This window comes from Arthrobacter sp. zg-Y20, from assembly GCF_030142075.1.
Lineage (GTDB): Bacteria > Actinomycetota > Actinomycetes > Actinomycetales > Micrococcaceae > Arthrobacter_B.
The window spans coordinates 2,450,203-2,680,021 of record NZ_CP126241.1 but is presented as its reverse complement, the minus strand read 5'-3'; the positions used below and the strand labels follow the sequence as shown (position 1 = coordinate 2,680,021).

Genomic DNA, 229,819 nt, shown 5'->3' with positions numbered 1-229,819 from the left:
TGCGGCCGCGCAAGCCCGCCGTGTCGCACCGGGCGCGGACACAGTTCTGGATTGCCTCCATCACGGGGTTCCTCAGCTTCGCCGCCTTCGGGTTCTGCCTTTCGCTGGCCCCCACCTATTTCTCCTCGATTGCCGGCACCACCTGGCGCCCGGCCATCGGCCTGCTGGCTGCGCTGGCCCTGGGCGCGTCGGCCGTCAGCCAGCTCACCGGCATCCGCGGAAGGTTTACCGCACCGGTGGGCCTCACCATGATGGGGCTGGGCATTGCGCTGATTCCGGTGGCCGGGGCCACCGGCAGCCTGGTCCTCCTGACCGTTGCCTGCCTGGCCGCCGGATTCGGCCAGGGCATGGCCTTCCGCGTGGTCTTCAATGAAGTCGCCGCCGCCGTGGAAGCTGCCGAACATGCCCGCATCATCAGCACCGTCTACGTCATCACCTACCTGGGCAGCGCTTTGCCGGTGCTCGGCCTCGGAGCGGCCGGCGGCATCTGGGGACTGGAGCCGTCCGTGGCCTGGTTCTCCGGCATCATCACCGCCGCCTGCCTCACGCTGGCCGTCCTGAGCCTGCGGCGGGCACGGCGCACGCACGCCCGCTGACACCTGCGCCGGTTCGCCGGATCCCGGCGGGAAAGTAGGCTGGACGAATGCATGTTCTCCCCAGCACCAACCCCGCCGACGGCATTGCCATCGGCCTCGACATCGGCGGCACCAAAACACACGGCATCCGGCTGCAGGACGGCACCGTCACGGCCGAGGCCCGGACGGGAAGCGCCAACGTGCAGAACGTTTCCGTGGACGCGGCCCGGGCGGCCCTCGCGGAAATCTTCGCGCAGCTCGGCACCGACGGCGTGGAAACGGTAGTGGCCGGTTCCGGCGGAGTGGACACTCCCGGAGACGAGGCCGCGCTGCGGGCGCTGATCGCCGAACACGTGCCCGACGCCGTCGTCCGGGTTATCCACGACACCCGCCTGATCCTCGCTGCGGGGGAAGCCGCCGAAGGCATTGCCGTCATCGCCGGCACCGGCTCCGTAGCCTGGGGGATAAACGCATCGGGCCGTCAGGCCCGTTCCGGCGGCTGGGGTTACCTCCTGGGGGATGAAGGAAGCGGCTACTGGGTGGGGCGCGAAGCTGTCCGCCACGTGCTGCGGCACAGCGACCTCGAACGGACACCGGATGCGCTGACCAACGCGCTGCTGCCGGCCTGCGGAGTGGCCGAGCCGGCCGAACTCATCGGAAAGTTCCACGGCTCCACTGACCGCCGCTACTGGGCGGGCAAAGCGGGGCTGGTCTTCGAGGCGGCGCGGGCGGGAGATCCGGCTGCAGCCGACATTGTGCACGCTGCCGCCGAATACCTCGCCGGAACCATTCTCGACGTCGCCCGCCTCCTGAAGACCGCCGGGCCTGTGGTGATCGGCGGCGGGCTCGGGACGCACCAGCCGCTGCTGCAGGACCTGCTGCGGGACCGGTTGTCCGCAGCCGGGTTGACCGATATCCGCTTCCTTTCCGGGGACCCTGTGTTCGGTGTGGCGTATCTGCTGGCGAACCAGGCCCGCAGTACCGGCGCGGAGAGCTGAAATGGCCGCCGCCGAATTCGACGTCCGGGTGGGCGCGTACGCCGTGATCATCCGCGGCGGCCAGCTGCTGCTGGCGCATTGGAACGAGCACGGCAACTCGCGCTGGACACTGCCCGGCGGCGGGCTGGAACTGGGGGAGGACGCCCCCACAGCCGCAGTGCGGGAGGTCCGCGAGGAAACCGGCTATGACGCCCGGCTCGAGGGCCTCCTGGGAGTGGACAGCATCTTCATCCCCACGGAGAAACGCCTGCACCGCGAAAGCGGCAGGCTGCTGCACGCACTGCGGATCATTTACCGGGCCAGCCCCGAAGGCGGAGAACTGCGCAATGAAACGGGCGGAAGCACTGACCAAGCCGCATGGTTTCCGCTGGAGGGCATCAGTACGCTGGAGCGAACCGGGCTGGTGGATGCCGGATTGCGCCTGCTCTCCGCCGCACCGCCCCTCACTCCGCCCATCACGCCGGATGCCCGCCCTGCTGGACGCACCCCGCACCTGTGAAATACCGTGATGCTTCACGGCACGCCGCGAGCTGCCAACCCACCGGCATCCCTGGGCCTGGTATTCCTGGGCCCGGCGTCCCTGAACCCGGCATTCCTGAATCCGGCATTCCCATGCCATGGCACCCCACGGAAGGCACGCACCATGACCCCGCCGCCAGACCCCGCTGTTCCCGGCCGGCATGCATCGGGCAGCCCTGCCGGAACCCCCATGATCCGCTTCCGCGCGGTGACCAAGACCTACGGGGACGCCGCGCCCGCCGTCAACAACCTGGACCTGGACATCGAGCGGGGCTCGATCACCGTTTTTGTCGGCCCCTCGGGCTGCGGCAAAACCACGTCGCTGCGCATGATCAACCGGATGGTGGAACCCACTTCGGGCACCGTTGAGGTGGACGGCCGGGACGTATCGGATGTGCCGGCCGCGCAGCTGCGCCGCTCCATGGGCTACGTGATGCAGTCCTCGGGGCTGCTGCCGCACCGCACCGTGCTGGACAACGTGGCCACCGTGCCGCGGTTGAACGGGACCTCACGCACAGCGGCCCGCCGCCGGGCCGCGGAACTGCTCGACGTCGTCGGACTGGCCCGTACCCTGGGGGACCGGTATCCGGGGCAGCTGTCCGGCGGCCAGCAGCAGCGCGTGGGCGTGGCCCGTGCCCTTGCCGCGGATCCGCCCGTGCTGCTGATGGACGAGCCCTTCAGCGCGGTGGATCCGGTGGTGCGCGCCGAACTGCAGGAGGAACTGCTGCGCCTGCAGCAGGACCTGTCCAAGACCATCGTGTTCGTCACGCACGACATTGACGAGGCCACCATCCTGGGGGACAAGGTGGCCGTTTTCGGCATCGGCGGCAGGCTGGCCCAGTACGCCGCTCCCGAGGAGATCCTCCGGGCGCCGGTGGACGATTTCGTGGCCGGTTTTGTGGGCCGCGACCGCGGCTTCCGGCACCTGTCCTTCCAGAACGGGGACGCGGTGCCCGTGCACCCGGTGCAGCTGGTCGACGTAGCTCAGCTGCAGGACCCCGCCTTCCAGGTCCAGGACGGCTGGGCACTGTGCGTAGATGCCGGCGGCGCACCGTTGGGCTGGGTGCCGGCAGCCGGGCGCACCGCCGTCACCGGTGCCGGGGATCTGGTGCCCGGGGGTTCGCTCTATCCCGAAGGTGAAAGCCTGCGCCGCGCGCTGGACGCTGCCCTGTCCTCGCCTTCGGGCCTGGGCGTGGCAGTTGACGGTGCCGGCCGGGCCGTTGGCGTGGTGAAGGCGGCCGAAGTCCTGGCCCTGATCGAAGCGGCCAGGCTCGCGCGGAGCGGCAGCTGACATGGAGTGGTTCCAGGCCCATCTCGACGACGTGCTGCGGCTCAGTGCCCTGCACCTGTACCAGGCCGTGCTGCCCCTGCTGATCGGGGTGCTGATCGCCCTGCCGGTGGCCCAGCTGGTCCGGGGGCGGCCGAAAATCCGCGGCTTTGTCCTCTCGGCAGGTTCCCTGCTCTACACGATTCCCTCGCTTGCACTGTTCGTCACGCTGCCGGCCATCCTGGGGACCCGGATCCTCGACATGGCCAACATCATCATCGCCCTGACCATTTATGCCGTGGCACTGATGCTGCGGGTAGGTATTGATGCTTTCGATTCGGTGGATGACGGCGTCCGGCAGGCCGCCGTGGCCATGGGGTACCGGCCGCTGCGCCGATTCCTGACCGTTGACCTGCCGCTGTCCGTTCCGGTGCTGATCGCCGGGCTGCGGGTGGTCTCGGTGAGCAACATTTCCATCGTCAGCGTGGGCGCGCTGATCGGCGTCGAAAACCTCGGTTTCTTCTTCAGCGACGGGCTGCGCCGCTACTTCGTGACGGAGATCGTGGTGGGCATCCTCGCCACCTTGGTCCTGGCCCTCGTGATGGACATGGTGTTTGTCCTGCTGCAGCGTTCGCTGACCCCGTGGCTGCGTGCCGGCAAGGGAAAGGGTTCCCGCTCTTCCGGCGGCCCGCACGGCCGCAGCGGACCGGGGCAGGCACCGCGCCCGGCACCCCTGGCGGCGGCTCCTGAAGCCGCTTTGAAGGGAGCATGACCGTGGCTGTTCCGCACACCGATTACACCAGCACCAATGCGCTGGGACAGGGCTGGGAGTGGCTGACCGACCCGGCCAACTGGAGCGGGGCAGCCGGCATCCCGGTACGGGTCCTGGAGCACCTTCAGTACACCGGCCTGGCGCTGCTGATCGCCGCCGTCATTGCCGTGCCTGTTGGCCTGGTCATCGGGCACACCGGCAGGGGACAGGTAGGGGTGGTGGCCGTTTCCGGGCTGCTGCGTGCCCTGCCCACCCTGGGCATGCTCACCCTGTTCGTGCTGCTGGCCGGGCTGGGGCTGATGCCGCCCATCTGGGCCCTGGTGCTGCTGGCTGTCCCGCCGCTGCTGGCCGGGGCCTACGCCGGCGTCGCCTCCGTGGACCGCAGCGTCGTCGACGCCGCCCGCAGCCTGGGCATGACCGAAGCGCAGGTCCTGTTCCGGGTGGAGGTTCCCAACGGCATGCGGGTGATCCTCGGCGGACTGCGCGGCGCGGCCCTGCAGGTGGTCGCCACCGCCGCCGTCGTCGCCACCATCAACCTGGGCGGGCTGGGCCGCTACCTGATCGACGGACTGGCCCTGGCTGATTACGGAAGGGTGTTCGGCGGTGCTGTGGTCATCGCCCTGCTGGCGCTCGCCGTTGATGCCGTGATTGCCTTGGGATCACGCTTTCTGATCCCCACTGGACTCGGCCGCCGCCAGGCGGCCGGCACATCGACCGGCAGCGGAGGACCCGCTGCCGGCGCACAAGGAGGAAAACCATGAAGCAGCACGCGACCCGGGCATCCCGGCGTAAGGCCCTGACTGTCCTGGCCGGCGGACTGGCCCTGGCCCTGGCCGGCTGCAGCGGGGGAGGGGACCCGTTGCAGGAGGAAAGCACGGCAGCCGCCTCCGGCAGCGCTTCCGCCGAAACGCTGATAGTCGGTTCCGCCGACTTCCCCGAGAGCAGCACCATCGCCGAAATTTACGCCGGTGCCCTGAACGCCGCAGGCATCCCTGCCGAAACCAAGTTGAACATCGGCTCGCGCGAGGTCTACATTCCGGCCCTGAAAGACGGCTCGATTGACCTCATCCCCGAGTACACCGGGGCACTGCTGGTGAACGTGGACCCGGAAACGGATCTGGTGGATCCCGGCGAGATCGTGGACGCGCTGGGGGAGAAGCTGCCGGAGAACCTGGTGGTCCTTGAGCCCTCCGACGCCGAAGACAAGGACGCCATGGTGGTCACTGCCGCCACCGCGGAAAAATACCAGCTGGAGAGCATCGAGGACCTGGCCAAGGTCTGCGGGGAACTCACCCTCGGGGCCCCCGCTGAGTTCGCCGAGCGCACGCAGGGCCTGCCCGGCCTGAAGGACAAGTACGGCTGCGAGTTCAAGGAGTTCACCGCCATCGGTGACGCCGGCGGGCCGCTGACCGTCGATGCACTGCTCAAGGGCGACATCCAGGTGGCGGACATCTTCACCACCACCCCGGCCATCGAGGAAAACAGCCTGGTGGTGCTGGAGGACCCGAAGCAGAACTGGCCGGCCCAGCAGGTCATTCCGCTCGTTGCCGATGACCAGGTCAATGACCAGGCCCGCGAGGTGTTGGACAAGGTGTCGGCCCAGCTGACCACTGAGGACCTGATCGCCCTGAACCAGGCTGTCAGCGGCGACCAGAAGCTGGATCCGAGCGAAGCCGCGAAGGACTGGCTGGAGGAAAAGGGCCTGGCCTGATCCGTCCGCCCCTGTTTGTTCCACCCCGGCGCCCCGGCAGCGAAACATACGCTGCCGGGGCGCCGGCTTATGGCATCCTAAGGAAATGGCCGAATTCAAGCAGTCGCACAAACTCCACAACGTCCTCTATGACATCCGGGGACCCTTGCTGCAGCACGCGCAGCAGATGGAGGCCGCAGGCCACCGGATCCTGAAACTGAACATCGGAAACCCCGCGCCCTTCGGCTTCGAAGCCCCCGAGGCGATCCTGGTGGACATGATGCGCCACCTGCCCACAGCCCAGGGCTACAGCGATTCCCGCGGCATCTTTTCCGCCCGTACGGCCGTAGTGCAGTACTACCAGGGCCGCGGCATCAACAACATCGACGTCGACGACGTATACCTCGGCAACGGGGTCAGCGAATTGATTACCTTGTCGCTGCAGGCGCTGCTGAACAACGGTGACGAGATCCTGGTGCCCGCTCCGGACTACCCGCTGTGGACGGCGTCCGTCTCCCTGGCCGGCGGCACCGCGGTGCATTACATGTGCGACGAGGCCGGGAACTGGTGGCCCGACGTCGACGACATCGCCGCCAAGATCACGGACCGGACCAAAGGCATTGTCCTGATCAACCCGAACAACCCCACCGGCGCGGTGTACCCGGAGCACGTGGTGAAGTCGATCGTGGAACTGGCCCGCAAGCACGGCCTGATCATCTTCTCGGACGAAATTTACGAAAAGATCGTGTACGACGACGCCGTGCACGTGAACTCCGCCGCCCTCACCGGCGACGATGTCCTCTGCCTGACCTTCAGCGGGCTCTCCAAGGCCTACCGGATAGCCGGGTACCGCAGCGGCTGGATGGCAATTTCCGGCCCGAAGCGCGACGCTGCGGACTACATCGAAGGCATTAATCTCCTGGCCAACATGCGCCTGTGCGCAAATGTGCCGGCCCAGCATGCCATCCAGACCGCCCTGGGCGGCTACCAGAGCATCAACGACCTGATCCTGCCCGGCGGGCGGCTGCGCGCCCAGCGGGACAAGGCCTACCAAATGCTCAATGACATCCCCGGGGTCAGCTGCGAACCGGCGCAGGGCGCGCTGTACCTCTTCCCGCGCCTGGATCCGGACGTTTATCCCATCAAGGATGACGAGCAGTTTGCCCTGGACCTGCTCAAGCAGCAGAAAATCCTGATCTCCGTGGGGACGGCCTTCAACTGGGTCCGTCCGGACCACTTCCGGATGGTGTTCCTGCCCAGCGTGGAAGACATCGAGGACGCCATGACCCGGCTGGCCGAGTTCCTGGGCAGCTACAAGCCCTAAGGCCTACTCGCCGGCAGCATGCTCCCGGGCGGCGTCGAGGCGCTTGCGGGCACCCTCGAGCCAGGACTCGCAGCGGGTGGCCAGCAGCTCGCCGCGCTCCCAGAGGGCCAGCGACTCCTCCAGGCTGGCGCCGCCGGTTTCCAGCCGGCCAACCACGGCCACCAGTTCGTCGCGGGCCTGCTCATAGCTCATGGCTTCGATGTCGGCCGGTACTGCGGGTGTTTCACTCATGTCTTGTCCTCTGCTGTTTCTCGGTGCTGGTTTGAAAGCTGGCTGGGCTGGCGCGCGGACGGCTTGCCCGGTCAGGCGCCCTCGGTGGCGGCCAGTTCGCCCACGGCCACCCGGATCCGCAGGCGTGCCGCCGGCGGGACCGCGGCGGCGTCGCGGACCACGCTGCCGTCTGCCTGGAGCTGGACGACGGCGTAGCCGCGGTCCAACGTGTTCTGCGGCGACAGGGCCCGCACCTGCGCGCGCAGGTGCCCGATCCGGTCGGCATCCCGGCGCACCTCGGCGGTAACGGATGCCAGTGCCCGGGAACGCAGCCGGGACATCTCTTCCTCCCGGCGCTCCACCATGGACTGCGGTGCGGCCAGGACGGGGCGGGAGCGGATGTGGTTCAGCCGGTCGGTTTCCCGGCTCACCAGCATGGTCAGTATCCGTCTCAGCTGCGCCCGGGACTGCCGCACACGGGCCAGTTCCTCGCCGACGTCGGGCACTATGCGTTTGGCGGCGTCGGTGGGCGTGGACGCGCGCAGGTCGGCGACCTCGTCCAGCAGGGGCCGGTCCGCTTCGTGGCCGATGGCGCTCACCACCGGGGTCTGCGCCGCGGAGACAGCCCGGACCAGGTCCTCATGGCTGAACGGCAGCAGGTCCTCCAGGGAACCGCCGCCGCGGGCAATCACAATCACGTCCACTTCCGCCATGGCGTCCAGCTCGGCCAGCGCCCGGGTCACTTCGGCCACGGCGTTCACGCCCTGGACCGCGACCTCGCGCACCTCGAAGGCGACGGCGGGCCAGCGCAGCGCGGCGTTGCGCATGACGTCCTTCATGGCATCGGAGTTCCGGCCGGTGATCAGCCCGATCCTGCCCGGCAGCAGCGGCAGCGGCAGCTTGCGGTCCTCGCTGAACAGGCCTTCGGCCGCCAGGGCATGCCGCAGCCGTTCAATCCGCGCCAGCAGGTCGCCCAGCCCCACGGGGCGGATGTCGCGGGTCTGCATGGACAGCCGGCCGGTCTTGACCCAGAAGTCGGGCTTCACCTGCGCCACCACCCGGGCCCCGCGCTCGAGCGGCAGTTCCAGCCTGTTCATCACCGTGCTCCACACCGTCAGCGAGAGCGAGACCTCGGCGTCGACGTCGCGCAGGGTGATGTAGGAGGCGTTGGCGCGGCGGTTGAGTTCGATGACCTGGCCCTCCACCCAGGTGGCGGGCGCGCGGTCAATGTAGCTTTTGAGGTTCTTGGAGAGCAGCGCCAGCGGCCAAGGGTTCTCGGGGGTGGTCTGCGCGGCCGTTGCGGGCAGGGTTGTCTTCTCCGGGGTATTCTCGGGACTCAAAGGTCCGCTGTCGTCTTGCATCTGGATGCTCCCGCGGTGGATTGGAACTGGCTCTCGGGCCGGGATGGAAAACCGGCACAGGCTTAATGTCTATCAGGTGCATCCCCCGGTCCGGTTCCGGCCGCGTTTTCGCAGGCGGCCGGCGGCAACGGACAAGGAAGCAATTTATGCGCACATTCGCCTCAGCGGTATTCGGACTGCTGGCGGTCCTGCTCACCGCAGCTGCCTTCACGGGAGCATGGCTGAACACCAACGTGGCGTCGGAGGACGGCTTTGCCGCCCTGGGGGAGCCGCTGGCCGAAGACGCGCAGCTCCAGCAGGAACTCGCTGCGGCGATTTCCGCGCGGGCCGCGGAATCCGTGGACCTTCCCGGCCCGCTGGCGGGAATGGTGGAGCCCTTGGTCACCTCCGCCGTCGAAGGCGTCCAGGCGCTGCCGGAATATCCGCAGGCCTGGAACGAGACCCTGCGCCGCTCGCATGCGCTGACCTTCGCCGAGGACGGCGGGTCGGCCGCGGCAGGCACGCTGACCCTCGACGTCGCACCCCTGGTGTCATTGGTCACCGGAAGCGTGGGCGGGGAACTGAATGTGGACGTTCCGGCGCCCGAGCAGGTGCCGGTGGAGGTCAGTGCCGCGGGGCGGGCGCAGCTGTTGGCCAATGTCCAGCGTGCCGGGGAGGCCTGGCCGGTCCTTGCCCTGGCTGCAGGCGTGGCGGGGATCCTGGCCCTGCTGATTGCCCGGCGCCGCTCCACCACCTTTGCGCTGATCGGCCTGGGCGTGGCGCTCGCCGGGGCGGTGCTGTGGCTGGCTGCCGGGATGTTCCCGGACCGGGTTGCCGCTCAGCAGTTCGGCAGCGCCGTGGCATCTTCCTTTGCCGAGGCCTTCGCCGGCCAGGTGACAGACAGCATGCGCACCTGGACCATCGGGCTGATGCTCGCAGGGGTTGCCGCGCTGGTGGTGGGACTGCTGGCACGGGTGGTCCGCGGCTCGCGGCGGTAGGTCACGCTGTGAGCGTACGCACGGTGTGAAGGCCCGGGAAGGACAGCTATACCCGATAGCATGGGTGCATGACCAGCACTGTAATCTCCGTGCCTATGCCCACCGTGCCCCGGCGGCGCCGCACCCCCGATGAAGTGGCTGCAGCCGCTCCCGTCTACGGGCCCCGGCGCGTGATGCTGGCGGCACCGCGCGGCTACTGCGCCGGAGTGGACCGCGCGGTCATCGCCGTCGAGAAGGCGCTGGAAGCCTACGGGCCGCCCGTTTACGTCCGCAAACAGATTGTGCACAACCTCCACGTGGTCCAGACCCTGGAGGAAAAGGGTGCCATTTTCGTGGACGAGACCGACGAGGTGCCCGAAGGCGCCCGCCTGATTTTCTCCGCCCACGGTGTGTCGCCCGCCGTTGTCCAGTCCGCCAAGGACCGGAACCTGCAGACCATTGACGCCACCTGCCCGCTGGTCACCAAGGTGCACCGCGAAGCCGTGCGCTTTGCCCGCGACGATTTCGACATCCTGCTGATCGGACATGCCGGCCACGAAGAGGTCGAAGGCACGTACGGCGAAGCGCCGGAACACATGCAGATTGTCAACGGTCCCGAAGACGTGGACAAGGTCACCGTGCGGGACCCCGATAAGGTCATCTGGCTGTCGCAGACCACGCTGAGCGTGGACGAAGCCATGCACACCGTGAACCTGCTGCGCGAGCGTTTCCCGTCCCTGCAGGACCCGCCCAGCGACGACATTTGCTACGCCACCTCCAACCGCCAGGCGGCCATCAAGAAGATCGCCCCCGAGGCGGACTTGGTGCTGGTGGTCGGCTCGGCCAACTCCTCCAACTCCGTACGGCTGGTCGAGGTGGCGCTGGAATACGGAGCCAAGGCCTCCTACCGAGTGGACTTCGCCAACGAGGTGGACGAAAGCTGGTTCGAGGGCGTGGCCACCGTAGGTGTGACCTCAGGTGCTTCCGTTCCCGAGAACCTGGTGCAGGATGTGCTCCACCTGCTGGCGCAGTACGGCTACGGCGACGTCGAAGAAGTAGTGACGGCCGAAGAGGACATCATGTTCTCCCTGCCCAAGGAAATCCGCGCCACGCTGAAGGCCATGGGCGACTCCTCCCGCGGACTGGGCGGACGACGCCGCGGGGACGACGTCCAGGGGTAGGTTCGGTTCCGCGGGGCTGGGCTGGGGACGGGGGTTGTGAGAGCCCTTAGTGAGGCGGTGACTCCCACTGGGCCTGCCTGAGCTGGTTCCTGCGGGTCCTGACCCGTAAGGTAAGCAACCGGGCCGCCGTCCCCGTCCCAGGACTGCGGCATTCAACGCCGCAGATTTACGCGGATCATACGGTCCAGCGGACGCTCCACGACGCGCCGGAAAGCCCGTACCCGTTCATCCAAGTACTTTGTCCACAGGCTCGAAAACACCCGTTGTTACGGCCTTGGGCCGCAGTTACTATCGAACACATGTTCGAATCGTTGGAAGCGGCGGCTTCCTTTTATACTGACGTACCCGGTCCTGACGTCGCGTCTTTTTCCCGACTTGCGGCACCCATGGCCTTTGTCCCCGCTCTTGTTGAGGCAGGGGCGAAGCGGAAGACGCCGGCAACCTCGCCCGCGTGGTCGCCAGCGACTGGACAGCGGTTCGCGGTCCTTTCAGCTCGCATAGCCGAAGATGCTCCAAGCTCGGACGCGGCCTCTGCGGCCGAGGTTTCGTCTGCTGTCGAGGTGGCGTCTTGGTCCCGGGCGCTCGCCTCCGAGGAATCCCTGGCCGCGATTGCTGCTGATTCCGATGCGGAACTTGTTGACCGGCTCCGTGCTTTGGAGGAGCTGAAGGCTGCTGCGTGTGCGGCGCAGGCCCGTGCCGCGGCGGCGTTGGACGTGTCCGTGCGTGCGGCTCATGCCCGGGCCGGACTGCCCGCGGAGAAACAGGGTGTGGGCGTTGGAGCGCAGGTGGCGTTGGCGCGGCGGGAGTCTCCGGCCCGCGGCGGCCGGATCCTGGGCTTCGCGAAGGCCTTGACCCAGGAGATGCCGTGCACGCTCAAAGCGTTCTCGGAAGGCCACATTAGTGAGTGGCGGGCGACCCTGCTGGTCCGCGAGACCGCCTGCCTATCCGTGGAGGACCGGCAACTGGTAGATCAGGAAATCGCCGGGGATCCTGCCGGGCTGGACGGATTGGGGGATCAGCGCCTGATAGCGAGGATCCGGAAGATCACGTACCGGCTTGATCAGGCCGCGTTGGTGCGGCGGGCGGCGAAGGCGGAGGCGGACCGGTTTGTGTCCTGCCGTCCGGCTCCGGACACCATGACCTACCTGACGGGTCTGCTGCCGGTGGCCCAGGGGGTTGCGGTGTATGCGGCACTGAGCCGTGCTGCGGATTCGTTGCGGGCCCGGGGCGATGCCCGTGGCCGGGGCCAGATCATGGCCGACACGATGGTTGAACGCATCACCGGCCAGGCAAAGGCTGAGCAGGTGCCGGTGGAAGTGCAGCTGGTAATGACGGACCGAACCCTGCTGGCCGGAGACCGGGAGCCTGCGCACTTGGCCGGGTACGGGGTGGTTCCAGCACCGTGGGCGAGGGATTTGGTGCGTAAGGGAGTCGGGAACCTGGGGAAGCCGCCCTCACATAACGCTTCGGGCGATTCTTCGAACAACTCGTCTGACCCTGCCGGTATCTGGGTCCGCCGCGTCTACACTGCCCCAAGTTCTGGGGAGCTGCTGGCCATGGATTCCAAGGCCCGGTTCGTGCCGGCGTCCCTGGCCCGTCTGGTCACGGTCCGGGACCAGACCTGCCGGACCCCGTGGTGTGATGCGCCGATCCGGCACCAGGACCACATCCGGCCGCGCCGTGACGACGGTCCTACGGAGGTGGCCAATATCCAGGGGCTGTGTGAGGCGTGCAACCACGCGAAGGAGGCTCCCGGTTGGAAGGCGACCGTTGTCCATCCGGACCGGCGCCGGGGGCACAGGAAAGATCCGCCGCCATCGCCGTCAAGCACCCCGGTGGCTTCTGCCAGCCACACGGTCGACACCACCACTCCCACTGGCCACCGCTACCGATCGACCGCGCCACCGCTGCCGGGCACTCCGGGCCGTGAGAGTTCCGGCCCCACTCCCGGTATCATTTACTAACGTGGCTCTTACTATTGGCATCGTCGGCCTGCCCAACGTCGGCAAATCAACCCTGTTCAATGCGCTGACCCGCAACAACGTGCTGGCGGCGAACTATCCGTTCGCCACCATCGAACCGAACGTCGGCGTCGTGTCCTTGCCGGACCCTCGCCTGGCCAAGCTGGCCGAAATCCACGGTTCCGCACGCATCCTCCCGGCCACCGTGTCCTTCGTGGACATCGCCGGGATCGTGAAGGGCGCCTCCGAAGGTGAAGGACTGGGCAACCAGTTCCTCGCCAACATCCGTGAGGCCGAAGCCATTGCCCAGGTTATCCGCGTGTTCGATGACCCCGACGTCATCCACGTGGACGGCAAGGTGGACCCGCGTTCGGACATGGAAACCATCAACACCGAACTGATCCTCGCTGACCTGCAGACGCTGGAAAAGGCGATCCCTCGGGTGGAGAAGGAAGTGAAGATCAAGAAGCGCGATGCCGCGCAGCTGGCTGCCATGCAGGCTGCCCAGGCTGTGCTGGAGCGCGGCGACACGATCTTCTCCTCCGTGGCCAGCGACAAGCTGGACATGGAGCACCTGCGCGAGCTGAGCCTGCTCACGGCCAAGCCGTTCATCTACGTCTTCAACGTGGATGACGCCGTCCTGGGCAACCCGGACCGCCAGGCCGAGCTGCGTGAACTGGTGGCACCGGCGGACGCCATCTTCCTCGACGCCAAGCTTGAAGCAGATCTGGTGGAGCTGGACGAAGAAGAAGCCCGCGAGATGCTCGAAATGAGCGGCCAGGAGGAATCCGGCCTGGACAAGCTTGCACGCGTCGGTTTCCACACTCTCGGCCTGCAGACCTACCTGACGGCAGGCCCTAAGGAAACCCGTGCCTGGACCATCCGCAAGGGTGACACCGCGCCTCAAGCTGCCGGCGTCATCCACTCCGACTTCCAGCGCGGCTTCATCAAGGCCGAAATCGTGTCCTTCGAAGACCTCGTTGACGCCGGCTCGATGGCTGAGGCCAAGTCCCGCGGCAAGGTCCGCATCGAAGGCAAGGAATACGTTATGGCCGACGGCGACGTGGTGGAATTTAGATTTAATGTATAGATTCTTCGCCTAATTCAATAGAAATGCCGCCCTCCGGAAAACGTATGAGGGCGGCATTTCTTGTTTACGGATCGAGGGTTGTATCGTCACCAGCCTTCGTGGATCTCGTGCGGTACCGCCCACGAGCCTTTGAAGAGGAATAGCCAACACGGGTCACGACTTAGTTCGCCTCCGGAGGCCCCGATCCCAGCGGACATTTCCGATCGGGGCCTCTAGCTTTGAGCGAACCATTTACTGAAGGCAGGTCGAATGCGATGCTAGGCACCAACGACTGTTCTCCGTCCGGCCGACAAATCAAGGAGTCTCTATGCGGGGAATAGGGCTTAGACGGCGGGCTGTTTGGCCAAAAGAAATGACCATCCGGATTGATGACCACGCGCAGAACCTGAAGATGCTTCTCTATATCCGAAAGGCATGGATGATCGCCCAGGACATCGAAATTCCGGAACTCAGCCCTGTGCCTGCGACGGGTGCATCGAAAATCCCGGCGTCAGCAAGCCGTGAGGTATGGGATGAACGCTGGAAGCAGCAATGGGACCGCAGCTGGGACTGGTTCAACATAAGCACAGTTCAAAACGAACCGATCTCACAGGAAGAGATGCAAAAACTCTCGAGCCCTGGACAGGAACTCCACCCGATTGTGCCACCATTCTGGCCCGTCGAATACGGCGAGGATGGGGTAGATCTGGTGGCCTTCAATACGTGGGATAAACAGACAACGCCGAACTTTCCTTCCCGGTCCGAACAAGATAGCCTTCCGGCGCTGGTTAAGGCATGGCAAGACGGGCTCACGACGATCATCGTACTGCCCTATTTGGGGTACTTTGCGCAGCGTCTCAACGCCAGTCATCTTGTCATCTCAGCTGAAACCAGGAACGACCCGAAACTCTACACTGAGGCACTCCAAACCAGTCGCTGATACCAAGAAGCGCCCAGGTGGCAAAGGACGGCGGCGCCGCTGGCAGGGTCCGGTGCCGCGCGGCGGCGGCAGGACCTCCGGCGCGGGAGCGGGTTCCGTCAGCGGCCCATGCTGCCGCCGCCGGAGACATTCCTCAGATCAACCGGGACGTAGCGCTCGGCTTCCCCTACCTCGAAGGTAATCTGACTGCGAATGTAAGAGGTTGATCGGCTACGGAACGTGGTGGAATTCCGTTTCAACGTCTAGATTCTTCACCTGAATCAATAGAAATGCCGCCCTCCGTGAAAACGTTAGAGGGCGGCATTTCTATATCGGGGGCAAGCCTGGCACCCGAAAAACCTAGTTTAAACAAGGACGCGGTGCTGCGGGCATCTACCCTGCGAACTCAAAGGCGACGGTGATCTCGGGGTCGATGCTTGTGATGATTCCGGAGTAGAAGGACTTGGCCTGGTCTTTCAATTCTGCTTCATTTTCGCTGATGTACTTCTGCTTGTTCTCGTCACTGAGAATGTTGTTGATCATGCGAGTTTGAACGGCTGGCGGTGCCAGCCAGCTAAGCGCGTTGTTGCTCTCGAGGGCGTCCTCGAACACGGGATCGTCAAAGCCGATGCCGATGAATTCAGGGATAGTCACGCGAAACGACCCTGGGCCGGTGGGTTCGATCTTCACCTGTGACCCATCGATGCCTAGTTTCGCGTCGAACTTGCACTGGAGTGGCAGCTTCCAGAGGGCATTCGGCTAGGCAACGTAGTGGAGTTCCAGTTCAACGTCTAGCCCTTCGACGTCGAGCGAGCGAATCGAGACGAAACGGACGGAACTTTGTTCCAGGTCGGCACGGAGCGGATACGCCGAGTGATTCGTGCCCGGATGCATACCATCGGCGTATGAGCAGAATCGTGTGGTGGGAAATCGAAACGTCCGATCCTGAGGAGTTCATGCGGTTCCACTCGGAACTGTCGGGATGGTCGTTCGAGCCTGCCTTCGCTGGGACGGAGCTCGGCGCAGACTACTGGGTGATCCACGCTGACGGATCTGAGATCGGAGGCCTCCAGCGAGCCTCAACGCCTGCGACTTCTCCGGCTGCGGGTCCGCGCCTGTACGTAGCGGTCGACGACCTCGAGTCTGCGCTTGATCGAGTCGTTACCTATGGGGGATCCGTGAAGCGTTCGCGTGTGGAGCTGGGTGGCGACGATCGCTGGTTCGGTATCTACTGCGATCCAACAGGTGTTTCCTTCGGCATGTGGACAGCAAATCCCCTGAGAGTGTGAGGCGCGAAAGACGCTGTTCCAGCTCATCGAGCGCATCAATGACGATCGTGAAGCTGTTGAGATTGTTTCCCCAAAGGGTAGTGCTGTCCTGATGCCAGCCGACGAGTATGCCGCTTGGCAGGAAACCGCGTATCTCTTCCGCTCGCCCGCCAACGCCCGCCGCCTGCTCGACTCCTACGAACGGGCGCGCACAGGTCAGACCGAGGAGCACCCGCTCAACCAAGAGGACTGAACTTTGATCGTGCTCGTTACAATTTCCCACCTGGTGTGACGAGAGCCTAACTACGCGAGAGACCGGCAGGCCGGGGGACAGGCGCCGGCACTGGTGGACGGGCGCGCCCCTAGCCGCTCACCCCGAACGCCTTCCCTACTGCGGAATCGTCTTCGAGAATTTTGAGCATGCAGGCCGCCAGGTCCTTTCGAGGCACAGACCCCCGCAGCTTTTCCGGGTTCCCCACCTCGAGCGCCCGCCAGGTACCGGCGGGTTCCCTGTTGGTGAGGCCGGTTGGCCGCAGGATGGTCCAGTCCAACCCTGAGCCCGTCACCAGGGACTCCTGCTCATTGTGGTCAGCCAGCGGAGCAGCAAGCGCCACCCGGGTGATCAGTCCCATTGGACCGGGCAGCTGGGATGACGAATTCCCCGCCCCCAACGAGGACTGGACCACGAGTCGCCGCACGCCGGCGTCCTGCATGGCCTTGATGACAGTTCCGGTCACTGCGGCACGCTGATGCTTCACGCCCCTTGCGCCGCCCACAGTTACGACGACGGCGTCGGCTCCGGTCACGGCGCCGGCAACTACGGCAGGGTCTGTTGCGTCACCGGCGACTGCACGGACGCCCGCAGGCGCGCCGCCGCTTCGCGAGAGGACAGTAACCTCGTGGCCGGCCTCCTGCGCCAAGGAAGCCAAATGGGCGCCGGTGCCACGGGATCCGCCCACAATGGTGATTTTCATAGGTCCTCAGTTCGGGTTTCAGCGGGCGGGGGTACTTCCCATCATCGGGCAAACATCGCGCGAGTCTCGCACTGAACAGCCCAATGTGACATGCCAACGCATGTATTACGCCGCCTGTATGCCAAATCGTTACCGGGAGGTTTTGCCGCACCTAAACCCAAGTGGGGAGCGCCTTTCGCGGCCCTCGGGCGGCACTTGGCGGCCCCGCCCCCGCAAAGCACCCGGTCTTTGTTACCGTCCGGAAACAAGTTGGGCTTATGCTTTTGGCTTTGTGAGTCGGTTCACCATTTGGCGGAGCCGCAACACCGGCGTCATTCACGCCGGAACCGAACAGAACTAGGAGGCGGAATGCGCGTCACACGCACTTCCAAAATGCTGAGCGTAGCGGCCGTTGCCGCACTTGCGCTGAGCGCCTGCGGTGGAGGATCCGACGAATCGGCCGAAGGCTCAGGTGAGACCGAGGGCAACAGCACCGCGATCATCACGGCCAACGGCACCGAACCGCAGAACCCGCTGATGCCCGTGAACACCAACGAAGTTGGCGGCGGACGCATCATGGACCTGCTCTTCGAAGGCCTCGTCAGCTACGACGCCGACGGCAACACTGTTAATGAACTCGCTGAGTCCATCGACACCGAAGATTCCCAGACGTACACCATCAAGGTGAAGGCTGACCAGAAGTTCACCAACGGCGAGGCCATCACGGCCAAGTCCTTCGTGGACGCCTGGAACTTTGGCGCAGCCGCCAAGAACGCCCAGCTGAACTCGTACTTCTTCGAGAGCATCGAAGGCTACGACGAGGTCAGCGCAGAAGGCGCAATGGCCGACACCATGAGCGGCCTGACCGTTGTTGATGACAACACGTTCACCGTGAAGCTCAGCCAGCCCGAGTCCGACTTCCCGCAGCGCCTTGGCTACACGGCCTTCTTCCCGCTGCCGGCTGAAGCCGTCACGGATCCGGCCAAGTTCGGCGAGACCCCGGTCGGCAACGGCCCGTACATGCTCGCCGGCGACGACGCTTGGCAGCACGAGGTCCAGATCGAACTGGTCACGAACCCGGACTACACCGGAAGCCGCGTTCCGCAGAACGGCGGAGTGACCTTCAAGTTCTACTCCTCGTTCGACGCAGCTTACGCTGACCTGCAGTCCAACAACTTGGACATCCTGGACACCATGCCCAATGCTGCCCTGAAGACGTTCAAGACTGACCTGGGTGAAGGACGCTACTCCGAGAAGGCGTACGCCGGCAACCAGACCATCACCATCCCCGGTTACCTGCCGGCGTTCTCCGGCGAAGCCGGCGAACTGCGCCGCCAGGCCATCTCCATGGCCATCAACCGCGACCAGATCACCGATGTTGTCTTCTCCGGTTCGCGTGAGCCCGCCAAGGAATTCACCGCTCCGGTGATCGAGGGCTACAGCGACAGCGTCCCCGGCAACGAGGTGCTCGAATTCAATGTGGAGAAGGCCAAGGAACTGTGGCAGAAGGCAGACAAGATCTCGCCGTGGCCCGCAGATGAAACCTTCACCATTGGCTACAACGCCGACGCAAACCACAAGGAATGGGTCGACGCCGTCGCCAACGGCCTGAAGAACAACCTCGGCATCAAGGCTGAAGGCAAGCCCTACGCAACGTTCAAGGAACTGCGCGCAGACGCTACCGCCAAGACCCTGACCGGTGCCATCCGCACTGGCTGGCAGGCTGACTACCCGTCGCTGAACAACTTCCTCGGCCCGCTGTACGGCACCGGTGCAGGTTCCAACGACGGCGACTACTCGAGCGAAGAGTTCGACAAGCTGCTGGGCGAAGGCCTTGCCGCTTCCACTCCGGAAGACGGCGCAAAGATCTTCAACCAGGCGCAGGAAGTCCTGCTCAAGGATCTCCCCGTCATCCCGCTGTGGTACCAGGTGGCACAGTCCGGCTGGAGCGAGAACGTGGACAACGTTGAGACCGGCTGGAACGGCGTTCCGGTTTACTACAACGTCACCGCCAAGTAGCAGAATCTAGACCGACCCAACCGGGGCCCGGCCAAAAGGCCGGGCCCCGGCTTGTATTCGGGTTCTTACCCCCAAGAACAGGCATACAAAAAATGCGAGACCACAATCCCCACAAGCTGGCCGGAGGCCACCCCTGATGGCCGGCTACGTCATTCGACGGTTCCTTCAAATGATCCCCGTTTTCTTCGGGGCCACTTTCCTTGTTTACTTCCTGGTGTTTTCCCTTCCGGGCGACCCGATTGCTGCACTCTTCGGAGACAAGCCGGTCAACGAAGCCGTGGCCGCGCAGCTGCGCAGCCAGTACAACCTGGACCAGCCCTTCATCGTCCAGTACCTCCTGTATCTGAAGAACCTGGTCACCTTCGATCTGGGCGTTGACTTCTCCGGCCGCCAGGTGACCGACGTCCTGGCCCAGGCCTTCCCGGTCACGATCCGCCTCGCGATCCTGGCCCTGATCTTCGAAGCTGTCTTCGGCATTGCCTTCGGCCTGATTGCCGGCCTGAAGAAGGGCAAGATCTTCGACAGCACGGTCCTGGTTGTTTCCCTGATCGTGATCGCCATTCCGGTCTTCGTGCTGGGCTTCCTGCTGCAGTTCCTGGTGGGTGTGAAACTCCAGTGGACGTCCCCAACGGTGGGCGGCGATGCCGGGTTTGCGGACCTGATACTGCCGGCGCTTGTGCTCGGCCTGGCGTCCTTCGCCTATGTGCTGCGCCTGACCCGCACCTCGGTGATTGAAAACATGAACGCCGACTACGTTCGCACCGCCACGGCCAAGGGCCTTTCCCGCCCGCGCGTTGTCACGGTGCACATCCTGCGCAACTCGCTGATCCCCGTGGTGACCTTCCTCGGAGCAGACCTGGGTGCGCTGATGGGCGGCGCGATTGTCACCGAAGGCATCTTCAACGTCCCCGGAGTGGGACAGCGACTTTACCAGTCCGTCGTCAGGGGAGAGGGTCCCACGATCGTCTCGATCGTCAGCGTTCTCGTTTTCGTCTACGTGATCGCCAACCTCCTTGTAGACCTCCTGTACGCCTGGCTTGATCCGAGGATCCGTTATGAATAAAGACACCACAAGCATCGAGCACTATGTTGCTCCGCTGGAGGAAACCCCTCTGGCCGCAACCGACAGCGTCAAGGATGACGTGCAGCCGCTGAGCCTTTGGGGGGAGGCCTGGCGGAACCTGCGCCGGCAGCCGCTCTTCATCATCTCGGCGCTGCTGATCCTGCTGATCCTCACCGTGGCAGCCTTCCCGGGCCTGTTCACCAGCGCGTCCCCGGACGAAGGCTGCCTGTTGGATAATTCCGACGGCGGACCCGCCGCCGGGCATCCGCTCGGCTACACCTTCCAGGGCTGCGACGTGTACGCCCGCGTTATCTACGGCGCCCGCGCCTCCGTGCTGGTCGGCCTGCTGACCACCATCGCCGTCGTTATCATCGGCGGAATCCTGGGTGCGCTGGCCGGGTACTACGGCGGCTGGCTGGACGCTGTCCTGGCACGCCTCGGCGACATCTTCTTCGCTCTCCCGCTGATCCTCGGCGCCATCATCATCATGCAGCTGCCCGCGTTCCGCGAGAACCGGACCACCCTGACGGTGGTCTTCACGCTGTTGATCTTCGGCTGGCCCCAGGTTGCCCGCATCACGCGCGGCGCCGTGATCTCGGTCCGCAATGCCGACTTCGTAGTGGCCTCCCGCTCATTGGGCGTCTCGAAGTTCTCGGCGCTGATGAAGCACGTCATCCCGAACTCGATGGCACCGGTAATCGTTATCGCCACCATCTCGCTGGGCACCTTCATTGTTGCCGAGGCCACCCTGTCCTTCCTGGGCATTGGCCTGCCGCCCAGCATCATGTCCTGGGGCAATGACATTTCGGCTGCCCAGACCTCGCTGCGGTCCAATCCGTCAACGCTGCTCTGGCCTGCTGCCGCCCTGTCCATTACCGTGCTGAGCTTCATCATGCTCGGTGACGCGGTCCGTGATGCTCTTGATCCGAAGGCGCGCAAACGATGACCACCAATACTGAAGAAACGGCTGTTCAGCCGCTGCTTGAAATCCGCGACCTTGCCATCACGTTTGCCACGGCAAACGGCGACGTCGAGGCCGTCCGCGATGCTCACCTGACCATCATGCCCGGCGAAACCGTGGCCATTGTGGGGGAGTCCGGTTCGGGCAAGTCGACGACGGCCCTCGCGGCCATCGGCCTGCTTCCAGGCAACGGACGTGTCAGCTCCGGACAGATCCTGTTTGACGGCGAGGATATTTCCAACGCCAGTGCCAAGCGGATCCAGGAACTGCGCGGCAACTCCATCGGCATGGTTCCCCAGGACCCCATGTCCAACCTGAACCCGGTATGGAAGATCGGTTTCCAGGTCAAGGAAACACTGCGGGCCAACGGCCTGCCGCACGCTCCGGCGGATATCGCCAAGGTGCTGGAGCAGGCCGGACTGCCCGACGCCGCGCGCCGGGCCAAGCAGTACCCGCACGAGTTCTCCGGCGGCATGCGCCAGCGCGCGCTGATCGCCATCGGCCTTTCCTGCCGGCCGCGCCTGCTCATTGCCGATGAGCCGACGTCGGCCCTGGACGTTACCGTGCAGCGGCAGATCCTGGACCACCTGGGCACCCTGACCGATGAACTGGGAACAGCAGTACTGCTGATTACGCACGACCTCGGCCTGGCCGCAGAGCGTGCACAGAAGGTAGTGGTGATGTACAAGGGCCGCGTGGTGGAAGCCGGGCCGGCCCTCGAAATCCTCACCAACCCGCGCCACCCCTACACGCGCAAGCTGGTGGAGTCGGCCCCGTCGCTGGCCTCCAAGCGGATTGACTCCGCCAAGAGCCTGGGCCTGCAAAGCGCGGACCTGCTGACCTCCGAAGACGAGGACAAGCTGAAGGCCGCGGACAACGTTATCGAGGTCAAGGACCTGACCAAGGTCTTCAAGCTGCGCAGCGGCATTGGCCGGTCCACGGATTTCACCGCCGTGGACAACGTGTCCTTCAACATCAAGCGCGGCACCACCACGGCCGTGGTGGGCGAGTCCGGTTCGGGCAAGTCAACGGTGGCCCGCATGGTGCTGAACCTGGAGACGCCTACCAGCGGTTCCATCCTGTTCAACGGGGTGGACATGACCACGCTGAACAGCAAGCGCCTGTTCGAGTTCCGCCGCCGGGTGCAGCCGATCTTCCAGGACCCGTACGGTTCCCTGGACCCGATGTACAACATCTTCCGCACCATCGAAGAACCGCTGCGGGTACACAAGATCGGCGACGCCAAGAGCCGCGAGGCCAAGGTCCGCGAACTGCTTGACCAGGTGGCCCTGCCGTCCTCGGTGATGCGCCGCTTCCCGAACGAGCTCTCCGGCGGACAGCGCCAGCGCGTTGCGATTGCCCGCGCGCTGGCACTGGATCCCGAAGTGGTTATCTGCGACGAAGCCGTCTCGGCACTGGACGTGCTGGTGCAGGCCCAGATCCTGAACCTGCTCGCTGACCTGCAGTCGGAATTGGGGCTGAGCTACCTGTTCATCACCCATGACCTGGCCGTAGTGCGCCAGATTGCCGACTACGTCTGCGTGATGGAAAAGGGCAAGCTCGTGGAAACCGGTTCCACGGACGCCGTCTTCGACGCGCCCCAGCAGGCCTACACCCAGGCCCTGCTGGCAGCCATCCCGGGCTCACGCCTGGAACTGCCGCCGGCAGTCGCCTAACAGCGCACCGCAGAACTGCACGGAAGGCGGGGAGCCCCAACGGGTTCCCCGCCTTCTGCGTCTGTGCGACCCAGCTGTGAGACCCCGCTGTGAGACCCCCGCCCTGCCCCGGATTTGCGCCCTCGGTGAAGCCGCATTAGGGCAGACATGGTATTGCGACTAGAATGTTAGCGTGCCCGCTGACGGCGGGGCCTTCGGTGGATTCTGACTGGTGATTGAGCAAGAGATTGAATCAGCATTCGTACAGAACAGCCGGATACGCCGGAGCCCCTCCGGTGGAAAAGAAACACCCCGAACTGATCTCCTATGAATTGAGTCCTCACGCATGTCAGAAACCAACACGGCTGTAAACAGCGCAGTGCGAAGCGACCTCCGCAACGTTGCTATTGTGGCCCACGTTGACCACGGTAAGACGACCCTCGTCGACGCCATGCTGAAGCAGACGAACTCGTTTGCTGCCCACGGAGACGTGGAAGACCGCGTGATGGACTCCGGTGACCTGGAGCGCGAAAAGGGCATCACCATCCTGGCCAAGAACACCACGGTGTTCTACAACGGCCCGGCTGCCAACGGCGAAACCATCACCATCAACGTCATCGACACCCCCGGCCACGCCGACTTCGGCGGCGAGGTCGAGCGCGGCCTGTCCATGGTCGACGGCGTTGTGCTGCTGGTGGACGCCTCTGAAGGCCCGCTGCCCCAGACCCGCTTCGTGCTGCGCAAGGCACTTGCCGCGAAGCTGCCGGTAGTCCTGCTGGTCAACAAGACCGACCGTCCCGATGCCCGGATCGACGAAGTCGTCAGCGAGTCCATGGACCTGCTGCTCGGCCTGGCCTCCGACCTCGCGGACGAAGTTCCGGACCTGGACCTTGACCTGATCCTGAACGTTCCCGTTGTCTACGCCGCAGCCCGCGTCGGTGCTGCTTCCCTGGAGCAGCCGGCCGACGGCGAAGCTCCCGCGAACGACAACCTGGAGCCGCTGTTCCAGACCATCCTGGAGCACATCCCCGCTCCCACGTACGATCCCGAAGGCGTCCTCCAGGCGCACGTTACCAACCTGGACGCCTCGCCGTTCCTGGGCCGCCTGGCCCTGCTGCGTATCTTCAACGGCACCCTGCGCAAGGGCCAGATGGTTGCATGGGCCCGCCACGACGGAACCATGAAGACCGTCAAGATCACCGAACTGCTGGCCACCAAGGCTTTGGACCGTGTTCCCACCGAATCCGCCGGCCCCGGTGAAATTGTCGCCGTCGCCGGCATCGAGGACATCACCATTGGTGAAACCCTCACCGACGTGGACAACCCCAAGCCGCTGCCGCTGATCACCGTGGATGACCCCGCCATCTCCATGACCATCGGTATCAACACCTCGCCGCTCGCCGGCCGGGTCAAGGGTGCCAAGGTCACGGCCCGCCAGGTCAAGGACCGCCTCGACAAGGAACTGATCGGCAACGTGTCGCTGAAGGTCCTTCCGACCGAGCGTCCGGACGCCTGGGAAGTACAGGGCCGCGGCGAGCTCGCCCTGGCCATCCTGGTGGAGCAGATGCGCCGCGAAGGCTTCGAACTGACTGTCGGCAAGCCGCAGGTCGTCACCAAGCTCATTGACGGCAAGGTCAATGAGCCGATGGAACACATGACCATCGACGTACCCGAGGAATACCTCGGAGCCGTCACGCAGCTGATGGCAGTCCGCAAGGGCCGCATGGTCAACATGGCGAACCACGGCACCGGCTGGGTCCGCATGGAATTCATCGTCCCCGCCCGCGGCCTGATCGGCTTCCGCACCAAGTTCCTGACGGAAACCCACGGCGCAGGCATCTCCTCGTCCATCGCCGAGGGCTACGAGCCGTGGGCCGGTCCGATCGAATACCGCACCAACGGTTCGCTGATCTCCGACCGCTCCGGCGTCGTTACCCCGTTCGCCATGATCAAGCTGCAGGAACGCGGTTCCTTCTTCGTGGAGCCCACTTCCGAGGTTTACGAAGGCATGATCGTCGGCGAGAACTCCCGCGCCGATGACATGGACGTGAACATCACGAAGGAAAAGCAGCTCACCAACATGCGTGCTGCGTCCTCGGACACCTTCGAGAACCTGACACCGCCGCGGAAGCTCACCCTGGAAGAGTCGCTCGAATTCGCCCGTGAGGACGAATGCGTCGAGGTCACTCCGGAATCGATCCGCATCCGCAAGCTGGTCCTGAACGCCAACGACCGTGCGAAGGCCAACCGCGCACGCGCCAAGGCCTAGTCATCACCGCAACGGCCGACACCGGCAAGAGGCCCCCGCGTTGGCGGGGGCCTCTGGTCGCCGTGCTGGGCGGAATCACGGCGGCTGTCCTCGGCACCTCGCTGCATAACCAAGTGGTGTATGCCGGCGACACCGGGCTTCCGGTCGGCGCAGTGCTGGCGGTGGTGTTCAGCTGCGCTGTGGCGCTGCTGGCCGGCCTTTGGCAGCGCAGCGCAGCGGTCAGTGCCGCCGCCGGCGTCATCACGTATCTGCTGCTGGGGCTGTTCTCCCTGGACCTGCTCAACGAGGCCCCGCTGATCGTGACCGGCGCTGCTGCCGAGGAGCAGCCGCCCGTTGTTACAGCGGGACTGGTGTGGCTGTTCGGCCAGGCGGTAGCCACGGTTGGCGCTGTCCTGGCCTGCACCCGGGTGCTCGCCCGGGACCGGGCCGCCGCCAAGGCTGCCTAGCGCAGCCGGAAAAGCGTGTAAGAGCGGCAAAGGCCGCCGGAACAACTGTTCCGGCGGCCTTTGCTGTTTTTTCTCAGGACCTGCGGGGAGCGCGGCGCGGGGGAGGCGGCGGCACGGTTTTGGCGGCCGTGACCAGCGGGTAGGCAATAACGACGTCGCCGCGCCGGGTCGCTACTGTGCATTCGGTATCGCCCACGGCCCCCAGTGTGCCCAGGGCGTCGGTGAAACCGCCGTCGATCCGGTAGCGCACCACCACGCGGACCCCCGGCTGCAGGCTGCGCAGCAGGGCTGCCGGTTCGGAAAAGTTCATTGAACCATCCTATGCGGCGGGTCCCAGACCGGACCCGGGCCGTGCGCCGGGCCGTCCCGGCTGGGAGATAATGGCTTCGGCTACTAACGTGGAACCAACACCCAGCGGAACCGCCGGCATCCGGCAGGCGGGACGCAGATCAGGAAGGCAAGGGACGTGACGTACGTAATTGCGCAGCCGTGCGTAGATGTGAAAGACAAGGCATGTATCGAAGAATGCCCCGTGGACTGCATCTACGAAGGTGAACGCTCCCTCTACATCCACCCGGACGAATGCGTGGACTGTGGCGCCTGTGAACCTGTATGCCCGGTAGAGGCCATTTACTACGAGGATGACACCCCGGAGGAATGGGCCGACTACTACAAGGCCAACGTCGAGTTCTTTGATGACCTGGGATCCCCGGGCGGTGCGGCCAAGGTGGGCAACACCCATAAGGACCACCCCATCATCGCTGCCCTGCCTCCGCAGAACCAGGCATGAGCCCGGCAGGATCAAGGGCCTTCGGGCTCGACCTGCCGGAATACCCCTGGGACGCCATGGCCCCGTACCAGCGACGGGCCGCAGAGCACCCTGAGGGTGCCGTGAACCTCTCCATCGGCACGCCCGTTGACCCGACCCCCGCCGTCGTCCGCGAAGCCCTCAGCGCCGCCGCTGACGCGCCGGGTTACCCCACCACCCACGGCACCGCAGACCTGCGGAACGCAGTGGTCGAGTGGTTCGCCCGGCGGCGCGGGGTGCCGGGCCTGGACCCGGCGGACGTGCTGCCCACCATCGGCTCCAAGGAACTGGTGGCCTGGCTGCCGTTGCTGCTGGGGCTGGGGGAGGGGGACGTTGTGGTCCGCCCCGTGGTTGCCTATCCCACCTACGACATGGGGGCGGTCTTTGCCGGGGCGACGGCGGTGGCCGCCGACAACCTTGACGAACTGGACGGGGAAACCCGTTCCCGCGTGCGGCTGATCTGGGTGAACTCCCCGGGCAACCCCACCGGCATTGTGCGGACTGCGTCCTCGCTGCGCACCCTGGTGGAGCAGGCCCGGGAAATCGGCGCCGTGGTGGCCTCCGATGAGTGTTATGCCGAACTGGGCTGGGGCCCCTGGGACCCCGCACGCGGCGGTGAACCGGTGCCCAGCATCCTTGACCCCCGCGTCAGCGGCGGCAGCAGCAATTCCCTGCTCGCCGTGTACTCGCTGAGCAAGCAGTCCAACGTGGCCGGCTACCGGGCGGCGTTCACCGCCGGCGATCCGGCGATCATCGCCAATATGGTCAACAGCCGCAAGCATGCCGGAATGATTGTCCCTGCCCCGGTGCAGGCTGCCATGGCGGCAGCACTGCGCGACGACGAGCATGTGGCCCAGCAGAAGGACCGTTACCGGGCCCGCCGCGAACAGCTGGTCCCGGCGCTGGAGGGCTTCGGGTTGAAGATCGAGCATTCCGAGGCCGGCCTGTACCTGTGGGCAACCGCCGGTGAAGACACGTGGACAACGGTCTCCCGTTTCGCGGACCTGGGAATTGTTGTTGGTCCCGGTGTTTTCTACGGTGATGCCGGTGCAGGATATGTCCGCATTGCGTTGACCGGTTCGGATGCCGATATCCGTGCCGCGGCGGACCGGCTCTTGGCCGCGGCGGAATTGGACCGCGGGCGGCCCCGGCAGGAATAGTATTAGGCACTGCACCGGAATACCGTCCGTGCCTATGTTGCGCTTGTACAACGGTGCCCGTACCGATTAGTGGTAAGGGCACTGATACCGGTAGCGTTTTAGCGAAATAGTTTAGCGGAATGCACTATGTCCCGTCGGAAGCGGCTACATAGCGGCGGTTTCGAAAACTCCTAAAGGAGACTTAATGACTGAGCAACCCAGTGCCAAGCTTCAGTACGGGGCAAACCCGGAAGACGAGCTTGTGCTGCCCCGCGTTGCCGCAGCGGAGGGAAACGACGGACTCGACGTTTCCAAGCTGCTGAAGCAGACCGGCACCGTTACGTTCGACCCCGGGTTCATGAACACCGCGGCCACCACATCCGCCATCACGTACATCGACGGCGACCAGGGGATCCTGCGCTACCGCGGCTACCCGATTGAGCAGCTGGCCAAGCACTCGAGCTTCCTCGAGACGTCTTACCTGCTGATCTACGGGGAACTGCCGACGCCCGCCGAGCTGGAGAACTTCGACCAGCGGATCCGCCGCCACACCCTGCTGCACGAAGACCTCAAGGGCTTCTTCGGCGGCTTCCCCCGCGACGCCCACCCGATGCCGGTGCTGTCCTCGGCCGTGAGCGCGCTGTCCACGTTCTACCAGGACTCGCTGGACCCGTTCGACGAAGAACAGGTGGAACTGTCCACCGTCCGGCTGATGGCCAAGCTGCCGGTCATTGCTGCGTACGCGCACAAGAAGTCCATCGGCCAGCCGATGCTCTACCCGGACAACTCCATGAACCTGGTGGAGAACTTCATGCGGCTCTCCTTCGGCCTGCCGGCCGAGCCGTATGAAATCGATCCGGACCTGGTGAAGGCCCTGGACCTGCTGCTGATCCTGCACGCGGACCACGAGCAGAACTGCTCCACCTCCACTGTGCGCCTGGTCGGCAGCTCCAACGCGAACATGTTCGCGTCCGTCTCCGCCGGCATCAGTGCACTCTTCGGCCCGCTGCACGGCGGCGCGAATGAAGCAGTGCTGAACATGCTCCGCGACATCCAGGCCACGGGCATGCAGCCGGAAACCTTCATGGAGAAGGTCAAGAACAAGGAAGACGGCGTGAAGCTCATGGGCTTCGGGCACCGCGTCTACAAGAACTACGATCCGCGGGCGAAGATCGTCAAGGCCACCGCCCACGAAATCCTGTCCAAGCTCGGCGGCAACGACGAGCTGCTGGATATCGCCATGCGCCTGGAAGAGAAGGCCCTGGCCGATGATTACTTCATCGAGCGCAAGCTGTACCCGAACGTCGACTTCTACACCGGCCTCATTTACAAGGCCATGGGCTTCCCGGAGAAGATGTTCACCGTCCTCTTCGCCATCGGCCGCCTGCCGGGCTGGATTGCCCAGTGGCGCGAAATGATGCAGGATCCCCAGACGAAGATCGGCCGCCCGCGCCAGCTGTACACGGGCGCCCCCGAGCGGAACTACCCGCAGCGCTGATTGTTCCGGCCGTAAAACGCCAAAAGAGAAGGTCCCCGGATGTTTCCGGGGACCTTCTCTTTTGGTGTTTCGGCGGATTCGGTCCGTCCAGCTGAACCGCTAGGACGCGGCGTAACCCTCGGGGTTGTTCTTCTGCCAGCGCCAGTGGTCCTCGCACATGGTGGCCAGGCTGCGCTCGGCACGCCAGCCCAGGTCCGCGTGCGCTGCGGAGGGATCGGCGTAGCTGACGGCGGCGTCGCCTGGACGGCGGGCCGCGAACTCATAGGGGACATCCCGGCCCGCGGCAGCGGAGAACGCGGTGAGGACCTCGAGGACGGAGGACCCGTTGCCGGTGCCCAGGTTCCAGCGGTGCACTCCGCCGTTGCCGGCCAGGAAGTTCAGGGCGGCGAGGTGGCCCGCTGCCAGGTCCACCACATGGATGTAGTCGCGGACACCCGTGCCGTCCGGGGTGGGGTAGTCATTGCCGAAGACCATGACCTTCTCCCGGCGGCCCACGGCCACCTGCGCCACGAACGGCAGCAGGTTGTTGGGGATGCCGGTGGGATCTTCACCGATCCGGCCCGATTCGTGCGCACCGGCAGGGTTGAAGTAACGCAGCAGCGCAATGTTCCACCGGCCGTCGGCGGCGCCCAGATCACTGAGGATGTCTTCGATCTGTTCCTTGGTGCGGCCGTAGGGATTGACGGCGTCCATGGGGGAGTCCTCGGTCAGCGGGACCTCCTCAGAGGCACCGTACACGGTGGCGGAGGAGCTGAAGACCAGGGTGCGGACGTTGTGCCGGTCCATGGCCCGCAGCAGGTTGATGGTGCCCACCACGTTGTTGTGGTAGTAGTACAGGGGCTTGGCTACGGATTCGCCCACGGCCTTGAGCCCGGCGAAGTGGATAACCGCGTCAATGGCGGCGCCGTTGAAGACCGTTTCCAGCGCTGCTTCGTCCAGCAGATCCGCCTTCACGAACTCGGCCTTGCGGCCGCTCAGCTCCTGGACCCTGCGAAGCGACTCCTCGCTGGAGTTCATCAGGTTGTCCAGGACCACCACGTCATGGCCTGCTTCAAGCAGGGCAAGCGTGGTGTGGGATCCGATATAGCCGGTGCCACCGGTGACTAGAATACGCATGCCCTTAGCCTAATCGGTCGGTCGCCGGGTTCCCCATCCGGCGGTCCGGCGTGCCCTATTCCTCGGGGACGCTGTAGGCGGTGACGGCAACCTGGCCGGCGTCCGCAGAAGACTGCTCCCACACGGAACTGCCCAGCTGCCAGGTGCGTCCGTCGTAGGCCACCGACTCGATGCCGAGCAGTTGGGCATTTGCCACGAACCACTGCGCAACGGACCAGCCGTAGGTTCCCTCGACGTCGGCCAGGTACAGCGGGCCGAGCACCGAGCCGTTCAGCGGACCGTAGATTTCCTCGACGGCGGACGCGCTGGCGCCGGCATCGGCGGAAACCGACGGCGGGCGCAGGGTGCAGGACAACGCGGCAGGGGTCTGCCCGGTAAGGGCGGAGGCGAACGCCCGGGCAGGTCCTTCGTGTTTGGCGTATGCCTCGGGGAAAGCACTGCGCTGGACGGCCTGGGCGGCGTCGGTAATCGTCAGGTCCAGGTATCCCGGCACCTTCTCCAACCCGTTGTAGAAGGCATTGGCGGCATACACGGGGTCCATGACCTGCTCTTCACTGCCCCAGCCCTGGCTGGGACGCTGCTGGAACAGGCCGCGGGAGTCCGGGCCGGCGTCGTCCCCGTAATCCAAGTTGCGCAGCCCGGATTCCTGCATGGCGGTGGCCAGTGCAATGGACACGGCTCGCGGCGGCAGGCCGCGGGTCACCGCCACACCGGAAATGATCGAGGCATTGCGTGCCTGTTCCAGGGTCAGCGAGTATTCCGCTCCGCCCACCGACGCGATGCAGCGTTCGGTAATGACGGGGGTATGTTTTTTGCCGTTCAGGGCCGCCACCGCGAAGAGCGAGACGAACGCGGCCAGGCACAGCCCCAGCAGCAGGACCAGGAGCCGGAAGCTGCGGGTCTCATGCTGCTGGAGCCGTTGCATGCCGGTGCCGCTTAGTTCGCGTGCAGCGCGGAATTCAGCTCCACGGTGCGTCCGTTGCGGGGCAGGGCCTGGACGGCACCGGTCACCGAGTCACGGCGGAACAGCAGGTTGGGCACGCCGGACAGCTCGGCGGCCTTCACCTGCCGGGGCTCCCCGCCGCCGAGCACCGTGACGCGGGTACCGGCCGTGACGTACAGGCCTGCCTCCACCACGCTGTCGTCGCCGATGCTGATGCCCACACCGGAGTTCGCGCCCAGCAGCACGCGCTCACCGAGGGTGATTTTTTCCTTGCCGCCGCCGGACAGCGTGCCCATGATCGAGGCACCGCCGCCGACGTCGGTGCCGTCGCCGACCACCACGCCGGCCGAAATCCGGCCTTCCACCATGGAGGTGCCCAGCGTTCCGGCGTTGAAGTTCACGAAGCCTTCGTGCATAACGGTGGTGCCTTCAGCCAGGTGCGCGCCGAGGCGTACCCGCCCGGCGTCGGCTATGCGCACACCCGCTGGGAGCACGTAGTCGGTCATGCGGGGGAACTTGTCCACGCCGAAGACCGTCACCGGCCCGCGGCTGCGCAGCCGCAGCCGCACGGCGTCAAAGTCCGCGACGGCGCAGGGTCCGTAATTGGTCCAGACCACGTTGGGCAGCGAGCCGAAGATCCCGTCCAGGTTGATGGTGTTGGGGCGGACCAGGCGGCTGGAGAGCAGGTGCAGGCGCAGGTAGGCGTCGGCGGTGCCGGCTGGTGCGGCATCGAGGTCAATCCTGGTGTCCAGCACTTCGCCGTGCGTGCCGCGGATCCCGTCGGCCATCGCCTCGGCGGCGGCCTCCAGTTCACTGTGCAGGGCGGAGTCCGCGGCGGACTCTCCGAGAACCGGGCGGGGGAACCATACATCGAGCACCGCGCCGTCGGCGGCAACCGTGGCGAGGCCGAGGCCGGAGGCAGTGCGGGAGTCCGTGCTTGCTTCAGTGGGGGCTGGGGCAGGGCTTGAAGTCATGGGCCCCAGTCTACCGAGCGGTACTGTGGGAAGGTGACCGAAACTGACACAACTTCCCTGGACCTGACCGACGACGTAGCCCGGCTGACGGCAGTCCTGATGGATTTCGAGAGCGTCTCGGGCAATGAAAAGGCCCTCGCCGACGCCGTCGAAACGGCATTGCGCGCCTACCCGCACCTGGAGGTGTCACGGGACGGGGATTCCGTGGTGGCCCGGACCAATCTTGGCCGGACAGAGCGGGTCATCCTCGCCGGCCACCTGGATACCGTGCCCCTGCCGACGGTGCCCGGATCACGGGGAACCGTGCCGTCCTCCCGGGACGGCGACGTCCTGTACGGCCGCGGTGCCACGGACATGAAGGGCGGGGTTGCGGTGCAGTTGGCGCTGGCCGCTGCACTCACCGAACCCACCCGGGACGTCACCTACGTTTTCTACGACCATGAAGAAGTCGAGGCCTCCCTCAGCGGGCTGGGCCGGCTGGCCGTCAGCCATGCGGACTGGCTGAAGGCCGATTTCGCCATCCTATTGGAGCCCACCAACGGCACTGTGGAAGGCGGCTGCAACGGCACCATGCGGTTCCATGCCACCACCGCCGGGCGGGCTGCGCATTCGGCGCGGGCCTGGATGGGAGAGAACGCCATCCACGGCGCGGCCGAAATCCTGGTGCGGCTGCGGGACCACTCGCCGGCCACCGTGTCCGTGGAAGGCCTGGACTACCGCGAATCCCTGAACGCCGTACGGATTTGGGGCGGTACGGCGGGCAACGTTATTCCCGATGCCGCCACGGTGGAGATCAACTACCGCTTCGCCCCGGACAAAACCGTGGATGAGGCCGAAGCCTACGTGCGGGACCTGCTGGCCGGTTTCGACCTGGTCCGCACCGACGCCGCCGCCGGCGCCCGCCCGGGACTGACCCTGCCCGCCGCCGCCAGCTTTGTGGCCGCCGTCGGGGCCGAGCCCAAGCCCAAGTATGGCTGGACCGACGTCGCCCGGTTCAGTGAACTGGGCATCCCGGCGGTGAACTTCGGGCCCGGCGATGCTCTGCTGGCCCACACGGACAACGAGCATGTGCATGCCGGTGCGATCCGGGACTGCCTGGCCGCGCTGCGGTCCTGGTTGGGCTAAGCGGCAGCGCCGCCCTGACACCGGAGGAACACAGAAGGGTCGGGGAACACGCAAGGGTCGGGGAACACAAAAGGGGAGGACAGGCGATGCCTGTCCTCCCCTTTTTCTTGTGCGTGCTGGGCTACCGGGCTGGGCTACCGGGCTGGGCTACCGGGCACCGGCCGGGGCTTCGACGCCCTCAGGTTCAATGGTGTCTTCAATCTTGAGGAGCTTGCCGGCACGTGCCCCCAAACGCCGGGAGAGGCGCTGGGCGGCGAACGTCAGCAGGAAGTTCAGGAGGATGAAGATGGCCGCGGTGACCAGCAGGGCCGGCAGGATGTTGCCCTCGCCGGAAGCGAGGCGGCGGGCATTTTCGAGCAGTTCGGTGTAGCCGATGAAGGTACCCAGTGCGGAATCCTTGAGGATCACCACGAACTGGCTCAACAGAGCCGGCAGCATCGCAACCAGCGCCTGCGGAATCTCGATGCTCCGCAGCGACTGGCCCGGCGTGAGGCCGATGGCCAGGCCGGCTTCGCGCTGGCCCTTGGGCAGGCCGAAGACACCGGAGCGGACCAGTTCGGCAATCACCGAACCGTTGTACAGGGTCAGCGCAATGACTACTGCCCAGAAGGGAACCTGAGCCGGGTCCACGGACGTGGACTTGGAGAGGAACTGGTAGAAGAACACCATCATCAGCAGCACTGGCACGGCCCGGAAGAATTCCACCACAATGCTGCAGGCCCAGTTCAGCGGCTTGAAGGGGGAGAGCCTGCCGATGCCGAAGAGCAGGCCGAAAACAATGGATGCCACGACGGCAACGGCTGCGGCCTTCAGCGTGGAGAGCAGGCCGGGCAGCAGGTAGAACTGCCAAGTGCTCCACTCAAGGAACGGCGTCCACTTGGCTGCTTCGAACTGGCCCTTGTCCGCCAGCGCCGAAACCACCAGCCACAGCAGTCCGAGGACCAGCAGTACACCAAGGATGTTTGCGAACATGATGGTCCGCCGGGCGCGGGGCCCCGGGGCATCAAACAGGACGTTCTGTGTGCTCATCGTGCCACCGCCAGTTTCTTCGAGGCCCAGGTGGTGAGCAGGCCAATGGGGATAACGATGATGACGTACCCGATGGCGAAGGTCAGGAAGATCTGCGTCATGAGGTTGGGGTAGAACTCGATCATGGTTTTCATGGTGCTGGAGGTCTCCACGGCTACGCCCGCCGTGGCGGCCACGGTGGTGTTCTTGACCAGGGCGATCAGCACGTTGCCCATGGGGGCAATGGCTCCCCGGAAGGCCTGCGGCATGATGATGATCCGTGCCGCAGGCAGGAAGCCCAAACCGATGGCCCGGGCGGCTTCAGCCTGCCCCATGGGGACGGTGTTCACGCCGCTGCGGATGGCTTCGCAGAAGAAAGCCGCGTGATAGATGGTCAGCGAGAGTACCGCCAGCCGGAAGAAGTTGGTGGTGAAGTCCGTGGACAAGCTGATATTCAGCTGCGACCAGAGCGCAAGCGAACCGAAAACCATGATGATGGTCAGCGGTGTGTTCCGGAAGATATTCACGTAGGCGGCACCGAACCATCGCAGGCTGGGGATCGGCGAGATCCGCATCAGTGCCAGAACGGTGCCGAGTATCAGCGACCAGAGAGCCGCCCAGAACGTGAGCTGGATGTTGACCCAGAAAGCGCCGACGACGTCGTACTGCTCGAAGAGGGCAGTAAAACCCTCCATGTTTCACCTCTTTATGGTGGACGAAGCCCGGGCCGGGAAAGCGGGTGGCTTTCCCGGCCGCGGGGTGGAACGGAAGGTGCCGCAGCACCTTGTGGAACTGGTTAGGCGCAGGCGTCCATCTTCGGCGGGTTCAGCTCTGCGTTGAAGGTGTAGTCGGCACCCTCGGTGTTCTTCTTGATGGCTTCTTCCCAGGCACCGTCGTCGATCATCTTGGTGATCGCGGCGTTGATGTCCTCACACTTGACGATCCCGCCTTCCTTCGGCAGGCCCACACCGTACTTCTCCTCGGAGAACGTGTTGCCGACAACCTTGAAGTTGCCCTTGTTGGCGTCCGTGGAGGCCAGGCCGGCGAGGATGATGTCGTCAGTGGTCACGGCGTCGATCTGGCCGCCCTGCATGGCAGTCACGCACTCGGCGTAGCTCGGCTGCTCCAGCAGGTTCACGCCCGCGGCGTAGTTGTCCTTGATCTTCTGCGCGGAGGTGGAACCGGTGACCGAGCACAGGTTCTTGCCTTCCAGGTCCTCGGGGCCGGAGATGTCACTGTCGGAGGGGACCAGGAGGTCCTGGCCGGCCACGAAGTACGGACCGGCGAAGGCCACCTTTTCCTTGCGGGTGTCCGTGATGGAGTAGGTCGCGAAGATCATGTCCAGCTGGTCGTTCTCGAGCATGTTCTCGCGCTGGGCGGAGGGGCTGGAAATGAACTCGATCTGGTCTTCGGGGTAGCCCAGTTCGTTGGCAACGTACTTGGCGACGTCCACGTCGAACCCGGTGTACTCGCTGCCGTCCTTGAAGCCCAGGCCCGGCTGGTCGAACTTGATGCCGATGCGGATTTTCTCGCCGGCGGATTCGGAGCTGCCGGACCCGGACTCGGAACCGGAATCGCTGCCGCAGGCGGACAGGGTAAGGGCTGCAACGGCAGCAATGGCTGCCGCCGCGTAACGGGTCTTGCGCATGATTTCTCCTTGCATTGCGGTGTCCCGGTGAACGGGGCACCTAGCCTCATAAGGATTTCCCCCAACTGGTGAAACCCCGGTACTGCGGTACTGCCGGTGGTGCGGTGAACTCGCTAGTGCGAGAGGATCTTGCCGAGGAAGTCCTTGGCCCGGTCGCTCTTGGGATTGGTGAAGAACTCCTCCGGGGTGGCTTCTTCGATGATCTGGCCGTCGGCCATGAAGATCACGCGGTCCGCTGCCTTGCGGGCGAAGCCCATCTCATGGGTGACCACCACCATGGTCATGCCGTCCTTGGCCAGTTCCACCATGGTGTCGAGGACCTCGTTGATCATTTCCGGGTCCAGGGCCGAGGTGGGCTCGTCGAAGAGCATCACCTTGGGTTTCATGGCCAGCGCGCGGGCAATGGCCACGCGCTGCTGCTGGCCGCCGGAAAGCTGCGCCGGCAGTTTGTTGGCCTGGTTGGCTACGCCTACGCGTTCGAGCAGGGACATGGCCAGTTTCTTGGCTTCAGCCGGCTTGGATTTGCGGACCTTCACCGGTCCCAGTGCCACGTTGTCCACGATCGACTTGTGGGCGAACAGGTTGAAGGACTGGAAGACCATTCCGACGTCGGCGCGGAGCTTCGCCAGTGCGCGGCCTTCGGCCGGCAGGACGGCGCCGTCAACGGTGATTTCGCCGTCGTCGATGGTCTCCAGGCGGTTGATGGCGCGGCACAGCGTCGACTTGCCGGATCCCGAGGGGCCGATCACGACGACGACCTCGCCGCGGGCAATGTCGAGATTGATGTTCTGCAGGACGTGGAGGTCCCCGAAATGCTTGTTTACGTTCTTCAGCGAAACAAGCGGTGCAGCGGATTCAGGCGCGGACATGCCTGCGGATGTGTCACTGGTCATAAGGAAAATCTAACCAGACATTGTTGCCAGTATGTGTCACGTGCCACGTCGACGGGAAATTGTGACGTAAGAGCAATCAAACCCGGACCTTGAGATCCGATGCGGCCAAGCTCGTTGCCAGCAGCGGGATGGCGGTTAGCCTAGAGGCATGCCTATCAGCGAAGACCCCCGTTCCACGTCCCCGGACCGCCCGCGCAAGCGGGGGATGGTGGAACTGCGCCGGGGTGCGGCCCTGACGCCGCAGTCGGACCGTTTCCTGCTGGACTCCGCCGACGCGACGCATTTCACCCACACCGACCCCTGGCGGGTGCTGCGGATCCAGAGCGAGTTCGTGGAGGGATTCGGCACCCTGTCCGAGCTTGGGCCTGCCGTCAGCGTTTTCGGTTCCGCCCGGAGCGTGCCCGGCTCGCGGTACTACAAGCTCGGTGAAGAAGTGGGCAGGCTGCTCGCTGAAGCCGGGCTGGCCGTGATTACCGGCGGCGGACCCGGATCGATGGAAGCGGCCAACAAGGGTGCCGTGGGAGCAGACGGGCTGTCCGTAGGCCTGGGCATCGAACTGCCCTTTGAAACCGGCCTGAACGAGTGGGTGGACCTGGGCGTCAACTTCCGGTACTTCTTTGTGCGCAAGACCATGTTCGTGAAGTACGCGCAGGGCTTTATTGTGCTGCCGGGCGGGTTTGGCACGTTGGATGAACTGTTTGAGGCAATGACCCTGGTCCAGACACAAAAAGTCACGTCCTTCCCGATTGTGCTGGTCGGCTCCGACTTCTGGAATCCGCTGCTGGACTGGGTCCGGGACAGCCTGCTCGCGGAGGGCATGGTGTCCGAGACTGACCTCAGGCTCCTGCACGTGGTGGACGATCCCTCCGAAGCGGTCCGGCTGATGATCAACGACAGCGCCGGGCACGTCGCGCCCTAGGGGCATCGGGGGCATCTGGCACCATGGTCGTGTGACACTCCTCCTGGTTTTCCTAGCCATTGCCGTCCTGGGCCTGGCGGCCGTACTCGGTGCGGGCAGATTGCGGGCCGGCAGTCCTGCCGAAGCCGCAGCGGACGCTGTACAGGGCCTGCCGGAGCCGGATCCCCGCCTGCCGCCGGTCCTGCTGCCCGAACACCCCGACGCCGGTGACGTGGGCGGGCTCCGGTTCTCCGTTGCCCTGCGCGGCTACCGGATGGACCAGGTGGACGCGGTCCTGGACCGGCTGGCGGAAGCCCTGGCGGCACGCGATGCGAAGATCAGCGCGTTGGAAGCAGGCGCGCGGGAAACAGGCACCGCCCCGGACGGGGACAGGGAATGAGCGCGGTGCCGGGCCCGGACGGACTGGCGCGCTGCGGCTGGGCGCTGGCCACCGAGGACTACATGCACTACCACGACACCGAATGGGGCCGCCCGGTGGTGGGCGAGGCGGCGCTCTTTGAACGGCTGAGCCTGGAGGCCTTCCAGTCCGGACTGAGCTGGATCACCATCCTGCGCAAGCGCGAAGCTTTCCGGGCCGCCTTCGCCGGGTTTGATCCCGTGCGCGTGGCGGCGTTCGACGACGGCGACCGGGCCCGCCTGATGGCCGACACCGGCATTGTGCGCAACGCGGCCAAGATCGACGCGGTGATCGGCAACGCCCGGGCACTGCTGGCACTGCCGGAGGGGGAGAGCCTCTCCGGCCTCCTGGCCGGATACCGTGCCCCGGACGGGCGGCCCGCACCGCAGACGGCCGCCGATATCCCGGCCATCACCCCTGAATCCACGGCACTGGCCAAGGACCTGAAAAAACGCGGGTTCCGGTTTGTCGGACCAACAACCGCCTATGCAATGCTCCAGGCCACCGGATACGTCAATGACCATCTGGCCGGATGCTGGGTGCGCAATGGCTGAGGAATCCGGAGACCACAGCGCTGTTGATGGGCGCACGGAGGGCCCCGGCGGCAGTGCACCCTCGCCGGCCGGGCAGCTGGCCGGCCTGGCGGGTCGGGCGGCCGGCACCCTGGCCCGGTGGCCCTGGTACGCGCAGGTCCTGGCCCTGTGGGCCGCGGCCCGCCTGTTCTCGGCCGCTGTGCTGGTTGCCGCGGCCCGCTTCCAGCCGGCCGGGCCCTGGGGCGAGGCGTCGCCGTCGTACGGGGAGTTCATCAACATCTGGGACGCCCAGTGGTATTCAAGGATCTACGAAGACGGATACCCCGCTGCTGTGCCCCGGGACCCTACCGGAAAAGCGCAGGAAAACGAGTGGGCGTTCTACGCGTTGTTCCCCGTGCTGGTCCGTGGCCTCGACGCCCTCACCGGGCTGGGGTGGAACGTGCTGGCACCGGTTGCCGCCACCTTGGCGGGCTTCGCCGCCGCGCTGGTGGTCTACCGGCTGTTCCGGCTGCGGGCACAACACGGGACCGCAATGTGGGGCCTGGCGTTTGTGGCCGTGTTTCCCGTGTCGCCCATCCTGCAGGTTCCCTATGCCGAATCCCTGAATTTGCTGCTGCTGGCCGCAGCCCTGTACCTGCTGGTTTCCCGCCGTTACCTCACCGCCATTCCGGTGGTGGTCCTGATGTGCCTGTCGCGGCCGGTGGGGGTGCCCTTTGCGCTCGCCGTCGGGCTGGTGTTCGTGGTGCGCTTGGCGCGCCGCCGGCACACGGAACCGGCACCCGGGCAGGCCTGGCGGCTGGTTGCCCTGACAGCCGTGTCCGGAGTATCGGCACTGGCCTGGCCGGCGATCGCCTGGGCCTTTACCGGGGACCTGCGGGCGTACACGGACACCGAGAGTGCCTGGCGGTACGGAGACCTGATCCCGTTTAAGCCGTGGCTGACCATGTCGCAGCACCTGTTTGGTTCAGTCTTCGGACCGGTGCTGCTGGCGGTTCTGGTGCTGGCCGCCGCGGTTTACCTTTCGTCAGCGTCCGTGCGCCGCCTGGGACTGGAACTTCAGCTTTGGTGCGCCAGCTACGTGCTTTATCTGCTGGTATTCCTGAATCCGCAAACCAGCACGTTCCGACTGCTGCTGCCCCTGTTCCCGCTGGCCCTTTCCACCGCTTGGCTCAGCCGCTCCAGGGCCTACCGCGGAGCGGTCGCTGCAGCCTTCGCCGTCCTGCAGATTGTGTGGGTTGTTTGGCTATGGAGGTGGACGGAATTACCCGGCGGAGGGGACTATCCACCCTGAGTTGTGGCGCGCAACACACGAAATTTCGTTTGCCCGGTACTTGTACGGAATAATGACAGCAATTGCCGAAGGGATATTTTACTTTCGTCGGCAGCGGATTACAGGTGATCCGGGATAACCGGCGCACTGTGAAAGGGGAAATCTGAAATGGCTGCGATGAAACCACGCACGGGCGACGGGCCCATGGAGGTTACAAAGGAGGGGCGCAGCCTCATCTTGCGGGTGCCGATCGACGGCGGCGGGCGCCTGGTGGTCGAGCTCAACGCAGAAGAGGCGGGCAAGCTGAAGGACTGCCTCTTGGGTGTGACGGGCTAGCCTTAACCCATGCAGTTGCCTCCCAAGCCTTCGTCCAAGACCGGCTCCGTTCCGGCTTCGCCCTTTGTGTCCGCACCGCTGCCGGGAGTCACTGCCCTGGCCGGACTGGACGCACGCACAGGCAGGGCCGGTAACGGCAGCGGACTGCAGCCGGCTGCGGAGGAGCGCGTGGACGTGCTCGCCGTGGCCATCGCCCCGGCTCCCGTGGAGGCAGGACAGGACGATGCGGAAGAGGCGGCGTATCCGGTCCCGGAGCCGCGGCGCGGCGCGGTGGAAGCAGCTGTCCGCTACGGCGCCGACATTGCCGCCCGGGCGCGCAGCGCCAAAGTGACCGGCCGGGCCGGGGAGATCCTCGTGATCGAACCGCCCCGGGATTCAGCAGCCCTGCCCGGCAAACTGCTTTTTGTGGGCACGGGTGATGAATCCCCGGCAGCGCTGAGGCGTGCCGGGGCTGCCCTCGCCCGTGCCACCATGGGCTGCGCAAGGATCCGCAGCTCCGTGGTGGACGGGCTCGGTCCGGACGCACAGGCAGCTTTCCTTGAGGGGTTCCTGCTCGGGGGCTACCGGCCGCCGCGGGCCGGAGTTACCCAGGCGCCGGCCCCGATCGCCGAGCACCTGGAACTGACCGGACTCGAAGCCGGTGCCGCTGCCCGGGCTCTGGCCACCGCCCGGGCCGTGTGGCACGCCCGCGACCTGACGAACACCCCCGCCGATACTGCCACGCCGGAATGGATGGCAGCACAGGCCAGGGCCGCCGCGGTCCGCAGCGGCCTGCAGGTCCGGGTCCGCACCGAGGATGAACTGCGGGCCGAGGGCTTCGGCGGCCTGCTCGCCGTGGGCTCCGGATCCGAGCACCCGCCGCGGCTGGTGGAGCTTGCCTACGTCCCCAAAGGGGAGAAGGCCGCACCGCACGTGGTCCTGGTGGGCAAGGGCATCACCTTCGACTCCGGCGGCATATCGCTCAAGCCGCGGGACGCGATGATGACCATGAAAACGGACATGGCCGGTGCTGCCGCCGTGCTGGCCGTGGCAGAAGCAGCAGCCGAACTTGAACTGCCCGTCCGGGTCACCGCCGTGCTGGCCCTTGCGGAAAATGCCATTGGCGGCGCCGCCTACCGTCCGGCCGATGTGGTCCGGACCTATGACGGCACCACCGTGGAAGTGGGCAACACCGACGCCGAGGGCCGGATGGTGCTCGCAGATGCCCTTGCCTACGCAGCGGCCGAGCTGGCCCCCGACGTGCTGGTCGACGTCGCCACGCTCACCGGTGCGGCTGCCCTGGGGCTGGGCCTGAACCACGCCGCACTGTTCGGCAACGCCCCGGCCCTGGTGGCGGCGCTGGAAGCGGCGGGTAAGACTTCCGGCGACGCCGTGTGGCAGCTGCCGATGGTCCGGGAGTACGCCGGCATCCTGGATTCCGACGTCGCCGATCTGTCCCACATTGCGCCTGTGAAGGCCAAGTTCGGTGCAGGCGCCATTGTGGCCGCACTGTTCCTGGAGAAATTCACCGCCGGAGTCCCGTGGGCGCACGTTGACATTGCGGGTCCCTCCCGTGCCCCGAAGGACAGCCGGGAGCAGACCAAGGGTGCCACCGGGTTTGGCGTCCGCCTGCTGCTGGCGTACCTGGCCGGATACCGTTCCGGCGGCGCCGCCTAGGCGGTTTTGACGGCCAGCAGCAGGCCGTCGCCGGTGGGCAGCAGCGCCGAGGCAAGCTCCTCGTTTTCCCGGATGGCCTTGCCGACCTTGCGCATGGTGTTGGTGGTTGCTTCGCGGACCGCCGGATCGGCAACCTTGCCGTGGTCCAGGGCGTCATTGACCACCAGCAGCCCGCCGCGCTTGAGCAGGCGCACAGCCTGGGTCACATAGAGCGGGAAGGACGGCTTGTCGGCGTCGATAAACACCATGTCATACGCAGCGTCCGTGAGCCGGGGGAGGACCTCCGCGGCCCGCCCCGAGATGGTCCGGGTCCGGTTGCCCGGGATCCCCGCTTCGGCGTAGGCTTCCCGCGCTGCGCGGAGGTGGTCCACGTCCGAATCAATGGTGGTGAGCACAGCGTTTGAGCCCAGGCCGCGCAGCAGGCACACCCCGGACACCCCGGCGCCTGTACCTACTTCCACTACGGTGGCCGCCTTGCTTGCGGCGGCCAATACGGTCAGCGCGGCTCCCACGCCGCTGGACACCGCGCTGACGCCGAGCTCATAGGACCGTTCACGCGCGCGGAGCAGGACCTCATCCTCGGTAGGCAGGGCCTCCGTGTAGGACCAACTGGTCTGCTTGTCGGCGCGCATGTTTTCACTTTCGGTACTGGTGCGGAGGGGGTGCTGCTTCCACAAGCTTAAGGCCAAGCGCAGCCGAACCCCGTACACGCTGCCGGAGCGTCTTGTGCGGGAAGTTCATGCGTGCTAACAGCCAACTCCCAGATTGGTGCGTAAACATTGTTAATCGGTGCTCCGCGTGGTATTTGGGGCTAGGCACCATAGACGCAAGCACCATAGACGCAAGCACAATGCACGCAGTCACGATGCACGCAGTAACGAGCAGGTCCAAGCATGCTGGAAGGAAGGAGGAAGACTATGGCAACGACGCCGGATGCGGCAGCCGCAGACATGGCTGCGGACTGGGTGCGCCCCTCATGGGAGGAAGTGGTGGAGGCACACTCCGCCAAGGTATACCGGCTGGCCTACCGGCTGACCGGCAACAAGCATGATGCCGAGGATCTGACGCAGGAAGTCTTCGTCCGCGTTTTCCGTTCCCTGGCAAACTTCCAGCCGGGCACGCTGGACGGCTGGCTGCACCGCATCACCACCAACCTTTTCCTGGACCAGGCCCGGCGCCGCAGCCGTATCCGCTTTGACGGGATGACCGAGGAAACCCAGAGCCGGCTGCCCAGCAACGGTCCCGGCCCAGAGCGCAGCTTCGAATTCAACAACCTGGATGTGGACATTGCCCGCGCCCTGGAGGAACTGCCGCCGGACTTCCGGGCGGCCGTAGTGCTGTGCGACCTCGAAGGGCTCTCCTATGACGAGGTGGCGCAGGTGCTGGACGTCAAGCTCGGCACGGTGCGTTCCCGGATCCACCGCGGACGGGCCATGCTCAAGGAGAAGCTTTCACACCGGGACCCGCGGCAGCGTCCGCTGTCCCGGCCACGGCTGAAACTGCCTCGCGTTGCGGGAGCTAACTGACCCGTGCGACACCCCACCAGGTATCTGCGGGACTACGTTGATGCCGAAATGACGCCGGAGCGGCAGCATGCCGTGGAAGCCCATCTCGCCCGCTGTGCGTCCTGCCGCGCGGCAGTAGCCGAAGAGCGCCGGCTGCGCAGCCGGCTGCGGGCCCTGCGTGTTCCCGCCGCGGGGCCGGACCTTGCTGCCCGGATAGCCGGTACTGCGGCAGCCACCGCCGAACGCGCGGACCAGGAGGCCGGTGGGGAACCCGGGAACGGATCCAATACCGCGGGCGGCGCCGTCACCGGAAGCCAGCGGCAAGGGGCGCCGCTGGACCGCCGCAGCCATGCTGTTGCTGCGGGTGTGGCCGTTGCTGCAGCAGCGGCAATGCTTTTGGGCGGGGCCTACGCGGCTGGCACTGTGCTGGAAGTTCCGCCGGAGACGGGCACGCGCACGGCCATGGCGGCCGGTTGGGAGGAAGTGACCGGTTCCGGATCCGCTGCCCTCAGCCCGGACCAGCTGCAGTCGCTGCGGGGCCACGGATGGTCCTGCCCTGAACTGGCGGACCTGGGGCTGGAACTTGAATCGGCGCGTTCGCTGCAGGTGCAGGGCCACCCCGCCGTCGAAATGGTCTTCGCGGGCGCCGGTGAGCGGATTCGGCTGGTGGAGCAGCACCCGCTGCCGGAGGAGGACCGGCAGCCGGTGGTCAACGCCTTTACCGGCCATTCCGTGGCCGCCGACGGTTTCACGGCGCTTGGATCGGACAAAGGCCCCGCGGTGTTCAGCTCCGACGAGCACCCCGGGCAGACCGTCGTCGCCGCCGGGAGCGTTACCTATACTTTCGAATCCACCATGCCGGTGAAGTCACTGCCCCGGGCAGTGGAAGAACTGTCCCTGCTGGAGTCCTCCCGGCTGGCCCGGCCCGGTGCAGGCGCGGAACCGATGGAACGCATTGCCCGCGGGCTTGCCGTGTTCGCCCGTGCGGGCTGGAGCATCTAGGATGCCCGAAAGTGGCTTGCTGATCCCGGGAAAAGGTAGTCTTCAAGAGTGGTAGGAATCAACGGTTACGAGTTCATTATCCTGGCGGTACTCGCCGTAGTGATACTGGGCCCCGAACGCCTGCCCGAATATGCCTCCCAGCTGGCCAGGCTGGTCCGGGAAGTCCGGCGGATGGCCAGCGGTGCCCGCGAGCAGCTGCGCGAAGAGGTTGGCCCGGAAATAGACGAGGTGGACTGGCGGAAGCTGGATCCCCGGCAATACGACCCGCGGCGCATCATCAAGGAAGCGCTGCTGGATGACTTCGAAGACGCCGCGCAGGCCGCGAAGGGCCGGCCTCCGGCTGCCCGGGCGGGTTCTGCGCCTGCCCCCGCACCGCAGCCGCCGACACCGGCTTCTGCGTCCGGTGCCGCACCCGTTCCGGCGGCTGCCCGCCCGCCGGCCGTCAAACCCCTCGAACGCCTGGCGCCGGGAGAACCGGCGCCCTTCGACATCGAGGCCACCTGAGTCCTGCGGCGATCGCCCCTACGCGGGGCTGACCCCGAGGTTCCGTCCGGCCAGTCCGCGCGGCCGGTGCGCCAGGTTCCGCGCAATCCGGCGCAGTTCCGCCGCAGCGGTGCCGGCAGCAGTTCCGCCTGCCGCAGCGTCATCACCGGCCAGGCTTTCCAGCCCGTCCAGGGCCACCGGGCGTCCGCCGTCGCCGCCTTCCCGCAGGGCGACGTCGAGCGGGATGCTTCCCAGCAGCGGTACCGGGTAGCCGAGGGTGCCTGTGAGCCGTCCGGAGACGGCGGCGCCCCCACCGGAGCCGAAGACCTCAAGGCGTTCCCCGCCCGGCAGGGCCAGCCAGGACATATTTTCAATCACTCCGGCAACCTTCTGCCCGGTCTGCTTCGCCACGCTGCCGGCACGCTCGGCTACGTCGGCGGCGGCACTCTGCGGTGTGGTCACCAGCAGGATCTCAGAGTCCGGGAGCAGCTGGCCAACGGAGATTGCAATGTCGCCGGTGCCCGGCGGAAGATCGAGGAAAAGCACGTCCAGGTCACCGAAGTACACGTCGGTAAGGAACTGCTCCAGCGCCCGGTGCAGCATGGGCCCGCGCCAGGCCACGGGCTGGTTGCCTTCGACGAACATACCGATGGAAATGGTCTTGATGCCGTAGGCCACCGGGGGGAGGATCATTTCATCCACGCGGGTGGGCGGACGGGTAATGCCCAGCAGGCCGGGCACGGAGAAGCCGTGCACGTCGGCGTCGACAATCCCCACCCGCAGCCCGGTGGCCGCCATGGCTGCGGCGAGGTTCACGGTGACGCTGGACTTCCCGACACCGCCCTTGCCGCTGGCCACGGCGTAGACGCGGGTCAGCGAACCGGGACGGTTGAACGGAATGGTCCGCACCGGATCCCCTCCGCGCAGCCGGTCCTTCAGCGCATTGCGCTGCTCAGGGGTCATCACGTCCAGGCCGACGGCCACGCTGCTGACACCGGGCACGGCCGCCAGCGCATTTTCGACGTCGGTGGTGATCGTGCCGCGCAGCGGGCAGCCGGCGATGGTCAACAGCACTTCGACGCGGACCGCGCCCGACGGGTCCACTGTGACGCCCTTGAGCATGCCTAGTTCGGTGATGGGCCGGCGCAGTTCCGGGTCCTGGACGGTATCCAGGGCACGGAGCACCTGCGCTTCCAGGTTGGAAGCCGGTTCGGATACGGGCACGGGCTAGTGTTCCCTTCCGCCGGGATTCAGTTTGGGCATGGCATCGGCCGTCTCCGGGGACCGGCGCCGGCGGCGGTTGGTTCCGCCGTCGTCGTCATTGGCCTCCAGCAGTTCTTCCAGCAGCCCGCGGATCTCGGAGCGGACGTAGTCACGGGTGGCCACCTCGCGCAGTGCAATGCGAAGCTCCGCGATTTCCCGGGTGAGGTACTCGGTGTCCATCAGGTTGCGCTCGGCGCGTTCCCGGTCCTGGCGCACCGAAACACGGTCGCGGTCATCCTGCCGGTTCTGCGCCAGCAGCAGCAGCGGTGCGGCGTAGGAGGCCTGCAGGGACAGCATCAGGGTCAGCACGGTAAAGCCCAGCGCGGCGCTGTCGAAGCGGGCAGCTTCCGGACCCCAGGTGTTCCAGGCCAGCCACACCAGGCAAAAGACCGTCATGTAGACCAGGAACTGCGGGGTACCCATAAACCGGGCGAAGTTCTCCGTGGCATGGCCGAACGCGTCGGGGTTCGGGGACAGCCGCGGCAGCCACCGGGTGCGTGCAGTGCGGGGAGTGTCGAGGCCGCGGGTTGTCGACTTGATCTTTTCAGCCATTTGTCCTTCCCTGCTGCGTTATCGGGCCGGTCTCATCGGAAACACGCCAGTCGTCCGGCAGCAGGTGGTCGAGCACGTCGTCCACCGTCACCGCCCCGACCAGGCGCCCGGTGTCATTGATGACCGGCAGAGAGTTCAAGTTGTAAGTGGCCAGCATGCGCGAAACCTCGCTGATGCTCGCGTAGTCCCGGACCGGTTCCAGGTCCGTGTCCAGGATGTTGCCCAGGGCCTCCGGCGGCGCCGACCGCAGCAGTGCCTGGATATGCACAACGCCCAGATACTTGCCGGTGGGCGTTTCCAGCGGCGGCCGGCAAACGTAGATGGAGGAGGCGAGGGCAGGGGTGAGTTCCTCCCTGCGCACGTGCGCCAGTGCTTCCGCCACCGTTGCCTCCGGCGGCAGGATGACCGGGACCGGAGTCATCAGCGAGCCTGCTGTGTCCTCTTCATAGTTCAGCAGCCGGCGCACGTCGCGGGCGTCCTCGGGCTCCATCAGCTGCAGGAGCTCTTCCTTCTGCTCCTCGGGCAGCTCGTTGAGCAGGTCCGCGGCGTCGTCGGGGTCCATCTCCTCGAGCACATCCGCCGCGCGCTCCACGTCCAGGGATTGCAGGATCTGGACCTGGTCGTCGTCGGGCAGTTCCTGCAGGACGTCCGCCAGGCGTTCGTCCTGGAGCTCGCTCGCGACCTCGATGCGGCGCTTGCCGCTCATTTCATGCAGGGCGTCGGCGAAGTCGGCAGCCTTGAGGTCATCGTTCTGCGCGACGAAGGAGGTGGCAGCCTGCGGACCGGAGGTATCCCAGTGGATGATGTCCTTCCAGTCCACAATCATCTGCTCGCCGCGGCGGCGCAGGGGCCGCAGGCGCGATTCCTGTCCGCCGCGGCGGACAAAGAGGTTGGAAACGTGCCAGTCGCCGGCCCGGTTCTGCTCAATGGCGATGTCCTCGATGGTGGCTTCTCCGCTGCCGTCGCGCAGTTCCACGCGGCGGTCGAAGAGCTCGCCGACCACCAGCATCTCCGCGCCGCGCTGCTCGAAGCGGCGGAGGTTGACCAGGCCGGTGCAGATGATCTGTCCGGGGTCCATGGAGGTAATGCGGGTCAGGGGCACGAACACACGCTTTTTGCCCGGCACTTCCACCACAATGCCCACGGCCTGCGGCGGGCGGCCGGGACCCCGGTCGAGCACGACCGCATCGCGCAGCCGGCCGAGCCTGTCTCCGAGGGGGTCGAAAACGTCAAGGCCAAGCAGGCGCGCGATAAAGACGCGGGTAGGATTTGTGCTCACCATATAAGGCTACTTTGTAGCCGGAGCTAACGGCGTATTAAGAGGTACGACGACGGCGCCCCGTTCACTGCAAGCGATACCTCCCCCGTCCCGCGCCGGAATGCGCGAGAATGGAGCAATGTCGAACCTATTTGGTGCCACACCTCCGCGTGAAGCGGCCCGCAGCTTGCCCAAGGGCGAAACGGTGGGACGCTACACGGCCTACCTGGACGCGCAAAAGGCGGTTGACTACCTGGCGGACAGCAAGTTCCCGGTGCAGCTGGTTTCAATTGTGGGAAACGAGCTCAAATCCGTGGAGCGCGTCACCGGCCGCCTGAGCTATCCGCGCGTGGCCCTGTCCAGCGCCGCCACCGGCGCTTGGTTCGGCCTGTTTGTTGGCCTGGCCCTGATGCTCTTCGGCGGCAGCGCCGCCGCCATCTCCCTGATTCCCTCCATGGCCCTGGGCGCCGTCTTCTGGCTTCTCTTTGGGGTGTTGGCCTATGCCCTGCAGCGCGGAAGGCGTGACTTCACGTCCACCAGCCAGGTCATTGCCACCAGCTACGACGTGATTGTGGCGCCGGAGGCGGCCAACGACGCCCGGCGCCTGCTGCACCAGCTGCCCATGGTGGGCCAGGCCGGCCACCCGCAGGCACCCCGCAACCAGCAGCAGCCCGGCGTGCCGCCGTTCGGGCCGCCGGCAAGCGGTACCGGACAGGCACCGGAACGCCCCTCCGGCTGGACCAACCCGTACGGGCGCCCTGCCTCAGACTCCGCCCCGGCGGATCCGAACAGGCCGGGCCAGGCGCCGGCGGGTGAACAGGAACCGGTCAGTGGAAGCACCCGGCGCGGCCAGTTCCCCGACCTTCCGGACGGCCGTCCGCAGTACGGCGTTCGCCGCCCGAACGGGCCGGTTTCAAACGGCCAAAGGTCAAACGGGCAGGAGAACCCCGGAACGGCTCCGGATCCGGCCGGCAGCCACGCCCTGCAGCCGGGCAACGGCGACAGCGGCCAGCCGCGCCAGTAACCTCACCGCCAACAGATAAGGCCCGCATCCTTTCGGATGCGGGCCTTATCTGTTGGCGAAACTATTCCGGGATGAACTACTCGGCGGCGTAGATGCCGGCCATCCAGTCCTCGACGTCGTCGGGGTTGCGCGGCAGGGCGTCACTGAGGTTCACGGGACCGTCAGCGGTGATGAGGATGTCGTCTTCGATCCGCACGCCGATGCCGCGGTACTCCTCCGGAACCGAAAGGTCGGTGTCCTTGAAGTAGAGGCCCGGTTCAATGGTGAAGACCATGCCCTCGGTGATGGTGCCGTCCAGGTAGAGCTCGGCGCGGGCCTGCGCGCAGTCGTGAACGTCCATGCCCAGGTGGTGGCTAACGCCGTGCGGCATCCACCGGCGGTGCTGCTGGCCTTCGGGGGACAGTGCTTCCTCCAGCGGCACGGGCAGCAGCCGCCAGGCATCCAGGCGCTCGGCAAGCACCTTCACGGAGGCAGCGTGCACGTCGCGGAACTTGGCGCCGGGCTTGGCGGCGGCGAAACCGGCGTCGGCGGCGTCCAGAACGGCCTGGTAGACCTTGCGCTGGACCTCGCTGTACGTGCCGTTGACCGGCAGGGTGCGGGTGACATCGGCGGTGTACAAGCTATCGGCTTCCACGCCGCCGTCGAGCAGCAGCATGTCACCGGCGTTTACGGCGCCGTTGTTGCGGATCCAGTGCAGGACCGTGGCGTTGTTGCCGGCCGCGGCAATGGTGTCATACCCGAGGTCGTTACCCTCTTCGCGTGCGCGGGCAAAGAAGGCGCCTTCAACCACGCGTTCCCCGCGCGGATGCGAGATGGCCCGGGGCAGTGCCTTGACCACTTCGGTGAAGCCGTTGACTGTGGCCGCCACGGCGGCCTTCATCTGCTCGATTTCCCACTCGTCCTTGACCAGGCGCAGTTCGGAGAGGGCCTCGGTGAGCTCGCCGTCCAGTGCGTCCAGGGCGCTGAGGTCGGCGTTCTCCGGGTCCAGGGCGGTGTTGTAGCGGACGGTGTCCACCAGCGCGTCCACCATTTCGTCCACGCCGCGCAGCAGGCGGACGGAGATGCCGCCGAACTGCGGGTCGCCCACGTTGCGGGTGATAGCGGTTTCAGCCTCGTCCAGGTGCCGGGTAGGCAGGTCCAGCATGGTGCTGACCGCTTCAAGACCAAGGCGGTCCCCGATCCAGAAGGAACCGTAGCGGGCGTTCGAGTAGAACTCGTCACTGTCAGTGCCGGCCAGCGGACGGAAGTACAGGACGGCAGTGTGGTTGCCGCCGTCGTCGCCCGTGCCGGTTTCCACCGGTTCCATCACCAGGACGGCGTCGGGCTCGCGGTCCAGCCCCAGGCCGGTCATGTGCGCGAAGCCGGAGTGCGCGCGGAAACGGTAGTCCGTGTCATTGGAGCGGACCTTCAGCGGGCCGGCCGGAATCACCAGGCGTTCGCCCGGGAAACGTTCGGACAGCGCACGGCGGCGGCGGGCTGCGAACCCGGCGACGGCGTCGCGCTCGGGAAGGGCGCCGGATTCGGGGGCCCAGCCGGAGGACATGAACTTCTTGAAGGCCTCCGAGGAGGGCCGCTGGGAACGGTTGTTGACCCGGTCCTCCAGCGGCTGGCCTTCGGAGGGCTCGGGCAGGGTGTTCTCTGTCATTGTCTTCTCGGGGAAGGCGTTAGCGTCTGTAGTCACCCTTCCATGGTCTCACCGCCCCGCGGGGCGGCAAAACACCCCGCACGTACGTGCCCCGTCCGCCGGACGGAAGCCAGGCGCGCAGGGCGTAGATTGTAAGCGTGAGAATCGACCTGCACACCCACTCCAGCGTGTCCGACGGCACCGAACCTCCGGCCGATGTGCTGGCCGCGGCCGCGCGGGAGGGACTGGACGCCATTGCGCTGACCGACCATGACACGACGGCGGGCTGGGAGCCGGCGGCGGCGGCGGCCCGGAAGCTGGGGATCACCATGGTGCCGGGCATGGAGGTGTCCTGCCGCAGCAGCGAGGGAATCAGCGTCCATGTGCTGTCCTACCTGCATGATCCGGCCCACCCAGGCCTGCTGGAGGAAATTGCCCGCTCACGGGCGGCCCGGGTGTCCCGGGCCGAATTGATGGTGAAGCGCCTGGCGGAGGATTTCCCCATCGACTGGGATGCGGTGCAGGAGCAGGTGGCGCCGGGAGCGACCATCGGGCGTCCGCACATTGCCGACGCACTGGTGGCAGCCGGCGTGGTGCCCAACCGCTCGGCGGCGTTCAGCGGCATCCTGACTGCCCGGTCCCCGTACTTCGTGGCGCACTACGCCCCGGATCCAGCGCGCGCCGTGGAACTGGTGCGGCAGGCCGGCGGTGTGCCGGTGTTCGCGCATCCCGTGGCTTCCTCCCGCGGCCGGGTGGTGGGGGAGGGAACGTTTCACGAGATGATCGACGCCGGCCTGCTGGGGGTGGAGGTCAACCACCGGGACAATCCGGAGGCCGGCCGGGACTGGCTGCGCCGGCTGGCGAAGGACCACAACCTGCTCGTCACCGGATCCAGCGATTACCACGGCACGGGCAAACCGAACCGGCTGGCGGAGAACACCACCGACCCCGCGGTCCTGGCACAGATCGCCGGACTCGGAACCGGCAGCGCCCTGGTCGGGGATCTGCCCGGCTGACGGCCCGGGCGGCGGAAGCGCTAGTTCCCTGCGGCCGGCAGCGGTTCGCCCGTTTCGGCGGAAACCACCGTGGCCGCGGTGCCCAGGCGCCGGGCCATGACCTCGATGGCCTGCGGGTTGGCATCCACGCAGACGAACCTGCGGCCCAGCTTGGCCGCCACCGCGCCCAGGGTGCCCGACCCTGCAAAGAAGTCCAGCACCCAGTCGCCTTCGCGGCTGCTGGCCGCTACTGCGCGGCGCAGCAGGCCCTCCGGTTTCTGTGTGGGATAGCCGGTTTTTTCCCGGCCGGTGGGGGACACAATGGTGTGCCACCAGACGTCGGTGGGCAGTTTGCCCAGTGCCACCTTTTCCGGTGTCACCAGCCCCGGGGCCATGTACGGTTCCCGGTCCACTTCGGCATTGTCGAAATGGTACTTATCCGGGTTCTTGACGTAGACCAGGATGTTGTCGTGCTTCGCCGGCCAGCGGTTCTTCGCCCGTCCGCCGTAGTCGTAGGCCCAGATGATTTCGTTGAGGAAGCAGTCCCGGCCAAACAAGGCGTCCAGCATGACCTTCGCGTAGTGCACTTCGCGGTAGTCCAGGTGCACGTAGAGCGTGCCGTCGTCGGCCAGCAGCCGCCACGCCTGGGCCAGCCGGGGTTCCAGGAACGCCCAATAGTCCTCGAAAGCGTCGTCGTAGCTGGAAAGCAGCCCTTTGACCGTGCTGTAGCTGCGGCCCTTGAACCCGACCCGGTCCCCGCTGCCGTCAATGCTGCGGACCATGGTGGTCTGCTGCCGGCGCTGGGCCCGCCCCGTGTTGAAGGGCGGGTCCACGTAAATCATCGTGAAGGAGCCGTCCGGCAGGGTCGGCAGGAATTCCGCGTTATCCGCGTGAACCACCAGCGACCCGCCGTCCGGGGTCCACAAAGGGATGCTCATAGCCGTGCTGCGGCTCGGCTATTCAGCGGCCGGGCTGGAGTTGCCGACTACCTCGCCGTTGCGGCGGCGCGTCCGGCTGCGGCGCGGACGGTCCGCGGCGGTGCCTTCGGCAGCCGGTGCTGCGGTGCGTGCTTCGGCCGTGCGCGTCTCGGCGGCGCGGTCGGTGGTGCGGGACTCGGTGCTGCGTGACTCGCCGGAGCGTGACTCGCCGCGCCGAGATCCTTCGCGCTGGGATCCTTCGCGCTGGCCGCCGCTGCGTGCACGGTCAGAGCTGCGCCCTGAACCGGAACCGCTGCGTCCGGAACCGTTGCGGTCGGATCCGCTGCGGCCACCCTCGCGGGAGTTGCCCCGCCCGCCGGACTTGCCGGTTTCGCCCAGGTCCTCGATCTTCTCGGCATCGATGCCGGCGTGGGTGCGCTTGTTGCGCGGCAGGCGTCCCTTGGTGCCTTCGGGAATGTCCAGGTCCGTGTACAGGTGAGGCGAGGAAGAGTAGGTTTCCACCGGCTCCGCCTGGTCCATGCCCAGGGCCTTGTTAATCAGGCCCCAGCGCGGGACATCGTCCCAGTCCACGAACGTGACGGCCGTGCCCTTGTTGCCGGCGCGGCCGGTGCGGCCCACGCGGTGCAGATAGGTCTTCTCGTCTTCGGGGCACTGGTAGTTGATCACGTGGGTCACGTCGTCGACGTCGATGCCGCGGGCGGCGACGTCGGTGGCCACCAGCACGTCCACCTTTTCGTTGCGGAAGGCGCGCATGGCCTGCTCGCGGGCACCCTGGCCCAGGTCGCCGTGCATGGCGGCCACGGCGAAGCCGCGGTCCACGAGCTCTTCGGAAAGCTTGGCGGCGGTGCGCTTGGTCTTGGTGAAGATGATGGTCCGGCCGCGGCCGCGGGCCTGCAGGATGCGGGACACCACTTCGCTCTTGTCCAGGTTGTGGGCCCGGTAGACCACCTGGCGGATGTCCTTCTTCGTCAGGCCTTCGTCATCCGGATCAGCGGCGCGGATGTGGGTGGGCTTGGTCATGTAGCGGCGGGCCATGGAGACGACGGCGCCGGGCATGGTGGCGGAGAAGAGCAGGGTCTGGCGCACTGCGGGGGTGGCGGCCATCAGGGTCTCCACGTCCGGCAGGAAGCCGAGGTCCAGCATTTCGTCGGCCTCGTCCAGGACAACAATGCGCACGTTCTTCAAGGAGAGCTGCTTCTTGTTGTAGAGGTCGATCAGGCGGCCGGGAGTGCCGACCACGATTTCGACGCCGGCTGCCAGGGCCTCGATCTGCGGTTCGTAGGCGCGGCCGCCGTAGATGGTGACCACGCGGGCGCCGCGGCGGCGGGCCGCAGTGGTCAGGTCTCCGGCCACCTGGACCGCGAGTTCGCGGGTGGGAACCACAATCAGGGCCTGCGGAGCGCCGGGAACGGCGAGGTCTGCGTAGCCCTCGTCTCCGGGGGCCACCACGCGCTGCAGCGCCGGGATGCCGAAGCCGAGGGTCTTGCCGGTACCGGTTTTGGCCTGGCCGATGATGTCGTGGCCGCCGAGGGCAACCGGCAGCGTCATGGACTGGATGGGGAAGGGGTGGGTGATGCCGGCATCCGCGAGGGACTCCACAATGTCCGCGCGGACGCCGAAGTCGGCGAAGGTCAGTTCGGGAATTTCCGCCGCCTCGGCCTTGGTGGCCAGAGTGTCGGCAACCTTCAGTTCTTCGGTGCTGTCATCAGCTGTGAGGTGACGATCGTCAGCCTGGGAAAGTTCAGTGTTCAATTAAATACCGTTCAGTTTAGGCAGCGCGGGGCACCAGGCTCGACGAGTGGCTGATAGATACAGCCCATCCCGGAGCGGATGGCACGCACGCGGTGCGTCCAGCGGAAGCCGATCGCGGGCTAACAACTGCGGGCCGCCTAGTGCTCCGTTGGCTACGGCGGCGGCCGAAAATTCAAGATCGCGTAGGGTTTGCGGGTCTGGTCAAGATTCAAAAACGACCGGGCATCCAATAACTACACTCCCAGTCTACCCACACCCCCTGGTCGTCAGCGCATGCCGCGCCGGTGCAGGTGCCGCCGCTGCGCCCGGGATACCTGCAGGAAGGTACGCTGGCGGGTATGACTAACGGGCACCATTCGGACCTGCCGGAGGTTGCCTCCGGCCCGGCAGCCGCCGGCGAGACCTATCAGCGCTTCCTGACCGATCTGTTCGGGGCCATCGCCTACGGGCAGCTTTCGGCCTTTGAGCGCATGTCCTCCGACGCCCGGTTCTCGCCCACCCTGCATGACAGGGCAACGCTGGGACGCCTGGCCGTCCACGAGTACGCACACTTCGAACTGATCTGCGAGCGGCTGAGCGCCATGGGAGTGGACCCGGAAGCAGCCATGCGGCCTTTCCAGCCCTCCGTGGATGCCTTCCACGACCGGACCAGGCCCGCCGACTGGTACGAGTCGCTGATGAAGTTCTACGTTACCGACGCCATCTCCGACGATTTCTACGCCGCCGTCGCCTCGCGCCTGGACGCCGAGACCAACAGCCTGATCCAAGGCCTGAAGGCCACCGAGCAGCCCGGCGAAATCCTCCTGTCCCGGCTGCGGGAAGCGCTGGCGGATGACCCCCGGCTGGCCTCGAGGCTGGCGTTGTGGGGGCGGCGCCTGGTGGGCGAAGCACTCACCCAGGCACAGCGCGTGGCGATCGAGCGGGCCTTCCTGGCCGGGCTGGTCGACGGCGGGGGACAGGAAGGCCTCGACGCCGAGATCAAGCGCCTTACCGCCCAGCTGACCCGCAACCACTCAAAGCGCATGAGCCTGCTCGGCCTGACCGCCTGAGGCGCAACCCAAAAAACCCGGAGAACCAAGCACAGCGGGAGGCGGCGCATCGCGCCGCCTCCCGCTGAAGTTTTGCTGAAGCGTTCTACCGTGCGTCAGAGCCGCAGGATGCGTTCGGTCTCCGATGCATCCGCAGCCCCGCGGCTGCGGCCGATGGGAACGGCGGCAACCATGGGAGCCAGGACGGCTACGGCCGCCGGAACGGCCCAACCCAACCAGTCAGCTTCGAAAGACGCCGCGCCGGCAGCCTGCAGCCCCAGCCACGTCAGCAGGGACGCAACTACGGAGATGCCGGGGAGCAGGAGGGCACCGTACCGGTCGCGGTGCCGGTCGGCAGCCCATACAGCGAAGCCCGCGGCCAGGGCCACCAGCGTAACGAGGATCAGGCTCAGCATGGGGACGCGGGTTAGAGGGCGCCGAAACCGACGCGGCGTACTTCCTCGGCACCGATTTCCACGTAGCCGATGGAGGCGCCGGGAACGACGATGAGCCGGCCCTTGACGTCCTTGAGCCGCAGCAGTGCGCCGCTGGCCAGGGACTGCTCCACGGCGTCGGCAACCTCATCGGCGCTCTGGCCGGACTCGAAGACAATTTCGCGGGCTACGTTCTGAATGCCGATTTTTACTTCCACCGTGGTGCCTCCTGTTAACGATTAAGAACTAATTCGAAATCTACTCTAGATCTCTTTGGGGAACCGGCTGATTCCGCGCCAAGCTAAACGGTAAACCAGCTCGGACGCGGCATCGATGTCCAAGTCGCCGTCGGTTTCCAGCCAGTACCTGGCGCTCACCTGCGCCATGCCGGCCAGGGCACGCCCGAGCAAGGTGGCCTCCACCTGCGAAAGCTTGGTGTCTTCGGCAATCACCCCGGCAATGCTGCTGGCGAAGCGCGCATTGAATTCCTCGATCCGGGCGCTGACCTCTGCGTCCGAGGTCAGGTCGGACTCGAAAACCATCCGGTGCCCCTGGCTGTCCTGGGCCACGAAGCGGAAATAGGCACGCATGGTTTCCCGGACGCGCAGCTTGTTGTCCGTCGTGGATTTCAAGGCGGTGTCCAGGAACTCGGTCAGGGTGTTCAAATGGTTGTCCAGCAGAGCCATGTACAGCTCGCGCTTGCCGGGAAAGTGCTGGTACAGCACGGGTTTGCTCACATGCGCCGCTTCGGCGATCTCGTCCATGGCGGCACCATGGAAGCCGTTGCTGACGAACACCTCCTGGGCTGCGTTCAGCAGCTGCCGGCGGCGTTCCTCCCTGGGGAGTCGGACCGGTTTGCCGGCTGCTTGGTTACTCACTGGTGGACCTCTCAACAGTTCCGGAGCACTGAAGCTGCACGGACAATGACCATTAGTTTACCCACGGGTCTTGGCGGCGACAGGGCCAACGGCCATACCCGTGGCTTAGATTGGACTTCATGACCATAGCAAGCACGCCCCACTCCGCGGGCCGGCTGCCGGCCCTGGCGGCGCCGGGCGGGGAACTGACCCGGGAAGAAACCGAACGCTACTCCCGGCACCTGATCATCCCCGGGTTCGGGGCAACCGCGCAGCGGCGGCTGAAGAACGCGAAGGTGCTCGTGGTCGGGGCCGGCGGGCTGGGCTCGCCGGTGCTGCTGTACCTGGCCGCCGCGGGCGTGGGGACCCTGGGCATCGTGGACGACGACGTCGTGGACGTTTCCAATCTGCAGCGCCAGGTGATCCACGGGGTATCCGACGTCGGAACGCCCAAGGCAGAATCCGCCGCGGCAGCCATTGCCGAGCTGAACCCGCTGGTGCGCGTCATCCTGCACCGGGAGCACCTGGATAATTCCAACGCGCTGGACATTTTCGCCGGCTATGACCTGGTGGTGGACGGTACGGACAACTTCGCCACCCGCTACCTGGTCAATGACGCCGCCGAGATCCTGGGCAAGCCCTATGTATGGGGCTCCATCCTGCGCTTCGACGGGCAGGTCAGCGTGTTCTGGGGCGCGCACGGTCCCACCTACCGGGACCTCTTCCCGCAGGCTCCGCCGCCCGGTTCGGTACCCTCCTGCGCGGAAGGGGGAGTGCTGGGAGTGCTCTGCGCGCAGATCGGGTCGGTCATGGCCAACGAGGCCATCAAACTGATCACCGGCACCGGCCGCACCCTGCTGGGCCGGGTCCTGGTTTTCGACGCCCTGGACATGAGCTGGCGGGAGCTGAAGGTGCGCCGGGACCCGGCGGCAACGCCGGTCACTGAGCTGGGCGATTACCAGGCGTTCTGCGGGATCGCGCCGCCGGAGCCGGCGGACCCTGCCGCCGAGGTGGATGTGGCGGAGCTGCATGAGCTGCTGGCGGAGCGGAACGCCGGGCTCCGGGACTTCGAGCTGCTGGACGTGCGCGAACCGGGGGAGTACGAGATTGTACGCATCGACGGCGCCCGGCTGGCGCCGCGGGCCTCGGTGCTGGCGGGGGAGATCCGGCCTGAGCACGGGCGGCCGCTGTACATCCACTGCAAGTCCGGCGGACGGTCCGCGGAGGTGGCCGCCTACCTGCGCAGCGAGGGCTACCCGGAGGTCTACAACGTCAGCGGCGGGATCCTGGAATGGGTGCGCAGGGTGGAGCCGGAAAAACCGGTCTACTGAGGCGCAGCCGGCATCTGCCGGAATGGTGCTAGGCGGACTTGGGCTCCACGGTGTCGTCGCCGCCGGCGGCCTCAGGCTCTGCAGCCTTGGGGTCGGCCTTGCCGGTCCCGGCGTCGGCGCGGCCCACAGTGATGCCGTACAGGGCTTCGAGGCCCCGGATGTAGTCCTCCTGCTGGCCGCTGGCAGCCAGCTCCCGTGCCCGGACCGTGGGGACATGGAGCAGCTGCTTGACCATGCGGCGCATGGCGAACTCCACTTCCTCGGCAGCACCGGTGCAGCCGTGCTGGGCGCGGACCTTTTCAAGCTCCGAATCCAGTACGTCCAGGGTATGCCGGCGCAGGGCCACAATGGCCGAGTCCATTTCACGGCTGAGCTGCTGCTTGGAGAAGTTCTGCGCGGCGTCGGCCACAATGGCGGAGGCCTGCTTGAGGGACTCGACCTGCTCCGCGGGAGCAGCCAGGCGGACGGACTCCAAGGTGATGAGTTCGACGCCGTCGATCTCGCGGACCTCGGGATCGAAGTCATGCGTGAGGGCCAGGTCGATGATGATCAGCGGCTTGCCTGCCGCTTCCCGGACCTTGCGTACGTCCTCGGCGCTGACCTGGCTGTCGCTGCCGCTGCAGCCGATGACTACGTCGGCGCCCGCCAGCGCTGCGGGCAGCGACTTGCGGGTCAGCGGCCGGCCGCCGCGGGATGCTGCGAAGGACTCGGCCCGGTTGGAGGAGGAGTAGACGCTGATGTCGGTGCAGCCGCGCTCTTTGAGCAGGGCCATGGTGGCTCCGGCGTAGGCTCCGGTGCCGAAGACCACCACAGACTTCCGTGACCAGTCGGTGTCCTCGGAGAGGTCCGTGGCCAGGCCCAGGGCAACGGAAACAATGGAAAGCCCCCGTTTGCCGAGGGCGGTTAGTGCGCCAACGTCCTTGGCGGTGCGGGAAGCGGTCTGGAACAGCCTGCTCAGGCCGCCGGAAACGGTGCCTTTTTCCTGCGCCTCGATGAGGGCCCGGCGCACCTGTCCGGCGATTTCGCGTTCCCCGACCACGGCAGAGTCCAGTCCGGCGCCTACGGCGAAAAGGTGCTGGGCCACGGATTCGCCGGTGTTGGTGGCGAAGGAGCGGGACACCTTGTCCTCGCTCATGCCGGACTGCCGGCTGATTTCCGCAACGACGGCGGAGCGGGCTGCTTCAACGTCGGCTTCCGAGGGTGCCTCGCAATACACCTCCAACCTGTTGCAGGTAGCGAGGACAACGGAGCCGGTAACGGCGGTTCCGGAATCGACCAGCGAAGACGGGACCTCGGATGCGCCGGCGCTAAGGCGGGCGACAGTTTCCAGGTCTACGTCGGTGTGCGTAGCAATGAGGGAAAGTAGAACCACAGTAGGTCAATAGTAGCCACCCCCGGCAGGATCCCTTAACCGGCCCGGTCCGAAACCGGGCTTTAAGGGTGTGAGAAGGGACACCGGCGGTCCTTCGGAGGTGCCGGTTATCGATTGGCCCGGATTTTGGAGAGAATCAAGGTATGACTCTTAGCGCCACTCATCCCCTGCAGGATGGCCGCACGGCCGATTCCCCCCTGATCACTGCCTACCGCGGCGGCAAGCCGAGCCGCCGCCCGGTATGGTTCATGCGTCAGGCCGGACGGTCCCTGCCTGAATACCTGCAGGCCCGGCAGGGGATCGGCATGCTGGAATCCTGCCTGCGGCCGGAGCTGGCAGCGGAGATCACCCTGCAGCCGGTTCGCCGCCACGACGTGGATGCCGGCATTTTCTTCTCCGACATTGTGATTCCGCTGAAGCTGGCCGGCGTGGACGTGGACATTGTCCCCGGCGTCGGACCCGTCCTCGGGTCGCCCGTGCGCACTGCGGCCGACGTCGCCGCCCTGCCGAAGCTGACCGAAGAGGCGCTGGAACCCATCCGCGAAGCGGTTCGGCTGACCGTCGCGGAACTGGGCAGCAAGCCGCTGATCGGATTCGCCGGTGCCCCGTTCACCCTTGCCGCCTACATGGTGGAAGGCAAGCCCTCACGGGACCACTTGGGCCCGCGCACCATGATGCACGCCGACCCTGATGCATGGCAGGCGCTGACCAACTGGGCGGCTGACGCCTCGGGCATGTTCCTGCGCGCGCAGCTTGAAGCCGGTGCCAGTGCCGGGCAGCTCTTCGACTCCTGGGCCGGTTCCCTGGGCCTGGCTGACTACGTCAAACATGTGGCGCCCGCCTCGGCGCGCGCCCTGGACCATGTGCGCGGCCTCGGCGCACCCCTGGTGCACTTCGGTACCGGCACCTCGGAACTGCTGGTAGCCATGCGCGACGTCGGCGTGGACGTGGTAGGCGTGGACTACCGGCTGCCGCTGGACGAAGCCAACCGCCGGCTCGGGGGCACGACGCCGCTGCAGGGCAACATTGATCCGGCACTGCTCAGCGCCCCCTGGCCCATCCTCGAAGCGCACGTGCGCGACGTCCTCGCCGCCGGTGCCTCCGCCCCGGGGCACGTGGTCAACCTGGGCCACGGCGTGCCGCCGGAAACCGATGCCGCCGTACTGACGCGGGTGGTTGAACTGATTCATTCGGTGGAGCCGTAACCATGCCCAACCGTTTCCTTGCCAAACCGGACAAGTCCGGCAAAGCCGCTGCCCGGCCCGGCACCGCCGGTCGCTCGGCCGTTGTCGTAGGCGGCGGCATCTCGGGCCTGATCGCGGCGCGTGACCTGGCCGGTGCCGGGATCAGCGTCACGGTCCTCGAAGCAGCGGACCGGTTTGGCGGCTGCGTCGGCGGGCACGAAGTAGCCGGCATCCGCCTGGACAGCGGCGCCGAATCCTTCGCCACCCGGTCCACCGCCGTCCCGGAGTTGATCAATGAACTGGGCCTGGCGGACGCCGTGGTCCTGCCCAATCCCGGCGGTTCCTGGCTGCAGCTGCCCGCGGAGGACCTCCCCTCGGGAGCGCAGCGGATGCCTGCCAGCGGCATCCTGGGCATCCCCGCCGATCCGCGGGACCCGGACATTGTCCACGCCCTGGGACGCGTGGGTGCGGCCCGTGCCGCCCTGGACAAGGTTTTGCCGGTTGGCTCCCTGAACCGGCGGGAGTCAATGAGCCTGGGCGAACTGGTCCGCACCCGCATGGGGGAGGCAGTACTCCGCCGGCTGGTTGCCCCCGTGGTGGGCGGCGTTTATTCCTCCGATCCGGATGCGCTGGACGTTGATTCGGTGGCGCCGGGACTGCGTGCCGCCGTGGCCCGCCACGGTTCCCTTGCCGCAGCAGCCGGTGCCCTGCGCGCCGCCGCTCCCGCCGGTTCGGCCGTGGCCGGGCTCCGAGGCGGCATGGGCACGCTCACCGACGCCCTGGTCCGGGACCTGGAAAAAACAGGTGTGCGCCTGCTCACCGGAACCCGCGCCGAGGCGCTGGTCCGCGGTGACGCCGGCTGGCGGGTGCGCGTCACTGACGGATCAGGGACGCAGGAGCTCGACGCCGACGCCGTGGTTGTGGCTTCCGACGGCCCCGCCGCAGTGGACTTGATGTCCCAGGCACTGCCGGAAGTGTCGGCCTACCGCCCCTCCCCGGGTCCCGGCGTCGCGCTGGTGACCCTTGTGGTGGACCTGCCGGAACTGGATGCCATGCCGCGCGGCACCGGCGTCCTGGTGGCGCGCGAAGTCCAGGGCGTGGACGCCAAGGCGTTGACCCACGCCACCGCCAAGTGGCAGTGGCTGGCCGAATCCACCGGTCCGGGCACGCACGTGATGCGCCTGTCCTACGGCCGGGCACTGTCCGCGGACGATGCCGCAGCCGGCCCCTCGCAGGTGGATCGTGCCGACGAAGACCTGTTCCGCCAAGCCGTGGCGGACGCCTCGGCCCTGCTGCAGGTGACCATCGGAACCGACGACGTGGTGGGCTGGGACGTGGTCCGCTGGGTCGGCGCCCTGCCCTCGGCAGCCGTGGGACACAAGGACCGGGTGGCAGGGGTCCGGGCCGCCGTAGCCGAGGTCCCCGGATTGGAGGCCGTCGGCGCCTGGCTGGCCGGCACCGGACTGGCCGCCGTTACGGCCGACACCCGCAGCCGGATGGCAGGCCTGTCGCAGGCACTGCTGCGGGTGTGATGTTCAGCACTTTCTACGCTCTGTAGAAGTGCATTGTTTCGACTTACCCATTTGCAAAGGGCAGACTGTTAATCATGAGTGAGACGATGGAAACGAGCGCCGCCGGAGCCGCCGGCAACGAAGAACAGTTCTTTACCCTATGGACCGTTTTCAAGCGGTCCTCCACCCCGAAAGCACCCGTTTCCGACGGCGCCGTTGAAGCCTTCGAAACCCTTGCCGAGAGCCTGGGTGCCAACAACGTCACGCTGCGCGGCCTCTACGACGTTTCCGCCATGCGCGTGGATGCCGATGTGATGGTCTGGCTGCACGGCAGTGCACCGGAAGCACTGCAGGCGGCGCTGCGCCAGGTCCGGCGCAGCGAGTTGTTCGCCGGCACCGAGATCGCCTGGTCCGCCATGGGCGTGCACCGCGACGCCGAGTTCTCCAAGAACCACTGGCCGTCTTTTGCCCGCGGCATCGATCCGGAGACCTGGATCTGCGTGTACCCGTTTGTACGCTCCTACGAGTGGTACCAGCTGCCCGCCGAGGAACGCGGCAAGATGCTGCGCGACCACGGCATGCTGGGCCGCGACTTCCCCCAGGTCCTGGCCAACACCGTCGCTTCCTTTGCACTGGGCGACTGGGAATGGATCCTGGGCCTCGAAGCTCCCAACCTGGTTGACCTGGTCGACATGATGCGCCACCTGCGCTCCACCGAGGCGCGCAACCACGTCCGTGAAGAAGTCCCGTTCTATACCGGCCGGCGTATTCCGGCCGCCGAAGTTGCCGAGGTACTCAAATGACATCCGCCGTTTCCAACGAGCCCGCCGAGTTCAACCCGCTGGAGGGCGTGGACGAAAACGGCCGCATGGCCCCGAAGCACTATGACGCCATCCTGCTCGCCTCCTTCGGCGGCCCGGAAGGCCAGGAAGACGTCATTCCCTTCCTGCGCAACGTCACCCGCGGCCGCGGCATCCCCGACGAACGGCTCGAGGAAGTGGCCACCCACTACCGGGCCAACGGCGGCATCAGCCCCATCAACGAACAGAACCGCGCCCTGAAGGCTGCGCTGGAGGGCGAACTTGCCCGCCGCGGCGTCGAGCTTCCGGTCCTGTGGGGCAACCGCAACTGGGATCCCTACATTGAAGACGTACTCAAGGACGCCTACGCCGCCGGCTACCGCCGCTTGCTGATGGTCACCACCAGCGTGTACTCCTCCTACTCCAGCTGCCGCCAGTACCGCGAGGACCTGGGCATGAACCTGCTCAAGACCGGGCTGGACAAGAAGCTGCAGGTGGACAAGGTCCGCCAGTACTTCGACCACCCCGGTTTCGTGGAGCCGTTTGTGGAAGGCGTGCGTGAATCCGTGGCCAAGGTCCGTGCGGAGCTTGACTCCCGGGGCATCACGGACGGGAAAATCGAAATCCTTTTCTCCACCCACTCCATCCCGACGGCGGACGCCGAGGCTTCCGGCCCGCGCGACCGCGAATTCGAAGAGGGCAGCGCCTACGTCGCCCAGCACCTGGCCAACGCCCGGGCCATCATCGACCGGATTCCGGAAGCCGCCGGCATGGACTGGCAGCTGGTTTACCAGTCCCGCTCCGGTGCCCCGCACATTCCCTGGCTGGAACCGGACATCAACGACGCCATTGCCGACCTTCCGGCCAAGGGCGTCAACGGAGTTGTCATTGTTCCGCTCGGTTTCGTCAGCGACCACATGGAAGTGCTCTGGGACCTGGACACCGAGGCCATGGACACCTGCCGCGAACTCGGCCTGGCCGCTGACCGCACACCGACCCCCGGCATCCACGACACCTTTGTGTCGGGCCTCGTGGACCTCGTGGAGGAACGTACCGTGGAGAACAACATCTCCGAGCGGCCCGCCATGACCAAGCTCGGTCCCTGGTACGACGTCTGCCGCCCCGGCTGCTGCGCCAACCTGCGCGGCGAGAAGCCGACGATTGCCGGCGCCGACTCCACCGTGGGCATCCAGTAGTGGCACATTCGCCCGTCCTGATCGGTACCCGCGGCAGCGCGCTGGCGGTCACGCAGACCACCACCGTGGCCGAATCCCTGGCAGCGCTGGGCGGTTTCGGAGTCGAACTGGTGCGGGTCCGCACCGAAGGCGACGTCAACCGTGCGGCACTGTCCCAGATCGGCGGCACCGGCGTGTTCGTTGCCGCGTTGCGCGAGTCGCTGCTGCGCGGGGACTGCGACGTTGCCGTGCACTCGCTGAAGGACCTGCCGACCGCCGCGGCCCCCGGACTGGCCCTGGCTGCCATCCCCGAACGCGTGGACGTCCGCGATGTCCTGTGCGCCCGTGACGGCCTGACGCTGGTGGAACTGCCGGCCGGGTCGAAGGTTGGCACAGGCTCCCCGCGCCGCGCCGCCCAGCTGCGCGCAGCCCGCCCCGACCTGGAGATTGTGGATATCCGCGGAAACGTTGATACCCGTCTGGGACGGGTAGCCGGCCTGGTGGAAGGCGCCCCCGGCGACCTTGACGCCGTCGTCCTGGCCGCGGCCGGCCTGGCCCGCTTGGGCCGGTTGAACATGGTCTCCGAATTCATCGATCCCGCCGTCATGCTGCCCGCTCCCGGGCAGGGCGCACTCGCCGTGGAATGCCGGGACGAGGACGCCGACGGCGGGGCGCTGGCGAAGGCCCTCGAAGCCTACGACCACCGCGACAGCCGCCTTACCGTGGCCGCCGAACGAGCCATGCTCGGCCGCCTGGAAGCGGGCTGCACGGCCCCCGTGGGAGCGCTGGCCCGCGTGGCCGGCGAAAGCATCACGCTGGAGGCCGTGGTCTGCAGCGACGACGGCACCCGGCTGCTGCGCCGGACGGCCGTCGCCGGAGAGCTGACCGAAGATGCTGCCCGTGCGCTGGGCGTGCAGGTGGCCGAGGAGCTGCTGGCGGCGGGAGCTGCCTCGCTCACCGACCTGCCTGCCAGCTGATGCAACGCATCCGGACCTGCTGACATGGCAGCCAAACACCACGGCCCGGACCTCGCCGGACTGAATGTTGTCCTTCCCCGCACCCCGGACCGGGCTTCGGCCATGGTCCGGGAGCTGCAGGACTGCGGGGCAAAGGTGGCCCTGATGCCGCTGATCGACTTCCAGTTCCCGGTGGACACCGCCGCGCTGGACCGGGCGCTGAACTCGTTGCGGGCCGGGCGGTTCGCGTGGGTGGTGTTCACGTCCGTCACCACCGTCCGGGCCGTCACCCGGCGCTGCGCCGCGCTGGGCATCAGCCCGGCCGCCGTCGTTCCCGCGGACACCCGGATTGCGGCGGTGGGCGCCGGCACCCGGCAGGCACTGGAGGAGATTGGCTTCGACATCGACTTCATGCCGGAAGCGGACCAGTCCGCCCGCGGCCTGGCGGCGTCCTGGCCGGACCCGTCCGGCTCCGATCCGGAGGGCGGAGACCTGCGGGTGCTGCTGCCCCAGGCGGACATCGCGGACCCGTCCCTGAACGAGGCGCTGACCTCGCTCGGCTGGGACGTGCGAGCGGTGACCGCTTACTGCACCGTGGACTACCCGGCCCCCGGCGTCCGCTTCACCCCCGCCGCCGAGGGATCGGACCTGCTGGACCCCGACGCGTTCGCCGCGTCCGCACCGGCAGGGAAGCGCGCCGTCGTCCTGACCTCCCCGAGCATCGCCCGCCGCTTTGTACGCCGCTGTTCCCCTCTCCCGTCCGGAACACTGCTGGTGGCCATCGGCGAGAGCACTGCCGCGCGGATGCGTGAGCTGGGGGCCGGCCCGCACGCTGTGGCGAAGCAGCCGACCCCGGCGGGAATAGCGCAGGCACTCTCCGTTGCTATGTCTACGGGTCCTACCACCTAGTTCCCTCTCTTTACCGGAAGGCAGATTACCTCTATGAGCTTCCCCCAGCACCGTCCCCGCCGGCTCCGCACCACCCCCGCCATGCGGCGCCTCACTGCCGAATACCGGCTGGATCCGGCCGAGCTGATCCTTCCCGCCTTCGTCCGCGAGGGCATCACTGAACCCAACCCGCTGACCTCCATGCCCGGCGTCGTCCAGCACACCATGGATTCCCTGAAGAAGGCCGCCGCCGAAGCCGTGGAGCTGGGCGTGGGCGGCATCATGCTCTTCGGCATCCCGGCCGAGCGTGACGCCGTCGGCAGCGCCGGCACCGATCCCAACGGCATCCTCAACCGCGGCATCGCAGCCGTGCGCGAGGAAGTCGGCGACGAGCTCGTGATCATGAGCGATGTATGCCTGGACGAATTCACCGACCACGGACACTGCGGCGTGCTGGATGAAAACGGTGTGGTGGACAATGACACCACCCTGGAAATCTACGGGCGGATGGCCGTGGAGCAGGCCCGCGCCGGTGCCCACGTGCTCGGCCCGTCCGGCATGATGGACGGCCAGATTGCCGTCATCCGCCAGGCACTGGACGAGGCAGGGCACCAGGATGTGTCCCTGTTCGCCTACGCTGCGAAGTACGCCTCGGCGTTCTACGGCCCGTTCCGTGAGGCCGTGGACTCCCAGCTGCAGGGCGACCGCCGCACCTACCAGATGGACGCCTCGAACCGCCGTGAAGCTCTCCTCGAGGTGGAGCTGGACCTTGAAGAAGGTGCCGACATGGTGATGGTGAAGCCGGCCATGAGCTACTTGGACGTGCTGGCCGACGTCGCCGCCATGTCGCCGGTCCCGGTGGGCGCTTACCAGATTTCGGGTGAGTACGCGATGATTGAAGCTGCCGCCGCCAACGGCTGGATTGACCGCCGCCGGGCCATCGAAGAGTCCGTGCTGGGCATCAAGCGGGCCGGCGCGAACATGATTCTCACCTACTGGGCCACCGAGCTGGCGGCCTGGCTGAAGGAAAGCAAGTAATGTCCTCACCTGTAGCACCCTCGTCCAACGAAGCACTCTTTGACCGTGCCCGGGCCCTGATGCCCGGCGGCGTGAACTCCCCGGTCCGGGCGTTCGGCTCCGTGGGCGGTACGCCGAAGTTCATGGTTTCGGCCAAGGGCCCGTACATCACGGACTCCGAAGGCCGCGAGTACGTGGACCTGGTCTGCTCGTGGGGTCCGGCCCTCGTGGGCCACTCCCACCCGGATGTGCTGGCCGCCGTGCACGCCGCGGTGGACCGGGGCCTGTCCTTCGGTGCCTCCACTCCGGCCGAAGCCGAGCTGGCCCAGCTGGTCATGGACCGGGTGCCGGCCGTCAAGCGCCTGCGGATGGTTTCCACGGGTACCGAGGCCACCATGACCGCCATCCGGCTGGCCCGCGGCTACACCGGCCGGAACCTGGTTATCAAGTTCGCCGGCTGCTACCACGGCCACCTGGACGGGCTGCTGGCCTCCGCCGGATCCGGCCTGGCCACGCTGGCACTGCCCGGCTCTGCCGGCGTCACCGAAGCCACGGCCGCCGAAACGCTGGTGCTGCCGTACAACGACGTTGCCGCCGTCGAAAAGGCATTCGCCGAGCACGGCACGGACATTGCCGCGGTCATCACCGAAGCCGCTCCCGCCAACATGGGCGTGGTCACCCCGGACGAGGGCTTCAACGCCGCCCTGTCCCGGATCACCGCCGCAAACGGCGCCCTGCTGATCCTGGATGAGGTCCTTACCGGCTTCCGCACGGGGCCGGCGGGCTACTGGGGCCTGACCGGCGGCGCCGCCGGCACAACGGAGCGCTGGACACCGGACCTGTTCACCTTCGGCAAGGTCATCGGCGGCGGCATGCCTGTGGCCGCCCTGGGCGGCCGTGCCGACGTCATGGATTACCTGGCGCCGCTGGGCCCGGTCTACCAGGCCGGCACCCTCTCGGGTAACCCGATCGCCATGGCAGCCGGCGTGGCCACGCTGAAGGCCGCCACCGCAGAGGTCTACGCCACCGTGGACGCCCGCTCCGCCGAGCTCTCCGCCGCAGTGTCCGCCGAGCTGGAAAAGGCCGGCGTAGACCACAGCATCCAGCGGGCCGGCAGCCTGTTCAGCGTCGCCTTCGGCACCTCCGCCACCGGCGTGCACAACTACGAGCAGGCCCAGGCGCAGGAAGCCTTCCGTTACCGGCCGTTCTTCCACTCGATGCTCGACGCCGGCGTGTACCTGCCGCCGTCCGTGTTCGAGGCCTGGTTCCTCTCGGGCGCCCACGACGACGCCGCGATGAACCGGATCTACGAGGCGCTGCCGGCCGCTGCGAAGGCTGCAGCGCAGGCAAAGCCGGAATAACAGGGCGAAGCCGGAACAGCAGTAAACAAAATATGCCCCGCACCGCCAAAGCGGTGCGGGGCATATTTCGCGTTGCTGCTAGAACGCGGGCGTCACGTCGCCGTTGGGCCAGGTCTCTTCGATGAAGGCCTTCACCTCGGGGGAGTGCAGCAGTTCTTCCAGCTTGTCGATCCGGGCATCCCTGGCGCCGGCCTTCCAGACCAGGAAGTTGGCGTAGGGGTTGTCCTCCACGGATTCAACCACCAGCGCGTCATCGGTGCTCAGGCCGGCTTCCAGGATGTAGTTGCCGTTGATGATCGCGAGGTCCACGGTGGGATCGCCCAGGTCATTGACCAGCAGTTCGGGCTGGTTCTCCTGGAAATCCAGCTTCTTCGGGTTCTGCTCATCGGTCAGGGTCAGCACCGAGGAATCATCGGCGATGTCCTCGACCAGCCCGGCCTCTTCAAGCATCTTCAAGGCACGGGCCTGGTTGGACGGATCGTTGGTGACCATCACACGGGCACCGTCTTCAATGGAGGCGACGTCCTTGTGCTTTTCGGAGAACGCAGCGTACGGCTCCACATGGACGCCGGCACCGTGCTCGAACTCGTAGCCCTGGCTTTCCATCTGGGACTCGAGGTAGGGAAGGTGCTGGTAGTAGTTGACGTCGCTGTCGCCGTCGTTCAAGGAGATGTTCGGCGTGATGTAGTCGTCAAACTCCTGGATTTCCAGCTCCAGCCCGGCTTCTTCGGCCAGGTTGTCACGGACAAATTCCAGGATCCGCGCGTGCGGTGCCGGGCTGGCACCCACGGTGAGGGTTACCGGGTTGGCGGGGTCCAGGCTCTCCACGGCGCTGGGGGTGGAATCGGATCCACCGCAAGCCGTCAACGCCAGAGCCGTGGCCACACCGGTGGCAACGAGGGTAAGTGCTTTACGCATCGAATGCGTTCCTTTCGGGTAACCCGAGGCGGAACTCCGCTGTTCGGGTGCTGTGCAGCTAGCGGCTACTGGCTGCAGAATCGGAAACGGTCCTTCGGCAGGCCGTCAGACCGTTTCCGAAAACTAGGGGCTAGACCTTGGTCTGTTCGCGGTCGCCGCCGGCGCGCGTGGCGGCGGGCCCGAGGCCCGTTACCGCGGCAGCCGGGCGGCGCCGTCGTGCGGAGCCTGAAGCGGACCGGTGGTCCACCCGGCGGGAGAACCAGTCACCGCCGAGCTGGATGACCTGCACCAGGGCCACGATGATGACGATGGTGACCACCATGACCTGGGTGTCGAAGCGCTGCACGCCGTAGTTGTAGGCCAGCCGGCCCAGTCCGCCGCCGCCGATGATGCCGGCCATCGCGGAGTAGCCCACCAGGGTCACCAGCGTGGTGGTCAGGGCAGCCACGAGGCCCGGGAGGGCTTCACGCAGCAGCACTTTGGAGATGACCTGCATTTTGGTCGATCCCATCACCAGGGCTGCATCGATCTTGCCGCCGGACACATCGCGCAAGGCGTTTTCCACCAGCCGCGCGAAGAACGGGATGGTGGCGATGCTCAGCGACACCGAGGCGGCCACCGGGCCGATGGAGGTGCCGGTGACGAGCCGGGCCAGCGGAATCAGGGTGACCATCAGGATGGCGAACGGAACCGACCGGGTGATGTTCACGATGACGTCACTGACAATGCGGTTGATGACGCGCAGGGGCGCCAGCCCGCCCGGCGCACTGGTGTGCAGGAAAACGCCGAGCGGCAGGCCGATCAGGAGCGTAAAGAAGCCGGAGATGCCGACCATCTGCAGGGTTTCGACCACTGCTTCGGGAAGGGCTTTGGTGATCCCGGGATTGTCGAACAGTTCGGTCAGGAAGTTCATGCGGCCACCTCCACGGCGACGCCCTGCAGTGCAAGGTATTCATGGACGGCGGTCATATCGGTGTGGGTATCCAGCTGGATGCGCAGGCGGCCGAAACGGGTGCCGGCCAGGAGTTCCACGCTGCCGGCCAGGACATTGACGTCGGTGTCGAACCGGCGGGTGAGGGCCGAAAGGACGGGGTCCGAAGTGGTCTGCCCGGTGAAGAGCAGTTCCAGCACGGGACCGCCCGGGCTTGGGGGAGTGGCCGGCAGCGGAATAAGCTGCTTGGCCAGGCGGCCGCGCAGGTCGGAGGCGACCTCGCGCAGCGGGCCGTGCTCCACGACTCGTCCGGCTTCCAGCAGTGACACCGAGTCGCAGATCCGCTTCACCACGTTCATCTCGTGCGTAATGATCAGCACGGTCAGGTCCAGGCGGCGGGTGAGGTCGGAAATCAGGTCCAGGATGTCATCGGTGGTGGCCGGGTCCAGGGCGGACGTCGGCTCGTCGCAGAGCAGGACATCCGGGTCCGCGGCCAGGGCACGGGCAATGCCAACGCGCTGTTTCTGGCCGCCGGAGAGCTGCGCGGGATAGGCGCCGGCAAAACCCTCCAGCCCAACGAGCTTCAGCAACTCCTGGACGCGCACCTCAATGGCGGCTTTTTTGGTTCCGACCAGTTCCAGCGGATGCGCAATATTCGCTGCCGCGGTCCGGGAATCCATCAGGTTTGCGTGCTGGAACACCATGCCGATCCGGCGGCGGGCGGCGCGGATCTCGGAGTCCTTCACGGCGGTGAGCTCGCGGCCGTCAATGGTGACCGAGCCCGACGTCGGCCGGTCAAGCAGCGTCAGGCACCGCACCAGGGTGGACTTGCCGGCGCCGGAATGGCCGATGATGCCGTGGATGGAGCCCTTCGGCACGCGCAGGCTTACTCCGTCCAGGGCCGTGACGGTGCGCTCACCCTGCCGGTAAACCTTGCGGAGGTCGGAAACTGTAATCATTGGTCCTCGTCATGTGCGTAAACGGCCGGACCGGGGGCATGGTGGAGGAAGGCACATAATCGTGCCGTGCCTAAACGCCGGCCGTGCGGAGGGTGTCTGCCAATCACGTGGCGCGAGACGGTAGGTGCGCGCAGAAGCGCGGTCCGCCTGGGGCGCCATCAGCGCCAAACACAACATCCAGTATGGCATGTAGGCAACCGGCGCCCCGCCACGGCGGGCGCCTGTGAAGAACCGTGACGGCGCCCGCTAGGCCGGGTCAAGGACCGACAGGGGTGCGGATGCGGGGGCCGGACGGAACGGCCAGCTGCCGTCGATCACAGCTTCCGGTTCCCGCCGCCGCAGGAATTCCTGGAAGCTGGCGGCCTGGCCGGCCGCCCAGCCGACCTGCGCCTGGTGGAGCGTGACGGCGTCGCACTGCAGCTCCGGGTACTTCTGCGCCATCACCGCGGCGACGGACAAGGTGGCGGCAACGTCGGCAGCGGACGTGTGCGCGTTCTCGAAACCCACGCCGTAGTGCTCGGCCATGGCCGTGAGCGTGCGCTTGCCGCGGCGGAACCGGTCCACCTGCTTGTCCAGGATGTACGGGTCAATGACCGGTACCGGATTCGGAACGGCCAGCCCGAACCGCTCACACTCGCGGGCCAGCACGGTGAAGTCGTAGCAGGCGTTAAACGCCAGCACCGGAATGCCGGCGGCGAACATGCCGGCCAGCACATCGGCAACCTCGGCCGTGACGGCCGCAGGGTCTCCGCCTTCTGCGCGGGCCCGTTCATTGCTGATGCCGTGGATGGCGGCGGCTTCCTCGGGGATGGGGATTTCCGGGCAGGCCAGCCACTCGTGGTGCTGCAGGGTTTCGCCCCTGCCGTTGACCAGGATGATGGATGCGGTAACAATCCGTGCGGTCTGCGGGTCCCGTCCGGTGGTCTCCAGGTCGAATGCCGCCCGGGGAAGTTCATGCCAGCTGTTCATGCAACAAACCTACCGGCGGGCAGTGACATTCCCGGAATTCGCGGGGCGTGCGGGTGCCTCGGTACGCTACGGATATGCGCAGGGACTATGCCGATGCCGTGCTGGGTGTGGCGGATCTCATTCCGCCCGGAAAGGTGCTCTCCTACGGTGACATTGCCGAACTGCTCGGCGCAGGAGGGCCGCGCCAGGTGGGCGCCGTACTGTCGGCCCGCGGCTCGGAAGTGTGCTGGTGGCGGGTGCTGCGCGCATCCGGGCAGCCGCCGCGGTGCCACGAGGCCCGGGCATGGGAACACTATCGGCGCGAGGGCACGCCCGTGCGCGGAACTGCCGACGACGACGGCGCCGGTTACCGCGTGTTGATCGGTGCCGCCCGCTGGCAGCCCAACGATGCGGAATGGGCGGCAGTGCAGGCCCTGCACATGTCGCTGCACCCCTCGCCGCACGCCGGCGGCGCGTCGGGACCGGACGGGACCGCAATATCAGGAATGTCAGCGGGACATGATGAAGTGGAACCATGAGCGTTGAACTCCAACTAGTCGGACCGGCGGCAGCGGCAGCAGAGGCGCCGCAGCTCAGCGCCGACCAGCAGGCCGTGGTGGACCTGCAGACCGGCAGCGGGCCCGTACTGGTCCTCGGCGCCCCCGGCACCGGAAAGTCCACCGTGCTCGTGGAAGCCGCCGTCGCCCGGATTGAACGGGACGGGCTGGATCCCTCCCGCATGCTGCTGCTGGCACCCTCCCGGCTGGCCGCAGCCTCCCTGCGGGACGCGCTCTCGGCCCGGCTGCAGGGCACGCTGAGTACCGCGCCGGCCCGGACCTGGGCGTCCTATGCCTTCGACCTTATCCGGCGGGCCAAGACCGAGGGCCGGCTGCCCTGGATCACCCGTGCACCCAAGCTGCTCTCCGGTGCCGAACAGGATGTAATCATCAAGGAACTGCTGGCCGGCCACGGCGAGCAGGGCGTCCCGCAGCTGCCCTGGCCCGAGGGCCTGGACCTGGCCCTGGGCACGCGGGGCTTCCGGCAGGAGATCCGGCAGCTGTTCGACCGGGTCATCGAGTACGGGATCTCCGCCGGGGAGCTGCGGGAGCTGGGGGAGCGGCACAGCCGGCCGGACTGGGTGGCCTCTGCTGCGCTCTACGCCGAGTACCGGGACGTCCTGGACCTGCGGATGCCCGAGTCCTTCGACCCGGCCGGCATCATCACCTCCGCCCTGAACATCCTGCGCTCCGACCCGGAGTTCCTGGCCGCGGAACAAGAACGCCAGCAGCTGGTCCTGGTGGATGACCTGCAGGAAGCCAACCCGGCCATCCACAGCCTCTATGCCGTGCTGGCCGGCACAGGGGATTCCATCGCCGCAGCCTGCCCGGACACCGTGGTCCAGGGCTTCCGCGGGGCCCGGCCGGATCTGGTCGGCCGGCTGGGCGAACGGTTCGGCGGCCGGCTGCAGACCCGGGTGCTGACCACCTCGCACCGGCTGACCGGTCCGCTTGCCGGGGCTTGGACGCGCACTGCATCGCGCATCTCCGTTGTGGGCGGGCTGCCGTCCTACCGCAGCGCCGTTGCCGATGCCCGGCACCCGGGGACTGCTGCCACCGCTGACGCTGCCGGCCCTGCCCACCCGGGTGACGAGGTTACTGATGACACCGTTACGGGCGCAGTTGAAACGGGCGGGACAGCCCCGGAAGTTCCGGCCGCCGAGGCACACGTGGTGGACTCGCCCATGCACGAGCAGCGCTACGTGGCCCAGCGGATCCTTGAAGCGCAACTGCTGCACGGGCGCTCGCTGGAGGACATCGCCGTTATTGTCCGGACCGGCGGCCAGCTGGCCGCCCTGCAGCGGTACCTCACCGGGCAGGGCATTGAGGTCAAGGTGCCGGTGGCTGAAAAAGCCGTGCGGGACGAAGCCGCGGTCCGGCCCCTGCTGGACGCGTACGCCGTCGTCCTCGACCCGGACCTGCTCACCCCCGAACTCGCTGTGTCCCTGCTGACCTCGCGCATCGGCGGTGCCAGCACACTGGAACTCCGCCGCCTGCGGCAGGCGCTCCGCCGGGAAGAACTTGGTGCCGGCGGCGGACGCACCAGCGACGCCCTGCTGGTGGAATCGCTGCTGGAGCCGGAATCCGCGTCGGGCCGCGCGCTGGCAGGGCTCACCTGGGATGCGCGGCTGGCCGCCCAGCGCATTGCCGGCATGATCACGGCCGGACGCAGCGCCGCCGTCGAACCCGGCGCCACTGCCGAAACCGTGCTGTGGGCCCTGTGGTCCGCCTCCGGGTGGTCCAAGAAGTGGGCCGAGGCCGCCCTGGCCGGCGGGCCCACGGCCTCCCGGGCAGACCGGGACCTGGACGCCATCATGGCCCTGTTCCAGACCGCCGAACGCTATGTGGACCAGCTGCCCGGTTCCACCCCTGCGCAGTTCCTGGACTACCTCACCAGTTCGGAACTGCCCATGGACACCCTGGCCGCACGCGCCCAGCGGCGCGAGGCCGTGGAGCTGCTGACACCGGCCAGTGCGGCGGGCCGGGAGTGGCCCGTAGTGATTGTTGCCGGCATCCAGCAGGATGTGTGGCCCAACCTGCGGCTGCGCGGTGAACTGCTGGGCAGCGGCGAACTGGTCGCGGCAGTGGAGCACGGGGATAATTTCCGTGCCCACCGCAGCCCGCTGACCCTGATGCAGTCCATCCGCTTCGACGAGCTGCGCAGCTTCTCCACCGCCGTTTCGCGTGCGCGTGAACTCCTGATCTGCACCGCCGTCTCCTCCGAGGATGAGCAGCCCTCGCAGTTCCTGGACCTGGTGGCGCCGCTGGAACCCGGGGCCGAGAAACGCGAACGCACCGAGGTGCTGCGCCCCAGCACGCTGCGTTCCCTGGTCTCGGAGCTGCGCCGGTTTGTCCAGCAGCCGGACATCGACCCCGACGGCGCTGCCGAAGCAGCGCATCACCTGGGAACCATGCTCAACCACGAGGTGCCCGTCCCCGCGGCGGATCCGCGCCAGTGGTGGGGGCTGGCGCCCTTGTCCACCGAAGCGCCCATCCTTCCTCCGGAAGCTTCCATCCCCGTTTCGCCCTCCAAGGTGGACGCCGTACTGAAGTCGCCCCTCAGCTGGTTCGTTTCCGCGGCCGGCGGCGAGCAGGCGACGGATTTCGCCCGCTCGCTGGGAACCCTGGTGCATGCCATCGCCCAGGACATGCCGGACGCTACGGGGAACGAGTATGTGGCGGAATTGGAGAAGCGCTGGCCGTCGCTGGGCATGAAGGACAACTGGGAAGGCCGGATGGACCTCCAGCGGGCCGAATCCATGGTCCGCAAACTGGCCGAATACGTCATCACCATGCGCCGCAGCGGCCGCTCGCTGGCTGCCGTCGAGCAGGACTTCCAGGTGGAGCTGCCGGTGGAGATCGACGGCGCGGTGCGTACTGCCCTGCTCCGCGGCCAGATAGACCGCCTGGAAGTCGACGCTGAAGGACGGCTGTTCATTGTCGACCTGAAGACGGGGAAATCGGCGCCCAAGAAGGACGACCTGCAGGGCCACCCGCAGCTGGCGGCCTACCAGGAAGCCGTGCGCGAGGGGGCGCTGCCCGATGCCCCGCGGGTACCGGGAGGAGCGGCCCTCGTGCAGCTGGGAACCTCCAACAAGGGAGTATCCGTGCAAGAGCAGCCGGCACTGGACCCGAACGACACCACGGCGCGGGACATGGTGGCCGAGGCAGCGCGGCTGATGTCGGCCGCGTTCTTCGAAACTGTCCATGATCCCGGCCGGAGCGGCTTTGGCGGCAACGGCTGCCGGCTGCCCGAAATCTGTCCACTGTGCGCTGAAGGAAAGCAGGTCACCGAGTGAGTGCCTCCGTAACCGACGAGGTATCGGGAACCAATGAGCGCCCGGACGGCGCCCTGCCGGAGGGAGGGGCTCCCCGCTACTCCGCCCGGGATTTGGCGGAGCTGCTGCATACCGAACCCCACGCGCCGGTGCAGTACCCCACCGAAGACCAGATCGGCATTATCGAGGGCCCGCTGGAACCGCTGCTGGTGATTGCCGGTGCCGGGTCGGGCAAAACCAAAACCATGGCGGACCGGGTCGTCTGGCTCGTTGCCAACGGACTGGTCCGGCCCGAGCAGATCCTCGGGGTGACCTTCACCCGCAAGGCCGCCGGTGAGCTGGCCACCCGGATCCGCGGGCGCCTGAACATGCTGTACCGCCAGCTCGACGGCGCGGGCGGGACAGGCGAGCCGGACGAGAGCGGCGAGGAGCGGATGGAACCCACTGTTTCCACCTATCACTCCTACGCCAACGGAATCGTGAATGACTACGGCCTGCGGATAGGCGTGGAACGTGATTCCGTGATGCTTGGCGGCGCGCAGTCCTGGCAGCTGGCCAACGAAGTGGTGGAGGCGTACTCGGGGGACTACGAACACTTCACCGCAGCCAAATCGACCCTGGTCTCGGCCGTGCTGCAGATGGCCGGGGAATGCTCCGAACACCTGCGCACCCCGGCCGAGGTGCGGGCGGAACTGCAGGCACATGTGGACGCTGTTTCCGTGCTGCCGTACCAGTTCGGCAAGCCCAAGGAACCCACCCAGGCGGCCCGGAAGCTGCTCAACCGGCTGCGTACCCGCATTTCCGTCACCGAACTGGTGGAGGCCTACCGGCAGGCCAAGGCCGAGCGCCGGCAGCTGGACTTCGGCGACCTGGTGGAACTGGCCGCCCGCATTGCGTCCACCATCCCGGAAGCCGTGGAGATGGAACGCGCCAAATACAAAGTGGTGCTGCTGGACGAATTCCAGGACACGTCGCATGCGCAGATGGTCCTGTTTTCCAAGCTGTTCGGCGACGGGCGTTCGGTCACGGCGGTGGGAGACCCGCACCAGTCCATTTACGGATTCCGCGGTGCGTCCGCCGGGCAGCTGGGCACCTTCCGGGAGAAGTTCCCGCTGACCACTGCGGAGGGGAGGGCGCTGGCGCCGCTGGCGAACCTGTCCGTGGCCTGGCGCAACGCCACCTCCGTGCTGGAAGCCGCCAACACCGTGTCCTCCCCGCTGAACGGCGTGGCCCCGTGGCTCAAGCATCAGCGGCTGCCGTATGTTCCCGAGCTGCAGGCCCGGCCCAGCGCGCCCCTCGGCGAGGTGTACCTCGGACGCTACCTCAGCGACGTTTCCGTGGAACCGGGCCGGCACGGCCAGGAACGGATCCTGGGCGAAGCCGAAGCCGTAGCCGAACTGGTGGCCAAGCACCGGCAGCAAAAGGCGGAGTACGACGACCGCCGCAACGTCCTGTGGCCCACCGTCGCGGTCCTCTGCCGGGGCCGGAAGCAGTTCGAACCCATCCGCAAGGAACTGGAACTGCGTGGCATTCCGGTCCAGATTGTGGGCCTGGGCGGGCTGCTGTCCACACCGGAAGTGGTGGATCTTTTGGCCGTCCTGCGGGTACTGGGGGACCCGGGACGCTCGGACTCCATGCTGCGCATCCTTGCTGGAGCCCGCTGGCGCCTGGGCCCGGCGGACCTGATGGCCCTGGCCGACTGGTCCCGGCACCTGGTGCGGGTCCGCGAACGCGCAGTCCGGGTGGCGGACGCAGCAGACATCCACGGACCTGACGAAGGGCCGGATCTGGTGGTCGAGGCGGACCTGGTGGAAGCCGGCAGCCTGGTTGAAGCGGTGGATTCCCTGCCGCGCCCGGGCTGGGTGTCCAATGCCGGCCGGTCCCTCTCCGAGGAAGGACTGCGCCGGCTGACGCTGCTGCGCAACGAGCTGCGGGACCTGCGCGGCTTTGTGGGGGAGGACCTCACCACCCTGATCGGGGAAGTGGAGCGCCGGATCCTGCTGGACATCGAGGTGGCAGCCAAGCCCGGCGTCACCCTGCACGAATCCCGCCGCAACCTGGACGCCTTCATCGACGCCGCAGCAACCTTCAGCTCGTCCTCGGAACGGGTGGATTTGGCCGCGTTCCTGGCCTGGCTGGAAGCAGCGAACACCGAAGAAAACGGCCTGCCCGTGACCCCGCTCGAACCCAGCCGGGAAGCGGTGCAGCTGCTGACCGTGCATGCCTCCAAGGGGCTGGAATGGGACATTGTGGCCGTTCCGGGCCTGAACGAAGCATCCTTCCCCAGCGACAAGGATTCACGCTGGAGCAGCGGCGACTCCTCGGTGCCGTGGACCCTTCGCGGCGACAGCCTGGACCTGCCGCAGTGGGACTGGGAACAGGTTGACCAGAAGTCCTGGCTGGAGAGCGAGAAGCTCTTCAGCGAAGACGCCAAGGGCCACGCCGAGCGGGAGGAGCGCCGGCTGGCCTACGTCGCCTTTACCCGAGCCAAGTCGGTGCTGATCTGCACCTCCTCCGCCTGGGGCGGCGGACGCTCCAAGCCGCTGGGCCCCTCGCGCTACCTCCAGGACCTGTACGAACTGGAACAGGCGGGGGCGCCGGGCTATCACCTGGCACGCTGGGTCACACCAGAGGAAGAGGGCACGGAGAATCCCGCCCTTGCCGAGGCTGAACGCGCAGTATGGCCGGTGGATCCGCTGGGCTCCCGCCGGCAGCGGATGGAAGCGGCAGCGCAGGCCGTTATAGGCGCCGCGCAACAGCAACAGCAACAGGGCGCAGGGAACGATCCGGCTGGACAGGCGCCCGGACGCTGGAGCCGGGAGACGCAGCTGCTGCTTGCCCGGCACCGCCCGCCAAATGAGGTGGTGCAGGTGGAACTGCCCGCCCACATCTCGGCGTCCATGCTGGTGGACCTGAAGGACGACCCGGCTGAGGTGACCCGGCAGCTGCGCCGCCCGGTTCCCCGCCAGCCCGGCATGGCCGCGCGCAAGGGAACGGCATTCCATGCCTGGGTGGAAGAGTTCTTCGGCACCAGCGGCATGCTGGACATCGATGAGTATCCCGGGGCCGCGGATGCGTACGTGGACGAGGCCTACCAGCTCGAGGACATGATCGCCACGTTCGAGTCCTCGGAGTGGGCGCAGCGGACCCCGGCCTACATTGAGGTGCCGGTGGAGACCAAGGTGGACGCCGTCGTCGTGCGCGGCCGCATCGACGCCGTCTTCCAGGATGCCGACGGCACATGGGACCTGATCGACTGGAAGACCGGCGCTCCGCCGTCGTCGGCCAAGCTCGATGTTCGGGCGGTACAGCTTGCCGTGTACCGGCTGGCCTGGTCCCGGCTGAAGGGCGTGCCCCTGGAAAAGGTCCGTGCCGCGTTCTACTACGTGGCGGCGGACAAGGTCATCCGGCCGTACAACCTGGCGGACGAGGCCGAACTGGAGCAGATCATCGGCGCGGCAGCCGAACGTCCGTCAGCCGGGTTCTGATCAGAAAGTGCCCCGCCGGAAATCGGCGGGGCACTTCGGGCTGCGGGCTGAAGGCGGGCTACTGCTTCCGAACCGGAATCAGAGGCAGTGCGGTGGTAGCGGTGTCGCTCCCGGTTCCTGCACCGTCGGCGCCGGTCGGAGCAGTATCGACGGCGGCTTCTGCATCGGGTGCCGTCTCTGCACCGTCCTCCGTCTGTGCATCGGGTTCTGCTGCCTCGGGTTTCGCTTCCGCTTCCGCTGCTGCGGCCTCGGAGTTTTCGCTTCCCGTGTCGGCGTCGGCATCCGTGTCCCCGGCCGGGACTGCGGCGCCGCGTGCCGGCAGCACAATGACTTCTGCCAGGCCCGGACCCTGCGCACTGCCGGAGGCTCGGGTCTCGTCGTCGTCCGCAGCAACGCTGTCCCCGGCAACCTCGTCGGCAGCAAGGCGGTCACCGTCGGTATAGGCAGCCTCAATTCCGGCCTCGGTGCCCTCGTCGGGTCCGTCTTCGGTGCCATCGGCCTGCTCCCCGGCGGGCTCGATGGGAGCCACAGTAACCTTGGCGGAGTCAGGCTTGGCAGCCGCGCGAGCATCGGCGGGAGCATCAGCCGGAGCATCAGCATCGACGGGCACGTTGACGGTCCGGGGGACGGCGTCCGCTGCCGCACGGTACTGGCCCGCCCGCTGGTCCGCCGCTTCCTGCTCCAGCACATCCTCCTCGAGGGTGGCGAGCATTTCCACGGCCTCATCCACCATGGTGGAGTTTTCCGCCGCGACACCGCGGACCAGCCATTGGGCCAGCGCGAATTCGGCAGAGAGCGCGGCGCGGCGGATCAGGTGCGGATCCTCCGGATCGGTGCTTGCCTCCAGGTACGCGCCGTGGACCGTTTCGGTGAACCGCGGATCGTTGGCGGCAATCAGCCAGGCAAAGTCGTCAGCCGGGTCGCCCACGCGGAGGTCGGTCCAGCCCGTGACGGCGCTGACCCGCTCGCCGGTCAGCAGGATGTTGTCTTCATGCAGGTCCCCGTGGACCACCGTGGGCTTGAACCGCCACAGCGAGACGTCTTCCAGGGCATGTTCCCAGCGCCGCAGCAGGACTGAGGGGATCAGTCCGGTGGTGGCAGCCTGGTCGAGTTCGTTCAGGCGGCGCTGCCGGAATTCGTTCGCGGTGTAGCTGGGCAGGTCGGCGCGGGTGACCAGTTCCCGTGGCAAAGCGTGGACGGCGGCCATGGCGCGGCCGATCTCCGCCGCCACGGCACGCCCGGAGGTCATCAGGGTATCGATGCTCCGGGTAGCCCCGGGCAGGTGGGAGTAGACGAAGGTGCATAGTTCACCCTGGCGGACGGTTCCGGCCACGTAGGGCAGCACAAACGGCAGCTCGGCCCGGACCGCAGGGACGAAGGTGCGCAGGACCAGCAGCTCGGTCTCCAGCCGCATGCTCGCTTCAAGGTGCTTGGGTGAGCGGACCCGCCACCTGCGTCCGGCGTCGTCCACGAGCAGCGCGGCGTCAAAATCCGCGGCGTCGTCGGGGGAACCGGCAACGCCGGTTGGGGTCAGCCCTGGGACGGCAGCGCTGGCCATTGCAGCCAATTCCATGGGGGTCCGTTTCACATCTTCAACCGTATGGGCAGATGTGTCCTGAATAACCGCAGTGCGGCGGCGAGTCGTCCAAACCGTGAGGAAAACCTCAAGCAGCCCCCGGGGCCGGGGGCCAACTACAGTTTGGGGGGAGGGAGTCAGTACGGTAGGTGGTATGAGTATTCCGGCACCGGCAGCATTTGTTTCCCCCCTTGGACTGTTACCGCTGGCCCGGACGGCGGTGGACCGCGGATCCGAGCGCCGGATCGCTCCCGACCTTTTCGAGACCATCCGGGCGGATGCCGCCACCCGCGTTATGTACTTTGCGAAGGGCCGTGCCCTGGTCCGGGACTCCGCCCTGGTGCTGCTGGACCCGCCGGCAGACGGCTTCGGCGACGCACCCGTCTACCTGGGCCGCACCTTGGAAGACGCGCAGGTGCCGCTGGGATCGGACATCGTGCTGGTCACGCTGCCGGAACCCGATCCGGCGTTCGCCGTCGACGGCGCAGCCTGGGCCAGCCTGCGCGAATCCGCCACCGAACTCGGGGCCCTGGACGCGGGACTGTTCGTTGAAGCTGCCGCAGTTGCCAACTGGCATGCAGTGCACACCCACTGCCCGCGCTGCGGTGCGCCCACCGTGCCCGAGCAGGGCGGCTGGGTCCGGCGCTGCCCCGAAGACGGAAGCTCGCACTTTCCGCGCACCGATCCGGCCATCATCGTGGCGGTCACCGATGAGCAGGACCGTATCCTGCTGGGCTCCGCCGCGGCGTGGCCCGGTAACCGGTACTCCACCCTGGCCGGATTCGTGGAGCCGGGGGAGTCGCTGGAAGCAGCCGTGATCCGGGAAGTGGAGGAGGAGTCCGGGGTGGTTGTCCACTCCCCGCAGTACCTGGGTTCCCAGCCGTGGCCTTTCCCCTGTTCACTGATGCTGGGCTTCACGGCCCGCACCGCCAACCCGGCTGCCCGGGCGGACGGTGTGGAAATGTCCGATGTCCGCTGGTTCAGCCGGTCCGAACTCGCAGCCGCAGTGTCCAGCGGAGAAATCACCATTGCAGGCCCCATTTCCATTGCCCGGAACCTGATCGAGCGCTGGTACGGCGGGACCATAACCGAACCGGAGGCCGGCGCCCGCCCATGAGCAGCGAATCACCCGAAGCACTCATCCTGTCCGGGCTCGACGACGAGCAGCGGGCAGTCGCCACCACCCTGACGGGCCCGCTGTGTGTCTTGGCCGGCGCCGGCACGGGTAAGACCCGTGCCATCACCCACCGCATGGCGTACGGCGTGGCCACCGGTGTGTACAAACCCCAGCAGGTGCTGGCCGTGACCTTTACTGCCCGCGCCGCGGCGGAAATGCGGACCCGGCTGCGGGACCTGGGCGCCAACGGTGTCCAGGCCCGCACCTTCCACGCCGCGGCCCTGAAGCAGCTGCAGTACTTCTGGCCGCACACCGTTGGCGGTGCCATGCCCGGGCTGCTGGACCACAAGGCACAGATCATCGCGGAGGCAGCCCGCCGCCTCCGGCTATCCACGGACCGCGCGGCCATCCGCGACGTCGCTGCCGAAATCGAATGGGCCAAGGTGTCCATGCTCACCCCGGACAGCTACGTCCGTGCGGCAGCGGACCGGGAGCCGCCGGCGGGCTTCGACCTGACCGCTATCTCACGCATCTTCCAGTCCTATGAAGACGTCAAGGTGGACCGCAACATCATCGACTTCGAGGATGTCCTGCTCATCATGGTGGGAATCCTGCAGGAGGATGAGCGGGTAGCAGCCATGGTGCGGGACCAGTACCGCCACTTCGTGGTGGACGAATACCAGGACGTTTCCCCGCTGCAGCAGCGCCTCCTGGACCTGTGGCTCGGTGCCCGGGACGAGCTGTGCGTGGTGGGCGATTCAAGCCAGACCATTTACTCCTTCACCGGCGCCACACCCCGGCACCTGCTGGACTTCACCAAGCGGTTCCCGGACGCCGACGTCGTCAAGCTCGTCCGTGACTACCGCTCCACCCCGCAGGTGGTGGGCCTCGCCAACCGGATCCTCGCGGCCCGGACGGCCGAGGGGGAGCGCAACCGCACGGCGCCGCCGTGGCCAACGCCCCTGGAACTGGTGGCGCAGCGGCCGGCGGGACCGGAACCGACGTTCACCGAATGCGCCGACGACGAAGCCGAAGCGGCGCACGTAGCGTCGTCCATCAAGGCTCTCCTGGAGGAGGGCGTCCAGGCCAGTGAGATCGCCGTACTGTTCCGGACCAACGGGCAGTCGCAGGCCTACGAGCAGGCACTGGCTTCGGCCGGCATCGGCTACCAGCTGCGCGGCGGCGAGCGGTTCTTTGCCCGCCGCGAGGTCCGCGATGCCGTGCTTCAGCTGCGCGCGGCGTCACGCTCCGTCGGCAATGAACCGGTGCCGCAGCTGGTGAAGGACATCCTTGCGTCGCTGGGCTACACCCCCGAGGCGCCGGCCGGCGGCGGGGCCACGCGCGAGCGGTGGGAATCACTCGCCGCCCTGGTGGCATTGTCCGAAGAACTGCAGGTGACCCGGACCCGGGACCCCGAGGCCATTTTCACGCTCCAGGACTTCGTGGCCGAACTTGAGGAACGAGCAGCTGCGCAGCACGCGCCTCGGGTCCAGGGCGTCACCTTGGCTTCCCTGCACTCGGCCAAGGGCCTGGAATGGGACGCGGTGTTCCTGGTCGGACTGAGCGAGGGCCTGATGCCCATTTCCTTCGCTGATACGCCCGAAGCCGTGGACGAGGAACGGCGTCTGCTGTACGTCGGCATCACCCGTGCCCGTGTCCACCTTGCCCTGTCCTGGTCTACCGCCCGTACACCGGGCGGACGGGCCAACCGGAAGCCGTCCCGGTTCCTGGACGGGCTGCGTCCGCGCACCGAACGCGACGCAGGCCGGACGGCCGGCCCGGCCCGGCAGGCCCGGCGCAAGGTCACCGGCCCGGCGAAGTGCCGCAGCTGCGGTGCCCTGCTGAACACCGGTGCCGAACGCAAGGTGGGCCGCTGTGCGGATTGCCCGGTGACCTATGAGGAAGCAACATTCGAGGCGCTGCGCGAATGGCGGCGGGAGGCAGCCTCGGAAGCAGGCATCCCGGCGTTCGTCGTTTTCACCGACGCGACACTGGTTGCCATCGCCGAGGACAGGCCGCCGTCGTTGAACCGGCTGGCCACGCTGCCCGGCGTCGGCCCGTCCAAACTCGAAAAGTACGGCGAAGAGGTGCTGAAGGTACTCGAGGCCAGCGCCGGATCATAGGCGCCGCTGGACGAAAACCCTTCCTGGCCGTCAGGCCACCCGGTTCAGGCGGTGCTGTAGCCGGCACCCGCAGGCCGGGTGGTAATCCAGCTGCTGCAGCCGGGAGTAGCCGTCCGAGGCCCGCACCTGCAGGACAGCGGAATACAGCGCCGGACGGTTAATCCCGTCAAGGAACACCAGGGCCGCCGTGGCCGCGGTCCCTGCCGCCAGCACGGATCCGGCGGTCTCCTCGCCGTCCGGACCCGAGCAGTCCAAGACGGTGCCGGCAGCCGGGCCCCCGGCGCGGCGGGCCAGGGCATCCGCGGCCGCGAACCAGCCGGGGTCGGTGTCCGCGCGGTGCAGGTCCAGGCATTCCAGGCATGCAGTGGCCCCCGGAACCACCAGCGGACCCACATCCCACCCGTCCTCCTGCGCGGAGACCACCAAGCGGGGAATGCCGTCGGCAGCCGCCGTCGGCTCGGCCGGACGGCCGCCTGCCGCACCGAAGCCTGCCGCCTGGACCGTCACCGCCAGATCCACCGGCACAGGCTCGGAGCGGACCCGGATACCGGAGTGCACCAGCACCTGCAGGGTGGGGTCGATCCGGAACACGTGGCGCTTGACCGCTGCCGCGCGGTTCATGCCGATATCCGTCATCGCATAGGACGCACCCACATCCGTCGGGGCCACGGCAGCCGGGTCGGCCAACAGCAGGGTTCCGACGCCGGCGGAAGCCAGTGTGCGGGCGAGGAGGGCACCGGTCCGCCCCAGGCCCTCGACCAGCACGGTGGCCGCCGCACGGCGGCGGACCGATTCCTCCCCGTTGGCGGCGTAAGCCGCTGCCAGCCGCTGGGCATCCGGCTGCAGGCGTTCCGAACGCAGGGAAGGGACGGGAGAGGCCGTGGTTTCCTGCGGAATGAGCAGCGGCTCCAAAACCTCCAGCAGCGACGCAGCCCGCTCCGCGGAAAGTGACACACCCGCCGCAGCATCCTGCTCCGTGCCGTCCGGGACTCCGCTGCGCAGGGCCGCCAGGAACGCGACGTCGGCGTCTTGGAGGTTGCGCAGCAGCAGCGATCCGGCGCCGATGCCCAGCTGCCTGGCACCGGGCGATACTTCCAATACGTGCACTCCCGGATTGATCCGCATGGCTGTGCTCCCTTGTGTCCCGGTGTGGCCTGGTGTGTCCAGTCCATGGCCCGCCGCGGGCGGGGTGCTGACCATGCTGGCACGGGACGGCTTGCCGCCGGCGGTTATCCACAAGGTGCAGGACCGTCACCGGCGCCGTCTAGGCTGGAAATATGCCTCATCCTTCTGCCGGTGCGTCCGTCCCTGCTACCACCAGCTCGGGAATCCCCATCCAGGTGCGGCGTTCCGCGCGGCGCAAGCGGACCGTGAACGCCGTCTTCCGGGACGGGGTGGCGCTGGTGTCCATCCCGGCCCACTTCAGCCGCGAGCAGGAAGCCGAATGGGTTCAGCGCATGGTTGCCCGGCTGGAACAGCGCGTGGCCCGGGAATCGACTCCCCAGACCAGCGACAGCCGGCTGATGGCGCGGGCGGGGGAACTGTCCCGCACCTACCTGGCCGGGAAGGCCCGGCCCGAGTCCGTCCGCTGGGTCAGCAACCAGAACTCCCGCTGGGGTTCTGCGACCCCGGCGCGGGGCAGCATCCGGCTGTCGGACAAGCTGCAGGGAATGCCGGAGTGGGTGGTGGACTATGTGCTGCTGCACGAACTCGCACACCTGATTGTGCCCTCGCACGGAGCCGCGTTCTGGCGGCTGCTGGAGACGTACCCGCAAACGGAAACCGCCAAGGCGTTCCTGTCCGGAGCAGCCTTTGCCAGCGCCCGCGGGCTGAAGGGGGAAATGGAAGAGGACTAGCGCCAGCGGGCTGTGCCCGCCGGAACCAGTCCTCTTGCCGGTCCAGCCGGGATCCGTTGGAACCCGGTTTTAGTGGGACCGGGGTTTTAGTTGGAGCCCGGCTTCGGGTTGCCGTCCTCCTCGGTGCCTTCTTCCGGATCGCCGTCAGCAGGGCCCGCGTCGGCGGCGTTCCCGTCGGCGCCGGTGTCTTCGGCAGCGTTCTCTTCGGGGTTTTCGGGAGCAGTATCTTCGGCGGGCTCATCGAAGCCGCCTTCCAGCAGGCGCTTCAACGCCGCATCGACGTCGGAGTCTGCCGCTTCGAGCAGTTCCCGCCGCTTGCTGAAGCCCTTGGGATCGTCCAGGTCCTCCGAGGTGGGAAGCAGGTCCGGATGCTGCCAAACGGCGTCGCGCCCTTCAATGCCGCGTTCCTCGGTGAGGTGCGCCCACAGGGCGGCTGCGTCGCGCAGCCGCCGCGGACGCAGCTCCAGGCCCACCAGCGAAGCGAAGGTGTGCTCGGCCGGGCCGCCGCTGGCCCGGCGCCGGCGGATCATTTCCCGCAGTGCTCCTGCGGACGGCAGGTTGGCGGTGGCTGCGGCGGTGACTTCGTCCACCCACCCTTCCACCAGGGCCAGCGCCGTCTCCAGCCGTTCCAGGGCGGCGTCCTGGGCGGGCGTGCGCTGCGGCTGGAAGACCCCGCCGGAAAGGGCGGACTGGATGGATTCGGGATTCGCGGGATCAATGTCGCGGGCGGCTTCTTCGATCTTGGAAATGTCGATGTGGATGCCGCGGGCGTAGCTTTCAATGGCACCGAAGAGGTGCGAGGCAAGCCACGGAGCATGGGCAAACAGCCGGGCGTGGGCTGCTTCCCGGACGGCGAGGTAAAGCCGGATTTCCGTGTCGGGGACGTCCAGGCCCTCGCCGAAAGCGGCAACGTTGGCCGGCAGCAGTGCCATGGTCCCGGCGGCAAGCGGCAGGCCGATGTCGGTGGAGCTGACCACTTCCTTGGACAGGGCACCCACGGCCTGGCCGAGTTGGATGCCGAACATCGCCCCGCCCATGTTCGCGAGCATGGAGGACGCCCCGCCCATCATGGACTTCATTTCCTCGGGCATCTGGGTGGTGATCGCGTTGGATAGCGCTTCGGAAATGCTGACGGCCACCGGTTCCGTCAGGCGGCGCCATGAGTCCATGGTGGCCTCGACCCATTCGGCGCGGGACCAGGCCCGGCCGAGGGCGGCAGTTGATGCGAAGTCCGTGGCCGGGTCCAGCCAGAGCTCGGCCAGGTGCAGGGCTTCGTCGACCTCGCGGGCCGCGGCGGGGCCGGTGGAGGGATCACTGCCGGTCGCGGCCACCCGGCGTGCATTGTCCTTGGCCAGCTGCCAGTTCACCGGACCGTCGGAGGGGGTGCTGAACATGGCCTGCACCTGCTGGAAAATCATCGCCATGGCATTCGGATCAGAGGGAAGTCCCGCTGCCTTGGCCAGCTCGGAGGGGTCCATGCCGCCGGCACCGCCGCCGCCGAACAGGCGCGCAAGCATTTCGGACAGCGGATCCTGGGGGTTGTCCCCGCGGTCGGAAGGATTGGAACTCATGGGATACCACCGGTCCTGTGGAAGGAGATAAGAGGATAACGCTTACGATGCCCGGCAGCAGCCGACCATATTGCCTTTACGTTACCGGCAGTGCCCGAGGCCTGTCCCGCACGGCCGTATTTCGTTCGCTGTAGGCAAAGCCCGGCTGCACGCCCGGCTTGCGGTGCGGGCGTAGGCTTGCAGGGTGGTGCCCGGCAACACAAGGCGGGTACGCAGACACGTACGGCACACACACATGTCCGGCTATATGCACGGCACAAACGCAGGAAAAGGTTGGACAGTTGCGCCCCACACATGAAGACGGCAGCGGCGCGGGGTACGGGGGAGGCGGAACGGGTAACTCCCGCCCGCAGGGACCGGGCGCCCCGGCACCGCAGCCTGACGGCAGCTACTCCGTCTACCCCTACCAGGGTCTGGGCGACGGAAAGCCGGTGCCGGCCAAGCGCTCGCCCCGGTCCCGCGGCATCCTCGTTTCGGGCGTTCTCGCGTTTGTCCTCGGCGGGGCGGGGCTGCTCCTGCCGGCCCAGTACGTGGTGGAGTCCCCGGGACCCACGTTCAACACGCTCGGAACCGCCGGCGGCAAGGACATCATCCAAATCGAAGGGGAGCGCAGCTACCCGACTGACGGTGAGCTGGACCTGACCACGGTTTACGTGGCCGGCGGTCCCAGCACCAACATCAGCATTTTCCACGCCCTGGGGGGCTGGGTGAACACCAACGACGTCGTGTACCCCGCCGATTTCCTCTACGCGCCGGGAACTACCGGCGAGCAGGTGGATGAAGAGAACGCCGCTGCCATGACCTCGTCCCAGGAGTCCGCCGTGGCAGCAGCACTGACGCTGTTGGAGATCCCGTATACCCAGGAGCTCTCCGTGGGGTCCGTCGTCGAGGGTGCCCCCGCCGAGGGCGTGCTGCAGGCCGGCGACACTGTGCTGGCAGTGGGGGACACGCCTGTCGACGGCATCGACACCCTCCGGTCCGCGCTGAACGACGCCGGCGGGTCACCGGTGGATGTCACGGTCCGGCGCGGCGGCTCCGAGGTCATGGAGACGCTGACGCCCCGAAAGTCGGACTCCGGCGTCTACCAGCTCGGAATCGAGTTGGCGACGACCTTCGATTTTCCGTTCGAGGTGCGGATCGGTGAGGGAATGGACCGGGTGGGCGGCCCGTCCGCCGGCATGATGTTCGCCTTGGGGATCGTGGACCGGCTCACCCCGGAGCAGCTCACCGGCGGCAGGCACTTTGCCGGTACGGGAACCATCGATGCTGCGGGCAACGTCGGGCCCATCGGCGGAATCCGCCAGAAGCTCATCGGCGCCTCGGACGCGGGTGCGGAATTCTTCCTGGCCCCGGAGGCGAACTGCGCCGAGGTGGTGGACCACATCCCCGAAGGACTGGCAGTGGTCAAGGTGTCCACGCTGGACGAGGCGAGGGACGCCGTCGAAAAACTCGCGGCCGGTACTAACCCGGCCGATCTGCCGCAGTGCAGCTTGTAGCGTAAACGGGTAGCTGACCGGCCCGGCCTCGTTACGATCGGGACAAGCTTGGAATCGGAGTCCGCAGGAAGTGGCAGCCGGGGAACAATCCAAGGCAGAATGAGTAGGGACGGCTTCAGGGCCTTCCGGCGGGGAAAAGGGGTTGAAAATGCTCCCGGAACCACTCCCACCGGTGCAACCCGGCGAGGCCGCGAGCCGACGCACCGAACGATGAGGTAACTGTGACTTCCGGACCAAACGGCCCATTCTCCCGACCCGGCGCAGCAACTGCCACCGGCAGGCGACGGCGGCGCAGCCCGCTGATCGCCACGCTGATTGTTGTGGCCGTGCTCGTCATTGGCTTCGTGTACTTCTCCCAGGTGTATGCCAATGTCCTGTGGTTCAACCAGTTGGGTTACCTGGAAGTCTTCGTCAAGGAGAACCTGACCCGGATCTGCATGTTCCTCGCCGCTTTCCTCGTAATGGCCGCCGGGGTGTTCACCAGTATCCGGGTGGCCTATGTATCGCGGCCCATCTATGCCCCGGACAGCGCCCTGCAGGACAACCTGAACCGGTACCAGGCCCAGCTTGAACCGGTCCGCAAGCTCCTGATGATCGGCATCCCCATTGTGGTGGGCGGGTTCGCCGGCACGGCGGCCATGTCCATGTGGCAGCAGGCACTGCTCTTCTTCAACCGCAAGGACTTCGGGGAAACCGACCCGCAGTTCAACATGGACTACAGCTTCTACCTGAACACCCTGCCCTTCATCGGGTTCCTCGTCGGTTTCCTGATCAGCGTGGTGGTGATTGCCGGCATCGCCGGGCTGTTGACCCATTACCTGTACGGGGGCATCCGGCTGGAGGAAAAGGGTGTCTTCGTGAGCCGCCCGGCGCGCCTGCACCTGGCGATCATTGCCGCAGCGTTCCTGATCCTGCAGGCCGTGAACTTCTGGCTGGACCGCTACGACACCCTGCTGAGCACCTCCGGAACCTGGACCGGCGCGCTCTACACCGACGTCGAAGCCGTTATCCCCACCAAGGCCATCCTGGCCGTCGCCTCGGTCATCGTTGCCGTGCTGTTCATCCTCTCCGCCGTGATCGGCCGGTGGCGGCTGCCGATCATCGGCACCGCCATGCTGATCATCACCGCCATCGTGGCCGGCGGCATCTACCCCTGGATTGTCCAGCGCTACCAGGTCCAGCCCTCGGAGCTGAACCTGGAACGCGAGTACATCCAGCGCAACATCGACCTCACCCGCGAAGCGTACGGACTGACCGACACCGAGGTCATTCCCTATGACGCCACGGTCAATGCCAATGCCGGTGCCCTGGCCCAGGATGCCGGCACCACCTCCAACATCCGGCTGCTCGATCCGAACGTTGTATCCGACGCGTTCAGCCAGCTGCAGCAGTTCCGCCAGTACTACCAGTTCCCGCAGACCCTGAATGTGGACCGCTACGAGATCGACGGCGAAGTCCAGGACACGGTCATCGCGGTCCGTGAGCTCAACGTGGGCGGTGTGCCCACCGGCTGGGTCAATGAACACATCCTTTACACGCACGGTTACGGCGTGGTGGCCGCCAGGGGCTCCACCGTCGAGGCCGACGGCAAGCCCAGCTTCATGGAATCGGGCATACCGTCCACCGGTGTGCTGACGGAAGACGGATCCTACGAACCGCGGATCTACTTCGGTGAGAACTCTCCGCAGTACTCCGTGGTGGGTGCCCCCGAGGGCAGCGACCCGGTGGAGATCGACCGGCCGCAGACCGGCAACTCGGAAGAGGAATCGCAGACCACGTTCAGCGGAGAGGGCGGCCCGAGCGTCGGAAACCTTTTCAACCAGCTGGTCTACGCGATCAAGTTCCAGTCCACCGAGCTGCTGCTGTCCGACGCCATCAACGACGAATCACAGATCCTTTACGACCGCGACCCCCGCGAGCGGGTGGAAAAGGTCGCTCCGTACCTGACCGTGGACGGCAATGCCTACCCGGCGGTCATCGACGGCCGCGTGAAGTGGATCGTGGACGGCTACACCACCAGCAAGTACTTCCCGTACTCCACGCAGCAGGAACTGCAGGATGCCACCACCGACTCGCTGACCCCCGGTGCAGCTGCGCTGCCGCAGGAGCAGGTGAACTACATCCGCAACGCCGTCAAGGCCACCGTGGACGCCTACGACGGCTCGGTCACCCTGTACGCATGGGATGACCAGGACCCCCTGCTGCAGTCCTGGCAGAGCGTTTTCCCGTCCACGCTGAAGCCCTACAGCGAGATGTCGGCTGATCTGCTGGCCCACGTCCGCTACCCGGAGGACCAGTTCAAGGTCCAGCGTGAACTGCTGGGCAAATACCACGTGACCGACCCGGACTCGTTCTACAAGAACGACGACGCGTGGAGCGTGCCCTCCGATCCCACCGGCGGCAATTCCAGTGTCAAGCAGCCGCCGTACTACCTGTCCCTGCAGATGCCGGGCCAGGATGAGGCCACGTTCTCGCTGACGACCCCGTTCATTCCGTTCGTGACCGAAAGCGGGGAGGCCCGGAACGTGCTCTACGGTTTCCTCTCCGCGGATGCGGACGCGGGAACAGGCGAAGCCGGCGTGAAGAGCGAGAACTACGGAAAGCTCCGCCTGCTGTCGCTGCCTACGGACACAGCCGTGCCCGGACCGGGCCAGGCGCAGAACACCTTCAACTCCGATCCCACCGTGTCCAATGCACTGAACCTGCTCCGCCAGGGTGCTTCGGAAGTCATCAACGGCAACCTGCTCACCCTGCCGGTCGGTGACGGCATCCTGTACGTCCAGCCGGTCTATGTGCAGTCCTCCGGTGCATCGTCCTATCCGACACTGCAGCGGGTGCTGGTCAACTTCGGTGAGAAGGTCGGGTTCGCTCCCACCCTGGACGAAGCGCTGAACCAGATCTTCGGGGGAGACTCCGGTGCGGACACCGGCGACTCCGGCAACGTGGGCGCCACCCCGGAAACACCCGGTACCGACGTGACGGCACAGTCGGAGCTCTCAACCGCCCTGTCTGATGCAGGCAAGGCCATCCAGGACGGCCAGTCCGCCCTGGGCCGCGGAGATTTCGCGGCCTACGGCGAGGCGCAGGCAAGGCTGAAGGACGCAATTACCCGGGCCACCGCGGCGCAGGAGCAGATGGAGAGCGGCGGCGAAGCCGGCGGAGCACCCGCTGCTCCCACCGACGGTGCCAGCGCACCGGCTGCAGACAGCGGCAGCGGCGACTAGGCGGGCAGCCATATCCGGCCGGTTTGCACCCGGACCCCGCGGCGGGTAGAGTTAGATATCACGCCGCGGGGTGGAGCAGTTCGGTAGCTCGCTGGGCTCATAACCCAGAGGTCGCAAGTTCAAATCTTGCCCCCGCAACCAAAAGGAAAGTCCCTCGAGGATCCGCAAGGAACCTCGGGGGACTTTCCTTATATCCGCTCCCGCCGCGTTCTAGACTTCCACCTATGGGACAGCGACCCGTGGAGCGTGATCCGGACCGCGGTGAGACCATGCTGCAGAAACTGGACCGCAACTGGACCGATTTGCTGCAGGAACTCCGGGTGCTCCAGACGGGTATCCAGATCCTCACCGGATTCCTGCTGACGCTGCCGTTCCAGCAGCGCTTCGCCGGCCTCAACCGGATCCAGATCGGCCTCTACCTTGCGCTGGTTGTGCTTTCCGTGCTCGTGACGGCGCTGCTGATGTCAACGGTGGTTATGCACCGGACCTTTTTCCAGCAGCGGATCAAGCGCGCCCTGGTCAACAATTCGGACATGCTGCTGCGCTGGACGCTGGTGCTGGTGGGACTGATCCTGGTCGGGACCATCGGTTTGATCTTCGACATCGTGCTGTCGGGAGCCGCCGGTGCCGTGGCGGCGCTGGCAGTTGGGATGGTGGTGGCCCTGCTGTGGCTGGTGCTGCCTCAGGTGCTGCGGCGCCGGGCCCTGCGTGCCCGGACGGCAAAGGACGGACGCCGCCGGTAGGCGTCCGCCCTTTCTGCCCGCCTCCGCGGCGGCAGGTGCGCGTGGGGCTATTCCTCGATTGCGGACTGCTTGGTGCCCGCGGAGGACTTCAGGGCGGCCAGGCGAGCCTCGACCTCCGTCTGCTCGCCGAGGTCTTCCAGGCTTTCAAACTGGGCGTCCAGACTGGAGGCGGTCAGTTCGTTGGCACCGCGGACCCGGGCTTCTTCGCGGCGGATCTTCTCTTCGAAGCGTCCCACCTCGGAGGTGGAGTCCATAACGTCGATGCTCTTCATGGCGTCGTGCATCTGCGTCTGCGCGGCGGCGTTCCGGGCGCGGGCGATGAGCTCGTCCCGCTTGCTGGTGAGCTGGTCCAGCTTGCCCTTCATCTGGTTCAGTCCGGTCTTGAGCCGCTCGACGATCTCTTCCTGGGAAGCGATGGTCGGTTGGGCGCCCTTGGCCTCGTTCTCGGAAGCGATCTGGCGCTGGAGGGCCACCTTGGCAAGGTTGTCGAACTTTTCGGCGTCCACGGTGTTTCCCGCAGCGCGGAATTCGTCCGCCTTGCGGGAGGCGGCCAGGGCCTTGTTGCCCCAGTTCTGCGCGTTCTGGATGTCTTCGTTGTAATCGTCCTGAAGCATCCGCAGGTTGCCGATGGTCTGGGCAACGGCGCTTTCAGCTTCGGCGATGTTGTTGCTGTAGTCCCGCACCATCTGGTCGAGCATTTTCTGCGGGTCCTCGGCCTGGTCGAGGATCGCGTTGATGTTGGCCTTGGCCAACTGGGTGATACGTCCGAAAATTGACTGCTTAACCACGGTGTCTGCCTTTCAATATGCTGTGTTCGGAATTGCCCGCGTTCGCCATGAAACCGTTACGGGTACATCTTGGTGTACTTTCGGGGCTTTGGCCCCTGCAGTGCTAGAAGTTTCCTCCGGAGGAACCGAAGCCTCCGCCGCCGCCAAAACCGCCGCCGCCGAATCCTCCGCCGCCGAAGCCGCCGAATCCGCCGCCGCCCCAGCCGCCCCCGTGGGAGCCGCCGCGCAGGATGGAGTCGATCAGGATGCCGCCGAGGACCGCGCCGCCCAGGCCGCTGCCCCCGCGTCCGCCGTAGCCGCCGCCTAAACCGCCCCCGCCGAACCCGCCGTCAAACCCGTCAACGTCCTGCTGGGCCATATCTGCGGCCTGGGCTGCCAGCGCATTGGCCTGCTGGGCATAGGCGAGGGCGCTGACTGGATCTGACGCCTGCAGGGCTACCGCCTGCTGCAGGTTTCGTTCGGCCTCGGCGAGCCGGGTCCGCGCTTCGCTGCCCACGCCGCCGCGGCGGGCACGGATGTAGTCCGACGTTCCGGAAATCTGGGCCTGCGCGGCCATGAGGGCGTGCTGCAGGGAATCCCGTGCACGGCGCTCCTGCTCCTGGCGGTCCCGGATGCCCTCGAGTGCGGCGTCCAGCTGGCTGTTGGCTGCTTCGAGCCGGCGGAGCAGATCCACGGGATCAACCGGGCCGGCTGCCATGGCCTGGCGGGCTGCATCCACTGCGGCGCGCACGCCTGCGACAGGTCCGGCAAGCCCCGGGTTTCCGCCGCCGGCGGCAAAAGCTTCCGCCTGGGCGAGGTCCTGGTTGGCGTCGGCAATCGCTCGCTGCAGTTCCTGGTGCGCGGCGTCCAGTTCCTGTCCGCGCTTGTCGATGGCGTCGAGCAGCACATTGGCCTGGTGAACGGCTTCTTCGGCGGCCCGCACGGAAACCACCGCGGAGGAGGTGTCGCCCTCGCCGAGCTTTTCGTTGGCCGTGGCTGCAGCACTGGAGACGAAGGCGAGCCGCTCGTTCGCCTGGTCGATGTTGTCGCTGACCTGGTTCACCGCGGAGGCCGCGTAGCGGGCACGCAGCGAGTCCAAAGCTGCCGCAGAGGTGCTGAGGCGGGAAGCGGTCTGGTCTGCCGCGGCCTGTGCTGCGGCCAGCGCTGCGGGCGCGTTCTTCTCCAGTTCACGCAGCTCGTCGAACTCCGCTTTGTGCGCCTGGAGTGAATCGTTGACGGCCTCGCACCGGCGGATGATGTCCTTGAGCCAGGTCCGCTGCTGCTGCTCGGTGTCGGGGATGTGGTCATCCAGCTGCTGCTGCAGCTTGAAGGATTCACCCATGTGGTTCCGTGCGGCCGCCAGGTCTTCGGAGAAGGTGGTGACGGCGTCTTCGCCGTACGCGGCCATCGCAAAGGCCAGTTCCTGCTCACTGGACTTAATCGCGTCGTCGGCCGCGACCAGCAGGCTGCCGGCCCGCTTGCGCAGGTCAGGCACGCTCATGGTGTCCAGCGGATCCACGGGAGCCGCCGGTCCCTGCTGCTGAGCGGGAACGGACGCCGGGGATTTCCGCCGGCGGCTGCGCAGCAGCAGTGCGGTCCCCACGCCGCCGGCCACTACGACGCCGCCCACTACCAGGGGGGCCACGCTGGTGCCGCCGGATTCGGAGGACGAAGCAACTTCTCCGTCGCCGCCGCGGGCTATGTCTGCCAGGGAATCGGTGGCGTTGAGGGCGGCAGTGGCCCACTGGGAGGAGGAAATGTCCCGGGAGCCGAGCAGGGGATCGGTGGCTGCGGCCAGGATCGCGTTGCGCCGGGCTTCGGTCAGGACACTCTGGTCTCCGGTGGAGACCTCGATCTTGCGGTCCTCTGTGGCGATGCTCAGGAGCGCTTCCTTGCTGCCCATCCCCTTGGCGTCCACTACCTGCTGCGCCCAGGCCGTGGGATCAGAGGGGCTGGTGAAGGAGTCCACATACACCACGTACAGCGTGTAGCCGGTGCTGCGCTGCACATCGTTGATGGCCTGTTCAACCTTGGACGCCTCGCCGCCCAGCACATTGGCCGGGTCCACAACAACCTCTCCCGGCGGGATGCGGACGGGGGATTCGGACTGCACCATTGCGGCAGGCGCAACCACGGAGGATACCGACGACGACGCCGGGTCAAGGGCAGAGGACGCTGCCGACGCCGCCGCGGGGGACAGGATCGCAACCGCACTCAGGCCGAACACGGCCCCCAACCTGTTCCGTGACCGCATAAAACATCCTTTGGTTATTGCCCGCTGGTTGCGGGTCGCGCAGGCCGACCGCAGACTGTGTTGTGACTGCTGTTGCGGCTGCCTGTTGCCGATTCGACGTTGGTACCGATTCTAGGGGCAGCCCTAACCCCCGTCCACCGCGCTCCGCCCGGCTGCCGTGGCTGCGCACCCCCTCTGACCTGCCGGTTCGTCGGTGCTGCAGTGGAGTTGTGCCGGTGCGGGATGCCGCGGCATATCGGATCCGGCATTCGGGATCTTCACAGCAGATGTCCAGCAATCGTGCGCGCAGGTCCCAGAATCCGCTGTCATAGTGGATACGTAAACGTTGTGGCTACACCATGGGTACACCGAATTTGGAAAGGAAACCCACATGACTGAGCAACACGGGGGAACCGACGGCCCTGAGCGCCACCTGCCTCCCCGGCCGCCGGCGCCGCCGTCGTCATACTCAGGATCTGCGCAGCCAGGATCTGCACAACCGGGGACCGGGCAGCCGTCCGCCGAACCGGGTACCGGACCGACGTACGGGGCAACGTACGGCTCTTCCCCGTACGGACCGCCTGCCGACGGGTCAGAAGGCACGGCATTCCAGGCGCCGGCCGGAACCGGGCAGGAACACCCGGGACGGGCAAAGAAGTTCGGCGCCGGAGCGCTGGTGACCGGCATGGTACTGGCGGGCCTCCTGGGCGGCGGCGTCGCCGTAGGTGCCAACAGCCTTATGGATGGCGACTCGAACGGCGCCGGGCAGACCGGCCAGTCCGAAACCGTTGTCGTCAACAACAAGGACAGCGTCAACGCCGTGACCGCCGCAGCGGTCAAGGCCTCACCCAGCGTGGTGACCATCGAGGTTGCCGCATCAGGCAGCACGGGTACGGGCTCCGGGATCATCCTGGACAATGAGGGACACATCCTGACCAACACCCACGTGGTGACCCTCGGCGGTACCGCCGCCGACCCGACGGTGGAAGTGCAGACCTCGGACGGCCGGGTCCTGCAGGCGACCGTCGTCGGAACCGACCCGGTGTCGGACCTGGCAGTCATCAAGGTCGACGCCACGGACCTGACGCCGGCAGCACTGGGGGACTCGGAGAAACTGAACGTCGGGGACACCGTGATCGCCATCGGTGCGCCGCTCGGCCTGGCCGGAACCGTCACCGACGGCATCGTCTCCACGCTCAACCGCACCATCAGCGTCCAGTCCTCCGCGGCTCCGGAGTCGGACTCGGACTCTTCTCAGGTGCCCGAAGACGACGGCAACGGTTTCCGTTTCGCTCCGCCGGATGGTTCCTCGCAGGACCAGAGCTCCGGTGAAAGCTCGATCTTCCTGAACGTGCTCCAGACGGATGCGGCTATTAACCACGGCAACTCGGGAGGCGCACTGGTGAACACCAGCGGCGAGGTGATCGGCGTCAACGTCGCCATCGCCTCGGCGGCCTCGGGCAGCGCAGGGGAGGAGAGCGGCAGCATCGGTGTCGGCTTCGCGATTCCGATCACCTACGCCCAGCGCATCGCGGATGAAATCATCGACAACGGATCGGCCTCCCACGGCTATCTCGGTGTGTCCGTGAAGCCGGCCACGGCGTCGAACTCCTCCTCTACCTTCACGGTAGGCGCAGATGTGGCCGACGTTGTCTCCGGGTCCCCGGGCGCCAAGGCAGGCCTGAAGAAGGGCGACGTGGTCACCTCGGTGAACGGTATGCCGGTCACGGATGCACAGTCACTGACTGCAGCCATCCGCATGCAGCCCGCGGGCGGCAAGGTCACCATTGACTACACCCGCGACGGAAAGGCCGCCAGCACCGACGTCACGCTCGGCGACTCCGCCGAGCAGTAACCCGTCACGAGTAATTCCAGGGACGGCTAACCGTTCCAGCGGGCGAAGGGCCGCTTCCGGAAATCCCCGGAGGCGGTCCTTCCTCCGTACCGGGGGCATCCGGGGAGCATGGTGTGATTAGCTTTAATCGCGCCGTCCCACCGGAAGGCGCGCGTCGGCGGGAGCATTCCCGGCCGCCGGGAACCGATTTCCTACCGGAAAGGCGCGGAATGCAGGAAGCAGCCAACCGTCCGCTGAACATTGTTGTTTTGGTAAAGCATGTCCCCGACGCACAGTTTGACCGGCACCTCACCGGCCCGGGACACACCCTGGACCGCTCCGAGAGCATCCTTTCCGAGCTGGACGAATACGCGCTGGAAGCGGCCCTGCAGCTGGCCGAGGCACGAGGCGGCGAAGCGGCAGGAAACCGCGTCACTGCCCTCTCGATGGGACCGGCCGCAGCCGTCAACGCCGTCAAGAAATCCCTGCAGATCGGTGCCTACTCCGGCGTCCACCTCTCCGACGAAGCCCTGGCCGGCTCCGACGCCGCCGGGACGTCGCTCGCGCTCGCCGCGGCCGTACGCGCCATCGCCGACGCAGACGGGCCGGTGGACCTGGTCATCAGCGGGATGGCATCCACCGACGGTGAGACTTCCCTGGTGCCGGCGCAGCTGGCCGAACGGCTTCAGCTGGCGCAGGTAACCTTCGCGTCCGAGCTGGAGGTAGCCGACAGCGCTGACGGCCCGCTCGTCAAGGCCCGCCGCGACGGCGACTCCTTTACTGAGACGGTCGAGGCGCCGCTGCCGGCGCTGGTCTCGGTGACGGACCAGGCCAACGATCCGCGCTACCCCAACTTCAAGGGCATCATGGCCGCGAAGAAAAAGACCGTACGGGTGCTCAGCCTCGCAGACTTGGGCATTGAGGCCGGCCAGGTGGGCCGCGACGGGGCCTGGACCACCGTCGCCGCGTCGGCACCCCGGCCGCCCCGTTCACAGGGAACCATCATTACCGACGACGGATCGGCCGGCGTGCAGCTGGTGGACTACCTTGCCGCGCAGAAACTGATCTAGACCCCCCGACCCTTGCACCGGCGCTTCCCGCGCGCCGCCGCCCACGTCCCGAAGGAGCGCATCCCATGGCGTCCGTCCTCGTTTTCCTAGATGTCCCTGCCCTGCCCCTGCCGCGGGCCGCCCGCGAATTGCTGACCCTTGCGGGCAGCGTGGGTGAACCGGTGGTTGCCTCCGCCCGACCGCTGGAGACGGAACTGGCGGAAGCGCTGGCTGCGCACGGCGCACGGAAGGTTTACGAGCCTGCCGGAGACCTGGATACCGTCCTGGTTGCCGCCAAGGCGGCCTTCCTTGCCGAAGCGGCCACCGCGGAGCAGCCGGCCGCGATCCTGCTGGGCAATTCCTTCGAAGACCGCGAAATTGCCGCTCGCACCGGGATCAAACTGGGCTCCGGCGTGATTACCGACGCCGTTGCCGTTGCCCCCGATCTCGCCGTCACCAAGTCGGTGCTGGCCGGGTCCTGGACCTCCACGTGCCGGGTGCAGGCCGGAACGCCGATCATCACGGTGAAGGCCAACAGCGTTGAGCCCGCCGACGCCGTCGAAGCCGGTGCACCGGCCCGGATCGAGCTGCCGGTTCCCGAGGCCGGCCCCGCGGCACGGGTGACCGGGCGTACCGGCAAACGTGTCAGCGGGCGGCCCGAACTGGCCGAAGCGCGGGTGATTGTGGCAGGCGGCCGCGGCATGGACGGGAACTTCGGTCCCGTCGAAGAGCTTGCGGATTTGCTGGGCGGGGCCGTGGGAGCGTCCCGCGCTGCCACGGATGCCGGCTGGATAGAGCACTCCGCGCAGGTGGGCCAGACCGGCAAGACCGTGTCTCCGCAGCTGTACATTTCCGCCGGCATTTCCGGGGCGATCCAGCAAAAGGCGGGCATGCAGACAGCGCAGGTAATTGTGGCGGTAAACAAGGACGCCGATGCACCGGTCTTCGAAATTGCCGACTTCGGCGTGGTGGGCGACGTGTTCTCGGTCCTGCCGCAGGCGGCCGCGGAAATCCGGAAGCGCAGGGCCTAGCGTGGACCAGTTCCCGACGCCCGGCCGGGTCCTGGCCTTCGCCGCCCACCCGGATGACATTGATTTCGGTGCCGCCGGCACGCTGGCCCGCTGGGCGTCCGACGGCGCCCGGATCACGTACTGCATCATGACCTCCGGGGACGCCGGGGGATTCGACCCCGCGGACCGCACCGGGGTCAGTGAGCTGCGCAGCGAGGAACAGCGCGCCGCAGCCCGCGCAGTGGGGGCCCAGGACGTGGTGTTCCTGGGGGAGCGGGACGGCTACCTGGAGGTGAACCATTCGGTGATCGCCCGGGCAGTGGAGCAGATCCGCCGGGTACGGCCGGACGTAGTGCTGGCAATGCACCCGGAACGGAACTGGGACCGCCTGCAGGCCAGCCATCCGGACCACCTCGCCTGCGGCGAAATAGTGACCCGGGCGGTGTATCCCGCGGCGGAGAACCCCTTCGCCTATCCCGAACTGGCCGAGCGGGGACTTCAGGCGTACAAGGTGCCGTGGCTGTGGTTCTACGGTGCGCCGCGTGAGCGGGAGAACCGGGCCGTGGATGTCAGCGCCACCGTGGACACCAAGCTCGCCGCCATCCGGGTGCATGCCAGCCAGCACCCGGACATTGAGGGCATGGACACCTCGGTGCGCCGGTTCCTGCAGGACAACGCACGCCGCCACGGTATGTCCGAGGGCTCCAGTGCCGAGGTCTTCCACGTGGTGGGCGTCAATACGCCCGAGACGATCGCCGGGTTCTAAACCGGCTGCCGGGCTGGCCAGCCCCCTCCGGGCCGGCCAGCCCCTCTTAGGGGCGGACGCCGGTGGCGATCAGGGTGTCGGCGTTCAGCTCGAAGTCCTCACCGAGTTCGGCCAGGAAGTTTGTACGCACCCGTTCCACCGCGTCCGGCGCGGAAGGCAGGAGTTCGCGGAAGGTGCTGCCCATGACCAGGGACCACGCCAGCGAACCGCTGAGCTGGACCCGTCCCTGCGTGGGGGTTACCGCCACGTCGGTGAGGCCGAGGGACTCGAGCCAGGCCGAAAGTTTCTCCGGCGTGTTGATCCGCCGGAGGTTGTCCGTCTTCGGCTGCGGGGCATCGGCCAGTTCCGGACGTTCCTGCAGGCAGGCCTTCCACAGCAGTTCGCTGAAGGGGGACCCGGCGCCTTCCTGCCACACGCTGAGGGCAAACCGTCCGCCGGAGCGCAGCTGCGAAACCAGGTGGGCCGCAGCGGCGTCCATCTGGGGCAGGAGGAAAAGCCCGTAGGCGCAGAGGACGGCGTCGTAGGGATCCCCGGACTGCCATCCAGCGGCATCGGCCTTGAAAAGCCGCACGCCGTTCAGGGACAGGGTGTCCGCCTTCGCCTGGTTCAGGGCCAGCAGCTCTCCGCTGAGGTCGACACCGTCAACGGTCGCATCGGGTCCGGCGAACTGGGCGGCAGGGATGGTGGTGGCACCGCTGCCGCAGCACGCATCCAGGACGCGGTCGCCCAGGCTGATGTCCGCAGCCGCCGCAAGCGCATTGCCCATGGGATTCCACAGCGATGGTGCGAGGCGCTCAAAGTCCGCGGCGCCGTCGTCGTAGGCAGTGCCGATGTGGCGTGCAGGCATGGGATATGTCCTTAGCTAGAGCTGGGCACCGGCGAAGCCATGCTGGCGCCAGGCTTCGTAAACGGCAATGGATGCGGAATTTGCCAGGTTCAGGGACCGCAGCGTCGGCAGCATGGGCAACCGTACCCGTGCGGTGACATGCGGGTCCTTCTTTACCTCATCTGATAGTCCCACCGACTCGCGGCCGAACATCAGCACGTCACCGGCACGATACTCGATATCGGTGTAAGACGTATCGCCGTCGGAAGTGAAGGCATAGACCCGCTCCGGTGCGAGGGCTTCCCAGGCGTCCTCGAGGCTTTTGTGCACGTGGAGGACGGCGAGGTCGTGGTAGTCCAGGCCGGCGCGGCGCAGCTTGGAGTCCTCCAGGCTGAAGCCCAGCGGCTCCACCAGGTGGAGTTCGGCGCCGGTAATGGCGGCAAGGCGGATGGCGTTTCCCGTGTTGCCCGGGATTTCAGGGGAGTGGAAAAGGATGCGGAACACAGCTCCATCCTAAGCCCGGCACCGGCCGGGCAGACGCACGGCTCAGCGTGCCGAAGCGTCAATGAGCGGGCCCAGCACGGGCAGCTGGACCGTGTTCGGCGTCGGCCCTTCGGCGAAGAACCGGCGGAGCTCCCGGACCAGGCCGCCCGGGTTGGCTGTGTGCAGGGTGGCGGGCGCGGACCTGCTCAAAGTGGGCGGGTAATCGATGATGGGCTCGAACGGGTTGCCGTTGGGGCTGTGGAGGACCAGCCAGCCGGCGACATTGCAGGTGGGAAAGCGGGCCTGCATGGTCCGCACCGCATCGGCGAGCCGCAGCGTGGACACTTCCCGTCCGCGGTGCAGCAGATGCCGTCCGTCCCACCGGTAGTTCCCGGGAGCGGCCATAAGCGAGCCCAGGACCGCCATCCGGTAGCCGCCCAGCAGCACATGGCCGACGTCGAGGTTCCCGCCCCGCGGCCCGGCGTCGGGAATGTGCAGCCCGTTGACCAGCCGCGCGGCGGGGTACTCGTCCAGCAGCTCCCGGTCCAGCAGCGCAATGGTGAGGTTCTCGGCGTCGAACCGGCTGCCGGTGGAGCCGAGCCGGGAGAAGAAGCCGGGACGGCGGGGAGCGCCGTGGATCTGCTGCCCGGCCATGGTCAGGGGGATGAGCGGCGGATTCTGCGGGGAGAAGTCCGGGACAAACACCGGAGGAAGGTCCAGATCCGCTGCTGCCGTCCTGCCGGCTGCGGCGCCGGGGGCAGCGGCCTCTCCGGCAGCCCGGCCCGTTCGTGCCGCGCTGCTGCGTGCCGGGGCACTGCCGGCACTGCCCAGCTGCCGGTCATAGGCGGCTTTCCGAACCGGATCGGAAAGCACCCGGTATGCACCGGCAACCCGGTCGAAGCGCTCGCTGTCGCCGCCGTGGTCGGGGTGCGTCTGGCGGGCAGCCTTCCGGTAGGCGGACTTGATTTCAGCAGCTGACGCCCCGGGCAGCAGGCCCAAGACCTCATAGAGTGTCCGGCCTGACGGGCTCACGGCGGTTCCTTTCGGCACGGTTCGGGGTCCAGTGCGGCAATTCTACCGACCGCTGCTGTTCACTTTCCCCGGCTGTTTCCCCGACCGGCTGTTACCCCGCCCGGTACGTCGCGTTTGCCGGATCAATCACCTGCAGCGTCCTTTCGCAGGAGTTCTCCAGCACCAGAAACGCCCGGGCGGCCGGATCCGCTGCGGCGAAGTACCTTTGCTGCCCGCCCACGTACCGGTCCCGGCCCGGGCGGTGCGGGTGCACTGAGGGTGAACCGTCGCGTACAGCCAGCCGGGCAGCGGTCACCGTGAACGGTACGTCCAGGAACACGGAGCAGTCCCAGAAGTTCCGCAGTTCGTCCCGGTGCAGGAACATCCCGTCAACCAGGACGACGGCGTTGGGTGCTGCCGGCACCGGAGCCGGGTCCAGCACCGCATCAGTCTCGAGGTCATGGCCGCGGTCCCGGAATGCCGGCGCCCCCTTGGTCAAGGGGTCCAGCACGTACTCCTTGAACTGGCCCAGATTGTAGGAATCGAGCCAGAAGCCGTCCGGTGAGCTGCGGCCGAGCCGGTAGCGGACCCCGCGCACGTTGTGGAAATCATCAAGGCCCACCCGCAGGACCTGGCGGGGTTCGGCTGCGCCGGACGCGCGGAGGGCAGAAGCGAGTTCGTCGGCGAAAGTGGTCTTCCCGGCGCCGTCAACGCCGTCAACGGCCATCAGCAACCGGGAGGAGGGCTGCAGCGCCAGGAGCACCCGGGCCAGGTGGGCAAGGACCGTGTTCCGGTCCGCGGGCGGGCCCGGGGGAACAGTCAGCGGGGGTGTTGGGGTTGGCCGCACGGCAGGATGATATCCCGAAGCCCGCCGCGCGCGGCGGCACCTGTGGGCCAACCCTCAGGAAAATCCCAGCCCGCCGAATGGGTGCTGACCGCTATGGCGGCTAGAATTAGCTGGTGCCCGTGTATCTAGATCACGCGGCGACCACGCCGATTTCGGCTTCGGCCCTCGCCGCACTCACTTCAGAACTCAGCCGCAGCGGCAATCCCTCGTCCCTGCACGGTTCGGGCCGGCGCGCCCGGATGGTGGTGGAGGAATCGCGGGAGATCCTTGCTGCCGCCGCAGGCTGCCACTCCTCCGAAATCATCTTTACGTCCGGCGGCACCGAAGCGGACAACCTGGCCGTGAAGGGCCTGTTCTGGGCCCGCCGCGACGCCGATCCGGCCCGCACCCGGATCCTGGTCTCCGGCATCGAACACCACGCCGTGCTCGACACCGTGGAATGGCTGGAAAAGCACGAAGGTGCCGTCCCGGTATGGATCCCGGTGGACGGTGAGGGCGTTATTTCCCTTGACGCAGTCCGCCGGGAGCTCGAAGCCAACGCCGACAGCATCGCCCTGCTCACGCTTATGTGGGCCAACAACGAGGTCGGCACCGTGCAGGATGTGCGGACCGTTGCCGCCCTGGCGCACGAATACGGTGTGCCGGTGCATTCCGACGCGGTCCAGGCCTTCGGCGCCGTGCCCGTGGATTTCCGTGCCTCCGGGCTGGACACCATGGCGCTGAGCGCCCACAAGATTGGCGGACCGGTAGGCACCGGGGCACTGGTGGTGGGCCGGTCGGTCAAGCTCACACCGGTCCTGCACGGGGGAGGACAGGAGCGCGACATTCGCTCGGGCACCCTGGACACGGCCGGCGTCGCGGCGTTCGCGGCGGCAGCCCAAGACGCCGTCGAGCATCTGGGGGACGAGACTGAACGCCTGCGCACCCTGCGGAACTACCTCATCACCGGCGTCGAGCGGGCCATCCCGGACGCCGTGCTGCGCGGTGTGCGCGACGACGACGGCGGGCGCCGGCTGCCGGGCAACGCTCACTTCACCTTCCCCGGATGCGAGGGGGACTCGCTGCTTTTCCTCCTGGACCTGGCCGGCGTGGAATCCTCCACCGGCTCGGCCTGCACTGCCGGGGTGCCGCGGCCTTCGCATGTGTTGCTCGCCATGGGGCTGAGCGAAACCGAGGCCCGCGGAGCGCAGCGGTTCAGCCTCGGGCATACAACCACGGCCGAAGACGTTGACACGTTATTGCAGGTACTGCCCGAAGCATATGAGCGGGCCAAGAAGGCCGGGATGGCCGGACACGTAAGCAGCATCCAGACAGCAGGAACAGGTTTGACTTCATGAAGGTTTTGGCAGCAATGAGCGGCGGAGTGGACTCCGCTGTGGCAGCGGCACGGGCAGTGGAGGCAGGGCACGACGTCGTCGGGGTCCACCTGGCGCTGTCCCGGATGCCGGGAACCCTGCGTACCGGCAGCCGCGGCTGCTGCACCATCGAGGACTCCCGGGACGCGTGGCGGGCCTGCGACATCCTGGGCATCCCCTACTACGTGTGGGACTTCTCGGAGCGGTTCAAGGAAGATGTGGTGGACGACTTCGTGGCCGAATACGCCGCCGGCCGCACACCCAATCCCTGCATGCGCTGCAACGAACGGATCAAGTTCGCCGCGCTGCTGGAGAAGGCACTGGCCCTGGGCTTCGACGCCGTCTGCACCGGCCACTACGCCAAGGTCATCACCAACACGGAGGGCAACCCGGAACTGCACCGCGCCGCGGACTGGGCGAAGGACCAGTCCTATGTGCTCGGCGTGCTGACCGAAGAGCAGCTGCGGCACTGCATGTTCCCCCTGGCGGAAACCCCGTCCAAGGCCGAAGTGCGGGCCGAAGCCGAACGCCGCGGCCTGTCCGTGGCCAACAAGCCGGACAGCCACGACATCTGCTTCATTCCCGACGGCGACACCCGCGGCTGGCTCGAAGAGCGCATCGACATGTCCGAAGGCGACATCGTCGACGAAACGGGCCAGAAGCTCGGCACCCACCCCGGCGCAAACGCCTACACCGTGGGCCAGCGCCGCGGCCTGAAGCTCGGCACTCCGGCGGCGGACGGCAAACCGCGCTTCGTGCTGGAGATCCGGCCCAAGGAAAACAAGGTTGTCGTCGGACCGGAGCAGCTGCTGAACATCGACCAGATGCGCGGGACCAAGATTTCCTGGGCCGGTGTGCCGATCCCCGAGATCGCCGCCCGCACCCGGTTCGACTGCACGGTACAGGTCCGCGCCCACGGCGACCCCGTCGCGGCCACCGGCTGGATGGAAGACGTGGCCGATGAAGCGACCGGCGCGGTACGCGGGGAACTGGTGGTCCGGCTCACCGAACCGATGCGCGGGGTGGCCCCCGGCCAGTCCATGGTTCTGTACCAGGGCACGCGGGTGCTGGGCCAGGCAACCATCGACTCGGCCCGGTCCCTAGAGTGGGATCCGGCCGCGGTTTCCTAGCACGGCCGTACGTAACGTGCCGCGGGGGTTAAGCGTTGCCGCCTAAACTGGTCCAATGAGCCATACAGGACCTGAATCACCGGACGAAGAATTCGATCCGCGGGCAAGCTCCCTCTCCGGGAAAGTCGCCCAGGACGTTATGGACGAACTTCTCGCCATGCGCAGCAGCATCGACAACATCGATGCCACCTTGGTGTATCTGCTGGCCGAGCGGTTCAAGGCCACCCAGCGGGTGGGCCACCTCAAGGCCGAGCACCACCTGCCGCCGGCGGACCCGGGACGCGAAGTGGCGCAGATTGCCCGGCTGCGCCGGCTGGCGGCAGATGCGCACCTGGATCCAGCGTTCGCGGAGAAGTTCCTGAACTTCATCATCCGTGAGGTCATCCGCCACCATCAGGCCATCTCCCAGACGCGCAACGGCGGACCCGCCGGGCCCGCGGCCGGCCCTGAGTCCGGCTCTGCGTCCGCGGGTGCCACCGATGCCTGAGCAGGACAGGACCCCCCAGGGGCAGATTCAGCCGGCGCAGCAAGCTCCAACCCGCAACGGCACCGTCACCGCAAGCGCGGCCGGCGGCTGGCCGGGAACCGATCCGGTGGAATCCAGCCGGGTTATCCGCGGTGAGCTGGGGGATCCGCATCTCCCGTTCCTGATGGAACTGCCCCAGCGGGGCCCGGAAGCGGAGGCCGTGGGGCGTTCCGCCTCCCTGCTGGTTGACCTCTTTGCGGACATCCAGCCGCACGGCTGGCGCCTCGTGGAACGCCCGGGCAAGGAGCACCGGCGTGCGGTCTCACTGCTCGGCCAGGACCTGAATGCGCTGGCCGACGTAGCCGGTGCCGAGGAGTCCCCGGGGCACGCACTGAAGATTTCCCTGCGGGGGCCGCTGTCCCTGGCCGCGAACCTGCACCTGCATAACGGCGAACGGGCCCTTGCCGACGCCGGTGCGCGGCGGGAACTGGCGCAGTCACTTGCGGCCGGAGTCGGAAGCTACATTTCCCGGGCCGCCTCGTCCGTGCCCGGCGCCCGCATCACGGTGCAGGTGGACGAACCGGAGATCGCCGCCATCCTCGCCGGAGGTATCCCCACGGCCAGCGGCTACCGTACGCTGCGCTCCGTGGCATCGGGGGAGGTTGCCGCCGCCTGGCAGCAGCTGCGCGAGGCGATTGGTGCTGCCGGGGCGGACACCGTGCTGGCGCTGCCGCGTGCCGGGGAGTTCGGCCCGCTGCGTTCCGGTGTCCAGTCCCCGTTCGAGCTGGCCCGCAGCGCCGGAGTGCAGGGTACGGCCCTGGTCACCGACGGGCTCGACGCCCGGGACTGGGAGGGCATCGCCGAGGCGGTGGAAAACGGAGAGCGGGTATGGCTCGGCGTGCTGTCCCTCCCGCCTGCCGGAGCGCCGCTTCCCCAGGTCACGGCCCTGGCGGAAAAGGTGCTGCGCCCCTGGCGCAAGCTCGGACTCTCCGTGAAGGACCTGCCGTCACTGGGGCTGCTGCCGGCAGCGGACCTGGCCGGCCTGTCACCGGACGCTGCCCGCAAGGTCCTGGCCCGGCTGACGCAGACAGCCTCAGCCCTGGACCAGGTGGCAGCAGAGGGTTAACCGGATACCGGATTGCGCAACCCTAGGTGCGGCGCTCCCAGCGGTCCGGTTCCGCGCCGGCCGGCAGCACGCCGTCGAACTCCCGGTAGGCGTAGGTGAAGGCGCCGTCATACTCGAACACCGTACCCACCTGCCGCTGCACCACCCGGGCGCTGATCCGGAAGTGCTGCTGTGCGGGGTCCCACCACTGCTCCACCCGGGCATCCGCTCCGGCGAAGCGCGGCAGGGGCAGGCGCAGCCGGCCGAGGAACAGGCGGCTGCCCGGTGAATCCATGTGCAGGTGTCCGTCTGGGGATACCCGAAGCAGCAGGTCCGTAGCCATATTGCGGCGCCGGCCCAGATAGTCGGTCAGCACCCCCGGCGCCGTCAGCACCGTGGTGTCCTCAAAGATGCGCTGCACGCCCGGAAACCCGAAGGTCCGCACCGCGGTCAGTGCCGGCCGGCCCCAGGGGTCCAGATGCGGGTAGTTGCGGATGGTGAAGGGGATGTCCTCCCCGTAGTCGGGGAAAAAGGCGTTGGCCACCGGGACCAGCGGCAGCAGGGGCCGCAGCCAGCGCCGCGGGCAGCCCGCCCGGCTGAACACGCCGGTGCCCTCACCGAACCACCCGGAGCCTGCGTGCAGGCCGAAATATTCCCGGAGTTCGGGTTGCAGCCGCTCGAAGGAGGAGCCCAGGACGGTGCGGTAGACGGACACCATGCTTAATTCTTACAGCCTCCCGGCGGCCTTGAGCCGAATGTACATATCCGCGAGTTTCGGCGGCAGCTCGTGCGGCGGTTCGTCCACCACTTCGGCGCCCATTGAACGCAGCTGTTCCCCCATGGCAGCCCGGTCCAGCAGCGCGCGTTCGGCGGCAGCGGCGCGGAACACCGACGACGTCGTGCCGCCGGCCCTGCGCAGCTCGTCCAGGCCGGGGTCCCGGACCGAGGCAACCACCACCACGTGCTTCTCCAGCAGCCGGGGCAGTACCGGAAGCAGGCCCTCTTCCAATGCGCCCGAGTCAAGGGCGGTAATCAGCACCACCAGGGAGCGGCGGCCCGAGATCTGCTGCACTGCAGCGGGGAGCAGGGAAAAGTCCGCTTCGATGAGCTCGGGGGTCAACGGGGCGGTGGCCGTGGCCAGCCGACTCAGCATATTTCCCTTGCCGCCCGAATCCACCCTCGCCCGGATGCGGCGGTCGAAGGCCAGGAAATCCACGCGGTCACCGCTGCTGCCGGCCAGCACGCCGAGCAGGAGCGATGCCTCGATGCCGGTGTCCAGCCGCGGTTCGTCCTCGATCCGGGCCGCCGAAGTCCGGGAGGTATCCAGGGCTATGACCACCCGGCGGTCCCGTTCCGGCCGCCAGATCCGCACCACGGTTTCCCGCCTGCGGGCGGTGGCGCGCCAGTCGATGGAACGGACATCGTCGCCGCGCACGTATTCGCGCAGGGAATCGAATTCCGTGCCGGCCCCGCGCAGCTGGACGGAGGTGTTGCCGTCCAGTTCGCGCAGCCGCCGCAGCTTGGAGGGCAGGTGCCGTTTGGACCGGAACGGCGGCAGCACCCTCAACTGCGCGGCCACCGGAAGCGTGCGCTGCCGGGCAGCCAGTCCCAGCGGGCCGAAACTGCGCACTGCCACGGAACTGCTGGTCAGCACGCCCCGCCGAGCCGGCTGAAGATGCACGTCCATCCGGCGGGCCTCACCCGCGGGGACCGCCAGCCGCTGCTCGGGGTCCCGCGCCCCGGCGGAGGGCTGCCAGGCATCCCGGATCACCGCCCGCAGCGACCGTCCTGCGGTGTTGCGCACCACCAGGGTGCCGACCGTCGCCTCGGTCAGGCGCACACTGTCCGGCAGCCGCCGGTCTATCCGCAGGGACTTCACCGGGGCAGCCAGGAGCAGGTCCAGGGTTGCCGCGGCAGCAAGGAAGAGCAGCCACAGGAGAATGGACGCAGTCCCGGGATAAAGGATTACGGCACCGGCGCCAAGAAACGCCAGCAGGACCAACCGTCCGGAAACAGCCATCCGAAGTCCCGGTTACCGGGGTACCGGGACGGTCGCCAGGATGCTTCCCAGCACCTGGTCAACGCTGACGCCGTCCATTTGGGCTTCGGGCCGAAGCGCCACCCGGTGCCGCAGGGCCGGAAGGGTCAGGGCCTTCACATCGTCAGGGGTGACGAATGTACGCTCCGAAAGCCAGGCCCAGGCACGTGCCGTGTTCAGCAGCGCTGTGGCCCCGCGCGGGGAGACGCCCAGCTGGAAGGACGGCGCGGACCGGGTGGCACGCACCACGTCCACTATGTAGGCCAGGACTTCCGGGGCCACGGCCACCCGGGCTACGGCTTCGCGGGCCAGTTCCAAGTCCCGCGCCGACGCGACGGGCCGTACACCAGCGGCCGCAAGGTTGCGCGGATCGAAGCCGCTGCTGTGCCGGCGGATCACTTCGATCTCATCCTCCCGCCCGGGCAGGTCCAACGTCATTTTCAGCAGGAAACGGTCCAGCTGCGCCTCGGGGAGCGGGTAGGTCCCCTCGTACTCCACGGGGTTCTGCGTAGCCGCGACAATGAACGGTTCGGGCAGGGCACGGGTTGTCCCGTCCACCGTTACTTGCCGCTCCTCCATGGCTTCCAGCAGGGAAGCCTGAGTTTTTGGCGGCGTGCGGTTGATTTCGTCTGCCAGCAGGATATTGGTGAAAACGGGTCCTTCCCGGAAGGAGAACCCGGAGGAGCGGTTGTCATAGATCAGCGAGCCGGTGACATCGCCGGGCATCAGGTCAGGAGTGAACTGCACCCGTTTCGTGTCCAGGCTCAACGCTTCGGACAGGGCCCGGACCAGGAGTGTCTTGGCCACGCCGGGCACACCCTCCAGCAGCACGTGGCCCCGAGCCAGCAGGGCAATGATCAGGCCGGTCACGGCAGCGTCCTGCCCCACCACCGCCTTGCCCACTTCACGGCGGACCTGGGCCAGGGCGGCCCGGACGGGGTCGCCGCCCGGAGGCAGGGGCGGCGCGGCTGCGGCTCCGTTTGAGGACCGAGGTGCGGGCGCCGCCGGGTAGGGCTCGTACTGCTGGCTCATAATGACGTTGCTTCTTCCTCTAGGTCTTGCAGGTCCCAGGTCCAGCGCACCAGTTCGGCGCTTGTCCCCGGCATCGATTGGTTGAGCAGGTGGTCGACCGCGGTATAACTGCGGCCGGTGGCGGAGGCTGCGGCCATTGTTACTGCGTCGGCGTCGGCCCCCGGTCCCAGCCGCAGATGCGCTGCCATCCGCGTCATGGCTGCTGCCCGCAGGTTTGCCGCTGCATGGCTCACGGCGTTGCTGCCCCTATAGAGGCGGGCACGGCCCTCAACCGTCTCCGCAGCGGGCACCACCACGGGCAGCGGTTCCTCGGCCAGCGGCCCGAGCCTGCGCCCGCGCCAGAAGGCGGCCAATCCGGCAACCAGCACCAGCCAGGCCCCCAGCGGATAAACCCAGGGAGGCAGATAGTCGAAGGGGTCCGCTGGCCGCTCTGCGGCAGCGATGTCCTGCGGCCCGGCCTGATACCACACCAGGGTTTCGTCCGCGCCCAGCGAGCGCAGGGCAAGGGCAGCGTTGCCCTCGTCCGTCACAGTGGCGTTGGCGATCAGGTCCGGGCTGCCCAGGACGACGGCGCTCCCGCCCTTGGTAGCGGCGTAGGACCCCGCCGGGTCGGTTCCCTCCGCGCCCGGCGAGGGGAAACAGGTCACCGGGCCGCGGTAGCTTTGGCCTCCGGCGCTGACTGTGCCGGCAGCCTGGGCGTCTTCGTCGGAACAGCGCGCTTCGGCACTTTGCCCGGCGGCGTCGTCGGGTACGACACCGGCGGGACGGATGTCGGGTGCGAAATCCGACAGTTGCGCAAAGGACGGCGCCACCAGGACCACCCGCCCCGCCTCGTCAGCAAGTTCTTCGCGCTGCCCGCTGTTGAGGAACTCCCGGGGGTCCAGGAACAGCAGCGTGGCACCGGGGTTCGCGTCCAGGGCGGCATAGGCCTCGGCCAGGTCCTGCGGATGCTGCACTTTTACGCCTTGGCCGGCCAGGACCTCCGCGACTGCCATGGCACCGTCCGGAGCCGCGTTGTCCGGCGACAGGGGCTCACTGTCCTGCCGGGGGCGGGCAAAGACCGAGAGGGCCGCCACAACGGCCAGGACCAGGACCAGTGCCAGCAGGACCCGGTGCCGGCGGAACCAGCCAAGCACCCGGCCCGGGCCGGCAGCACGGACTGCGGGTGATCCCCCGGGGCTCCCGCCGGTATCCGTTGCGGGCAGGCCGGGCAGGCCGGGCAGGCCGGCGGGGACCGGGGGAGAGGGGGTGCGCGTACCGGTCACCGGGGTGCCGCCATGGCAGGTTCGGGGGACAAGGCAGGACGGGCGGATTCCAATGCCCCGTCCAGCGCGGCGGCCCGCCGGCAGTCGTCGGAGGAAGCGTGCTCAGTACCGTACATGACCTCATCAAAGCGCCGGCCAAGCCACAGGAGTTCCGTACGGGCTTCGGGGAACGCCGACGCCAGGGCGGCGCCTGCTTCGGCAGCGGTCCGCGAAGGGCGCGCCTCGAAGACGACCCGCTCCTCGGCGGACCGGACCATGGCGCGGAACCGTTCCGCGAGTGCCTCGTCCCAGCGCTGCGCAGCCTCGGCCTGTTCGGCGCGTGCACGGTGCTGCTGCGCAGCTTCGATCAGGTCTTGCGCGAAGACTTTCCCGGGTTTTTTCGCGGCGGAGGAGAAGCGGGGCCGGAATATGAGGACAACAATGACGGCAACCGCCGCGGCGGCCAGCGCCAGGACCAGCGTCCCCGGCCCGGCGTCGAGGCCCTCCAGTCCGTCGAGCAAATCGCCCAGCCACTCGGTCACGGCCTTCCACGCACGCTGAAGCAGCCCTGGTTCGGCGTCTGCATAGATGTCCCGGGACATTTCATCGCTTAGCCATTCCCGTGCCTGGTCCGACTCGGGATCCACCGGCACGTCACCGGGAACCCGGGTGGGAATCATGGCATTCCCGGGCCGGGGTAGGTGCCGCCGGGCGCGGCCGGCGCGGCCCTGCCCGGCAGGAAATCGGGGTCCTGGATGCGGGGATTCTCCTGCTCCCTCATCAGGGCGATATCGAACCCTTCACGCCGCATCCGCAGGTCCACGTAAAGCAGGGCAGTCACGGCACCCTGGAAGGTATAGGCGATGCCGGCAACCAGCAGCGAAAGCGCTGTCATGAGCAGCGCGAACGTGCCGCTGTTTGCCGGGTCCGCGCCGAGTGACAGGGACGTGATGAGGCCGAGCGGGACACTCAGGACCTGCATCAGCACCGAAGTGATCAGTCCGGTCAGCAACAGCACCCCGAAGACGCGCCACCAGTTTGTCCGTGTCACCTGCCAGGCCCGGGCCAGGGAACGAAACACGCCGGTTCCTTCCAGGACCAGTACCGCAGGGGCCACCATGAGTTTTACCGATACCCACGCGAGGAGGGCTATCGAAGCCAGCGAACCGAGGACCGTGACGACGATTCCCGCGTCGCCCAGCATGTAGATGACCAGGCTGAAAAGCAGGACCAGCAGGGTGAAGGCGGCAAGGAATGCGGCCATCAGCAACAGTATGAGTCCGGCCAGGCGGAGCAGTACCGGACCCAGGATCCGCCACGTTTGGCCGAAACCGGTCTTGAGGTTCAGCACGGCGCGGGCCACCGGGATCACCATAAGGCCCTGGATCAGCAGGGCTCCGGCCGTGTTTCCCAACGCCACCCAGCCGAACAGGGACAGGATGCTGAGCGTGGACCCAAGCACCTCGTCGTCGGACATGCCGGCATCTGACAAGTCACCCGTCACGGGGTCGATGACGATCTGGTCACCGAAAATGAAACCGAGGATAACCGTGACGAGCGCTATGAAAGCCTGGATCAGCAGCGCGCTGCCGAACGTCGCCGCGGCACTGCGACGGCAGGCACGGAAGGCGCCGTCCAGGATTTCGCCCACGCCCAGCCGGCGCAGCGGGACGATGCCCGGCTTGGGCGGGGGCATGTACGCACCAGGAGGCATGGGCCCGCCTGCGGGCTGTCCCCACGGGTTCGGCTGTCCCCACGGGTTCGGCTGTCCCCACGGGTTCTGCTGGCCCCACGGGTTGGGCTGCTGGCCCCACTGGTTGGGCTGCTGGCCCCACTGGTTGGGGGCGGGTTGCTGCTGGCCCCACTGGTTAGGGGCAGGCTGCTGCTGGCCCCACTGGTTGGGGGCGGGTTGCTGCTGGCCCCACTGGTTAGGGGCAGGCTGCTGCCACGCACCGGGGGTACCATCTGCTGCCCCTGGAGCAGCCGGCGGACCCGGTGTACCCGGACCGGCGTCCGGTCCGTTGCCCGGCCCAGTGTGTTCCTGCTCGCTCATTTGACCCGTTTCCCCCGCAGCCAGTCGTGATAATTACCTCGACTATAGTTATCCGGCCCCGAATCGGCACAGGAGGCGAGCCGCGGCCGTATTTGTGTCCTCTAGGATGATAGGGATTAACTTGGGCGGCAACGCACGCCTTGGGGGAGCGGCAGCCGCCAGGACTGCTGGCCCCAGCGCGCAACTGCGCGCGGACGGACGCAAGCAGCGAAACAGGGAGCTATGAAGTCACGCATACTGGTCGTAGACGACGACGAGGCATTGGCCGAAATGATCGGCATTGTGCTGCGCAACGACGGGTTCGAACCGGTGTTCTGCGCAGACGGCTCCTCGGCACTGGAAATCTTCCGGAACAGCAAGCCCGACCTCGTGCTGCTGGACCTGATGCTGCCCGGTATCGACGGTATCGAAGTATGCCGGCAGATCCGCAGCGAAGCCGATACCCCCATCGTGATGCTCACCGCGAAATCCGACACGGCCGACGTCGTACGCGGCTTGGAATCGGGAGCCGACGACTACGTGCCCAAGCCGTTCAAGCCCGCCGAGCTGGTGGCCCGGGTCCGGGCGCGGCTGCGCCCGGGCGACCAGAAGTCCCCGGAAACGCTGCGTATCGGCGAAGTGTCCATCGACGTGGCGGGCCACTCCGTCTCCCGTGGCGGAGACAGCATTTCGCTGACTCCGCTTGAGTTCGACCTGCTCGTGGCGCTGGCACGCAAGCCGTGGCAGGTTTTCACCCGGGAAATGCTCCTGGAACAGGTTTGGGGATACCGCCACGCTGCGGACACGCGGTTGGTGAATGTGCATGTGCAGAGGCTCCGCTCCAAGATTGAACGCGACCCCGAAGCACCCGAGATTGTACTGACGGTGCGCGGTGTCGGATACAAAGCGGGCCAGAGCTAAGTTGCCGGGATTCCTGGCCGGGGCGGCCGGGAAATCCCCGATCCTCAACAAGTCACTGCAGGCCGCCCGGCGCCTGCGCGAAACCGTCCGCCGAGCGACGCTGCACCGGATCGCGCGGCAGTGGCGGCGGTCCCTGCAGTTCAAGACCGTCGTGTCCACCCTGCTGCTGGTGGCACTCGCCGGTGCGGGCATCGGAGCCTTCCTCTCGCACCAGATAGCCGGTTCCCTCTACGAGGAACGCCTGGCCCAGTTCCAGACCGAAGCCACCACCGGCCTGTCCAACGTGAAGAACAACTTCCGGGACACCACGGCCAGCGACCGGGAGAGCACCGACCGACTGGTCATGGACACGCTTCCACTGCTGCAGGGGCAGGGGGCGGACGCCCAGCGGACCTATCTCCTGACCCCGCTGCCCACCAACGACCCGCTGTTTGTGAACTACTCCATTAACAGCGGCAACATTACTGCCGGCGGAATCCCGGTGGCCCTGAGCGACGCCGTCGCCGCGGGCAAAGCCGGCGACGCCGACGCCGGCAACGTCTACTGGTCCCCGCTTGAGCTGGCCCACGGCGAACCCGGTATCGCCTTTGGCACCAAGGTCACGCTGCCGCCGAACAATGCGGAGTACGCGCTCTACCTGATCTATGACCTGTCCTCCATGCAGGAGACGCTCAACAAAATCCACCGCATCCTCTGGATCGCCGGGTTCCTGCTGCTGGCCATCAGCGGCACTATTGCCTGGATTGTGGCCAAGGCCGGCCTGGGCGCAGTCAGCGACGCGGCGGCAGTGTCGGAGAAGCTGGCCGCCGGCGAGCTGCAGGAGCGCATGGAAGTCAAGGGAGAGGACGAAGTGGCGCGCCTCGCGGCGTCCTTCAACCACATGGCCGGAACCCTGCAGGACCAGATCACCCAGCTCGCTACACTCTCCCGTATGCAGCAGGTTTTCGTCTCGGATGTTTCGCACGAACTGCGGACCCCGCTCACCACCGTACGCATGGCTGCCGAGGTCCTCTACGATGCCCGCGAAAGCTTCGACCCCATGTACCGGCGCTCCACGGAACTGCTCTACCACCAGGTGGAACGCTTCCAGGCGCTGCTGGCCGACCTGCTGGAGATCTCCCGGTTCGACGCCGGCGCCGCAGCTTTGGACCTTGAACCCACCGATGTCTTCCACATTGTGCGCGACGTCATGGACGCCACCGAACCGCTGGCGAATAACTCCGGCTCGGAAGTCACGGTTGTTTCCAAGGAGTCCAGTTGCGTGGTGGACGCCGATCCGCGGCGCATCGAACGCATCCTGCGCAACCTCCTGGTCAACGCACTGGAACACGGGGAGGGCGAGCCCATCGAGATAGCGGTGGCCGCAAATGCCGACGCCGTCGGCATTGCCGTGCGCGACCACGGGATCGGCATGACCGAGGAAGATGCCGGGCACGTGTTCGACCGCTTCTGGCGGGCGGATCCGGCCCGGGCACGCACTACGGGCGGCAGCGGCCTGGGCCTGTCCATTGCGGCCGAAGACACCAGGCTGCACGGCGGATGGCTCGAGGCGTGGGGCGAGCCCGGCAACGGTTCCTGCTTCCGGCTTACGCTTCCGCGGCGCCACGGAGGGGACTTCGAAGCCTCGCCAGTGCCGCTGTCACCCCGCAAGGCGGCTGCCGGACCGTTGGCACTGACCGCGGCAGTTTCCTCGGAGGAGACCGATGTCCTTTAGCCCAATGCCGTCCGCCGAGCCGGCCCCGTCCCCACACGCTTCCATTGGGCTAACCGCTGTCCGGGGACCCGGGCAGTTCGCCCGCCTGCTGGTCCTGGTGCTCGGTGCTGCCTTGGCGCTGGCAGGATGCTCCTCCATACCCACCGTCGGCCCGGTGGGCACCGCCTCCGCCCAGCGCGGAGACGAGCAGCAGGAGGAAGCGGTCTTTTCGCCCGAAGGCCCGGCTGCCGGCGCTACGGCACAGGAAACCATCCGCGGCTTCATGGAGGCAGGCAAGGGGGCCGCCGACGACTACAGCGTGGCCCGCCAGTTCTTGTCCCCGGGGATGGCCGAAACGTGGTCTCCGGCCCAGCGGGCCACTGTTTACCGCTCTTCACGGGTTGTCGCTACTCCGGATCCGAATCTGTTCCAGATCCAGCTGGAGGTACAGAGCACCGTTGACATCCAGGGGATCCGGATCGAAGCACCTGCGGGAAGCACCGAGAGCATTCCGGTGCAGGCGGAAAAGGTAGACGGCGAGTGGCGGCTCACCGCCGTTCCGGACGGCATCATGCTGTCCCTGGCCAGCTTCCCGGCCGTCTTTATGGCCCACAACCTGTACTTCTACTCAAGCGACTACGAGTACTGGGTGCCGGACACCCGGTGGTTCATCCGGCGCGCAGGCATAGCCGCGAACATCGTCAACGCGGTCCTGGTGGGGCCGGCACCCCACCTGCAGGGCGCCGTCGTCAGCGCTTTCCCGTCCGGTACCGAACTTGCCCGCGACGCCGTGCCCGTGGCCTCCGGAGAAGCCACCGTGGATTTGGCCGCAGATTCGCTGAGCGACGCCACCGACCTGAACCGGCAGCAGATGACCGCACAGCTGCAACAGAATCTCCGGAGCCTGAACAACATCACTTCGGTTGCCATGACCGAAGGCGGGCATTCCGTGGACCTCGGCAAGGGCAACGGCGAAGTACGGTCCGCCATTGCCGATCCGTCAGCCGGCGCCACCCAGATTGTGGTCTATCAGGGCGAACTGGCCTTTTACGGCGACGGTCCGACCGCCGTCGAGGGTGTGCCGTCGGTGGCCGGATACGGACCCAGGAGCCCCGCGATGTCTGCCGACGGGGCCACCATCGCCTTCCTGGACAGCCAGGAAGACACCCTCCTGGTTACCGGAAAGGGTCAGGAGGTCCGGGTAGCGGCCGAGGGCACCCGGTTCACCGCGCCCAGCGTGGATCCGAAACAGTGGGTCTGGACCACTCAGCCCTCCGGTTCCGGCACCGCGGTCCTGGCCATTCCCCCCGGCGGCAACCGTGACTCGGCAGCAGTTCTGTCAGCGCCTTGGCTCGAAGGGCTGGGCGTCACCGAGCTCAGGGTTTCCCGTGACGGCACGCGGGTACTGGTTGCGGCCGCCCAGGGCGGGAACAGCAGTGTGATGATTGCCGGGATCGTCCGTTCGGCAGAAGGCGTTCCGGTATCGCTGACGACGCCGGCAACGCTGCAGGTGCCGGCGGAAGCGGGTGCGGTGGACCGGGTGAAGTGGGCAAGCGAGGATACGGTTGTCGCTGTCCGGACCGGGGCGCAGGAGTCCGTCCCGGTGATCCTTGGTCCCGGGCGGGAAGCACAGCTGCTCGCGCCGAAGGAAGGGATCCTGGGGCTCAGCGCCGGCAACGGTACCGAGGACGTCTTTATCCAGACCGACGCCGGCATCTTCAACAAGGTCGGCAGCAGCTGGGCGCTTCGGTCCGAAGGGGTGCGGGACCCGGCCTTCCCGGGCTGACGCTTCCGCACCGCTCCTCCACAGCCGGCGGCCGGTGCTCCCGCGGGCAGTAGCGGTGCACCTTGCCGTCCACGGTGCGGACGGCGCCGCCCGGGCGGGGTCAGCATGGCAGCATGCGTATTTCCTTACCGGCACTTTCCTTCCCGGCACCGAGCCGGGCACTTGACCGGTTGGTCTTCTCACCGGCAGGGCAGGTGGCAGCTGCGGCTCTGTCCGGACTTGCCGCAGGGCTCGTTCCTGTCACGTGTGCAGCCTGCGGTGCTCCGGACCGTTCCTTGTGCAGCAGCTGCGCGGCGAAGGCTCGCCGCGGGACCATACGGCCATGTTTCGTCCAGGAAGGCGCCGCCGCGCTCCCGGCCGCCCAAGCTGCCGAATCTGCAGCGTTTGCACCGCTGCCGGTCCTGGCCGCCGGAACTTACCGCGGGGACTTGGCCCGAGTCTTGCTCGCTTTCAAGAACCGCGGACACACGGACCTGGCCGGTTTCCTTGTCCCGGTGCTGGCCGGGGTGCTGCAGGAGGCAGCGCAGGAGGCGTTCCGGTTGTCCGGCTCCCGCACACTGGTGCTGGTCCCGGTCCCTGGATCCGCCCGTTCCATGCGCCGGCGCGGCTACGCCCCGCTGGCCCTGCTGATCAGGCGGCTAGAGCGCGCAGGGCTGTTGCCGCCCGGGTGTTCCGCCGCACCCCTGGTGTCCTACGTGCGCGGGTACGGGAGCGCCGTGCCGTTCCTCCCCGGCAGGGCGGGCAGCCCGGCAGCGGACGGCCGGCGCCTGGCACAAAAGGGGCTGGGCAGTGGGAATCGGCGCCGTAACGTCCGCAACACCATGACCGCGGCGCCGTCCCGCAGCAGCCGCGGAACCGGAGGTGCCGGGGAGGGCAGCCTCGTGGGGGTCAGCTGTGTGGTGGTTGATGATGTTCTCACCACCGGGGCCACCATCGGCGAAACCGTCCGGGCGCTGCGCGCCGAAGGTGCGGGGGTCTTCTGCGCGGCGGTTATGGCTGCCACACCAGCCCCGGGACGTAACACTTCTCCCGGATCCGGTGCCGCTGCGGGGGCGCATCCGCAAGAGTATGGAAACGGAATAGGGGGACGTGAATAAAGGTCGGCAGTGTTCTAACGTGTTGGTATGGATAGCTTCAAGAAGCGGGGTTATCCTGCGGCAACGGCCGTGAAGGAAACTGGCAGCGGCCGTTGTTGTGTCACCGAAATATATTGGAGGGCACCATGGAATTCATGATCAGCGGACGCAACGTTGCAGTATCTGACCGGTTCCGCGAGTACGCCGAAGAGAAGATCGGCAAGGTCGAAGCGCTCGGCGACAAAGTCCAGCGGGTGGAAGCCAGGGTCACGAAGCAAGGGAACGTCCGGGACGCAGACAGCGCCCTGACCGTGGAAATCACGGTGACCGGGCGGGGACCGGTGGTTCGCGCCGAAGCAACGTCCGGAGACAAGTTCGCTGCCTTCGACATCGCGTACGGAAAGCTGCTGGAACGCCTCCGCAGGGCGAGCGACAGGCGCAAGGTGCACCACGGACGCCACGCACCGGTGCCGGTCCGGGTAGCCACCGCTGATCTGGGTCCCGTGAGCACCTCCGAACCGCTTTACGCCCAGATGGGTTCAACCGCAGAGGAAGAGTCCGCTGAGCCGACCGGCAATGACGCCGCAGCGGAAGAGGCCAACGGTGAATGCCCCGTTTTGATCCGTCGCAAGGTTTTCCCGGGTGCCCCCATGAGCCTTGACGACGCCGTGGACAACATGGAACTGGTAGGCCACGATTTCTACCTGTTCGTCGATTCAGCCACGGGAGCCCCCTCGGTGGTCTACCGCCGCCGGGGCTGGACCTACGGTGTGATTACCCTGGACTCCAAGTGCGCTGAAGGCTCCGAGGAGCCGCGTGAGGAAACACGGGGTTACCGGGTCACTGAAACGCCCGTCGATGAACGGGCCACCGCGTGAGGGTTTCCCCGCCCTAAGATGAGTGGATGAAACCCAAGCTCTCGCTCCGCCAGGCCCGCCGCACGGCACTGTCGGCGCAGGGATTGGCCCGTGCGCGGCCCACCGGCCTTGTTGGTTCAAGGCAGGTGGGCCGCACCTTTGAGCGGCTGGCGCTGCTGCAGATCGATTCCGTAAACGTTCTGACCCGCAGCCACTATCTGCCTCTGTTTTCCCGGCTTGGGCCCTACGGGCAGCCGGATCTGGACCGGATGGCCAACCGCCGTCCGCGCCGGATGGTGGAGTACTGGGCGCACGAAGCAAGCTATGTGCGGCCCGATCTTTTCGCCGACCTCCGGGCCGTTCAGCGGCGGACCTGGATGACAGCCCATTCCATGCCGGCGGCGCTGGCCGAGGACCTGCGCGGGCGCATCCTGGAAATCCTGGAGTCGGCAGCCCGGCCCCTCACGTCCCGCCAGACCGCGGAACTGTTGGGCCACAGCACGGAACGGGCCACCGCAAACTGGGGATGGAACTGGAATGCCGGCAAGCGGGTGCTGGAAGACCTGTTTGCCGCGGGCTTGGTCAGCTCTGCAGGACGGACGCCCCAGTTCGAACGTCTCTACGCGCCCACCGCCCGGATCCACCCGGCCGGGGCTGCAGCCTTGGAACCGTCTGACCCGCAGCAGGCCGTACTGAGGCTGGCCGAGGCCGCTGCCCGGGCACACGGCGTCGCCACCGTCCGCGGACTGGCCGACTACTTCCGGCTGCCGGTGCGGGAAACCGCCGACGCCGCGGCGGAACTGGTCCGCAAGGGAATCCTCGAACAGGTGGAGGTGGCCGGGTGGAAGCAGCCGGCGTTCCTGCACGCGGAGGCCGTGGTTCCCCGGGCAGCGGCCGGACAGGCCCTGCTCAGCCCGTTCGATTCGCTGGTCTTTGAACGGCGCAGGCTCGAGGAGCTGTTCGGCTTCCACTACCGGATTGAAATTTACACTCCTGCTCCCGCCCGCAGATACGGCTACTACGTCCTGCCGTTCCTTCTGGGAGAGGACCTGGTTGCCCGGGTGGACCTCAAAGCAGACCGTGCCGGCGGTAAGCTGCTGGTTCAAGGCGCCTATGCGGAACCGGATGCCCCGGGCCACACGGCGCGTCAACTGGCTGCCGAGCTTGCGCTCATGGCACAGTGGCTTGGGCTTGGGGAGATTGAGGTACGTCCGGCGGGGGACCTTGCTGCGGCCCTGAAGCTGGCAGTATGCAGGGAATAACCGTCAACCGGGAACCGCGGCCGTCCGCCGCACGTCTCTCACGTAGACTGGGGACGCCAGATTTCGGCAACTAGATTGGGAGCAAATCAGTGGCATCACTACTCGAACGAGTTCTTCGTACCGGCGATAAGAAAACGCTGAAGACACTGCGTAACTACGCCGACGCGATCAACGTGCTCGAGGATGAGTTCAAGGGCATGACCGATGCCGAACTCAGGGGTGAAACGGACCGCCTCAAGGCACGCTACGCCGACGGCGAGTCCCTCGACGACCTCCTGCCCGAAGCCTTCGCGGCGGTCCGCGAAGCTGCCGGCCGGACCCTTGGCATGCGGCACTTCGATGTCCAGCTGATGGGCGGCGCCGCCCTGCACCTGGGCAACATCGCCGAAATGAAAACCGGTGAAGGCAAGACCCTCGTTGCCACCGCCCCGGCCTACCTGAACGCGCTGACCGGCCGCGGCGTGCACATTGTGACCGTCAATGACTACCTGGCCGAGTACCAGTCGGACCTGATGGGGCGGGTTTTCCGCTTCCTCGGCATGACCAGCGGCTGCATCCTGTCCAACCAGGATCCCGCGACCCGGCGCGAGCAGTACGCCGCCGACATCACATACGGCACCAACAACGAGTTCGGCTTCGACTACCTGCGCGACAACATGGCGTGGAGTGCAGCCGAACTGGTCCAGCGCGGGCACCACTTCGCCATCGTTGATGAAGTGGACTCCATCCTGATCGATGAGGCCCGTACGCCGCTGATCATTTCCGGCGCCGCCAGCGGCGATGTGAACCGCTGGTACACCGAGTTCTCCAAGGTGGTCCAGCGGCTGACGCTGGAAACCGATTACGAGGTAGACGAGAAGAAGCGCACGGTCGGCATCCTGGAGCCGGGTATCGAAAAGGTCGAGGATTACCTCGGCATCTCCAACCTGTACGAAGCGGCCAACACCCCGCTGATCGGCTTCCTGAACAACGCGATCAAGGCCAAGGAACTCTTCAAGCGGGACAAGGACTACGTGGTCCTCAACGGCGAAGTCATGATTGTCGACGAGCACACCGGACGCATCCTGGCCGGGCGCCGTTACAACGAAGGCATGCACCAGGCGATCGAGGCCAAGGAAGGGGTGACCATCAAGGCCGAGAACCAGACGCTGGCCACGGTCACCCTGCAGAACTACTTCCGCCTCTACGAAAAGCTCGCCGGCATGACCGGTACGGCCGAAACCGAGGCCGCCGAGTTCATGAGCACCTACAAACTCGGTGTGGTCCCCATCCCCACCAACAAGCCGATGGCCCGCATTGACCAGTCGGACCTGATCTACAAGAACGAAGTGGCGAAGTTCGACGCCGTCGTCAAGGACATAGCCGAACGGCATGCTTCGGGCCAGCCCGTCCTCGTGGGCACCACCAGCGTCGAGAAGAGCGAATACCTCTCGAAACAGCTGGCCAAGGCCGGTATCCGGCACGAGGTCCTCAATGCCAAGAACCACGCGCGTGAAGCCGCCATCGTGGCCCAGGCCGGGCGCAAGGGCGCCGTCACCGTGGCAACCAACATGGCCGGCCGCGGTACCGACATCATGCTCGGCGGCAACGCCGAGTTCAACGCCATCGCGGAGCTGGAACGCCGAGGGCTGGACCCGAACGAAAGCCCCGAAGACTACGAAGCGGCCTGGCCCGAAGCGCTGGAGAAGGCACGCCACGCCGTAGCCGCCGAGCAGCAGGAAGTCATTGACCTCGGCGGGCTGTACGTCCTGGGTACCGAGCGCCACGAATCCCGCCGCATCGACAACCAGCTGCGCGGCCGCTCCGGCCGGCAGGGCGATCCGGGTGAATCCCGCTTCTACCTGTCGCTGACCGATGACCTGATGCGCCTGTTCAACTCCGGTGCCGCCGAGCGGATCATGAACAGCTCCTCCATGCCCGACGACGTCGCGCTGGAATCCAAGCTGGTATCCAAGGCCATCCAGAACGCCCAGGGACAGGTGGAGGGACGCAACGCCGAACAGCGCAAGAACGTCCTGAAGTACGACGACGTCCTGAACCGCCAGCGCGAGGCCATCTACGGCGACCGCCGCCGCATCCTTGAGGGCGGTGACCTGCAGGAGAAGATCGGTTTCTTCCTGGAAGACGTTGTGACCGCGGTGGTGAACGAAGCTACTGCCGAGGGCCACGGCGACGACTGGGACCTCGAGCAGCTGTGGACGAACCTCAAGACCCTGTACCCGATCGGTCTCACCATCGACGAAGTGGTGGAGGAAGCCGGGGGCCGGTCCAGGCTGACCCGCGACTTCCTCCACAACGAGATCCTCTCCGATGCCAAATTGGCCTACCAGGCCCGCGAGGAAGCCCTGGGCTCGGCCACCATGCGCGAACTGGAGCGCCGCGTGGTGCTCTCGGTAATCGGCCGCAAGTGGCAGGAACACCTGTACGAGATGGACTATCTGAAGGAAGGCATCGGCCTGCGCGCCATGGCGCAGCGCGACCCGCTGGTTGAGTACCAGCGCGAGGGCTTCGTGATGTTCCAGACCATGATGGAAGCCATCCGCGAGGAGAGCATCGGCTACCTCTTCAACGCCGACGTGCAGGTCAGCGAGCCGGCCGCCACGGCACCCAGCGCCCTGTCAGGCGTCAAGGATGCACGCGGCGTCGTCGGCGCTCCGGTGATCAAGGCTGCCGGCCTGGATGCGCCCCGGCAGCCCGCCAGCCTGCAGTTCACAGCCCCCGACAGCCAGGGCGGCGTGGAGACCAGGGTGGAACGCACCACGGCAGGCGACAGCGCCAAGGCGGCCAAGCAGGCAGCACAGGCAGCACCGGCAGCGCGGAAGGCAGCACAGCCCGCCGGCAAGGCCGGAGCCAAGAAGGGCAAACGCCGCAAGTAAGCGCGAGGCAGGCCTGCTAAGAACAGGCCGGCCTAGCCGATTTCCAACGCGGTAACCCGCCAGAGCCCGCGCCGCAGCTGAACCCTCAGCGCAACGGCGCGGGCTCTGTCGTTTTCCAGCGCCACTACTGCGCCCTCGTAGATTCCTTCCGCTACGGGGCAGATCCGGCAGGACCTGATACGGACGCCGCGGTGCAGCTGCTGCGGATCCGGAGCCGTTCGGGACCGCCCCGCAGGGTTTTGCCGCAGTCCGCGCACCAGGTTGGCGCGCAGCTGCATCCGCTCGTAGTTTTCGGGATCCAGCCAGCGGGACATTTGCTGCAGTGGACGAACCCCGCCCAGCACCTCCAGGGCAGCCAGTGCTACGGACTGGCAGATGGCCTTCACCCGGGCATCGTCGGCCGGCTCGGACTGCCAATGGGCGGCGGTTCCCTGTGCACCTTCCGTGCCCGGCCCGGCCATGCTGCCGGGACCGGCCGGGGGTTCCCCGGCAGCAGGTGCCGGCGGTACTGCGGTTTCCCTGGGCGAGGCAGGTACGGGCGCCGGGAGCAGGTCCTGCAGGGGAGCACGGTAAACGGCTATGGGTGGGGCGCTGTTTCCGGCCTCGGATGCAACCGGAGCTTCGGGGGCCGGAAGATAAATCACGCTGGTCATGGTGTGGTCCTTAGCGGGGAGATGGAACACCAAAGTGCGGGGATGAAGGATGGCTGCAGGGGAAGCGGTCACTAAAGCGGTGGTGCCGTGAGTATCTGACCGGGGTGGATCAGGCCCGGATCAAGTCCGATGGTTTCCCGGTTCAGCTCGTACCACCGCGGCCAGAGCGCTGCTATCTCGGCATCGCCGGCGCCCGGACCGAGTTGCTGCCCGGCCAAAGACCAGAGGGTATCTCCAGCCGCTACAACCACCTGACCCGTTTCTTGCCGGGGCGTCCCGGTTAGGAGGCCGCCACCCGGAGGCTGCGGGGGAAGCGGCCGCCAGAGGGGGGACACCGCGTCTGCAGTACCGCCCGCTCCCGGCTCCGTGCCGGCAGCAGGCCCAGCCGCGCCGGCTGGGTCAGCAGCAGCCCCTGTGGAGGCGGCGGCCGGGGCGGCGGCCTCCGGAACCGCTAGGGCCGCGGCCGGCACGGACCCGGCGGCGAGGGAGAACCCCAGCAGGGCAGCGGCCAGGCGGCGCAGCGGCCCCGGGGCCAGGAACAGTGCGCGGGTGCCGGCGGCAGGAAAGCCTGCCCGATGCAGCAGGCAGCCGACCAGCGCACAAAGCGATCCGAGCACCCACCACAACGTCAGCAGGATGCCTGCGGCAGCGGCACCGAAACCCGCGAGGAAGGAAAAAACGGAGGATGGCGCGGCTGCGCGTGAAAACAAGGCGTGACCGGCCGCCGCTGCGGAGGGCAGCAGCACGGCCCCGCACCACAGGAGGAACGCGCCCAGCAGAGCAACACCGCCGGCAATGAATGCGTCCGGCCCCGGGCCGGAACGGACAATCGATGCTGCCATTGCACCCTCCGTAAATGTTCGTTTTGCTTTGCCCTGCAACGAGTCCCGGTTAAGGCCGCTTTGGTCCTTGTTGGTCCTTTGCTGCTGTTTGGGTGATTTGTTGCCGTTTGGGTCGATTTTGTTCGTGTGTTGCATGTTGTTGCCGTTGACGAGTGGTGGTGCATCTACGGCGGGAATAGACGCTCTTGTTGTCGTCTGGCCCGTGTGATGGTCGTGTCTACACTTCGCTTCCATCAGTGTCCAGAGTGGTCACCATGGGCCGCTGGAGGCTAGCCTTGGCCGATGCGATGGGATGCCCTGTTCAGGGACATGGAGGCACAGATGGCCGCGTCTGCCGCGCTTGAAGCCGAGGACGAGATCGCCGAGCGCGTCCGCATCGAAGTGCAGGGCGTGAGTCTTCAGGACAGGCTCCGCAGCCAGTCCGGAAAACACCTGGTTTTTGATCTGGGATTGGCCGGCAGGGCGGAGGGAACCCTGCGGCAGACGGGGACCGGATGGGCGGTGCTGGAACAGCAGCGCGGCGGCCAGGTGCTGGTGGTCCTGTCACACGTGGCCTGGATTCGGGGCATGGACCGCTATGCCGCTCTGCAGGCGGGGGCCGTGCACCTAGGTCTGGGTTCGGCGCTGCGCGGGATAGCACGGGACCGCAGTACCGTCACTGTCCGCTGCGCGGGAACAGCCGCCGAAACAGCATTGCACGGCACCATCGACCGGGTCGGCGGCGATTTCCTGGAACTGGCAGCGGTTCCGGGCGGCGGCGCCAGGCGCAGCAGCAACGTCACGGGCATGTACGTCCTGCCGACGGCGTCTGTTGCCGCGGTCCTGTCCCGGGACTCCGGGTGGGAATAGCTCCGGTGTTGGAATGACGCCGGTGTTGGAATGATGCGTGCTGGAAAGACGCGAAGGCGCCAGGTGGCCCCAAGGGACGCTGGCGGCTAGGCCCCGGGGGTGCTGTTCTCCTCCACGGGTATGCCCTGGCGGACCGCTGCCGCCGACTTGCGGTAGGCCCGGGAGATGTACTCCTCCAACTGCTGGGCTTCCACCCTCCACTGGCCACGGCCGCCGATCTGGATGGCCGGCAGCTCCCCGCTGCGTACAAGGGCGTAGGTCTGCGAGGAGGAAATGTTCAGTACCTCGGCGACATCGGCCAGCGTCAGGAATCTCTTCTCGCCCACGGCACTCACCTTTCACACCGCACCACTGCGGCTTCCACCCGTTGTACATCAGCAGCACCAGTCTGGCATCAGCGAAAACCGGCTCCGTGGTTATCCACAGATACCGCTTCCCGCGGGGAACACCGTTTCAATCCGGGTGCAGGTACCCCACAATGGCTCCAGCAGGGCCCGGGCGGGTAAAGAGCATGGTCCGCAGGGGTAAAGAGCATCACCGGCGGGGGCTATCGGGACTGCCCGGAAGGGCAAGGGGAATCGGGGGAGCATGAGCCAGAGGTTGGGCGAGGGCGGCAGCAGTGCGGGCACGGAGACTGGCCTGAGAACGGCGTACCGTCCCGCCGCCGGCCGCACCATCCGTCCCGCGCCGGCCGCAGCCCGGCTGCGGAAACCCTCTTGGCGCGACCCCAGGCTCTTGCTGGGCGTGCTCCTGGTGCTGGGATCCGTGGCCGGCGTGGTCGCCCTGGTCGACAGCGCGGACAGGACCACGCAGGTGTACGCCGTCCGGCACGACATAGCCCCCGGCAGCCCGGTCCGCGGCGAGGACCTCGTGGCCGTACCGGTCCGGCTGGGCGGAGCGGAAAAGCGATACCTGACCGTTTCCGAAGGAGTACCCCCTGACGTGGTGGCGGGAACAGTCCTCCGCGAAGGTGAGCTGGTGGCCCTGTCGGCTCTGGCTGAACCGGCCACGCTGGACCGCAAACCGGTTGGCCTGCGCGTGGAGGACCCGTTGCCGGCCAGTACGGAAACCGGTTCGCGGGTGGATATCTGGGCTTCCATGCCCAACGCGCAGAACGGCTTTGAGGAACCGGAGCGGTTGATTGAAGCGGCGGAAATATCGGAGCTGACGGTTACCGAGTCAGCGCTGGGGGCCAACCGCAGTACTGAACTGCTGGTGCTGGTGGATGACTCGGACCTGCCCCTGCTGCTCAGCGCGCTCTCCAACCAGGCAAAGGTCACTGTGGTGTCCAATCCCGCCGCGGGCAAGTGAACATCCCCGTAGCCACCGTCGGGGCCGCCACCGCCGGTGTCCTGGACGGGCTGGAACGCCTGCAGGGACCGGTGACGGTGGTGCGCCGGTGCGCGGAACTGACTGAACTGGTAGCGCTCTCGCAGACCGGTATCGTCCGTGCTGCCGTCGTCGCGGGCGACACCGCAGAACTGACTGCTGCCCTCGCGGAACGGCTGGGGGCAGCGGGCGTGGCCCTGGTCGCGCTCGCTGACGATTTCCTCCTCCGCCAGCGGCTGGAGGCCATGGGCATCACCAACGCGCCCGGCACTGTGCAGGCCGAAACGCTGGCCGGACTGATCTCGACGGCGGTGCAGGCGCTGGAACACTCCGGTGCGGGGCGCGGCCTGGCGGCCGGCATTGCCCTTGCCGACCCGGCGGCCTCCTTCGGCACCGGGATTGAGGCACCCGACGGCGGTGCACCGGCAGCAGAGGAGCCGGACGTCCGTTCCGGCACCGTCACCGCTGTCTGGGGCCCCACGGGCGCACCGGGACGCACCACGCTGGCGGTAAACCTGGCCGCGGAAGCCGCAGCGGCGGGGCGGAGCGTGCTGCTGGTCGACGCCGACACCTACGGGTCCAGCGTGGCGGTTAGCCTGGGGCTTTTGGATGAGTCTGCCGGCCTTGCGCAGGCCTGCCGGCTCGCGGACCAGGGCATGCTGGATGCTGCTGCCCTTGCCCGGATCTGCGCGGACGTCTCCCTGCGGGGGCACCGCTTGCCGGTGCTGACCGGCGTTACCCGGGCCGACCGCTGGATTGAGCTGCGCCCGGCAGCGCTCGCAGGTGTCCTGGCCGCCGCACGCAGGATGGTGGACGAGATCATTATCGACTGTGGATTCTCACTGGAAAGTGATGAGGAACTGAGCTTCGACACCATGGCGCCGCGGCGCAACGCCGCAACGCTGCTGGTGCTCGAAGCGGCGGACACCCTCTACGCGGTCGGCGCGGCCGATTCGGTGGGCGTGCCCCGCCTGGTCCGGGCGCTGTCGGACCTGGCCGCCGCCGTTCCCGCTGCCCGGCCGCAGATTGTGCTCAACAAAGTCCGCGCCTCCGCCGTGGGCAGGAACCCGGAAAACCAGCTTCAGGGGGCCTGGGAACGGTTCGGCCCCGGGCAGGAGATCATTGCCTTCCTGCCGGCGGATTACGACGCCGCCGACGCCGCCCTGCTGTCCGGAACAGCCCTGCTGGAAACCGCTCCGGCATCGGCGCTGCGGGCTGCGGTTGCAGAGCTGGCGGGTGTGCAGGCTTCCCGGCGGCGGCCCCGGCGGCGCGGCAGGAGCGCAAAGTGACCTTTCACCCATTCAGAGCTAGGCTCAATACGAGGAGGCTGCAAAGGGGCAGCCTGACGTAAGTACTATCGGAGGCGTATTACATGTCGTCAGGATCCAGCATGGCGGATCTTTTAAGTTCGGACACTTCCCTGGATGAATTCATCGGGAACTACTACGAGCATCTGGCGCGTGAAGATGCCCAGGCGTACCCGCCGTCGGTACTGCGGGAGCGGGCCCAGAAGCATATGGAGCTGGCCCTGACCCGGGCGGAGGGAACCGCTGCCGTAGACGTCGTGGACCAGGGGGATACCAGCGTCATCCTCATCGTCACGGACGACATGCCCTTCCTCGTTGACTCCGTCACGGCGGAAGTGGTCCGCCGCAACGCCGCCATCCGGTTGGTGGTCCACCCCATTTTCCTTGCCACCCGCGATGCGGTCACCGGCGGACTGCAGCAGGTGCGGCGCGTACCTGCTGCCGCCGGCGTGTCCAGCGGGGACACCGCAGCCCTCCCCAATCTGGCCGACCTGCTGGGCGGGGACGGCGGCACCACCCGGGTGGAGTCCTGGATCGCCGTCGAGGTGGCCCGGATTGCCGATGAAGAAAAGCGGACCCAGCTGGTTGAGGGCCTTCGGAAAGTCCTAGACGACGTCCGCGTAGCGGTGTCCGACTGGCCCGCCATGCGGACCAAGGTGCACGAGATTGCCCGCTCACTGGAGACCATTCCGGGCGCTCGCGATATTCCCGACCTGCAGCAGGCCCGGGAACTGCTGACCTGGCTGGACAACGGCAACTTCACCTTCCTGGGTTACCGGGAATATGACCTGATCACCGAAGACGGCGAAGACGCACTCCGGCCCACCGAGGGCAGCGGCCTGGGCCTGCTGGGTCGGCAGTCCTCCTCCCGCCGGATCCACCGGCTGACCGGGGCGGGCCGGGCCAAAGCCCGCGAGAAACGTGCCCTGGTGATCACCAAGGCCAATTCGCGCTCCACCGTGCACCGCCCCGCTTACCTCGACTACTTGGGCGTGAAGCGCTTTGACGAGCAGGGCAACGTCAACGGTGAGCGCCGCTTCATCGGTTTGTTCTCCACCGGTGCCTACACCGGATCCGTCCGCAGCATCCCCATTGTCCGTGACAAGGTCCGCGACGTGATGCGCAGCTGCGGATTCCCTGCAGACTCCCACTCGGGCAAGGACCTGCTCTCCATCCTGGAGACCTACCCGCGCGACGAACTGTTCCAGATCGATCCGGCCGCACTGCTGGATACCTCCCTGGCCATCCTGCGGCTGCAGGAACGGCGCCGCACACGGCTGTTCCTGCGCCCGGACATCTACGGCCGGTTTATGTCCGCACTGGTGTTCCTGCCGCGCGACCGCTACACGACGCCGGTCCGGCTGCGCATCCAGGACGAGCTGCGCGCCACCTTCAACGCCGAGTCCATCGACTACGAGGCCCGGATGACCGAGTCCGCGCTGGCCCGGCTGTTCTTCCGCATCCGGCTCCCGCGCGGCGGGGAGATCACCGACGTCGATACCGCGGCACTGGAGGCACGGCTGGTCACGGCCACCCGGTCCTGGTCCGAGGGCATCGAAGAAGTGGTCCGCACCAAATTCGCGCGGCCCGAAGCGGAAAAGCTTTCCGCCCTGTGGGCAGATGCCTTCCCTGCCGCCTACCGGGTGGCGTACGAAGTCGAAGACGCCATGGAGGACATTGCCCGGTTCGAGGCACGCGTTGCCCGGCCAGACACGGCGCCGGAGCTCTTCGTCTATGTTCCCGAGGACAGGGACGGCGAGGGACAGGCGGACGCCCGGCTGAAGCTGTACCTCACCGAGCCGAAGTCGCTGACCCAGATCCTGCCGTTCCTGCACAATCTCGGCCTCGAAGTCCTGGACGAGCGGCCGTTCGAGATCCGGCGCGGCGACGGGACCACCTTCTACCTGTATGACCTGGGCCTGGTGTACCCGGCGGGCATCGACCCGCTGAAGACCGGTACGCTGCTGGCCGAAGCCTTCCGTGCCGGTATGTCGGGCACCGCCGAGTCCGACGCCTTTGACCGGCTGATCCTGCAGCAGGGCATGCACTGGCGCCAGGTGGTGATCCTGCGTGCGTACGCCAAGTACATGCGCCAGGTCGGCACCGCCAACTCCTACGGTTTCGTTGCCGGCACGCTCCTGGCGAATCCCGACGTCGCACACACCCTGATCGCGCTGTTCGAAGGCCGCTTCAACCCGGACCTGACCGAAGAAGAGCGCCGTGACGCCGTCGAGCAGGCAGGCGCTGCACTGGAGGCCGGCCTTGAGCAGGTTCCCACGCTCGACGCCGACCGGGTGCTGCGGACCTTCGCCACCCTGATCAACGCCACCCTGCGCACGAACTTCTACCAGGACAAGGCATACGTCAGTTTCAAGCTGAACACCGGCGCCATTGACGGTGCGCCGTTCCCGCGCCCGAAGTATGAAATCTGGGTTTACTCCCCGCGGGTTGAAGGCGTGCACCTGCGCTTCGGTGAAGTGGCCCGCGGCGGACTGCGCTGGTCTGACCGGCGCGAGGACTTCCGCACTGAAATCCTTGGCCTGGTGAAGGCGCAGACCGTCAAGAATGCCGTGATCGTGCCCACCGGCGCCAAGGGCGGTTTTTACGCCAAGAAGCTGCCTGATCCCGCCGTGGACCGCGGAGCGTGGATGGAAGAAGGCAAAAACAGCTACCGCACCTTCATCCGCGGCCTGCTGGACCTGACCGACAACCTCGTGGTCACGGAAACCGGCGAGGAAGTGGTTCCGCCGTCCCGCGTGGTCCGCCACGACGGGGACGACAGCTACCTTGTGGTCGCTGCCGACAAGGGCACGGCGTCGTTCTCCGACATCGCCAACTCCATCTCGGCGGAGTACGGTTTCTGGCTGGGCGACGCCTTCGCCTCCGGCGGCTCGGTCGGATACGACCACAAGGCCATGGGCATCACCGCCCGCGGGGCCTGGGAATCGGTCAAGCGGCACTTCAGCGAACTGGACATCGACACCCAAACCGAGGACTTCACGGTGGTGGGCGTGGGCGACATGAGCGGTGACGTGTTCGGCAACGGCATGCTGCTGTCCGAACACATCAAGCTCGTGGCCGCGTTCGACCACCGGCACATTTTCCTGGACCCCAACCCGGACCCGGCCGCATCGCACGCCGAACGCCGCCGGCTCTTCGAACTGCCCCGTTCCTCCTGGGCGGACTACGACGAGACGCTGATCAGTGCCGGCGGCGGGATCTTCCCGCGGCAGTCCAAGAGCATCCCGCTCTCGCCCGAGGTCCGCGCGGTGCTTGGGCTCGCCGATTCGGTAACCAAGATGAGCCCGCCGGAACTCCTGAAGGCCATCCTGAAGGCACCCGTAGACCTGCTCTACAACGGCGGTATCGGTACCTATGTAAAGGCCTCCGGCGAAACCTCGGCCGACGTCGGCGACAAAGCCAATGATCCGATCCGCGTGGACGGACGTGACCTGCGGGTCAAGGTGGTGGGCGAAGGCGGCAACCTGGGCATGACCCAGCGCGGCCGCATAGAAGCCGCCCGCGCCGGCGTCATCCTTAACACCGACGCCATCGACAACTCCGCCGGCGTCGACTGCTCCGACCACGAAGTGAACATCAAGATCTTCGTCGACCGGATGGTCGCAGCCGGACGGCTGGACCCGGCGGAACGCGCCGCGTTCCTGCACTCCATGACCGATGAGGTGGGACAGCTGGTCCTGCAGGACAACATCGACCAGAACATGCTGCTGCTCAATGACCGGCAGCGGGTCCTGGAATGGAGCCCGAGCTTTGAGCGGCTGATGGACTGGCTCGAAGAGCACGCAGACCTCGACCGGCAACTGGAGGCACTGCCCACCAACGAGGAACTGCATGCGCGCATCGCCGCCGGCGAGGGACTGACCTCGCCGGAACTGGCTGTGCTGGCTGCCTACGCCAAGATCGAACTGACCAAGGCACTCACACGCTCCAACCTGGCCGACGACCCCTACTTTGCGGGCACCCTGCGCCGGTACTTCCCGAAGCAGATCGTGGAGCGTTTCGGGGACCAGCTGGACACCCACCCGCTGCGCCGCGAGATCATCTCCACCATGGTCGCCAATGACATGATCAACATAGGCGGCATCACCTTCGCCTTCCGGATCATCGAGGAAACGTCCGCGACCGAAGCCGAAGCAGCACGCGCCTTCACCGCGCTGCGGGAGATTTACGGCGTGGACAGCGTCCTTGCGGAACTCGGCGCCCTGCCGGCAGGGTTCTCCACCCAGACCTGGTCCATGATGCACCTGGACCTGCGCCGGCTCCTGGACCGCGCGGTGCGCTGGTTCGTGAACCATGTGAGCCGGGGCACCACCATTGCCGAGGACATCGAGGCGTACAAGCCGGTGGTGCGGCCGCTGCTTTCGGATCTGACCCGCTATCTGCGCGGCGGCGACGCAGCGCGGGTGCAGGAGCTGGAGGACAAGGCCCGGGAGCTGGACGTTCCCGCTGCCCTGGGCAGCTACTGGGCCGAGCAGTTCGAATCCTTCGGGCTCCTCGACGTCGCCCGCGTCAGCCGGACTGCCGGGGAACCCGCGGCGGACGTGGCAGCCGTGTATTACGCGGTCTATGACCGCTACGGCATCGATGACCTGCTCGAGCGGATCACCAAGCTGCCCCGGGATGACCGGTGGCAGGCCCTGGCCCGCGCTGCCCTGCGTGACGACCTCTACTCGACTGTCGCGGACATGACCACGGCTGCCCTGGAAGCAACGCCTGAGCTCGACGCGGCCGATCCGGTACAGCGCATGGAAACCTGGGAAGAGGAAAACGCAGACCACCTGCAGCGTGCCACGAAGATGTTCAACGAGGTGAACCGCCTGGAGCAGGACGACATGGCCTCACTGTCCGTGGCGCTGCGCCTGCTGCGTTCCATCGTCCGCCGCTAGTCCGGAGTACACGTGGCAATCTTTACCGACCCGATCAAGGACCACGCCGACTTCGGTCCGGGGGACGCCGAATGGCTCCACCTGCTGGTGGGGGACTGGCAGATGGTGGCAGACCTCGCCTTCGCCGACCTGGCGCTGTGGTTCCCGGTTCCCGAGGGCGGGTACGTGGCCCTGGCCCATGCCCGCCCCTCGACGTCGCACACCGTGTTCCACAGCGACTTCGTGGGGGAGCGCATCCGGGCCGACCTGCAGCCGCTGGTGGACACAGCATGGCGCAGCCAGCACATCGAGCGGTCCAGTGAAACGAGCTGGACCGCCGAGACGGCCATGCGTGTGGAAGCCATCCCGTTTGTACGGAACGGACGGACCCTGGCAGTGGTGACCTCACACATGGATCTGTCCAGCTCGCGGATGCCCTCCCGGCTGGAGCTGACGTACCGGCAGTGTGCCTATGACCTGCTGCGGATGGGAACCCTGGGGCTGTGGCCGGACTTCGCCACGCCCACCGGATCGCGCCGGGGAGCTCCGCGGGTAGGCGACGGCCTGATCCGGCTGGATGCCGAGGGGATTGTGCAGTATGCCAGCCCCAACGGTGTGTCCGCGTTCCGCCGGTTGGGGGACATGGAAACGCTGGAAGGCCGTTCCCTGGCAGAAATCACTACGGCCCTGCTCAAGGACCGGCGCATGGTGGACGAAACGCTGCCGCTGGTAGTTACGGGCCGGATGCCGTGGCGCACCGAGATCGAGTCCCGGGGGGTCAGCCTGTCCCTGCGGGCCATTCCGCTGCGGGACGAAAAGGAACGCTTCGGTGCCCTGGTGCTGTGCCGGGATGTTTCGGAGCTGCGCCGCCGGGAGATGGAACTGGTTTCCAAGGACGCCACCATCCGCGAGATTCACCACCGGGTGAAGAACAACCTGCAGACCGTGGCCGCCTTGCTGCGGATGCAGTCCCGCCGGATGGAGAGTGAGGAAGGCAAGCAGGGGCTGGCCCAGGCCATGCGCCGCGTCTCCACCATCGCCCTGGTGCACGAGACACTGTCCCAGGGACTGACGCAAAACGTGGACTTTGACGAGCTGATCGACCGCCAGTTCCGGATGTCCGCCGAGGTGGCTTCCCCTACGCAGGAAGTGCGCACCCGCCGGGAAGGATCATTCGGTGAACTGCCCAGCGACCTCGCTACGCCGCTGGCCCTGGTGATTAACGAACTGGTGACCAACGCCGTCGAGCACGGACTGGCAGGCCGCCGCGGAACCGTGGGCCTGTCTGCCCGTCGCCACGGCCCGGCGGGGCGCGAGGAAAGGCTCACCGTCACTGTGTCCGACGACGGCGTGGGCCTGCCGCCGGGACCGCGGAGGGAGGGTCTGGGGCTGCAGATTGTCCGGACCCTGGTCCAGAGCGAACTCGACGGGACCATCGAGTGGTCCGCCGGCGAAAACAGCGGCACCCAGGTCACCATCGAAATGGGGCTCGATACCGAGTACCGGCGCACCTGAGCAGTTCCAACCGGACCCGGCAGCAAAGACACCGGGTACGCAAAAGGGCCGTTGCTGCGAGGCAACGGCCCTTTGACGTACCCGGCGTTCGGGAAAGTCCTGCTATGAGGCCCGGCGTGCGCGGGCGGCGCGGCGCTTCAGTGCGCGGCGCTCGTCTTCGCTCATGCCGCCCCAGACACCTGCGTCCTGGCCTGTTTCGATGGCCCACTGCAGGCACGTATCGATGACCGGGCACCGCCGGCATACACTCTTGGCTTCTTCGATTTGAAGAAGAGCCGGGCCTGTGTTGCCCACGGGAAAGAAAAGCTCCGGATCTTTATCCAGGCAAGCTGCGCGGCTCCGCCAATCCATGTTGATCACTATCTCCTCTGAAGAGTTGACTCCTACGTGTTTGTGAAAACATTCACGAGCAACTACAAACTAAAGGGGCCGGTCTCGGCCCCTGATTTCCCTGTATCTAGCGTGGCACGTCAGGCCAAAGCAAACAAGGGGTAAGCAGCGTAAATTATGGCCACAGTGCTGAGGGATGCATCACAGTACGGGTGTTTTGTACCGGGGCCCTGCCGGGACGGCGCGGTCCCTCCGGCGGCCACGGTGCTGCAGCGTACTGCGGGCTGCACTGTCCGCCACTAACCGGCGGGGGGAGCGCCGGCGGCGCCTGTCTCCGGTATTCTGCCTATGTGTCAACACCCCCAAACACACCAAAACGCACCCCGGCCGTCCTGGTGATCTCTGCCGTTCTCGCACTGGAAGCGCTTTGCCTCCTCGCCTTCGCCGGTTGGTACGGCTATGAGCTTGCGACTTCAACGCCGCTGTCCATGGGCGGGGCTATCTTCACCCTGGTCTTCGCTGTAGCACTTGCGGTGTGGCTGCTCGCCGTGGGCCACTTCTTTTTCCGCGGATACCGGTGGACCCGCTCGGCAGCGGTGGTCTGGCAGCTCTTTGTGGTCATCATCGCCGTTCCCACGCTTCAGGCGGGACTGGTCCTCGCCGGCCTGGCGATGCTCCTGCCGGCCGCGGCCGTGCTGGTGCTGCTGTTCACCAAGCCCGTACTTGCCCACACAAGCCGGCTGACCGACGGCGCCAAAACCTTCTGAGCCGTGTGAAGGTCCTCATTCGTCCCGATAGGCCGTCTGGGCTTCCACGGACTGTGTTCCTTCCACGAGGAAGCATCTGCCCGGAGGGCGCCTGACCGCGGTATCAATCCGGATGCCGAAGATATCCCCGTCCACGGGCGACGCGGGACACAGGAGTGCTCCCCGCGGTGCCGAACGGACCTGCAGGGCCAGCGGCACCCGGGCCGTCAGCTGCGGTCCGGATGCGGCTGCCAGCACGAGCCGCGCGCCCTGTGACTGCAGCTCGGCAAGCCTGCGGTGGACCGGAGCCGGCAGCAGATCAGCGTCATCGACCAGCAGCAGCAGGCGGTGGACCAGGCCGGTTCCGGGCGCCGCCAGGAACACGTCGAGGTTTTCCTGGAAGTCCTCGGCACTGTTTCCGGAAAAAATATCCAATGAGGGATGTGCCGCCCGCTGCATCTGGCGCAGGAAAGACGTGCGCCCCGACCCGGGCGGGCCGGCCACTAGGAAAACCGACCCCCGGGGGATCTGCGCCGCGGCCGTGCCCAGCTCATCTCCGCATAGACCCACTGCCACGGAATCGGTGCGGGTCTGCGCTGTCAGGCGCTCCGGTGCAACGAACGCGGGCAGGGGCTCTATCCGGTGCGGGGGAGGGACCCCGTCAGGCAACCCGGGCAGCCCGGAGTGCGGCTCCGGTCCGAGGAGCTGCGCGGCAAGGCCTTCCGCCGTTCCGATCCGTCCCTGGACCAGGGCGCGGCCGATGATGCGGTCCATGGCCGGAAGCCGCGGCCACAGCAGCAGCGTCTCTGCGCTTGCATCTGCGGGAAAAAACAACCGGTTGGGGATGAGCGGGAAACACCGGGAATTGAGCAGTTCCCGCTCACCGGCGATGACTACGCATATACCCGCCCGTTCTCCGTCCCGGACGAGGTCCGCCAGGTCATCTTCGCCCGCCAGGCCCCGCCCCGAACGGAAGGCTGTGCTCCAGCGTGCCCATCCGGAAACTACGAGGGTAATCTCGGCTGCCCGGGAAGTGTGGCTTCCGCCGGCGGTGGCGCCTCCGGCGGAAGCCATCCGGGCCACTGCTTCACCGGCCAAAAAGGCGAGCACGCGTGCTGCGCGTTTCGTGTCCTGCGGGCCCACATAGGCGCCTGTCTGCCCGGCACCTGCCAACCAGGCGAGGCTGCCGTCAGCGTCGAGGATATACAGGTGCCGGCCTGGTTGGGCCGCCACCAGTCCGGAGGTGACCAGTTGCAGGCAGTCGGATGTTCCGGCCCGCGGCGAACCGAGTACCGCCAGATGGGAGTCGGTGCCCGGATGCCAGGACAGTTCCCGTTGATTCTGGTTTTCAGGGTCGTCCAGCAGCCCGAGCAGGACTGTCCCGGTTGAGGAAGCACCGCACCCAGCCGATGCCGCGGCTGCTTGTGCGCTGAGCTCGCGGGTGAGGGTCCGGGGGAGCGGCGGCCGAACCGGGCGGAAGGGCGACGGATAGGTTCCCCTTTCCGCAGCACGCCGGACTGCCGAGCAGTAGGCCTGCAGGGCATCCGGGGCGGCGGCGGACGGTTCCCGGGGGCCCTCTTGTTGAGCGAGGAGGTACTCTGCCAGATCCGTCACGGCAATTCCGCTGCCGCCGGGGTGCTGCACGGTGGAAAGACACTGGAAGGCCAGCGGCTGCCCACCGCCTCTGGCAATGAAGGCCCGGCCCGGCAGGGCGGAAGGGATGCCGGCAGCACAGTCGGAATTGAGGACATCGCGGGATTCGGCAGCGGACGAGACCCGCAAGGCAATGGTGGTGGCAATGTTCGCCCGGATGTCGCTGGTCACTGCTCCCTGCGGCCGCTGGGTTGCCAGCAGCAGATGCAGGCCAAGGGACCGTCCGACGGCGGCGATGCGCAGGAGTTCCGGCAGGGCGGAGGGCACCTCGTCAGCCAGCATCCGGAATTCGTCAACCACCACGAGCAGGCGGGGAAGAGTGCCTGCAGGCCCGGGGCGGACGTTGTAGGCGGCGATACTGTCAGCTCCGGTTCCGGCGAAGAGCGCTTCGCGCCGCCGGACTTCGGCCCGCAGGGACGTAAGTGCGCGGGATACGTTCCCGGCCGACAAATCCGTCAGCAGGCCCACGGAGTGCGGCAGGCCTGCCAGTGGTGCCAGGCCTGAACCGCCCTTGAAATCGATGAGCAGGAACGTTACGCCGCTGGGCGGCTCCCGGGCCGCCAGGGATGCGACGAAGCTGCGCAGCAATTCGGATTTGCCCGAGCCGGTGGTTCCGGCCACGAGGAAGTGCGGGCCGTCCTTTTCCAGGTCCAGGGTGACTGGTCCGGCGGCAGATACTCCGACAACTGCCCCGGCGCCGCCGGGAGGGAGTTTCCAGCCGCGCAGGAGCTTGTCGGGGGAGGAGGGATGATACTCACCAAAGGCGGCCGTCGACGGAATCCGGCCGGTATCTTCCCGCCCTGCGTCAGCATGGCCGCCGGCTGCCGGGGCCGCGTGCCGGGAAAGTGCCGCTGCCCGGCTGAGGCGTTCGAAGCCGGCGGCCTGCACCAGGTCCGGTATGAACTCCAGCGTGTCCGGGCCGTCGCTCCGGGTTCCCCGCCCGGATGACACAGTCACCGTTGACGCCGCGGGACCGCCGCCGAGCCGGATGACGCATATCCGGGCCCGCAGGGGGCCGGGAAGGGCGGCAGCCAGGTCCTGGGCGTACAGTGCCCAAGCGCCGGGGATGCACAGCACAATAACGGCAGCTTCCGCCTCGGGCGCTGCTTGCTCCAGATGCGACCGCAAAAGTGCCGCGGCAGGCGGCAGTGCGGGCGGGCCTGGATCGGGAAGCGCTGCAAGAGTAACGCCGGGGAGGAAGCGTGCGGCCGGCTCCAGGTCCGGCGGACGGCCGGCGCATACAACGCGCAGGGCTGAGCCGGCAGCCGCATTAGATGCGGCGTTCAGGAGGATAGTCCGGCACAGCGCGCCAGCCTCCGGTCCCTGAAGGCAGATGTCGCGGTCCTTGCCCAGCCGGAGGATTACGGGGGCGTCGGGGATCACCGGAGCAGAAAAACGCTGTGCGGTAGGGGAAGGCACCACATTTGCGGGCTGGGGTGCCATGCCTATGCGGACCGGGTATTCGGCTGCCGGGCCCTGCGGCGCAGCAGGAGCGGGCGCAGCAACCGGAGCCGGCACCCCGCTGATGAAGCGGCCCGTTGATCCGAGCACGGCGGCCAGGGCCATGGTTCCCGGGTCCGGAGCTGCCAGGTGCCGCCCGCGGGCATCCTTTGCGGCAGCCAGGGCGATGGCAGCAGCTTGTTCCCGGCGCCTGCGCCGTGCCCCGGCAGCCCCTGCCATAGCGGTCACGGCGGACAGCGCGCTGAAGGCCAGGAACATCCACATCCCGGTGGCCAAGGCGAGGACCACGCCCAGGACCAGCGGCAGGAGCGCCCCCAAGAGCAGGAGGCCGGTTTTTTGTGCGTGTTCGGAAAGCTGTACGGTCTGCGGCTCAAAGGGATCAGCGGGGGCCGCTTCGGGGTCCGGAACAGCGGCAGGCAGCACCAACCGGCAGGAACTGTAGCCGAACCGCAGCACGGAGCCGGTGTCCACGACAGCCTCGCGTATGCGCCTGCCATCGACCCAGGTGCCGTTGGCGGAACCAAGGTCTCGCACCTGAACAGAATCGGTGCCGACCACCAGCAGGGCATGGTCCCGGGAAAGTGCCGGGTCACAGATGCCTATCCGCCGCTCGGCCCGGGCTTCGGAAGAACCGAGGCGCCCGATCCGGTAGGTGCCCCGCTGCAGGGGCGTGATGCCCCCGGCGTCGGGTCCGCTGCACACAACCATCAGCAGGGAGGCCGTCCCCGTTTCCGACGTCCCGCGTGCAGTGCGGCCGCCCGGCGGTCCGGAGCTGCCGGCGGAGCACACAATGACGGCCCCGTTTACAAAAGGAGCGCGGCCGGGGCTCAGCGTGTGCAGCGGTAATCCCCCGATGCTGAAGCAGGACGCGCCGTAGCGCTCAGCGAGCCGGGCCTGAACATCGTGGCTGCCGGCAGCACCTGTTAACTCGATCACCACCTCACGTCGGCTCCATCTCCCACCCACAGGCCCAGGGGGGCTGCCCGGCGCAGCGGCAAGGGTTACATGAAGCAGCAAGGGGCCCTCCTCGACTCGTTGAGCGGATGGAGAAAGGCTAGGGCTGCAGGCCTCCCCGTACCCCGGCCGCACAGCTGCCCGGGACAGGGGTCGCGCAGAATGCGGCAGTGGAGGACAGGACGGCCCCTGACAGACGGCAATGCCGGGCGCAGTAAACTGCAGTACGGGGAACAGATCCGGTTCGGCCGCGTCACTTTGCCTCTTGGGGCAATAACTAACGTCCCGGCCGTACTGCCAAAACGCCGGTGCTACGGCGGCAGGACGCTCCGGGAGGCGCCGTCTGACGGCGGCCGCGCCCCGTCGAAAATGCCTGAAGCCGAAATCTCGGATAACCTTGACCGTCGGGTGCCTGCCCGGTTGGGGCGTACCGGAAATATACAGGAGTAAATGTGAACGTTGACCTCGTCGTCGTAGGGTCGGGCTTTTTCGGCCTGACCGTAGCCGAGCGTGCCGCTAAGGAACTGGGACTGAAAGTCGCTGTCCTGGACCGGCGCCACCACATTGGCGGCAACGCCTATAGCGAGAACGAAGCGCAGACAGGGATTGAAGTGCACCGTTACGGTGCGCACCTGTTCCATACCTCCAACGAGCGGGTCTGGGAATACGTCAACCGCTTCACCGGCTTCACTAACTACGTGCACAAGGTCTACACCAGCCATAAGGGCGAGGTGTACTCCATGCCCATCAACCTGGGCACGATCAACCAGTTCTTCCGGTCCTCCATGGGCCCGGTCGAGGCCCGGGCACTGATTCAGGAGCAGGCCGGGGAACTTGCCGGAACCGACCCGGCCAACCTCAACGACAAGGGCATCTCGTTGATCGGCCGCCCGCTGTACGAGGCCTTCATCAAGTACTACACCGGCAAGCAGTGGCAGACGGACCCCAAGGACCTGCCGGCGGAAATCATCAGCCGGCTGCCCGTGCGCTACAACTACGACAACCGGTACTTCAACGACAAGTACGAGGGCCTGCCGGTAGACGGCTACACCGCATGGATTGAACGGATGGCCGATCATCCCAACATTCAGGTGCACCTGGAGACGGACTTCTTCGGTGACCACGAGTTCTCCCGCGACGCTACGCGCGGCCAGGTGCCGGTCGTCTACACCGGCGCCGTCGACCGCTACTTCGACTACGCCGAAGGTGACCTGTCCTGGCGCACCATCGATCTGGAGCAGGAAGTCCTTCCGATTGAGGACTTCCAGGGAACCTCGGTCATGAACTACCCCGACGAGGACGTTCCCTACACCCGGATCCATGAGTTCCGGCACTTCCACCCCGAGCGCGACTACACCAAGGACGCCACCGTAATCATGCGGGAGTTCTCCCGCTTTGCGGAAAAGGGCGACGAGCCGTACTACCCCGTGAACACGGCGGAGGACCGGAAAAAGCTGCTTGCATACCGGGACCTCGCAAAGGGCGAAACGGACGTCCTCTTCGGCGGACGGCTCGGCACCTACAAGTATCTGGACATGCACATGGCGATCGGCTCGGCATTGTCGATGTACGACAATAAGATCAAGCCCCACTTCACCGGTGGAGCGAAACTTGAAAGCGGAGGAGTTGACGCGTGAGCACAGCAACGCAGACCAAAACTGAGGTGGCCGAGACGGCTGCCGACACCCAGTGGCAAACGGTCCACCGGATCGTCCTGCCGGTTGACGGCGACATGGACACCCTGCCGCTCTACGTGGACTTCAACTCCGCCCAGCGCGTCGTAGAAGAAAGCTCACGCAACTCACGCAGCGGCGCGGCTGTAAGCGCCGTCACCGGCAACGCATCCAGCCGGTCCGACTTCATCACGGGCCGCCGCGAGGTCCGGCTTTCGGAGCACAGCCGCGTATCCTTCGGGACCTACTTCAACGCATTTCCGGCGAGCTATTGGCGTGCGCACACCGATGTCGAGCAGGTCCGGCTGACGGTGGAGACCGATGCCGAAGCAACGGTCGTTGTGTACCGTTCCTCGGCGCGGGGCACGTCCAACCGCGTGGAGAGCCTCACCACGGAAACCGGCGGCGTCCTGTCCATCGATTTGCCGCTCAAGCAGTTCGGCGACGGCGGCTGGTACTGGTTTGACCTGGTCTCGCACGCTTCCAGCGTCAATCTCCTGAACGCCCAGTGGTCGGTACCGAAGCCGGAAGGCTTTGTACCGGGATCTGTTTCGATTGCCGTCACAACGTTCAACAGGCCGGACTTCTGTGTCCGCCACCTCAGCACCTTCGCCGAGTCCGAAGAGCTCCTGGCGGTCATGGACCGCTTGATCATCACGGACCAGGGCACCAAGAAGGTCCGCGATGAGGAAGGCTATGAGGAAGCCGCGGCAGTACTGGGAGACAAATTCCGGTTGGTGGAGCAGGGCAACCTGGGCGGTTCCGGCGGATTTGCGCGCGGCATGTACGAAACCATCAACGACGGCACGAGCACCTACTGCCTGTTGCTGGACGACGACGTGATGGTCGAGACGGAGGGCGTCCTGAGGGCCGTCCAGTTCGCCGACTTCACCCGCACCCCGACCATCGTCGGCGGGCACATGTTCAACCTCTACGAGCGCTCGGTGCTGCATACCTTCGGCGAGAGCATCAACGAGTGGCGCTTCTACTGGGGTCCGAACCAGGAGACCAAGGAAGGCCACGACTTCAGCGCAAGCAACCTCCGCACCACGCCGTGGATGCACCGCCGCGCGGATGTTGACTTCAACGGATGGTGGATGTGCCTGATTCCCACCCAGATCATCCGGGACATCGGCCTTCCCCTTCCCGTTTTCATCAAGTGGGACGACGCAGAGTTCGGCATCCGTGCCAAGGCATGCGGTTACAAGACGGTCTCCCTCCCGGGCGCCGCTGTGTGGCACATGCCCTGGACGGAGAAGGACGACACCATCGACTGGCAGGCGTACTTCCACCAGCGCAACCGGTGGGTCGCGGCAATGATCTACTCGCCGTACAAAAAGGGCGGAAACCTCATGAAGGAGAGCTTCGCCGTCGACGTGCGGCATCTGCTTTCCATGCAGTACTCAGCGGTGGAGCTCCGGCTTGAAGCGCTGGAGGATGTGCTGAAGGGTCCCGGACACCTGCACGACACCATTAAGACCAAGCTGCCGGAGATCCGGAAGCGCCGAAGCGAATTCTCCGACGCGCAGGTCTCCACCGACGTGGGAGCATTCCCGTCCACGCAGCGGGTTCGGCCCCCCAAGCGGGGCATCATGCCTTCGGCACCGCGCAGCATGCCGGCAGCCTTCACCAAGGCGGTAACCGGTGCGGCGCGGCAGATCATGCCCGTGCGGGACAAGGCCCTGGAACATCCGGAAGCAGTTGTGCCGGCAATGGATGCCCGGTGGTGGAGGCTGTCGCAGCTGGACTCTGCCCTGGTGTCTTCAGCCGACGGAACCGGAGCATCCTGGTACAAGCGGGACAATGAGAAGTTCCGGGCAATGATTGCCCGCAGCCTGAAGCTGCACAAGGAGCTTCTGCAGAAGTGGGACCGGTTGTCCGTTGAATACCGCAACGAGCTGCCCGAATACACTTCCCCGGCGGCATGGAGCGAGACATTCGCTGCCATGGCTGTGGACCCGGGAACGGACAAGAATGCTTAGGCGGGGCACCCATGAGTGACTCTGGGGCCGGGTCATCGTCGACGGCGATGACCCGGCCGGGGATGGGCCGAGGCCTTCTTGACGTAGTCCGGTCGCGATTCCTGCTCAAGCTCCTGGTGGCAAAAGAGCTGCAGGTCCGGTACCGGGGATCAGTCCTCGGCATCTTGTGGTCCTACGTCAAGCCCGGAGTGCAGTTTGTCGTCTTCTACATCGCGCTTGGGGTGTTCCTGGGTCTTGAACAGAGCCCTGGCAACCCCAGGGGGCTGCCCAATTATGCCATTTACCTGTTTTCCGGCATTGTGCTGATCAACTTCTTTACCGAGGCGCTGGGAAATGCATCCCGTTCCATTGTCGGTAACGGAGGCCTGATCAAGAAGATCTATCTTCCCCGGCAATTGTTCCCGGTGGCTTCCGTCTGGGTCTCAGCCGTGCATTTCGTGCCGCAGATTGTGATCCTCATAGTCGCCTGCTTCTTCAACGGCTGGCGGCCGTCCCTGCTGCAGCTGGCTTCGGCCGTGGTTGGGTTCGTCATCGTCGCTCTCCTCGCGACAGGGCTGGGCCTTCTGTTCGGTGCGGTCAACGTGTACTTCCGGGACGCGGAAAACCTCGTGGACATGCTGCTGATGATCGCGACCTGGGCTTCTCCGGTTCTGTATTCCTGGATGATGGTTCGGGACAAGCTCGGGGATGTCGCCTTCACGATCTATCAGTTCAATCCGCTGACCGTCGCCGTGGAATCCTTCCACTTTGCTTTCTGGCTTCCCACCACCGATGGAGCAGAGCCGATACCGCCGCATCTGTTGTCCCAATGGCTGCCGATCGGGCTGGCAGTATCGTTGCTGGTGCTGATAATCGGCCAGTTCGTCTTCCGCCGCCTTGAAGGCCGTTTCGCCCAGGAGCTCTAAAAATGGCTAATGCCATCGAAATCCGCAACGTCAACAAGCAGTTTGTGCTGCGGCATACCCGTTCCATGAAGGAAGCCTTTGTATGGCTGATCAAGGGCCGGAAAGGCGATCTGTCGGAGAAATTCCATGCGCTCAAGGATGTTTCCCTTGAAGTTGAGCAGGGCGAGACCGTTGCTTTGCTGGGGCTGAACGGGTCCGGCAAGTCAACCCTGCTCAAGCACATCTCGGGCGTTATGCACCCGGACAGCGGGACTGTGGGGACGCGTGGACGCGTAGCGGGGCTGATCGAAGTGGGCGCCGGTTTCCACCATGACCTGAGCGGACGCGACAACGTCTACCTGAACGGTGCCATCCTGGGTATGACCGAGCAGGAGATCGACGAGAAGTTCGACTCCATCGTCGCGTTCTCCGAGATCGGCCAGTTCATCGACACCGAGGTGAAGTTCTATTCCTCCGGTATGTACCTTCGCCTGGCGTTCTCCGTGGCGGTCCACACCGACCCTGAGGTCTTCCTCGTGGACGAAATTCTGGCCGTGGGCGACGAGCCTTTCCAGAAGAAGTGCATCGACAAGATCAAGGAACTGGCGGGGGAGGGGAAGACCCTCGTTGTGGTCAGCCACGACCTGGACCTGGTTTCCCGGATCTGCAAGCGGGGTGTCCTGCTGGAGCACGGCAGGGTCATTATGGACGGGCCTGTGGACGACGTCGTCGCCCGCATGCGCGCCTGACGCACCCTTAAACGCCGCCGGCCCGGTACCCCCTGCAGGGAGTACCGGGCCGGCGGCGTTAAGGCTCAGGTTCCAGGGGCGGCCTACCCGCAGCCGCTTACGCGGTACAGCTTGGCACTGCCTTCCTGGTCCACGAGCTCGAACCCGCTCGCGGCGCCGACATCATCCAGCCCGGCGTAAGGGTGGTCGCCGCCGTGAACCTCTTTTGGTCCGAAGTCGAGAACGTAGTAGGCGTTCAGGTCCTCGACGGCCTGGCAGACGGCGGGATCCGTGAGCATCTCGTCCAGGCGGTCGACCACGGTCTGGCCCTCGGGGGAGAGCGTATAGAAGATGTGCGGCATCAGTGTCCGGCGCCCGGACAGGGCATAAACCAGCGAGGCGCCGGTCCAGGGGCTGCCGACGACGACGGCGTCCTCCGGGACTTCCTCCGGAACCCGTTCCAGCAGCTCGGACTCATCAGCGGAAAGCAGCGGCGAATCGCCCGTCAGGGCAAAGTTCGCTGCGCCGGACGCCTGCGCCGTGTCGATGCTCTTCCCCTGGGTGGTCAAGGCCAGAACCACCAGCAGGACAACCGCAACGGTCGGCAAAACGTAGCGGCCGCGTGGTGTCTTGACGGACTCGATTGCCTCGGCGCCGTCCGACGTCCCCGGAACTGCAGCCGCATGCCTGGTCCCAAAACGGCCGGCGAATGCGCCGCGGAGAGCCTCAACCACCGACCAGGCGCCGACGGCGGCCACGGGGAGGCCCAGGACGGGCAGCAGGGCCGCCAGACGGTACGGGTCGTTGTACCACACGCCGGCAAAGGCTGTGCGGAGATCCCCCCAGGGGAAGCCGGCCACAATAACGAACAGCATGCAGCTGACCGCGAAGGAGGCCAGCAGCCACCAGAGCCGCTGGAAGTTGCGTGCGCAGTACACGACGCCGGCAAAGGTCAGGACAGCCACCATAAGCGGCACCGGTCGGCCCAGCGGAGCGCTCAGGAAGGCTTCACCGGCCGCCTGCGCCGCCGATTCGACCGGATACCATGTTGCCGCCGTGGGATCAGGACGGATCCTGCTCCACAGCACCACGGTCAGCACACCGTAGAGGGCGGTCCCGGCGAGGGGCAGGACCCGCAGCCAACCCCTGCCCTGCAGGCCTTGCCACAACCGGGCGGCGGCCAGTGCAGCCAAGGGAAGGGTCAGGGCAATAAATGAAATCAGCGTGCTGGGATGCGCCAGGAGCATGCCGGGGAGGGCCAGCACAAGTGCAGCCAGGGCTGTCCACCGGCCAAGGTCCTTGCGGACGGAGGCACCTGCGGCCGACACGGCCAGGCCCAGGCAGGCGGGCATGAGGGCAATCGCCAGCAGGTTCGGGTACAGGACACCGAAATCGATCATCAGGTAGGGGAAAGCGGCAAAGGCTGCGGACAGGACACCCGTCAGCAGCAGCGGCATGGGCCGGGTGCCGAGAATGCGGCTGACCAGGAAAACGCATCCGGTGGTCCAGGCCAGGCCTGCGATCAGTATGTTCCCGACACTGATGGCTTCGGGAACGGAAATGCTGCCGGTGGATGCCAGCAGGGAGATGTAGTCGTGCCAGGCGGCCGGGTAGAAGGAGATGTCCGCGCCTTCATTGACCATCCGCCCGATGGTCAGCGACGACGCCGTACCGGTCTCCAGGATGTACTCGGTGGCGTTGAGGTGGAAGACTCCGTCGAATGTCTGGGAGATGTAGTCCGGACGGTGAATCATGTGGATGAAGCGCCACGCGATGATCAGCGCACCGGCGGCAATGCCAGCCAGGGCAGGTGCCGTACCCTGCCACGGGAACCCCGCCTGAACGTCGACGGCGGCGGCCCTGCGGCCGGTCGGGCGGCTGCGGGCGGCGAACCGGTCAGCCAGGAGGCGGACAAGGAACACAACGACGGCGGCAGCCGCGGTGGCGGCCGCGACGAGGGGCCAGCCCCACGGCAGTCCGAGGATTCCGCTGGCCACGGCCGTGCAGGAGATGACCGAGATGGACAGCGGCGCTGCGAGCCCGATGAGCGGGACGCCCCGGAGCCCCAGGGCCAGACCCACCGCAACCCCCGGTACGAACAGGAAGGCGAAGCCGGAGAAGAAATAGGGGAGAACGTATACCCAGTTCACCGACGGCGGCCCTGCTCGGAATCCACCAGCTTCTGCAGGTACGCGCCGTACCCGCTCTTCACCAGGGGCGCGGCCAGCCGCAGCAGTTCCTCATCGCTGAGGTAACCCAGCCGCCAGGCGATCTCTTCCGGGCAGCCGATGGACAGTCCCTGGCGCTTCTGCACGGTCTTGATGAAGTCGGTGGCTTCGCTCAGGGAATCGAACGTGCCCGTGTCCAGCCAGGCCGTGCCGCGGGGCAGGATATCGACCTTGAGGCGTCCTTCCGCGAGATACGTGGAGTTGACGTCGGTGATCTCCAGTTCTCCCCGGGGGGAGGGGCGGAGGTTGCGGGCAATTTCAATGACGTCGTTGTCATAGAAATACAGTCCCGGGACCGCATAGCTGCTCTTGGGGTCGGACGGCTTTTCCTCAAGGGAGAGGACCTTGCCGTCGTCCGCGAACTCCACCACACCGTAGGCAGTGGGATCGGCCACCTGGTAGCCGAAGATCACGGCGCCGTCCGGGGAAGTGAACCGGCGCAGCTGCGTACCCATGCCCGGACCGTAGAAAATGTTGTCACCCAGTACCAGGCCCACGGGGCCGTTGCCGATGTGATCCGCACCGAGGATGAATGCCTGGGCGAGGCCGTCGGGCGACTTCTGCTCCACATAGGACAGGGAAACGCCGAAGCGGGAACCGTCGCCCAGCAGCCGCTGGAACTGCTCGGAATCCGCAGGAGTCGTGACGATCAGGATGTCGCGGATGCCGGCCAGCATCAGGGTCGACAACGGGTAGTAGATCATCGGCTTGTCGTAGACCGGAACCAGCTGTTTGCTGACGCCCATGGTGATTGGATGAAGCCGGGATCCTGTGCCGCCGGCGAGAATTATTCCACGCATGCGTCCATCATCGCGTGCCAAAGGTAGCCTCACCAAACTAGTAGGCTTGAATCATGCGAAACATTCTTGTGACCGGCGGAGCCGGATTCATTGGTTCCAACTTCGTCCACCATCTGGTTCGGCATACCGACTACGTGGTGACGGTCCTGGATAAGCTGACCTACGCTGCCAATCCCCGCTCCCTGGAATCGCTGCCGCAGGACCGCGTCCGGCTGGTGGTCGGTGATATCTGCGACGCCGCCGCCGTCGACCCCCTGGTGGAAGCCGCCGACGTCGTCGTCCACTTCGCCGCTGAATCGCACAACGACAATTCGCTCCATGATCCGCGTCCGTTCCTGGATACCAATATCATCGGCACCTACACGCTGATCGAATCCGCCCGGCGCCACGGCACCAGGTTCCACCACATATCAACCGATGAAGTGTACGGGGACCTGGAGCTGGATGACCCGGAGCGCTTCACCGAGGACACGCCGTACAACCCCTCGAGCCCCTATTCCTCCACAAAGGCCGGTTCCGACCTGCTCGTCAAGGCGTGGATGCGCTCCTTCGGACTGCAGGCGACCATCAGCAACTGTTCCAACAACTACGGCCCCTACCAGCACGTGGAGAAGTTCATTCCGCGGCAGATCACCAACGTCCTCGACGGCGTCCGACCGAAGCTCTACGGCTCCGGCGCCAACGTCCGGGACTGGATCCACGCAGACGACCATTCCTCCGCCGTCCTGCGGATCATTGAGCAGGGCCGGATCGGAGAAACGTACTTGATCGGCGCCGACGGGGAGATGTCCAACCGCGACGTCGTGGCCCTGATCCTCAAGGCGCTGGACCAGCCCCAGGACGCCTTCGACCTGGTGGCGGACCGCCCCGGCCACGACCTTCGCTACGCGATCGACTCGTCGAAGCTCCGGTCCGAACTGGGCTGGACTCCCGCCTACGGGCGTTTCGAGGACGGACTGGAAGCAACCGTGGACTGGTACCGGCGCAATGAGCAGTGGTGGCGCCCGCAGAAACAGGCCACCGAAGCGAAGTACCAGGAGCAGGGACAGTGACCGGCGCGTCCGGCCCAAAGCCGCTGTCCGTCACGGAGACACCCATTCCCGGCCTCCTGGTATGTGAACTGCCGGTAATGAGCGATAACCGCGGTTGGTTCAAGGAGAACTGGCAGCGCGAAAAGATGGTTGCGCTTGGCCTGCCGGACTTCAACCCGGTCCAGAACAACGTCTCCTTCAATACCAAGAAGGGTGCCACACGGGGTATCCACGCCGAGCCCTGGGACAAGTACGTCTCCGTGGCCTCGGGACGGATTTTTGGGGCCTGGGTGGATCTGCGCGAGGGAAGTACGTTCGGCCGCACGTTCTTCACCGAACTGGACCCGTCCCGCGCCGTTTATGTTCCGCGCGGCGTGGGTAATGCCTTCCAGACCCTGGAAGACTCCACCGCGTACACCTACCTGGTCAATGACCACTGGTCAGCGGAAGCCCAGTCACAGTATGTGTTCCTGAACCTGGCCGACGAGACGGCCGGGATCCCGTGGCCGCTGGACCTGGCCGGCGCCGAAATCTCCGCCAAGGACCGGGTCCATCCCCGGCTTGCGGATGTTCCGCCCATGCCGCCGCGCCGGACCCTTGTGCTCGGCGCCAACGGCCAGCTGGGGAAGGCGCTGCGGAACGCCCTGGCCCGCCGCACCGACGTGGAATTCGCGGGGCGGGGCGAGCTGGACCTCAGTGATCCTTCGGCCCTGGCGCAGGTGGACTGGAAGAACTACTCCACCGTCATCAACGCTGCGGCCTATACGGCGGTTGACGACGCCGAGGGCAGCGGCCGCGCGGACGCCTGGCAGGTCAACGGTGCGGCAGTGGCTGAACTGGCCCGGCTGGCGCAGGAGCACCACCTTACACTCGTGCATGTTTCGACCGATTATGTCTTTGACGGAGCCCGGGCGGGCCACCCGGAGGATGAACCGTTCGCGCCGCTGGGTGTTTACGGCCAAACAAAGGCGGCCGGCGACCTCGCCGTCGCCACCGTTCCCCGGCACTATATCCTGCGTACCAGCTGGGTTATCGGTGAAGGGCACAACTTCGTGCGGACCATGGCGGCTTTGGCGGAGCGCGGTGTTTCCCCCAGCGTTGTTGATGACCAGATCGGCAGGCTGACCTTCGCCGAGGACCTCGCCGGCGCCATCGTGCACCTCCTGGACGCGGGCGCCCCCTACGGCACGTATAACGTCAGCAATGAAGGCCCGTCCATGTCCTGGGCGGATGTGGCCCGGGAAGTCTTTGTCCTCCTGGGTAAGCCCGGTGACAGGGTTACGGGCGTAAGCACAGCAGAATACTTTGCCGGCCGCAGCGCGGCTCCGCGGCCCTTGAACAGCGTGTTGGACCTGGACAAGCTGCGTGCCACGGGCTTCACGCCCCCGCCGGCGCAGGAACGGCTTGCAGCGTACGTCGCCGGGCTCGCGGACCGGGAGCGTGCCGAATGAGCGGCGCGCACAACCTGACCACGGTGGCCAGTTACGGACGCAAAGGCAGCAGTGCCCGGGTCCGCATCTACGAATGGCTGGACTTCCTGGGCCTGGACGCCCGGAAGTACACCTACACGGACCAAGGCGACAACAGCATCGCCACCCTTGCCCGGAACGTGGACAAGGCGCTGGGCGCAGAAACAGCCCTTCGCCGGCTGGCGATGAAAACCATTCCGGGTGTGCTGCTGATGAGCCGGGAAGCTTCCCCGCTCAGCAACGGCCGGCTGGAGGCGAAGCTGCTGCAGCGCGCCGAGACGTCCGTCTACGACTTCGACGACGCCATCTTCCACTCGGCGGCGCCGTTTCCCTACAGCCTCTGGCCCAAGGACAAAGTATGGCGGCGGTCCGTCGAGGCGGCTGACCGGATTATCGCGGGCAACGACTATCTCGCTGAAGAAGCATCGAAGTTTTCACGCAACGTCACGATGATCCCCAGCTGCGTGAACCCCGACCTGTACCCGAAGAAAACGGACTACTCGCTGAACGAGGTCCCGACTCTGGTGTGGCTTGGGTCCCCGGCCACGGAACAGTTCCTGCCGCCTATCGCCGATGCCCTGCTCCACGTCAACCGGGTCAGGCCGATCCGGCTTCGGGTCATCAGTGCGGGGGAGCGTTCCCTCGGACCCCTGGACGCGATCGTTGACCGCGTGCAGTGGAGCGAAAGCGGTTTCGCCCAGGAGCTGCACAACGCAGACCTGGGTATCATGCCGCTGGCGGATGACCCGTTTGCCCGCGGTAAGTGCGCCTACAAGCTGCTCCAGTACGGCGCCGCAGCGCTTCCGGTGCTCGGCAGCCCGGTGGGAACCAACCGCTCGGTCCTCGCAGCCATGGGCGCCGAGGCGCCCTCCACGGCAGACGAATGGGAAGCGTCCATTCATGACATGCTTGCCGCCGGTGACGCGGAACGCGCCGCCCTGGGAGACCGTGCCTACAAGACGGTCACGGAGCAGTTCAGCTTCCAGGCATGGCGCAGCGAATGGCTGCAGGTCATCGGAGGCTAGCGCGGAGCCGCGGCGGCGGAGGCAGCCGTCGTGGCCTGCTGGCGGAGCAGCACGAACCACACAACCGAAGAGGCCACGCTGGCCAGCGTGAAGCCCCAAATGGCGCCGGACAGCCCGTAGGCCAGCAGCCCCGCCGTCGGACCCAAGACGCTGAGCACCGTTTGCACAACACGTCCCAGATACAGCCTCCGGGCCACGAGCTGGCCCCGCGAGCAGACGTAGTAGAAATGGCCGAAGAGGTTGGAGGCCACAAACACCGAGGCAGGCAGTGCGTAGCCGGCAACGCTGCCCAGCACGGTGTCCTGGAGGAAAGTGCGCGGCACGGCCGCAACCAGGACCGCGTAGCAGGCGAGGGACAGGAAAACGGCGGCACCCAGTACGCCTGCCAGGATCTTGGGCCCGCTGGAAGTCTTGGGCTCGACGTGGGAGAGGACCGGACGCAGGGGATCGAGGATCAACTGCACGGGCGTGGCAACGCTGGCTATGCCCCGGTAGATGCCGAAGTTGGCCGGCCCCAGGGACGGAGCGAAGAGGGTGGGCACCGCAATGGCCCCCACATCCATCAGCACCGAGTCAGTGAGCAGCGGCTTGATGGTTTTGCGGTGGGAGCTGATCCAGCCGCCGATGCCGTAGGGACGGCCGCCCCATACAGGCATAAAGACCAGGGCTCCGACCAGGTTGGACAAGCCCCAGACCACGGCAAAGGGCAGCAGTCCCGTGAAGTCCAGCAGCAATCCGGCTACCCAGCCGGCCACGAAGACCAGCACCGTCAGGGCATCGGAGACGGCTGCGCGGCCTGAATTGGCAGAGGCGGCGTTGAAAAAGCGGCCGCCCAGCCGGTAAAGGTTGAAGAGCACGGCAAGGCCCATGGCCACCGCGTTTGCGCCCTCGCCGAAGAAAACGAACACCAGCACGCCGCCCAGCACTCCGGCCAGCGTGGACAGCTGGATCAGGGCGTGACTCACTTCCCGCCAGCCGTTGGGACCGGTTTTCTGCCGGACGGATCTGGCCCAGGTGTCGCAGATAATCGACAGCTCCAAGGACCAGCCGAAGGCAAACATCAGGTACGCCAGTGAGAAAGTTCCGTACTCTGCGGCATCAAGGGTGAGCAGTGCCAGCACCGGAACCAGGGCTGAAGCCATGGCGCCGAACACGGTTTGCACCAAGAGGCGCAGGCGTGGGCTCATCACCGGCTCCCCGCGGATCCGGGGGCGGTCACTGCTCGTCCAGGACGGCGAGGTATTCCAGGCCGCGCTCGGCCCAGTCGAAGGATGCTATGAACTCGGCGGGAGCCGGTGCCCAGCCGTCCGCCAGGAGGCGCCCGGTGGCGCGGATCCAGGGGGTGTCGTCGTCGTCATCGACGACGACCACTGATGGTGCACGTTCGGCAAGGTATTTTGCGGCGGTTACCGGTGTGCTGACAACGGCCGCTCCGGCAGCCACGGCCTCGAGCAGGGTGGTTTGGAACCCCTCGGCCAGGCGGGTGGGGTTCAGCAGGATGGCTCCGCTGAGGATCCGGCATATTTCGGGGGAGCGCAGGTAGCCATGCACATGGATCCGGTCCCTGAAGGGGAGCGGCGCGATTGCAGCTTCGAGGGACGCGCGTTCGGCGCCGTCGCCGATGAAGTGCATGCTCGCGCCGGGACGCTCGGGAAGGACCTTCGACGCCACGGCCAGGGCCCGCTCCCAGCCCTTGCCCGGAACGATCCTGCCCAGGAAAACCAGCTTCTCTGCGGGAAGTTCCGGCTCGACACCGGTGAAGGCGGCAACATCGATGGCGTTGTGGAAGACGGCGGCGCGGCGGCCGGAGAGCTGCTGCACGAAGGCCTGGGCGGATTCGGAGATCGCGAGGACCTTGGTTGCGGTCCGTAGTACGTACCGGCCGAGCGTCCGGTCCACGGTGTTGCTTGCCATTCCCACCAGCGGAGAGACGCCGCGGACGTAGTCCGAGCCGTGTTCGGTGTGGATGGACGGCACCTTCAGGCGCCGTGCCGCACGTACACCCACCACGGACATGGGGAAGAAGCGGGTGTGCGTGGAGACGTGCGTGACGCCGATGGAACGCAGGTAGCGCGTGAGCCGGATAGTGGTTCCCGGCAACGGCCAGGAAATGACGCCGGCCACCATGGGTGTTGCGCGGAGCCGGACGACGTTGAGTCCGTCATCGTCCCAATCGCCGATGTCCCTGCCGAGGGCAACCACCGTCACTTTGACGCCCAGCTTTACAAGGCTTTTGGCCAGGGCGAAGACGTGCTGTTCGAGGCCGCCCACCTTGGGCGGGTAGTTGTTGACGATGAAGGCAATGTGGTGCTGGCGCTCGGGCACTTAGTTCCTTTGGTCCGTTCGTCCGGCCTCGTCCGTGGGCTGCTCAAGCAGGTGCCCGCGGGCCAGGCTGTCGAGGGTGTCCTCCATACGGGACACGGTGGTGCGGAGGATGCCCACTTCCTCGGCGAGGACCCGGGCTTCCTCCTCAACCGTGGAAAGTTCCCAGGACAGGTGAAGGGTAACGCCCACGAGAAGGGTCAGCGCGACGGCGAAAATAAGGTTCGCGGGAACCTGAACTCCCAGCAGCTGGCTGGTCCAGAGGAGGATCTGGGGGAACGCCGTGAGTACCAGGGTCACCACGCCCAGGGACAGCCACAGGATGGCGTATTTCTCCCTGAGCTGTCCGCGCCGGAGCATGCGGAACACCAGCGCGACCGTCAGGAAGGCAATAGCGAATGTGATGATGCTGCCGGGGGACATTAGGACATGCTTTCTGCGGTGGGGAGCGTTGAGCGCTTCCGCGTCAATGCCAGCAGCAGTGCGAGCCCCGACCGTGCAAGGTAGATGGTGGATTTGAACGGGTTGTGGCTCGGCACGCCCGCCTGGCGGGGACGCATTTCCACCGGCACCTGGGTGACGGAGCAACCGCTGCGGATGGCCACGACAAGCGAATCTATGGTGTCACCGAGGTATTCGGCGGGGTAGTGCTCCAGGTACTGCCGGATGGCCCGGCGGTTGCCGGCGCGGAATCCGGAGGTGACGTCCGTCAGCTTGGTGCCGGCGAGCCTGGACACGACGCCGGCCAGGAACTGCATGGCCCACTTGCGGGGGCCGCGAACCTCGTAGCTGCCGCGGTCCGCGAACCGTGCACCAATGGAAATGTCGGAGTGTTCAAGTCCGGCGAGGACCCGCCGGATGTCCCGCGGATCATGCTGCCCGTCGGCGTCCACCTGGATGACGGCGTCATAGTCCCGCCAGTAGGCGTACTTGAAGCCGGCACGCATGGCGCCGCCTACCCCCAGGTTGAAGGGGAGGGTCAGTACGTCTACCCGGGCGGACAGGGCGCTTCGCCTGGTGCCGTCGGTGGAACCGTCATCGACTACCAGGACATCGCAGTCGGGGGCGGAAACCTTGATTTCACGGATGGTCTCCGGGAGGGCGGCTTCTTCATTCCAGGCAGGAATAATCACTAGGGTGCGGGTTGAGGAAGGCATCGAGGCCATCATACCAATGACTGCATCGTGCTCCGCGCCGGGGGCCGTTCCCCGGCGCGGGAAACGGCGGAGGGGGGACTCACTCATTTCTTGATGGTGCCCTTCTCGAAGTCCTGTACGCAGATTCTGTCTGATGCGCAGACCTGGTCGGAGACCGGGTAGCCGTAGACGCCACCCTGGCCGCCCGCTGCCCACCATGCAGAGCGGATGGCGCCGGTGACCGCGCGGGTGCCGTTGGCCGGGGTGATGTAGTAGGTGCCGTTTTGGAAGTCCTGGAGGCAGCCGCCGTCCTTGAGTCCGCAGACCTGGTCGGAGATGGGGTAGCCCTGGGGGCCGCCCTGGCCGCCTGCTGCCCACCATGCAGAGCGGATGGTGCCGCTGACGGCGCGGGTGCCGTTGGCCGGGGTGATGTAGTAGGTGCCGTTTTGGAAGTCCTGGAGGCACCCGCCGTCCTTGAGTCCGCAGACCTGGTCGGAGATGGGGTAGCCCTGGGGGCCGCCCTGGCCGCCCGCTGCCCACCATGCAGAGCGGATGGTGCCGCTGACGGCGCGGGTGCCGTTGGCCGGGGTGATGTAGTAGGTGCCGTTTTGGAAGTCCTGGAGGCAGCCGCCGTCCTTGAGGCCGCAGACCTGGTCGGAGACGGGGTAGCCCTGGGGGCCGCCCTGGCCACCTGCTGCCCACCACGATTTCCTGATGGTGCCGGTGACGGCGCGGGTGCCGTTGGCCGGGGTGATGTAGTAGGTGCCGTTTTGGAAGTCCTGGAGGCAGCCGCCGTCCTTGAGGCCGCAGACCTGGTCGGAGACGGGGTAGCCCTGGGGGCCGCCCTGGCCGCCTGCTGCCCACCACGATTTCCTGATGGTGCCGGTGACGGCGCGGGTGCCGTTGGCCGGGGTGATGTAGTAGGTGCCGTTTTGGAAGTCCTGGAGGCAGCCGCCGTCCTTGAGGCCGCAGACCTGGTCGGAGACGGGGTAGCCCTGGGGGCCGCCCTGGCCGCCTGCTGCCCACCACGATTTCCTGATGGTGCCGGTGACGGCGCGGGTGCCGTTGGCCGGGGTGATGTAGTAGGTGCCGTTTTGGAAGTCCTGGAGGCAGCCGCCGTCCTTGAGGCCGCAGACCTGGTCGGAGATGGGGTAGCCCTGGGGGCCGCCCTGGCCGCCTGCTGCCCACCACGATTTCCTGATGGTGCCGGTGACGGCGCGGGTGCCGTTGGCCGGGGTGATGTAGTAGGTGCCGTTTTGGAAGTCCTGGAGGCAGCCGCCGTCCTTGAGGCCGCAGACCTGGTCGGAGATGGGGTAGCCGTAGGAGCTGTTCTGGCCGCCCGCCGCCCACCACGCGGCACGGATGGCTCCGGTGACCGGGCGGGCGGCGGTTACGGCACTGGCGTAGAAGGTGCCGTTTTGGAAGTCCTGGAGGCAGCCGCCGTCCTTCAGGCCGCAGACGAGGTCGGAGATGGGGTAGCCCTGGGGGCCGCCCTGGCCGCCTGCTGCCCACCAGACGGACCGGATGCTTCCACTGACGCCGTGGGTGCCGTTAGAAGGCGTGGCGTAGAACGTGCCGTGCTGGAAGTCCTGGAGGCACCCGCCGTCCTTGAGCCCGCAGACCTGCTCGGAGATGGGGTAGCCATAGGCACCGCCCTGGCCGCCGGTGGCCCACCAAGCTGACCTGATTGAGCCACTGACGGCGTGGGTGCCCGTGGACGGCGTGGAGTAGATGCTGCCGGATTGGAAGTCCTGGAGGCAACCGCCGGCCTGCAGCCCGCACACCAGCCTGGACAGGGGAATCCCGACGCCGCTGGCCCTGCGGACGTTCTCGTAGGAGGACGGGACCTCGTAACGGGTGGCAGCTTCGAGGCTGGCCTCATTGCCGTTCCACACGTTGGAATCGCCGACGTAGGGGCCGGCGCTGCTGTACTGCCAAATAGCGTAGGTGGACCAGCCGTTGGGCAGGGTGCCCGCGCCTACCGTGTTGTAGTTGGCGATGTGCAGCCGGTGATTGGCGAACTGGGCCGAGTTGCCGGTACAGGTGCGCCACCAGTCGGTGGTCGTGTAGATCAGCGGAAAGGTGCCGGTCCGGGCATAAACGGCGTCAGAGAAGGACGCAATCCAGGAAACCATTTGTCCGGCGGAAAGGTTGTAGCAGGTGTTGCCCATGGATGCGTAAGGGTTGTACTCGATATCCAGCAGCGGCGGCAGCGTTCCGGTGTTGGAAGCCCAATTGCCGCCGTGATCCAGGAAATAGTTGGCCTGTGCTGCACCACTTTCCTGAAGGTTGGGAAGGGCGAAGTGATAAGCACCGCGGTACATTCCAACGTTTGCAGACCCGTTGTATTGCTGCCCGAAATACGGGTTCGTGTAAGACGTTCCTTCGGTTGCCTTGACGTACGCGAAACGTGCGCCCTGGTTCCACGCTGCGGCCCAGTCAACGTTTTCCTGATGGCTGCTTACATCGAGGCCTTGGAGTCCCTGCGGCCGCCAATCAGCGGCGGGGGAAACCCCAGCCGTATCAGAGGCGGTGAAAGCCGCCTCGATCCGGAGCGTGCCGGGGGCTTTTGCCGAGCGGGAGGCGGCGGGATCCACAGCTGCGGCAGGCCCGGCAATCGGGTTGGGCGTTACGGCTTCCGGAGCCGGCAGGGCCCCCGCATCGGCGGCTTCGCGCAACGCCGTCTCCTCGGGCGTGGGCACCTGGGGGTCTCCGGTGGTCAGCAGGCGTTCCAGGCCCTGCCCCATGCGGGCACCAAGCGGCCCAACCTCATCCAATAGATCCGTGTCCTCCGCGGGAGCCCCATCGGCTGGGGCCGTGGGTGCGGAGGACGGTGAGGGAGTGCTCCCGGGGGTCTGTGCGGCATCGGCCGGGGCCTGGGCAGGTCCGTCGGCCGCGGACTCCGGCGGAGCTGACGGAACTGTTTCACCTTCGCGCACAGCCGGGTCCGCCGGCTCCGTTGTCTGGGCGGCGGGGGTATTGCCGGGAACGGCTTCCACAGCCTGCTCACCGGCCTGGTTTTGCGCCCAGCCGGCAGCCGGCTGTACTACGCTGAAACTAAGTGCGAGGGCCAGGGCCGCGCCGGCCATCCGGAAAACGTAACGGTTCTTCAAGAGTTTCTCCAGACAGTGCGCGGAACCAAATGCCAGCGAATTCGCTGTAAGACGAGCTAAAGCGTACCTGACGGTTTCGCAGGATCCGGGGCAGGCACGCCACGCTGGAAGTAACAGTTCGCCCGGCCACCAAGCCGGTAAAGGGTAGCGGGGAAAGTTGCCGGTGACACCTAACGAATAGGGTTCCTGCTGCCGATAATGCACTGAGGAACTGCGTTTAAAAGGAGGAACATGCGTCTGACACGAAGCTCGCTGGCGGTGGCCAATGCCGTGGTCCTCCTTGCTGCCTTCGCCGGTGTTTCCGGTGCGACCGCGGGCCAGGAGACGGCCATCGATTCCGCGCATGCTTCCTTTGGCGGTTCCTCCGGCGGCCTCGGTGCCCCCACCGGGCGGGAAACCTGCGGCCAGCGCGACAACGGCTGCATACGGACCTACCAGCACGGTGCCATTGTTTGGACCCCGGCAACCGGCGCCATGCCGGTTTGGGGCGCCATCCGTGCGGCCTGGGAAGCAGACGCTGCCGAGGAGGGGCCGCTGGGTTATCCCGTTGAGGCTCCGGTCTGCGGCGACGGCAGCTGCCGCCAGCACTTCCAACGTGGGCTGATCACCTGGTCCCCTTCCACCGGGGCAGCAGTGCAGCGCGATATTGACGACCCCGCCTCCGTGGGCGCGGTGGTCAACAAGCAGCGGCCGTTTGGGCCCGCGGACTATGCTCCGGCAGATCTGGTTCCGGCGGGCGGCAGCACACTGCGGGCAGAGGCGGCTGACGCTTTCAGCCGGATGCAGGCTGACGCGGCAGCAGCAGGTGCGGACCTGGCGCTGGTCAGCGCCTACCGCTCCTACTCCGCCCAGTCGGCTGTTTACGACTCTTATGTGGCCCGCTACGGCGTGGAGGCAGCGGACCGGATCTCTGCCCGTCCCGGCCACAGCGAGCACCAAAGCGGTTTGGCTGCCGACGTCGGCGCAGCCGACGGTTCCTGCCAGCTGCAGGCGTGTTTTGCACAAACCCCTGCCGGCCAGTGGGTCGAAGCGAATGCACACCGCTTCGGGTTTATTGTCCGCTACCCGGAGGGCGCCGAACCCGTGACCGGCTACGCGTACGAGCCGTGGCACCTTCGCTATGTCGGCGACTCCATGGCTGCCGGCCTGCGGGCCTCAGGAGCAGGGACCCTGGAAACCTATCTTGGATTGGCGCCCGCCCCGGGCTATTAGCAGTCAGGTCAGGACGTGCCGTCCCAGCACAACGGTGCCCTGAACTGTTGGCCTGCGCACGCTCCTTAACAGCACCAGCAGCGCGTGCAGCCGCGAGGTCCAGTGGAGGTCCGCTGCCAGTGCCGCCTTCTTCCAGCCCAGCTCCCGGAACCTGGCCGCCTCCTCACGGAAGAATCTCCGTTCCTCCGCAAACCTCCGTCCGTCTACGGCCCGTACGGACGAGTCTGAGCTGCTGTGCCGCCGGTACTGGAAGACGGGGTCGCTGATCAGGAGCATGGAACCGCCGGCGGCCGCGATGTCCAGCAGGAGCGCGAGGTCCTGGACGACGTCGTACCCCGGCCGGAAGCCGAACCGCTGCATCTCTTCGGTCCGCCAGGCCAGGGACGGAAAGTAATGCCAGCCGGCATGCAGCAGGCTGGCGGCCATGTCCTCGCCGCCGATGGTCAACTCGGGCCGCGGCCGGGGTGAGGCAAGCCGCTTGACCATGTCGGTGATGGTCCGGCTCCGGGCACCGTATTCGTCAATGACCACCACTCCCGGCTGGACCACGGACGTATCCGGGTGGGCGGTAAGCGCGGTTGCCACGGCACTCAGATAGGACGGCAGCATCAGGTCGTCAGCGCCCATCATCACCACAATGGGTGCTTCTGCGAGAGCCAGCGCCTTGCGGTAGTTCCCGCTGGCACCAAGGTTCGCAGGGTTCTGGATGTAAGTCACCCGCGGATCGGCGAGTGCCGCGAACCAGCGGGCGGGCTCGTCGTCGGGATACGCATCGTCAAGGACCACCAGCCGCCAGTCAGGGTAGTCCTGGTCGAGTACGCTCTGCGCTGCCGCCTTCAGGAAGCCCACGTCGCCGTAGTAGGGCAGGAGCACATCGATTGTTTCCATTGCCGCTTTCCTTCCGTCGGGACAACGGGGACGAGGAAATACAGAGCGTGCAGCGCAGCCCCGGCTGTGGCGTTGAAACCCGTCCGGCGCGTAGTGTGGGCGGGATTTACTTCCTCCCGGCCCGCACATGGAGCAGGTTGATGCTATGGGACGGACCGGCAGCTAACAATAGGAGAACCGAGTGCCCGGCATCGATTCGCGACAGGCCACCGGCGTGGGTGCGGTGTCGGTGTTCGCGGCGTTGTCCGGGTTCCTCATCCTGGTGGTGGCAGCGCGGAACCTCACTGCCTCGGCCAATGCAGATTTCCTCGCTTTCTGGGGAGCACTCTTTGCCGTGTACGGGATCCTGAACGGGATCGCGGCCGAGTCCACTCGGGCGGTGGGCCGCAGCCTGCTCGCTCCGGCGGGTACGCCGAGGGGCGGGTCCATCACGGCAAGTGCGCTGATCACAGGCACGGTGCTGGCCGTAGCCGTGGCGGCGGTGACCGTGCCGTTCAGCATCGGCGGCTCGGGCCAGCAGTGGACCATTGTGGGCATCCTCCTGGCCACAAGCCTCGTGTTCGCCGTTCATGCTGCCTTGTCGGGCGCGCTGCAGGCGATGGACCAGTGGCATCCCTATTCCAAGCTGGTGCTGCTGGAAGCCGGGCTGCGCCTGGCTGCTGTCACAGGGGCTGCCGGCCTGGGGCTGGGCCTGCAGGGCCTGGAAGCTGCCTGCCTGGCTGCGCTGCTGGCGTGGCCTGCGCTGGTCCTGTTCTCGCCTGCCGCCCGCGCCGGGCTGCGCGCCCACGGTGATGTCCGGCTGGGACTACTGCTGCGCGGTACGGCCCAGGCGTGTGTATCCGCTGCCGCCTCGGCCGCCCTGGTGGTGTCCTATCCGCTGCTGGTGAAGGTCACGACGCCGCCGGAGGACTTCGCCACTGCAGCCCCGGTGCTGTTGGCCATTTCCCTGACGCGGGCACCCATCATGCTGCCCTTGGTGGCTTTCCAGGGGCTGGCAATCAATGCGGTGCTGCGGGCCGAAGACGGCAAAGGCTGGAAAGCACTGTCCCGGCCAATCCTGGCAGTGCTTGCCCTGGGCGGGGCCGGCGCCGTGCTGGCCTGGTGGGCGGGACCGTGGCTGATGACCTTCTTCGGCGACGACTACCGCATCCAGGGATGGGTCCTGGCGGCGCTGACCGTGGCAACGGCGGGAATTGCCGTGCTGACCCTGTCGGGTATGGCGCTGCTGGCCACCGGACGCCACCGGGCCTACACGGCCGGCTGGCTGACCGCATCCGTCCTTGCCTTCCTGATCCTGCTCCTGCCGTTTTCCACCGAGGTGCGCTGCGTACTGAGCCTGCTGATCGGCCCGCTGGCCGGCGTCGCGATCCATTTCCGCGCACTGACCAAGGTGCGGAAGCCGGTCCTCTGAGCGTCACGGCGGAGCTTATCCACAGGCTCCGTCCGTACCCTCGCGCCTGTGTCCGCGCAGCCTTAGTGTGTCGCCCGTGGCCCCGGTGAGGGGCCGGGCACAGTAAACCGGGCCGCCGGCCCGGTCAGTGGGGGCGGGGGATGCTGATGGACGCCATGCGGATCGTCGAGGACGAGGTGCGCGAGCTCATCCGCGTGCGCGGCCTGGACCCGCAGGAACAGGTCAATGAAGTACGGCGTTTGGTGGACGCGGCCGTGTCCGACTACGACGAACGTTCCCTGCTGGGATCGCTGCCCCCGCTGGGCCGGCTGGACAGCGTCCGGCAGCAGGTGTTTGATTCGGTGGCTGGCTTCGGCGTGCTGCAGCCGCTGCTCGATGACCCGGGCGTGGAAGAAATCTGGATCAACTCGCCCGCGGAAATCTACCTGGCCCGGGACGGCCGGTCCGAACTGACCTCACTGTCGCTGACACCCGAGCAGGTGCGGCTGCTGGTGGAGCGCATGCTGAAGTCCTCCGGGCGCCGCCTGGACCTTTCCTCGCCTTTCGTGGACGCCGCCCTGCCGGACGGCTCCCGCCTGCACGTGGCCATTCCGGATGTCACCAGGCGCCACTGGGCAGTGAACATCCGCAAATTCGTGGCCCGGGCGCGGCGTCTGGAGCATCTGGTGGAGCTTGGCACATTGTCCGCGCCGGCGGCCCGCTTCCTCGGCGCCGCCGTCGGCGCCGGACTGAACATCCTCGTCTCCGGGGCCACGCAGGCCGGCAAAACCACCATGCTCAACTGTCTCGGTGCCTCCATCGGGCCAAGGGAACGGATAGTGACGGTGGAGGAGATCTTCGAGCTGCAGCTGCCGCTGCGCGACGTAGTGGGCCTGCAGTGCCGGCAGGCAAACCTGGAAGGCGAGGGCGAGATTCCGCTGCGCCGGCTGGTGAAAGAGGCACTGCGCATGCGTCCGGACCGCCTGATTGTGGGGGAAGTCCGGGAAGCGGAGAGCCTGGACATGCTGATTGCGCTGAATGCAGGCCTGCCCGGCATGTGCACCATCCACGCCAACAGTGCCCGGGACGCCGTTACCAAGCTATGCACGCTTCCCCTTCTGGCAGGCAGCAATATCTCCAGCGCCTTCGTGGTTCCCACGGTTGCCTCCTGCATTGACTTGGTGGTCCACTGCGCACGGACACCGTCGGGACGTCGGGAAGTCACGGAAGTGGTTGCGCTGGGCCGCCGGGTGGAAAACGGGGTCATCGAAACGTCGTCGGTATTCTCCCGCACCGGCGGCGGGCAACTGGCCGCGACCGCGTCGTCCATGCCGGCTGCGGAGAAGTTCGCCCAAGCAGGGATCGATGTGGCCGCATTACTGGAGGCCCGGGCATGAGCGCTGCTGCCGGGCTTTGCCTCGGGCTGGGGCTGCTGCTTTTGTGGCAGTCCTGCTGGAACCGTGGACCGGCTCCAGCGCGGCGCCGAACCGCGCGCGTTGAGGAACTCCTGCGCCAGGCAGGTATTGAACGGGTCAGTGCGGCAGGGCTGCTGGCCACCTGCGCGGGCACGGGAGCGCTGGTGCTGGCCGGGTTCTTCATCGTTACCCTGTCCCTGCCGATTGCCGCCTGTTTCGGTCTCTTTGGGGCCGGGCTGCCTTACACACTGGTACGGATGCAGGCCCGGCGCAGGCGGGCTTCGCTGGCCGAGCTGTGGCCCGACGTCGTTGACCACCTCCGCTCGGCGATCCGGGCCGGGTTGCCGCTTCCGGAGGCACTCATCCAGTTGGCGGACAACGGGCCCGGCGAATTGCGCGGCTACTTCCGTGCCTTCGCGGCCGATTACCGCTCCGCAGGGGATTTCGAGGATGCGCTGAACCGGCTGAAGGACGCCCTGGCTGATCCGGTGGCAGACCGTATTGTCGAGGCCCTGCGGATCACCCGTCAGGTGGGCGGCACGGATCTGGGACGGTTGCTTGGTACCCTGGCCGGTTTCCTGCGGGAGAACGCCCGCACGCGGAGCGAGCTGCTGGCGCGGCAGTCGTGGACGGTCAACGCGGCCCGTCTGGCAGTGGCGGCGCCGTGGGCCGTGCTGCTGCTGCTGGCCGCCCGGCCGGAAACAGCGGCCGCCTACAACACCGGTGCCGGGGCTGCGGTGTTGGCGGCGGGTATGGCGGTCTCGATCCTTTGCTACCGGCTGATGCTGCGGATCGGCGCCCTGCCTGAAGATGTAAGGGTGCTGCGGTGATGCCCGCCGGCCCCTTGGTCGTACTTGCCGGTGTCCTCCTGGGGTTCGGACTCCTGCTGCTGGCCGCCAGGCTGCCGGCGGCGCGGGGCACCTCTTTTGCCGAGCGGGTGGAACCGCACCTGCGCTCAGTCACGCCGGCCTCCCGCTTGCTGTCGCAGGGGGACATCACCCCTTTCGGCACCCTGGAACGTATTCTGCGGCCGGTGCTGCGGGACACGGTCCGGCGCCTGAACAGGCTTTCCCCGGCCAACGGCCCCCTGGCCGTGCGCCTGGAACAGGCCGGCGGCCAAAAGTCGGTCCTGGACTTCCGGGCGGAACAGGTTCTGTGGGCCGGGGCAGGGTTGCTGGCCGGAGGGACGGCCGGTGTGCTGCTGGCGGGGAGCGGGCGTATCGGAGCGTTTTCCGTGGTGGCGGGCACGGCAGCGTGTGCCGCTGCCGGTTTCCTGCTGCGTGATTACGTGCTGACTCAGCGGATCAAGCTCCGCAATGCCCGGATCCTGGCGGAGTTTCCGAGCCTGGCCGAAATGATGGCGCTCGCAGTGGGCGCGGGGGAGAGTGCGGTTGGTGCACTTGAACGGGTCTCTGCTGCGGCCCGGGGCGAACTGGCCGGGGAGTTCCGCAAAGTCCTCGCCCAAACCAGGTCTGGGATCCCCCTCACCGAAGCGCTGCAGGACTTTTCGAACCGGATCCGGCTGGCGCCGCTGAGCCGGTTCGCGGACGGCGTGAGCGTGGCGGTGGACCGGGGCACCCCGCTAGCCGACGTTATGCGTGCCCAGGCCCAGGATGTGCGGGACGCAGCCAAGCGCGAACTGATGGAAACGGCCGGCAAAAAAGAGATCGGCATGATGGCGCCGGTGATTTTCGGCATTCTTCCCCTGACCGTCCTGTTTGCCGTGTTCCCCGGGCTCGCGCTGCTGCGCCTGGGGCTATAGGCAGCTGGTGAGGGAAGTACAAGAGGCAGACGGATTCGAGCAAAGGACTCAACATGGCACAACGCCAGAGCAGGCACCGGGACAGCACGCGCGAACCGGTGGAAGCGTGGAAGACGGTAGTAGCCGTTGCGGCGGGATGGTGGTACCGGTTGGTGCAGCAGTTCAAGGCGGCCGCTGCTCCCGCCGACCGGGAGCGCGGAGACGTACCGGGCTGGGTGATGATCACATTGATGTCCGCCATCCTGGTCGCCGGACTCCTCGTGGTAGTCCAGCCTGCCCTGGAACGGCTCTTCGACTCCGCCATGGAACAGGTGCAGCCATAGCCCGGCAGGCAGCCCGGGAAGCGACGTCCGGAGCGCGGGAGCAGGGTTCTGCCGTGGTGGACTTCGTGATGGTGGGGGCGCTGGTAAGCCTCATGTTCATGGCGGTCATCCAGCTGGCACTGGTACTGCACGTGCGCAACACCCTTATCGACGCAGCTGCCAGCGGGGCGCGCTACGGCGCCCTCGCGGACCGTTCCCCGGCCGATGGGGCAGAACGGACATCCGGGCTGATTGAAGGTGCCCTGGGCGGGGAGTATGCCGCGGACGTGAGAAGCAGCGAGACGGTGGTGGACGGTGTTCGGATGCTGGAAATCACGGTGGGGGCACCCCTGCCGGTGATCGGGTTGATCGGTCCGCAGGACGGGATAGAGGTCTCCGGCCATGCGCCTTCACGCTGACCGCGGGCCGGCGCCTGCGCCAACGCCGGCGGACACCGAAGCCGGCAGCGCCGTCGTTGAATTCATCTTCCTCGGCCTGCTCCTGATGGTTCCGGTGGTCTATTTGGTGATGGCCGCGGGGCAGGTCCAAGCCGCTTCCTTTGCCGCCGTCGGCGCGGCGGACGCCGCCGCGAAGGTGTATGCCTCAGCGCCCGGGACCTCAGCGGCAGAGCAGCGTGCCGGGGATGCTGCCGAACTGGCACTGGGCGACTTCGGCCTGCCGGCGGAAGCGATGCGGATTCAGATCAGCTGCCCGGCCCAGTGCCTGCAGCCCGGCTCGACAGTCACCGTCCGTGTGCAGGTGGATGTTCCGATGCCCGGGCTGCCCTGGCCCGGCGCCTCGGCAGTGACCGTGGACTCCGAATCCACCCAGGTCGTGGAGCGCTTCGGATGAAGCATGCCGCCCGCCGGGGGAGCGGAGACGAGCTGGGACAGGTAGGAGTACTGATCATCGGGTATGCCCTGCTCACCCTGCTGACCGTCACAGTGGTGATGGCAGCGTCCTCCGTGTATATCGGACAGAAGAAGCTGCTCTCCGCCGCCGACGGAGCAGCTGTAGCGGCAGCGGACACCTTCTCACTGGGGGAACCTTCGGCCGGAGCAGGGCCTGCAACGGTGCTGGATCCCGATGCCGTACGCGCCGCGGCCCGCAGCTACCTGACCGACACACGGGCGCACGAACGGCTCCCCGGCCTGGCCGTAGAGGAGGAAACCGGCACTGCGGACGGCCGGACCGCACACGTGGTTCTGACCGCACGGGTGCATCCGCCGGTCGTGAATTTCCTGGTGCCGGAAGGAATTACCGTCACAGCGGTCAGTGAGGCGCGGGCCCGCCTGCTGCAGTAGCTGTCAGGCCCGCCGTCCAGCGTCGTCGTGGTGGCCGTAGCCGCCCTCATAGGGGGCGGCTTCAACGGAAAGGATGTCAGCGACCAGGGGCCTCCGGTCAGGGGAGGCGGCGGGGAAAATCCAATACTTGTAAATAAAGTAGTTCCAGACCATGGTGGCGACGGTCGAAACCACCTTTCCGGTCGAATAGCCTAGGCCGGCCCCGGCGAACCAATTCACAATAATGTCCGTCGCCGCAACGTTGAGCGCAACTAAGAGCAAGTACTTCAGAAGGCTCATAAGCGGCTTGTGCGTGGAGCGGAAGGTGAAACTCCGCTGCATTAGGAAGTTGAAAACCAGGCTGACGATAAATGCGATGGGCGTTGCGACCCACAGATCAAGGTTGCCCACCTCGTGCAACAGAACCAGCAGGCCGAGATCGATAATGAAGGAAAATCCGCCCACGGCAAGAAACTTGACTGTTCGATGACGCAGGATCCTAAGGGACAGATGCTGCTCATTTCTTGGTGCCTGCGGCATCGTATCCTTCAAATAGCCTGAACGTTGTATTCTCCTGCGGCCGCCCGGGAACAGCGGCAGCCTTCCAAACATAGCCGCAACATCAACAGTTGTGGAACCGCGGTTCCATGCGCCCTGCCGCTACACTTGACAAAGCATAGCCCCGGCTGAGGCCGGCCGAGCAATTTTTACTCCCGACCCTACATCCAGGAACACACCTAAGAATGCACCAGAAGAGACCCCACGCAAGCCGTCCCAAACTGTCCTTTCCGGTTGTATTCGCGATTCTTGGACTTTTGACGACCATATGGTCCCTTGCTTCCCCTTTGCTGTCAGTGCCGGACGAAGACGCGCACGTGGTGCGGGCGGCCTCTGTGGCCCGGGGTCAGCTCATCGGCATCTTCAACGGGCAGCAATCCGAAAAGACCGTGGTTAACGTTCCGCGGTACTTGGCGCATCTCGATGACGGAAAATGTTATGAGTTCAAGGCATGGGTAACTGCAGACTGCGCGCCACCCCTCGATGCAACTGACAACGGGCTGGAAGCGGCAGGCACCAGTGCGGGTAACTACAACCCGATCTACTACCTTGTAGCCGGCCTGCCGACCTTGTTTCTTAGCGGTGCTCCGGCCGTCTACGGCATGCGGATACTCAGCGGGCTGCTATGCGCTGCCCTGCTCGCCTCCACAATGTGTGCCGCCGGGCAGCTACGAAAACCCAAATGGCCTTTCGCGGCCGCTTTGGTGGCGTTGACCCCCATGGTCTTGTTCCTGAGTGGTTCAGTGAACCCGAACGCCCTTGAGATTGCGGCCGCGGCGGCGGTTTTCATGAATCTCTGTGTCGTTCTCGAAAACCATCCGGGACTAACTGCGGTTCGGCTGAACATTCTCATGGTGGCCGTTTCCGGTGCTCTCCTTGCCAATACGAGACCGGTCTCTCTTATGTGGCTCCTTTTGGCAGTTGCAGCCGCCGTATTCAGCTATGGGTACCGTCCGCTGGGGAGGGTGCTGGCGGATAGGTTCAGCCAAGCAATGATCGCGGTCCTGGGGGCCGGATGTTTGCTGAGCCTGCTGTGGCTTCTGAAAGCGCAAAGCTTTAAGAGTCTGGTGGGAGAACCGCTGGATATTGATCCCAGTACAGCAGCGGCAATTATGCTGGATCGCACCTTTGATTACGCTACCGGTTACATCGGTTTTATGGGCTGGCTGGACACCCGTCTGCCATCCGGCATCTACATTTTCTGGTACTTCACAATGGCGGTCGTTCTCCTGGCCGGTATCACATCACGTCCCGTGCGCGGCCGGTGGGGTATCTATTTGCTCATCATCGCGGCTGTTGCAGTTCCGCCCCTAATGCAGGCGAAGGTTGTGCAGGAACTCGGGTGGATATGGCAGGGACGCTATCTGCTGGCACTCATAGTGGTGCTGCTGCTGGCCTGCGGTGTGGCCCTCAGGTTCAAGCCCTTCCCGAAATCATTGTGGGCGCGGAGCGCAGCGAAGTGGCTGCTGGCCACAGCGGTCGCGGTCCACACGTATGCCTTCGTTTATGTTCTTCGACGGTACACGGTAGGTCTAGACGAGATGGTCCGCTGGAAGGAAATGCTTGATCCGGCGTGGCAGCCTCCGGGCACCTGGCAAGGGTTGACCCTGGCCTATCTCATGGTGATGGCGGCGGGTGCGGTCCTGGCGTACAGGTATCTTTTTTTGACGGCAAAGCAGCCGGTGCTGACAGCGCAACCTGCATCTCCGGGAAGGCACGCCGCCGTCAGCCAGTGACCTGCTCGCCGGGAGCGTCCCTTTCCGGAGCTAGGACGCGCGGCGTTCGCTCTCTGCCGCAGCTTTGTCCCGGGCCGGCCCGTGGCCCCAGCCCCCGTGGTCGATGTCCAGGATCTGGCCGTCCTCGCCGTAACAGATGGTCACGCGCTCACCGAACTGGTCGCAGTCCTCGTCAGGGCACCGGTCTGTCATGGAACCGGCGAACTCGTTGGCAAAGTGCTGTTCCCACTCATCCACCTTGCCCATGGCCCAGGGGTCGCCCTCCTCCGCCAGGTCGTTGAGCTCATCGAGGGTGTACATGCGTCCGCGCTGCGGGTGTCCCTGCTGATCGGCCAAAACAGGCTCCTTCCGGAAGGCAAATTGTCCGTTCCTTTAATCTAGCGCGGGCTGCCGGGACAGCCTTGCGGGCGGCCCGGCGCGTCACGGATCGGCTGCGGCGGAAGTACGACGGCGGATCAGCAGCGGCACAGGGACATGGCGTAGTCTGTTAGCACCATGGCAGAAATAGATTTTCCCGCAGAAATCCGCGCCCTCCGCTCCACCTTCGCCTCCATTGAAGAGGTCTCGGACGTGGCAAAGATCAAAGAGGACATCGAAGAGCTCAGCGAGATGGCCGGCGTTCCGGACCTCTGGGATGACCCTGCCGAAGGGCAGAAAATCACCTCCAAGCTCTCGCACCGCCAGTCCGAACTGGAACGGCTCCGGACTATCCAGTCCCGCATCGATGACCTTGAGGTCCTCGTGGAACTGGCACAGGATGAGTCCGACGCAGACTCCAAGGCCGAGGCCGCGGCGGAGCTCGAATCCCTGCGCAAATCCCTGTCCCAGCTGGAAGTTGTCACCCTGCTCTCCGGCGAATACGACGCCCGCGAGGCCGTGGTGACCATCCGCTCAGGAGCCGGGGGAGTGGACGCCGCCGACTTCGCCGAAATGCTGTTGCGCATGTACCTGCGCTGGGCCGAACGCCACGGTTACCCCACACAGGTGCTGGACACTTCCTATGCCGAAGAAGCAGGACTGAAATCTGCCACCTTCGAGGTGAAGGCCCCCTACGCCTTCGGCACCCTGGTGGTGGAGGCCGGTACGCACCGGCTGGTCCGCATCAGCCCGTTCGATAACCAGGGCCGCCGGCAGACTTCCTTTGCCGCCGTCGAAGTTATTCCGCTCATCGAGGCGACAGACCACATCGACATCCCGGACAACGAGATCCGCGTGGATGTTTTCCGTTCCTCCGGCCCCGGCGGCCAGTCCGTGAACACCACCGACTCCGCGGTGCGCCTGACCCACCTTCCCACCGGCACCGTGGTGTCCATGCAGAACGAAAAGTCGCAGCTGCAGAACCGTGCCGCCGCCATGCGCGTGCTCCAGTCCCGCCTGCTGCTGCTGAAGAAGGAGCAGGAGGACGCCGAGAAGAAGGCGTTCGCCGGTGACGTGAAGGCCTCCTGGGGAGACCAGATGCGTTCCTACGTGCTCAACCCTTACCAGATGGTCAAGGACCTGCGGACCGAACACGAGGTGGGCAACACCTCCGCAGTGTTCGACGGCGAGATCGACGACTTCATTGACGCCGGCATCCGCTGGCGCGCCACCGGCAGCATCCCGGCCACGAAGTAGGACCGGCCGGCGCAGGCTCGGAACTGCACGCCTGGTCGACACGCGGTGCCCGGTTATGGCTGATCGCCTTCGAAGCTGGCTATAGTCGAGGGGCCGGTGCCCATATCCCGAACCAAGGCCCGTGTCTCCGGCTGCTCCATGGGCACTAAGTAGTCATGATTACCTTCGACAATGTCACCAAGCTCTATGACCGGAATTCCCGGCCGGCGCTCAACTCGGTCAGCCTTGACGTGGACCGCGGCGAGTTCGTCTTTTTGGTCGGTGCGTCCGGATCGGGCAAGTCCACCTTCATCCGGCTGATCATGAAGGAAGAGCACGCCACTCGGGGAACGGTGTACGTGGCAGGCGCCAACGTCGCCAAGATCCCCAGCTGGCGCGTACCGCGGCTGCGACGGGGGATCGGCGTCGTTTTCCAGGACTTCCGCCTGCTGCCCAATAAAACCGTTTTCGCCAACGTGGCGTTCGCCATGCAGGTGATCGGACGCAGCCGCGCCGTCATCCGCGACTCCGTCCCGGAAGTGCTCAAGACCGTGGGTCTGGAGGGCAAGGAAGACCGCATGCCGCATGAACTTTCCGGCGGCGAGCAGCAGCGCGTTGCCATTGCCCGGGCCATCGTCAACAAGCCCGGCATCCTGCTGGCGGATGAGCCCACCGGAAACCTGGACCCCGCAACGTCCCTGGGCATCATGAAGGTGCTGGACCGGGTGAACCAGAACGGCACCACCGTAGTGATGGCCACCCACGACGACGACATTGTTAATGCCATGCGCAAGCGCGTGGTGGAACTGCGCAACGGCAACATCATCCGTGACGAGCACGAGGGCATCTACCTGGGTGAACCTGCGGCGGAAACGCGCACCGCGCCCGATGTTCCGGCGCGGCGCGAGAGCGGGGTTGCCGAATGAGGCTCGCATTTGTCCTGGGGGAAATCGGTTCCGGGCTTCGCCGCAACCTGTCCATGGTCATCTCGGTTGTCCTGGTGACCTTTGTATCGCTGACCTTCGTGGGTGCGGCCGGGCTGCTGCAGCTGCAGATCGGGCAGATGAAGGGCTACTGGTACGACCGCGTGCAGGTGGCTGTCTACCTGTGCACCGACAATGATGTCTCTGCCTCCTGCGCCTCCGGTGCCGTCACGGACGAACAGCGTGACGCGATTGAAGCGGATCTGCGGGCCGACAAGTACGTCGAATCCGTGGAGTACGAAGACCAGGAAACGGCGCTGTCGCATTTCCGTGAGCAGTTCGCCAATTCGCCGATCGTGGACAGCATAACGGCCGACATGCTGCCCGAATCCTTCCGGGTGTCCCTGGTGGATCCCGAAAAGTACGAGGTCATCAACGAGGCTTTCTCCTCGAAACCGGGGGTTGAGTCCATCAGTGACCAGCGCGAGCTCTTCGAGAAGATGTTCACCTACCTGAACCTCGCCTCCGTGGCTGCCCTGGCCGTGGCCGCAGTCATGCTGATCTGCGCCATCCTGCTGATAGCCACCACCATCCGGCTATCGGCTTTCAGCCGCCGGCGGGAAACCGGCATCATGCGCCTGGTCGGCGCGTCCAAGGCCGTCATCCAGCTGCCCTTCGTGCTCGAAGGCATGATTGCCGCCGTCATCGGGGCAATCCTGGCCTCCGTGGCACTGTGGAGCACCGCCCACTTCTTCATCGGCGCACTGGCGCGGCAGTACCCCACCACCGCTTTCATCTCCTCGGAGCAGGTGCTGTACCTGACACCCGTCCTACTTGTTCTCGGTGCGCTGTTGGCGGGGGTATCCTCGCTGTTGACGCTCCGCCGGTATCTGAAGGTCTAGAGTCATGAAGCAAGTAAGCGCCGGCACCGAAGGTGCAGGATCGGAAGCCGCAGGAACATGGAGAGTCTCGTCAATGGATAATGCTGTCCCAAAACGTCCCGGGCGTGCTCCCGCAGCACGCGCGGCTGCGGCCGCTGCCGTTCTCCTCACCCTGACCTTTTCGGTGGCCTTCACCGGGCCTGCTGCCAACGCTGATGACTTGGAAAACCGGCTGGCAGGCGTCGAGGCCGAAAAGCAGAAGGTCCAGCAGACCTACGAGTACCTTGGCGAAGACATTGCCGAAACCGTGGCCAAGCTGAACATCTACCAGGGCCAGCTGCCTGCCGCCCAGCAGTCCCTGGCCGACGCCGAGGGACGCGTGGACAGCGCTGCCGGCAAGGTCAGTGCACTGAACGACCGCGTGGCCCTTGCCCAGGAGACACACAAAACCATTACCGCCCAGATCGAGAAGGACCGCGAAGACATCGCGGCCACCGAAAAGGCCATTGGGCAGATCGCTTCCCAGGCCTACAAGAACGGTGGAGTTCCCTCCACCCTTTCCCTGATGTTCGGCGCCAAGGGTGCCGACAGCCTGTCGGACTCCCTGGGCATGGCGGAGCAGGCGCTCAAGGGACAGAACGCCGCAGTGGAGAAGCTCTCCCAGCAGAATGCGAACAACGTCAATTCAGAGGCCCGGCTTGCAGCCGTGGCCGAAGAAATCAGCAAGCTGAAGGCACAGGCAGAGGAAGCGCTGAAGGCCGAGCAGTCGGCCCGGGACGCTGCAGCAGTCGAAAAGGAAAAGGTCGACGGCCTCATCGCACAAACCGCGGCCATGAACCAGGAACTGGAGGCCCAGAAGCCGAAGCTCCAAGCGCAGATGGCCAACCTGGAGCAGGAAAGCGCGCAGATCAACGCCGATATTGCCGAGCGGCAGCGGGTCCTGCTGGAGGAATACCGGCAGCGCGAACAGGCACGGATTGATGCCGCCAACCGCGCGGCCGCTGCCGGGGGAGGCGGCGGCGCCCCGCAGCAGATGCCGGCACCAAGCGCCCCCTCGGCATCCTTCGGGCTGCGGTATCCGGTGATGAATGCACCCATTTCTTCCGGCTTCGGATGGCGGGCGACCCCTGCCGGAACCATCGACTTCTACGGCAAGGGCGGCTACCTGCATGCGGGCACCGACTTTGCCGGCGGGTGCGGAGCCCCTATCTATGCTGCCGCGGCCGGAGAGGTCTGGCGGGCCGTTCCGTCAACTAATCAGTCGGAAATGATCGGCGCGGGTAACTACGTGGTGCTCAATCACGGAGTGGTGGGCGGCAACGTCCTGGCCACGAATTACTACCACATGACCCAGTACGTTGTTGCCCAGGGCCAGTGGGTCAACGCCGGCCAGCTGATCGGTTACATCGGCCAGACCGGAAACGCCCAGGGCTGCCACCTGCACTTCGAGACCATCCTGAACGGTAACCCGGTTGACCCGATGTCACTCCTGTAGGCCTACAATGGAACTTTCGTTTCAACCTACTAAGGAGTTGCCCCGTGCCTAAGGAAAGTGGCCGGAAGGTAGTGGCCACCAATCGCAAGGCCAGGCATGACTACGAAATCCTCGATACCTACGAGGCCGGAATGGTATTGATGGGCACCGAGGTCAAGTCGCTGCGCGAGGGCAGGGCCTCGCTGGTGGACGGATTTGCCACCTTCTACAACGGCGAACTGTGGCTCGAAGCTGCCTACATTCCGGAGTACCTCAACGGCAGCTGGACGAACCATTCAGCGCGCCGCCGCCGTAAGCTTCTGCTGCACCGGGAGCAGCTGGAAAAGATCATGCGCAAGACCAGCGAGTCGGGTTTCACCATTGTGCCGCTGCAGCTCTATTTCCTGGACGGACGGGCAAAAGTCGAAATAGCCGTCGCCCGCGGTAAGCGCGAGTACGACAAGCGCCAAACCCTGCGGGAAAAGCAGGACAACCGCGAGGCCCTGCGTGCCATGCGGGACAAGAACCGCGGCGCATGAGCGGCACGTTCTGGGAAGCACAGGAAGAAACCGCTGAGGAAGCATCGGCCCGCAAGCCGGTTTGGACCTGGGCGGTTGCCGTCATTGACCTTTTGATCGTGCTGGCCGTAGTGCCGGTGGTCATCCTGGTAGTGGTGCCGTTCTTCGCGGTCTATTACCTCTATCTGGCGCACCTTCTGGTATGGGCGGCGCCGGCGCTGGTCCTGGCCAACGTGGCGCTGTTCCTCTGGGCCTTCCGCCGCAAGGCTGCAGGCATGACGGCGCTGAGCATCCTGTCCGTGTTTTTCGTGGCGCTCTCCTGGGTCCTGCTGATCGTCTGGCGGGCGCCCGTGGTGGTCTTCGGCATCACCTTCTGAGCACCGCCGGCGCCGCATGCGCTACAATAGGTGTTCCGGCTTCGGCCGGATTGGCAACTCAATAAGGGGATGACCGGTTTCGACGATGTTTTGTTGAGACAGGGGAAGCGGGCCGAGGATACAGGGTTATCTCGTTAACGATCTCTGTAAACCAATAAGTGCCGAATCAAAGCGCACTGACTTCGCTCTTGCTGCCTAAGCAGTAAGGCATAGTCCGTCAGCCCGGGGATGCTCTCGCCCCGGTGCCTGGCGTCATTTAGAGGGCCACTGCTGAACACCTTCGCCGTTGGGGTGTTCGGGACTTTTAGACGGCTGGGTCCGGATCAGCCACTTGTCTGCGTGATGGCTGGGACCGAGAAAATCCGCTGCAGACTGCGCCCGGAGAAGCCCTGACAAAGCGACATCGGACGGGGGTTCGATTCCCCCCATCTCCACTGAAGGTCCCAATGGGCAGAAACGCTGCACTGGGAGTTGCCTCAGAGCGGGAAGCGTCTCCGGACGCTTCCCGCTCTGTGTTTAAGGGTTTACGCGCTGCCTTGGGGAGTCATTTCTCACACCCGAGGGGTTTAGCCTGCCGACGGGCTTTTTCCCGCCGGGCAAGCGGGGCTGCATTGGTAAACTTGCACTAACGCACTACCCGCGCCGGCAGGACCCGGGGCGGGCGATATAACCGGTCGGAAGACCTTGTAGGAGACGCACCACCTTATGCAAAGCCCGGCAGTTGAATCCCAGCATGATGACCTTTGGAACCGACGGTACGACCCCAATGTTGCGGACGTGAACCAGCTTTGCGACTCGCTGGCCGAGATGAAGCCCGGCAGCCAGGTCCCGTACATCGACCCCATGCACGATATCGGCGAGTGCCGCATCGTCAGCCTCTTCTCCAACATCGGCGAAGCCCATGAGTCCGGTTTCATTACGGCCGGCGATAACGAGGCCATGGCCAGGCTGCTGGGCGTCCACTGGCAGGCCGGGCTACGTCCCGAGTTCGTGATGCCGTGGAATACCTACCCCTGGCACGTGCCCGGTGAGCCTAACGGCAAGCTGACCAAGGAACAGGTGCAGGAAGGGTTGCGGCCGCTTCTGCGCTTCCTGGCCCTGGTACCGCGGGCATCGGTGATCGTAGCGCACGGTACCGAAGCCCAGCGGCTGGCGGCAACGTTCCTCAAAACCGAAAACCGCATGATCTACCGCCGCAGCATCAAGGTTTACAAGGCCCGTTCACTTTCCGGACGCTCGTTCGGCGCCACGGCTGAGCGGCAGCAGGAGGCCCTGGATGACATGCGGGCAGCGTACACCGATGCGATGGCCAGAACGGGCCTGAGCGCTTCCCGCTAGGCCCCTTCACCCCGGGGCTGCTCCACGGGCGAGTCGACGACGCCGATGAACCGGGAGCCCACGCCCTCGTATTCGCTGCGTACGGCGCCCGGGGCCAGTTCCGGCAGTTCCCGGACGCTGTGGTCGAAGCAGGCCAGGAACGTAAATTCCGGCCACCATTTCTTGGGCCGTGCCGTTTCCGTGTACCCGCAGACCGTGCACGTCAGCGTTACCCAGACCGGCCGTTTTCCGGTGCGGTTGGCGCGGGACTGCACCAGCCATCCCGGCGGGTTGGCCTGCAGCTGCGCCAGTTCGGAGTCGCTGAGACGTGCCGGAATGCCGTGGCGCGTCGCCATTTCCAGTGGAATATCGAGGATCTGTGCGGCCTGGCGTCGTGTAGTCATCGGTTAAACGATACGCGGAAAAAACGTGCGGGGCCGTCCCGGGGATGCTGTCAGTCCCCGGAAACGGCCCCGCTTCGCTGTAATGAGGTGCTACGCGGCCAGGCCCTCTTCGTCCTCCCGTGCGCGGGCAAGCTCATCGGCAAGCCGCGTGCGGCGGACGCTCCACAGGTGGGTCAGCGCCAGCAGGCCGGCGCCGGCGGCGAGCCAGATGGCCAGTTTCAGCAGGTCGGTGCCAAAGGCCTGCCCGGGGAAGTACACGAGGCCCTGCGCCGCATGCAGCCAGGCCGCCCCGTTCCAGAATGACCCGAGGGCAGCGAAGAACGGGGGGACCGTCTCAAAGGTGAAGATGCCCCCGGAACTGGTGAAGTTGAGCATCACGAACAACAGGGTCAGCGTGGGGGTGGTCCACTTCCGCAGCATCGGGTACATTGCGACGCCGAGAAGGGTGATCGTGGCCACGTAAAGCCAGGTCAACAGCCAGATCCCCCAGTGGCTGTGCTCGATGACGCCGTAAACGGGTCCGGCAATGATGACGCCCATCGCGGCGATCACTGCGGAGGACGCCAGGGCAACCGCAGCCCGCCACAGGACGCTGATGCGGCCTGCGACGGCGGAGATCGCCACGGCGCTGGAGTAGCCGCCCACGCTCATGGCCACGAGCAGGAAGAACAGTCCCTGCGAGGTGGGATCGTGTTCGTTGGTGGGTACGACATCCACCACCTGAAGCGGTTTTTCCGACTCGTAGGCAAGGGGAAGGAAGATCTTCTTGGCTACTTCTGCCGTGGTGGCGGAACCGGCCGTGGAGACGTACAGAGTGGCGTAGTCCGATCCGGTTTCGTAGGCCACGGAGATATCGCGGTCGGTAATCAGGCGCCGCGCTTCCCCGGCATCGGGAACCGTGCGTACGTCCAGCTTGTCGGGTGCCGAGTCGTTCAACCGCTGGGCGAAGACCTCTGCCTGCGCGCCGGTTCCCACCACGGCGACGGCGAGATGGCGGGGCTCCGGTTCGTGGAAGGCGCCGAGGTAGGCCAACCCCATTCCCGCCGCAAGGAAGAACGGGATCAGGATGTGGGCTCCCAGTGAGCGCCAGAAACCGGCGTCGGGGACCGACCCGCGGCGTCCATACTGGGCCCGGCGCTCCGTATGGCGGGCCGCGGGTGGTGCGACGTGTGCATCGGGTGCGGGTGATGCAGCGGCGCCGGGGACTGTTGCCGGCACCGTTTCTGCCAGCACGAGTTCGGTGGAGCGGGGGGAGCCGTCGGATAGATCGGGGCCGGAATGGGGGTCGGACATGGAACCTCTCGAAGCAGAAGAAGCGCAGCGGAGCACCGCCGCAGTGTTGCGTTATGCAACTTTGGTGAACACACCATTGTTGCATAATGCAACCGCCAGCTCCCGCCGGGAGGATTAGGTGCCGGGAGGGTAGGTTGGATACGTGGTGAAAAAGCAGGAAACCCAAGATGATGCAGTCGACAGCGTCTACGACGAGATCGAAGCGATCTACCGCCGGGCGCTGGCCCGCTCGCGGCGGATCAATGCGCCCCTAACCCAGGTGGAACATTCGCTGCTGTCCTTCATTGGTGCCCACCCCGGCTGCCGGGCCACTGACATCGCGTCCGCGTTTTCCCTGAACCGTTCCACGGTCTCCCGGCAGCTCCACGCGCTGGCGGACCTGTCGCTCGTCACTGCCGGGGAGGAAGAACAGGGGCAGGGGCGCCGCGGCCGGATGCTGTACGTGACTGATGAAGGGCTCCGGCGCCTGGAGACGTCCCTCTCCGTCCAGCGCAGCGCAGTGAAGTCCCGGCTCCGGGGCTGGAGCCAGGCGGAACTGCAGGATTTCCTGGCGGCCCTCAAGAGGTTTAACGAGGAACCCGGAAACTCATGACAGGGGAACGGGACGGCAGCCGTGGCTGCCGTCCCGTTCCGGCCGCGCGGTAGGCGCGCGCTGCCTTGCCCGCTATGCGGGGGTTGCCTCGGAGAATGCCGCCCGGAGGTTTTCTTCCTCGTCCTTCGAGAGATTCGTGTAGATCAGCTTCATGCCCTCATAGCCCTTGAAGGCGTCCGCTACGCGGTCTTCAACGGCGTCGGAGGAAAGAACGAACAGCGCCGACGTTCCGGGAGTAACTTCCTGGCGGATCCGGGCAATAAAGTCATCACTGATGCCCACGTCCACCATGGACGCGGACAGTGCGCCCACGGCCGCGCCCACCGCGGCGCCGATCAGCGGCACAAAGAAAATCAGGCCGAACAGCAGTCCCCAGAACCCTCCACCCAGGGCGCCGGCTCCGACCAAGTTGTGTTCCTGGATGGTCTTCGGCTTCTTTTTGTCCCGGGGCCACGTGACGATTGCTTCATCCTGCACGTTGATCAGCCCCTGGGACTGCAGGCTTGCAAGGGTGTCCGTGGCGCGTTCCGCGGCCCCGGAATCGGAGAATTTCCAAACGGTAAGTGTTGCCATGGCAGTTACTCCAAACGTTTGAGTTGTGAGGAAGCGCCCGCGCGGGACCCCTCTGCAGCGCCAACGTTAGTGTCGTGCCGGTGCCCGTTCAAGCGAAAAGGCCGTCCCCCGCCCAGCCGGCCCCGTAACGTCCGGCAGCCCTGTGCTGGCCGGATACCGGGAAGTAAAATGCTGGGACACTGTGAAAGGACGGACGTCCATGGAGAATCCCAACCGTCCTGCCTGGTGGGCAAACGCCGTCGTCTACCAGATCTATCCACGCAGCTTTGCCGACTCCACCGGGGACGGGGTCGGTGATATCGGCGGCATCATCGAGCACCTTGACCACCTCGTAGACCTTGGCATCGATGTGGTCTGGCTGTCACCGGTCCACCAGTCCCCGCAGTACGACAACGGGTACGACATCAGCGACTACCGCCGGATCGACGAGCTCTTCGGCACCAATGAACAGTTTGAGGAACTGCTCGGCGGGCTGCACGACCGGGGGATAAAACTGGTCATGGATCTCGTGGTCAACCACACCTCCAGCGAGTATCCCGGATTCGTGGACTCCCGGTCTTCCCGCAGCTCCCGGAAACGGGACCGGTACTGGTGGCGGGATGCGCGGCCGGGCTTCGAGCCCGGGGAGCCCGGCGCAGAACCGAACAACTGGCGGTCCCTCTTCGGCGGGTCCGCCTGGACCTACGACCAGCTCACCCGCCAGTACTACCTGCACTTGTTCGCGCCCCAGCAGCCGGACCTGAACTGGGAACATTCCCGGGTACGGGAGAAGGTCTACGAAATGATGAACTGGTGGCTGGACAAAGGGGTGGACGGCTTCCGCATGGACGTCATCAACTTCATTTCCAAGGACCCCGCGCTGCCGGACGGGGTAGTGACGGAACCCTCCGGGGTGTGGGGCGACGGCAGCCCCTACTACGTCAACGGGCCGCGCATCCACGAGTACCTGCAGGAGATGCACCGGCGGGTCTTTAGCGAGCGTGACGGGGAGTACCTGACCGTGGGGGAGACCCCCGGGGCCACGGTGGACCAGGCCCGGCTGTACACGGACCGCCGCCGGCACGAACTGGACATGGTTTTCCAGTTCGAACACGTGAGCCTGGACCAGGGCCCGGGCGGGAAGTTCGACTACCGCCCCCTGTCCCTGGCGGACCTGAAAACCAGTTGGAACCGGTGGCAGCGAGGCCTGGCGGAAACGGGGTGGAACAGCCTCTACCTGAGCAACCACGACCAGCCGCGCGTCGTCTCCCGCTTCGGCGACGAAGCCCGGTACCGGTATGAATCGGCCACCATGTGGGCCACCCTGCTGCATTTGCAGCGGGGTACGCCCTACGTCTTCCAGGGCGAAGAGATCGGCATGACCAGTGCCGGGTTCACCTCGATCGATCAGTACCGGGACGTGGAATCGCTGAACTACTATGCCGAGGCGCTGGAGCAGGGCATGGACCGGCAGGCGGCGCTGGAAGCCCTGCGGCGGATGAGCCGGGACAACGCTCGGACCCCCATGCAGTGGACCGGCGGACCGAATGCGGGGTTCGGCGCAACCACGCCGTGGATTCCGCTGGGCGCCAGCTATCCCGCGGTCAGCGTGGAAGCGGACCGGGCGGCGGAGAAGTCGGTTTTCCGGTATTACCAGCGGCTGATTCAGCTCCGGCATGAATCGGCACTGGTGTCGCTGGGTGATTTCCGCATGCTGGACCCCGAACACCCGACACTGTTCGCGTATAAGCGCACGCGGGGGGACCAGGCCCTGCTGGTCCTGGGAAATGTATCCGGCGATGAGCTCGGCATACCGTCCAACGCCGAAACCGGAACACTGGTGCTGGGTAATTACGGCGACGTCGGTGATCACCACCTGCTGCGCCCATGGGAGGCGCGGGTGCTGGATATTTCAACGTACCCGGGCGGCTGAGGAGTGCCTACTCGGCCGTCAGCGTTTCGGCGTAGAGGTCCGCAAGGGCGGTAAAACCGCCTGAGTGCACGGCGGCCCGCTGCCGCTCCGCGCCGGTGCCGGCGGCAAGGAGCCTGGCAATTCCTGCCAGTGCGAAGTCCCGGTCTCCGCTCGCGTCCAAGGCCGGTGACACGTAGTCCAGCAGCGCGGCCAGATGGTCGGCGGCCGGGATGCTGCCGCCGTGATGGGCCAACAGGTTTCCGCCCAGGCCGAACCGTGCAGCCTGCCACAGGCCCACGTCGAGCAGCTCGGGATCGGGAACAGCGGCAGCGTCCCCCTCGTTTCCGGCTGAGGCAAGGGTTGCCACCAGCGCCCGGACCAGCACTGCCAGCAGCACGGAGTCCCGTGCCTGCAGCTGTGCGTCGGCAATCCGGACCTCCACGGTGGGAAAGTGCTCCGAGAGCCGGGCTGCCCAGCCCACGTGGCCGGCGTCGGGTACGACGTCGGTGGCCAGGAGCCCGGCGAGGCGTCGGGCGTAGTCTTCGGCGTCCTTGAAGAGCGGCGGGCAGCCCTGTACGGACCAGCGGCGGTAGTGGACCATCCGCCAGCTGGCGAAGCTGGTGTCCCCGCCGCGCCAGTACGGCGAATTGGCACTCAGGGCGCCCAGCAGGGCCAGCCACGGACGCAGCCCGTTCAGGACCCGCACCCCGCTCTCGCGCGAGTCGATGCCGACGTGGACATGGGTGCCGTTCACGTATTGCTCATTGGCTACCGCCCCGGCCAGGATTCCCATGCTCTGGTACCGTTCGGAGTCATTAAAGACGGCGGCAGTTGAGGGCATCAGGGGAGCTGTACCGGTGGCGGCAACCGCGGCTCCTGCGGCAGCGGCCGCCGCCGCCAGCCCCGTACGGAAGCCAAGCAGTGCCTCCATTGCCTCGTGCCGGTCCGTGCAGACCCGGGTGGAGCTCTCCACCTGTGCGTCCAGGAGCTCGGCGGAGCTGGTGAAGTTGTCCGCAGCGCCGGAGGCCAGCGCCGGGGCCAGTCCCGGGACCTGGGTGGGCAGTCCCGTGCGGGGATCGGTGAGGAGGAATTCTTCCTCGATCCCGAAGGTTAGGGCCATGTGCTCATCTCCCTGATACGCCGGGGTTTTCGGATGCGCCGGTGTTTGCCAATTCGCCGGGGTTTCCCAATTCTAGGGACGGCGGCGTACGGAAGCACACGGTTCACGCAGGAGGCCGTTGGCCGGGCCGAAGCGGGCGGCCCGGAGCCGCCGGACGCCGGACTGTTCAGGCTGCCCGGACCGCCCGCCAGGTGAGAGTGAGATAGGGCAGGTCCAGGACTTCCCCGGGATGGTGGCCGAGGTGTTCGTACAGGTACCAGGTGAGGTTGGAGTGCAGCTTTTCGCGTGCAGCGGTATCTGCGGAGAGGTAGAAGGCGCGGGACTTGGCCAGCTCAAACAGGTCTTCGGGCGTCATCTGCTGCGCCCACGGAACGGTCGAGGAGGATTCCAGGATGAATTCCGGGCCCAGCTCCGGGCGGAATCCAGGGCGCAGTACATCTCCGGCGTGGATGATGCGCGAATAGCGGTGCACCCACGGCACACTGACGTCCAACTGGTTCCAGACCAAGCCCAGGATCCCGTGCGGGCGCAGCACCCGGGAGAACTCGCGGCTAGCCGCTCCCGGATCGCACCAGTGCCAGGCCTGGGCGACAGTGACCGCATCCGCAGACCGGTCGGGCAGGCCCGTGTCTTCCGCGGTGCCGACGCTGACCGGAACCTGCGGGAGTGAGCGGGAGAGCTGTGCCAGCATGTCCGCGGACGGGTCCACGGCGTGCACGGACAGGCCGGCAGCCTGCAGGACGCGGGTGTATTTCCCGGTGCCCGCGCCGACGTCCGCCACGTCCCGGACCGGCGGGAAGCCGGGGCGGGAAACCAGCCAGTCCACGGCCTCGGCGGGGTATCCGGGCCGGATGCGGTCATAGTGCTCCCCGCCGGCCTGATAGCTGTCAGCCAGCTGGCGGCGCCGGAGCGCTTCCAGCCGGGGCCCGGAAGTACCCACTGTTAGAGCAGGTCGTCCAAGTCGGGGTTCAGGCGCTGCAGCACTTCGCTGTGCAGCGTCCCGTTGGTGGCCAGCGCGTTGCCACCGAACGGCCCGTCCTCGCCCTCCAGTGAGGAGAACCGGCCGCCGGCCTCGGTGACGATAGGTACCAGTGCCGCCATATCGTAGAGGTTCAGTTCCGGCTCGCAGGCGATGTCGACGGCGCCTTCGGCGACCATGCAGTAGGACCAGAAGTCGCCGTACGCACGGGTGCGCCAGACGGACTCAGTCAGGTCCAGGAATTCTTCCAGGTTCCCGCGGTCCTTCCAGCCGCCCAGGCTGGAGTAGGACAGCGAGGCGTCGGAGAGCCGGGAAACGTTGGAGACCTGCAACCGGGTGGCAGAGGCCAGCGACCGGCCCATGTAGGCACCCGTGCCGGTGGCGGCCCACCAGCGCTTGCCCAGCGCAGGAGCGCTGACGACGCCGAGGACGGGCACGCCGTCGTCCACCAGGGAAATGAGGGTGGCCCATACGGGGACGCCGCGGATGAAGTTCTTAGTGCCGTCGATCGGGTCGATGATCCACCGGCGCGGACCGGAGCCGCTGGAGCCGAACTCCTCGCCCAGCACCGCGTCCCGCGGGCGGGCACGCGAAAGCTGACCGCGGATGGCATCTTCTGCAGCCTTGTCGGCGTCGGTGACCGGCGTGAAGTCGGGCTTGGTCTCGATTTTCAAGTCCAGGGCCCGGAAGCGCGACATGGTCTGGTCATCCACGGAATCGGCCATCACATGGGCCAGGCGCAGGTCATCGTTGTAGTTTTGAACGAACGGCATACTGTTCAACTTATCCTTATTCGGCGGCCGCTGCCCGGCATTACGCCCGTAAAGCAGGCGGTGTCCCGGCAACCGGCCGGGCTACTGCTCACCCAGCTCCTTGGCGGAGGACTTGTTTTCGGTACGCGTTCCGGTACCCAGCAGCCGGCGCAGCGACGCCAGGCGGGCCGGTCCGGCCGGACCGGCCTGGCCCTGCTCAACGTACGGATCCAGTCCGCAGCCGACGGCGGCCGAATCGTGCCGGCAGCCGCGTTCACAAGCGGCGGTTCCCGGCTCGAGGTCGGGGAAGGCCTGCAGGATCCGGTCCGGGTCAACGTGCGCCAGGCCGAAGGAGCGGATGCCGGGGGTGTCGATGATCCAGCTGCCCGCGGGGGAGTTGCTCAGCCGCAGCGCCAGCGCTGATGACGAGGTGTGCCGCCCGCGGCCGGTCACCGCGTTGACGCCGCCGGTGGCCCGTGCTGAGCCGGTCAGGGCGTTGACCAGTGTGGACTTGCCGACACCGGAGGGACCCACCAGCACGCTCACGCTGCCTTCCAGGACCCCGTGCAGCGCTTCGACGGCGGTGCCCTGGAGCCTGGCGGAGAGGCCGTCGTCGGAACGCGCGTCGATGCCGGAGGCATCAGCGGCGGCGGTGCGGCTGATGATGACTTCCAGGTCAAGGTGCTCGTAGTTGGCCAGCAGTTCCGCCGGGTCCTTGATATCGGCCTTGGTGATGCACAGGACCGGGGAGATGCCGGCGTCGTACGCCGCCACCAGGGCACGGTCAATGAACCCGGTGCGCGGTTCCGGGTTCGCGGCCGCCACCACGATCACCAGCTGGTCGGCGTTGGCCACCACTACGCGTTCCACCGGGTCGGTGTCGTCGGCGCTGCGCCGCAGGACGGTGGCGCGTTCCTCCACCCGGACCAGCCGCGCCAGGGTATCCGGGGCACCGGACACATCGCCCACCAGTGCCACCCGGTCTCCGGCGACCACGGGAGTGCGCCTCAGTTCGCGGGCGCGGGCGGCAATGACCGTTCGTTCATCTGCTGTGTCTTCGTCCACGACGGCGGTGTACCGTCCGCGGTCCACGGTGATGATCCGGCCGATGACGGCGTCGTCATGGGCGGGACGGTCCTTGGTGCGCGGGCGTGAACCCTTTTTGTTGGGCCGGACGCGTACGTCGGATTCGTCCCAGCCGCTGGTGCTTCGCGCCATGGTTATGCCACCGCCGTTTGGGTCAGCTGCTGCCACAGCTCGGGAAATTGGGGGAGGGTTTTAGCGGTGGTGCCGATGTCCTGCACCTCGACGCCGGGGACGGCCAGGCCGATCAGTGCCCCGGCCGTGGCCATCCGGTGGTCCGCATACGTGTTCCAGGTGCCGCCGTGCAGCGCGGCCGGGCGGATCAGCAGCCCGTCTGGTGTTTCTTCGGCGTCGCCGCCGAGCCGGTTGATTTCCGTGACCAGGGCGGCCAGCCGGTCGGTTTCATGGCCGCGCAGGTGCGCGATCCCGGTAAGGACGGACGGAGAGTCGGCAAGCGCACACAGCGCCGCGACAGTGGGGGCAAGTTCGCTGGTGCCGGCCAGCTCCGCGCCGGAGATCCGGCCGCTGCCGGTGACGGTCAGGGTGCCGTCCGCGAGGTGGACCTCAGCGCCGAGTGCGGGCAGGACGCTGCGCCATTTGTCGCCCACCTGGGTGGTTTCGGCGGGCCAACCGGTAATGCGGACGGTGCCGCCGGTGACGAGGGCAGCGCCGAGGAATGGGCCGGCGTTGGAAAGGTCCGGTTCAATGGCTGTGTCGAACGCGGCGATGGGGCCCGGCGCTACCTGCCACTCATTGGGAACGGAATCGTCCACCTGTACGCCCACGCTGCGCAGCACATGCACGGTCATGGCGACGTGGTCCGGGCTGGGCAGGGCCGGACCGCGGTGGACCAGGTGCAGGCCGTTCTCGAAGCGGGGGGCGGCCAGCAGCAGGGCGGATACGAACTGTGAGGATGCGCTTGCGTCGATCACCAGCCGGCCGCCGGAGGGGGCCCCGGACCCGGTGAGCGTAAAAGGGAGGGTCCCGCGGCCGCCGTCGTCCACCTGCAGCCCAAGTCCGCGCAACGCATCGATGACAGCGGACATGGGGCGTACCCGCGCGTGCGGATCGCCGTCGAATACGGTGCTGCCGGGCACGAGGGCAGCCAGCGGCGGGACAAAACGCATCACGGTGCCGGCCAGCCCGCAGTCCACCCGCCGCGGACCGGCCGCGGCGGGGAGGACAGCGGGCAGGGGATCAACCAGCAGATCGGGCCCGAACGCGCCGCTGCCCTCGACTTCCGTGACAACGGCGCCAAGCGCCCTGAGGGCGGAAACCATCAGCTCCGAATCCCGGGAATGCAGGGGCGCCCGCAGCCTGGACCTGCCGTCCGCGAGGGCGGCAAGGACCAGGTAGCGGTTGGTCAGCGACTTCGACCCCGGAACGGAGACGGTTGCCTCCACGGGCGAGGCAGCGAAGGGCGCGGGCCAGGGTGCCGGCAACCCGGCGTTCGGGGCAGTCATTGGTGCTAGGAACCCACGATGTCCGACGCAGCGTTGGACACGGCCTTGAGCTGCTTGCCGGTGGTCTTCTTGACCGCCTTCGCAGCGGCACGGCCCTTGCGGCCCGTGTCGGCGGCCAGGTGGTTGGCACGCCAGGCCAGTCCCGGACGGCCGTTCGTGTCCACTGCGGAGAGCAGGACGCCGCCGATCAGGGAGAGGTTCTTGAGCAGCTGGTTGCGCCGCTCCTTGCGCTCGGCAGCGGTGGAAGCCTCTGCGTTGCGGTACTCCACCACCGAGTTCAGAGCGGTGGTGCCGGCGAGCAGCAGGGACGCCAGGCGGGCGAACTTGCCCATGCCCAGCAGGGAGGCAGCAGCTACCTGGGTGTACCCGGCAACCCGGGCCACCAGCACGGGGTTGGAAGCGGCCCCCGCAGCAGCCGGTACGGTTTTGCCGATGAGGTTAAGGGTGGGGGTGAGCTGTTCGGCGGTCTGGTCAACATTGCGAAGGCGCTCCACGCCCACGGCAACAAAACCGGTGGCGAGCAGCGGGCGTGCAATCAAACGGACTAACGACATAAGTGCCTCCTGGCGAATCCACAAGTTACGCGAAAAACAACATTTGGTGCTGCCTCCACCTTAGTCCGGCTCCGTGCGGCTTTGGCACAATCCGGGCCTCCGGCGGGAATAGGGGGACCGGCGCCGTCGTTGGGACCAGTATCAGGATGTGCTTTCAACTGTTGAGGAGACGCCATAGTGCCAGCTGCCACGCTGACCGCAGTGCAGACTGCGCCGGAGCCGAAGCTACGCGTACGGGTGCCCGCCCGCACCGTAGACTGGGAGGTGATGAGAACTGATGCGCCGGAAGGCAGCCCCCACGTGGAAAACTTCGAACTTGACGTTGCCACCGAATCGGACGAGGCACGCAAGCTGCGCTTTGAGCAGGATGCCATGCAGTACGTGGACCAGCTCTATTCAGCAGCCATGCGGATGGCACGGAACCCCTCTGACGCGGAAGACCTGGTGCAGGAGGCCTACACAAAGGCGTTCTCCGCCTTTCACCAGTACCGGCCGGGAACCAACCTCAAGGCCTGGCTGTACCGCATCCTGACCAACACCTACATCAATCTCTACCGGAAGCGGCAGCGGGAACCCCTGCAGGCCAATTCCGAGGGCGTTGAGGACTGGCAGCTGGCCCGCGCAGCCGAGCACAGCTCCACGGGGTTGCGCTCCGCAGAAGCCGTGGCGCTGGACCATCTGCCCGACTCCGACGTCAAGGATGCCCTGCAGTCCATTCCGGAGGAGTTCCGGCTTGCCGTGTACTTCTCCGATGTGGAGGGTTTCGCGTACAAGGAAATCTCAGAAATCATGAACACGCCGATCGGCACCGTGATGTCCCGCCTGCACCGCGGGCGCAAGATGCTTCGCGAACTCCTGGCGGAGTATGCCCGCGACCGCGGCATCAAGGGCAAAGTGCCCGCAGCCGAAACCGGCGCATCAACCAAGAAACAGGGGAATGAGCTATGAGCGATTGCCAGAGCCTGGGCGATTGCGAAGACGCCCGCATCGAACGGCTGTACGAGTACCTGGACGGCGCGCTGTCCCACAAGGACCTCGTGGAAATCAAGGAACACCTTGACGGCTGTCCCGAGTGCGCGCAGGAACACGACCTGGAATGCGTCATCCGCTCCGTGGTGAAGCGTTCCTGCACCGAAGCGGCTCCCGAGACGCTGAAGGCAAGCATCCTCAGCCGCATCAGCCAGATCCAGACAGCGGACCACTAAGACCGCCGCAGGCATGAAAAACCCCCGGTACCTGCTGGTACCGGGGGTTTTCTGTGCCTGGCCAAAAATGGCCACGCGGCTCACCATTCTTGCTTAGGTGTTGGGACGCTTACCGTGGTTAGCGCCGCCGCGCTTACGGTCACGACGCTTGCGTGCACGCTTGCTCATAGCTGCCTCCTTTGATTCCGAAAAGTTCTGCCCTCCAGTGTCCCACATGCCCCGCGTGCACGCCTAAACGGTCCTGTGCCCGGCACCACCCCTAGGATTGGGGTCACGAAGAGCCGCAAAACGAACAAGGGAGTTTCCAGATGCGAGCCGTATACGCACAAACCCAATCCGCCGGCGATCCGATCAGCGGCCTGCGGGTGGGGGAGCTCGAGCCGCCGCAGCCGCCGGAAGGTTTCCGGCGCGTACGGGTCAAGGCCTCTGCGCTGAACCACCACGACCTCTGGTCCCTGCAGGGGGTGGGCCTGCCGGACGAGCGCCTGCCCATGGTCCTGGGCTGCGACGCCGCCGGCATCGACGACGACGGCAACGAGGTTATTGTCCACGCCGTTGTGTCCTCCCCGGGCTGGGAAGGGGATGAAACCCTGGATCCGCGGCGGAGCCTGCTTTCGGAGAAACACCCCGGCGCCATGGCCGATGAAGTGTGGGTTCCCGAACGCAACCTGGTGCCGAAGCCCGCCGGGCTGAGCTTCGAGGAGGCGGCCTGCCTACCCACCGCCTGGCTGACGGCATACCGGATGCTCTTCACGATCAACCCTGCGGCGCCGGGATCCACTGTCCTGGTCCAGGGCGCCGGCGGGGGAGTGGCGACGGCCCTGATCAGCATGGCTTCCGCTGCGGGGTACCGGGTATGGGCCGTCAGCCGGAGCGAAGCCAAGCGGGAGCACGCCCTGCGGTTGGGCGCGGAACAGGTGTTCGACGCCGGTGCCCGGCTGCCGGAGCGGGTGGACACGGTTTTCGATTCGGTGGGCGAGGCCACCTGGGCCCATTCGCTGAAGTCGTTGAAGCCCGGCGGTGCCCTGGTGACCTGCGGGGCCACCAGCGGACCCAACCCGCCGGCGGACCTGAACCGCGTGTTTTTCCTGCAGCTGAAGGTCCTCGGATCCACTATGGGGACCCGTGCCGAGCTGCAGCGCCTGGTGGCGTTCCTGCTGGCCACCGGAGTGCGCCCGGAGATCGACTCCGTGCTGCCGCTGGAGGAAGCGGAAAAGGGCTTCCGGAAAATGCAGGACGGCGACGTCGTGGGGAAGATCGTCTTCCGCCACTGACGCCGCCGCCGTTCCGGGCCGTACCCGGGGCAGCTCCTGTCCGGGAGCTGCCGCCTGGTGCTGTTCCTACTCGGTGCCGCCGGCGGAGAGCAGGGCGTTGCGCTGCTCCCGCCGGTAGGCCTGTTCTGCCGGATCCGGGACCGGGGCAGCTGCCAGCAGCCGCCGGGTGTAGGGATCCTGCGGGTACTTCAGCACCTGCTCCGTGGAGCCCTGTTCCACCATCCGGCCCTTGTTTAGCACGGCAATGTGGCTGGCCAGGATTTCCACCACGGCCAGGTCGTGGCTGACAAACAGGCACGCAAAGCCGTACTCGCGCTGCAGGTCCTGCAGCAGCGCCAGCACCCGTGCCTGGACGGAGACATCCAGGGCCGACGTCGGTTCATCCGCCACCAGCAGCGACGGCCGCAGCGACAGCGCCCGGGCAATACCCACGCGCTGGCGCTGGCCGCCGGAAAGCTCATGCGGGTAGCGGTTGCGGAAGCTCTTGGGCAGCTGCACGTCATCCAGCAGGTTCTCCACGCGCTTGTCCAGGTCTGCCTTGGACAGCTTCTCGTGCAGGAACAGCGGCTCGCCGATGCTTTCGCCGATGGACATGCGCGGGTTCAGCGACGCCGCCGGGTCCTGGAAAACGATGGCGAACTTCCGCCGCAGCGGACGCATCTTCTTGGGCGAAAGCCCGGCAATATCGGTCCCGTTGATCCGCACGCTGCCTTCGGCCACGGGCAGCAGCCCGGTCACGGCGCGTCCAATGGTGGACTTGCCGGATCCGGACTCGCCTACCAGGCCCATGACCTCGCCGGGCATGATGGTGAACGATACATCGGACACGGCACGGAACGCCGGCTGGCGGAACCGGCCCGGGTATTCGATGGCGACGTTCTCCAACTGCAGCGCCGGGGTCTGCGACGATGTCGGGTCGGTCACCTCGTTGGATTCAACCATCACCTGGCGGGGTGCCTCGGTGATTTGCAGGGAACCGTCGTCCTCCACCTCCACCGCGGCGAGCACGCCGCCGACCTTTGAGCCCAGGTGCGGCACGGCGTCGAGCAGGGACCTGGTGTAGTCCTGCTGCGGGGCACCGAAGAGGTCCGCGACAGAGGCCGCTTCCACGATCCGGCCGTTCTGCATCACCACCACGTTGTCCGCCAGGTCGGCCACCACGCCCATGTCGTGGGTGATCAACAGGATGGCACTGTTCAGGCGTTTGTTGAGCTTGCGCAGCAGTTCCAGAACCTCTGCCTGGACGGTGACGTCCAATGCGGTGGTGGGCTCGTCGGCAATGAGGAGGATCGGATCATTGGCGATGGCGATGGCAATCATTGCGCGCTGGCGCTGTCCGCCGGAGAACTGGTGCGGGTAGTTCCCGTAGCGGGTTTCCGGATCCGGGATTTCCACCATGCGCAGCAGCTCAATGGCTCGCTCGCGCGCCTGTGCCGGCGAGGCGTCGGTGTGCTGCTCGATGATTTCCTTGATCTGCTCACCCACGGTCAGCACCGGGTTCAGTGCGGTCATGGGTTCCTGGAAGATCATGGCGATGTCATTGCCGCGGATCTTCCGCAGCGCCGACTGCGGCGCACCGATCAGTTCCTTGCCCTGCAGCTTGGCACTGCCGGTGGAGCGCCCGTTGCCCGGGAGCAGACCGAGCAACGCCATGGAGGACATGCTCTTACCCGATCCGGACTCGCCCACGATGGCCAGGATTTCGCCCGGGTACACGTTGTAGTTCACGTCTTCGGCGGCCATGACCCACTCGTTGTCCACGTTGAAGTCGACGCCGAGTCCGCTGACCTCAAGGATGGCGGATGCTGTTCCCGCCGCCGGGGTGTCGCTGTATACCGGTGTGGAGGTCATTGCTTGTTCCTTGTCTGTCGGGGATCAAACGCATCCCGGAGTCCGTCACCGATGAAGTTCACGGCAAGGGCGATGGCCACAATGAAGATGCCCGGCCACAGGAAGACCCAGGGGCGGACGGTCATCGCGGACCGGTTCTCGTTGATCAGCTTGCCCAGTGAGGTGTCCGGTTCCTGCACGCCCAGGCCCAGGAAGCCCAGGGCGGTTTCCAGCAGGATGGCTCCGGAGATGGCCAGCGTGGCGGAAACGATGATGACGCCCACGGTGTTGGGCAGGATGTGCTTGAAGATGATCCTGCTCGAGGTGGCGCCCACCGACTTGGCCGCTTCCACGAACTCCTTTTCCCGCAGGGACAGGAACTCGCCGCGCACAATGCGGGCCAGGCCGGTCCAGGTGAGCATGCCCAGGAAGACAGCGAAGACCACGATGCCGGCCTTGGCCACGATGGTGGACAGGACTGCGGCAACCACCAGCAGCGGGATGGTGATGATGACGTCGGTGAAGCGCATCAGGACGGCTTCGACCTTGCCGCGGTAGTAGCCGGCCAGGGCACCCACCACGGTGCCGATGACGGTGCCGACGATACCGACAATGAAGGCGATGGTCAGGGAGATCTGGGCCCCGCGCATGGTCATGGCGAAGTAGTCCCGGCCCAGGGCATCCTGGCCGAAGGGGTGTTCACCCAGCCCGGTCCAGGACAGGGTGGGCCTGCCGCCGTTGGATGTTTCCATCACTTCGGAGAAGGTGTGCTTCCACCAGCCCGGAATCTGCACGGGACCAACACTCAGGCCGATGGAGGTGAAGGCCAGCACCACGATGAAGAGCAGGCCGATCATGCCGCCCATGGCACCCTTGTGCCGGAAGAAGCGTTCGCGGACCAGCTTGGACTGGCTCTTGGCTTCAGTGATTTTCGGTTCGGCGACGACGCCCTGCGTAGCGGGGGAGTCTGCCGTGACGGTCCGCTGGCTGGCCAGCGTCATGGCTGCCAGCTCCGGGCTGGACTCCTTCGACCCGTCAGGGGAAATCTTGTTATCTGTCATTGGTCTGCCAATCAGTTCAGGCTGATGCGCGGGTCGAGGAAGGCGTACGCGATATCAGCCAGCATGTTGAAGGTCACCGCGGCCACGCCCGTGACGAGGAAAAACGCCATGATGACGTTCGGGTCCACGTTGGTGAGCCCGTCGGTGAACATCTTGCCCATGCCGTTCCAGCCGAATACCGACTCCGTGACCACGGCGCCGCCGAGGACACCGGCGAAGTCGAAGGCCATCAGGGTGGTGATGGGGATCATCGCGTTGCGGAAGGCGTGCTTCACAACCACGGTCCGCTCGCTCAGGCCCTTCGCCCGGGCGGTGCGGATGTAGTCCTGGGTCATGACGTCCAGCTGGCTGGCCCGGGTGTAGCGGGTGTACATGGCGAAGGAGATGAGCATGATGGCTATGGTCGGCAGAATCAGGTACAGCGCGTAATCCAGGTTCACCTCCCAGAACGTGCCCTCCAGGTTGGGAGTGGAGGAACCGGTGGTGGGGATCGGCCGGCCGCCGTTCTTGCGTGAGAGCGACGGGTAGGCGTGCAGGAGGGCGTCCAAAAAGACGATGAAACCGATCAGCAGCCCGACGACGGCGGTCAGCTGGCGCGCCTGTTTGGCGTAGGGTCCGCCGACAAAGTGGCCGATGGCCGCAGACACGGCCACAGTCACGACCGCCAGCGCTGCGATGGTGAGCCAGTTGGGATCTTCCATGAGGGGCATGGTGACCAAGTAACCGACGAATCCTGCGGCTGCCGTTGCAAGGGTCGCGTAGACCACGCGGCGTCGCCGGAACCCGGCGAACAGGGCCGTGGCACCCACTGCGATGGCGAAGGCACTGACGAGGACACCGAAGGGACCGAAGCCCGGAGTCTTGAACCATCCGGAGATCAGCAGGAGCAGGAAAGTCAGGGAGGTTGCCACTGCGGCGATGGCGAAGACCCGTACCCGCCGGCGGGTGTCGCCGCCGATGACGATCATCCAGATCAAACCGGCCACGAGTCCCAGCACCGCTATGCCCAGATAGGACATGGCCGGATTCGCGAGCCACGTGTTCAGTCCAATGGCCAGGTACTGCTTGAGCAGCGTGGACAGCCAGAACAGCGGCATGGAGAAGAGCAGGAAGGCTACGAAGGTGATCGAGTAGTCGAACACGCTGTACTGGCGAAGGGCCGTGACGACGCCGACCAGGACACCGAGGATGATCGCCAGCACCGTTGCTACGATCACCAGCCGGAAGGTCGAGCCGACCGCGGACTGCAGTTGCTCCACAACCGGGTTGCCTACGCGGTCCAGGCCGAGGGTGCACTGTGCCCCGCCCGGAACGATGCAGCGGCCGATTTCCTGCAGCCAGAGTATGTACCGGATATGGACCGGCTGGTCGAGGTGCATGGCTTCGGTGCGGGCTGCGATGCGGGACTCTTTGTCCGGACCGCGCAGCTCTGCGAGGTCGTGGTAAGGATCGCCGGAATTGATGGCCAGGACAAACATGAGGGCTGTCGCGGCGAGGAGGATGAAGAACGAGGAAACCGCTCTTTTAAGAATGAAGTAGAACACCGAGGGCTCCTTGGAGGGTGGGGCTAAAGAACACTGCGGGCATAAGCAGGGGGATGGACAGACACTGAGGTCTGCCCATCCCCGCTTATGCTGCGGCTAGCGTGGTATGGCTAGGCCTGCTTGGTCCACTTGTAGGCATTCCAAGTGATGCCGTTCTGGCTCGGGTTCAATTCCACGTTCTCCATCTTGGAGCTGTGCGCAACAACTCCGGAGTTCGCGTAAAGGACCACGTTGTAGACCTCTGCGGCCAGGATTTCCTCGGCCTTGGTCTTCAGTTCCTTGACTTCTTCTGCGTCAGTGGAGCTGGCGATCTGGTCCCAGAGCTTGTCCAGTTCCGTGTTGGTGAACTTGCCGTAGTTCTGCTCACCGTCGGAGACGTAGATGGACTGCGCGCTGGCGGCCAGGCCGGAACCGGCCCAACCGAACAGGATGGCATCCCATGCTCCGGGCTCGGAGAGCTTGGCGCTCCACTTCGGGTCCGGGGTCGGAACGATGTCGAAGCCGGCCTGGTCACAGGAGTTCTTGATCAAGGTGACGATGTCCGCACGCAGCTGGCTGGTAGAGGAGAACATCAGGCGCACGGAGACCGGGGTGGTCTTGCCGGCGTCGGCGAGCAGCTTCTTGGCGCCCTCAAGGTCCACTTCGTCGTAGTCGCTGGCCGACGGCGCGCCTTCCAGGACGTCTTCGTAATCTTCCTGGCCCGGCTGGTACTCGCGCAGGTTGTCCACGGTGGCGTTTTCGTCGACCGGCTTCGCGAACTTCTCGACAATGTCCTCACGCGGTACGCACTTGGAGAAGGCCTGGCGTACGGCCAGATCCTTGAACACACCGTTCTCGGACTGGTCCAGGTCGATGTGGCTGAAGGTCAGTTCCGGACCGGTCAGCATTTCAACGCTGTCACCGATGTTTTCGATGGCGGTCTTCGTGTCAACCGTTGCGCCGGACGGCTCGATGATATCGACGTCGCCGTTCTGCAGGGCCTGAACGGCCTCGGTGTCTTCGATTGCCTTGAAGACAATGTTCTCGGTCTTGCCCTTGCGCTCGTCGCCCCAGTAGTTCTCGTTGCGCTTGAGGGTCAGGGTGCCGTCAGTGGCGTTGTCCAGCATGTACGGACCGGAGGACGGGATCAGCTTGGCATCCGGAAGCTTGGCGAGGTCTGCCTCGTAGTTCCAGCCGGTGTTCCAGAAATCGGCCATGGGGGTCAGCCCGGCAACGTCGTTCGCCTGGATGGCCTTGATCAGTGCCTCGCCGTTGTTCTCCGTGCTCATACCGCCCTGCTTCGCAGCGATGTGCGCAGGCATGAGCGGGCCGATCATCAGGGCTTCCCAGTCGGCGTAAGGAGTTTCGAAGACCATCTCGAATTCCTTGTCGCCTGCTTCGCCTTCGATCATCTTCGTCTGCGAGAAACCGTTGGTGGAGGAGGGCTGGAAGATGTTCTCGCCGTCGGCGCCCACAGTCTTGCCCGAGTAGGCGGCCCAGTTCAGCAGGACGTCGTCGAAGTCGATGGGCGTACCGTCGGACCACTTGGCGTCTTCGTTGATGGAGTACTTCACCGTCAGCGGATCGTCGCTGGTCTTCTCCATGGTGCCGAATTCTTCGTTGTGAATAACGCCGTTGGGGCTGTACTCCACGAAGTTGCTGTGCACCAGGTTGTCAACGTACGTGTTGTACGTGCTGTTGGTGTTGGCCGTACCGGAGTTGTACGCGTCCGGAGCCTGGCTGATGGCGACGGTGATGGTCGAGGCAAGGTTTTCGGTCTCGTCGGCACCGCCTTCGCTTTCGGTTCCGCCCCCGGCGGATCCACAGGCGCCCAGGAACAGGGCACCTACGGAGAGTGCGGCAAGAGCTGCCGTGCGCTTAGTACGCATCTGTAGTCCTAACTGGTGATGAGGAGTCAGGAACCACCAAAGATGGCCCCCCACGCGGCGAGTGATTGCCGCCACATGTGGAGAAACACTAACCACTAAATGTTTCCGGTGTGAGACAAGTTACGGGTTGTTAACTGATCGTTACCTGATCGTGGCCTCATGGGGGAACAAATGGGGAGCTGCATGAAAACAAGATGAAAATGCATGCAGAAAGGCCCTCCCGGAGCAATCCGGAAGGGCCTTTTGAAGGCTGTGCAGGCCAGCAGCGTGCAGTTAGTTCATATCTGGCAGGTCGAGCCACTGGTACCAGCCGCGGTGCAGTACCAGCCATGCCATGAGGCCGTAACCTGCCTGGCCTGGCGTTCCGCCGTTGGCAGCCAGATCCGTGCGCCACTGCTCATGGTTCAACAGCGGATTGAGGGTGTCCACGTACATGTGCTTACGCCGCGTGGTGACATCGCCGAAGGCTGCAGACAGGTCCGCGAGCTTCCGGTTCCGCTCCGGGTTCAGCCCCGGGGGAGGCCCGACGACAAAGACCTTAATGCTCATCTGGGCCGCACCGTCGAGGATGTTCGCCAGGTTCAGCCGGCTCCGCGCCGTGGTGAGCTCCAGATCCAAGTCACGGTCCGACAGTCCGATGACCAGGCGGTTGTCGCAGCCGTCCTCGAACCGGCGTCCCGCTTCCGGGAGCCACCGGTTGGCAAGGGCCTCCGTACCCTCATGGGGCGCGGCAAGGCTGTAGGCCTGAAGGTTCACGTTGTCGGGCGAGGTGCGGGCCAGGACACGCCCCAGCCAGCCGAGTGCCCGCGGATCCCCGTGTCCGGCCAGCAGCTCATCACCCACCGCAGCAAGCCGAATTCTGCGTTGTTCCACTAGTCACCTTCTCAAGTCAAAAAACAGGGTGGGACGCCGAAGCGCCCCACCCCAAACCTAGCCTACTGACGTTCGAAGGCCTTCTTCACGAGGATGTCCTGCTCCACGGCATGGCGCTTGGCCGAGCCGGTGGCGGTGGACGCCGACGCCGGCCGGGAGACCAGGCGCAGGCGGGAATCCAGGTGCTGCGGCAGGTTCAGGCCCATAAACGGCCACGGGCCCTGGTTGGCCGGCTCATCCTGTGCCCAGACAATCTCCGCATTCGGGTACTTGCCCACGGCGGCACGGATCTCGTCGACCGGGATCGGGTAAAGCTGCTCCACCCGGACAATGGCCGTCTTCTCATCCCCGGTCTTCTGGCGGTTGGCCAGCAGATCGTAGTACAGCCGTCCGGAGACCAGCAGTACCCGGTCCACGGCATTGGCATCCAGCTCGGCATGCTCGGGGATAACCGGCTGGAACTCGCCGTGCGTGAAGTCCTCCACCGACGTTGCCGCTGCCTTGAGGCGCAGCAGCTGCTTGGGCGTAAAGACGACCAGGGGCTTCCGCGGCCGGCTGTACGCCTGACGGCGCAGCAGGTGGAAGTGCGAGGCACCCGTAGTCGGGTTGGCAACAATCATGTTGTCTTCCGCGCACATCTGCAGGAAACGCTCAATACGGGCGGACGAGTGGTCCGGACCCTGGCCCTCGTAACCGTGCGGGAGCATCAGCACCAGCGAGGAACGCTGGCCCCACTTCTGCTCGGCGGAGGAGATGAACTCATCGATGATGGTCTGGGCACCGTTGACGAAGTCGCCGAACTGCGCCTCCCAGAGCACCAGGGCGTCCGGGCGTTCCACCGAGTAGCCGTATTCGAAGCCCATGGCCGCGAATTCGGAAAGCAGGGAGTCATAGATCCACAGCTTCGCCTGGTTCGGGTCCAGCTCCGCCAGCGGCATCCATTCCTCGCCGGTGGCCCGGTCGTGGAAGACGGCGTGGCGCTGGGTGAAGGTGCCGCGGCGGGAGTCCTGGCCGGCAAGGCGTACGGGGACGCCTTCCATCAGCAGCGAGCCGAAGGCCGCAATCTCTGCGAAGCCCCAGTCGATGTTGCCTTCGCGGGACATCTGCTCGCGCTTCTCCAGCAGTGACTTCAGCTTCGGGTGGACGGTGAAGCCTTCCGGCACAGCCACGTGGGCCTTGCCGATGTGTGCCAGGACCTCGGGGGAAACCGCGGTGCTGGCCGGCTTGATGATCGTGGTGCCTTCCTGCTGGGCGGCAGGACGCTCCAGGTCGGAAATGGCTTCCGTGTCCTTGGTGATCACGGGGATGGGCGAGGTTTGAGCGGCATGCGTTTCAGCGAAGACCCGCTCGAGGCGGCCCTGGTAGTCGCGCAGGGCCTGCTCGGCCTCGTCCTGGCTGATATCGCCGCGGCCGATCAGGGACTCGGTGTAGAGCTTGCGTACCGAACGCTTGGCCTCGATCAGGCTGTACATCATCGGCTGGGTCATCGAAGGGTCGTCGCCTTCGTTGTGTCCGCGCCGGCGGTAGCAGACCATGTCGATGACAACGTCCTTGTGGAAGCGCTGGCGGTATTCATACGCCAGCTGGCCCACGCGGACCACTGCTTCGGGGTCGTCTCCGTTGACGTGGAAGATGGGCGCCTGGACCATCTTCGCGACGTCGGTGGAGTAGACCGAGGAGCGGGAGGAGGTGGGGGAGGTGGTGAAGCCCACCTGGTTGTTGACCACCACGTGGATGGTGCCGCCGGTGCGGTAGCCGCGCAGCTGGGAGAGGTTCAGCGTTTCCGCCACCACGCCCTGCCCTGCGAAGGCCGCATCGCCGTGCACGAGGATCGGCAGGACGGGGAATTCGTCGCCCTTATCCAGGCGGTCCTGCTTGGCGCGGACAATGCCTTCGAGCACCGAGTCGCCGGCTTCGAGGTGGGAGGGGTTGGCTGCGAGGTAGACCTTGGTCTGGTTTCCGTTGTCGGAGGTGAAGGTGCCCTCGGTGCCGAGGTGGTACTTCACGTCGCCGGAACCCTGGACGCTGCGCGGATCCTGTGTGCCTTCGAATTCACGGAAGACCTGGGCGTAGGTCTTGCCCGCAATGTTGGTCAGCACGTTGAGGCGCCCGCGGTGGGCCATGCCGATGCCGACCTCTTCGAGGCCGTCGTCGGCGGCACCGGAAATCACCGCATCGAGCAGCGGAATCAGGGATTCGCCACCTTCCAGCGAGAAGCGCTTCTGGCCCACGAACTTGGTCTGCAGGAAGGTTTCGAAGGCTTCCGCAGCGTTGAGCTTGCTCAGGATACGCAGCTGCTCTTCGCGGGTGGGCTTGGTGTACTTGGTTTCCAGGCGGTCCTGGAACCACTGGCGCTCTTCGGGGTCCTGGATGTGCATGTACTCGATGCCCGCGGTGCGGCAGTACGCATCGCGCAGGACGCCGAGGATCTTGCGCAGTTTCAGCATCGGCTTGCCGCCGAAGCCGCCCGTGGGCCACTCGCGGTCCAGGTCCCAGAGCGTCAGGCCGTGGTTGAGGACGTCCAGGTCCGCATGGCGGCGCTGCACGTATTCCAGCGGGTTGGTGTCGGCCATCAGGTGGCCGCGGACCCGGTAGGCGTGAATCAGCTGCTGGATCCGGGCAACCTTGTTGATCTGCTCGTCAGGGTTGACCTGGATGTCGGGGCTCCAGCGGACCGGTTCGTACGGGATGCGCAGGGATTCGAAGATCTCATCGTAGAAACCCTGCTCGCCCAGCAGCAGCTGGTGGATGATGCGCAGGAACTCGCCGCTGCCGGCACCCTGGATGACGCGGTGGTCATAGGTGGAGGTCAGGGTGATGACCTTGCTGATGGCGTTGCGGGCGAGGATCTTCTCGTTTGCGCCCTGGAACTCCGCCGGGTACTCGAGGGCGCCGGCGCCGATGATGGCGGCCTGGCCCTTGGAGAGGCGGGGCACAGAATGCACGGTGCCGATGCCGCCCGGGTTGGTCAGCGATATGGTGGTGCCGCGGTAGTCGTCGGCGCCGAGCTTGCCTGCGCGGGCCCGCTTGACCAGGTCCTCATAGGCGTGCCAGAACTCCGAGAAGTTCAGGGTTTCGGCCTTCTTGATGTTCGGTACCACCAGCAGGCGGGTGCCGTCCGGCTTGGGCATGTCGATGGCCAGGCCGAAATTCACGTGTGCCGGCTGGACGGCAACGGGCTTGCCGTCCACTTCGTCGTAGTGCACGTTCATGGACGGGAACTGGGCGGCGGCACGGATAATGGCGTAGCCGAGCAGATGAGTGAAGGAGACCTTGCCGCCGCGGGCACGCTCCAGGTGGCTGTTGATGACGATGCGGTTGTCGATCAGCAGCTTGGCGGGAATGGCCCGCACCGTGGTGGCCGTGGGAACGGTCAGGCTCAGGTCCATGTTGGTGGCAATGGCCTTGGCCGGTCCGCGCAGGACGGTGACTTTGTCCTCTTCGGTGGCGGCATCGCTGGGCTGGGTCTTGGGCAGCTGTGCGGGGATGGGGGCAGCCTTGGGAGCTTCGGCCTTGGGGGCCTCAGCCGGGGTAGCGGCCTTGGCGGGTTCCTTTGCCACCGGCGGCTTGCCCGACTGCTGCGTTGCAGCGGGGGACTCGCCGGATGCCTTGGGTGCGTTGGGGGCGGTCGACTCTGCCCGTACGGCCGGCAGCTGCCGGGTTACCGGGTGGGCACCGAGCTCTGACGGTGCACCGGAGCCGTTGGAGCCATTTGAACCATTGCCTGACTTGGCGTCTTCAGCTTTGAAGGATTCGAAAATGCTCCACCACTTCTTGTCAACGGAATCCTTGTTCGACAAATACTGTTCGTACAGTTCATCGACAAGCCACTCGTTGCCCCCGAATTCCTCCGGCAGGCGGTGGTTGGATTGGTCTGGCACTAGATATACGCCTCTTCCATGAGTTGCCGTTTGCCCTGATGGCACCATGAAATCTGAGCGGTTCCGCCTCAAGACTTGCTGGTGCGGCCCGGTGCGCAGTGACCGAGACTTCATGCCAGTCTAGTGACATATTCGAAGATGTGGCCAATCCCGCACTGTTGCATGAACGCCTTGCCTGCCGATCAGCCCGGGAAGGGTATGGCGCAGCCTCCGGAAGCGGCTGTGGCGGGGGCGGCGCAAACCTGTAAACTGGCTTTCCTATGGACAGTTTCTCTAGGCGCCGGCCTGCGTCCCGGACTGCGGTTGCCGCAGCCGGTGCGCCCCGAGCCGGCAAAGCCCGCACACGTTCACCCCAGCATTCGCCTGCCGCTTCTTCGGAGCCTTCCAGTTCGGCTGCAGTCGACCACCCTCCGTCTGAACGTTTCGCTGCACCGCACTCACCCCTTTCTTTAATGGCGGTGGCCTGACATGGAATGGCTGTATTTGCTGTTCGGCCTGCTGCTTATTCTTGGCACGGGCTTCTTCGTCGCAGTGGAATTCGCCCTGGTGGCTTTGGACCAGCCCTCCGTCCGCCGCGCAGTGGAAAACGGTGACAAGGCAGCCGAACCGCTGCTGCGCTGCCTGACCACGCTTTCCACCCAGCTTTCAAGCTGCCAACTGGGCATCACCATGACCACCCTCCTGACGGGTTTCGTTATGGAGCCCTCGGTGGGCCGGCTGTTGGAAACACCGTTGACGGCCGTCGGACTGCCGCCCGTGGCCGTGGCCTCCGTCTCGGTCACCGTTGCCATGATCCTGGCAACGTTCCTCTCCATGCTGCTGGGTGAACTGATCCCCAAGAACATGTCTATTGCCATGCCCTTCCGCATCGGCAAGGCGCTGGCCCGGCCGCAGTTGGCCTTCACCGTGGTGTTCAAGCCTGCCGTCCTGCTGCTGAACGGTTTTGCCAACCGCATCCTGCACCTCTTCGGCCTTGAGGCCAAGGAAGAGGTCTCCGGCGCCCGGACCCCGTCCGAACTTTCGTCCATGGCGCGGCGGTCGGCGGAAATGGGCACCCTGGACAAGGACACCGCAGCGTTCCTTTCCCGCACGTTCTCCTTTGCCGGCCGCACAGCGGCCGACGTGATGACCCCGCGCATCAGGCTGGAGACGATCGACGCCGAACAGCCGGTGGCCGACGTCATCGAAGCTGCGCGCCGGACCGGCTACTCGCGGTTCCCGGTGCTGGGGGACTCCCCGGACGATATCCGCGGCGTCGTACATGTAAAGAAGGCTGTGGCCGTACCCCGCAGCCGGCGGGCCACGCTCCCTGCGGCGGCGATCATGAGCGAGGTCCTGCGGGTGCCGGAAACGGTGCACCTGGATTCCCTGCTCTCGGAACTGCGCAACGCGAACCTGCAGCTCGCCGTCGTCCTTGATGAATACGGCGGAACCGCCGGCGTTGCCACGCTCGAGGACCTGGTCGAGGAAATTGTCGGCGAGGTGTCCGACGAGCATGACAAGGCCAAGCCCGGCGTACTGCAGAGCGCTTCCGGCGCCTGGTACTTCCCCGGAATCATGCGTCCCGACGAAGTATCGGCACTGGTGCCGCTGCTGCGGATGCCCGACGAAGCCGGCTATGAAACTGTGGGCGGCTACATCATGGCTGAACTGGGCCGCATTGCCCGGGCCGGGGACCGCGTTCCGGTACCCGGCGGCCTGTTGGAAGTGGAACGGATGGACGGCCGGCGCATTGACCGGGTGAGCTTCATTCCGCAGGACGAAGAACAGGATGAATCCCATGTGGAGGACGAGGACGCTGCCGCTGCAGAACGGCCGGCACGCAGGGAAGGCATCCGATGAGTGACCTGGCAGGAATTTTCTGGCTCGTGGTCCTGCTGCTGGGCAACGCCTTCTTTGTAGGCGGCGAGTTTGCCGTGATGTCCGCGCGCCGCAGCCAGATCGAGCCGTATGCCGAGGCTGGCAGCAAGCGGGCCAAAACCACGCTGTGGGCCATGGAGCACGTCTCGCTGATGCTTGCCTGCGCCCAGCTTGGCATCACCGTCTGCTCGCTGCTGATCCTGTCCGTGGCCGAGCCGGCCATCCACCACCTGCTGTCCGTGCCGCTGGAAGCGGTGGGACTGCCGGTAGAGGCGGCCGACGGCGCAGGTTTCCTGGTGGCGTTGCTGGCGGTCACCTTCCTGCACGTAACCATCGGTGAGATGGTCCCCAAGAACATCTCGGTGTCCGTGGCGGACCGGGCCGTGCTCCTGCTGGCACCGCCGCTGGTGTTCATCTCGAAGCTGGTGCGGCCCGTCATCGGCACGCTGAACTGGCTGGCCAACCATGCCCTGCGGCTGATGGGCATCACGCCCAAGGACGAAGTGGCCTCGGCGTTCACGCTGGAGGAAATGCAGTCCATCGTCGAAGAGTCCACCAAGCTGGGGACTGTTGCCGATAATTCCGGCATCATTTCCGGGGCACTGGAATTCTCCGGGCAGACCGCCGGCACGGTCATGGTGCCGCTGGAGGAACTGGTGACGCTGCGGACCGATTCCACTCCTGCCGAATTCGAGCGGGCGGTGGGCCGGACCGGGTTCTCGCGCTTTGTCCTGGTGGACGAAGCGGGAAACCTGACCGGCTACATGCACTTGAAGGACATCATGTCGATTCCGTTGGAAGCCTATGAACGGCCGATCACGGAGAACAAGGTCCGCACCCTGGCCAACCTGCGCCTGGATGACGAAATCGAAGATGCGCTGGCCGTAATGCAGCGCACCGGCTCCCACCTGGCCCGCGTGCTGGACCGGGAGGGAACCACCCGGGGCGTGCTGTTCCTGGAGGACATCATCGAACAGCTCATTGGAGAGATCCGGGATGCCACCCAGGCGCAGGGGTTCCGGCGGACGGGTGAAAGCCTGTAACTGAATGCGCCGGCCCGGCATAATCTAGATGCGAACGATTCGCGTTTAGGTTATGCTGGGAAGGATCCGGCGCCGGCCGGGCGCGCTACCTTACCCACGCCTATCAGGAGCACACCCCCTTATGCGCCGCATCCCCGCCCGTCTGGCCCTCATGGCCGGCGCTCTGGCGTTGGCCGGCTGCTCCGGCAGCGGGGAACCGGAAGATGCTAACGACGACGTAGTGAACGTGGTGGCGTCCACGGACGTATACGGCAACATCCTGAGCCTGGTGGGCGGCGAAAACGTGGAAGTGACAGCGCTGATTGACCGGCCGAGCCAGGACCCGCATTCCTACGAAGCCACTGCACGGGACCGCCTGGCCGTGTCCAAGGCCGATCTGGTGGTGCTGAACGGCGGCGGCTATGACAGCTTTATGGAAAAACTCGCGGAGGATGAGGGAATCCCCGCGGAGGACATCCTCAACGCTGTGGAAATCTCCGGCCTTGAGGACTCCGGTGGGGATGGACATGCCGGGGAAGATCATGCCGAAGACCACGCCGGGCACAACCACGGTTCGTTCAACGAGCACGTCTGGTACAGCCCCGAAGCCATGGGCCTGCTGGCCGAGGCCGCCGCGGAACGCCTGGCCGGCCTGGACGCCGGTGCCGCCGAAACCTTCCGCAGCAACGCCGCGGACTTCAATGCTGGCATCGAGAAGATCAACGCCTCCCTGGCTGCCCTTCGGGAAACCGCCGGGGGACGCGACGTCGCCTTGACCGAGCCGGTGCCGGACTATCTGGTGGAGGAAGCCGGATTGCACAACGTGACGCCGTCGGACTTCACCGAAGCCGTCGAGGAAGGCTCCGATGTACCGCCGCGGATCCTGAGTCAAATGCAGGATCTGGTCACCGGCGGCGGAATCGCTTTCCTGGGCTACAACGAACAGACCTCCACATCCCAGACCGAAGCGGTCCGTGAAGCCGCGCAGGATGCGGACGTGCCGGTGCTGGACTTCACTGAAACCCTGCCCGAAGGGCAGGACTACCTGCAATGGATGACCGCCAACACAGCCGCCATGGAAAGGGTGCTGCAGTGAAGCCTCCCGCAGAGCCGGTGGTCAGGCTGCGCGATGCCGGTCTCTCCTTCGGCGGCCGCACGTTGTGGAAGAACCTGGACCTGGACATCAACGCGGGGGAGTTCCTGGCCGTGCTGGGGCCCAACGGCTCCGGAAAGACCAGTTTCCTGAAGGTCCTGCTGGGGCTGCAGCCCCTCACCGGCGGCACCGTGACCATCAACGGCCGCAACGTGCACCGCGGCAGCAAGGACATCGGCTACATACCGCAGCAGAAGTCCTTCAGCACCGGCACGCCGCTGCGCGGCCGGGACCTGGTGGGGCTCGGCGTCGACGGCGACCGCTGGGGCCTGCGCCTGCGCCGGGCACCGGTGCGGCGCCGGGTGGACCGGCTGCTCGAGCAGGTGGGGGCCACCTCCTACGCCGATGAACCCGTGGGACAGCTGTCCGGGGGTGAGCTGCAGCGGCTGCGTGCCGCCCAGGCGCTGGCTACCAACCCGGACCTGCTGCTCTGCGACGAGCCGCTGCTGTCCCTGGACCTGCATCACCAGCAGGCGATCAGCTCGCTGATTGAGCAGCGCTGCCACGACGACGGTTCCGCCGTTGTGTTTGTGACCCATGAGATCAACCCGGTGATCGAATACGTGGACCGGGTGCTGTACCTCGCGGGCGGCCAGTTCCGCACCGGCACGCCTGCCGAGGTGCTGCGCAGCGACGTCCTGTCCGAAATGTACGGCAGCCGGGTTGAAGTGCTGCGCAGCCATGGCCGCATTGTGGTCCTGGGCATTCCGGACGCCACCACCCACCACCACGGAGAAAGCGAGGGGGACCTTGGACCTGCGTAGCTTCTTCGACGCCGTTTTTGACTTCAGCGACTACGGCGAGCTGTTGCCCTTGGTGCAGAACTCCATCTGGGCCGCAGCCATCCTGGGGCTGGTCGGCGGATTGATCGGCACCTTCGTGCTGATGCGCGACCTCGCCTTTGCGGTGCACGGCATTGCCGAACTCTCCTTCGCCGGCGCGTCCTTCGCCCTGCTGATCGGGGCCAACGTGGTGGTCGGCTCCCTGGCCGGGTCCGTTGCCGCCGCCGTCCTGCTTGCCGTGATGGGCTTGCGGGCCCGGGACCGGAATTCGATCATCGGGGTGATCATGCCCTTCGGACTGGGCCTGGGCATCCTGTTCCTGGGCCTTTATGAAGGGCGCTCCGCCAACAAGTTCGGCCTGCTGACCGGGCAGATAGTCGCGGTGGACGCCGTCCAGCTGAACCTGCTGGCCGGCGTGGCGGCCGTGGTGGTGGCAGCCCTGCTCTTCATCTGGCGGCCGTTGACCTTCGCCAGCGCCGATCCGGACCTGGCTGAGGCACGCGGCGTGCCGGTCCGGGTGCTGTCGATTGTCTTTATGTTCCTGCTGGGCCTGGCCGTAGCCCTGTCCATCCAGGTGGTGGGGGCGCTGCTGGTGCTTTCGCTGCTGATCACGCCTGCGGCTGCGGCACTGCTGGTGACTTCCTCGCCGCGGCTGGTGGTGTTCCTCAGCGTGGCCTTTGCGCTGGTCTCGTCGGTGGGCGGCATCCTGCTGGCCCTGGGCGGCCGGATTCCGATCAGCCCGTACGTCACCACGGTGTCCTTCGTGATCTACCTGGTGTGCCGGATTATCCGGCGCGTCCGCAGCGGTTCCCGGCGTGAACTGAGCCGGAACACGGCCACCGCCGGGGCCTAAGGGTTACCCCGAACCTGGGCCGGCTGCCGGAACCTAGGGTGACGGGGTTGCTTTGGCGGCGCTGCATTCGGGGCACAGCCCGAAGACTTCAACGGTGTGGGCCACCTCGGTGAACCCGTGCCTGGCGCCCAGCCCTGCCGCCCAGCTTTCGACGGCCGGTGCTTCCACCTCCACCGCCTTGCCGCACTCGCGGCAGACCAAATGGTGATGATGGTGTCCGACGGCGCAGCGCCGGTACAGCGCCTCGCCGTCGCCCGTGCGCAGGACATCCACCAGATTCTCGTCAGCCATGGACTGCAGGATCCGGTAGGCGGTGGCCAGCGAAATCCGTTCACCGCGCTCCTGCAGCAACCGGAAAAGTTCCTGGGTGCTGACAAAGTCGTCCAGTTCGTCCAAGGTGCGGCCCACTGCCAGGCGCTGGCGGGTCACACGCGTTTCCGGTGCCCGCTTGGACGTCCGGGATGTCTCTGGTGACACGGCGGTTCCTCCAGGCGTATTGGTCGGGCGAACCCCTAGATTATCAGCCGGCCTGCGGCAGCGTCCTGCCCGCCCGCATCCCGCCGGAGTAGGGTGGCGCTATGAAAATGACGAAGTACACGCACTCCTGTGTCCGTTTCGAACAAGGCGGCAACGTCCTGGTGCTGGACCCCGGCACGTTTTCCGAGGTTGACGAGGCGCTGGACGGCGCCCACGCCATCCTGGTTACCCATGAGCACGCGGACCATCTGGACCGCACTCGGGTGTTCGCGCAAATGCAGCAGCAGCCCGGCTTGGAGCTTTTCGCCCCCCAGTCCCTGGCCGACCTGCTGCGTGCCGACGCACCTGACCTCGCCGCCCGGATCCATGAGGTGCAGCCCAACACGGCGTTCACCATTGCCGGTTTCGGCATCCAGACCTTCGGCGGCCAGCATGCCCTGATCCATCCGCTGATCCCCATGGTGGCCAACATCGGCTACCTCGTCGAAGGCAGGGTCTACCACCCCGGAGACTCCTTAGTGGTCCCGAACGGCCTGCGCCCCCGCACCGTGCTGGTGCCCGTCCACGCGCCCTGGTCCAAGCTGGGTGAGGTACTCGATTTCGTCATCGCCACCGGTGCCGAGCGGGCGTATCCCATTCACGACGCACTGCTGAATGAGACCGGGCTGGGCATGGTTGAAGGCCACGTCACCCGGTTCGGCAAGACCTACGGGACCGAGTACCGGCACCTGTCCGCCGGTGAAAGCGTGGAGCTGTAGTGGATGTCCTGATTTCCGTACCGGATCTGGCACAGGCACTGGAATCGGACCGCCCGCCGGTGCTGCTGGACGTGCGGTGGGTGCTGGGCGCCAGCGACGGGCGGGAAAAGTACCTGCAGGAACACCTGCCGGGAGCGGTCTATGTGGACATGGATACCGAACTGTCCGCACCGGCGGTCCCTGCAGAGGGCCGGCACCCGCTGCCGGATCCGGCGTCGTTCGCCGACGCCGCGCGCAGCTGGGGTCTGAATCCCGGCGACACGGTGGTGGCCTATGACGACGCCGCCGGCACGGCGGCCGCCCGCGCCTGGTGGCTGCTGCGGCACGCGGGGTGGGAGGACGTACGCCTGCTCGACGGCGGGCTGGGGGCCTGGCGGGCCGCCGGCCTGCCGCTGGAGACCGGTCCGGTCACCGTGCAGAAGGGAACTGCGGAGTTGTCCTGGGGGAACATGCCCGTGGCCGGCCTGGAGGACGTGGAAGGCCTGGCCGCGGCCGGGACCCTGATCGACGCGCGGGCGCCGGAACGCTACCGGGGCGATACCGAACCGGTGGATCCCCGCGCCGGGCACATTCCCGGCGCTGTGAACCGTCCTTCCACCGACAACCTGGCACCGGACGGCACCTTCCGCAGCCCGGCTGAACTGCGCAGCGCGTTCGAGGCACTGGGCGTACGTCCCGAGGCGCCGGTGACGGCTTACTGCGGCTCCGGCATCTTCGCCTCCCACGAAGTCGCCGCCCTGGCACAGGCAGGGATCCCCGCGGCACTGTATCCGGGATCCTGGTCGCAGTGGTCCAACACTCCCGGCGCGCCGGTGGCTACCGGATCCGAACCCGGCCGTGCTGAAGAGCCGCACGAAAAGGGGTAGCGTCGAATCATGTTTACCGGCCGACCCGTCCCGCCGCCGTTCCGGGCACCCCTGCCCGCCGTCGACCGCACGGAGCACCCTGAAGGAGAACCCATGCCCACCCTGTTCACGCGAATCATCAATGGGGAGATTCCCGGCCGTTTCGTCTGGAAGGACGACGAGGTGGTGGCGTTCCTGAGCATCGGTCCGCTCAGCGACGGCCACGTATTGGTGGTTCCGCGGCAGGAGATCAATAAGTGGACGGACGCACCGGCGGAGCTGATGCAGAAGCTCATCACCGTTGCCCGGGCCATCGGCGCTGCACAGGTGGAGGTGTTCGGTTCCGAGCGGGCCGGGCTGACCGTTGCCGGGTTCGAGGTGGACCACCTGCACCTGCACGTCTGGCCGGCCAACTCGATGGAGGACTTCGACTTCAGCCGGGCCGAGTCCAACCCGGATCCGGAGCGAATGGAGGCCAACGCCCAGAAGCTGCGCCAGGGACTCCGGAACGCAGGCTACGGGGAGTTCGTTCCCGAGGCCTAACCTGGCACCGGTTCAAATGCAGCCTCCGGCACGGTCCGGTTCGTTTCCCCGAAACGAACCGGACCGTTTTCGGTTTCAGACTCTTGAATCCGGTCCCTGTATCACAATTAACGGAATCACTGTTTTACCGGAACAGGTATTGAATTCAGGTATTTAATTACTGTGGTCAGTCTGTAATCACTCATCAAAGATGGCGCCTGCTGGCGTTTATCGGATGAGTGAGAAGGACAATGCGGAACCTCGAAAACGAAGAACTCAGGACAACGAACGGAATGCGCAACAAGCGGCGCCGGGGATACAGAACAGCCTTGGTGACCGGTATTGCCGTCATGGCCGGCTGGTTCATTGCGATGGGTGGACCGGCCGTCGCAGACCCCGGCGAAACCGTGGTGGTCCCTGAACTACAGCTGGTTGACCCAGATTATGACCAGACTATTGAGCGCGGGCTTTACCTCTATCGGAAAGTCGATCCGGACGGTATTGCGGACTGGGGTAATTCAGGCCCGCAAACCCTCCTGGACTCGCAACCGGGCTATGGGACGTTTTCGGGCGTATGGGACTTACTGCCCCCTGGGATCTGCGGGCAGGATTGGGCGCTTGCTGAGTACAACATTCAGCATGTCGCCCCCTTTACCTGGCCGGAGACAATCACTTACCCGAATTTCCCGGCCGTTGACCTCCTGGATGTCTGGAACGAAAGCCTCAATAACATATGGGTAATTCCGGACTGTGAGCCTACGGTTGAACCGACGGTTCCGCCAACGGTTGAGCCGACGGTTCCGCCAACGGTTGAGCCGACTGGGCCGCCTACGGATGAGCCGACTGGGCCGCCTACGGATGAGCCGACTGGGCCGCCTACGGATGGTCCGACGGTTCCGCCGACGGATGGTCCGACGGTTCCGCCGACGGATGAGCCGACGGTTCCGCCAACGGACAGTCCTACTGATCCGCCTACGGGAGAGCCCACAGACCCGCCCCAGGTTTGCCCGGCGCTGCCGCCGTCAGATACCCCGGATGAACCGTCGGATCCGCCGACGGGTACTCCCACGGCCCATCCGACGGATTCGCCGACGGGTACTCCCACGGCCCATCCGACGGCCTCGCCGACCGGCACTCCGACGGCCTCGCCTACGGCCTCGCCTACGGGGACTCCCACGTCGCACCCGACGGCCTCGCCGACCGGCACTCCGACGGACTCGCCGACCGGCACTCCGACGGACGCCCCGTCGGGTCCGGCATCGGATCAGCCTTCCGGTAGCCCGTCGGCGGGTACGCCCGGTCTGCCTGGCGACACCACGCTGCCGGAGTTGCCGGTCACTGCACCTCTGGCTCCGCCCGCCGGCGCCGGCAATGGCATACCGCCAAGAGTCACGCCCACCACCACAGGCCAGGGTGCTGCGACTCCCGGTTCAGGGGTGCGTATCCAGGCAAATCCTGCCCAGCGCGTTCCTGAATCCGGACTTGCCTCTACCGGTGCAGAAGGCATGTGGGTCACGGGAACCGCGTTACTCGTCCTAGCCGCCGGGTCGGTGTTGCTGCTGTCAGCACGCCGCAGGGAGAGCTAGCACGAAGCAACTGGCTCCGTTGGGGCACCCGGCCGGTGAATCGGCCGGGCGGGTGCCTCAGGCCGGAGCCAGCGCCGAGTTCAGTGCGGTCCGGATCCGTTTCTCCGAAACGGTCCGGGCCGTGCCCAGTTCCTGGGCAAAGAAGCTGATCCGCAGTTCCTCGATCATCCAGCGCACCTCGGCAAGTTCCGGGGGAGTGCCGCGGCCGGGCGCCAGCGCCGCCACGGCGTCGTCGTACTCATCCTCCAGACGCTGGACCACTGCCATGGACAGCCCGTCGCGCTGCACGTTGCCGGGCAGCTTCTCCAGGCGCCGCTCAATGCCGGCCAGATAGCGGGGCAGGTGCATCAGCTGGGCGTAGCCCGTTCGGGCCACGAACCCCGGATACACCAGGGCGTCCAGCTGTGCCCGGATGTCGTTCAGGGCGCTGATCAGGGACAGCGAAGTGGTGCCCTTGAGCGCCTTCGTGATCCGCCTGGTGCTGGCGAGGATCTTCTCCACAATGGCGGTGACGGTAAAGACGGTGTCGATCAGTTCAGCCCGAACGGTTTCATAAAGTGCATCGAATTCCGCGCGGGTCCAGGGCAGCACCTCCGGGGTGAGCTTGTCCACTGCGGCCAGCGTGCAGTCCTCGATCAGCGCAGCCACACTGCCGTGCGGATTTTGGCTGAAGGTCAGCTTCTCGGTGTTGCTCAGGTGCTCCAGTACGTATTTAGCCGGGCTGGGTACCCGCAGCACCAGCAGCCGGATGACTCCGGCGCGCATTGCCGTGCGCTGTTCACCCGGGCTCTGGAAGATCCGCACGCCGGCCGTGCTGCCTTCATCCACCAGCGCCGGATAACCGGTCACGGTGTGGCCGGCCACCAGCCGCTGGACCTGCTTCTCCAGGGTGCCGATGCTCCACTCGGTCAGTCCGGTCCGCTCCGCCACGGAGGAGGAGGAACCGCTGCCGTTCGCAGTAGCTGGGGCCTTGCCGTTGGACCCGTTGGACCCGTTGGACCCGTTGGACCCCTTGGCGCCCTTGGGTCCGCGCGGCTGAACGGTCGACGGCGTGGCGCCCAGTGACTCGGCAATGGCGCGCCGGGTGGCCGGGGCCAGGGCCTCCTGCAGTGCCGCAAGGTCCTTGCCTTCGTCCAGCACGCGTCCGGCGGAATCCACCACGGTGAAGGTCATCCGCAGATGCGCCGGCACCGCGTCCCAGTTCCAGGAACCGGGCGGAATGATGGAGCCCTTGAGCCGGCGCAGCACCAGTTCCAGGGACGGCTCCAGCTCATCAGAGGCAGGGTCGAAGTCCGCGGCCAGCGCAGCGGCAGCCGAGCGGGCGACGTCGGGCGCAGGAACGAAGTTCTTCCGCACCGCCTTGGGCAGGGACTTGATCAGGGCGGTGATGAGTTCGGCGCGCAGCCCCGGGATCTGCCACGCGAAGGGTCCGGGCGTGAGCTGGTTCAGGAACAGGACCGGCACTTCCACCGTGACACCGTCGTTGGCGCCGGGCACGCCGGGCGTGAACTCGTAGGTCAGCGGCAGCTCGAAGGAACCGTAGAAGAAGGACTTGGGGAAGTCGTTCTCGTCCAGCCCCTCGGCGTTGTCGGTGCGCAGGGCGTCCGGGTCAAAGTCCAGCAGGGCGGGGTTCTCGTGCCGGGCGGACTTCCACCACTTGTCGAAATGCCGCTCGGAGACGACGTCGGCGCCCACGCGCTCGTCGTAGAACTCGAAGAGGGTCTCGTCATCCACGCGCAGGCCGCGGCGGCGGACCCGGTTCTCCAGTTCCTCCACTTCGGCCAGCAAGGCCTGGTTGCGGTGGAAGAACTTGTGGTGCGTGCGCCAGTCGCCCTCCACCAGGGCGTGGCGGATGAACATCTCGCGGGAGAGCACCGGATCGATCCGGCCGTAGTTGATGCTTCGCTGGGGCACCACGGGAACGCCGTACAGGGTGACCTTCTCATAGGCCATTACCGCGCCGCGGCTCTTGGACCAGTGCGGCTCGCTGTAGGTGCGCTTGACCAGGTGCGGCGCCACTTCCTCGGCCCAGAGCGGATCAAACGACGCCGCCACCCGCGCCCACAGCCGGGAGGTCTCCACCAGTTCGGCCGCCATCACCCAGTCCGGGGACTTCTTGAACAGGGCCGAACCGGGGAACACCGCGAAGCGGGTACCCCGGGCGCCGGCGTATTCGCGCTTGCGCTGGTCATAGAGGCCGATGTGGCTGAGCAGCCCGGCCAGCAGCGACATATGGATTTCCTTATGCCGGCCCACCGGGTCCACCGGGTCCGGGGACAGGGTGATGCCCAGCGGCTTGGCCAGCTGGCGCAGCTGCGCAAACAGGTCCTGCCATTCGCGGATGCGCAGGAAGTTCAGGAACTCGTTCTTGCACAGCCGCCGGAAGGCGGAGGAGGACAGCTCCTTCTGCTTTTCCTGGACGTAGCGCCACAGGTTCAGGTAGCCGGTGAAGTCCGATTTCTCGTCTACGAACCGCTTGTGCATTTCCGCGGCCTTCTGGGCGCGGGCCGGATCGTCCTTGGAGGGCCGCTCGCGCGGATCCTGGATGGTCAGGGCGGCGGTCAGGACCATGAGTTCCTTGGCGCAGCCGCGCTGGCCCGCTTCAACGATCATCCGGCCCAGCCGCGGATCCACCGGCAGCTGGGAGAGCTTGCGGCCCACCGGGGTGATGCCGCCCTTGGGATGCAGGGCACCGAGTTCGCGCAGCAGCACCGCGCCGTCGTTGACGGCCTTGGAATCCGGCGGCTGGACGAACGGGAAGTCGGATACATCCTTGGGGCCCTTGGCCACGCCCATGGCGGCCATCTGCAGGATGACGGCGGCGAGGTTGGTGCGCAGGATTTCCGGGTCGGTGAACTCGGGCCGGGACTCGAAGTCCTCCTGCGAGTACAGGCGGATGGCGATGCCGTCCGAAACACGGCCGCAGCGCCCGGAGCGCTGGTTCGCCGAGGCCTGGGAGATGCGTTCGATGGGCAGCCGCTGGACCTTGGTGCGGTGCGAGTAGCGCGAAATGCGGGCGGTGCCGGTGTCCACCACGTATTTGATGCCCGGCACGGTCAAGGACGTCTCGGCGACGTTGGTGGCCAGCACGATCCGGCGGTTGCGGCCGGGGGAGAAGACCTTGTGCTGCTCGGCCAGGGAGAGGCGGGCGTACAGCGGCAGGATCTCGGTGTTCGCCAGCCGGGGGTTGCGTGCCACCGAGGAACGCAGGGCGTCGGCGGCGTCGCGGATTTCGCGCTCGCCGGAGAAGAACACGAGGACGTCGCCGGGCGCTTCGCGGGAAAGTTCGTCCACTGCGTCGCACACCGCGTCCACCGGGTCGCGGTCCTCTTCGAGTTCGTCTTCGGGGCCGTCGTCGTCGCTGCCGCCGTCCGCGGGCTGGTTCAGCGGACGGTAGCGGATTTCCACCGGGAAGGTGCGGCCCGACACTTCGATGATGGGCGCCGGCTTGCCGTCCAGGGCGAAGTGCTCCGCGAAGCGCTGCGGATCAATGGTGGCCGAGGTGATGATCACCTTCAGGTCCGGGCGTTCGGGCAGCAGCCGGCGCAGGTAGCCGAGGATGAAGTCGATGTTGAGGCTGCGCTCGTGCGCCTCGTCAATGATGATGGTGCTGTACTTCTTCAGCTTCGGATCGTGCTGGATTTCGGCCAGCAGGATACCGTCGGTCATCAGCTTGACCTTGGTCTTGCGGCTGGTCTCGCCGGTAAACCGGACCTGGAAGCCCACTTCGTCGCCGATTTCGACGTCGAGCTCGGACGCGATGCGCTCGGCCACGGTTCGCGCGGCAAGGCGGCGCGGCTGGGTGTGGCCGATCAGGCCCTTTTCCGCCAGTCCCAGTTCCAGGCACATCTTGGGGATCTGGGTGGTTTTACCGGACCCGGTTTCACCGGCAATAACGGTGACTTGGTTGGCCGCGATGGCAGCCATGATGTCTTCGCGGCGCTCCGAAACGGGCAGCTGGGCGGGGTAGGAAATTGTCAGTGCCATGTTGCCACCAGTCTAGTGGCTTGGCTCGGGCCGCTTAGGGAGATTCCGCCGTGGGCGGGATTTCGACGGCGTGCTGCAGCAGGGCGACGGCGCGGCGGGCACGCTCGCGCATCTCGGGCGGCTCGAGGATCTCGAAAGGCACACCCCAGGCCGTGAGGTTGATCAACGGCAGGTCCAGTGAATCCCAGCCGCCGCGCAGGATGGTGTGCCCCGGCCCGTCCGCGCTGAGGTTGGCGACATCCGGCGGCACGCGTTCGGCGACCATGGCCAGCGGTGCGGCCAGGCGCACCACCACGGTGTAGCGGTACGGGTTGCGGGTAATGGATTCCTGCACGTAGGCGGCAAGGTCCCGGGCCGGCAGTGGACGGGGCGTAAAGCGTTCCCGCTGGGCCGGCGTGCTGTCGCAGCGGTCCACCCGGAAGGTCCGCCAGTCGCAGCGCTCCAGGTCCCAGGCCACGGCATACCAGCGCCGCCCGGTGCTGACCAGCCGGTAGGGCTCCACCATGCGGCGGGCGGATCCGCCGTCGGCGCCGGTGTACCGGAAGGAAACAACCCGGTGCTCGGTGATCCCGGCGGAAAAAGCGGTAAGGATGCCGGGGTCCACCCCGCCGGGCGGCCCGGACAGGGTGGAGACCGATTGGCGCAGCGCGGAGAACTTGGGCCGCAGGCGGCCGGGCAGCACATGCTCCAGCTTCGCCAGTGCCCGAACGGAGGCTTCGCCGATGCCGGTCACGGGTCCGGTGGCCACCGCCGTCAGCCCGAGGGCGACGGCGAGCGCTTCGTCGTCGTCGAGCAGCAGCGGGGGCAGCTGTGCGCCGGCTCCCAGCTGGTAGCCGCCGGCGATACCCGGGGATGCCGAAATGGGATAGCCCAGCGTGCGCAGCTTGCCGATGTCCCTGCGCACGGTGCGTTCGGTGATGGACAGCCTCTCCGCCAGGGCGGACCCGGTCCATTCGCGGCGCAGCTGCAGCAGGGACAGCAGTTGCAGCAGCCGTGCTGAGGTTTCCAACATGGACATCAAGCTACGCCGAATTCAGGTCAAAAGCTGTCCTGATCTGTTTCTAGGCTGGGAAAACTTCCGTACGAATCCCCAAGGAAAGGCGCAGCCATGACGCAGGACCAGCAGCAGGAGAACCGAGTGGAACAGCAACGCGTGCCGGCGGCCGAGCTGGCCGGGCAGCTCGCGTGGCACTGGGAGAACCAGGCCCGCCCCCGGCTTGCCGGCCTCACTGACGCCGAGTACTTCTGGGAACCGGTGCCCGGATGCTGGAACGTGCGCCCGCGCGGTACCAGCATGGCTCCGGTGCAGGGCGGGAGCGGAGACTTCACCATGGACTTTGCCTTTCCCGAGCCGGAGCCGGCGCCGGTCACCACCATCGCCTGGCGGGTGGCGCATCTGCTCGTCGCTGTCCTGGGCATGCGGAACGCCGCCCATTTCGGCGGCCGGCCGGTGAGCTATGAGGACTTCGACTATCCCGGTACCGCTCAGGAGGCCCTCGAACTGCTGGACGGGTACTACGCAGCCTGGATTACCGCGGTGTCGGCGCTCAGCCCCGGGGAGCTGGCCGCTCCGGCCGGTGAGGCGGAGGGCCGCTGGGCGCAGGAGCCGATGTCCGCGCTGGTGCTGCACATCAACCGGGAGATGATCCACCACCTGGCCGAGATTGCGCTGCTGCGGGACCTGTACGCCAACGGCCTGCGCTGACCAACCGAATCGGCTGCTCCCGGACATGCCGCGGGTGCGGCGGCTACCCGGCGCCGCTGCTGCGGCACCCTAGTGCCGATGACCGTACAGCTGCTGGTAGCCGCGCACGGCATCGAAGCCGGACGCCGGCGGCACATCATCGCTGCCCTCCGTGGTGAGCGGGGGAAGGTGCCCGGTTCCGTCGGTGCGCACGGCACGGACTGTCGCAGTGAGGAGCGCGGCAAATCCCGCCGCCAGGAGGAACACAATGACCAATGCTGACAAAAATTCCATACCCCCAGCCTGCGGCGGTCCTCCCGGAAAAATAAGTGGCAGAAAGGACCATTAGCGTGAAGAAACTGCCATACTGGCCGCATGCTGAAAGCGGTGGCGGTGATCGTGCTGGACGGACTGGCGGTGTTCGAGCTCGGGGTGCTGGCCGAGGTCTTCGGCATCGACCGGACGGAGCGGCCCGGAGGTGTGCCCGCCTTTGACTTCACCGTGTGCACGCCGGTGCCGGGACCGGTCCGCACCAAGGCCGGATTCAGCATGAACGTTGAGCACGGCTTGGAGGCCGCGGACCGGGCGGACCTGGTGGTGATGGCACCCTCCGAGGGGACCGGAAACCGTGTGCCGGAATCCGTGACGGCGGCGCTCCGGGCTGCCCATGAGCGCGGTGCATGGGTGATGAGCGTTTGCTCCGCCGCCTTCGTGCTGGCCGAAGCCGGGCTCCTGGACGGCCGCAGGGCCACCACGCACTGGATGTACTCGCGTGCACTCGCGGAACGGTTTCCGCAGTGTGAGGTGGATGAGGACGTGCTCTACGTCCAGGACGGAAACATCCTCACCAGTGCCGGGACCGCGGCGGCCATCGACGCCGCCCTGCACCTGGTGCGGGGAGAGCTGGGGGCAGGCGTCGCCGCCGCCATCGCGCGGGACATGGTGGTCCCGCCGCACCGCGACGGCGGCCAGGTCCAGTTCATCGCCCGGCAGGTTCCGGCCGCGGCCTGCGAGACACTCGAAGAGATGCTGGTCTGGATGGGAGAAAACCTGGGCCAGGAGCACACAGTGAAGGACCTGGCAGCCCGGGCCAGCATGTCCGAGCGGACTTTCGCACGCCGGTTCAAGGCCGAGACCGGTTCCACGCCGGCCGCCTGGCTCACCCGCCAGCGGGTGCTGCGGGCCCAGGAACTGCTGGAGGATACAGACCTGGGCATTGATGAAGTGGCCAGGGCCACCGGTTTTGGACAGGCCGAGCTGCTGCGCCACCATTTCCGCCGCGGACTGGGCGTCAGCCCCGCAGCCTACCGCCGGACCTTCCGGGGCCGGAGTGCTGCGGCGGCCGGGTAAGGCCTGCCATTGCGCAGCGCAGCTCTATCCGCCGCGGCGCGGCGCCGCCAGGCTGCGGACCACCATTGCGTTGCATACCGGCTGGTCGGTATTGTCGGCCCCACATTGCCACACCCGCACATTGCCACACCCGCCACGCCGGTCCGCGCACTGAGGCACGGACGGCAACCAAGGAGAGCCATGTCTGAAACACCAGTAAGCTCCACCCGACGTGTAGCCGTAGTTACCGGTGCCGGCCGGGGAATCGGCGCAGCCGTTGCCGCCCGGCTGGCCGCGGACGGCCATGCCGTAGCGGTCATCGACCTCCGGGAGGAAGACACCGCGCGGACCGTCGAAGCCATCCGCCACGCCGGGGGAGAAGCCCTCGGCATCGGCGCGGACGTGTCCGATGCCGCCGCCGTCGAACAGGCCGTGGCCCGGATCGCCGCGGAACTGGGCCCGTCCACCATCCTGGTGAACAACGCCGGCATCCTGCGCGACAACCTGCTGTTCAAGATGAGCGAGACGGACTGGGACGCCGTTATGGGGGTGCACCTGCGCGGCGCGTTCCTGATGAGCCGCGCGGTGCAGGCCCACCAGGTGACGGAGGAGTGGGGACGGATCATCAACCTCTCCTCCACCTCCGCCCTCGGCAACCGGGGCCAGGCCAACTATGCCGCCGCCAAAGCCGGCATCCAGGGCTTCACCAAGACGCTGGCCATCGAGCTCGGCCGCTACGGCGTCACCGTGAACGCGATTGCCCCCGGATTCATCGAAACCGACATGACCAGGGCGACGGCGGAGCGCGTGGGGGTGCCGTTCGAGGACTTCATGGCGCACGCCGCCAAGGAGATACCGGTGGGCCGGGCAGGTACCCCGGAGGACATAGCTGCTGCCGCGTCGTTCTTCGCCCGTGCGGAAGCCTCCTTCGTCTCCGGCCAGGTGCTGTACGTCGCCGGCGGACCCAAGGACTAGCGGTGGCACACTTCGGATCCGTTGCGGAGCTGTCCGCTGCAGAGGGACACATGGAAACCAGCGACTGGATCACCATCGACCAGGAACGCATCAATATGTTTGCCGATGCCACGGATGACCACCAGTGGATCCATGTGGATCCCGAGCGAGCCGCCGATGGCCCCTTCGGCAGCACCATTGCCCACGGCTACCTCAGCCTGGCCCTGCTGCCGGCGCTCGCCTCCGGCCGGTTCCGGGTGGACGGCATGGTGATGGGCGTGAACTACGGCCTGGACAGGGTCCGTTTCCCGCACCCGGTGCCGGTGGGCAGCCGGGTGCGGGCACGCTCCGAAATTGCCTCGGTGGAGCAGGTGGACCGTGGCGTGCGGGTGAAACTGCTGGTGACCGTGGAGATTGAGGGCGTGGACAAGCCGGCCGCAGTGGCCGAGTCGATCTCGCTCTACGTGCTCGAGTAAGAAAGCGTGCTGGAGTAAGAAAGCGTGCTGGAGTAACCACAAAGGAGGGCCCGTTTGCGAACGGGCCCTCCTTTGTTTCGGGTTTAGGCGGGATGCCCGGCGGGCCTAGTCCGGCAGCCCGTTGGCGGGCATAGCGCTGCGTTCCCCGGTGTATTCCTGGACGTCGTCGCCGTCGACCGTGTACGCGGTGCCGAAGTAGGACTGCACCCCGTTATCCACCCGGGTCAGCATGGCTCCGGTGTAGCCGCGGTGGCTGTCCCCGCTGAAGCCCAGGGGCACCAGGCCGTTGCCGGTGACATTGCCGGATTCCAGTGCCTCAAGCAGGGATTCGCGGGTGGGATTCTCTCCGGCCTCCTTCAGGGCTTCCACGAACAGGTAACCGATGGACATTCCGAAGACGGTGTTCCCGTCGAAGGCGGCGCCGGCGTTGTACTCCTCGTTGATTTCCCGGAACTTCTTGATCCAGTCATCCTCGGTTTCCGAATAGGCGGGAAGGTAGTTGGCGCTGACGAACCCCTGCAGCAGCTTGTTCGTGTTTTCACCCAGATAGCCGGACAGGGTGTTGTAGTCTCCTCCGGCAGAGGAGGCCATCCACTGCGGGAAGTAGCCCAGCTTGGCAGCGGTTCCCACGGCCTGGGCGCTGAAGCCGTTGATCGTGGCCATGAAATTGACCTCGCAGCCGGCTTCCTTCATGGCGCTGATCTGGGCGGCAATGTCGGTATTGGCCGTGGAATAGACCTGGGCAGAGGCCAGCCCGTCGGAACCCAGCACCGCTTCCAGGCCGGCTTTGAACTCGTCGCCGAAGTCATCGTCCTGGCCGAAGAAGCAATAGGTCTTGTCCGGGAACTCCTCCTGGGCATAGGTGGCCAGGATCCGGGACTCGGTGGGGTAGTCCACCATGAAGCCGTAGGTGTAGGGGTACTCGTCGGGCTGGTCCCAGGTGGGGGAACCGGAAGCGACAAAGAGGTCCGGCACCTCGTTGTCGTTGACGAAGTCCAGGACGGCGCTGTGCGGCGGCGTGCCCAGTCCGCCCACCAGGGCAAACACCTCGTCCTGGAGCACCATTTCCCGCACCGCGGACTGCGTGTTGGCCGGGTTGTAGCCGTCATCTTTCGCGATGTATTCGATGGTCCGGCCGTTGACGCCGCCGTTGTCGTTCACATAGTCGAAGTAGGCCTGGGTGGCCGGGGAGATGGTGGAATAGCCGGCAGCCGCGGGGCCGGTCAGCGGCTGATGGGTGCCCACCGTGACGGTGGTGTCCGTGATGCCGGGAACGTCTTCGGCAGCCGGGTCGGAGCCTTCCTCAGGCGAAGCACATGAGGATAGACCAAGGGCTGCTGCTGCCAGGACGGCGGCACCTATGCGGAGCGGGGAACGAGTCATCATTGACCTTTCTGGGTTGCGGGTTGCTCCGCCGGCTGGTGCCGGATCGGAAGAGGCGGGGAGGCCGGACGCGGGGCGGACGCAGGCGCCGCGGACCGGACGGGGGATGCGGAATGTTTGAAACCGGTCCGGTGCCAAAGCTTCACAAGCAGGCCCTGGATGCCCTGCGGAGCGAGCAGCACCACCAGAACCAGGACGAGCCCGAAGATGGCTACGGAGAGATTGCCGTCCAGGCGCTGCGCCAAATCCGTGGGCAGTGCCAACCGCGAGGTGGCCGTGCCGATCAGGTGGGGCAGGGCCACCAGGAGCACCGCACCCCAGACCGCTCCGGTGAGCGAGCCGATGCCGCCGACCACGGCGGCCATCAACAGGAACAGTGAGAACACCAGCGAGTAGGCTCCGGGGCTGGCGCTTTGCGTGGTGTAGGCCAGCAGGCCGCCGCCCATGCCCGCCGCAGCCGAGCTGATCACAAAGGCAGCCACCTTGGTGCGGGCCGGGTTGATCCCGGCCAGCGCAGCTGCCACGGGGTTGTCCCGCACGGCACGCAGTTCACGGCCGAAGCGCCCGCGGAGCAGGTTGGCCAGCACCGCCATGACCGCCACGGCGCAGACGACGGCGAGCCAGGCCTGCCAGGCCTCCGTGGACACGGTCCCGCGCAGGGCTGCCGGACGCTTCTGAACCGTGACCCACAGTCCCTGGTCTCCGCCCAGCACGGAGGAAAACGTGCTGGTTACTGCGGGCAGCGCGACCACCAAAGCCATGGTGAAACCGGCCAGATAGGGCCCGTGCAGCCGCCCGGCGGCCAAGCCGATCACCAGGCCCAGGACACCTGCACCGGCCACGGCCGCGACCAGCGGCACGACGAGCAGCAGCGGACCCTCCACCCCGGCGTCGTCCAGCGCATTGGCGGTCAGCGCGTAAGTGTAGGCACCGGCGGCCATCAGGGCCGCCTGGCCGAGGGAGAGCTGCCCGCCGGCTCCGGTCAGCAGGGTCAGCCCGGCGATCCCGCACAGGTAGGCGCACGCCGTCGCCAGCTGGTAGGAGGTGAAGGACGGGATGATGAACGTCAGGCCGATTAGGAAGACGGCCGCGGCGGCGGCAACGAAGTAACGCAGAAGGACGCTCATACGGTTCGCTCCTTGGTCATTGCGAAAATGCCGCCGGGCCGGACAAGCAGTACGGCCAGCAGCAGGACCAGGACGGCGACGGGGGCCAGGGTGGCGCCCAGGTAGCCGCTTACCCAGCTGAGCAGGACACCCACGGCCAGTCCGCCGATGACGGCGCCGGCGGGCGAATCCAGTCCGCCGATGACGGCCACGGTGAAGGCGTACACAAAAACCGTGTCGGCCGCGTGCGGGTTCAATCCCAGTTCGGTAGGGATTACCAGCAGTGCGGCGAGCGCACCCAGGGCCGAGGACAGAGCCCACCCGAGGGTGAGCATCCGGGATGTCCGCACCCCCAGCAGCCGGGCGAGGTCCGGCGCAAAGGCTGAAGCACGCAGCCGCAGCCCCAGAGGTGTTTTGGTGAAGAGCAGCACCAGGGCTCCCACCAGCAGGGCAATGCAGGCGAACACGAACAGGTCGTAGGAGGAGACCGCGGTGATGCCGAAGATTTCCACGGGGTTGGAACTGAACGGCGTTGTCATGGTCCGGTAGCTGTTGCCGAAGACCATGCCCAGGACCGCCTGGATCACCAGCAGCAGTCCCAGCCCGGCGATGACCGGGTTCAAGGGCGAGGAGTTACCCACGAAGCGCATGACGCCGCGTTCCACCAGGGCTCCGATGAGGAAACCGGCAGCGAGCGCCGCCGCCAGGCCGGCCCAGTAGTTGCCGGTCAGCGCGGTGACGGTGAAGGCGATGTATGTGGCGGCCACTGCCATGGCGCCCTGGGCAAAGTTCACGATCCGCGCCGCTCGCCAGATGAGGACCAGGGAGAGGGCAAAGGCCGCCAGGACAGCACCCCGTGCCAGTCCGTCGAAGGTGAGGAAAAGGAATCTGTCCATTAGAACCCCAGATAGGTGTGGCGGAGGCCGGTGTCGGCGGCCAGCTCGGCTGCGGGCCGTGCTGCGACGATTCGGCCCAGGTTGAGGATGATGCCGTGGTCCGCGACGGCCAGGGCGCTGCGGACGTTCTGTTCAATCAGGAGTACGGTCAGCCCGGTGTCGTCCCGGAGGCTGCGGAGCATGCCCAGGATCTGGGCGGTTACCTTCGGCGCCAACCCGAGGGACGGTTCATCCAGCAGCAGCAGCGATGGTGCGGCCATCAGTGCCCGGCCGAGGGCAAGCATCTGGCGCTCGCCGCCGGAGAGCTGGTGCCCGGGGGCTTTCCGGCGGCGGGCCAGGGGCTCGAACAGTGTGTACATCTCCGCCAGGACAGCGGCTGCCGCCTTGCGGTCGCGCCGCCACAGCCCGCCCAGGCGCAGGTTCTCATCCACCGTGAGTTCGGTAATCACGCCGCGGCCTTCGGGAACGAGCGCTACTCCCTGCCGCACCATGGCCTCCACCGGGACGCGGGTGAGGTCTTTGCCGCCCAGCCGGATGCTGCCGGCCCACGGCCGCAGCTGGCCGGTGACGGTCCGCAGCAGCGTGGTTTTTCCTGCGCCGTTGGCTCCCACCACCGCGGTGATGGAACCCTCTTCCACCGTGAGCCCGACGTCGTGCAGGACCCGGACGGCGCCGTAGCCGGCATTCACGCCCTCCAGGACCAGTCCGCCGCTCATGCGACGTCCACCCCCAGATAGGCATCGGCGACAGCAGGGTCCGCACCGATTTCTGCCGGTGTTCCTTCTGCGATCAGCCTGCCGAAGTCCAGCACCGCGATCCGGTCGCAGACGTCCATCACCAGGTCAACGTGGTGTTCCACGAGCACCACCGAGCAGCCGTTGCCCGGCATGGTGCGGATCAGCGACGCGAGTTCCTCGATGTCTTCGTGGGCCAGCCCGCCGGCGGGTTCATCCAGCAGCAGCAGCCGCGGTTCGCTCACCAGCGCCCGGGCCAGGGCCACCTTCTTCCGGATGCCGTAGGGCAGGGTGTCCGGCAGCGCTGCACAATAGCCGGCGACGTCGAGGGCAGCGAGCGCGGCCAGCGCACGGTCCCTGAATTGATCCTCCTGCCGGACGGCGCCGGGCAGGGCCAGCAGGTCCGCTCCGCGGCGGGATTCAGCAGCGAGTCCCGCCATCACGTTCTGCAGCACGGTCAGCCCCGGGAACAGGCCCAAACCCTGCAGGGTGCGTGCCACGCCGTGGCGGGTAAGCCGGTGCGGACGGGGGTGGAAATCCCGGCCGTCCAGAGCCAGGCTGCCCCCGGTTGGCGGGAAAACTCCGCAGATGACATTGAAGAGGGTGGTTTTGCCGGCACCGTTGGGTCCCATCACCCCCACGACCGCGCCGGCCGGAATATCCAGGGACACCGAGTCCAGGGCGGACAGGCCGCCGAACCGGACGGTGATCCCGTTGAGCTGCAGACGCGGCGGTTCCGACCGGTCGGTATGTTGCTCCTGCATGAGTACTCCATCGTCTCTGCTCTTACCTTGCGTGCTGTGGTGGCGCGTGTGTTGCGGTAGGGAAGGAGGTGCGGTGGTGCTGGAGGTGCTGGAGGTGCAGTGGTGCTGGTGGTGCTGGCTTCGGCTACTTTGCCTGCAGGCCCGCCAGGTAAAGGTCGGTCAGTTGGGCTGCTGCCGTTTCGCGGCTGATGGCCCCGCCGGGGGAGTACCAGTAGGAGAGGTAGTGCGGATCTGAGAAAAAGTTTGCTGCGAGTACCGGAATGGGGATGTCGGTGCGGAACACTCCATCCTCCTGGCCTCGGACCAGGATGCGGGTGAAGGCCTTGTTGAACTCGCGCCGCCGCCGCTGCACCTCTTCCAATCGGTCTTCGCTCAGCATGTGCTGCGAACGGAAGAAGACTGTCCCCTCCCGGATCCAGTCAATGGAGGTCCGAATCAGGTCCTCGCACACCAGCCGCAGGGTTTCCGCAGCGGGCAGCCCCCGCCCGATGATCTCGGTCAGGTGCTCGTGCTGCAGGGTCAGGATGCGGTCGTAAATGTCGAAGAGCAGGTCATCCTTGGAATTGAAGTAGTGATACAGCGCCCCCTTGGTTACTCCTGCAGCGTCCACAATCTGCTGGACGCTGGTTTTGGCGTAGCCCTGCCGCGCGAAGAGCTCCACGGAGGTCCGTGCCAACTCTTCTTTGATGTTCATGGTTTTCATTGCAGCGGGTCCGGGTTTCTCGCGGGTATTCGGGGTCCGGCGGCGGAGAGTTCAGAACCGACCGGTTGGTATGTGCGAACACCATAACCCGGGAAGGTCTGCAGAGCGCAAGGTTTTTGGCGGAATTGTTTTGCGCGGCCCGCATGATTCCGGTTTCGGGAAAACGCTGGTGCCGGCCTTACAGTGGCGGCATGCAGGAACAGAACTACGCTCCTATCCCGTTTCAGCCTGCCGGTCCGGACTTTCCGGGTTGGCCCATGCCGGCGTCGGTCCCGCCGGGAATGCGGATGGAACTGAGCCGCGCGAAACTGCTGGACGGGCGGGAATCGTCCTTCGATGACTGGATGGCCATGCTCCACGAGCGGTATGAGGAGTGTCTCGCCACCTTGGACCGGGAACTCATGGCTGTTGAGGCGACGTTCCTCAACCAGGAGGCTGACGGGTCGTGGTGGATGTACCACTTCCAAATGATGGGGGAGGCAAGCCCCGGACTTGTTCCAGACAACCCGCTGGACCAGGCGCATCTCGAGTTCGGGAAGAAAACCAAGCATCAGGGCTGGGAAGAGCTGCAGCCGCGTTTTTTCCTGGCTCCGCCTGCGGTGCGGGCCGCCGTCGAGCAGGCGGGTATCCCGCTGTCCGATGCGCAGCCGGGAGAAAGCATCGATTAGCGCATCGGGGCGTGCGATCGGGACGTGGCGCAAGAGGGGTGCAAAGCAAAAGAACCCCGCAGCATGGAGCTGCGGGGTTCTTCCGTGTGTCTCAAAGTGCCCTCGATAGGATTCGAACCTACGGCCTGTTGCTCCGGAGGCAACCGCTCTATCCCCTGAGCTACGAGGGCAAGGACACCGGTAAACCGGACGTCCTGTGGGACTCAAGAAGCTTAGCAGGTTTCGGCCGGTGCGGGAAAACCCTGCCGGATCCGCACGGATTCGCGGGATCCCATGCTCGGGAATTGAACGCTGTTGGTTGGGAGCGCAGATGCATATCGGCGGTTTCCCGGACGTACGTAGTGGCGCTGTAAAGACGGGTATTTGAAGTGCTTCAACGTGTCCGTTTCGGCCGGTTTTTGCCCGGAAATGTCAGTGCCGGATGAAAGCCTTAAGCATGGACCAGATCGGGAATGCCCGGCCGGTAACCGGACAGAAAACTGAACAAACAGGAACTGGACACCGGGCCGCTGAAGACGGGGCTGATACCGGGGACGGTCCCGGTCAGAAGTGCTCACTAGCGGTGTTTCGAGCGGCCTCGGGCGCCGGCACTGACGACGGCGGCGCGGGTGGGCGTTCCTGCGGAACCGGCACTGATTTTCCGGATGGTTTCAGCGGAACCCTGGCTCTGCAGAACCTCGAATCCTTTGACGACCAAGCCACCGGGGAAGTCCTGGTCCGGGTCGCGCACCTGATCGCGTGGGCGCAGGCGCAGCAGGCCCGGGCGTTGAACCGGATGGAAACCCTCTTCCGGGAGGATTATGCCGGCGCGACCGGCCGGGTGGAACCCGGGATGGCGTTCACACTGGCGGCAGCGGAGTGTGCCGCCCTCCTGCAGATACCGCACGGCACCGCCCAGCGGCTGATGTTCGAAGCCGGCCTCCTCACGGACACCCACACCGCCACGCTGGAAGCGCTGCAGGACGGGAGCCTCGGTTACAGGCATGCTCAGGTACTTCTGGACCAGTGCGAAACTGTTCCTGCCGCCGAGCTGCCTAAGTTTGAAGCAAACCTGTTGAAAGCCGCAGAGGGACGAACCAGCGCCCAGTTCGCCGCCAAAGCCCGCCGGCTGCGCGAGACCAAGTACCCGCAGACCATTCCGCTGAAGCATCAAAGTGCGTTCGAGAAGCGCCGGGTGAATTTGCACCGGGAAGAAGACGGGATGTCCTGCCTGTCCGCGCATCTGCGTGCCGCCGAAGCCCAGCAGATCTACACAGCCCTGAGCACTGCAGCCCGGGGTGAGCAGAGTGATGGGGATACACGGACCGCGGACCAACTTCGTGCCGACATCCTGGCCCAGCTGCTTATGGGTGGCCCCGGTTCACCGCGTACTGGTGCTGCCCCAGAGCGCACCCCAGTGCGGTCTGACCGTGCGGGCGGCGGCGGGAAAGCCGCCGACATTGGCCCGAGCCGTGAATCACGCGGGGCTGGCAGTGCACCTGGAGGTGCCGACTCTGATGACTATGACGCCGAGTCTTTTGGCATCCTCCCCCGGGCGGAAATCATGGTCCTGATCAACGCCGAAACACTGTTTGGAGCCAATGAAGACCCGGCCGAGCTGCATGGCTACGGCCCGATCAGCGCCGAAGCAGCCCGCAGGCTGTCCCGCCACGCCACCCGCTGGACCGGACTCGTCCAGGACCCGGACACCGGGGAAATCCTCGGCGTGGGCAGGCGCCGGAAAGTCCCCGCCGGACTGGCCCGATGGCTACGTGCCAGGGACGGAACCTGCCGGTTCCCCGGCTGCCGGGTCAGCACCGCGGTCACGGAAATCGACCACACCACCGACTGGGCGGACGGAGGCCCTACGGACCATGGCAACCTCGCCCATTTATGCCGGCGGCATCACCGGTTCAAAACCCTGGGATTCTGGAAGGCCCGGCAACCGGAACCGGGAGTGATGGAATGGACCTCACCCACGGGACGGGTCTACCGAACCGAACCCTTCCTGGAACTGGCTCGTGTCCGACCCGAGCCGGGACAGGCGTCCACCCTGGTGACACCGCCACCTTTTTAACCAGGGAATGGACACCGGGGGAACGCCCGGGACTAGTACCCCAGGAACGGATCGGTCCGGATTCGCCGCCCTCCCGCGCTGCGGACCGCCTTGCGGGCGGCCGCCACAGCCCGGGGCGAACCCGAAACGTACACCGCCCGGGAGGCGATATCGGGAACTTCCTGCCGCAGCACTGCGGCGTCCGGAAGGCCGGCACCAAGCCATGTCCACTCCGGGATTTCGGGATCAGCCGGGGTGCACACCAGCACCCGGATCCCGAATTCCCGCAGCTCGTCAGCGTAGGCCAGTTCGGCAGCATCGGACGCGGCATAAACCAGGACAATGTCCCTTGCCGTCTGCGCCCGTGCCGTTCCGCCATGTCCTTCGCCGCGTACCGCGCGCAACTGGCTGATAAACGGCGTAATGCCGATACCGGAAGCAATCATCAGTACGGGCTTGGCCGGATCCCGGGGCAGCAGGAAGTCTCCGGCCACGGCTGTCGCCGTCACTTCTGCGCCGGGACGCATTTTCATCAGCGCAGTCTTGAAGCTGCTGCCGGCCTCTGCCGCCACCCGCAGCCCCACAGCCACCGTGCCTGGTTCGTCCGGTGCCGTGGTGATGCTGAAGATCCGCCGCGACCCGCGGGAATCGGGCTCGAAGTGCTTGACCGCGAGCTCCAGGTATTGGCCGGCACGGAACCGGACCGGACGGGACGGTTCGAACACGACTTCACGGGCGGTCGGGGTGAGCTCCCGCGTGGCCTGCAGGCGCAGCCGCACGGCGCCGCGCTGTCCCAGCACAAAGGCGAGCGCGTTGCCCACCAGCAGGGCCAGTTCGGGGGACATGGCGACGGGGCCCAAGGACAGCGGCACGGCAAAAAGGACGCCGACGACGACGCCCTCCGCCAGCCGCTGAGCGCGCAGCGGGGGCAGGGTCAGCGGTTCGGTAAGCATAAAACCGGCCAGGAAGACCAGCGGATAAGAGCCGGCGACCGTGACCAGGGCATCGGCGGCAGATTCTCCGTTTGCCATAAACCGGAACACAAGGACCACCACGGCGGTCAGCGCAAACACTCCGGCCATCGGCAGCAGACGGTTCCGGTACAGGACCAGCAGGGAGGCAGGCAGCACGGCTACCAGCATCCACGGGGTGGCCACCCACCAGGCCGCACCTCCCAATCCGGTCAGGGCAACCACAAACGCGCCGGCCGCTGCCGGGTTGAAGATGTGCCGGCGCCGGACGGCCAGCACGTATTTGGACGCAGTCGCTGCAGCACCGGCAAGGGCCACTGTGCCCAACTCCGCGCCCCCGGTGCCCGGCCAGAACAGGAAGTACAGCAGCAGTCCGGTGATCAGCGAGGAATCCGTCAGCGGACGGGTGCGCAACAGCAGCCCGGCCACCCTGCTGGTGACCAGGGTGGACGCTACGGCGGTCAGCAGCGTGGCCCCCAGCTCAGCCGGAGTATAAAAGAGCACCCCGGCAAAGGAGAGCACAAAAGACCAGGCAACACAGGCCAGCAGCAACCAAACGGTGAGCCGGTACATGGTCCAGCGGCCCAGAAAGGTGTTCAGGGTGCGCGGGGCAGCCGGTGCGTTGACGCTCATGGGAACAGGACTCCAGCCATTGCAGGGGAATAGTCGGCCCGGCCGTCGGTAAACATCCGGACATAGTCAAAGTCGAACACGGCCGCGAGGGTCTGCGGATCGGCGAAAAACAGGGCAGTGGCCAGCCCGTCGGCGGTCATGGCGTCTGCGGCTACGGCCCAGGTGGCTGCCACTGCGTCCACGGGAGCGCCGGTCCGCGCGTCCAGGACATGGTGCAGGCCTTCGCCCCATCGGCGGCGGTTGACTGCGGATGCGCACAGCGCCCGGTCGGCCAGGGTCAGCACGCCGATGGCCCGCGCCGGGTCATACGGATGTTCCAGGGCCACCCGGAGCGGCTCGGCACCGGCGTGGCGAAGGTCC

203 protein-coding genes, 2 tRNA genes, 1 other RNA gene and 1 pseudogene (2 of these 207 running past the window's edge) are annotated in these 229,819 nt (G+C 66.4%); 121 read left to right on the top strand and 86 right to left on the bottom strand.

What is annotated here, in order from left to right:
• The 8 genes from QNO06_RS12795 to QNO06_RS12760 form a co-directional block, all read left to right on the top strand.
• Positions 1–596, top strand: partial view of an MFS transporter gene (locus tag QNO06_RS12795; RefSeq protein WP_227912894.1) — the end only. Its footprint begins 649 nt before the window's first position; only the last 596 of its 1,245 coding nucleotides appear in the window; its start codon lies off the left edge, out of view; the stop codon is at positions 594–596.
• A gap of 47 nt (positions 597–643) precedes the next feature.
• The gene (locus QNO06_RS12790) at positions 644–1,573 is read left to right on the top strand and encodes an N-acetylglucosamine kinase (protein WP_227912895.1); all 930 of its coding nucleotides are present in this window, start codon (positions 644–646) and stop codon (positions 1,571–1,573) included.
• A 1-nt stretch (position 1,574) separates the two neighbouring features.
• Positions 1,575–2,072, top strand: coding sequence for an NUDIX hydrolase (locus QNO06_RS12785; protein WP_227912896.1), 498 nt, complete (start codon positions 1,575–1,577; stop codon positions 2,070–2,072).
• Positions 2,073–2,282: 210 nt separating this feature from the next.
• Entirely contained in the window at positions 2,283–3,383 is a 1,101-nt protein-coding gene (locus QNO06_RS12780) for an ABC transporter ATP-binding protein (RefSeq protein ID WP_227912962.1), read from the top strand.
• A 1-nt stretch (position 3,384) separates the two neighbouring features.
• Complete coding sequence (locus QNO06_RS12775) at positions 3,385–4,131, top strand: ABC transporter permease (protein ID WP_227912898.1); 747 nt, start codon at positions 3,385–3,387, stop codon at positions 4,129–4,131.
• Positions 4,128–4,892, top strand: coding sequence for an ABC transporter permease (locus QNO06_RS12770; protein ID WP_227912900.1), 765 nt, complete (start codon positions 4,128–4,130; stop codon positions 4,890–4,892). The genes QNO06_RS12775 and QNO06_RS12770 overlap by 4 nt, the downstream gene beginning before the upstream one ends.
• Positions 4,889–5,842 (top strand): ABC transporter substrate-binding protein, encoded by a 954-nt coding sequence (locus QNO06_RS12765; RefSeq protein WP_227912902.1) that lies wholly within the window; start codon positions 4,889–4,891, stop codon positions 5,840–5,842. The genes QNO06_RS12770 and QNO06_RS12765 overlap by 4 nt, the downstream gene beginning before the upstream one ends.
• Before the next feature lie 85 nt (positions 5,843–5,927).
• Complete coding sequence (locus QNO06_RS12760; RefSeq protein WP_227912903.1) at positions 5,928–7,145, top strand: pyridoxal phosphate-dependent aminotransferase; 1,218 nt, start codon at positions 5,928–5,930, stop codon at positions 7,143–7,145.
• 3 nt (positions 7,146–7,148) lie between these two features.
• Here QNO06_RS12760 and QNO06_RS12755 read toward each other — a convergent pair whose 3' ends face one another.
• Together QNO06_RS12755 and xseA are read right to left on the bottom strand one after the other, a co-directional pair.
• Positions 7,149–7,376, bottom strand: coding sequence for an exodeoxyribonuclease VII small subunit (locus tag QNO06_RS12755; protein WP_227912905.1), 228 nt, complete (start codon positions 7,374–7,376; stop codon positions 7,149–7,151).
• Positions 7,377–7,447: 71 nt separating this feature from the next.
• Entirely contained in the window at positions 7,448–8,716 is a 1,269-nt protein-coding gene (gene xseA / locus QNO06_RS12750; protein WP_227912907.1) for an exodeoxyribonuclease VII large subunit, read from the bottom strand.
• Between the two features lie 146 nt (positions 8,717–8,862).
• On the opposite strand from xseA, the gene QNO06_RS12745 reads away from it, so the two are divergent.
• The 5 genes from QNO06_RS12745 to QNO06_RS12725 all read left to right on the top strand — a co-directional run bounded on the left by QNO06_RS12745 (position 8,863) and on the right by QNO06_RS12725 (position 14,823).
• On the top strand, positions 8,863–9,693 hold the full coding sequence (locus tag QNO06_RS12745) for a hypothetical protein (RefSeq protein WP_227912909.1): 831 nt from the start codon (positions 8,863–8,865) through the stop codon (positions 9,691–9,693).
• A gap of 68 nt (positions 9,694–9,761) precedes the next feature.
• Positions 9,762–10,853 (top strand): 4-hydroxy-3-methylbut-2-enyl diphosphate reductase, encoded by a 1,092-nt coding sequence (locus tag QNO06_RS12740; protein WP_227912914.1) that lies wholly within the window; start codon positions 9,762–9,764, stop codon positions 10,851–10,853.
• Positions 10,854–11,413: 560 nt separating this feature from the next.
• Complete coding sequence (locus tag QNO06_RS12735) at positions 11,414–12,817, top strand: HNH endonuclease (RefSeq protein ID WP_284162463.1); 1,404 nt, start codon at positions 11,414–11,416, stop codon at positions 12,815–12,817.
• Position 12,818: 1 nt separating this feature from the next.
• Positions 12,819–13,904: a redox-regulated ATPase YchF gene (gene ychF, locus QNO06_RS12730; protein WP_227913589.1), complete on the top strand. Its 1,086-nt coding sequence runs from the start codon at positions 12,819–12,821 to the stop codon at positions 13,902–13,904.
• 352 nt (positions 13,905–14,256) lie between these two features.
• A complete protein-coding gene (locus tag QNO06_RS12725; RefSeq protein WP_227913590.1) occupies positions 14,257–14,823 on the top strand; it encodes a hypothetical protein in 567 nt (188 codons plus the stop codon).
• Between the two features lie 372 nt (positions 14,824–15,195).
• Here QNO06_RS12725 and QNO06_RS12720 read toward each other — a convergent pair whose 3' ends face one another.
• Positions 15,196–15,456 (bottom strand): hypothetical protein, encoded by a 261-nt coding sequence (locus tag QNO06_RS12720; RefSeq protein ID WP_227913591.1) that lies wholly within the window; start codon positions 15,454–15,456, stop codon positions 15,196–15,198.
• Between the two features lie 251 nt (positions 15,457–15,707).
• On the opposite strand from QNO06_RS12720, the gene QNO06_RS12715 reads away from it, so the two are divergent.
• Together QNO06_RS12715 and QNO06_RS12710 are read left to right on the top strand one after the other, a co-directional pair.
• Positions 15,708–16,091 (top strand): VOC family protein, encoded by a 384-nt coding sequence (locus tag QNO06_RS12715; protein WP_227913592.1) that lies wholly within the window; start codon positions 15,708–15,710, stop codon positions 16,089–16,091.
• A gap of 10 nt (positions 16,092–16,101) precedes the next feature.
• Positions 16,102–16,323: pseudogene (locus QNO06_RS12710) on the top strand (type II toxin-antitoxin system Phd/YefM family antitoxin); the annotation flags it as partial.
• A gap of 109 nt (positions 16,324–16,432) precedes the next feature.
• Here the strand turns inward: QNO06_RS12710 and QNO06_RS12705 are convergent.
• Positions 16,433–17,044 (bottom strand): NAD(P)-dependent oxidoreductase, encoded by a 612-nt coding sequence (locus tag QNO06_RS12705; protein ID WP_227913593.1) that lies wholly within the window; start codon positions 17,042–17,044, stop codon positions 16,433–16,435.
• 348 nt (positions 17,045–17,392) lie between these two features.
• Here QNO06_RS12705 and QNO06_RS12700 point away from each other — a divergent pair, with 348 nt between their 5' ends.
• The 6 genes from QNO06_RS12700 to QNO06_RS12675 all read left to right on the top strand — a co-directional run bounded on the left by QNO06_RS12700 (position 17,393) and on the right by QNO06_RS12675 (position 25,436).
• Entirely contained in the window at positions 17,393–19,042 is a 1,650-nt protein-coding gene (locus QNO06_RS12700) for a peptide ABC transporter substrate-binding protein (RefSeq protein WP_227913594.1), read from the top strand.
• Positions 19,043–19,178: 136 nt separating this feature from the next.
• The gene (locus tag QNO06_RS12695; protein WP_227913595.1) at positions 19,179–20,105 is read left to right on the top strand and encodes an ABC transporter permease; all 927 of its coding nucleotides are present in this window, start codon (positions 19,179–19,181) and stop codon (positions 20,103–20,105) included.
• Complete coding sequence (locus QNO06_RS12690; protein ID WP_227913596.1) at positions 20,098–21,051, top strand: ABC transporter permease; 954 nt, start codon at positions 20,098–20,100, stop codon at positions 21,049–21,051. The genes QNO06_RS12695 and QNO06_RS12690 overlap by 8 nt, the downstream gene beginning before the upstream one ends.
• Positions 21,048–22,742, top strand: coding sequence for an ABC transporter ATP-binding protein (locus QNO06_RS12685; protein WP_227913597.1), 1,695 nt, complete (start codon positions 21,048–21,050; stop codon positions 22,740–22,742). Before QNO06_RS12690 ends, QNO06_RS12685 begins: the two co-directional genes overlap by 4 nt.
• Positions 22,743–23,067: 325 nt before the next feature.
• Positions 23,068–24,990: a translational GTPase TypA gene (gene typA, locus QNO06_RS12680; protein ID WP_227913598.1), complete on the top strand. Its 1,923-nt coding sequence runs from the start codon at positions 23,068–23,070 to the stop codon at positions 24,988–24,990.
• Between the two features lie 62 nt (positions 24,991–25,052).
• Positions 25,053–25,436, top strand: a complete 384-nt coding sequence (locus QNO06_RS12675; protein ID WP_227913599.1) for a hypothetical protein — start codon at positions 25,053–25,055, stop codon at positions 25,434–25,436.
• 73 nt (positions 25,437–25,509) lie between these two features.
• On the opposite strand, the gene QNO06_RS12670 is transcribed toward QNO06_RS12675, so the two are convergent.
• Positions 25,510–25,746, bottom strand: a complete 237-nt coding sequence (locus tag QNO06_RS12670; protein WP_227913600.1) for a putative acetyltransferase — start codon at positions 25,744–25,746, stop codon at positions 25,510–25,512.
• 156 nt (positions 25,747–25,902) lie between these two features.
• Here QNO06_RS12670 and fdxA point away from each other — a divergent pair, with 156 nt between their 5' ends.
• The 3 genes from fdxA (at position 25,903) to QNO06_RS12655 (ending at position 28,881) form a co-directional block, all read left to right on the top strand.
• Positions 25,903–26,226, top strand: coding sequence for a ferredoxin (gene fdxA, locus QNO06_RS12665; RefSeq protein ID WP_227903680.1), 324 nt, complete (start codon positions 25,903–25,905; stop codon positions 26,224–26,226).
• Positions 26,223–27,404: a succinyldiaminopimelate transaminase gene (gene dapC, locus QNO06_RS12660; protein ID WP_227913601.1), complete on the top strand. Its 1,182-nt coding sequence runs from the start codon at positions 26,223–26,225 to the stop codon at positions 27,402–27,404. Before fdxA ends, dapC begins: the two co-directional genes overlap by 4 nt.
• Positions 27,405–27,588: 184 nt before the next feature.
• Entirely contained in the window at positions 27,589–28,881 is a 1,293-nt protein-coding gene (locus tag QNO06_RS12655) for a citrate synthase (protein ID WP_227913602.1), read from the top strand.
• Between the two features lie 99 nt (positions 28,882–28,980).
• On the opposite strand, the gene galE is transcribed toward QNO06_RS12655, so the two are convergent.
• Genes galE through dapD form a run of 3 tightly spaced genes read right to left on the bottom strand, consistent with a single transcriptional unit; the run spans position 28,981 to position 31,914 of the window.
• Complete coding sequence (gene galE / locus QNO06_RS12650) at positions 28,981–29,997, bottom strand: UDP-glucose 4-epimerase GalE (protein WP_227913603.1); 1,017 nt, start codon at positions 29,995–29,997, stop codon at positions 28,981–28,983.
• A gap of 55 nt (positions 29,998–30,052) precedes the next feature.
• Complete coding sequence (locus QNO06_RS12645) at positions 30,053–30,922, bottom strand: transglycosylase SLT domain-containing protein (RefSeq protein ID WP_227913604.1); 870 nt, start codon at positions 30,920–30,922, stop codon at positions 30,053–30,055.
• Positions 30,923–30,933: 11 nt separating this feature from the next.
• Complete coding sequence (gene dapD, locus QNO06_RS12640) at positions 30,934–31,914, bottom strand: 2,3,4,5-tetrahydropyridine-2,6-dicarboxylate N-succinyltransferase (protein ID WP_227913605.1); 981 nt, start codon at positions 31,912–31,914, stop codon at positions 30,934–30,936.
• 33 nt (positions 31,915–31,947) lie between these two features.
• Between dapD and dapE the strand changes: the two genes are divergently transcribed.
• Positions 31,948–33,039, top strand: coding sequence for a succinyl-diaminopimelate desuccinylase (gene dapE / locus QNO06_RS12635; RefSeq protein ID WP_227913606.1), 1,092 nt, complete (start codon positions 31,948–31,950; stop codon positions 33,037–33,039).
• A 147-nt stretch (positions 33,040–33,186) separates the two neighbouring features.
• Here dapE and QNO06_RS12630 read toward each other — a convergent pair whose 3' ends face one another.
• The 4 genes from QNO06_RS12630 to QNO06_RS12615 form a co-directional block, all read right to left on the bottom strand.
• Positions 33,187–34,068: an amino acid ABC transporter permease gene (locus tag QNO06_RS12630; protein WP_227913607.1), complete on the bottom strand. Its 882-nt coding sequence runs from the start codon at positions 34,066–34,068 to the stop codon at positions 33,187–33,189.
• A complete protein-coding gene (locus tag QNO06_RS12625; protein WP_227913608.1) occupies positions 34,065–34,742 on the bottom strand; it encodes an amino acid ABC transporter permease in 678 nt (225 codons plus the stop codon). Before QNO06_RS12625 ends, QNO06_RS12630 begins: the two co-directional genes overlap by 4 nt.
• A gap of 101 nt (positions 34,743–34,843) precedes the next feature.
• Positions 34,844–35,695 carry a glutamate ABC transporter substrate-binding protein gene (locus tag QNO06_RS12620; RefSeq protein WP_227913609.1) on the bottom strand — a complete coding sequence of 284 codons (852 nt, stop codon included), beginning with the start codon at positions 35,693–35,695 and terminating at the stop codon, positions 34,844–34,846.
• A 113-nt stretch (positions 35,696–35,808) separates the two neighbouring features.
• The gene (locus tag QNO06_RS12615) at positions 35,809–36,564 is read right to left on the bottom strand and encodes an amino acid ABC transporter ATP-binding protein (protein WP_227913875.1); all 756 of its coding nucleotides are present in this window, start codon (positions 36,562–36,564) and stop codon (positions 35,809–35,811) included.
• A 172-nt stretch (positions 36,565–36,736) separates the two neighbouring features.
• Here QNO06_RS12615 and QNO06_RS12610 point away from each other — a divergent pair, with 172 nt between their 5' ends.
• From QNO06_RS12610 to QNO06_RS12585, 6 genes are all read left to right on the top strand, one after another.
• Positions 36,737–37,507, top strand: coding sequence for an LOG family protein (locus QNO06_RS12610; protein ID WP_227913610.1), 771 nt, complete (start codon positions 36,737–36,739; stop codon positions 37,505–37,507).
• A gap of 31 nt (positions 37,508–37,538) precedes the next feature.
• Positions 37,539–37,886, top strand: coding sequence for a DivIVA domain-containing protein (locus QNO06_RS12605; protein ID WP_227913611.1), 348 nt, complete (start codon positions 37,539–37,541; stop codon positions 37,884–37,886).
• Positions 37,883–38,458: a DNA-3-methyladenine glycosylase I gene (locus tag QNO06_RS12600; protein WP_227913612.1), complete on the top strand. Its 576-nt coding sequence runs from the start codon at positions 37,883–37,885 to the stop codon at positions 38,456–38,458. The genes QNO06_RS12605 and QNO06_RS12600 overlap by 4 nt, the downstream gene beginning before the upstream one ends.
• A complete protein-coding gene (locus tag QNO06_RS12595; protein WP_227913613.1) occupies positions 38,451–39,728 on the top strand; it encodes a hypothetical protein in 1,278 nt (425 codons plus the stop codon). Before QNO06_RS12600 ends, QNO06_RS12595 begins: the two co-directional genes overlap by 8 nt.
• Before the next feature lie 147 nt (positions 39,729–39,875).
• Complete coding sequence (locus QNO06_RS12590) at positions 39,876–40,043, top strand: DUF3117 domain-containing protein (protein ID WP_227913614.1); 168 nt, start codon at positions 39,876–39,878, stop codon at positions 40,041–40,043.
• Positions 40,044–40,052: 9 nt separating this feature from the next.
• The gene (locus QNO06_RS12585) at positions 40,053–41,699 is read left to right on the top strand and encodes a leucyl aminopeptidase family protein (RefSeq protein ID WP_227913615.1); all 1,647 of its coding nucleotides are present in this window, start codon (positions 40,053–40,055) and stop codon (positions 41,697–41,699) included.
• On the opposite strand, the gene QNO06_RS12580 is transcribed toward QNO06_RS12585, so the two are convergent.
• Positions 41,696–42,331, bottom strand: a complete 636-nt coding sequence (locus QNO06_RS12580) for an O-methyltransferase (protein ID WP_227913616.1) — start codon at positions 42,329–42,331, stop codon at positions 41,696–41,698. The genes QNO06_RS12585 and QNO06_RS12580 overlap by 4 nt on opposite strands.
• A gap of 285 nt (positions 42,332–42,616) precedes the next feature.
• On the opposite strand from QNO06_RS12580, the gene sigE reads away from it, so the two are divergent.
• From sigE to QNO06_RS12565, 3 genes are read left to right on the top strand one after another with little or no spacing between them, the layout of a single operon-like run.
• Positions 42,617–43,225: an RNA polymerase sigma factor SigE gene (gene sigE, locus QNO06_RS12575; protein ID WP_227913617.1), complete on the top strand. Its 609-nt coding sequence runs from the start codon at positions 42,617–42,619 to the stop codon at positions 43,223–43,225.
• Between the two features lie 3 nt (positions 43,226–43,228).
• Positions 43,229–44,206 carry a zf-HC2 domain-containing protein gene (locus QNO06_RS12570; protein ID WP_227913618.1) on the top strand — a complete coding sequence of 326 codons (978 nt, stop codon included), beginning with the start codon at positions 43,229–43,231 and terminating at the stop codon, positions 44,204–44,206.
• Between the two features lie 48 nt (positions 44,207–44,254).
• Positions 44,255–44,710 (top strand): twin-arginine translocase TatA/TatE family subunit, encoded by a 456-nt coding sequence (locus tag QNO06_RS12565; protein WP_227913619.1) that lies wholly within the window; start codon positions 44,255–44,257, stop codon positions 44,708–44,710.
• A gap of 18 nt (positions 44,711–44,728) precedes the next feature.
• On the opposite strand, the gene QNO06_RS12560 is transcribed toward QNO06_RS12565, so the two are convergent.
• The 3 genes from QNO06_RS12560 to QNO06_RS12550 are packed head-to-tail and all read right to left on the bottom strand — an operon-like array spanning position 44,729 to position 47,783.
• A complete protein-coding gene (locus QNO06_RS12560) occupies positions 44,729–45,913 on the bottom strand; it encodes an Mrp/NBP35 family ATP-binding protein (RefSeq protein ID WP_227913620.1) in 1,185 nt (394 codons plus the stop codon).
• A gap of 3 nt (positions 45,914–45,916) precedes the next feature.
• The gene (locus tag QNO06_RS12555; protein ID WP_227913621.1) at positions 45,917–46,504 is read right to left on the bottom strand and encodes a DUF1003 domain-containing protein; all 588 of its coding nucleotides are present in this window, start codon (positions 46,502–46,504) and stop codon (positions 45,917–45,919) included.
• Entirely contained in the window at positions 46,497–47,783 is a 1,287-nt protein-coding gene (locus QNO06_RS12550; protein ID WP_227913622.1) for a magnesium transporter, read from the bottom strand. Before QNO06_RS12550 ends, QNO06_RS12555 begins: the two co-directional genes overlap by 8 nt.
• Positions 47,784–47,901: 118 nt before the next feature.
• On the opposite strand from QNO06_RS12550, the gene QNO06_RS12545 reads away from it, so the two are divergent.
• On the top strand, positions 47,902–48,786 hold the full coding sequence (locus QNO06_RS12545; RefSeq protein ID WP_227913623.1) for a general stress protein: 885 nt from the start codon (positions 47,902–47,904) through the stop codon (positions 48,784–48,786).
• 76 nt (positions 48,787–48,862) lie between these two features.
• On the opposite strand, the gene QNO06_RS12540 is transcribed toward QNO06_RS12545, so the two are convergent.
• Positions 48,863–50,431: an aminopeptidase P family protein gene (locus tag QNO06_RS12540; RefSeq protein ID WP_227913876.1), complete on the bottom strand. Its 1,569-nt coding sequence runs from the start codon at positions 50,429–50,431 to the stop codon at positions 48,863–48,865.
• Positions 50,432–50,568: 137 nt separating this feature from the next.
• Here QNO06_RS12540 and QNO06_RS12535 point away from each other — a divergent pair, with 137 nt between their 5' ends.
• The gene (locus QNO06_RS12535; RefSeq protein ID WP_227913624.1) at positions 50,569–51,426 is read left to right on the top strand and encodes a PHP domain-containing protein; all 858 of its coding nucleotides are present in this window, start codon (positions 50,569–50,571) and stop codon (positions 51,424–51,426) included.
• A 20-nt stretch (positions 51,427–51,446) separates the two neighbouring features.
• Here the strand turns inward: QNO06_RS12535 and QNO06_RS12530 are convergent, their stop codons facing one another.
• Entirely contained in the window at positions 51,447–52,343 is an 897-nt protein-coding gene (locus QNO06_RS12530) for a DNA-methyltransferase (protein WP_227913625.1), read from the bottom strand.
• A gap of 18 nt (positions 52,344–52,361) precedes the next feature.
• Positions 52,362–54,095: a DEAD/DEAH box helicase gene (locus tag QNO06_RS12525; protein WP_227913626.1), complete on the bottom strand. Its 1,734-nt coding sequence runs from the start codon at positions 54,093–54,095 to the stop codon at positions 52,362–52,364.
• 338 nt (positions 54,096–54,433) lie between these two features.
• Here QNO06_RS12525 and QNO06_RS12520 point away from each other — a divergent pair, with 338 nt between their 5' ends.
• Positions 54,434–55,144, top strand: a complete 711-nt coding sequence (locus tag QNO06_RS12520) for a ferritin-like fold-containing protein (RefSeq protein ID WP_227913627.1) — start codon at positions 54,434–54,436, stop codon at positions 55,142–55,144.
• Between the two features lie 95 nt (positions 55,145–55,239).
• Here the strand turns inward: QNO06_RS12520 and QNO06_RS12515 are convergent, their stop codons facing one another.
• The 3 genes from QNO06_RS12515 to QNO06_RS12505 are packed head-to-tail and all read right to left on the bottom strand — an operon-like array spanning position 55,240 to position 56,435.
• Positions 55,240–55,539, bottom strand: a complete 300-nt coding sequence (locus QNO06_RS12515) for a hypothetical protein (RefSeq protein WP_227913628.1) — start codon at positions 55,537–55,539, stop codon at positions 55,240–55,242.
• Positions 55,540–55,550: 11 nt separating this feature from the next.
• Entirely contained in the window at positions 55,551–55,775 is a 225-nt protein-coding gene (locus QNO06_RS12510) for a DUF3107 domain-containing protein (RefSeq protein ID WP_227903616.1), read from the bottom strand.
• A gap of 45 nt (positions 55,776–55,820) precedes the next feature.
• Complete coding sequence (locus tag QNO06_RS12505) at positions 55,821–56,435, bottom strand: TetR/AcrR family transcriptional regulator (RefSeq protein WP_227913629.1); 615 nt, start codon at positions 56,433–56,435, stop codon at positions 55,821–55,823.
• A gap of 119 nt (positions 56,436–56,554) precedes the next feature.
• Here QNO06_RS12505 and moeB point away from each other — a divergent pair, with 119 nt between their 5' ends.
• Entirely contained in the window at positions 56,555–57,745 is a 1,191-nt protein-coding gene (moeB, locus tag QNO06_RS12500; RefSeq protein WP_227913630.1) for a molybdopterin-synthase adenylyltransferase MoeB, read from the top strand.
• Positions 57,746–57,773: 28 nt separating this feature from the next.
• On the opposite strand, the gene QNO06_RS12495 is transcribed toward moeB, so the two are convergent.
• Positions 57,774–59,117 (bottom strand): glutamyl-tRNA reductase, encoded by a 1,344-nt coding sequence (locus tag QNO06_RS12495; protein WP_284015077.1) that lies wholly within the window; start codon positions 59,115–59,117, stop codon positions 57,774–57,776.
• Between the two features lie 143 nt (positions 59,118–59,260).
• Here QNO06_RS12495 and hemE point away from each other — a divergent pair, with 143 nt between their 5' ends.
• The 8 genes from hemE to hemL all read left to right on the top strand — a co-directional run bounded on the left by hemE (position 59,261) and on the right by hemL (position 68,009).
• Entirely contained in the window at positions 59,261–60,322 is a 1,062-nt protein-coding gene (gene hemE, locus QNO06_RS12490) for a uroporphyrinogen decarboxylase (RefSeq protein WP_227913631.1), read from the top strand.
• A gap of 2 nt (positions 60,323–60,324) precedes the next feature.
• Positions 60,325–61,833, top strand: a complete 1,509-nt coding sequence (gene hemG, locus QNO06_RS12485; protein ID WP_227913632.1) for a protoporphyrinogen oxidase — start codon at positions 60,325–60,327, stop codon at positions 61,831–61,833.
• Between the two features lie 74 nt (positions 61,834–61,907).
• Positions 61,908–62,615, top strand: coding sequence for a hydrogen peroxide-dependent heme synthase (gene hemQ / locus QNO06_RS12480; protein ID WP_227913634.1), 708 nt, complete (start codon positions 61,908–61,910; stop codon positions 62,613–62,615).
• Positions 62,612–63,808, top strand: coding sequence for a ferrochelatase (locus QNO06_RS12475; protein WP_442860180.1), 1,197 nt, complete (start codon positions 62,612–62,614; stop codon positions 63,806–63,808). The genes hemQ and QNO06_RS12475 overlap by 4 nt, the downstream gene beginning before the upstream one ends.
• Positions 63,808–64,764 (top strand): hydroxymethylbilane synthase, encoded by a 957-nt coding sequence (gene hemC, locus QNO06_RS12470; protein ID WP_227913635.1) that lies wholly within the window; start codon positions 63,808–63,810, stop codon positions 64,762–64,764. Before QNO06_RS12475 ends, hemC begins: the two co-directional genes overlap by 1 nt.
• Positions 64,765–64,788: 24 nt before the next feature.
• On the top strand, positions 64,789–65,652 hold the full coding sequence (locus QNO06_RS12465; protein WP_227913637.1) for a uroporphyrinogen-III synthase: 864 nt from the start codon (positions 64,789–64,791) through the stop codon (positions 65,650–65,652).
• Positions 65,653–65,685: 33 nt separating this feature from the next.
• Complete coding sequence (gene hemB / locus QNO06_RS12460) at positions 65,686–66,669, top strand: porphobilinogen synthase (RefSeq protein ID WP_227913638.1); 984 nt, start codon at positions 65,686–65,688, stop codon at positions 66,667–66,669.
• A complete protein-coding gene (gene hemL, locus QNO06_RS12455; RefSeq protein ID WP_227913639.1) occupies positions 66,669–68,009 on the top strand; it encodes a glutamate-1-semialdehyde 2,1-aminomutase in 1,341 nt (446 codons plus the stop codon). Before hemB ends, hemL begins: the two co-directional genes overlap by 1 nt.
• A 78-nt stretch (positions 68,010–68,087) precedes the next feature.
• Here hemL and QNO06_RS12450 read toward each other — a convergent pair whose 3' ends face one another.
• From QNO06_RS12450 to QNO06_RS12435, 4 genes are all read right to left on the bottom strand, one after another.
• Positions 68,088–68,927: a MetQ/NlpA family ABC transporter substrate-binding protein gene (locus QNO06_RS12450; RefSeq protein WP_227913641.1), complete on the bottom strand. Its 840-nt coding sequence runs from the start codon at positions 68,925–68,927 to the stop codon at positions 68,088–68,090.
• Positions 68,928–69,057: 130 nt separating this feature from the next.
• On the bottom strand, positions 69,058–69,840 hold the full coding sequence (locus QNO06_RS12445; RefSeq protein ID WP_227913642.1) for a methionine ABC transporter permease: 783 nt from the start codon (positions 69,838–69,840) through the stop codon (positions 69,058–69,060).
• The gene (locus QNO06_RS12440; protein ID WP_227913644.1) at positions 69,837–70,817 is read right to left on the bottom strand and encodes a methionine ABC transporter ATP-binding protein; all 981 of its coding nucleotides are present in this window, start codon (positions 70,815–70,817) and stop codon (positions 69,837–69,839) included. The genes QNO06_RS12445 and QNO06_RS12440 overlap by 4 nt, the downstream gene beginning before the upstream one ends.
• 246 nt (positions 70,818–71,063) lie before the next feature.
• Positions 71,064–71,786 carry a 3'-5' exonuclease gene (locus tag QNO06_RS12435; RefSeq protein WP_227913645.1) on the bottom strand — a complete coding sequence of 241 codons (723 nt, stop codon included), beginning with the start codon at positions 71,784–71,786 and terminating at the stop codon, positions 71,064–71,066.
• A 74-nt stretch (positions 71,787–71,860) separates the two neighbouring features.
• Between QNO06_RS12435 and QNO06_RS12430 the strand changes: the two genes are divergently transcribed.
• From QNO06_RS12430 to QNO06_RS12420, 3 genes are read left to right on the top strand one after another with little or no spacing between them, the layout of a single operon-like run.
• On the top strand, positions 71,861–72,304 hold the full coding sequence (locus QNO06_RS12430) for an MGMT family protein (protein ID WP_227913646.1): 444 nt from the start codon (positions 71,861–71,863) through the stop codon (positions 72,302–72,304).
• Positions 72,301–75,621 carry an ATP-dependent helicase gene (locus QNO06_RS12425; protein ID WP_227913647.1) on the top strand — a complete coding sequence of 1,107 codons (3,321 nt, stop codon included), beginning with the start codon at positions 72,301–72,303 and terminating at the stop codon, positions 75,619–75,621. Before QNO06_RS12430 ends, QNO06_RS12425 begins: the two co-directional genes overlap by 4 nt.
• The gene (locus QNO06_RS12420; RefSeq protein WP_227913648.1) at positions 75,618–79,088 is read left to right on the top strand and encodes an ATP-dependent helicase; all 3,471 of its coding nucleotides are present in this window, start codon (positions 75,618–75,620) and stop codon (positions 79,086–79,088) included. The genes QNO06_RS12425 and QNO06_RS12420 overlap by 4 nt, the downstream gene beginning before the upstream one ends.
• A 58-nt stretch (positions 79,089–79,146) precedes the next feature.
• On the opposite strand, the gene QNO06_RS16985 is transcribed toward QNO06_RS12420, so the two are convergent.
• Complete coding sequence (locus QNO06_RS16985; protein ID WP_349774808.1) at positions 79,147–80,676, bottom strand: phosphotransferase; 1,530 nt, start codon at positions 80,674–80,676, stop codon at positions 79,147–79,149.
• A gap of 142 nt (positions 80,677–80,818) precedes the next feature.
• Here QNO06_RS16985 and nudC point away from each other — a divergent pair, with 142 nt between their 5' ends.
• Positions 80,819–81,781, top strand: a complete 963-nt coding sequence (gene nudC / locus QNO06_RS12410) for an NAD(+) diphosphatase (protein ID WP_227913649.1) — start codon at positions 80,819–80,821, stop codon at positions 81,779–81,781.
• Positions 81,778–83,904: an ATP-dependent DNA helicase UvrD2 gene (locus tag QNO06_RS12405; RefSeq protein ID WP_227913650.1), complete on the top strand. Its 2,127-nt coding sequence runs from the start codon at positions 81,778–81,780 to the stop codon at positions 83,902–83,904. Before nudC ends, QNO06_RS12405 begins: the two co-directional genes overlap by 4 nt.
• Positions 83,905–83,934: 30 nt before the next feature.
• Here the strand turns inward: QNO06_RS12405 and QNO06_RS12400 are convergent, their stop codons facing one another.
• The gene (locus QNO06_RS12400; RefSeq protein WP_227913651.1) at positions 83,935–85,029 is read right to left on the bottom strand and encodes a ThiF family adenylyltransferase; all 1,095 of its coding nucleotides are present in this window, start codon (positions 85,027–85,029) and stop codon (positions 83,935–83,937) included.
• A gap of 152 nt (positions 85,030–85,181) precedes the next feature.
• On the opposite strand from QNO06_RS12400, the gene QNO06_RS12395 reads away from it, so the two are divergent.
• Positions 85,182–85,760, top strand: a complete 579-nt coding sequence (locus tag QNO06_RS12395) for a M48 family metallopeptidase (protein ID WP_227913653.1) — start codon at positions 85,182–85,184, stop codon at positions 85,758–85,760.
• Between the two features lie 86 nt (positions 85,761–85,846).
• Here QNO06_RS12395 and QNO06_RS12390 read toward each other — a convergent pair whose 3' ends face one another.
• Positions 85,847–87,331, bottom strand: a complete 1,485-nt coding sequence (locus QNO06_RS12390; protein WP_227913655.1) for a zinc-dependent metalloprotease — start codon at positions 87,329–87,331, stop codon at positions 85,847–85,849.
• Positions 87,332–87,612: 281 nt separating this feature from the next.
• Between QNO06_RS12390 and QNO06_RS12385 the strand changes: the two genes are divergently transcribed.
• From QNO06_RS12385 to QNO06_RS12370, 4 genes are all read left to right on the top strand, one after another.
• Positions 87,613–88,827 carry a YlbL family protein gene (locus tag QNO06_RS12385; protein ID WP_227913657.1) on the top strand — a complete coding sequence of 405 codons (1,215 nt, stop codon included), beginning with the start codon at positions 87,613–87,615 and terminating at the stop codon, positions 88,825–88,827.
• Positions 88,828–89,048: 221 nt separating this feature from the next.
• On the top strand, positions 89,049–92,051 hold the full coding sequence (locus QNO06_RS12380; protein ID WP_442860181.1) for a UPF0182 family membrane protein: 3,003 nt from the start codon (positions 89,049–89,051) through the stop codon (positions 92,049–92,051).
• A 64-nt stretch (positions 92,052–92,115) separates the two neighbouring features.
• Positions 92,116–92,192 (top strand) — tRNA-Met (locus tag QNO06_RS12375).
• A gap of 83 nt (positions 92,193–92,275) precedes the next feature.
• On the top strand, positions 92,276–92,794 hold the full coding sequence (locus QNO06_RS12370; RefSeq protein ID WP_227913658.1) for a DUF6328 family protein: 519 nt from the start codon (positions 92,276–92,278) through the stop codon (positions 92,792–92,794).
• A 47-nt stretch (positions 92,795–92,841) separates the two neighbouring features.
• On the opposite strand, the gene QNO06_RS12365 is transcribed toward QNO06_RS12370, so the two are convergent.
• Both QNO06_RS12365 and QNO06_RS12360 read right to left on the bottom strand, forming a co-directional pair.
• A complete protein-coding gene (locus tag QNO06_RS12365; protein WP_227913659.1) occupies positions 92,842–93,582 on the bottom strand; it encodes a PspA/IM30 family protein in 741 nt (246 codons plus the stop codon).
• A gap of 103 nt (positions 93,583–93,685) precedes the next feature.
• Complete coding sequence (locus QNO06_RS12360) at positions 93,686–95,788, bottom strand: TPM domain-containing protein (protein WP_284162462.1); 2,103 nt, start codon at positions 95,786–95,788, stop codon at positions 93,686–93,688.
• Between the two features lie 397 nt (positions 95,789–96,185).
• On the opposite strand from QNO06_RS12360, the gene QNO06_RS12355 reads away from it, so the two are divergent.
• The 4 genes from QNO06_RS12355 (at position 96,186) to QNO06_RS12340 (ending at position 100,453) form a co-directional block, all read left to right on the top strand.
• On the top strand, positions 96,186–97,649 hold the full coding sequence (locus tag QNO06_RS12355) for a S1C family serine protease (RefSeq protein ID WP_227913660.1): 1,464 nt from the start codon (positions 96,186–96,188) through the stop codon (positions 97,647–97,649).
• Between the two features lie 209 nt (positions 97,650–97,858).
• A complete protein-coding gene (locus QNO06_RS12350) occupies positions 97,859–98,698 on the top strand; it encodes an electron transfer flavoprotein subunit beta/FixA family protein (RefSeq protein WP_227913662.1) in 840 nt (279 codons plus the stop codon).
• Positions 98,699–98,763: 65 nt separating this feature from the next.
• The gene (locus QNO06_RS12345; protein ID WP_227913664.1) at positions 98,764–99,708 is read left to right on the top strand and encodes an electron transfer flavoprotein subunit alpha/FixB family protein; all 945 of its coding nucleotides are present in this window, start codon (positions 98,764–98,766) and stop codon (positions 99,706–99,708) included.
• 1 nt (position 99,709) lies between these two features.
• Positions 99,710–100,453, top strand: a complete 744-nt coding sequence (locus QNO06_RS12340) for a PIG-L deacetylase family protein (RefSeq protein WP_227913666.1) — start codon at positions 99,710–99,712, stop codon at positions 100,451–100,453.
• A 46-nt stretch (positions 100,454–100,499) separates the two neighbouring features.
• On the opposite strand, the gene QNO06_RS12335 is transcribed toward QNO06_RS12340, so the two are convergent.
• The 4 genes from QNO06_RS12335 to QNO06_RS12320 form a co-directional block, all read right to left on the bottom strand.
• Positions 100,500–101,300, bottom strand: coding sequence for a class I SAM-dependent methyltransferase (locus tag QNO06_RS12335; protein ID WP_227913667.1), 801 nt, complete (start codon positions 101,298–101,300; stop codon positions 100,500–100,502).
• Between the two features lie 15 nt (positions 101,301–101,315).
• Positions 101,316–101,783, bottom strand: coding sequence for a tRNA (cytidine(34)-2'-O)-methyltransferase (locus QNO06_RS12330; RefSeq protein WP_227913669.1), 468 nt, complete (start codon positions 101,781–101,783; stop codon positions 101,316–101,318).
• Positions 101,784–101,825: 42 nt separating this feature from the next.
• Positions 101,826–102,794, bottom strand: coding sequence for a J domain-containing protein (locus QNO06_RS12325; RefSeq protein WP_227913670.1), 969 nt, complete (start codon positions 102,792–102,794; stop codon positions 101,826–101,828).
• Between the two features lie 91 nt (positions 102,795–102,885).
• Positions 102,886–103,620 (bottom strand): nucleoside/nucleotide kinase family protein, encoded by a 735-nt coding sequence (locus QNO06_RS12320; RefSeq protein ID WP_227913672.1) that lies wholly within the window; start codon positions 103,618–103,620, stop codon positions 102,886–102,888.
• 113 nt (positions 103,621–103,733) lie between these two features.
• Here QNO06_RS12320 and QNO06_RS12315 point away from each other — a divergent pair, with 113 nt between their 5' ends.
• Genes QNO06_RS12315 through QNO06_RS12300 form a run of 4 tightly spaced genes read left to right on the top strand, consistent with a single transcriptional unit; the run spans position 103,734 to position 107,697 of the window.
• Complete coding sequence (locus tag QNO06_RS12315) at positions 103,734–104,957, top strand: cysteine desulfurase family protein (RefSeq protein WP_227913673.1); 1,224 nt, start codon at positions 103,734–103,736, stop codon at positions 104,955–104,957.
• Positions 104,954–106,105 (top strand): tRNA 2-thiouridine(34) synthase MnmA, encoded by a 1,152-nt coding sequence (mnmA, locus tag QNO06_RS12310; protein WP_227913674.1) that lies wholly within the window; start codon positions 104,954–104,956, stop codon positions 106,103–106,105. Before QNO06_RS12315 ends, mnmA begins: the two co-directional genes overlap by 4 nt.
• Positions 106,106–106,160: 55 nt before the next feature.
• Positions 106,161–106,592, top strand: coding sequence for a chorismate mutase (locus QNO06_RS12305; RefSeq protein ID WP_227913676.1), 432 nt, complete (start codon positions 106,161–106,163; stop codon positions 106,590–106,592).
• The gene (locus QNO06_RS12300) at positions 106,585–107,697 is read left to right on the top strand and encodes a uroporphyrinogen decarboxylase/cobalamine-independent methonine synthase family protein (RefSeq protein WP_227913679.1); all 1,113 of its coding nucleotides are present in this window, start codon (positions 106,585–106,587) and stop codon (positions 107,695–107,697) included. Before QNO06_RS12305 ends, QNO06_RS12300 begins: the two co-directional genes overlap by 8 nt.
• A gap of 22 nt (positions 107,698–107,719) precedes the next feature.
• Here QNO06_RS12300 and QNO06_RS12295 read toward each other — a convergent pair whose 3' ends face one another.
• From QNO06_RS12295 to QNO06_RS12270, 6 genes are read right to left on the bottom strand one after another with little or no spacing between them, the layout of a single operon-like run.
• Positions 107,720–108,394 carry a DUF4166 domain-containing protein gene (locus tag QNO06_RS12295; protein ID WP_227913681.1) on the bottom strand — a complete coding sequence of 225 codons (675 nt, stop codon included), beginning with the start codon at positions 108,392–108,394 and terminating at the stop codon, positions 107,720–107,722.
• Positions 108,395–108,403: 9 nt separating this feature from the next.
• Positions 108,404–109,696 carry a DUF58 domain-containing protein gene (locus tag QNO06_RS12290; RefSeq protein ID WP_227913682.1) on the bottom strand — a complete coding sequence of 431 codons (1,293 nt, stop codon included), beginning with the start codon at positions 109,694–109,696 and terminating at the stop codon, positions 108,404–108,406.
• A gap of 12 nt (positions 109,697–109,708) precedes the next feature.
• Positions 109,709–110,746, bottom strand: coding sequence for an AAA family ATPase (locus QNO06_RS12285; protein ID WP_227913683.1), 1,038 nt, complete (start codon positions 110,744–110,746; stop codon positions 109,709–109,711).
• Positions 110,743–112,011: a DUF4350 domain-containing protein gene (locus tag QNO06_RS12280; protein WP_227913684.1), complete on the bottom strand. Its 1,269-nt coding sequence runs from the start codon at positions 112,009–112,011 to the stop codon at positions 110,743–110,745. The genes QNO06_RS12285 and QNO06_RS12280 overlap by 4 nt, the downstream gene beginning before the upstream one ends.
• The gene (locus tag QNO06_RS12275; protein ID WP_227913685.1) at positions 112,008–112,670 is read right to left on the bottom strand and encodes a DUF4129 domain-containing protein; all 663 of its coding nucleotides are present in this window, start codon (positions 112,668–112,670) and stop codon (positions 112,008–112,010) included. The genes QNO06_RS12280 and QNO06_RS12275 overlap by 4 nt, the downstream gene beginning before the upstream one ends.
• The gene (locus QNO06_RS12270; protein ID WP_269437437.1) at positions 112,667–114,043 is read right to left on the bottom strand and encodes a hypothetical protein; all 1,377 of its coding nucleotides are present in this window, start codon (positions 114,041–114,043) and stop codon (positions 112,667–112,669) included. Before QNO06_RS12270 ends, QNO06_RS12275 begins: the two co-directional genes overlap by 4 nt.
• A 222-nt stretch (positions 114,044–114,265) precedes the next feature.
• On the opposite strand from QNO06_RS12270, the gene mtrA reads away from it, so the two are divergent.
• The 7 genes from mtrA (at position 114,266) to secA (ending at position 124,493) form a co-directional block, all read left to right on the top strand.
• On the top strand, positions 114,266–114,943 hold the full coding sequence (mtrA, locus tag QNO06_RS12265) for an MtrAB system response regulator MtrA (protein ID WP_227913687.1): 678 nt from the start codon (positions 114,266–114,268) through the stop codon (positions 114,941–114,943).
• Between the two features lies 1 nt (position 114,944).
• Complete coding sequence (mtrB, locus tag QNO06_RS12260; protein ID WP_229957505.1) at positions 114,945–116,657, top strand: MtrAB system histidine kinase MtrB; 1,713 nt, start codon at positions 114,945–114,947, stop codon at positions 116,655–116,657.
• A complete protein-coding gene (locus QNO06_RS12255; RefSeq protein WP_227913691.1) occupies positions 116,647–118,422 on the top strand; it encodes an LpqB family beta-propeller domain-containing protein in 1,776 nt (591 codons plus the stop codon). The genes mtrB and QNO06_RS12255 overlap by 11 nt, the downstream gene beginning before the upstream one ends.
• Before the next feature lie 428 nt (positions 118,423–118,850).
• On the top strand, positions 118,851–119,519 hold the full coding sequence (locus QNO06_RS12250) for a ComF family protein (RefSeq protein WP_227913693.1): 669 nt from the start codon (positions 118,851–118,853) through the stop codon (positions 119,517–119,519).
• Between the two features lie 125 nt (positions 119,520–119,644).
• Positions 119,645–120,376: a ribosome hibernation-promoting factor, HPF/YfiA family gene (gene hpf / locus QNO06_RS12245; protein WP_227913696.1), complete on the top strand. Its 732-nt coding sequence runs from the start codon at positions 119,645–119,647 to the stop codon at positions 120,374–120,376.
• Between the two features lie 26 nt (positions 120,377–120,402).
• A complete protein-coding gene (locus QNO06_RS12240; protein ID WP_227913697.1) occupies positions 120,403–121,617 on the top strand; it encodes a winged helix-turn-helix domain-containing protein in 1,215 nt (404 codons plus the stop codon).
• A gap of 89 nt (positions 121,618–121,706) precedes the next feature.
• The gene (gene secA, locus QNO06_RS12235; RefSeq protein WP_227913699.1) at positions 121,707–124,493 is read left to right on the top strand and encodes a preprotein translocase subunit SecA; all 2,787 of its coding nucleotides are present in this window, start codon (positions 121,707–121,709) and stop codon (positions 124,491–124,493) included.
• Positions 124,494–124,525: 32 nt separating this feature from the next.
• Here secA and QNO06_RS12230 read toward each other — a convergent pair whose 3' ends face one another.
• The gene (locus tag QNO06_RS12230) at positions 124,526–125,146 is read right to left on the bottom strand and encodes an Rv3235 family protein (protein WP_227913701.1); all 621 of its coding nucleotides are present in this window, start codon (positions 125,144–125,146) and stop codon (positions 124,526–124,528) included.
• A 71-nt stretch (positions 125,147–125,217) separates the two neighbouring features.
• Positions 125,218–125,988 carry a LysM peptidoglycan-binding domain-containing protein gene (locus tag QNO06_RS12225; protein ID WP_227913702.1) on the bottom strand — a complete coding sequence of 257 codons (771 nt, stop codon included), beginning with the start codon at positions 125,986–125,988 and terminating at the stop codon, positions 125,218–125,220.
• A gap of 282 nt (positions 125,989–126,270) precedes the next feature.
• Here QNO06_RS12225 and QNO06_RS12220 point away from each other — a divergent pair, with 282 nt between their 5' ends.
• On the top strand, positions 126,271–126,837 hold the full coding sequence (locus QNO06_RS12220) for a hypothetical protein (RefSeq protein WP_227913703.1): 567 nt from the start codon (positions 126,271–126,273) through the stop codon (positions 126,835–126,837).
• Positions 126,838–126,923: 86 nt separating this feature from the next.
• On the opposite strand, the gene QNO06_RS12215 is transcribed toward QNO06_RS12220, so the two are convergent.
• A complete protein-coding gene (locus QNO06_RS12215) occupies positions 126,924–127,163 on the bottom strand; it encodes a helix-turn-helix domain-containing protein (RefSeq protein ID WP_227913704.1) in 240 nt (79 codons plus the stop codon).
• 262 nt (positions 127,164–127,425) lie between these two features.
• Here QNO06_RS12215 and QNO06_RS12210 point away from each other — a divergent pair, with 262 nt between their 5' ends.
• The 4 genes from QNO06_RS12210 (at position 127,426) to QNO06_RS12195 (ending at position 135,874) form a co-directional block, all read left to right on the top strand.
• Entirely contained in the window at positions 127,426–128,148 is a 723-nt protein-coding gene (locus QNO06_RS12210; protein WP_227913706.1) for a hypothetical protein, read from the top strand.
• Positions 128,145–129,455, top strand: a complete 1,311-nt coding sequence (locus tag QNO06_RS12205; RefSeq protein WP_227913709.1) for a CpaE/TadZ family protein — start codon at positions 128,145–128,147, stop codon at positions 129,453–129,455. The genes QNO06_RS12210 and QNO06_RS12205 overlap by 4 nt, the downstream gene beginning before the upstream one ends.
• Positions 129,456–129,538: 83 nt before the next feature.
• Positions 129,539–134,380, top strand: coding sequence for an NAD-glutamate dehydrogenase (locus QNO06_RS12200; RefSeq protein ID WP_227913711.1), 4,842 nt, complete (start codon positions 129,539–129,541; stop codon positions 134,378–134,380).
• A gap of 12 nt (positions 134,381–134,392) precedes the next feature.
• Positions 134,393–135,874: a sensor histidine kinase gene (locus QNO06_RS12195; protein WP_227913712.1), complete on the top strand. Its 1,482-nt coding sequence runs from the start codon at positions 134,393–134,395 to the stop codon at positions 135,872–135,874.
• 102 nt (positions 135,875–135,976) lie between these two features.
• On the opposite strand, the gene QNO06_RS12190 is transcribed toward QNO06_RS12195, so the two are convergent.
• On the bottom strand, positions 135,977–136,225 hold the full coding sequence (locus QNO06_RS12190; protein WP_055239553.1) for a WhiB family transcriptional regulator: 249 nt from the start codon (positions 136,223–136,225) through the stop codon (positions 135,977–135,979).
• Positions 136,226–136,554: 329 nt separating this feature from the next.
• Between QNO06_RS12190 and QNO06_RS12185 the strand changes: the two genes are divergently transcribed.
• Positions 136,555–136,971 (top strand): hypothetical protein, encoded by a 417-nt coding sequence (locus tag QNO06_RS12185; RefSeq protein ID WP_227913715.1) that lies wholly within the window; start codon positions 136,555–136,557, stop codon positions 136,969–136,971.
• Positions 136,972–136,986: 15 nt separating this feature from the next.
• On the opposite strand, the gene QNO06_RS12180 is transcribed toward QNO06_RS12185, so the two are convergent.
• Positions 136,987–141,003 (bottom strand): FtsK/SpoIIIE domain-containing protein, encoded by a 4,017-nt coding sequence (locus QNO06_RS12180; RefSeq protein WP_227913716.1) that lies wholly within the window; start codon positions 141,001–141,003, stop codon positions 136,987–136,989.
• 467 nt (positions 141,004–141,470) lie between these two features.
• Here QNO06_RS12180 and glf point away from each other — a divergent pair, with 467 nt between their 5' ends.
• From glf to QNO06_RS12160, 4 genes are read left to right on the top strand one after another with little or no spacing between them, the layout of a single operon-like run.
• Positions 141,471–142,655 carry a UDP-galactopyranose mutase gene (gene glf, locus QNO06_RS12175; RefSeq protein WP_227913717.1) on the top strand — a complete coding sequence of 395 codons (1,185 nt, stop codon included), beginning with the start codon at positions 141,471–141,473 and terminating at the stop codon, positions 142,653–142,655.
• Complete coding sequence (locus tag QNO06_RS12170) at positions 142,652–144,673, top strand: glycosyltransferase (protein WP_227913718.1); 2,022 nt, start codon at positions 142,652–142,654, stop codon at positions 144,671–144,673. Before glf ends, QNO06_RS12170 begins: the two co-directional genes overlap by 4 nt.
• A gap of 11 nt (positions 144,674–144,684) precedes the next feature.
• Positions 144,685–145,578 (top strand): ABC transporter permease, encoded by an 894-nt coding sequence (locus QNO06_RS12165; RefSeq protein ID WP_227913723.1) that lies wholly within the window; start codon positions 144,685–144,687, stop codon positions 145,576–145,578.
• Between the two features lie 2 nt (positions 145,579–145,580).
• Positions 145,581–146,306 (top strand): ABC transporter ATP-binding protein, encoded by a 726-nt coding sequence (locus QNO06_RS12160; RefSeq protein ID WP_227913724.1) that lies wholly within the window; start codon positions 145,581–145,583, stop codon positions 146,304–146,306.
• Positions 146,307–146,389: 83 nt separating this feature from the next.
• Here the strand turns inward: QNO06_RS12160 and QNO06_RS12155 are convergent, their stop codons facing one another.
• Both QNO06_RS12155 and rfbA read right to left on the bottom strand, forming a co-directional pair.
• Complete coding sequence (locus QNO06_RS12155; protein WP_227913726.1) at positions 146,390–148,435, bottom strand: DUF6541 family protein; 2,046 nt, start codon at positions 148,433–148,435, stop codon at positions 146,390–146,392.
• Positions 148,432–149,313, bottom strand: a complete 882-nt coding sequence (gene rfbA / locus QNO06_RS12150) for a glucose-1-phosphate thymidylyltransferase RfbA (RefSeq protein ID WP_227913727.1) — start codon at positions 149,311–149,313, stop codon at positions 148,432–148,434. The genes QNO06_RS12155 and rfbA overlap by 4 nt, the downstream gene beginning before the upstream one ends.
• A gap of 53 nt (positions 149,314–149,366) precedes the next feature.
• Here rfbA and rfbB point away from each other — a divergent pair, with 53 nt between their 5' ends.
• The 3 genes from rfbB to QNO06_RS12135 are packed head-to-tail and all read left to right on the top strand — an operon-like array spanning position 149,367 to position 152,838.
• Positions 149,367–150,365 carry a dTDP-glucose 4,6-dehydratase gene (gene rfbB, locus QNO06_RS12145; RefSeq protein WP_227913729.1) on the top strand — a complete coding sequence of 333 codons (999 nt, stop codon included), beginning with the start codon at positions 149,367–149,369 and terminating at the stop codon, positions 150,363–150,365.
• On the top strand, positions 150,362–151,795 hold the full coding sequence (rfbD, locus tag QNO06_RS12140) for a dTDP-4-dehydrorhamnose reductase (RefSeq protein ID WP_227913730.1): 1,434 nt from the start codon (positions 150,362–150,364) through the stop codon (positions 151,793–151,795). The genes rfbB and rfbD overlap by 4 nt, the downstream gene beginning before the upstream one ends.
• Positions 151,792–152,838, top strand: a complete 1,047-nt coding sequence (locus tag QNO06_RS12135; RefSeq protein WP_227913732.1) for a glycosyltransferase family protein — start codon at positions 151,792–151,794, stop codon at positions 152,836–152,838. The genes rfbD and QNO06_RS12135 overlap by 4 nt, the downstream gene beginning before the upstream one ends.
• Here the strand turns inward: QNO06_RS12135 and QNO06_RS12130 are convergent.
• The 5 genes from QNO06_RS12130 to QNO06_RS12110 form a co-directional block, all read right to left on the bottom strand.
• Positions 152,835–154,025 (bottom strand): MATE family efflux transporter, encoded by a 1,191-nt coding sequence (locus tag QNO06_RS12130; protein ID WP_227913734.1) that lies wholly within the window; start codon positions 154,023–154,025, stop codon positions 152,835–152,837. The two genes, QNO06_RS12135 and QNO06_RS12130, sit on opposite strands and share 4 nt — an antisense overlap.
• A gap of 28 nt (positions 154,026–154,053) precedes the next feature.
• Positions 154,054–155,163 (bottom strand): glycosyltransferase family 4 protein, encoded by a 1,110-nt coding sequence (locus QNO06_RS12125; RefSeq protein WP_227913735.1) that lies wholly within the window; start codon positions 155,161–155,163, stop codon positions 154,054–154,056.
• A complete protein-coding gene (locus QNO06_RS12120; RefSeq protein ID WP_227913736.1) occupies positions 155,164–155,583 on the bottom strand; it encodes a DUF2304 domain-containing protein in 420 nt (139 codons plus the stop codon). It abuts the gene before it with no gap.
• On the bottom strand, positions 155,583–156,326 hold the full coding sequence (locus tag QNO06_RS12115; protein ID WP_227913879.1) for a glycosyltransferase family 2 protein: 744 nt from the start codon (positions 156,324–156,326) through the stop codon (positions 155,583–155,585). Before QNO06_RS12115 ends, QNO06_RS12120 begins: the two co-directional genes overlap by 1 nt.
• A 74-nt stretch (positions 156,327–156,400) precedes the next feature.
• Positions 156,401–159,409 (bottom strand): GH25 family lysozyme, encoded by a 3,009-nt coding sequence (locus QNO06_RS12110; protein ID WP_284162461.1) that lies wholly within the window; start codon positions 159,407–159,409, stop codon positions 156,401–156,403.
• Between the two features lie 231 nt (positions 159,410–159,640).
• On the opposite strand from QNO06_RS12110, the gene QNO06_RS12105 reads away from it, so the two are divergent.
• Positions 159,641–160,621 carry a D-alanyl-D-alanine carboxypeptidase family protein gene (locus QNO06_RS12105; RefSeq protein WP_227913751.1) on the top strand — a complete coding sequence of 327 codons (981 nt, stop codon included), beginning with the start codon at positions 159,641–159,643 and terminating at the stop codon, positions 160,619–160,621.
• 3 nt (positions 160,622–160,624) lie between these two features.
• On the opposite strand, the gene QNO06_RS12100 is transcribed toward QNO06_RS12105, so the two are convergent.
• Positions 160,625–161,509, bottom strand: coding sequence for a glycosyltransferase family 2 protein (locus QNO06_RS12100; RefSeq protein ID WP_227913752.1), 885 nt, complete (start codon positions 161,507–161,509; stop codon positions 160,625–160,627).
• Positions 161,510–161,690: 181 nt separating this feature from the next.
• Between QNO06_RS12100 and QNO06_RS12095 the strand changes: the two genes are divergently transcribed.
• From QNO06_RS12095 to QNO06_RS12060, 8 genes are all read left to right on the top strand, one after another.
• The gene (locus QNO06_RS12095) at positions 161,691–162,920 is read left to right on the top strand and encodes a hypothetical protein (protein ID WP_227913753.1); all 1,230 of its coding nucleotides are present in this window, start codon (positions 161,691–161,693) and stop codon (positions 162,918–162,920) included.
• Positions 162,921–163,066: 146 nt separating this feature from the next.
• Positions 163,067–164,296, top strand: a complete 1,230-nt coding sequence (locus tag QNO06_RS12090) for a TadA family conjugal transfer-associated ATPase (RefSeq protein WP_227913754.1) — start codon at positions 163,067–163,069, stop codon at positions 164,294–164,296.
• Positions 164,293–165,144, top strand: a complete 852-nt coding sequence (locus QNO06_RS12085) for a type II secretion system F family protein (protein ID WP_227913755.1) — start codon at positions 164,293–164,295, stop codon at positions 165,142–165,144. Before QNO06_RS12090 ends, QNO06_RS12085 begins: the two co-directional genes overlap by 4 nt.
• A complete protein-coding gene (locus tag QNO06_RS12080) occupies positions 165,144–166,076 on the top strand; it encodes a type II secretion system F family protein (protein WP_227913757.1) in 933 nt (310 codons plus the stop codon). Before QNO06_RS12085 ends, QNO06_RS12080 begins: the two co-directional genes overlap by 1 nt.
• A gap of 53 nt (positions 166,077–166,129) precedes the next feature.
• Positions 166,130–166,399: a hypothetical protein gene (locus QNO06_RS12075; protein WP_227913758.1), complete on the top strand. Its 270-nt coding sequence runs from the start codon at positions 166,130–166,132 to the stop codon at positions 166,397–166,399.
• 53 nt (positions 166,400–166,452) lie between these two features.
• Complete coding sequence (locus tag QNO06_RS12070) at positions 166,453–166,797, top strand: TadE family protein (RefSeq protein ID WP_331461479.1); 345 nt, start codon at positions 166,453–166,455, stop codon at positions 166,795–166,797.
• Positions 166,781–167,230 carry a hypothetical protein gene (locus QNO06_RS12065; RefSeq protein WP_227913759.1) on the top strand — a complete coding sequence of 150 codons (450 nt, stop codon included), beginning with the start codon at positions 166,781–166,783 and terminating at the stop codon, positions 167,228–167,230. The genes QNO06_RS12070 and QNO06_RS12065 overlap by 17 nt, the downstream gene beginning before the upstream one ends.
• Complete coding sequence (locus QNO06_RS12060; protein WP_227913760.1) at positions 167,227–167,682, top strand: hypothetical protein; 456 nt, start codon at positions 167,227–167,229, stop codon at positions 167,680–167,682. The genes QNO06_RS12065 and QNO06_RS12060 overlap by 4 nt, the downstream gene beginning before the upstream one ends.
• Positions 167,683–167,685: 3 nt before the next feature.
• Here the strand turns inward: QNO06_RS12060 and QNO06_RS12055 are convergent, their stop codons facing one another.
• A complete protein-coding gene (locus QNO06_RS12055) occupies positions 167,686–168,201 on the bottom strand; it encodes a GtrA family protein (RefSeq protein WP_227913761.1) in 516 nt (171 codons plus the stop codon).
• 203 nt (positions 168,202–168,404) lie between these two features.
• Between QNO06_RS12055 and QNO06_RS12050 the strand changes: the two genes are divergently transcribed.
• Positions 168,405–169,955 carry a DUF2142 domain-containing protein gene (locus QNO06_RS12050; protein WP_227913762.1) on the top strand — a complete coding sequence of 517 codons (1,551 nt, stop codon included), beginning with the start codon at positions 168,405–168,407 and terminating at the stop codon, positions 169,953–169,955.
• 30 nt (positions 169,956–169,985) lie between these two features.
• On the opposite strand, the gene QNO06_RS12045 is transcribed toward QNO06_RS12050, so the two are convergent.
• Entirely contained in the window at positions 169,986–170,291 is a 306-nt protein-coding gene (locus tag QNO06_RS12045; RefSeq protein ID WP_227913764.1) for a hypothetical protein, read from the bottom strand.
• 159 nt (positions 170,292–170,450) lie between these two features.
• On the opposite strand from QNO06_RS12045, the gene prfB reads away from it, so the two are divergent.
• The 8 genes from prfB (at position 170,451) to QNO06_RS12005 (ending at position 177,059) form a co-directional block, all read left to right on the top strand.
• The gene (gene prfB, locus QNO06_RS12040) at positions 170,451–171,569 is read left to right on the top strand and encodes a peptide chain release factor 2 (protein WP_227913766.1); all 1,119 of its coding nucleotides are present in this window, start codon (positions 170,451–170,453) and stop codon (positions 171,567–171,569) included.
• A gap of 155 nt (positions 171,570–171,724) precedes the next feature.
• The gene (ftsE, locus tag QNO06_RS12035) at positions 171,725–172,474 is read left to right on the top strand and encodes a cell division ATP-binding protein FtsE (protein ID WP_227913768.1); all 750 of its coding nucleotides are present in this window, start codon (positions 171,725–171,727) and stop codon (positions 172,472–172,474) included.
• The gene (ftsX, locus tag QNO06_RS12030) at positions 172,471–173,373 is read left to right on the top strand and encodes a permease-like cell division protein FtsX (protein WP_227913771.1); all 903 of its coding nucleotides are present in this window, start codon (positions 172,471–172,473) and stop codon (positions 173,371–173,373) included. The genes ftsE and ftsX overlap by 4 nt, the downstream gene beginning before the upstream one ends.
• Positions 173,374–173,446: 73 nt before the next feature.
• Positions 173,447–174,847: a M23 family metallopeptidase gene (locus QNO06_RS12025; protein WP_227913772.1), complete on the top strand. Its 1,401-nt coding sequence runs from the start codon at positions 173,447–173,449 to the stop codon at positions 174,845–174,847.
• Positions 174,848–174,891: 44 nt separating this feature from the next.
• Positions 174,892–175,365, top strand: coding sequence for an SsrA-binding protein SmpB (gene smpB / locus QNO06_RS12020; protein WP_227913773.1), 474 nt, complete (start codon positions 174,892–174,894; stop codon positions 175,363–175,365).
• Entirely contained in the window at positions 175,362–175,721 is a 360-nt protein-coding gene (locus QNO06_RS12015; RefSeq protein ID WP_227913774.1) for a hypothetical protein, read from the top strand. The genes smpB and QNO06_RS12015 overlap by 4 nt, the downstream gene beginning before the upstream one ends.
• 65 nt (positions 175,722–175,786) lie before the next feature.
• Positions 175,787–176,158, top strand: a transfer-messenger RNA (tmRNA) gene (gene ssrA / locus QNO06_RS12010).
• A 268-nt stretch (positions 176,159–176,426) separates the two neighbouring features.
• Entirely contained in the window at positions 176,427–177,059 is a 633-nt protein-coding gene (locus QNO06_RS12005) for a uracil-DNA glycosylase family protein (protein ID WP_227913776.1), read from the top strand.
• Here QNO06_RS12005 and QNO06_RS12000 read toward each other — a convergent pair.
• On the bottom strand, positions 177,056–177,442 hold the full coding sequence (locus tag QNO06_RS12000) for a hypothetical protein (protein ID WP_227913785.1): 387 nt from the start codon (positions 177,440–177,442) through the stop codon (positions 177,056–177,058). The genes QNO06_RS12005 and QNO06_RS12000 overlap by 4 nt on opposite strands.
• Positions 177,443–177,532: 90 nt before the next feature.
• Complete coding sequence (locus tag QNO06_RS11995; protein ID WP_227913786.1) at positions 177,533–178,735, bottom strand: ABC transporter permease; 1,203 nt, start codon at positions 178,733–178,735, stop codon at positions 177,533–177,535.
• 142 nt (positions 178,736–178,877) lie between these two features.
• Here QNO06_RS11995 and QNO06_RS11990 point away from each other — a divergent pair, with 142 nt between their 5' ends.
• Positions 178,878–179,327, top strand: a complete 450-nt coding sequence (locus QNO06_RS11990; RefSeq protein ID WP_227913787.1) for a MarR family winged helix-turn-helix transcriptional regulator — start codon at positions 178,878–178,880, stop codon at positions 179,325–179,327.
• Between the two features lie 72 nt (positions 179,328–179,399).
• On the opposite strand, the gene QNO06_RS11985 is transcribed toward QNO06_RS11990, so the two are convergent.
• Positions 179,400–179,900, bottom strand: coding sequence for a DUF1269 domain-containing protein (locus QNO06_RS11985; protein ID WP_227913788.1), 501 nt, complete (start codon positions 179,898–179,900; stop codon positions 179,400–179,402).
• Positions 179,901–180,099: 199 nt separating this feature from the next.
• Between QNO06_RS11985 and QNO06_RS11980 the strand changes: the two genes are divergently transcribed.
• On the top strand, positions 180,100–181,812 hold the full coding sequence (locus tag QNO06_RS11980; protein ID WP_227913789.1) for an alpha,alpha-phosphotrehalase: 1,713 nt from the start codon (positions 180,100–180,102) through the stop codon (positions 181,810–181,812).
• Between the two features lie 7 nt (positions 181,813–181,819).
• Here the strand turns inward: QNO06_RS11980 and QNO06_RS11975 are convergent, their stop codons facing one another.
• From QNO06_RS11975 to QNO06_RS11950, 6 genes are all read right to left on the bottom strand, one after another.
• Complete coding sequence (locus tag QNO06_RS11975) at positions 181,820–182,911, bottom strand: carboxylate-amine ligase (protein ID WP_227913790.1); 1,092 nt, start codon at positions 182,909–182,911, stop codon at positions 181,820–181,822.
• Between the two features lie 166 nt (positions 182,912–183,077).
• Positions 183,078–183,851 (bottom strand): class I SAM-dependent methyltransferase, encoded by a 774-nt coding sequence (locus QNO06_RS11970; RefSeq protein WP_227913791.1) that lies wholly within the window; start codon positions 183,849–183,851, stop codon positions 183,078–183,080.
• Between the two features lie 2 nt (positions 183,852–183,853).
• Positions 183,854–184,663: a histidinol-phosphatase gene (gene hisN / locus QNO06_RS11965; RefSeq protein ID WP_227913792.1), complete on the bottom strand. Its 810-nt coding sequence runs from the start codon at positions 184,661–184,663 to the stop codon at positions 183,854–183,856.
• Positions 184,664–184,744: 81 nt separating this feature from the next.
• A complete protein-coding gene (rsgA, locus tag QNO06_RS11960) occupies positions 184,745–185,860 on the bottom strand; it encodes a ribosome small subunit-dependent GTPase A (RefSeq protein WP_227913793.1) in 1,116 nt (371 codons plus the stop codon).
• Between the two features lie 2 nt (positions 185,861–185,862).
• Entirely contained in the window at positions 185,863–187,188 is a 1,326-nt protein-coding gene (gene aroA / locus QNO06_RS11955; protein ID WP_227913794.1) for a 3-phosphoshikimate 1-carboxyvinyltransferase, read from the bottom strand.
• 5 nt (positions 187,189–187,193) lie between these two features.
• Positions 187,194–187,742: a DoxX family protein gene (locus QNO06_RS11950; RefSeq protein WP_227913795.1), complete on the bottom strand. Its 549-nt coding sequence runs from the start codon at positions 187,740–187,742 to the stop codon at positions 187,194–187,196.
• A gap of 267 nt (positions 187,743–188,009) precedes the next feature.
• Here QNO06_RS11950 and QNO06_RS11945 point away from each other — a divergent pair, with 267 nt between their 5' ends.
• The gene (locus tag QNO06_RS11945) at positions 188,010–188,690 is read left to right on the top strand and encodes a sigma-70 family RNA polymerase sigma factor (protein WP_227913796.1); all 681 of its coding nucleotides are present in this window, start codon (positions 188,010–188,012) and stop codon (positions 188,688–188,690) included.
• Positions 188,687–188,947, top strand: coding sequence for a mycothiol system anti-sigma-R factor (gene rsrA, locus QNO06_RS11940; RefSeq protein WP_227913797.1), 261 nt, complete (start codon positions 188,687–188,689; stop codon positions 188,945–188,947). Before QNO06_RS11945 ends, rsrA begins: the two co-directional genes overlap by 4 nt.
• A gap of 93 nt (positions 188,948–189,040) precedes the next feature.
• Here rsrA and QNO06_RS17045 read toward each other — a convergent pair whose 3' ends face one another.
• Positions 189,041–189,115: a 50S ribosomal protein bL37 gene (locus QNO06_RS17045; RefSeq protein ID WP_369299106.1), complete on the bottom strand. Its 75-nt coding sequence runs from the start codon at positions 189,113–189,115 to the stop codon at positions 189,041–189,043.
• Positions 189,116–189,255: 140 nt separating this feature from the next.
• Here QNO06_RS17045 and QNO06_RS11935 point away from each other — a divergent pair, with 140 nt between their 5' ends.
• Positions 189,256–190,221 (top strand): zinc-binding dehydrogenase, encoded by a 966-nt coding sequence (locus QNO06_RS11935; protein ID WP_227913798.1) that lies wholly within the window; start codon positions 189,256–189,258, stop codon positions 190,219–190,221.
• A gap of 66 nt (positions 190,222–190,287) precedes the next feature.
• On the opposite strand, the gene QNO06_RS11930 is transcribed toward QNO06_RS11935, so the two are convergent.
• The 6 genes from QNO06_RS11930 to QNO06_RS11905 all read right to left on the bottom strand — a co-directional run bounded on the left by QNO06_RS11930 (position 190,288) and on the right by QNO06_RS11905 (position 201,278).
• Positions 190,288–192,072 (bottom strand): ABC transporter ATP-binding protein, encoded by a 1,785-nt coding sequence (locus tag QNO06_RS11930; protein WP_227913799.1) that lies wholly within the window; start codon positions 192,070–192,072, stop codon positions 190,288–190,290.
• Entirely contained in the window at positions 192,069–193,112 is a 1,044-nt protein-coding gene (locus QNO06_RS11925; RefSeq protein ID WP_227913800.1) for an ABC transporter permease, read from the bottom strand. The genes QNO06_RS11930 and QNO06_RS11925 overlap by 4 nt, the downstream gene beginning before the upstream one ends.
• Positions 193,113–193,123: 11 nt before the next feature.
• Positions 193,124–194,656 (bottom strand): ABC transporter permease, encoded by a 1,533-nt coding sequence (locus QNO06_RS11920; RefSeq protein ID WP_227913801.1) that lies wholly within the window; start codon positions 194,654–194,656, stop codon positions 193,124–193,126.
• A 110-nt stretch (positions 194,657–194,766) separates the two neighbouring features.
• Positions 194,767–196,524, bottom strand: a complete 1,758-nt coding sequence (locus QNO06_RS11915; protein ID WP_227913802.1) for an ABC transporter family substrate-binding protein — start codon at positions 196,522–196,524, stop codon at positions 194,767–194,769.
• A 273-nt stretch (positions 196,525–196,797) separates the two neighbouring features.
• Entirely contained in the window at positions 196,798–197,397 is a 600-nt protein-coding gene (locus QNO06_RS11910) for a GDSL-type esterase/lipase family protein (RefSeq protein ID WP_227913803.1), read from the bottom strand.
• 62 nt (positions 197,398–197,459) lie between these two features.
• Complete coding sequence (locus QNO06_RS11905) at positions 197,460–201,278, bottom strand: multifunctional oxoglutarate decarboxylase/oxoglutarate dehydrogenase thiamine pyrophosphate-binding subunit/dihydrolipoyllysine-residue succinyltransferase subunit (protein WP_227913804.1); 3,819 nt, start codon at positions 201,276–201,278, stop codon at positions 197,460–197,462.
• Between the two features lie 468 nt (positions 201,279–201,746).
• Here QNO06_RS11905 and QNO06_RS11900 point away from each other — a divergent pair, with 468 nt between their 5' ends.
• From QNO06_RS11900 to QNO06_RS11880, 5 genes are all read left to right on the top strand, one after another.
• A complete protein-coding gene (locus tag QNO06_RS11900) occupies positions 201,747–203,120 on the top strand; it encodes a hemolysin family protein (RefSeq protein ID WP_227913805.1) in 1,374 nt (457 codons plus the stop codon).
• Positions 203,117–204,181 carry a hemolysin family protein gene (locus QNO06_RS11895; RefSeq protein WP_227913806.1) on the top strand — a complete coding sequence of 355 codons (1,065 nt, stop codon included), beginning with the start codon at positions 203,117–203,119 and terminating at the stop codon, positions 204,179–204,181. Before QNO06_RS11900 ends, QNO06_RS11895 begins: the two co-directional genes overlap by 4 nt.
• Before the next feature lie 121 nt (positions 204,182–204,302).
• On the top strand, positions 204,303–205,256 hold the full coding sequence (locus tag QNO06_RS11890; protein ID WP_227913807.1) for a metal ABC transporter solute-binding protein, Zn/Mn family: 954 nt from the start codon (positions 204,303–204,305) through the stop codon (positions 205,254–205,256).
• Positions 205,211–206,077 (top strand): metal ABC transporter ATP-binding protein, encoded by an 867-nt coding sequence (locus QNO06_RS11885; protein ID WP_442860182.1) that lies wholly within the window; start codon positions 205,211–205,213, stop codon positions 206,075–206,077. Before QNO06_RS11890 ends, QNO06_RS11885 begins: the two co-directional genes overlap by 46 nt.
• Positions 206,064–206,948: a metal ABC transporter permease gene (locus QNO06_RS11880; protein WP_227913809.1), complete on the top strand. Its 885-nt coding sequence runs from the start codon at positions 206,064–206,066 to the stop codon at positions 206,946–206,948. The genes QNO06_RS11885 and QNO06_RS11880 overlap by 14 nt, the downstream gene beginning before the upstream one ends.
• Positions 206,949–206,981: 33 nt before the next feature.
• On the opposite strand, the gene QNO06_RS11875 is transcribed toward QNO06_RS11880, so the two are convergent.
• The gene (locus tag QNO06_RS11875; RefSeq protein WP_227913810.1) at positions 206,982–207,425 is read right to left on the bottom strand and encodes a Fur family transcriptional regulator; all 444 of its coding nucleotides are present in this window, start codon (positions 207,423–207,425) and stop codon (positions 206,982–206,984) included.
• 101 nt (positions 207,426–207,526) lie between these two features.
• Between QNO06_RS11875 and QNO06_RS11870 the strand changes: the two genes are divergently transcribed.
• The 3 genes from QNO06_RS11870 to QNO06_RS11860 all read left to right on the top strand — a co-directional run bounded on the left by QNO06_RS11870 (position 207,527) and on the right by QNO06_RS11860 (position 209,571).
• Positions 207,527–208,183: an MBL fold metallo-hydrolase gene (locus QNO06_RS11870; RefSeq protein ID WP_227913811.1), complete on the top strand. Its 657-nt coding sequence runs from the start codon at positions 207,527–207,529 to the stop codon at positions 208,181–208,183.
• Positions 208,183–209,049, top strand: coding sequence for a sulfurtransferase (locus QNO06_RS11865; RefSeq protein WP_227913812.1), 867 nt, complete (start codon positions 208,183–208,185; stop codon positions 209,047–209,049). The genes QNO06_RS11870 and QNO06_RS11865 overlap by 1 nt, the downstream gene beginning before the upstream one ends.
• A 93-nt stretch (positions 209,050–209,142) precedes the next feature.
• The gene (locus QNO06_RS11860) at positions 209,143–209,571 is read left to right on the top strand and encodes an HIT family protein (protein ID WP_227913881.1); all 429 of its coding nucleotides are present in this window, start codon (positions 209,143–209,145) and stop codon (positions 209,569–209,571) included.
• A 1,622-nt stretch (positions 209,572–211,193) separates the two neighbouring features.
• Here QNO06_RS11860 and hrpA read toward each other — a convergent pair.
• Both hrpA and QNO06_RS11850 read right to left on the bottom strand, forming a co-directional pair.
• Positions 211,194–215,123, bottom strand: coding sequence for an ATP-dependent RNA helicase HrpA (hrpA, locus tag QNO06_RS11855; RefSeq protein ID WP_227913813.1), 3,930 nt, complete (start codon positions 215,121–215,123; stop codon positions 211,194–211,196).
• A gap of 34 nt (positions 215,124–215,157) precedes the next feature.
• A complete protein-coding gene (locus tag QNO06_RS11850; protein ID WP_227913814.1) occupies positions 215,158–216,135 on the bottom strand; it encodes a helix-turn-helix transcriptional regulator in 978 nt (325 codons plus the stop codon).
• Between the two features lie 96 nt (positions 216,136–216,231).
• Here QNO06_RS11850 and QNO06_RS11845 point away from each other — a divergent pair, with 96 nt between their 5' ends.
• Positions 216,232–216,828: a DinB family protein gene (locus tag QNO06_RS11845; protein ID WP_227913815.1), complete on the top strand. Its 597-nt coding sequence runs from the start codon at positions 216,232–216,234 to the stop codon at positions 216,826–216,828.
• 69 nt (positions 216,829–216,897) lie between these two features.
• Here the strand turns inward: QNO06_RS11845 and QNO06_RS11840 are convergent, their stop codons facing one another.
• Positions 216,898–217,101 (bottom strand): hypothetical protein, encoded by a 204-nt coding sequence (locus QNO06_RS11840; protein ID WP_227913816.1) that lies wholly within the window; start codon positions 217,099–217,101, stop codon positions 216,898–216,900.
• 81 nt (positions 217,102–217,182) lie between these two features.
• Here QNO06_RS11840 and QNO06_RS11835 point away from each other — a divergent pair, with 81 nt between their 5' ends.
• From QNO06_RS11835 to QNO06_RS11825, 3 genes are all read left to right on the top strand, one after another.
• Positions 217,183–218,157 (top strand): helix-turn-helix domain-containing protein, encoded by a 975-nt coding sequence (locus QNO06_RS11835; RefSeq protein ID WP_227913817.1) that lies wholly within the window; start codon positions 217,183–217,185, stop codon positions 218,155–218,157.
• Between the two features lie 180 nt (positions 218,158–218,337).
• On the top strand, positions 218,338–219,111 hold the full coding sequence (gene fabG / locus QNO06_RS11830) for a 3-oxoacyl-ACP reductase FabG (RefSeq protein ID WP_227913818.1): 774 nt from the start codon (positions 218,338–218,340) through the stop codon (positions 219,109–219,111).
• A gap of 2 nt (positions 219,112–219,113) precedes the next feature.
• Positions 219,114–219,566 carry a MaoC family dehydratase gene (locus QNO06_RS11825; protein WP_227913819.1) on the top strand — a complete coding sequence of 151 codons (453 nt, stop codon included), beginning with the start codon at positions 219,114–219,116 and terminating at the stop codon, positions 219,564–219,566.
• A 105-nt stretch (positions 219,567–219,671) separates the two neighbouring features.
• On the opposite strand, the gene QNO06_RS11820 is transcribed toward QNO06_RS11825, so the two are convergent.
• The 6 genes from QNO06_RS11820 to QNO06_RS11795 form a co-directional block, all read right to left on the bottom strand.
• Positions 219,672–220,952, bottom strand: a complete 1,281-nt coding sequence (locus tag QNO06_RS11820; protein WP_284162460.1) for an ABC transporter substrate-binding protein — start codon at positions 220,950–220,952, stop codon at positions 219,672–219,674.
• The gene (locus QNO06_RS11815) at positions 220,949–222,076 is read right to left on the bottom strand and encodes a branched-chain amino acid ABC transporter permease (RefSeq protein WP_227913821.1); all 1,128 of its coding nucleotides are present in this window, start codon (positions 222,074–222,076) and stop codon (positions 220,949–220,951) included. The genes QNO06_RS11820 and QNO06_RS11815 overlap by 4 nt, the downstream gene beginning before the upstream one ends.
• Complete coding sequence (locus tag QNO06_RS11810) at positions 222,073–222,951, bottom strand: branched-chain amino acid ABC transporter permease (protein ID WP_227913822.1); 879 nt, start codon at positions 222,949–222,951, stop codon at positions 222,073–222,075. The genes QNO06_RS11815 and QNO06_RS11810 overlap by 4 nt, the downstream gene beginning before the upstream one ends.
• A complete protein-coding gene (locus tag QNO06_RS11805; protein ID WP_227913823.1) occupies positions 222,951–223,667 on the bottom strand; it encodes an ABC transporter ATP-binding protein in 717 nt (238 codons plus the stop codon). Before QNO06_RS11805 ends, QNO06_RS11810 begins: the two co-directional genes overlap by 1 nt.
• Entirely contained in the window at positions 223,664–224,449 is a 786-nt protein-coding gene (locus QNO06_RS11800) for an ABC transporter ATP-binding protein (RefSeq protein WP_227913824.1), read from the bottom strand. Before QNO06_RS11800 ends, QNO06_RS11805 begins: the two co-directional genes overlap by 4 nt.
• A gap of 124 nt (positions 224,450–224,573) precedes the next feature.
• Positions 224,574–225,143 (bottom strand): TetR/AcrR family transcriptional regulator, encoded by a 570-nt coding sequence (locus QNO06_RS11795; RefSeq protein ID WP_227913825.1) that lies wholly within the window; start codon positions 225,141–225,143, stop codon positions 224,574–224,576.
• A 200-nt stretch (positions 225,144–225,343) separates the two neighbouring features.
• Here QNO06_RS11795 and QNO06_RS11790 point away from each other — a divergent pair, with 200 nt between their 5' ends.
• A complete protein-coding gene (locus QNO06_RS11790; protein ID WP_227913826.1) occupies positions 225,344–225,820 on the top strand; it encodes a DUF6176 family protein in 477 nt (158 codons plus the stop codon).
• A gap of 97 nt (positions 225,821–225,917) precedes the next feature.
• On the opposite strand, the gene QNO06_RS11785 is transcribed toward QNO06_RS11790, so the two are convergent.
• Positions 225,918–225,990, bottom strand: a tRNA-Arg gene (locus tag QNO06_RS11785).
• Between the two features lie 392 nt (positions 225,991–226,382).
• Here QNO06_RS11785 and QNO06_RS11780 point away from each other — a divergent pair.
• Entirely contained in the window at positions 226,383–227,876 is a 1,494-nt protein-coding gene (locus QNO06_RS11780; RefSeq protein WP_227913827.1) for an HNH endonuclease signature motif containing protein, read from the top strand.
• Positions 227,877–227,908: 32 nt separating this feature from the next.
• On the opposite strand, the gene QNO06_RS11775 is transcribed toward QNO06_RS11780, so the two are convergent.
• Complete coding sequence (locus QNO06_RS11775) at positions 227,909–229,459, bottom strand: FAD-dependent oxidoreductase (protein WP_227913828.1); 1,551 nt, start codon at positions 229,457–229,459, stop codon at positions 227,909–227,911.
• Positions 229,456–229,819, bottom strand: the 3' end of a protein-coding gene (locus QNO06_RS11770; protein WP_227913829.1) for an FAD:protein FMN transferase. It continues 548 nt past the right edge of the window; 364 of the gene's 912 nt are visible here — the last part of the coding sequence; its start codon lies beyond the right edge, outside the window; the stop codon is at positions 229,456–229,458. The genes QNO06_RS11775 and QNO06_RS11770 overlap by 4 nt, the downstream gene beginning before the upstream one ends.

Excerpts from the sequence above, each read along its gene's own strand:
- QNO06_RS12790 (WP_227912895.1), top strand. The coding sequence starts at position 644 with ATGCATGTTCTCCCCAGCACCAACCCCGCCGACGGCATTGCCATCGGC.
- QNO06_RS12785 (WP_227912896.1), top strand. The coding sequence starts at position 1,575 with ATGGCCGCCGCCGAATTCGACGTCCGGGTGGGCGCGTACGCCGTGATC.
- QNO06_RS12780 (WP_227912962.1), top strand. The coding sequence starts at position 2,283 with ATGATCCGCTTCCGCGCGGTGACCAAGACCTACGGGGACGCCGCGCCC.
- QNO06_RS12775 (WP_227912898.1), top strand. The coding sequence starts at position 3,385 with ATGGAGTGGTTCCAGGCCCATCTCGACGACGTGCTGCGGCTCAGTGCC.
- QNO06_RS12770 (WP_227912900.1), top strand. The coding sequence starts at position 4,128 with ATGACCGTGGCTGTTCCGCACACCGATTACACCAGCACCAATGCGCTG.
- QNO06_RS12765 (WP_227912902.1), top strand. The coding sequence starts at position 4,889 with ATGAAGCAGCACGCGACCCGGGCATCCCGGCGTAAGGCCCTGACTGTC.
- QNO06_RS12760 (WP_227912903.1), top strand. The coding sequence starts at position 5,928 with ATGGCCGAATTCAAGCAGTCGCACAAACTCCACAACGTCCTCTATGAC.
- QNO06_RS12755 (WP_227912905.1), bottom strand. The coding sequence starts at position 7,376 with ATGAGTGAAACACCCGCAGTACCGGCCGACATCGAAGCCATGAGCTAT.
- xseA (WP_227912907.1), bottom strand. The coding sequence starts at position 8,716 with ATGCAAGACGACAGCGGACCTTTGAGTCCCGAGAATACCCCGGAGAAG.
- QNO06_RS12745 (WP_227912909.1), top strand. The coding sequence starts at position 8,863 with ATGCGCACATTCGCCTCAGCGGTATTCGGACTGCTGGCGGTCCTGCTC.
- QNO06_RS12740 (WP_227912914.1), top strand. The coding sequence starts at position 9,762 with ATGACCAGCACTGTAATCTCCGTGCCTATGCCCACCGTGCCCCGGCGG.
- QNO06_RS12725 (WP_227913590.1), top strand. The coding sequence starts at position 14,257 with ATGACCATCCGGATTGATGACCACGCGCAGAACCTGAAGATGCTTCTC.
- QNO06_RS12715 (WP_227913592.1), top strand. The coding sequence starts at position 15,708 with ATGAGCAGAATCGTGTGGTGGGAAATCGAAACGTCCGATCCTGAGGAG.
- QNO06_RS12705 (WP_227913593.1), bottom strand. The coding sequence starts at position 17,044 with ATGAAAATCACCATTGTGGGCGGATCCCGTGGCACCGGCGCCCATTTG.
- QNO06_RS12700 (WP_227913594.1), top strand. The coding sequence starts at position 17,393 with ATGCGCGTCACACGCACTTCCAAAATGCTGAGCGTAGCGGCCGTTGCC.
- QNO06_RS12695 (WP_227913595.1), top strand. The coding sequence starts at position 19,179 with ATGGCCGGCTACGTCATTCGACGGTTCCTTCAAATGATCCCCGTTTTC.
- QNO06_RS12690 (WP_227913596.1), top strand. The coding sequence starts at position 20,098 with ATGAATAAAGACACCACAAGCATCGAGCACTATGTTGCTCCGCTGGAG.
- QNO06_RS12685 (WP_227913597.1), top strand. The coding sequence starts at position 21,048 with ATGACCACCAATACTGAAGAAACGGCTGTTCAGCCGCTGCTTGAAATC.
- typA (WP_227913598.1), top strand. The coding sequence starts at position 23,068 with ATGTCAGAAACCAACACGGCTGTAAACAGCGCAGTGCGAAGCGACCTC.
- QNO06_RS12670 (WP_227913600.1), bottom strand. The coding sequence starts at position 25,746 with ATGAACTTTTCCGAACCGGCAGCCCTGCTGCGCAGCCTGCAGCCGGGG.
- dapC (WP_227913601.1), top strand. The coding sequence starts at position 26,223 with ATGAGCCCGGCAGGATCAAGGGCCTTCGGGCTCGACCTGCCGGAATAC.
- QNO06_RS12655 (WP_227913602.1), top strand. The coding sequence starts at position 27,589 with ATGACTGAGCAACCCAGTGCCAAGCTTCAGTACGGGGCAAACCCGGAA.
- galE (WP_227913603.1), bottom strand. The coding sequence starts at position 29,997 with ATGCGTATTCTAGTCACCGGTGGCACCGGCTATATCGGATCCCACACC.
- QNO06_RS12645 (WP_227913604.1), bottom strand. The coding sequence starts at position 30,922 with ATGCAACGGCTCCAGCAGCATGAGACCCGCAGCTTCCGGCTCCTGGTC.
- dapD (WP_227913605.1), bottom strand. The coding sequence starts at position 31,914 with ATGACTTCAAGCCCTGCCCCAGCCCCCACTGAAGCAAGCACGGACTCC.
- QNO06_RS12630 (WP_227913607.1), bottom strand. The coding sequence starts at position 34,068 with ATGAGCACACAGAACGTCCTGTTTGATGCCCCGGGGCCCCGCGCCCGG.
- QNO06_RS12625 (WP_227913608.1), bottom strand. The coding sequence starts at position 34,742 with ATGGAGGGTTTTACTGCCCTCTTCGAGCAGTACGACGTCGTCGGCGCT.
- QNO06_RS12620 (WP_227913609.1), bottom strand. The coding sequence starts at position 35,695 with ATGCGCAAGACCCGTTACGCGGCGGCAGCCATTGCTGCCGTTGCAGCC.
- QNO06_RS12615 (WP_227913875.1), bottom strand. The coding sequence starts at position 36,564 with ATGTCCGCGCCTGAATCCGCTGCACCGCTTGTTTCGCTGAAGAACGTA.
- QNO06_RS12610 (WP_227913610.1), top strand. The coding sequence starts at position 36,737 with ATGCCTATCAGCGAAGACCCCCGTTCCACGTCCCCGGACCGCCCGCGC.
- QNO06_RS12600 (WP_227913612.1), top strand. The coding sequence starts at position 37,883 with ATGAGCGCGGTGCCGGGCCCGGACGGACTGGCGCGCTGCGGCTGGGCG.
- QNO06_RS12595 (WP_227913613.1), top strand. The coding sequence starts at position 38,451 with ATGGCTGAGGAATCCGGAGACCACAGCGCTGTTGATGGGCGCACGGAG.
- QNO06_RS12590 (WP_227913614.1), top strand. The coding sequence starts at position 39,876 with ATGGCTGCGATGAAACCACGCACGGGCGACGGGCCCATGGAGGTTACA.
- QNO06_RS12585 (WP_227913615.1), top strand. The coding sequence starts at position 40,053 with ATGCAGTTGCCTCCCAAGCCTTCGTCCAAGACCGGCTCCGTTCCGGCT.
- QNO06_RS12580 (WP_227913616.1), bottom strand. The coding sequence starts at position 42,331 with ATGCGCGCCGACAAGCAGACCAGTTGGTCCTACACGGAGGCCCTGCCT.
- sigE (WP_227913617.1), top strand. The coding sequence starts at position 42,617 with ATGGCAACGACGCCGGATGCGGCAGCCGCAGACATGGCTGCGGACTGG.
- QNO06_RS12555 (WP_227913621.1), bottom strand. The coding sequence starts at position 46,504 with ATGGCTGAAAAGATCAAGTCGACAACCCGCGGCCTCGACACTCCCCGC.
- QNO06_RS12545 (WP_227913623.1), top strand. The coding sequence starts at position 47,902 with ATGTCGAACCTATTTGGTGCCACACCTCCGCGTGAAGCGGCCCGCAGC.
- QNO06_RS12540 (WP_227913876.1), bottom strand. The coding sequence starts at position 50,431 with ATGACAGAGAACACCCTGCCCGAGCCCTCCGAAGGCCAGCCGCTGGAG.
- QNO06_RS12530 (WP_227913625.1), bottom strand. The coding sequence starts at position 52,343 with ATGAGCATCCCTTTGTGGACCCCGGACGGCGGGTCGCTGGTGGTTCAC.
- QNO06_RS12520 (WP_227913627.1), top strand. The coding sequence starts at position 54,434 with ATGACTAACGGGCACCATTCGGACCTGCCGGAGGTTGCCTCCGGCCCG.
- QNO06_RS12515 (WP_227913628.1), bottom strand. The coding sequence starts at position 55,539 with ATGCTGAGCCTGATCCTCGTTACGCTGGTGGCCCTGGCCGCGGGCTTC.
- moeB (WP_227913630.1), top strand. The coding sequence starts at position 56,555 with ATGACCATAGCAAGCACGCCCCACTCCGCGGGCCGGCTGCCGGCCCTG.
- hemE (WP_227913631.1), top strand. The coding sequence starts at position 59,261 with ATGACTCTTAGCGCCACTCATCCCCTGCAGGATGGCCGCACGGCCGAT.
- hemG (WP_227913632.1), top strand. The coding sequence starts at position 60,325 with ATGCCCAACCGTTTCCTTGCCAAACCGGACAAGTCCGGCAAAGCCGCT.
- hemQ (WP_227913634.1), top strand. The coding sequence starts at position 61,908 with ATGAGTGAGACGATGGAAACGAGCGCCGCCGGAGCCGCCGGCAACGAA.
- QNO06_RS12475 (WP_442860180.1), top strand. The coding sequence starts at position 62,612 with ATGACATCCGCCGTTTCCAACGAGCCCGCCGAGTTCAACCCGCTGGAG.
- QNO06_RS12465 (WP_227913637.1), top strand. The coding sequence starts at position 64,789 with ATGGCAGCCAAACACCACGGCCCGGACCTCGCCGGACTGAATGTTGTC.
- hemB (WP_227913638.1), top strand. The coding sequence starts at position 65,686 with ATGAGCTTCCCCCAGCACCGTCCCCGCCGGCTCCGCACCACCCCCGCC.
- hemL (WP_227913639.1), top strand. The coding sequence starts at position 66,669 with ATGTCCTCACCTGTAGCACCCTCGTCCAACGAAGCACTCTTTGACCGT.
- QNO06_RS12450 (WP_227913641.1), bottom strand. The coding sequence starts at position 68,927 with ATGCGTAAAGCACTTACCCTCGTTGCCACCGGTGTGGCCACGGCTCTG.
- QNO06_RS12445 (WP_227913642.1), bottom strand. The coding sequence starts at position 69,840 with ATGAACTTCCTGACCGAACTGTTCGACAATCCCGGGATCACCAAAGCC.
- QNO06_RS12440 (WP_227913644.1), bottom strand. The coding sequence starts at position 70,817 with ATGATTACAGTTTCCGACCTCCGCAAGGTTTACCGGCAGGGTGAGCGC.
- QNO06_RS12435 (WP_227913645.1), bottom strand. The coding sequence starts at position 71,786 with ATGAACAGCTGGCATGAACTTCCCCGGGCGGCATTCGACCTGGAGACC.
- QNO06_RS12430 (WP_227913646.1), top strand. The coding sequence starts at position 71,861 with ATGCGCAGGGACTATGCCGATGCCGTGCTGGGTGTGGCGGATCTCATT.
- QNO06_RS12425 (WP_227913647.1), top strand. The coding sequence starts at position 72,301 with ATGAGCGTTGAACTCCAACTAGTCGGACCGGCGGCAGCGGCAGCAGAG.
- nudC (WP_227913649.1), top strand. The coding sequence starts at position 80,819 with ATGAGTATTCCGGCACCGGCAGCATTTGTTTCCCCCCTTGGACTGTTA.
- QNO06_RS12405 (WP_227913650.1), top strand. The coding sequence starts at position 81,778 with ATGAGCAGCGAATCACCCGAAGCACTCATCCTGTCCGGGCTCGACGAC.
- QNO06_RS12400 (WP_227913651.1), bottom strand. The coding sequence starts at position 85,029 with ATGCGGATCAATCCGGGAGTGCACGTATTGGAAGTATCGCCCGGTGCC.
- QNO06_RS12395 (WP_227913653.1), top strand. The coding sequence starts at position 85,182 with ATGCCTCATCCTTCTGCCGGTGCGTCCGTCCCTGCTACCACCAGCTCG.
- QNO06_RS12390 (WP_227913655.1), bottom strand. The coding sequence starts at position 87,331 with ATGAGTTCCAATCCTTCCGACCGCGGGGACAACCCCCAGGATCCGCTG.
- QNO06_RS12370 (WP_227913658.1), top strand. The coding sequence starts at position 92,276 with ATGGGACAGCGACCCGTGGAGCGTGATCCGGACCGCGGTGAGACCATG.
- QNO06_RS12355 (WP_227913660.1), top strand. The coding sequence starts at position 96,186 with ATGACTGAGCAACACGGGGGAACCGACGGCCCTGAGCGCCACCTGCCT.
- QNO06_RS12350 (WP_227913662.1), top strand. The coding sequence starts at position 97,859 with ATGCAGGAAGCAGCCAACCGTCCGCTGAACATTGTTGTTTTGGTAAAG.
- QNO06_RS12345 (WP_227913664.1), top strand. The coding sequence starts at position 98,764 with ATGGCGTCCGTCCTCGTTTTCCTAGATGTCCCTGCCCTGCCCCTGCCG.
- QNO06_RS12335 (WP_227913667.1), bottom strand. The coding sequence starts at position 101,300 with ATGCCTGCACGCCACATCGGCACTGCCTACGACGACGGCGCCGCGGAC.
- mnmA (WP_227913674.1), top strand. The coding sequence starts at position 104,954 with ATGAAGGTTTTGGCAGCAATGAGCGGCGGAGTGGACTCCGCTGTGGCA.
- QNO06_RS12305 (WP_227913676.1), top strand. The coding sequence starts at position 106,161 with ATGAGCCATACAGGACCTGAATCACCGGACGAAGAATTCGATCCGCGG.
- QNO06_RS12300 (WP_227913679.1), top strand. The coding sequence starts at position 106,585 with ATGCCTGAGCAGGACAGGACCCCCCAGGGGCAGATTCAGCCGGCGCAG.
- QNO06_RS12295 (WP_227913681.1), bottom strand. The coding sequence starts at position 108,394 with ATGGTGTCCGTCTACCGCACCGTCCTGGGCTCCTCCTTCGAGCGGCTG.
- QNO06_RS12290 (WP_227913682.1), bottom strand. The coding sequence starts at position 109,696 with ATGGCTGTTTCCGGACGGTTGGTCCTGCTGGCGTTTCTTGGCGCCGGT.
- QNO06_RS12285 (WP_227913683.1), bottom strand. The coding sequence starts at position 110,746 with ATGAGCCAGCAGTACGAGCCCTACCCGGCGGCGCCCGCACCTCGGTCC.
- QNO06_RS12275 (WP_227913685.1), bottom strand. The coding sequence starts at position 112,670 with ATGATTCCCACCCGGGTTCCCGGTGACGTGCCGGTGGATCCCGAGTCG.
- QNO06_RS12270 (WP_269437437.1), bottom strand. The coding sequence starts at position 114,043 with ATGAGCGAGCAGGAACACACTGGGCCGGGCAACGGACCGGACGCCGGT.
- mtrA (WP_227913687.1), top strand. The coding sequence starts at position 114,266 with ATGAAGTCACGCATACTGGTCGTAGACGACGACGAGGCATTGGCCGAA.
- QNO06_RS12255 (WP_227913691.1), top strand. The coding sequence starts at position 116,647 with ATGTCCTTTAGCCCAATGCCGTCCGCCGAGCCGGCCCCGTCCCCACAC.
- hpf (WP_227913696.1), top strand. The coding sequence starts at position 119,645 with ATGGAATTCATGATCAGCGGACGCAACGTTGCAGTATCTGACCGGTTC.
- QNO06_RS12240 (WP_227913697.1), top strand. The coding sequence starts at position 120,403 with ATGAAACCCAAGCTCTCGCTCCGCCAGGCCCGCCGCACGGCACTGTCG.
- QNO06_RS12230 (WP_227913701.1), bottom strand. The coding sequence starts at position 125,146 with ATGACCAGCGTGATTTATCTTCCGGCCCCCGAAGCTCCGGTTGCATCC.
- QNO06_RS12225 (WP_227913702.1), bottom strand. The coding sequence starts at position 125,988 with ATGGCAGCATCGATTGTCCGTTCCGGCCCGGGGCCGGACGCATTCATT.
- QNO06_RS12220 (WP_227913703.1), top strand. The coding sequence starts at position 126,271 with ATGCGATGGGATGCCCTGTTCAGGGACATGGAGGCACAGATGGCCGCG.
- QNO06_RS12210 (WP_227913706.1), top strand. The coding sequence starts at position 127,426 with ATGAGCCAGAGGTTGGGCGAGGGCGGCAGCAGTGCGGGCACGGAGACT.
- QNO06_RS12200 (WP_227913711.1), top strand. The coding sequence starts at position 129,539 with ATGTCGTCAGGATCCAGCATGGCGGATCTTTTAAGTTCGGACACTTCC.
- QNO06_RS12190 (WP_055239553.1), bottom strand. The coding sequence starts at position 136,225 with ATGGATTGGCGGAGCCGCGCAGCTTGCCTGGATAAAGATCCGGAGCTT.
- QNO06_RS12165 (WP_227913723.1), top strand. The coding sequence starts at position 144,685 with ATGAGTGACTCTGGGGCCGGGTCATCGTCGACGGCGATGACCCGGCCG.
- QNO06_RS12160 (WP_227913724.1), top strand. The coding sequence starts at position 145,581 with ATGGCTAATGCCATCGAAATCCGCAACGTCAACAAGCAGTTTGTGCTG.
- rfbA (WP_227913727.1), bottom strand. The coding sequence starts at position 149,313 with ATGCGTGGAATAATTCTCGCCGGCGGCACAGGATCCCGGCTTCATCCA.
- rfbB (WP_227913729.1), top strand. The coding sequence starts at position 149,367 with ATGCGAAACATTCTTGTGACCGGCGGAGCCGGATTCATTGGTTCCAAC.
- QNO06_RS12135 (WP_227913732.1), top strand. The coding sequence starts at position 151,792 with ATGAGCGGCGCGCACAACCTGACCACGGTGGCCAGTTACGGACGCAAA.
- QNO06_RS12130 (WP_227913734.1), bottom strand. The coding sequence starts at position 154,025 with ATGAGCCCACGCCTGCGCCTCTTGGTGCAAACCGTGTTCGGCGCCATG.
- QNO06_RS12120 (WP_227913736.1), bottom strand. The coding sequence starts at position 155,583 with ATGTCCCCCGGCAGCATCATCACATTCGCTATTGCCTTCCTGACGGTC.
- QNO06_RS12115 (WP_227913879.1), bottom strand. The coding sequence starts at position 156,326 with ATGGCCTCGATGCCTTCCTCAACCCGCACCCTAGTGATTATTCCTGCC.
- QNO06_RS12105 (WP_227913751.1), top strand. The coding sequence starts at position 159,641 with ATGCGTCTGACACGAAGCTCGCTGGCGGTGGCCAATGCCGTGGTCCTC.
- QNO06_RS12100 (WP_227913752.1), bottom strand. The coding sequence starts at position 161,509 with ATGGAAACAATCGATGTGCTCCTGCCCTACTACGGCGACGTGGGCTTC.
- QNO06_RS12090 (WP_227913754.1), top strand. The coding sequence starts at position 163,067 with ATGGACGCCATGCGGATCGTCGAGGACGAGGTGCGCGAGCTCATCCGC.
- QNO06_RS12085 (WP_227913755.1), top strand. The coding sequence starts at position 164,293 with ATGAGCGCTGCTGCCGGGCTTTGCCTCGGGCTGGGGCTGCTGCTTTTG.
- QNO06_RS12080 (WP_227913757.1), top strand. The coding sequence starts at position 165,144 with ATGCCCGCCGGCCCCTTGGTCGTACTTGCCGGTGTCCTCCTGGGGTTC.
- QNO06_RS12075 (WP_227913758.1), top strand. The coding sequence starts at position 166,130 with ATGGCACAACGCCAGAGCAGGCACCGGGACAGCACGCGCGAACCGGTG.
- QNO06_RS12065 (WP_227913759.1), top strand. The coding sequence starts at position 166,781 with ATGCGCCTTCACGCTGACCGCGGGCCGGCGCCTGCGCCAACGCCGGCG.
- QNO06_RS12060 (WP_227913760.1), top strand. The coding sequence starts at position 167,227 with ATGAAGCATGCCGCCCGCCGGGGGAGCGGAGACGAGCTGGGACAGGTA.
- QNO06_RS12055 (WP_227913761.1), bottom strand. The coding sequence starts at position 168,201 with ATGCCGCAGGCACCAAGAAATGAGCAGCATCTGTCCCTTAGGATCCTG.
- QNO06_RS12050 (WP_227913762.1), top strand. The coding sequence starts at position 168,405 with ATGCACCAGAAGAGACCCCACGCAAGCCGTCCCAAACTGTCCTTTCCG.
- prfB (WP_227913766.1), top strand. The coding sequence starts at position 170,451 with ATGGCAGAAATAGATTTTCCCGCAGAAATCCGCGCCCTCCGCTCCACC.
- ftsE (WP_227913768.1), top strand. The coding sequence starts at position 171,725 with ATGATTACCTTCGACAATGTCACCAAGCTCTATGACCGGAATTCCCGG.
- ftsX (WP_227913771.1), top strand. The coding sequence starts at position 172,471 with ATGAGGCTCGCATTTGTCCTGGGGGAAATCGGTTCCGGGCTTCGCCGC.
- QNO06_RS12025 (WP_227913772.1), top strand. The coding sequence starts at position 173,447 with ATGGATAATGCTGTCCCAAAACGTCCCGGGCGTGCTCCCGCAGCACGC.
- QNO06_RS12015 (WP_227913774.1), top strand. The coding sequence starts at position 175,362 with ATGAGCGGCACGTTCTGGGAAGCACAGGAAGAAACCGCTGAGGAAGCA.
- QNO06_RS12005 (WP_227913776.1), top strand. The coding sequence starts at position 176,427 with ATGCAAAGCCCGGCAGTTGAATCCCAGCATGATGACCTTTGGAACCGA.
- QNO06_RS12000 (WP_227913785.1), bottom strand. The coding sequence starts at position 177,442 with ATGACTACACGACGCCAGGCCGCACAGATCCTCGATATTCCACTGGAA.
- QNO06_RS11995 (WP_227913786.1), bottom strand. The coding sequence starts at position 178,735 with ATGTCCGACCCCCATTCCGGCCCCGATCTATCCGACGGCTCCCCCCGC.
- QNO06_RS11985 (WP_227913788.1), bottom strand. The coding sequence starts at position 179,900 with ATGGCAACACTTACCGTTTGGAAATTCTCCGATTCCGGGGCCGCGGAA.
- QNO06_RS11980 (WP_227913789.1), top strand. The coding sequence starts at position 180,100 with ATGGAGAATCCCAACCGTCCTGCCTGGTGGGCAAACGCCGTCGTCTAC.
- QNO06_RS11975 (WP_227913790.1), bottom strand. The coding sequence starts at position 182,911 with ATGGCCCTAACCTTCGGGATCGAGGAAGAATTCCTCCTCACCGATCCC.
- hisN (WP_227913792.1), bottom strand. The coding sequence starts at position 184,663 with ATGCCGTTCGTTCAAAACTACAACGATGACCTGCGCCTGGCCCATGTG.
- rsgA (WP_227913793.1), bottom strand. The coding sequence starts at position 185,860 with ATGGCGCGAAGCACCAGCGGCTGGGACGAATCCGACGTACGCGTCCGG.
- aroA (WP_227913794.1), bottom strand. The coding sequence starts at position 187,188 with ATGACTGCCCCGAACGCCGGGTTGCCGGCACCCTGGCCCGCGCCCTTC.
- QNO06_RS11950 (WP_227913795.1), bottom strand. The coding sequence starts at position 187,742 with ATGTCGTTAGTCCGTTTGATTGCACGCCCGCTGCTCGCCACCGGTTTT.
- QNO06_RS11945 (WP_227913796.1), top strand. The coding sequence starts at position 188,010 with ATGAGAACTGATGCGCCGGAAGGCAGCCCCCACGTGGAAAACTTCGAA.
- rsrA (WP_227913797.1), top strand. The coding sequence starts at position 188,687 with ATGAGCGATTGCCAGAGCCTGGGCGATTGCGAAGACGCCCGCATCGAA.
- QNO06_RS11935 (WP_227913798.1), top strand. The coding sequence starts at position 189,256 with ATGCGAGCCGTATACGCACAAACCCAATCCGCCGGCGATCCGATCAGC.
- QNO06_RS11930 (WP_227913799.1), bottom strand. The coding sequence starts at position 192,072 with ATGACCTCCACACCGGTATACAGCGACACCCCGGCGGCGGGAACAGCA.
- QNO06_RS11925 (WP_227913800.1), bottom strand. The coding sequence starts at position 193,112 with ATGACAGATAACAAGATTTCCCCTGACGGGTCGAAGGAGTCCAGCCCG.
- QNO06_RS11915 (WP_227913802.1), bottom strand. The coding sequence starts at position 196,524 with ATGCGTACTAAGCGCACGGCAGCTCTTGCCGCACTCTCCGTAGGTGCC.
- QNO06_RS11900 (WP_227913805.1), top strand. The coding sequence starts at position 201,747 with ATGGAATGGCTGTATTTGCTGTTCGGCCTGCTGCTTATTCTTGGCACG.
- QNO06_RS11895 (WP_227913806.1), top strand. The coding sequence starts at position 203,117 with ATGAGTGACCTGGCAGGAATTTTCTGGCTCGTGGTCCTGCTGCTGGGC.
- QNO06_RS11890 (WP_227913807.1), top strand. The coding sequence starts at position 204,303 with ATGCGCCGCATCCCCGCCCGTCTGGCCCTCATGGCCGGCGCTCTGGCG.
- QNO06_RS11885 (WP_442860182.1), top strand. The coding sequence starts at position 205,211 with ATGGATGACCGCCAACACAGCCGCCATGGAAAGGGTGCTGCAGTGAAG.
- QNO06_RS11870 (WP_227913811.1), top strand. The coding sequence starts at position 207,527 with ATGAAAATGACGAAGTACACGCACTCCTGTGTCCGTTTCGAACAAGGC.
- QNO06_RS11860 (WP_227913881.1), top strand. The coding sequence starts at position 209,143 with ATGCCCACCCTGTTCACGCGAATCATCAATGGGGAGATTCCCGGCCGT.
- hrpA (WP_227913813.1), bottom strand. The coding sequence starts at position 215,123 with ATGGCACTGACAATTTCCTACCCCGCCCAGCTGCCCGTTTCGGAGCGC.
- QNO06_RS11850 (WP_227913814.1), bottom strand. The coding sequence starts at position 216,135 with ATGTTGGAAACCTCAGCACGGCTGCTGCAACTGCTGTCCCTGCTGCAG.
- QNO06_RS11845 (WP_227913815.1), top strand. The coding sequence starts at position 216,232 with ATGACGCAGGACCAGCAGCAGGAGAACCGAGTGGAACAGCAACGCGTG.
- QNO06_RS11840 (WP_227913816.1), bottom strand. The coding sequence starts at position 217,101 with ATGGAATTTTTGTCAGCATTGGTCATTGTGTTCCTCCTGGCGGCGGGA.
- QNO06_RS11835 (WP_227913817.1), top strand. The coding sequence starts at position 217,183 with ATGCTGAAAGCGGTGGCGGTGATCGTGCTGGACGGACTGGCGGTGTTC.
- fabG (WP_227913818.1), top strand. The coding sequence starts at position 218,338 with ATGTCTGAAACACCAGTAAGCTCCACCCGACGTGTAGCCGTAGTTACC.
- QNO06_RS11820 (WP_284162460.1), bottom strand. The coding sequence starts at position 220,952 with ATGATGACTCGTTCCCCGCTCCGCATAGGTGCCGCCGTCCTGGCAGCA.
- QNO06_RS11815 (WP_227913821.1), bottom strand. The coding sequence starts at position 222,076 with ATGAGCGTCCTTCTGCGTTACTTCGTTGCCGCCGCCGCGGCCGTCTTC.
- QNO06_RS11810 (WP_227913822.1), bottom strand. The coding sequence starts at position 222,951 with ATGGACAGATTCCTTTTCCTCACCTTCGACGGACTGGCACGGGGTGCT.
- QNO06_RS11805 (WP_227913823.1), bottom strand. The coding sequence starts at position 223,667 with ATGAGCGGCGGACTGGTCCTGGAGGGCGTGAATGCCGGCTACGGCGCC.
- QNO06_RS11800 (WP_227913824.1), bottom strand. The coding sequence starts at position 224,449 with ATGCAGGAGCAACATACCGACCGGTCGGAACCGCCGCGTCTGCAGCTC.
- QNO06_RS11795 (WP_227913825.1), bottom strand. The coding sequence starts at position 225,143 with ATGAACATCAAAGAAGAGTTGGCACGGACCTCCGTGGAGCTCTTCGCG.
- QNO06_RS11790 (WP_227913826.1), top strand. The coding sequence starts at position 225,344 with ATGCAGGAACAGAACTACGCTCCTATCCCGTTTCAGCCTGCCGGTCCG.
- QNO06_RS11775 (WP_227913828.1), bottom strand. The coding sequence starts at position 229,459 with ATGAGCGTCAACGCACCGGCTGCCCCGCGCACCCTGAACACCTTTCTG.